The following is a 171,650-nucleotide window of genomic DNA, read 5'->3' as shown; positions in this document are numbered from 1 at the left end:
AATATTCATCCCGAAATTGTTAGTGGTTGTTGCGGAGAGCTTGTTGAACGCGGCCGGATTGAAAATAAGATCAGTCCCCGTATTGTTTGTAAACTTCGTCGTGCCGACAACTTCTAAATTATTGGCCGGGCTTGACGTCCCTACTCCCAGCTTGCCGCTTACTGTTAAGTCCCCCGCTGCATATACATTCACTCCAATTAGTAACAACCCTGCCATTAATATTAACATCGTCTTCTTCATCGTCTCCTCCTTTTTGCTTAATATATCAATTATCAGCCTATTCCTTAGCTTAAAACGATCAAATTGGTTTTTTTTGCTACTGTAATATAAGGTTCCCGATTGTTACTGTTCCGTTGCTTATAGTCATTGTTCCAATAAGTATAGTCGTACCTGTATTTGTTGTGAAATCGCAATTGTAACCACCATCCAAGACTACCGATTTGTTGAGGTTCATGTCTATAGCTTCAGTAAGAGTTGTGGTCATGATCTGTATTGTATCTCCATCTGCAGCGGCGTTATAAGCGGCCTGGAGCGTGGAGAAATAGTTCGGGATTGCGCCTGCAATTCTTACAGGAAGATTACATTCTGTAACGGTTACCTGAAATGTCCTGGTCCCTGAATAAGCGAAATTATAAAAGCCGGTTGAGTGCATATCCGCGTTCTGTCCTGCGGTGCTATCAAAGAAGGACAAAGGATAATTAGCAGGGACAGTTGAAGCATCCCAGGTAATTGTGAAATTAGTATCGGCAAGTGTTGAATTAACGACAAAAGACCATGTCTTGGAGGCTCCAGGAGTATGAGAACGTATGTCCCTTTGGAACACATCATGGATTATATTCCATTCGGGATGTGAAAAATATGCTTCCAGTCCTCCTCCTAAAAGGGCATATGTATCCCAGATACTGTCATACCCGTCTGTTGCTGTATCATCTGCCCCAAGGACAAGGCGGTTATCGGCGGCCCCGGCTTTTACCCATAATGTTACCTGCCAGTTAGCAGCAGCCTTTGTCTCTGAAGGTAAAATTAATAAAGCGCAGAATAAGACCACGGCTAAAAAGCAAACTGAAAATATTGTTTTAACGTTTCGCATTTTGTTTTGTATAACAATAGTTATCGTCATATCAATAAACCTCTTTAATTTATGGGGCCGGTGCGTATATCCTCAGTTTTGTTGAATTCGTATCATAGACGTAAATAAAGTAACCCATCCACGGCTCCAAGGTAGCCGGAGGATTGTCATTAAATGCCTTGAAGGACCATCCGGGACCGTCGCCTTCCCATTCATATATAGAGTTGGATACCCAGCCGTTTATCACCGCCTGAGTATAGGTATATTCCATCGCGCCTCTTACAACCTTTACATCCTGAAGTTTAATTATAGCATTGTAAGGATTTGTGATCGCAGTCCATCCGCCATTAGCATCAAGAGCAATGTCAATATAAGCCCTCGGATCATTAACAACTCCTGCCGGTTCGTCAACTCTTCTCAGCGTGTCGGTTGACCAGATGTAATAGCTTGCTCCGGTTTGCACCATTCCTGAGGTGTTGTTGATCCATGAGCCTTGAGTTCCGCTTACCGTATCAAGTCCGGTAGAATCCCACTTGTAACACAGCTGGTATCCTGAATCGTCTCCGAGCACGGAGGTGTATGTCCATGAGCCGCTCGCTATATTTTTCGGAACGCCTGCCAAGTTGTAACCACTCAGCAGATATACGGCCGGCCCCACATTATATGCTGAGACGCCTGACGGGAGTTGTACTGCCGTGGTATCGCCGGTTGCCGCCTGTACTTTGAAGTAAAATCTCAAATCCTGGGCGGCCCCGAGGCCGGTTGTAAATGAATAAATTTTGCCGTCGGTATAATTGGTGTCTGCCGGATTTCCCTCGATCATTGCATAGCTGAAGTATCCGTCATTGTCTCCGATATAAATCTTTGGATAACCTGCAGCAGGCGCGTCATTTTCAAGGTCCGTATAAACAATTGCAAATGTGAATGTGTTTCTCGTATTTCCTGTGTCGGGGTCTACCCCATTATCATAAGGCGCTGCCGGATAAGTCAGGGTCGGGAGGCTCATTGCAGCAGTGGAAAATGAGAATACATAATTTGCTGCCATTGAATTACCTGCGGGGTCTTTTACCGCTGTAGAAACGGTAATAGTATATGATGTCAGATTCGCTTGTCCGCTTGTCGTGAATACCGCCTGGGTGCCTGAACACGATGAAAGAGCCCAGCCTCCAGAGCTTATGGTTATGCTGGAGGCGCTGACCGTTGTACAATTAACATTTTCCGTCCAGGAGATAGTCACACTGCCGTTTAATGCCGTTCCCGATGCACCGTTTGAAGGTGAGGTTGTGCTGACAGAAGGCACTGTCCTGTCTACGGTTACCGTGACGCCTGTTCCCGGGGTCTCTGTATTATTCGCGCTGTCTTTTGCCCGGCTTTTGATGTTGTAACTTCCGTCAGCAGGAAGCGTCCAACTATACGCCCATGTCACGTTTGCTCCCGGGCATCCTGTGCATGCCGCTGCTACCCAGGTAGTTCCTCCGTTAGTTGATACTTCAATACCTGAAACAACCGCATTGTCAGATGCTGTGCCGTTTACCGTATATGGGTTAGGGGAACCTGTGTTTAGCATTGTCCCGTTTGCAGGTGTTATAACTGCCGATGACGGCAGGGTGTTGTCAATGTTAATTAAACGCGCAGCGCTCTGTACGCTGTTGCCTGCGGTATCGGGGACTTGTACCGTGAGATTATGCGCGCCGTTAATAAGGCCTGACGGATTGTTAACTGTAAGAGTGCCGGTACATTTTCCGGTTATCGGCGAATACATTACGATGCCGGAAAAACTTGCAGCAGAGCCGTCTATCGCAGCAGTGCAGTCTGTTCCGTTAAGTATGCCTGAGCCTCCAGCCTCGGTGACGGTTACATCAACGTTTATAGGGCTGCCGTTCTTGTAATATGTACCTGCTGCTGGAGTATTCCATATGTAGGTCGGGGCCACTGTATCAACTCCGAAATCCGGGTCGCTTGTCCCGAACTGTACCCAGCCGCTTGTAAGACCATAAGCATCTATCGTGCGCGCCTGCCATTTGTACTGGGCGCTGTTTAAAAGGCCGCCGCAGGTTGCTTGTGCTGTGCCGCCGCTGGCTACGGCAGGGCCGCTTGTGCAATTAGGCGTGCCGGTGAAAGCAGATGCACTGGGCTGTATTTCAACCTCAAACTGAACAGTGTCACCATTGGGATCCGAAACAGCCGCCTTCATTACTACTGTAGTTTCATTGCTCCATTTGCCCTGGCCGATAGTGGTAACTTCATCGGTTTTGTACTGCGTAAGTCCCGTGGGGTTTGAGGGAGGGTTATTGGGCATGGCCTCAGTAGTATACGAGAACAGGTAATTAGCTGTAATTGAATTTCCCGTGGTGTCCGTTACTCCCGTAGTCACTGTTACCGAATATGTTGTTGAATACGCCTGGGAGCTTGCTGTAAATATCGCCTGGTTCGCTCCGCAGGTCAACAATGCCCAACCCGAACTTGTCGATGTGATATTTATTGTGTTGACGGTCGCGCAGTTTACATTTTCGCTCCAGGTTATCGTTACGTTGCTGTTTATTATTACATCGATAGCTCCGTTAACAGGCACTGTGCTGTTGACCGAGGGGGCGGTCCTGTCGATTGTTACACTGTTGCCTGCGCCGGGTGTCTCGGTATTATTTGAAGCATCCCTTGCACGGCTCCTGATGTTGTAGCTTCCGTCAGCGGGAAGTGTCCAACTGTATGTCCATGTAACGTTTGCTCCGGGACATCCGGTGCATGTCGCCGGGTTCCAGGTTGCGCCGCCGTTTGTTGATACCTCAATGCCCTGCACTGCAACGTTGTCGCTTGCGGAGCCGCTGATTGTATAAGGATTCGGTGAGGTGCTGTTTATGATTGCGCCGTTTGCAGGTGATGTTATCGCTGATGCAGCAGGCGTAACATCAGCTGTCGTATATGAGAATGAGTAAATGGCCGACATCGGATTGCCGTTTGCATCCGTAACTCCCGTTGTTACCGTTACGGAGTAAGCAGTCATCCCGGCCTGCCCGTTTGTTGTAAATATTGCCTGGTTGTTTGAACATGTTGAAAGTATCCAGCCGCCCGCATTGATAGTGATATTTGTGGTGTTGACAGTTGAGCAGTTTACATTTTCAGACCATATGACGGTTACGTTGCTGTTTAGCGCTACGCCGGTTGCGCCGTTTGCGGGATTTGTGCTGCTGACTGAGGGAGCGGTCCTGTCGACTGTCACAGTGTTGCCCGGAGCCGGGGTCTCAGTATTGTTTGAGGCGTCTTTAGCGCGGCTCCTTATATTGTAGCTTCCGTCAGCAGGGAGCGTCCATGAATAGGTCCATGTTACGTTTGTTCCGGGACATCCGGTGCACGTTGCCGCATTCCAGGTAGTGCCTCCGTTTGTCGATACCTCGATGCCGGTTACAGAAACGTTGTCTGTTGCAGCGCCGCTGATTGCATAAGGATTCGGTGAGGCGCTGTTTATAATTGTACCGTTTGAAGGCGCGGTTATTGTTGACGACGGGGCTATCACGTCAGCCGTTGTGTATGAGAACAAGTAGTTTGCTGCCATTGCGTTGCCGTTTGCGTCTCTTATTCCTGTGTTCACTGTTACTGTGTAACTTGTGATGCTTGCCTGCCCGCTTGGCGTGAATACTGCCTGACCGCCGCTGCATGAGGTCCTTGTCCATCCTACCACTGGGCTTATCGTTACACTTGTGGTAGTGACTGTTGCGCAGTCAACTGGTTCATTCCAGTTGACGGTTACTGTGCTGTTTAATGCTACGCCTGTTGCTCCGTTTGCCGGTACCGTGCTGGTAAACGCGGTCACTGTCGGGACTGCCGCGTCAGCAGTTGTATAAGAGAATAAGTAATTGGCAGCCATAGGGTTGCCGTTTGCGTCTGCAACTCCTGTGCTTATCGTAACTGTATATGTCGTAACGCTTGCCTGACCGCTTGGCGTGAATATTGCCTGACTGCCGCTGCATGATGACCTGGTCCATCCAACTGCCGGACTGATGGTCACAGTTGTGTTCGTGACTGTCGCGCAGTCAATGGTCTCGCCCCAGTTAATCGTTACGGGGTTGTTAAGATTTATACTCGCTGCTCCGTTAACCGGTATTGTGCTGCTTACCGCTGGAGAGGTCCTGTCTATTGATACGGTATTGCCTGCGCCAGGTGTTTCAACGTTGCTTGATGAATCTGTCGCGCGGCTCCTGATCGTGTAGCTTCCATCCGCAGGAAGTGTCCATGCATAAGTCCATGTTACGTTCGCTCCGGGGCATCCTGTGCATGTTGCCGCATTCCATGTAGTGCCTCCGTTTGTTGATACCTCGATGCCGGTTACAGAAACGTTATCTGTTGCAGCGCCGCTGATTGTGTACGGGTTTGCTGATGCGCTGTTTAATGTTGATCCATTTGCCGGTGAAGTAATTGATGAAGCTGGAATACCGGCATCTGCAGTTGTATATGAGAACAAGTAGTTTGCTGTCATGGCGTTGCCGTTTGCGTCTCTTATTCCTGTGCTTACGGTTACTGTATAACTTGTGACGCTTGCCTGTCCGCTCGGGGTGAATACTGCCTGAGCGCCGCTGCATGAGGTCCTTGTCCATCCAACTGCAGGGCTGATCGTCACTGTTGCCGTAGTGACTGTTGCGCAGTCAACGGGTTCATTCCAGTTGACCGTTACAGTGTTGTTTAATGCTACCCCTGTTAATCCATTCGCAGGGACCGTGCTGATCACTGACGGGGCTGTGGTGTCAACTACAACTGTTCTCGGTGTGGCAAATACTGCGGAGACATTGCCTGCCGCGTCCTTTGCCCATGGATAAAGTGTATAAGTTCCGTCAGATCCTACTGTAAATGTCGAAGGAGCTATTGACGTCCATCCGGTGTCACCTGCCAATGGAGGCGTTGCCGATGTGGTTATCTTAAATCCTGTAACTCCAACATTGTCGGAAGCCGTAAATAATGAAACCGGGATGTTCAGGCTCGTTGAAGGCGATGTCGCTGTAAAAGCGGTCACTGTTGGGACTGCCGCGTCAGCAGTTGTATATGAAAATGAATAATTCGCGGTCATCGGGTTATTGTTCACATCCATCACGCCGGTTGTCACTGTTACGGAATAGATGGTCAGACCCGCCTGTCCGTTTGTGGTGAATACTGCCTGATTGTTTGCGCATGTTGAAAGTGTCCAGCCGCCGCCGCTTATTGTTACATTTGTGGTGTTGACTGTTGCGCAGTTCACATTCTCATTCCATGTGATCGTTACAGCGCTGTTGAGCGCTACGGAAGTCGCGCTGTTTGCCGGTATCGTTGAACTTACTGAAGGAGCGGTCCTGTCAATTGTAATTGTATTTCCTGCTCCCGGTGTCTCAACATTGCTTGATGTGTCGAGGGCGCGGCTCTTTAATGTGTAACTTCCGTCCGCAGGCAGCGTCCATGAATATGTCCATGTCACATTTGCTCCGGGACATCCGGTGCAAGTTGCCGCGTTCCATGTTGTTCCACCATTAGTCGAAACTTCGATACTGGATACCGCAATGTTATCGGTTGCCGCACCGCTTATTGTAAAAGGATTTGCCGCTGCACTGTTGATGACCGCTCCATTTGCCGGTGTGGTTATACTTGATGCAGGAATGCCGACATCACCGGTTGTATATGAAAATGAGTAATTGACTGACAGCGCATTGCCTGCCGTATCTCTTACTGCCGTGGTCACAGTCACGGAATATGCCGTTGATCCGGTTTGCCCGCTTGTTGTAAATACCGCTTGATTGTTTGAGCATGTTGAAAGGGTCCAGCCCGGACTTGTTGATGTGATGTTTATTGTGTTGACTGTTGCGCAATTTATATTTTCGCTCCACGTGATCGTCACGTTGCTGTTTACCGCTACGCCTGTTGCTCCGTTTGCAGGTACCGTGCTGGTCACTGAAGGAGCAGTTGTGTCAACTACTAAAACGCGGTCACTGTCGGGACTGCCGCGTCAGCAGTTGTATAAGAGAATAAGTAATTGGCAGCCATAGGGTTGCCGTTTGCGTCTGCAACTCCTGTGCTTATCGTAACTGTATATGTCGTAACGCTTGCCTGACCGCTTGGGCTGAACACAGCCTGGTTTGCGCTGCACGATGTCCTTGTCCAGCCGACCGCCGGGCTGATCGTTACTGTAGATGTCGATACAGTTACACAGTCAACGTTTTCGCTCCAGTTGACCGTTACATTGCTGTTTAATGTGATATTAGTTGTACCGTTTACAGGCGCTGTTGAACTTACAGTCGGGGCAGTCCTGTCTATGGTTAGCGTATTGCCTGCTGCCGGTGTTTCAACGTTGCTTGATGAGTCGGTTGCACGGCTTCTTATCGTATAACTGCCGTCCGCGGGAAGTGTCCAACTGTATGTCCATGTTACGTTAGCTCCGGGACAGCCGGTGCATGTCGCCGCATTCCATGTCGTGCCGCCGTTTGTCGAGACCTCTATGCCTGACACCGCGATGTTATCTGTCGCGCTGCCGCTTATTGTGTATGGATTTGCCGAGGCGCTGTTGATCGTCGCCCCGTTTGCAGGTGATGTAATGGTTGATGCAGGGATACCGACATCGCCTGTTGTATATGAGAATGAATAATTGACTGACATTGCATTGCCTGCCGCGTCTCTTACTCCTGTTGTCACTGTCACTGAATATGCTGTTAATCCTGCCTGTCCGCTTGGAGTGAATACTGCCTGGCTGCCGCTGCATGAGGTCCTTACCCATCCTACAGCCGGGCTGATCGTAACGTTTGCCGTAGTAACTGTCGCGCAATCAACGTTCTCATTCCAGTTGATCGTTACATTGCTGTCCAATGATATGGAAGATGCCCCGTTTGCCGGTATGGTTGAACTTACAGATGGAGCAGTTGTGTCAACTATTACCGTCCTCGGTGTCGCAAATACTGCCGACACATTGCCAGCCGCATCCTTTGCCCAGGGATATAAAGTATAAGTTCCGTCAGATGCTACGGTGAATGTTGAAGGGGCTATTGCCGTCCACCCCGCGTCACCTGCCAATGGAGGGGTTGCAGATGTGGTTATCTTGAATCCGGTTACGCTTACGTTATCTGATGCAGTAAATGCCGTGACCGGGATATTCAAACTCGTTGTTGGTGATGTGGCAGTAAAAGACGTTACCGCAGGAGAAGTCACGTCAGAAGTTGTGTATGAGAATAAATAGTTGGCAGACATTGGGTTGCCTGCTGAATCGCTTACCCCCGTTGTTGCCGTTACTGTGTAAGTTGTTGAGCTTGCCTGTGCGCTTGTGGTAAATACGGCCTGATTGCCGGAACATGTTGAAAGTGTCCAGCCTCCGCCGCTTATTGTTACGTTTGTGGTGTTGACTGTTGCGCAGTTTACATTCTCAGACCAGTTGATCGTCACGCTGCTGTTTAATGAAATATTTGTCGCCCCATTAACAGGAACTGTTGAACTTACCGTTGGGGCAGTCCTGTCTATGGTTACAGTATTGCCTGCTGCCGGTGTTTCAACGTTGCTCGATGAGTCGGTTGCGCGGCTTCTTATCGTATAACTGCCGTCTGCGGGGAGTGTCCAACTGTATGACCATGTTACGTTAGCTCCGGGACAGCCTGTGCATGTTGCCGCATTCCATGTAGCGCCTCCGTTTGTCGAAACCTCAATGCCTGATACCGCGATGTTATCTGTCGCGCTTCCGTTTATTGTGTATGGATTTGCCGAGGCGCTGTTGATCGTCGCCCCGTTTACAGGCGCTGTAATGGTTGATGCAGGTATACCGACGTCGCCTGTTGTATATGAGAAGGAATAGATGGCTGTCATCGTATTGCCGTTTGCATCCGTGACGCCTGTTGTTACGGTCACTGAATATGCTGTCAGACCGGCCTGTGTGCTTGTGGTAAATACAGCCTGGTTCCCTGCACACGTTGAAAGTGTCCAGCCCGGACTGGTAGATGTAATATTTAAGGTGTTGACTGTGGCACAGTTTACATTTTCAGACCATGTGATCGTTACATTGCTGTTTACTGCAACTCCTGTTGCTCCGTTTGCAGGAATTGTAGAGCTTACCGCTGGGGCTGTCCTGTCTATAGTCACAGTATTTCCAGCTCCCAGGGTCTCGACATTATTTGATGAATCTGTCGCGCGGCTCTTTAAGTTATAGCTGCCGTCCGCAGGAAGTGTCCATGAATAGGTCCATGTTACATTTGCCCCCGGACAGCCAGCGCACGTTGCCGCATTCCATGTGGCCCCGCCGTTTGTTGAAACCTCAATGCCCGACACCGCTGTGTTGTCAGTTGCGGAACCGCTTATCGTAAACGGATTTGCGGATGCACTATTAAGTATAGCTCCGTTTGCAGGTGAAGTAATGGTTGACGTGGGTTTGGAGGTATCAGCCGTAGTATAGGAGAAAGAATAATTCACAGGCATCGGGTTACTGTTTGCATCTGTGACCGCAGTGGTGATTGTCACCGAATATGCTGTTGAGCCGCTCTGCCCGCTCGTTGTAAACACAGCCTGATTTCCGCTGCACGTTGAAAGCGTCCATCCGGGGCTGGTTGACGTTATGTTGACTGTATTTACTGTTGAGCAACTTACATTCTCAGCCCATGTGATCGTTACATTGCTGTTTAATGCCGCTCCGGTCGCTCCGTTTACAGGCACTGTCGAACTTACTGCAGGCGCTGTCCTGTCTACCGTAACAGCATTGCCTGCTCCCGGTGTTTCGATGTTGCTTGATGAATCGGTTGCACGGCTCCTGATCGTGTAGCTTCCGTCAGCGGGAAGTGTCCAACTGTACGTCCATGTTACGTTTGCTCCCGGACAACCTGTACACGTTGCCGCATTCCATGTTGTGCCGCCGTTTGTTGATACCTCAATGCCTGTTACTGCCGCATTGTCAGTCGCTGAACCGCTTATTGTATAAGGATCTGATGATGCGCTATTTAAAATTGCACCGTTTGCAGGATTTGTAATTACTGATGAAGGCGCTCCCGCGTCCGCGGTTGTGAATGAGAAAGAATAGTTTAAAGCCATTGCATTGCCTGCTGTATCTTTTACTCCGGTTGTCGCTGTTACTGAGTATGTTGTGATGCTTGCCTGGCCGCTTGTGGTAAATACGGCCTGATTGGTTGAACACGTTGAAAGCGTCCAGCCCGGGCTGGTTGATGTGATATTAATTGTGTTCACTGTCGCGCAGTCAATGTTCTCCGACCAGGTTATTGTCACATTGCTGTTTAATGTTATGCCGGTTGCCCCGTTTGCAGGAATTGTCGAGCTCACCGCCGGAGCGGTTGTGTCGACTGCAACGGTAACAGGTGTCGCGAATACCGCGGACACGTTTCCAGAAGCATCCTTTGCCCAGGGATATAAAGTATAAGTTCCGTCAGACGCTACCGTGAATGTTGAGGGTGCCGTTCCCGTCCATCCTGCATCACCTGATAGAGGAGGGGTTGCTGATGTGGTTATCTTGTATCCTGTTACTCCGGCATTGTCATTTGCAGTAAATGATGCGACCGGGATATTAAGGCTTGTTGAAGGCGTTGTTGCTGTAAATGCCGTTACCGAGGGTGAGGTTGTGTCTGTCGTTGTATACGAGAATGAATAGTTAGCAGCCATCGGGTTGTTATTGGCATCGTTTACTCCTGTAGTCACTGTAACATTGTAAGTTGTTGCGCTGCCTTGTCCGCTCGTGGTAAATACTGCCTGATTAGCTGAGCAGGTTGAAAGTGTCCAGCCGGGACTTGTTGACGTTATGTTTAGCGTGGTCACAGTCGTGCAGTTTACATTCTCAGACCATGTGATTGTTACGCTGCTGTTTGCAGCTACGCCGGTTGCTCCGTTTGCAGGAATTGTCGAGCTTACTGTTGGGGCTGTTCTATCAATTGAAACTGTATTGCCTGCGCCGGGAGTTTCAACATTGATTGATGAATCAGTTGCGCGGCTCCTGATCGTATAGCTTCCGTCAGCGGGTAGTGTCCAACTGTACGTCCATGTCACGTTTGCCCCCGGACATCCTGTACAGGTTGCCGCATTCCATGTAGTGCCGCCGTTCGTTGATACCTCGATTCCCGATACAGCTACATTGTCAGTTGCTGAACCGCTTACGGTAAACGGATTTGCAGCCGCGCTGTTTAATGCCGCTCCGTTTGCAGGTACTGTGACTGTTGACGACGGCGCTGCCGTATCAACTGTTGTATATGAGAACGAATAATTTGATGCCATCGGGTTGCTATTGGCATCTCTTACTGCCGTTGTGACTGTAACGGAATACGCGGTCGCATTAATTTGACCGCTTGTTGTGAATACCGCCTGATTGTTTAAGCAGGTTGATAATGTCCAGCCAGGACTTGTAGATGTAATATTAATAGTGTTGACAGTCGCGCAATCTACATTCTCTGGCCATGTGATTGTCACACTGCTGTTTAATGCTACGCCTGTTGCTCCATTGGCTGGTAATGTCGAGCTTACTGCCGGAGCGGTCCTGTCAATTGAAACTGTGTTGCCTGTACCGGGTGTCTCAACATTGCTTGATGAGTCTGTTGCGCGGCTCTTGATCGTATAGCTTCCATCAGCAGGCAGAGTCCATGAATACGTCCATGTGACGTTTGCTCCCGGACAACCTGTGCAAGTTGCCGCATTCCATGTTGTGCCGCCATTTGTTGAAACCTCAATGCCTGTTACTGCCGCATTGTCAGTCGCTGAACCGCTGATTGTAAATGGATTGGATGATGCGCTGTTTAAAATTGCACCGTTTGCAGGACTTGTTATCGCTGATGAAGGGGCGCTGGCGTCCGCAGTTGTGTAAGAGAAAGAATAGTTTAAGGACATCGCGTTGCCGTTTGCATCCGTTACCCCTGTTGTTACGGTTGCTGAATATAAGGTTATATTGGCCTGTCCGCTCGTGGTAAATACCGCCTGATTTCCTGAACACGTTGAAAGTGTCCACCCAGGACTGGTAGACGTAATATTTAAGGTATTGACCGTGGCGCAGTTTACATTTTCAGACCATGTGATGGTTACGCTGCTGTTTAATGCTACGCCGGTTGCGCTGTTTGCAGGAATTGTCGAGCTTACTGCTGGGGCGGTTGTGTCTACAACAACTGTCCCTGGCGTTGCAAATACTGCCGACACATTCCCTGCCGCGTCTTTTGCCCACGGATATAAGGCGTATGTTCCGTCAGACGCTACTGTGAACGTTGATGGAGCTATTGCTGTCCATCCTGCGTCTCCTGCCAGAGGAGGAGTTGCTGATGTTGTTATCTTGTATCCTGTTACTCCAGCGTTGTCGCTTGCAGTGAATGATGTGACCGGGATGTTAAGACTTGTTGAAGGCGTTGTCGCTGTAAAAGCGGTAACCGAGGGTGATGTCACGTCAGCCGTTGTGTATGAGAAAGGGTAGGGTGCAGACATCGGGTTGCCGTTTGCGTCTGTTACAGATGATGAAGCAGTTACTGTATATGTTGTTAATCCGGCCTGTCCGCTTGTGGTAAATACTGCCTGATTAGTTGAACATGTTGAAAGCGCAAACCCGCCGCCGCTGATCGTGATATTCGTTGAATTGACAGTTGCGCAGTCTACATTCTCAGACCATGTGATTGTCACGCTGCTGTTTAATGCTACGCCGGTCGCTCCGTTGGCTGGTAATGTTGAACTTACCGACGGGGCGGTCCTGTCAATTGAAACTGTATTGCCCGTCCCCGGTGTCTCAACATTGCTTGATGAATCCGTTGCGCGGCTCCTGATCGTATAGCTTCCGTCAGCAGGCAGAGTCCATGAATATGTCCATGTGACGTTTGCGCCCGGGCAGCCTGTACACGTTGCCGCATTCCATGTTGTGCCGCCGTTTGTTGAAACCTCAATGCCTGTCACTGCCGCATTGTCAGTCGCTGAACCGCTTATTGTAACCGGAGTTGGTGAAGCGCTATTTAAGATTGCACCGTTTGCAGGACTTGTTATTGCTGATGAAGGCGCTCCTGCGTCCGCGGTTGTATATGAGAACGCATAGGGCGCTGCCATTGCGTTTCCGTTAGCGTCTGTTACTGCTATTGATACTGTTACAGAATAGGTTGTTACACTTGCCTGCCCGCTTGTGGTGAATACGGCCTGATTGCTAGCGCATGAAGAGAATGTCCATCCGGGACTGGTTGATGTAACGTTTGTTGCGTTGATCGTTGCGCAGTTTACATTCTCAGACCAGTTGATCGTTACGCTGCTGTTTGCAACTACGCCCGTTGCTCCGTTTGCAGGAATTGTCGAGCTTGCTGATGGAGCGGTTGTGTCAATTGTTACAGTGTTTCCTGCTCCCGGTGTTTCAACAATATTCAATGTATCTGTAGCACGGCTCCTGATGTTGTAGCTTCCATCCGCGGGAAGTGTCCAACTGTAGGTCCATGTAACGTTTGCACCGGGACATCCTGTACAGATTGCTGTTGCCCATGATGTCCCTCCGTTTGTTGATACCTCGATTCCTTGTACAGCAACATTGTCTGCAGCTGAACCGCTTATGGTGTATGGATTTGCCGAAGCGCTGTTTAATGTCACACCGTTTGTAGGCGAGGTTATAGTTGATGACGGCGCTGTGGTGTCAACCGTTGTGTATGAGAATGAATAGTTTGCCGCCATCGGGTTATTATTGGCATCTCTTACGCCCGTGGTAACTGTAACACTGTAAGTCGCTGCGCTGCCTTGTCCGCTTGTAGTAAATACAGCCTGATTAGCTGAACAGGTTGAAAGTGTCCAGCCAGGACTTGTTGATGTTATGTTTATCGTGGTCACCGTTGCGCAATTTACATTTTCACTCCAGGTAATAGTTACGCTGCTGTTTGCAACTACGCCGGTTGCTCCGTTTGAGGGAATCGTTGAACTTACTGAAGGCGCTGTTCTGTCAATTGTTACAGTGTTTCCCGCGCCGGGTGTTTCAACATTGATTGATGAATCAGTTGCGCGGCTCCTGATGTTGTAGCTTCCATCCGCGGGGAGTGTCCATGAATATGTCCATGTTACATTTGCTCCGGGACATCCTGTACAGGTTGCCGCCGCCCATGTTGTGCCGCCGTTTGTTGATACCTCTATGCCTGAGACAGCAACATTGTCAGTTGCTGAACCGCTGATTGTAAAAGGATTCGCTGACGCGCTGTTGATCACTTCTCCATTTGCAGGTGTTGTCACTGAAGATGAAGGGGCAGTGAGGTCAGGCGCGGAGATCGTCGTGTATGAGAAAGAATAATTTGCAGCCATAGGGTTGCCGTTTGTATCCGTAACTGCGGTTGTTACTGTCACCGAATATGTCGTTGAGTAAGCCTGTCCGCTTGTCGTAAACACCGCCTGATTAGCTGAACAGGTTGAAAGTGTCCATCCCGGACTTGTAGATGTGATATTCGTTGTGTTTACTGTCGTGCAATTCACATTCTCCGACCAGTTGATCGTTACGCCGCTGTTCAAAGCTACGCCGTTTGCGCCGTTTGTCGGGATGGTTGAGCTTACTGCCGGTGCGGTTGTGTCGACCACAACGGTTCTTGGCGTTGCAAACACTGCCGATACATTGCCTGCCGCGTCTTTTGCCCACGGATAAAGTGCGTATGTTCCATCTGAAGCGACCGTGAATGTTGAAGGCGCTGTGGCTGTCCATCCTGCGTCTCCCGCAAGAGGAGGTGTTGCTGATGCCGTTATCTTGTAACCCGTTACTGAGATGTTATCCGATGCTGTGAATGTTGCTATAGGAATATTAAGACTCGTTGAAGGCGATGTGGCTGTAAATGCCGTTATCGAAGGCGCTGTGCCGTCTGAATTCCAGGTGAAGTTTGCTGCCGTAGTTGTTATTGAGGTCCCGCAGTCAGGATCTGTTCCTCTTACATCAAGGGTGTATGAGTTGCCGTTAGTGTAATTTCCGCAGAGTGAACCTCCTGCCGTTGATGCGGGAATAAGGGAACTGGATGTCCAGTCAGTACAAGTCGTCACCGTGCTCGCTGCAGGCTGAAGGACTATAATAGATTGTGATACGCGTGCTGTTGCAGCGTAAGTTACATTAGGCTGTGTAGTGCCCGCTGAGGCAAAAGCTTTAGATGATACGCCCATCTGGAGTCCATTTAAATAATCTGAATGTTCGGTATAAGTTTCGGTATCGCTTGAATGCGTTTGATTGCTCGACCATGTGTAAATTCCATAGCCTCCGGCACTGACAGTTATTGCCGCAGGGAACTGGTAGCTGGCTGCCGAGTTGTTTCCATAAATACCGCCTGACCCTCCTATCGGGGTTGTCTGGTCAACGCCGGTATAGCTGGCGATAAAGGCAGAAACGTTAGTATGTGTCCCGGTGATTGTTACGGCAAGCGTATCGCCGGTGCGGGCAGCGATGTCCGCCTCTCTGAGATACCCGATCCAGGTCTGCCGTCTGTTACTGTTTTCAATAACCGCCTGTGTCAATGCCCTGCCGCCATAGGTAGCACTGAAAGTTTGTCCGGTTGCCCCTCCGGTGTCTTGAGAGTCAACTGCAACTACCAACAAACGGTTTGTCCCGGCAGAAATTGAAAATGTGCCGGACAAGTTCCCTGTAGTTCCTGTTAACTGCGGTGTTGCAGTCCATGCATTCAATGCAGAGACTGTTGATGGCCCCGTACCGACAGTTGTAACTTTGTATTGAAATGATCCCACATTGCCTGTTGTCGAATACATTCCGCTTACATCATAAGGATCACCGTATGCAGTTTGAGAAGCGGAGATTGTAATTGTTGAAGACGTTGGGTCGGAACAGGGTTGGATTGTCAGGAGATTAGATGTGCCGACATTTCCTGCGCCGGTATCGGGAGCGGCTACGCCTACACCTGTTACGCTCGATTGAATGGTGTTTCCTGTTTGTCCGGCTGCGAGGTCGTAAACGATGTAAATAAATTTCGGCGTCCCGGTTGATACTGTACGGTCAGCCGCTGTTCCGCCATTTAGAGTTACAACGGTAGCCGCGCCGTTCCATACGCCAGTGTTTCCGATTAATACTGCGCCAACCGGAAGGGTTGTCGAGCTTGTTGTTGAAATGTATACTTTTGCATCCTGTATGCTTGTCGCATTTCCGTTATCGGTAAGATTCAGAGATGTGAGTTCAATCTGGCCGTTCTGAGCATTATTGCTGGCGACCTGAAAACGCTGCATAAGAACTCCGGTTGTCCCGTCAGTGGGATTAACTGCGGCAATTGCTGTATTGCCGGAAGCAGTTAATGTATCGCCCGACGCTACCGGCGTTTCAGTTACGGCAACATAACTCTCAGTAGTCGCCCCTGTTGTATCGTAATAGATGCGCGGAGTATATGTAGTTCCACCGGGTCTGTACGCTATTTCAAGCAGCAGTCTATGATTCTGCTGGACCCGTCCGGTACCGTTGATCGTATAAGTAGGATTGACGGCCACAGTGCCGCCTGTTCCAGAAGTGATCGTCTGGGAGGTTGCTACCAGTGTCTTATTCCCTGCAGCTCCCGCGGGATCGTAATCATAAAGATGGAATGTCCATTGGTCTGTTGCGTTGTAACCACGTATCGAAAAGTTGGCTGCGGTCACTGCGGAAATATCAATAGCATTGCCCGAATATACCGGCCCGTATACCTTCATCATCACAGTCCATGTCCCGTTCGACATGCCGGTTGTTGGACGGTAGCTTGAGCCGGTAGCTCCATTACCAACCGCGTCAAATGTAGTCCTCACTGTAGGGGCTGTGGTAACCTGACCTGAAGCAACGTTACAGGTCCCGTCTATGCCAATATTTGTCGTATTGTCAGGCTGCACATAATAAGTGGCAGCGCTTGCGGTCACTGATGATAAAAACATTACGCATAAAAACACCAGAGAATAAATGCCGGACATCATCAGCCGGAAAGACCTGGATCTTTGTTCCTTAATTTCATGTTGAACCATGTTGAACTTTTCCTTTTTCATAAGCCTTAAAGAGACCCCTCGTAAATTGAGTCGACTGTATTTGCAAAAGTTGAATGCTTGATTGGAACAAGGTCTTGTGTCAGCAGTTGCGGATAATATGACCAATAGTAAGTGGGGGCGGCAGGGGATAGATTGGATGTTCCACGATAAATAGCGTTGGAGCTTCCGGCTGCTTGTTTTAATTTTTGAACTAAACCCGGGGTAGGGCTAGCACAAGCACGTCGGGTAACTAACACAACATATTTACCGCTGTAATTATTCTTATAAAAAGTTTCAATTACAGCGTATGCGGCGCCAATTACCCCTGCCACCAGAAAAACATAAATGGAGGATTTGACGATGATTAAGAAATTGAAATAGTGAAAATGTTGTGTGGAGCTAAAATAAATATGATCCACATCCTACCCCGGTATTAAATTTTAATCCTAAAAAAGAATTGACAATGTATCTGCAAATGGCGTGCCTATATTTGGAAAGATTGAAAAACAGGGGGTTACAAAATTATATATTATGACAAATTATGTCAGAATGGCAAAAACCTGTGACAAAAGCGCAATTTTTTTATGATTTTTACGCAGATAGTGTAAAAATCCTCAACGGAACTCTCTTTATCCCCGGGGTTTAGCGAGAATCTCAAGGATTTTTAAATTCAAAAATCTTTTCGATGTTGCTGACCTGATTACAACTACCGCGTCCGCGCCTCGGCCTGTGCCCGCTACCGCGATTGCTTCTTCACCTTCGGGAATAAGCCCGGCGTCGGCAGCCATCATGACAATTTCGCAACACACTTTTATGCCTTCTCCAAACCTCCGGAGAGTTTGCGCGACGAGGAGGGTGGGGTAGACGCCGCTGAATTGCTTGGCCAGTGCAGCCTCAAGGCTGTGGGTAATCATTGTCCCTGTGTATATCTTTGCGCCTGCCGCAATGATTCTCCCCCTCGCCTCCTGCGTGAACTCAATACTGTTTGGTTCTTTGAAGCCGTGCGAGTGGGTGACAACAACCAGATTGATATTTTTATCTTTCAAACCTTCCGCGAAAAGCTGTCCGGTATCGCCGTTGGTCGAGGCAACAACGATGTGTTTGTAATTAAATTCGGTGACAGCGCTGTTAACGATCTCAAAGCATCGCTCTGTATTTTCCGCGCCCGGTTTTTCAAAATAGGTGATCGTTTTTTGCATAATGTTTACCTCCGGAATCGAGGATGATTATACCAGATACACCCCGCAACATTCTTTATAAATCTGATATACTCTGGTGATGAATTTTGATGAATTAGTAAGTATTGCCGCAAGGCTTCGCGCCCCTGACGGCTGTCCCTGGGACAGGGAGCAGACCGTGGAAACCCTCAAGCCGTTTCTTGTTGAGGAACTTCATGAGGTCATTGACGCCTTTGACGAGAATGATCCTGAAGGGATCAAGGAAGAACTCGGCGACCTTCTGTTTCAGATAGTCCTTCAAAGCCAATTGGCAAAGGAAGAGGGGCGGTTCGATATTAATGATGTTGTCGACGGGATCGCGCAGAAGATGATCAACAGGCATCCCCATGTATTCGGGGACAAGGACCTGAAGACCTCCGGGGATGTAAGCGTCTGGTGGGAGGAGCGTAAAAAGAACGAGGGGAAGGTCCATGACTCCGCGATCGGCGGCGTGCCGAAGTCCTTATCGGCGCTGCTGAGGGCGAGCAAGATCCAGAAGAAGGCCACGAAGGTCGGCTTTGACTGGGAGAAGATCGAAGATGTTTTTGCAAAGCTCGATGAGGAAACCGGCGAATTAAAAGAGGCCATCCACAAAAAAGATCAGAATGAGATAGAAGATGAGATCGGAGACCTGTTCTTCGTGCTTGTCAGGCTCGCGAATTTCGTGAATGTAAACCCGGAAGACGCGCTAAGAAAAACGATAAATAAATTTACTTACAGGTTCCGGCATATAGAAAAAGAAGCGGCGCGGCAGGGGAAGAAATTAGAGGCAATGACCCTCCCGGAGATGGAAACCTTGTGGCAGGAAGCCAAAAATAACGAGGGGCGAAAATGATGTCCTTCTGCCGGAGTTTGTTCCTCACGCAACTTATTTCGAAACATCTTCAAATTTCTTTTTAATATCCTCTGCTGCCTTATCAATCTTTTTCCCCGCGCGCTCCGCAGTCCCTTCCTTCTTGCAGGCGTAACCTCCTGTGAGCAATGACGTCGCGATGACGATCATGAGGATTTTTTTATCATAGACATGAAAGACCTCCAGACTATCTGAATCTGAAACTAAGTTTTTAAATCTTCCGCTCTTTTGTACTTTAGCACTATTGCGCTGCTGCGCTTTTCGACAGCTACATCCCCAGTTCTTTTTCGAGGTCTTCCTGTTCTTTTTTGAACTTCTTTTTCTGGCCCTCGTCCTTGAGCATTTCTTTCTGCTGCTTCTTGCCGCGCTCTTCCAGATTTTTTTCAAGCTGCTCCGCCTTTGCGGAATTGTCTGCTATTTTGTAATAGTGAACAGCCCGTATCAGAACATTTTCCTTCTCTGCGGCAACTGCTAATTTAGCGGCCTTATCTTTTACCTTTTTGATCTTGTCCTCATCATTTATAAACTTGTAGTACCGGATCGCATCTTCAAGAGACTGGGGGTCATTGTCATCGGCATAAAGGGCGTCGCCTCTTTTTACCGCCCTTTCAACAACCTGTTTCTCTTTTGCGTCTTTAAAGAAATCAAACCACTTGCGCGCGGTTTCAAGCCGGGTGATTGAACGGTCAACAGGCGAGCCTCCTAAATCAATAACATTCTTATTAATGTCTTTATCCTCCCTCTCAAGGGTGCTTTCGCCGTTTTTCGCAGCTGCCATCGCGAACTCTTTGTAGTAGCTGTGGTCCAGGGAGTAACCGTGCTCTTTAATGAGGTCAGCGCTGTGTTCTTTGCGGTTGTTGAAATGTTCAAAGGCAATTGCGAAGGTATCAATATCTTCGGGTTTGGACCTCATCATCTTCATCATTACGCGGTCGGCTTCGGCGAAATTCTCCGAGGCCTCAAGCCACTGAAAGGCCCCGGCGGTTTTATTTTGATCGCCTCTCCTGTAAAGATTGCCTTTCTTCTCTTCTTCATCGCTCAGCTTTTTGCCGGTCCTTTTCCATCCGGCTTTTGCTTCGCCCGAAACCGGGTTCTTGCCTTCGCAGCTATAATCATAGCGCGCCTTGTTGTAATGTGAAAAAGCGTCCGTGAGCTTCCCTGTTTTTTCAGCGGCAGCGCCCTTTTCAAATGACGCCTTTAGTTCTTTAACAGGGTCGCATTCTCCATCACCATAGGCAGAGCATATCCACCCGGTAAGGGCAATGCACAAGAGTAAACAGAGTAACGATCTGGTGTATCCGATTTTCATGTTCTCTTACTCCCCGCCCTTCATCATCTCCTGCATATTAAAGCCGCCGCCCATGCCGGGCATCTTCATGTAACCTGACGGGACCTCAAAGAGTTTCGGGTCCTGCTTTTCAAGCTTGAGATTCTTGAGTTCCGTCTTCATGCGCATCTTTTTGCCTTCCGCCTTTGATACGGTGTCCATCTTTACCATTATTCCGTCTTTTGTGCTCCACATGAATCCGCCGAATTTATTGCCCTTCTTGTCAGTCATAATGACCTTGCTCTTTGTGGCATTCACACCGTTGACAACTTCTTCACCCATCACCTCCTGCTCAATTTTGTAGTCCCTGAGGTCTGTCGGGTCTTCTTTACTCTGGTTCATCTTCATTTCCATGTACATTTTTTGTTCCGGCATCAGCATCCACACGAGCTTTTTGTCCGTGCGCGTGATCATGATCTGTTTCATGCCTTCCATGTCCTGCTCTCTTCTTTCCTTGCCCTGCGCGTGAAAGATCTTTGCTTTCATGGTCACGTCTTCAGTCTCCATATACTGGTCCGCGGAATATTCCACCTTGGGCTCCTGGTAAGCCTTCTCAACGGCCCAGGCAGTCATGCCAAAAAGCATGGTGATGATCAATGTGAATAAAATTCTCTTGCAATGCTTCATGATTTGTCCTCCTTCAGGAATAATTTTCTAAGAGAATACCACCGGTGGAAATGCTTGTCAATGAGAATGCCGAATAGAAATTTCCAGAGTGAATGTGATAAATTATTGGCATTTAATAATCATGTGAAAGGACTTGGAGCGATGTTAAAGAAAAAAGATAAGTACGTGGTTGCCGTTGTCGGCGCGACAGGCGCGGTAGGACATGAAATGATCGCGGTTTTGGAGGAAAGGAATTTCCCCATTGAAAAACTTAAACTCTTTGCCTCCGAGAGATCGGAAGGCAAGGTACTGAACTTCCACAATAAAGGGATAACGGTCGAGATACTTACTGAAAGTGTTTTTGAAGGTATAGATATCGCCCTGTTCTCAGCGGGAGCGGAGAGGAGCTTACACTTCGCCCCGGTGGCCGCAAGGGCAGGGTGCATTGTTGTGGACAATTCAAGCGCGTGGAGAATGGACCCCGGTGTGCCGCTCGTTGTGCCGGAGGTAAACCCTCTTGACCTGAAATGGCATAACGGGATAATCGCAAATCCCAATTGTTCCACCATCCAGATGGTTGTCGCGCTGAAACCCATTCATGACGCGGCAAAGATCAAAAGGGTCGTGGTGACGACTTTTCAATCCGTCTCAGGCACGGGGAGAAAGGCGATGGAAGAGCTGCTTCACCAGACCGCGGACATTTTGAATTTCAAAGATGTAAAAGCAACCGTCTACCCGCACCAGATCGCCTTCAACTGTCTGCCGCACATAGACAAGTTCATGGATAACGGCTATACAAAAGAAGAGATCAAGATGGTCAATGAGACAAAAAAGATCATGGGCGACAATTCGATAAAGGTCACGGCAACGACAGTGAGGGTCCCTGTATTCAGGGGGCATTCGGAATCGATCAATATCGAGACTGCAAAGAAACTCACGGCGAATGACGTCAGGGCCATCCTTGCAAAAGCGCCCGGCGTGATCGTATATGACGCCCCTGAGAAAAATGTCTATCCCCTTCAGACTGTCTGCGCAGGGAGGGACGAGGTCTATGTTGGAAGGATCAGGGAAGACGATACCATTGAGAACGGCATAAATATCTGGATAGCTGCGGACAACCTCAGGAAAGGCGCGGCGACCAATGCCGTGCAGATCGCCGAAAAGTTGATCGAGATGGCGAAATAAGGAGAACCATGCAAAACGTTGACTGCATTATCAGGGCCGATTATCTTCTTACAATGGAGGGAGACCTCCCTGTTATTAAAGACGGAGCTGTCGCAGTTTCAGGCAGCACCATTGTTGACGCAGGGACGTTTGCGGATGTTTCCAAAAATTATTCTTCTAAAAAAATATTAGACGGGAAAGACAGGGTCGTATTACCGGGGTTGATCAATACTCACACTCATGCCGCGATGGTCTACTTCAGGGGACTCGCGGACGACCTCCCTCTGATGGAATGGCTGCAGAACCATATCTGGCCTGCGGAAGGCAAATGGATGAATGAAGAGTTCGTCAGCGATGCTGTAGAGCTTGCCTGTCTTGAGATGCTGAAGGCGGGTGTCACTACATATGCCGATATGTATTTCTTTCAGAACGCTGCCGGGAAGAAACTTGAGAAGATTGGGATGCGCGGCGTGCTGGGAGCGGGCGTAATCGATTTCCCGTTCACTGGCTATGCAAAATCCCCGGACGACTATTTCATCAACGCTGAAGATCTTATCAATAACTGGAAGAACAGCGAACTTGTTTTCCCCTGCATCGCCCCTCATGCTGTTTACACCTGCGGACCTGATAATTACAAACGTGCCAACGCACTTTCGGAAAAATACAATGTCCCGGTACACACGCACCTTGCCGAGACGCAGTTTGAAGTTGCCGAATGCCAAAACCGTTACGGAAAGACGCCGGTTGAGTACTTTGAAAGCATCGGCCTCTTGACTGAGCGTTTGTCCGCGGCACATTGCGTCTGGCTCACCGATTATGAGATTGATTTATTAGCCAGGAGAAAAGTTGGGGTCTCGCATTGTATTGAGAGCAATTTAAAACTCGCGTCCGGTTTCGCTCCTGTTGCGAAGATGCTTAAGGCAGGAGTAAAGGTTTCACTCGGAACTGACGGCGCGGCAAGCAACAATGATCTGAGCATATTAGGTGAAATGTCCACCGCCGCGAAAGTCCACAAGGCCTTTTCAGGCGACCCGACCGCCGTTGACAGCAAGACAACGTTGTTAATGGCAACAAGGAACGGGGCCGAGATCTTAGGATTAGGCGACAAAGCCGGCTCCATCAAGGCGGGGAAGAAAGCCGATATTGTTATAGCAAACCTCTCACAGCCTCATCTTACCCCGATATACGATATCTATTCCCACATGGCTTACTGCCTGCGTCCTTCCGATATTGACACCGTGATGGTCAACGGAAAGTTCGTTGTCGAAAACGGCAAGCTCACCACAATGGATGAGCAGGAGATAATGGATAAAGCAAGGGCGTGGCAGAAAAAGATTAAATAATAACCCCTCCCGGCCTCCCCTTATATAAGGGGAAGAGCAAGTAACCCCCTCAGTCCCCCTTAACCTAAGGGGGAGGTTCAAATTTCCCCTCTTATGGTAAGAGGGGATTAAGGGGAGTTATTTGAGTGGGGAGTTGAGGGGACAGCATGAAATTCATACGAAACAATCCAACGTTTAAGGAACGAAGGCAGGAGCTGAGGCGTAATCAGACGGATGCCGAGAAAATTCTCTGGTATCAATTGCGTAATAAGCGGTTCCACGGGACAAAGTTTTTTCGCCAGTACAGCGTGGGCGCGTATATTCTTGATTTCTACTCCCCTGAATTATCTCTCGCAATCGAGTTGGATGGCGGGCAGCATGCAGAAAAAGAAAAACAGGAATATGATGAAGCCCGTTCTGATTATTTGAAAGGGCATAGAATTGAAGTAATCCGGTTCTGGAATAATGAAGTGCTTCAAAATATTGAAGGCGTTTTGCATAAAATAGAAGAGAAGATAACTCCATTATGACATAACCCCTTCCGGCCTCCCCTTAAATAAGGGGAGGAGAGAATAACCCCCTCAGTCCCCCTTACCTAAGGGGGAGGTTCAAATTTCCCCTCTTATGTTAAGAGGGGATTAAGGGGAGTTATTTAAGAATGATTTAGGAAGTTCCCATTTAATGCTGCTTGACAAACAAATCAAAAGATGTTTATATGTTAATAGCGTATCACTATGAATAAGATGAGCATCTGAAATCAAAACATATTAATATGACAATGGTCAGACAAAACAAAGAGGAGAACTGAATGCAGGAACTATTGAACGTCTTCAAGGCGCTTTCTGATGAAACGAGATTGAGGATCTTGAAGATCGCGGAAAAGGGTGAGATATGCGTGTGCGACCTCGTCAGCGTTATGGACATGAGCCAGCCGAAGATCTCATTTCATCTGAATACCTTGAAAGAGGCGGGACTTTTAAAGGACAGGAAACAGGGGAAGTGGGTACACTACAGCATCAACGATTCAGATATGTTTAAGAGGTTTCTCATCCTTTCCACCATCGAAAGAATTCCTGACGAAGCAATGAAGAAGAACTTTTCAAGGCTGGTCAAATTAAGAAGCATTAAAAACAAAAACAGGTGCTGCGATAAATAATGGGGAAACAACATGACTGAACAGAGGGTAAAGAAGCTTTCTTTCATTGACAGATTTCTCACTGTCTGGATATTCGCTGCAATGGCGTTTGGAGTGGGGCTCGGTTATTTTATCCCCGGAGTAGAGGGAGTAATCAACAGCTTCCAGGCCGGAACAACAAATATTCCTATCGCGATAGGCCTTATCCTTATGATGTATCCTCCCCTTGCAAAGGTTCATTATGAAGACCTCGGACAAGTATTCAGGAACAAGAAAGTGTTGGGGCTCTCCCTTATTCAAAACTGGGTGATCGGGCCTGTGCTGATGTTTGTACTGGCAATTCTTTTTCTCCATAACTATCCCGATTACATGGTCGGACTTATCATGATCGGCCTGGCGCGCTGCATCGCAATGGTCATTGTCTGGAACGAGCTGGCATGTGGAGATACGGAATACACTGCAGGGCTTGTCGCGTTCAACTCTGTATTCCAGGTGCTGTTCTACTCTGTCTACGCGTATATTTTTATAACGGTGCTGCCGTCATGGCTCGGTTTAAAAGGGGCAGTAGTGGAAGTCACCATGGGACAGATCGCAAAGAGCGTATTTATTTATCTGGGCATCCCTTTTATTGCCGGAATAATCACACGCTTCAGCCTTATCAAATTAAAAGGCCATCAATGGTATGAGCGGGTATTCATCCCCCGGATAAGCCCGATCACGTTGATCGCCCTGCTTTTTACTATTGTCGTGATGTTCTCCCTGAAGGGCAATTATATCGTTAAGCTTCCGCTTGATGTAGTCCGTATTGCCATACCGCTGCTGATATATTTCGTGGTGATGTTCCTCGTTTCCTTCTACATGGCGAAAAAAATAGGGACGGATTATCCGAAGTCGGCTTCCCTGTCATTCACCGCGGCCAGTAATAATTTTGAGCTTGCGATTGCGGTTGCCGTAGCGGTCTTCGGGATCAATTCAGGCGCGGCCTTCACAGCCGTGATAGGGCCGCTGGTTGAAGTCCCCGTTTTGATAGGACTGGTAAACGTTGCATTGTATTTCCGGAAGAAATATTATGCGGCAGAATATTGCAGAGTCAAAAATATAGATGTGTTATGAAAGCAGTAGGGGCGAATGGCCGTTCGCCCACCATAAAGAGGAGGCGCTGAACATGAAAATAGAAATTTATGATCCCGCGATGTGCTGTTCATCCGGTCTTTGCGGGCCGAGTATTGACCCTGTTCTCCTGAAAATGAATGAAGCTGTGCTCGCATTAAAAAAGCAAGGCGTCAAAGTAGCCAGGTTCAACCTCGCCCAGCAGCCAAAGGAATTTCTTGCTAACAAAACGGTTGCGGACCTGCTTCACAAAAACGGCAAGAAGATATTGCCGATCACCATCGTAAATGGAGAGGTCTTCAGGACAGGCGAGTATCCGGCGTACGAAGATTTGTGCAAAGCATTGAACATTGAGCCTATGAAAAAAGGGAAACCAATATCAGTAACATTCAGGTAAGTTGCGCTTTGAAAGGAAGGTATTATGGACAAAGAGAAAACTATAAAAATCGTGAGAGATACCTATGGAAAGATCGCAAAGGGACAGCAGAAAGGGTGCTGCGGCGACACATGCTGCGGCCCTGACGCCAGAGAATTTGCAAAGTCCATCGGCTATTCAGAAAAGGAACTGAAAGTCATTCCGGATGATGCAAACCTTGGTTTAAGCTGCGGCAATCCGACTGCTTTGGCAAATCTGAAAAAAGGGGAGACCGTGCTGGACCTCGGCGCCGGAGCAGGTTTTGACTGTTTTCTGGCCGCATCGAAAGTCGGATCGAAAGGCAAAGTCATCGGGGTGGATATGACTCCGGAGATGATTGAGAAGGCACGGGACAATGCAAAAAAGAACGGTGTGAAAAATGTGGAATTCAGGCTTGGAGAAATTGAAAACCTGCCTTTGGCTGACAACTCGGTTGATGTTGCGATAAGCAATTGCGTGATCAATCTGTCAGCGGACAAGCAAAGGGTATTTCAGGAGATATTCAGGGTCTTAAAACCCGGCGGGAGGATTGCGGTCTCGGACATGGCGCTTCTGAAGAAATTACCGGACAAGATTGAGAAAAGCATGGAGGCGTATGCAGGGTGTATCGCAGGGGCCATCCTTGTTGATGAATATAATAAAATTGTAAAGAAAGCGGGCTTCAGGGATGTAAAGGTTGCAAAGAAAAGCTACTCATTATATCCCGCCTCATATACAGAAGATCCGGGGGAAGGGGCCATCGAGGGCAGTTTCAAAAAAGGTGAATCCATACAGGACTATGTAGTCAGTGTTTGTGTAGAGGGATATAAATGACGAAATACATTTTCTTTTCAGGCAAAGGCGGCGTAGGAAAGACAACGATGGCGTGCGCTACCGCGATTCATTATGCGTTAGAGGGCCAAAAAACATTAATAGTCACGACCGATCCGGCTTCAAATCTTGCCGATGTTTTTGAGCAGGAGATCGGGCATAAGATCACGCCGATATTCGTAGGGGCACTTCACGAATTGCCCTTACATGCGATGGAGATAGACCCAGATGAAGCGACAAGGGAATATAAAGAGCGGATCATCGGACCATTCCGCGAGATAATGCCGGAGGATGTAATCGCCTCGCTTGAAGAAAACCTGAGCGGGCCTTGCACAACGGAGATGGCGTCATTCGACAGGTTCATTGACTTCATGGAGGGTGATGAATATGAGGTGATCGTATTCGACACGGCTCCAACGGGCCATACTATAAGATTGCTTGAACTTCCCGTTGACTGGTCTAAGCATATCGAGGAATCGGCAAAGGGGAGCGGACAGACATGTCTTGGGCCGGTGCAATCCATACAGGAATCAAAAGATAAATACGACCGCGCAACTTCCCTTCTTAAAGACCCTGAGCGAACGGATTTCATATTTGTCATGCGGCCTGAGGAGCTGTCTCTCTATGAGACCCTCAGGGCCTCAAAAGAACTTGAGACTATCGGCATTAAATCAGGAGAGATCATCATCAACGGCATTCTGCCTGAAGAGGTCTGTGAGATTGAATTCTTCAGAAAGAAATATGAGGCACAGCAAAAAGTAATCTGGGATACGGAACTGGAAATAAGCAAACCGAAACGTTATATGCTGTTAAGGGACAATGAGGTAAAGGGATTAGGAGCACTGAAAGATGTGGCAGGGGAATTATTCGCCATGAAAAGAGAAGTTAAGAACTTAAGAAAATGTGAAGATAAGGAGTCTTTCACCTCTCAACATCTCAACCTCTCAGCTTCTCAACTTCACAATTCAACGTCTGCCGCTGAGCAATTATTTATTCCCGAAAACGGTTCAAAGGCTATCTTCTTTACCGGCAAAGGCGGTGTGGGCAAGACGACCATATCATGCGTTGCGGCGCTCTACGCTGCGCGAAAGGGTTTCAAAACACTACTTGTGACAACAGACCCGGCAGCTCATATCGGAGAGGTGTTTGACGTGAGTATCGGCAGCTTGCCCGAACAGATCACTGAGAACCTTTATGCAGTGATGGTTGACCAGGAAGAGGCAATTATTGAGTACAAAGAAAAAATTCTTGATGACGCAAGGGATAAATATTCCGAAGACATGATCGCGGCAATGGAAGAAGAATTGAATTCACCATGTATGGTAGAGATGGCTGCCTTTGATAAATTCATACAATTCATAGAGGGCAAAAATTATGACGTGGTCGTATTTGACACAGCGCCGACCGGCCACACTTTGAGACTGCTTGACCTGCCGTTTGATTACGCGAAACAGGTGGAGATGATGGTCTCAACGGCGGAAAGCGTGGAGGCAAAAGAGACGGCGCAGAACAGGTTTAAGGAAATCGTAAATATCCTGAGGGATAAGAACCGCACTGTTTTCAGTCTTGTCCTATACCCTGAATCAACTCCGATTATGGAATCTTATCGCGCGATGCTTGATTTAAGAAATGCAGGGATAGAGACGCAGCTTGTGGTCGCAAACATGGTCTTGTCCGAAGAAGTGTGCGTGAATGCTTTTTTCAAAAACAGACGCGGTATGCAGATGAAATATTTAAAGGAGATCATGGAGAAATTCGATCTCCCTGTCCTTCAATTCCCCCTGATGCAGGAGGAAATAAAAGGAGTTGACGCATTAAACACCGCGTCAGACATTCTTTACACAGGTTAATTCACGGTGAACTCTGTGGTAAAGCAAAGTGCATAGGGCATAGAGTTAAAGACATGAATACTAATTAGAGCGTTAATTAATGATCAAGGAAATATTACATAATGCAAGATCGGACGATGGACTTTTTAAACTGTTAAGTGTTGCCGCGGAATATGCGGAAATTTATTTACTCGCAAAAAAGAGACAGAAAGGTTGTGACGGTATGGGCGAATTGACGACCTTGAAGGAGGAATTCAGGGATGCTGTTGATAAGGTGATAAAATACTGTCAGGAGAAGAAATATATTTCTCAGGAAATAGCATACGATATTGATGAGATTGCGGATGAGATACAAAGATTATTAATCGTCTCATAATAGAATGCACGATCCAGTGTGTCATTCCCGCATGCTTTTAGCGGGAATCCAGTAGTTCTTAGTTTCTGGATGCCCGATTAAGAACTTCGGGCATGACGAATAAAGGGCGATAGAGTGTGAATACTATTTCGAGATTGTTAATATAAGGAGTTGTTCATTGCTTGAAATAAAAAACCTTACCTACATAGCCGGAGAAAAAAGGGTCCTCAATGATCTTTCCCTCTCAATAGGGGCCTCGGAAGTACACGCCCTCCTGGGCACTAACGGCACAGGCAAGAGCACGCTTGCGTATCTCGTTATGGGATGCGAAGGTTACAGACCGACGGGGGGAGATATAATCTTTAAAGACAAGGTCATCAACGACCTTAAAATCCATGAAAGGGCCGGGCTTGGCATCACAATGGCCTGGCAGGAGCCTGTGAGGTTTGAAGGGATCTCTGTAAAGGACTATCTGACATTGAAGACCAAAGATGCCGATCCTTCTCTTTACCTCGAAATGGCGGGACTCCACCCCGAGCTGTGTCTTCACAGGATGGTTGATAAGTCCCTGAGCGGCGGCGAGAGAAAGCGGATAGAGCTTGCGTCCATTCTTGCATTGGACCCGAAGCTCGCAATACTCGACGAGCCGGACTCCGGAATAGACATGCTTTCAATACAGGACATAATCAATGTTATAAATTCCTTCAAAGAGCACGGCTCGTCAGTGCTTCTCATCACCCATAGAGAAGAGATCGCCCTGGTCGCCGACAAGGCGTCACAATTATGTCAGGGGAAGATCATCTGTACAGGCGATCCAGAAAAAGTTGCCGGCAATTATAAATCAAGGTCATGTCTTGTCTGCGACGGGGAGGTGTGCGCATATGTCTGAACTTGGTGAGTTGATGAAGGCGGTTGGAGATGCCGGCGGGGACAGGGCCATCTTCGAAAATAAAGAAATCGCCCACCTCGCGGCAAGCGGCAGTAAAATCCTGAGCATGAAAAAGGTGGAAGGTCTTGAGGTAGAGGCAAAGGAGACCCTTCACGGGATTAACGCAAAGGTAGTTGTGAAAGAGGGAGTAAAGATAAAGAACCCCGTGCATCTCTGCTTCGGAATACTTCACAAAAAGGGGACCCAGAAGATCAGGATGGATGTGGAGCTTGAAAAGGATTCATCAGCGCATTTCATTGCTCACTGCATATTCCCGAAGGCCGAGAAGGTAAAACATATCATGGACGCGGTCATCGATATCGGAGAGAACGCTGAAATGAAATATGCAGAGACCCATTATCACGGCATGTACGGAGGGACCGAGGTTGTTCCGAAGTCGGTAGTGAAGGTTGGAAAGAACGGAAGATATTTCACTGACTTCAATCTTACTACCGGAAGGGTCGGAAGCCTTGAGATAGATTATTCCGTTACGGCAGGTGAAAATGCCGTGACCGAATTAACAGCGCGTGTATTCGGTCATGCTAATGACAAGATCAATATAAAGGAAAAGGTTGTGCTTGCAGGCAAAAACTCAAGGAGCATCATAAAGACCAGGGTTGCCATAGAGGATGAGGCACAGGCGGAAGTCACCGGCATTACCGAGGGATGCGCCGAAGGCGCGCGGGGCCATGTTGATTGTATGGAGATAGTGAAGGATAAAGCCGTGGCAAAAGCAATTCCCATTGTAAATGTTACAAACCCTTTGGCCAAAGTCACCCATGAGGCCGCCATTGGCAGTGTTGATAAAAAACAGATGGAGACCCTCATGGCACACGGCCTGTCTCCTGAAGAGGCGGTGGATATTATTGTGAAGGGGATACTGAAATGACAGCAATAAAGGTAAAGGACCGGGCTCACCTTTTTTGCAGAAAGGACGTTACATGCAAGCCGTTATAACATTAAATTTAAAATTGTCTTCCGCGGAAGCATCACAGCGGATACTCAATGAGGTTTGCGAAAAACTCAAGGCAGACGGAGTGATAGATAAATACAGCTTTGAGATCCACTCGGAGAATGAGATTATTACAGAGAAGTGCATGCTCTCTGAAGGTAAAGTAATTGCCTGAAAGAGATGATATTGCCCGTGAGGCAATTTGTAAAGCAAGGATAACTCCCACTTATGTTGTCACTTGAAAAGCATGACTTTTGTTGCGTATGATATTGCATTTAATAAAGTTATAAAATCATGGAGGACATCGTGCTTGAAAAAATAAACCCTGCTGAAACTTCCGCATGGAAAAAGCTTCAACAGCATTATGAGGTCATGAAGGACAGGCATATGTTTGACCTGTTTCGTGAAGACACCGGCAGGTTTCAGAAGTTTTCCCTCCGTCATGAAGATATATTTGCAGACTATTCAAAGAATATTATTACCGGAGAGACCATGGGCCTTCTTCGGCAACTTGCTCAGGAAGTCAATCTTAAGGACGCGATCGAGAAGATGTTCTCCGGCGATAAAATAAATGAGACGGAAAACCGCGCGGTGCTCCACACGGCCTTGAGAAACCGCTCACAGACCCCGGTTTATGTCGACGGAAAAAACGTGATGCCTGATATCAATTTCGTGTTAGAGCAGATCGAATACTTTTCAGACACTGTCATTTCAGGCGGGTGGAAAGGTTATACCGGAAAATCAATCACGGATATCGTAAATATCGGCATCGGCGGCTCAGACCTCGGCCCCGTGATGGTGACCGAGGCATTGAAACCGTATTGCGCTCCGCATTTAAAAACCCATTTTGTCTCCAACATAGATGGCACTCACATTGCAGAAACTTTAAAGAAGGTCTCTCCTGAAACAACGCTGTTCATGATCGCTTCAAAGACATTTACCACGCAGGAGACCATGACCAACGCGCACACGGCGAGGAAGTGGTTTCTGGATTCCGCAAAGAACGAGGCATACATCAAGCGTCACTTTGCAGCGATCTCAACCAACCATGAAGAAGTTGCAAAATTCGGCATTGACCCGGCCAATATGTTCCGCTTCTGGGACTGGGTCGGCGGCAGATATTCATTGTGGTCCGCGATCGGGCTTTCCATCGCGTGCTCCATCGGCTTTGAGAATTTTCAGCAGTTACTTGAAGGTGCGCATTCGATGGACAGGCATTTCAGAGAGACGCCATTTGAAAGGAACATCCCGGTTACTCTCGCATTGATCGGCATCTGGTACAATAATTTTTTCAAGGCAGAGACAGAGGCGATCCTGCCGTATGACCAGTATATGCACAGGTTCCCCGCGTATTTTCAGCAGGGCAATATGGAAAGCAACGGCAAATATGTCGGCAGGGACGGCAGGGAAGTAAATTATCAGACCGGGCCTGTCATCTGGGGAGAGCCGGGGACCAACGGGCAGCACGCTTTTTATCAGCTTATACATCAGGGCACGAAATTGGTCCCCTGTGATTTTATCGCTCCTGCCCAGAGCCATAATCCAACCGGTGATCATCATAATATCCTGCTTTCAAACTTCTTTGCCCAGACAGAGGCATTAATGAAGGGCAAGACAAAGGAAGAAGTAATTGAGGATCTCAGGGCATCAGGCAAGGGCGATGAAGAGATCCAGAGGCTTGCGCCTTTTAAGGTATTCAATGGCAATAAGCCGACCAATTCAATATTGATCAAAAAGCTGACTCCGCGCCTGCTCGGCAGTTTAATCGCAATGTATGAGCATAAGATCTTTACGCAAGGCGTAATCTGGAATATATTCAGCTTTGACCAGTGGGGTGTTGAACTTGGCAAACAATTGGCGAATAAAATTTTGCCAGAATTAACCGGCGACAAAAAAATCACATCACACGATTCATCCACGAATGGCTTGATTAACGCGTTTAAGGAGATGAGAATAATTTAGCTTTTAACCACCAGCACCGCGCACTCGGAGAGGCCGATGACTCGCTCTGTAACGCTGCCCATCAGGAGCCTGTCGATCCCTGTCCTGCCGTGACTTCCGACTACGATCAGGTCCGCCTTCTTTTCTTTGGCCGTATTGATGATTGCCTCATAAGGTTTGCCTGAGTAAATAAATCCGGTAACAGGGACTCCTTCTTTTTCAGAGGCAGCTTTCAAGTCTTTAATTGTGCACTCCGCCATTTTCAATTCTTTTTCGACAATTGTTTCCTTCATCATTTCCGTATGCACGATGTCGAATGGAGACGCAGTTTCGGAAGGCACAACGGAGATTGCGATGAGAGTTGAGCCGCAGCGTTTTGCTATGCCGATGGCCTCGCGCACTGCCGCTTCGCTGTATTTCGAGCCGTCTGTGGCCACAATGATCCTGTTAAATTCAATATTCGCCGCACGCGGGACCACGAGGACATTGCATGGGGCGTGGCCTATTATTTTCGCGGTCTCACTGCCCATCATCAGCCGCTTGAGTCCTTTTCTGCCGCGCCGTCCGGTTATTATCATGCTGACCTTATTCTTTGCGGCTTCTTCAACAATATATTTGAACGGGTCTTCGCCCTGGCGCGCGATGATCTCGCATTCGACCCCTTCTTTTGACGCCATGGCCTTTACTGCCTCAAGGTGCTGCCTGGCCTCTTTTTCCGCCTTTTCAACAAGCTGAGGCGCGATGGTTTCATATTCAGGGTTAGTCTCAATTACGTAGATGGCGAATAATTTACTTGAACATGTCTTTGCAAGTTTTATCGCCTCTCTTATCGCGCCTTCACCGAATTCTGAACCGTCTGTTGATAAGAGGAGTCTCTCAATTTTTACTGTCGGGCAGGATTGCGCCATTTTAGTGTCCTCCTGTTTTTAGAATTCCGCTTGCGGCGAGAGCCAATACGGCTATTTCAGCTATTGCAATGATTACATAAGGAGTATCTTTCTTTCTGATGAGTATCGGCAGTATGACGAGGTAACATAATATTGTTAAACCCGCTAACATGGCGATTCCAACAAAATTCAGATAATCGCCTTTACCTGCCAGCGCAGTCCATCCCCAGCCTGTCGGTATATTGAGGGCCTGATTGAAATCATGCGCTCTCATGCTCCAGTACGGCACCGTTGAGCCCGGCGGGGTTTTAGAAAGGTCTTCGATCGGCACGTAGCTGGGCAGCGCCCCGGATATATAGATAATGAAAGTGATTATGAGCAGGGCCAGCCCGAACCACATTCCTTTATTTAAAATATTTGCGTATACAATTTGTTCTTCAGATGCCTTTGTTCTCTCGTTCGCCATGTCTTTCTCCTTTATTAAAATTTAAAAATTCCAATTTCCTTTTTAGCTCTTGGCTATCAGCTTATAGCTGTCAGCTCTATTTCCAGATCTCAAGTCCTTTTAACAAAGCCCGTAACCCTGCAAAAAGTAAAAGCCCGATAACCATCCATTTGATAGCTTTGGGTTTTGCTTTTGCAAGTATCTTAACACCCACCATGGAACCGAGCATGATGCCTACGATTGAAGGCACCACGATCATCGGCAGCACCGCGCCCTGGTTCAGGTAGACCCAGGCCGCCGACGTGTCGGTGATAGAAAGCAGGAACTTGCTCGTGGCAACAGAAATTTTCAGAGGAGCGCCCATGAGCAGGTTTAAAACCGGGACGTTCGCCCAGCCGGCCCCGAGGCCGAACATGCCTGCCATAACGCCGATCACGACGAACAGCATCAGTCCCTGCGGCGTCTTATGAACAGTCCACTCCACGTCCTTGCCGATAGACTCTTCCCTGTAGATACCCATAATACCGAGACTCTGCGAGAGGTTGTCCGGTTTGGGCACAATGGGGAAGTCGGACTTCTTGGCCGTACCCATGATGATTACGATAAGCAGGATGGTCGCACCCAGGAGTATATTAACGACATTAGGTTTAAGCGCCAGGCCGATCATGGCGCCTACTATGGCAGCGGATGACGCAATTAACGCGACCGGCAATGACAGGCGCAGACTTGCGAGGTTTCTCTTTAGAAGTCCGGGCCCTGCGGCGAGCGCGCCTGCAAGAGCTACAAGAAGTCCCGCGCCCCTGACGAAATCGATATTGAAAGGGAAAAATCCGCCGACAATCGGTACAAATAAAACTCCGCCCCCGACTCCGCCTAATACTGCGAGGATACCGAGGACAAATGTTACTACGAATAAAACCAGCGGCCATACCCACCATGCGACATTTGAATTTGCAACTGCGGGGGCCGCTGCCGCTTCAGTTGAAGCGAAGGCAGAAACTGCTCCGACGATCAAGGCTGTAAAGATTAGCAGAGATAGAACGGCTTTTGAAATTTTTTGTGTTTTGTTAGGCATGATTCGTCCTTCCTTTTATAGAAAATATGTTAGAAATTATTGATAAGAAGATTGCTTCAATTTGAAGCACTGCTGTTTTATTTTGTAACAGGCGATTTATTTTAATGAACTCGACTCATAAAATCAATAAAAATTCAATTTATAAAATTATAAGGATGGTTGATGTGATGAAGTGTTGATCCTGACAATCTGCTTGTCCGCTAAAAACTTCGTGTTTTGTTACAATAAACCGTGCCCACAATTTTAGTGACAAACGATGACGGGATATCATCGCCCGGCATTAAGATGCTTTCAAAAACTCTCCAGTCCGCAGGCGATGTTTACGTTGTAGCGCCGGAGACTGAGCAAAGCGCGGTAGCTCACGCGCTCACGCTTCACAGGCCTTTGAAGTTTGAAAGGGCAGGGCGCAATGCATTTTTTATAAACGGCACGCCTACAGACTGCGTTATCGTTGGAGTGAATAAAATACTTCCCCGCAAACCGGATATAATAGTTTCCGGGATCAACAACGGCGGCAATGTCGGCGATGATGTAACTTATTCCGGTACGATTGCCGCTGCGATGGAGGGGACACTGCTCGGCATTCCGTCTATAGCAGTATCTCTTGTCAGGAGCAACGGCGACGGTAATTTACGTGCCCGTGCTTCGGGTTACAAGGCAGCGGCGGAATTTGCCGGAGAGATGGTCCTGAAGGTTTTCAAGAAAGGCCTGCCCGATGACACCCTGCTGAATATCAATGTGCCGGACACCGGCAGGATAAAAGGTGTTAAGTTTACAAAACAGGGGAAAAGGGTCTACGAAAATGCCGTTCAGGAATTGTCCGACCCGAGGGGAAGACAATTTTTCTGGATCGGTGGTGGCGCGCCGCAGTTGGAAGCAGGCGAAGACACGGACCTGGACGCGGTCCGTAAAGGATATATTTCCGTGACCCCGGTGCATCTCGATCTGACGAATTACAAGGCGCTGGAATTGATAAGAAAAGAATGGACAAAGGGATTCAAATGAGCAGACATTCAATTATCAGGCACAAAGGGGCAAAGGCACAAAGGCTCAAAGGGATTAAAGACTTTGCGCCTCTGTCCCTCTGCGCCTCTGCCACTTTCTTATTATGAAAAACTACGACGTGATCATAGTCGGGGCAGGGCCTGCCGGCATATTTGCCGCCCTTGAACTGGTCTCCGCAAACAAAGACATCAAAATTCTGCTTATTGAAAAAGGCAGGGACATCGAAGCGAGGATCTGCCCTTCTTCCGCTCAAGGCATCCCATGCATCACTTGTCCCGAATGCGGACTGTTATGCGGCTGGGGCGGCGCGGGGGCTTTCAGTGACGGCAAGCTCACGCTTTCAAAAGAAACGGGTGGAAACCTGTCGCGATATGTGGATGAATCCTCGCTTGAAGGGCTTATAAAATATACCGATGGAATTTATGTAAAGTACGGCGCGCCGGCTGAAGTCTTTGGCGGCGACATGGAAAAAGTTGAATCCCTCAAAAAGCTTGCTGGTGAAAACGGCATGACCCTGGTGCCTTCCAGGATAAGACACATCGGAACAGACCGCTGTCCCGCGCTCCTGAAGAGTATCAAGGCCGATCTCAATTCAAAGATCGACATCTTGTTTTCCAAAGACGTCAGGACTATTTTAACAGAGGACGGTAAGGCAGCAGGAATTGAAATGTCCGGCAAGGAAACCATCTACGGAAAGTTTGTAATTGTTGCGCCGGGCAGGGAAGGGGCGCTCTGGCTCGAAAGACAGGCAAAGACTATGGGGCTTTCACTGCTGAAGAATCCCGTGGACATCGGCGTCAGGGTCGAACTTCCTGCGTCCGTGCTTGAACCTCTGACAAAGATTACGTACGAACCGAAGCTTATTTTTTATTCAAAAAAATTTAATGACCGTGTGAGGACTTTTTGCGTAAACCCTTACGGCGAGATAGTCAAGGAATGTGTGAAAGGCGTGTGGATCGTCAACGGGCACAGTTATTCCAACAAGAAAACCGAAAACACAAATTTCGCGCTTCTCGTCAGCACACATTTTACCGAGCCTTTTGACGAGCCGCATTTATACGGGAGGTATGTTGCGAGGCTTGCCAACCTTTTGGGCAAAGGCGTAATCGTCCAAAGACTCGGCGATCTGCTTGCGGGCAGAAGATCAACTCGTACAAGGATCGCAAGGGGAAAGGTCAAACCCACGCTCCCTGACGCGGCACCCGGTGATCTGAGTTTTGTGCTCCCGCACCGCTATATTACAAACATCCTTGAGATGCTCAAGGCGATGGACAAAATCGCTCCCGGAGTTTACAGCAAACATACTCTGCTGTATGGAGTTGAGGTCAAATTCTACTCAAGGCAACTGAAGCTGAACAGCAGCCTTGAAACCGAGATTGAAAACCTGTTCGCCATCGGCGACGGCGCGGGAGTGAGCAGGGGACTGATCCAGGCCTCCGCCTCTGGTATAATTGCAGCAAGAGAGATACTGAGAAGGATATAGTAATACAGACATTGTTCAACAGTTTGTTTAACTCGATGGATTTTTATTAAATTGTGCATGCATCTTCATGTGAAAATCTACACAGGCGCTTTGATTAAAATTACGTTTCGGTATCGAAAAACAAATTGTTTCACAACATCTGTATTACTATAAATTTTTGGGTTGGACATGGCATACGAAAAAGAACGTTCTGAAATGGTGGAGTACCAGTTAAGGGACAGGGGCATCAAGGACGAAAGGGTCCTTGCCGCGATGGAAAGTGTGCCGAGACATCTGTTTGTCGATGAATACCTTGAAAGCAAAGCATACGATGACGGGGCACTGCCGATAGGCGAGGGGCAAACCATTTCACAGCCCTATATGGTAGCTGTGATGACCGAGCTGCTTGAGCTGAAGGGAGATGAAAAAATCCTTGAGATCGGCACCGGGTCTGGGTACCAGGCGGCGGTGTTATCAACGCTGGCCGCGGAGGTTTTTACAATCGAGAGGATACAGCCGCTTGCCCTGAGGGCGCGGGGTATTTTAAAACAGTTGAATTACACAAATGTTCACGTGATCGTTTCTGACGGTACCATCGGGTTACCTGAACATTCTCCGTATGACGGGATAATAGTTACTGCGGCAGCGCCTCATATTCCCCAGCAGTACATAGAGCAATTGAAAGTAAACGGAAGCCTCGTCATTCCTGTCGGCAGCAGATACTCACAGACACTCTATAAAATAAAAAAGACCGCCACAGGTATAAGTAGTTCAATCTCAACGCCCTGCGTCTTTGTTCCATTGATTGGAAAAGACGGATGGGACGAGAAGGACGTCTAAGGGGCACTGGTAAAGTTTTTAAATTAAGGAGTATAATTTGGAAGCGGCGATTATTGATTTGTCACCCTGAACTTGTTTCAGGGTCTCATATTATTAGATGCTGAAACAAGTTCAGCATGACAAGTTGAATTATTGTATTGGTTTTTGGTTCCTCTTAAATCTTAAATTGAATCATTCACTGGAGGGAAGATGCTTAACGAGTCGAAATTTATCTGGATGGATGGAAAATTTGTTAAGTGGGGTGACGCTAACGTCCACATCCTCACCCATACTTTGCACTATGGCACCGGGGCGTTTGAGGGCATCAGATGCTACAAGACCAAAAGCGGTTCCGCTGTCTTCAGATTGAAGGAGCATGTGGACAGGCTGTTTGATTCCTGTCATATATTAAAGATCGATGTCCCGTTTTCACATAAAGAAATTGAAAAAGCGATCATCGACACCGTAAAGATCAACGGGCTGAAGGAATGCTACATACGTCCTCTTGTTTATCTCGGCTACGGTGCGATGGGCCTGTATCCCAAGGAGAACCCGGCAAGGGTTGCAATAGCCGCATGGCCGTGGGGCGCATATCTTGGAGAAGACGGGATCAAGAACGGCATCAGGGTAAAAATATCTTCTTTTGCGCGGCATCACGTGAGCGCGACTTTGACGAAAAGCAAGACCTGCGGAGACTATGTAAATTCAACGCTTGCAAAACGCGAGGCGCTCGCGTGCGGCTATGAAGAAGCGCTGATGCTTGACACAAGCGGCTTTGTCTCTGAAGGCACAGGCCAGAACATATTTATCGTCAGGGACGGCGCCTTAATTACTCCGCCGCTTCCGTCAATCCTTGAGGGCATCACCAGAAAGAGCATCATGGAGATGGCGCGGAGAGAAAAGATCGAAGTCCGTGAGGCATATTTTACGCGCGATGAGATATACATAGCTGATGAGGCATTCTTCTCAGGTACGGCTGCGGAGGTGACGCCCGTGCGTGAAGTGGACGGAAGGACGATTGGAACAGGAAAGCCGGGACCCGTAACAAAGAAGCTTCAAAGTCTTTTCTTCAAGATCGTAAAGGGAGAGGTGAAGACTTACAAATCCTGGCTGGCGTATGTGAAGTAATTAATAAATTTCTCCAGAAAAGTTACCAGGTAAACTCTGCCCCGGCTTTTGCCGGGGTTTTTATTTTTTATTTTAGAGAATTTTGATTGACATTTAGAAGTTATTATGTTAAAAACTTCACAAGTTTCTTAAACTTAAAAAGGATAACCACCATGGAGAGAAGGACTGTTGAGAGGCTGCCCGCAAAACTTCCGGCGAGATTGTTCTACGGCACCATAGTTTACACTGGAACGGTTGCCAATCTTTCGGAGAATGGAATGTTCATCTGCACGAAGGTGCAGTTCCCGGTTGATTCGATGTTCATTGTGGTAGTCCTCCAGGACGGACAGACCTTTAAACTCCCCATCAGGGTCAAAAGAGTGGCAAAACCATCTGCTGATCATGCCTGCATTGAAGAGAACGGTATCGGTGTTGAGCTTGTGAATCCCCCGCAGGATTATCTGGAATTTGTTAGCAAATGTAAATCCGCCCCTGATATCAGGATGTTTCATTAAGCAGGTTTATTAAGCGCAGTAAATCCCCTTTTCTATAATTTCACCATTATGTTATAGTTTTTAATTCCTTAAAAGAAAACCACAGAGAGCACATAAGCAGATAAAGTGAATCAATCCACAGATTACTCAGATTAACACAGACTTTGAATTTATCTGTGATATCTGCGGATAAGTTTATTATTAAAACGATATGTCCGAACTTACCCCTTTAATGAAGCAGTATCATGACGTCAAGCGCAATTACCCGGACACGATCGTATTCTTCCGGCTCGGAGATTTCTACGAGATGTTCGGGCAGGACGCGGTTGTCGCCTCAAAAGTATTGCAGATAACGCTCACCTCAAGAGACAAGGCAAAAGAAGACCCTATTCCAATGTGCGGCATTCCCCATTTCACTGCCGACAACTATATCGCGAAGCTTGTGAGGGCAGGCTTCAAGGTCGCGGTCTGCGAGCAGGTCGAAGACCCCAAAGAGGCAAAGGGGATCGTAAGAAGAGAAGTCATCAAGGTGATCACGCCGGGGACATTTCTTCCCGACAATCCGAAGGAGAACAATTACATACTCGGATTTTTCCAGAAGGAAAATATTTACGGCATTGCGGTCGCGGACATCACGACAGGGGAATTTTTGATCTACGAAACACACAACTCCCTCGGCGATGAGATAAACAGGTTTCAGCCGAAGGAGATCTTATACCCGTTCAGCTTCAAAAGCAATTCATCGATAATTGACAACCTCAGCGACTACTATCTCACGACATATGACGACTGGTACTTCGATTACATAGAGGCGTACAGGAAGCTGATCAAGCATTTCAGGGTCTCATCGCTTGACGGCTACGGGTGCGAAGGCATGATAGTCGGCATCTCCGCTGCAGGCGCGCTTTTAAATTATCTTGAAGAGACGCAGAAGGACATGCTCGCGTTCAAAAAGATAAGCGTGCTCAGGCGCTCATCACATATGCTGCTTGACGCGGCAACGCTGAGGAACCTTGAGATCACTAAGAACATGCGCGGCGGCGAAACAGAAGGAAGCCTCCTGTGGGTTTTAGATGAAACGTTCACACCGATGGGCGGCAGGCTTTTGCGCGCATGGCTGCTTAATCCATTGCTTGACCCGCACGAGATATCGGGGAGACAGGACGCGGTAAGCTCCCTGATGTCTGATACGGGCAGATTTTCAAAAATACAAACGCATTTAAAAGAGATATACGATATCGAGCGGCTTGCCTCCCGTATCGGCAGCGGTACCGCCAATGCGAGGGACCTTTTATCATTGAGGAATTCCCTGACGAGATTACCTGAGCTGAAAGCCCTTCTTCAGGAATACGATAACAGGACGATCAAATCTCTTGAGAGACAGATCGACGTGCTTGAAGATGTAAAAATCCTCATTGAAAAGGCGATTTCCGATGACCCTCCATTCACCCTGAAAGACGGCGGCCTGATAAGAAAAGGTTTTAATACCGAGATAGACGAGCTGCGCGAGATAAGCAGCAGCGGAAAGGATTTCATTGCCAATCTCCAGTCAAAGGAAAGAGAGCGGACAGGTATTTCATCGCTGAAGGTCGGCTACAACAAAGTCTTCGGCTACTACATCGAGATCACAAAGGCGAATCTCACGCAGGTGCCCGCTGACTTTATCAGGAAACAGACGCTCGTTGGCGGCGAGAGATATATCACTCCTGAACTGAAGGACTACGAGGCAAAGGTACTTGGCGCGGAGGAACGGCTGAAGAACCTTGAGTACGATGTCTTCATCAAGGTAAGAGACACCATTGCCGCCGAGACGGAGAAACTTCAGAGGACATCAGCCGCGATCGCGGAGCTTGACGCCCTGCACAGCTTCGCCTATATCGCGAAAAAATATAATTACGAACGCCCGCTCGTTGATGACGGCGATGTGATCCAGATAATTGAAGGCAGGCATCCCGTGATCGAGAGATTGTCGGCAGGGGAAAAATTTATTCCGAACGATTCATTGATAGATTCTGCCGCGAACAACATATCAATAATCACAGGCCCCAACATGGCAGGCAAGTCAACGTACATGAGACAGATCTCGCTTGTCGTGCTGATGGCGCAGATAGGGAGTTTCGTCCCCGCCAGAGAGGCGAAGGTTGGGATAGTCGACAGGATATTCACAAGGATCGGCGCTTCCGACATCATAACAAAAGGGCAGAGCACGTTCATGGTGGAGATGATTGAGACCGCGAATATTTTAAACAACGCGTCAAGGAAGAGCCTCATTCTGCTGGATGAAGTGGGAAGGGGGACCAGCACCTTTGACGGCATCAGCATCGCGTGGGCGGTCGTGGAATTTATCGCAAAGGAGTTGAGGGCAAGGACGCTCTTTGCTACGCATTACCACGAACTCACTGAACTCTCGCTGATACTCGACGGGATAAAAAATCTGAACGTCGCTGTGAAAGAGTGGGGCGATGAGATAATTTTCCTCAGGAGAATTGAAGAAGGCGCCGCTGACAAAAGTTACGGCATTCAGGTCGCGCGCCTTGCCGGGCTTCCATTTTCCACAATTGAACGCGCGAAAGAGATCTTGTCCAACCTTGAAAAATCGGAGCTCAATGAACTTGGCACGCCAAAGCTCGCGTACACTTCCCATCCTCCGTCTCCTGAAGTGGCAAAGGTCAACCAGCTTGACCTCTTTACAACACAGGCTGACCCTGTGATGAAAGAACTCCTCGGGCTTGATGTAATGAGCATGACCCCGCTTGAGGCGCTGAATAAATTGTTTGAGATGAAGAAGAAGTTAGGGGATGGGAATACCAAGTAAGTCCACGCTTTCTCTGTCATCCCCCGACTTGATCGGGGGATCCAGTCTTTCCGACAGGTTCTGGATTGTCCGGTCAAGCCGGACAATGACAATCTACATGGTCAATATTGAAATAATACCAGGCACAGCGGTTTCAACTGGTAAAATTCTTTTACCAAAATTATATTCTTCAAATCCGCATTCCTTTAATTTATTTATTTCGTAAGGGATAAATCCGCCTTCAGGCCCGACTGCCAGTGTAAAGTGTTTTCCTGAAGTATCAACCAGCTTGTTAGCGGCTTTCGGATGGGCGAGCACGGGGATTGTATTTTTTATAATGTCCGGCAATTCGTCTTCGACAAAAGGTTTGAACAAAGGTTTCAGAGAAAGCTCCGGCAAGATAGTGTCACAGGACTGTTCCAGGCTGTTCAGAAAAATATCTCTTATCTTCTCCCGGCCAAGGACAGGAGTTTGCCAGTAGCTTTTATCTACCCGGAATGAATTTATCAAGAATATTTTTTTAACACCCAAAGTGGTTACGTGTCTTAAAGTCCTTTTCAATATCTTCGGCCTTGGCAGCGCTAATAATAAAGTCAGGGAGGCCGGTAAAGGAGGGTCCTTATCCAGGGTCACTGAAATATCAATAAACTGTTTTGTTATCTCTATGACCTTCCCGGTCCCCAGCTTGCCGTTTATCAGTCCTACTTGTAACAGGTCATTCTTTTTCGATCTTAAAACTTCCGAAATATGATCGAACCTGTGATCAGACAACCTGATCGCATCTCTATTCTGATAATAATCTGTTTCGTTGAAAAGGATAATGTTCATTTAGTTTTAATCAAGGGCAACCACAGGGGGTTGTCACTACGAGTATTTCGTTACCCGATGTGGAACATTTAGGGCTCTACGAACTTTCTATGAATGACCAAATATCGGAACAGAAAAAGTGGTCTATTGTTCTGATATGTTTTTTCAGGAGGTCGTCTGTCTCCATATTCGGTCTTATGTCACAGTAATAAACACCGTCAAGAGGGTTTAATTTGACTGTAAATGCCTTGAAATGTCCGGGTAGGAATGTAGCGTTTATTCCATACTCATCTTGCCGCTTACTGTTTTTTCTCTGCACATCATTAAGAAAGATAGCTATATGCGGTAGCATGGTATTTGTCAGTTTGCAGTAGAGAAATTTATCAAGAAATATTTTATCAATTCTGTCCTTGCTCGATGTCTTCACTGACCCGATGACTTTCAAATTGTCATCCTTGTATAGAAGAAGGTCATGCTGATAGCTCATGTTAAACTGGAATCCACTTACCGGAACTTGGACTGTTCCCGTTTTGCACTTGACCCCTATTTCTTTAATCAACAGTTGGATAAACCTCTCAAAGAGATCTCCGTTGACCTTTCTGGCTATGTTCGATGCTCCGGCAGGTAAAGCGTCAAGCGCTGAACCGATTGATTGTTGAACAGTGTAAATGCCCCGCTTTATCAATTCGCGGTTACGGTTGTCATCTGCTGGAATGTCTCTAACAGAGTGGAGGATTTTCAAAAACTCTTTTTCAAAATTTGAGACATCAGAAAATCCATACATTAGATTTGAATTGATTGGCCGGGTAATGTTGAAATGGCCGTCTTTCTTGTACTGGTAAAAACGATAGTGGTTTTCATTCTGAGATACAATGACAGCTTGAAGTCCGGCAGCGGCAAATTCTAAATATAGCTTGCAAAACTCGATATAATCTTTGAGAGTTAAAAACTTTTCCTTGTTTGATGCAATCTTGATTATCTTCGATAATGTCACCGGATAGACTCTCTTCTCTCTTGCACTTTCCTGTCATGCTCGATCCAGTCTTCTACCGACATACTCTTGACGTGTTCCACTCGCTCAATTGCCCATTCGTTATACGGTGCGTTTATCTCGCATCCTGACCATTTGCGGCCTAATTGCTCTGCTACGACAAGCGTTGTGCCTGAACCGGAAAAAGGATCAAGGACAACATCGCCTTTATTGGAAGAAGCCAAAACAAATTTGCGAACAAGCTCTTCCGGCTTTTGTGTGGGGTGAGGTGTTTTTTCTCCCATTCCATTGCAGGTAGTCGGGATGTCTATAACATCTTTTGGTTTTGCGCCTCTTGGGTTTGGCTTCCAATGTTCCCGGTGTTCGCCGTTGCCGTACTGACTGGTAACAGCCTGCGGGTGCAGCGGATATTTCAGTGTATGCGCTCCATATGGAATGCGAATGTCGTCAACGTTCAATTTGACTTTTGAAGACTTGCGAAAGTGAACAATGCTTTCGTGGGAGCGTCCCCAGTCGTTACCGAGATTTGCTTTGTTCTTGTAATGCCATATCAACCAGCGGCATGATTTAAAGTATTTTGAAGTTGGATGTCTGAGGTCGGCCAAGATCTCTGAAAACCCGCAGATGTATAATGAGCCGTGCGGTTTTAAAATCCTTGCTGACGGTTCAATCCATTTTAATGACCACTCTATATAATGCTCCTGACTTTCAAAGCTGTCCCAATCCGCTTTGTTGATGTTATATGGAGGGTCGGCGAATATTAAGTCTATGCTTTCATCTTTTAGTGAATTCAGCCATGCGATACTGTCCCCCTGGTAAAGTTTCCCATTAGGGTGTTCATAGTGAAGTCTGAAGCCTGAGCTTTGAGCATTGATAGGATGTGCTTTGCAAATGCTTATATCTTCTTTTTTGAAAAGAGGATTTATTGTCTCTAAAGCTTTCATGGCATTATTGTATAAAAACTCTCTCTTATAGGCAACCTGCACTTTGATAATAATCTATTTCTTCAAAAAGGATAATGTTCATTCATGCAGTCTTGTCCAATTCAGCTCTAATAATTTGCCCGAATTTCGGCTTCTACCAATTCTCTTAACTGGCTGTAACCGAAGCTTGGAAGGGGCTTGCCGTTCACAAAAAATTCAGGTGTCTGCCTGACATTGAGAGCGTTGGCGTCTGCAAGGTCCTGCGCGATATGTTTGGCAATCTCAGGATCGTTCATATCATTTTTTATTTGCTCAATATTCAGTCCCGCCTGCGGGAGGAATTGCCATATTAATTCAGGCTGGGGATTATGATGGCTTGCCCAGATATGCTGACTATTAAACATAGCCTCCAGGGTCTCCCAATACTTCCCCTGTTTCCTCGCCGCTTCCAGTATCTTTACAAAATAATCTGAGCCGGGATGAAAAGGCGCGTACCTGTGAACAAGCTTCATTTTGCCCTGGTTTTCAGCCATCAGGTTTTTAACGAAAGGATGAAAATCTCTGCAGGTTTCACACGCGGGGTCAAAAAATTCCACGATATAAACTTTCGCATCATTACTGCCGAGTGTCAGTGAATAATCCCTGACAAACGTTGAAGCGTTTTCTCTGGCCATAAAGCTCAGCTTTTCTGACTGCTGCGTCTTGTAGAAATAGCTGCCGAGCGCAAACACGATCACCAGGCAGATCGCTGAGATTAAAACTATGTTCTGCTTTTTCATTGTCTTCTGTTTTTCTATCGGTTTCTGCTTCTTAACTGCTTTTTGTTTTTTCATTTGGAAAGCCTCCTCTTTAACAAAAATAATAACGCTGCTATGGTTGAAAATGACATTAACGCCAGCATAGGAATTGTGAAAATACCGAACAATTTGATGTAGTCCTCCGTGCATGAAACGCCCTGACTGCAGGGTTGTATGCTTTCGGGAATGATCCCGGTATATAGAAGGTTATGATAGAGCGCGATGAACCATCCCGCTATCGCTAACGGAAGGGCAAATTTAACAACGCTTTTATCAAAGGGGAAGAGTCCCACTGTCAATATTAACGCTAAGGGGAACAAACAGATTCTCTGATACCAGCACAAAACACAGGGGGCGAATTTCATTATCTCGCTGAAAAACAGGCTCCCCAGCGCAGAGATGACTGCTATCAGCCAGCAGATAAAAAGAATGGTCCAGTTTGAATTGGACGTCTGGTCTGAATGAGGCATATCAATTCCTGGACTCTTTTAAAATATCCTCGGCAGTAGTAAAGGATACTTTTTTCTTCTTTTCTCTTTCCTCGTATCTCGCTATAGTATTCAAGTCTAAGACATTCTCATATAACTCTACTAATGATTTTTTTATCAAAGCAGATTTATCCTCATGAAAATGGTCAGATAATTTCTTCAATATCTTCTCCTCATCACTATTAAATCTGATAGATATTACTCCCATTGCCTGTATACCTCCTCTCTCTTTTCAATAGAGATAACATAATAATCATTATCCTCAATGTAAAATATTGCCCTGTATTTACTCTTTCGCAAACGATAGTACGTTCTCTTCTCCGATGACTTTAATTTCTTAATATCGAATAATCCTAAATCTCCGGTTGTTTCAAGTGCGATAAATGCATTATTGAATCGTGTAAATATCTCTTTAGGCAATATTCCTTTCTTTACAGCTTTTTTGACCTCACTTTCGTAATGAATCATAGTATATGTTTACATTGTATGACATGCACTGTCAAGATGGTATGGGCATACAGTTTCAGCGTGTTAACAGATATCAGTTAGGAAATTTACAACGCGCAAACTTCCGGCATTTTTCTGGCCTTGTTCCTGTAGCTGAAATTCGTGCCGATCCTGATGGGGAGGTTTCGCGGGCTTCGCAGACTTCTTTTCAGCATATTTTTCCACCTGTATGTCTCACGGAATATCCAGAAGTAGCCCTGCTGGAGTTCTTCGGCGGTCATATTTTTCGGCTTGAATATGACTTCGCCGGTGTGATATTTGGCCCAGTCCCTGTCTGTTATCCTTCCTTCTTTTTCCATTGCCGTATAAAGCTTGGTACCGGGGAAAGGGGTGAGTATGTGAAACTGCGCGGCGTCTACATTGTTCTCCATGATGAAGTTGAAGGTCCTTTCAAATACTGAAGCGTCGTCTTCATCCAGTCCGAAAATAAAACTCCCGATCACATTGATGCCTGCCCTGTGTATTTTCCTTATCGCCTCTTTGTAGCCGTCAGGCGAGTTCCATGATTTACTCATCTTCTTGAGGTTGGTTTCGGAGAGGGTCTCAAAACCGATGAACGCGTATTTGCCCCCGCTCTTTGCATAGAGTGAAAGCAGCTCATCATCTTTCGCGAAGTTGATCGTGGTCTGTCCTCCCCAGATGCGCTTCAACGGGATGAGCGCTCTGAAAAGTTCCTTTGCGAATTTCGGATGTCCGGTGATGTTGTCATCAACGAAAAAGAAGTCCCTGCCCTGAAAACTTTTTATCTCATGAATGACCTCGACAAGTGGCCGTGTCCTGAATTTATTTCCGAAGAAAGCCGTGACCGCGCAGTACTCGCAGTTAAACGGACACCCGCGTGTAGCCTGCAATGTGTTGTATGATGTATAAATATTTTTGTCGAGAAGGTCCCTGCGTGGAACGGCCATGCCTTTCATATCGATCAAAGACTCTGCGTGGTAAACGGGTTTCATCTGCCCTTTCTCAAAGTCCTGAAGCAGTTGCCCCCACACGCCCTCTGCCTCACCAACGACCACGCTGTCAGTGTGTTGAAGCGCTTCGTCGGGAAGGGCTGATACATGAATACCGCCCATGACCACTGTTACGCCTTTCTCCCTGAAACCGTCGGCGATGGCGTATGCGCTCGGTATCTCGGCGGTGAAGGCCGTGATCCCGACAAGGTCAGCCTTCCTGTCGAAATCAACAGGTGTGGTGCGGGCGTCCAGAATTTCCACATCCCAATCTGACGGAGTAAGCGCGGCAACTGCCGGCAGGCTCAGGCGCACAAATCCTGCCTTGCCCGATCTTGATACCTTTCCCCAGTAACCACGTTCACTCTTCGGTAATATTAAAAGCAGTTTTTTCAATTCAGTCTCCTTAAAAACCACAGAAAAGATTTTATCCGCAGATTTCGCAGATGACACAGATTAAAAGGAAAGACTTTGGCCATAAACTCAAACATTAAACTGTCATTCCCGTAGTCTGTTGAGCGGGAATCCAGTCTTTTCAGTAGTTCTGGATGCCCGATTACTGACTTCTGGCATGACGAAAATAAAACAGTCAGTTTATGGACAGGCACTAAATCGATCTGTGTAAATCTGTGCAATCTGTGGATTAACTCAGTTTAATTTTTCTCCGTGCCTCCGTGTCTCTGTGGTTCATTGCGTTTTATCAGCGTGCCTGTATTGTAGCATTGAAATAAGGTTTAATAAAATGTCACAATTATCGCTTGAAGTATTATTAGACTTACGTTGTTGCGTTTGAGATAATTCAATAGAGTTCACAGGAGACAGGATCAGACATGCTTGAGAAAAGATACGAGCCGAAAGACATTGAAAAGAAGTGGTATGACTTCTGGATTGAGAATGAATATTTCAGGGCAGAGGGTAAAAGCGAGAAGCCTCCTTACTGCATAGTCATCCCGCCGCCGAATGTTACCGGCTCCCTGCACATTGGACACGCGCTTGATATTACTCTTCAGGACATCATGATCAGGTGGAAGAGGATGTCAGGGTTTAATACATTATGGCTGCCGGGAACAGACCATGCCGGTATCGCGACACAGAACGTTGTCGAGAAAGACCTGCAGAAGCAGGGCACTGACAGGCACGCGCTTGGCAGGGAGAAATTTATTGAGAAGGTCTGGGAATGGAAGAAGCTCTATGGCGGCACGATAATAAATCAATTAAAAAGCATGGGCGCGTCATGCGACTGGAGCAGGGAAAGGTTCACGCTTGATGAGGGATTATCAAAGGCAGTGCGTGAGGTATTTGTCCGGCTCTATGAAGAAGGGCTGATATACAGGGGCGAATATCTCATCAACTGGTGTCCCCGGTGTCACACCGCGTTGTCCGATCTCGAAGTGGAGCACGAGGACAAGCAGGGCAAGCTTTATTACATCAAATATAATTTTGCGGACCAGGACGGGCATATTACCGTTGCAACAACAAGGCCCGAAACTTATCTCGGTGATACCGCTGTCGCAGTGAATCCCGAGGACGAGAGATACAAACACCTCATCGGCAAAATGGTGCGGCTGCCGATAATCAACAGGGACATCCCGATCATCGCGGATGAATTTGTCGACGCATCTTTCGGCACAGGAGCGGTAAAGGTGACGCCCGCGCACGACCCCAATGATTTTGAAATGGGCAAAAGGCACAACCTGCCGTTCATCAACTTATTAACAGGCGACGGCAAGATGACCGAGGAGGCAGGCCCGTACAAAGGGCAGGACCGGTTTGAGTGCAGGAAGAATGTACTGAAAGACCTCGAAGACTTGGGCCATCTTGAGAAAGTTACTGACCACGCGATGGCAATCGGCCATTGCTACAGATGTAAGACAATTGTCGAGCCGTATCTTTCAAATCAGTGGTTCGTGAAAATAAAGCCGCTTGCTGAAGAGGCGATGAAGGCGGTGAAAGAAGGACAGGTCAAGATCATTCCAACAGGCTGGGAGAACAGCTACTTCGACTGGATGGAGAATATAAAGGACTGGTGCATATCGCGGCAGATCTGGTGGGGACACCGCATCCCGGTATGGTATTGCAAGGAATGCGCGGAGGTCATTGTATCAAGGGAGACACCGTCAGCGTGCAAATGCGGAAGCAAGGAATTGGTCCAGGACGAGGACGTGCTTGATACATGGTTCTCGTCAGCGCTCTGGCCGTTTTCCACTCTGGGCTGGCCTGAGGACACTGACGATCTGAAAACGTTTTACCCGACCAGCGTTTTGATAACGGGTTTCGACATCCTCTTCTTCTGGGTTGCGCGTATGATGATGATGGGCCTTAAATTCATGAAAGAAGAACCGTTCAGGCACGTTTATATCCACGCCCTCATCAGGGACGCGGAAGGCCAGAAGATGAGCAAGTCAAAGGGCAATGTTGTGGACCCCCTCAAGATGACGGAGCTGTATGGCACGGACGCTTTCAGGTTCACGCTCGCCGCGTACGCCGCGCAGGGCAGGGACATAAAGTTTTCCGAGCAGAGGGTTGAGGGGTACAGGCATTTCCTGAACAAGATATGGAATGTGGCGAGATTCATTTCCATGAACGTAACGGAAGGAGAGGAAACATCGCTTTCAATAAAGGTCAAAAACCTCAGCCTTGCCGACAGGTGGATACTTAGCAGGCTTTCTGTTGTCTGCGCGGATGTTAATAAATCACTTGAAGAGTACAGGTTCAATGACGCGTCAAGTGCTCTGTATCAATTTATCTGGCACGAACTGTGTGACTGGTATGTTGAGTTGATCAAACCGGAGCTGTACAGCGAAAACGCGGACTCGAAAAAAGCTGCGATCAGCACTTTGGTCCACGTATATGAAGTATCACTTGCACTCCTGCATCCTTTCATGCCTTTCATCACGGAAGAGATCTGGCAGCAACTGCCGTGCAAAAGGCATGATGACAGCCTTTGCATCCGCCAATATCCATCTGCTGAAGAAGGCATTGAGGACAAGACGGCGGAGGAAAAACTCAACATTGTGATGGATGCAGTGACCGCTATCAGGAACATCAGGGGCGAACTGAATCTCTCGCCTTCGCTTGAACTTCAGGCATTGATAAGGGCATCCAATAACGCGGAGGCGACCCTGAATGAAAACATTACCTATATAGCCAAGCTTGCAAAGGCAAAGGACATAAAGATCAGTAGCGACATCCAGGCGCCTAAACACGCGGCCACCGCGATCAAGCCTGCGTTTGAGATATTTGTACCGCTTGAAGGCCTGTTCGATTTTGACGCGGAGATCAGCAGGCTGAATAAAGAGAGACGTAAGATCGAAGAGGACATCCAGTTTGTTGACAGGAAGCTCCGCAACGAGGCCTTTATCAGTAAGGCCCCGCAAGCGGTGGTTGAGGAGAACAAAAACAAGTACAATGATTATATGGAGAAGTTAAAATCAATACAGGGTAATATTGATAAACTTAATCAATGGAGGTAAATCTGATGAGCAGGGAGACAGTGGAACTTGAAAAAGGTGACGCTCAGGTCGTGGAAGGCGAGTTTATTAACATAAAGAACAGTTCAGTCAGGACGGTTGAAGGCGGGCATATTGAAATGCAGCGGGTGTGCTCTATGACAGTAGATGGAGAAAATATCGATGTCACTCAGGGCGCGGCCTGCGTTGTGAAAGCCGAGGCGTTAAATATGAAGAAAAGCATCAGCCTTGTTGCTGTTGCCGAAAATGCCTCTCTGAATTCATCCTGTTCCGTTATCACTGTTGCCGACGGGATTGACGAGGTCAGCAAGAGCAACGTCGGTGTCATGGTGGCCAACAATATAACTTCAGAAAATACTTCAGCGCTTATCGTGGTGGCCAATAACGTTGAAGGGCATGTAACAACTCTATTTGACTGGAAGTCCGCTCTTGCCTTCGGCGCCGCAATCGGCGGCGTGTTCGGGTTGGTGAAGTTATTGTCGAAGAGATGAGAGGAAACCACAGAGACACGGAGGCACTGAGAAAAAAGACTTGAAGTAATAAAAAAATTTTTCTTGTTTTCTCTGTGTCTCTGTGGTTAGTAAGAGTTAATAAAGACGTATGAAAATGAATAATTTAAATTTCACAGACAGAATTATTCTCAATTCCCTGCATGAAGACATTGGCAACGGGGATGTGACAACATCTGCGCTCATTTCTGAAAGGCGTTTTTCCAGCGCAGCGATAATTGCCAAGTCTGATCTGGTCCTTGCGGGACTTCCATTTGCGGAGAGGACTTTTCAATTAATAGACAAAAACATAAAATTTAAACCCCTCAAAAAAGACGGCAGCAGGGTAAAGGCTCAAACCGTTATTGCCAACATCAGCGGCAGCACGAGAAGTCTTTTAATGGCTGAGCGGGTCGCGCTCAATCTGCTTCAACGGATGTCAGGCATCGCCACTCTCACAGATAAATACGTCCGGCAGGTAAAGGGTTTGCAGGTAAAAATTCTCGATACGCGCAAGACCGCGCCGGGCCTCCGCTACTTTGACAAATACGCCGTGAGAATGGGCGGAGGACATAATCATCGCTACGGGCTTTTTGACGGCGTGCTTATTAAAGACAATCATATCGCTGCGGCGGGCGGGATAGGGCAAGCTGTTAAACTTGCGCGTTCAAAGTCGCATCAGCTATTAAAGATCGAAGTTGAAGTGAAAAATATCGCTGAAGTACATGAAGCGCTTTCAGTAAACGCAGATATTATAATGCTTGATAACATGAACGTCAGTCAGATGAGAGATGCCGTGAAGATAATCCGCAAAAAGAACCCGGCTGTGCTGATAGAGGCATCAGGCAATATAAGCCTGGAAAATATCCACGGCGTTGCAGAGACAGGTGTAGACCTGATCTCTGTCGGCGCGCTCACGCATTCCGCTCCTGCCGCTGACATAAGTATGAAGATCGTGTCTTCCGCATAATACAATTAACCGCCGGGTGAACTCTGTGGTTTCTTAAACGCAATTTTCAGTTATAATTAAACCATCATGGATTTTAAAATCTTCAAGAAAAAAGACGAAAACGCTTTTCCCCTGCCGGAGAGGCTTTCAAACGACAAAGAGGACCTCTTCTGCTACGGGTTCGACGCGTCCTCGATGCAGGGCGCTCCTTCCGCGATCGTAAAACCGGTGAGCACGGACGAGGTTTCAAAAGTCGTTGCGTATGCGAACAAGCAAAGGACGCCGGTTGTGCCCCGCGGCGCCGGGACCGGGATGACCGGAGGCGCTGTGCCTTTGAACGACGCGATCATCCTTTCCCTTGACGGCATGAACAGGATACTCGATATTGATGACAAAAATATGATCGCCGTTGTCGAGCCGGGTGTGATCAATGGCCACTTGCAGGAAAAGCTTGAAGGGAAGGGCCTCTTTTATCCACCTGACCCCGCAAGCATGAACTTCTGCACTTTAGGCGGGAACGTTGCTGAAAACGCAGGGGGGCCGCGGGCGGTAAAATACGGTGTTACAAGGGATTACGTGCTTGGGCTTGAAGTTGTCCTTCCCGACGGCAGGGTCATGATGACTGGCGGAAAAACTTACAAGAACGTTGTCGGATATGATCTGACGCGCCTTATCGTCGGTTCTGAAGGGACGCTGTGTGTCGTGACGAAGATATTTTTGAAGATACTGCCCATGCCCGAAGAAACAGTGACCCTTTTATGCACGTACTCACGGCTGGATGAAGCAGCGTTTGCGATAACAAAAATCACCTCTTCGGGAATAATCCCCAGGGTGCTTGAATTCATGGATGAAGAGTCTGTGCGCGCGGTTGAAAATTACAAGAATTTCGGACTGCCGATGGAAGCGGAGGCAATGTTGCTGATTGAGGTGGACGGCTCACATGCCGCTGCCATGCAGGACGCTGAAAAGATCGCGAAGATCTGCACTTCACAAAACGGTCAGGTCAGCATAGCCGAGGACATCTTTGCCCAGCAGCGCCTCTGGGAGGCGAGGAGGGCGATCTCTCCAGCGCTTTACCGCATTAAACCCACCAAGATCAACGAGGACATCGTTGTGCCCCGCGGAAGGATACCTGAGATGCTTCAGTCATTGAGGGAAATCTCTGAAAGATACAATCTGAAAATAGTAAACTTCGGCCATGCAGGCGATGGAAATATTCACGTCAATGTGATGACGGACAAGAATGACAGGGAAGAATACGAAAGGGCAGGGAAGGCGGTTGAGGATATTTTTAAAGCCACGCTCAGTCTGGAAGGGACAATATCAGGCGAGCATGGCGTTGGACTTACAAAGAAACAATTTCTTGGGATGGAGCTTTCAGAAACAAGTATTGAGATGATGAAGGCGATCAAGAAGACTTTTGACCCCTATGGTATTTTGAATCCCGGAAAGATATTCCAGGACGATTGATAAAAAAATCATTATCCACAGATTAACGCAGATTATCACAGATTTGTTAAAAAAGCCTGATTAGTTTTTTTGTCTTTAACCTGTTGAGTGAATATATAAAATTTGCCTGTCTAATTTATATCGTTGTCTTTATCTGTGAAATCTGTGGATATAACTGCCGTTTTTGGATAAAGAGTTTAATATTCCATCGGCAGCCCTACCGGCATTATCGGCTCTATCTTTGAACCTTCCATTCCTGTAGTGCTTGAAGTGCCTATGGTGCCTATTCCTTTAAACTCTATTGTAAATATTATCTGGTAATCGGTGATCCTTTTTATATAGGCAAGCGCCAGGCGCCAGCATTGATGAGAATAAACGCCCTGGATGTCATATTCCTGGGTGTTGTGCCCGTTCAGGTCATACCATATTTTCCCTCCTACATCTATTGGAAGAGATATATTGAAGAACTTTATAGGATTGCTCAGGCCTGTCTCAAAAGTAACTTGATCAAGCTGTGTGGCTTCCCGGAGATTTTCACCTACACCGACATAACCGATCGAGTTCCTCAGTATCAAAGAGGCGATATTTTCCGACATCCGTCTTTCATCGATATCATATGAAGCATTAAGCTGCAGCGTCACATGATTGCTTGACATTACCGCTTCCGCGAGCACCGGAGAGAATCTTTTGTCATCATTAAACAGGCTGAAGCTCTGCGAAAGCCTGAATCTGGCTTCCAGGTTTAAAGGGGCCAGGCCGGACACCCTGTTAGTAAGCGCGTAATTGATACCGTTTGTTTTAGCAATGGAATCTGTAGAATCGAAGAAGGAGATGTCCTCATCGAATGTTGAAGGTATGTATTCATATTCCACCGACGGCTCGATGATATGGACCAACGAAGAGTATTTTTTGTAGAACTTTGTTGTTAATGTTGTGCTGAGGTCATAGATGAATCTGTTTTCGCTTACGTCAGGATCTTCCAGGAAATATGCTGTATCGCGCAGCCCTATTTTCTGGGTGATATTTATCAGCCTGCCATAGCTGAAATAGAGGTTCGGGTTGATGTCAAACCTCTGGCCTTTCTGCCCGTCTCTCCTCCAGAAATTTACACCCTTGAGCGATGTGTTAAAAGAGAAATCTCCCATAGACTGCGTATTAAGCACGAGGCCTATTTCAGGAAGGCTCTGGGGTATTTCATTGGACCTGCCTTCGAGGCTTTGCCTGGTCTGGGCCAGCAGGTATACCCTTCCGTTATAAAAAGGCCTGGACAACTGCAGGTCCGATTCAAGATATTTTTGATACCTCTCCTCTGAGGCAAACCCGAAAGGGTTCGTTGCTCCCCATGATGACAGCCCGAACCTGTTCAAAGACGTTGAATCCATCCTCTCATAGTAATCGAAATCGCTCACTGTGTGAACTTTCAAATAGCTTGAAATATCATACGGAAGCTCCGCGTTATTATAGGACTTGAATTCCGAGAGCTCTCTGACAGGTTCATTGTCTCTCGTGCGGTAATACCATAACTCGCCGTATGTTTCAGGTGTTAATGCATAACGGTAATCAAGGCCCTCCGCGAATCCCAGCTCGGAATAATAGTCAAGATATATGGTCGCGTCCTGGTTTTCTTTTATGGCCCAGAAGAACCCCTGTCTGTAAGACTGCCCTCTTGTGCTGCTGTAACCAAAGGACGGCTGCAGAAGCCCGGTCTGGCGGTCTTGAAGAAGAGGCACCCATGTATATGGAGAATACAGGACAGGGAAGTCTTTGACATTGAAGGTGCCGTGCCACGCGCTTAAACTTTTGTTCTGAGTGATCTCGACGTCTCTCCCTGAAAAACTCCACGCAGGCACCTCCGCATCGCAAGTCGTAACCGAGGCCCTGTCAAAATAGAAAGTTTTATCACCGATCTTTTTAATGTTCCCGCTTTGAATGTGGAAATTGCGTTTCTTGTAGAAAATATTGCTGTTGTAAACCACGCCGAGTTTGGTCTTTAAATTCATTTCAATCTTATCTGCCTTTATGACAGAATCCTTGTCCTCGAGGACCACATTGCCTGAGGCAACAGCATCAGATGTATTTCCGTCAAGGAACATCTCATCAGCGGTCAGCGTGGAATCTTCAAAGACTATCTTGACTGAGCCGGTTGCAATGTAGGTATTGGTTTGAGCGAGGTGTTCCATATGGTCAGCGGTAATATCAGCCATTCCTTCGGCAGAGGCGGAGGGAGATGATAAGAGCAGAGAGCAGAGAGCAAAGAGGAAAGTTAAACCCCCTTTAGTAAAAGGGGAAGTTAGCTTCAATCTCCAAACACCGAACTCTTTCACTTTTTCACTTCCTTATTTTCCACTTGTTCTCTTAACGTTGTAAAAACTCCTGTGCTGCCTAATACCTCTTTCACTTCTCCAGTTGTATAGAACGACCCGGTTACGAGAATAATATTGTCATCACTGCACCGGTCTTTTGCAATATTCAGGGCCCCGGAGATGGTGTCGGTTTTAGTTATCGAATTGGTAATATTCATGCCTGATTTCTTTAGGCTGATTATGATGTTTTCAAGTCTCTCAGGCAAGGCCGCGCGATCATATCTGGGCCTTGTCAGTATTACTGATTCAGCGATCTGGACAAGAGGTTTCAATACCCCATCGACATCCTTGTCGTCCATGATCCCGGCTATCAGGATAATTTTCTTATCAGAAAAAAGTTCCCGGACTGATTCAGCAAGTGAAGCGGCAGCCTCAGGATTGTGAGCGCCGTCAATGAAAATGGGCGGCGACTCCAACACCTTTTCCAGCCTGCCTTCGAGTTTGATATTGAGCAGGCCCTGCCTGATCGAAGCGTCTGAAATGGTGAACCCCTTTTCTCTCAAAACTTCACACGCGCGCACCGCGGTGCAGGCATTGTAGAGCTGATATCTCCCGGACAGTGACATCAAGAGATTGCCGTAATTATTATAGCCGCTGTAATCAAAGTTAATCTGTTTGTAATCCATCCCGGTAAGCGCGCCTTTATAATCCTTGCCGTAGACATGGACCGCGGAGCCGAGGCTTCCTGCTATGTCAGACAATTGTTGAACAACCTCAGGCTCTGACGAGGATGTTATAACCGGCACCCCTGATTTAATAATGCCTGCCTTCTCAAATGTAATCTCAGAGATGCTGTCGCCGAGAAACTCGCAGTGGTCGAGGCTTATGTTGGTGATAATGCTTACCTCAGGAAGAATGACGTTCGTAGAGTCGAGCCTTCCGCCCATCCCGGTCTCAATCACAGCCCAGTCAACTTTGTTTTGCGCAAAGCAGTAAAACGCCATCGCGGTGACAAACTCAAAAAAAGTCGGGTTCAGATCAGTCCCTGTTAGCAGATCGCGAATCATCGCCGCTATATTAATGACCTCGGACTCCTCAATGCGCTGATCGTTTACCCGTATCCTTTCCGTAAAACTGACCAGATGAGGAGAGGTGAACAGGCCGACCTTAAAACCGTTCTCCCTGAGAATGGATGCAATCGCAGCGGAAGTGGAACCTTTTCCGTTGGTCCCGGCTATATGCACGGAGCGGAAAGATTTGTGTGGCCCTCCAAGAAGGCCCATCAGCCTCTTTGTATTTTCCAGCCCCAATTTTATTCCGTGTTTTTGAAGGCTGTATAAATAACTTACTGTCGAGTCGTATTTTTGAAAATCAGTGGTCATGATAATGTAGAAATAAAGTTCCTGTCCCCTTGCGGGAGAGGGTCAGGGTGTCTATTTTTCTATGTTACTGTTACCGGTGGTCAATGACAAAAGTTTAATAATGGTCTGCTTCAACTCTTTTCTGGGGACGATCATGTCGATCATCCCGTGCTGGAGCAGGAATTCCGCGGTTTGAAAGTTCTCGGGCAATTGCTGTTTTATCGTCTGCTCGATTACCCTCGGTCCAGCAAAGCCTATCAGGCTTTTGGGTTCCGCGATCATTATGTCTCCCAGCATCGCAAAACTTGCTGATACCCCTCCGAAGGTCGGATCGGCAAGGATTGATATGAAGGGCATTCGTTTTTCTTTAAACCTTGCTATTGAGGCTGAGGTTTTTGCCATCTGCATGAGAGAGATAATCCCTTCGTGCATTCTTGCGCCTCCGGATGAGGCAACGGATATTAACGGCAATTCCTCTTCGGCGGCCTTTTCAGCGGCCATAACAAACTTCTCGCCGACAACCGAACCCATGCTGCCGCCCATAAATTCAAAATCAAGGACGACGAGCATTGTCTTATGGTTGCCTATCAGGGCGCTGCCGGCCATCGCGGCGTCTTTGTTGCTCGTTTTTTTCTGATACTCGCCGAGACGGTCCCTGTATGTGACCTGGTCTTTGAAATTGAGGGGGTCTTTGGATATCAGGTTCTCCCCAATTTCGACAAAGCTGTTTTCGTCTACAAGCAGCGATATACGTTCCTTGGCGGAAATCCTGAAGTGGTAGTTGCATTTAGGGCATACCTTCAGGTTCTTCTCCACCTCTTTACGGTAGATGATCTCCTTGCAGGAATTGCACTTTACCCAGAGCCCTTCCGGGACTTTGACCTTCTTTGCAATCGCAGGTTGTTCTTTTTTCTTAAACCAGGCCATATAAAGACAGTAGTTAGGGGTTAGTAGTCAGGGGTCGGTAAAAAAACCAATCCCTAATCCCCGATCCCCTTTTTAATTCTCCTCACAAAATCTTTGATATCTTTTCCTTCGGCGATCAATCTTACTATTGCGCTGCCGATGATAACGCCTTCAGCGAGTTTTGATACTGCCGCAGCTTCCTCGGGTGTTGAAATTCCAAAACCTACGGCTACCGGTTTGCTTGTATTGCTTCTAATAATTTCAAGTGTGTCTTTCATCGGGTCCCCGATTGAAAGTTTTGCTCCGGTGATGCCCGTGATGGATACATAGTAAATAAAGCCCGTTGCGGCCTTTACGACTTTCTTGATTCTATCCAGCGTGCTTGTTGGAGCAAGCAGGAAAATGGTATCAAGTTTGAATTGACGCGCGGCCTTTATGAAATCATCCGCCTCATCAGGTATCAGGTCAGGGATTATTACACCGTCAACGCCTGCGACGGATGCTTCCCTTGCAAATGCCTCGATGCCGAATTTAAAGACCGGATTGTAGTACGTCATGAGAATCAGCGGGACCTCAGAGCTTTGTCTGATCTCCTTTACAAGCGCAAGGACCTTTCGCAAAGTTACGCCATTTTGTAATGCCCGCTCATGCGCCCTCTGTATTGTAGGGCCGTCTGCGAGAGGATCGCTGAAAGGGACCCCGAGTTCAATGATGTCCGCCCCTGCTTCCCCAATATCCGCGACAAGTTTTTTTGTGGCCTCAAGCGAAGGGTCTCCCGTCATAATGTAGGGGATAAGGGCCTTCTTGCCCGATGATCTGAGATTTATAAATGTTTTAGTTATCCTGCTCATTGCAACTCTATTCCTTTTATCTTTGCCACTTCTTGCACATCTTTATCACCCCTGCCTGAGAGGTTTACAATGATGACGGAATCTTTCGGCAGGGCCGGAGCTACCTTGGATGCTTCAGCAACCGCGTGTGCGGATTCAAGCGCCGGGATGATGCCTTCAGTTCTGCTCAACAGCTCAAAGGCCTTCAAGGCCTCTTCGTCAGTGGCATAGGTATATTCAATCCTTTTTAGGTCCCTGAGAAAAGAATGTTCAGGCCCCACTGATGCGTAATCAAGTCCCGCGGAAACCGAATGCGTGCCGAGCACATTGCCGTCATCATCCTGCAGCAGATAACTTTTACATCCCTGAAAGACGCCGAGAGAGCCTCCAGCGAAACGCGCCGCGTGCTCGCCTGATGCAATCCCATGCCCTCCGGCCTCAACGCCGATCATTCTGATGTTGTCTTTAAGGAACGCAAAAAATAATCCGATGGAGTTACTGCCACCGCCGACGCAGGCGATCAGGCGATCAGGCAGTTTTTTCTCAGCTTGTAATATTTGTTTTTTCGCCTCATTGCCTATTACCGACTGAAAATTTCTTACCATCACAGGGTAGGGATGGGGCCCAAACGCCGTCCCTAAGACATAATGAGTATGGCCGACATTGGTCGTCCAGTCTCTCAAGGCCTCATTGATCGCGTCTTTTAATGTCTTTGAACCCACGTTCACTTCCGTGACCTTTGCGCCAAGCAGTCGCATCCTGAAAACATTCAACGCCTGCCGTCTTATATCTTCGCTTCCCATGTATATTTCGCATTCAAGCCCGGCTAACGCAGCGCCTGTTGCAGTGGCAACACCGTGCTGTCCCGCGCCGGTCTCCGCGATTACCCTGCTTTTCCCCATCCTCTTTGCAAGCAGGGCCTGGGCAAGGGCGTTATTGATCTTGTGGGCGCCAGTGTGACAGAGGTCTTCTCTCTTGAGGTAGATTTTTGCCCCGCCGAGTTTTTCAGTGAGGTTCTTTGCAAAGTACAGCGGGGTCGGTCTTCCTATAAAATCTTTTTGAAGCGAGCGCAATTCTTCAAGAAAGGTCCTGTCCTTTATGTATTTCCTGTATGCGGCTTCAAGCTCAATGAGCGCGGGCATGAGGGTTTCGGGGACAAACCTACCTCCGTAAATGCCGAAATGACCTTTGTTGTCAGGAACTTTTTCATTCATAAATTCAGCAAGTCCTTAATGATTGAATTTTGCAAATCACTATTATATCACAGTAAAGGAGAATAACAATAACCGGAAAAAGTATGCGAATATTTGGTGTGATAATTATAATTTTCGTATGATCAAGTAAAAGAACTTTTCAAGAAACTTCTGATGCAAAGGACGCCTTGACCATGTCTCAGCATCTATTTTGATTGAGCTCTTAAGATCGTTCTGGAAAACCTCTGTTGTCTGCCTGCTGAATTCCATGTCGAAAATTCCAACATTGCTTTCCTCATTTCTCCGCAGAGATTGAAAGTCGAGGTTTGCGGAACCTATTACACTCCAGCAACCGTCAAATACCGAGGTCTTGGAATGAAGCACCGCTCCCTGATAATTATATATTTCAACCCCTGCCTTTAGCAGCCGGGCATAATAACTTCTGCCGGCGTAGAAGACCGAAAGGACATCTGTTTTCCCCGGAAGAAGTAGCTTGAGGTTTACGCCTCTTTGAGCCGCGCGTATCAGCGCCCTGAGTATCCTTCTGCTCGGGATGAAATAGGCGGTTGTCAGTAATATGCTCTCTTTTGAGTTTTTAATACTGTAAAGAAGCAGCCTCCTCATCTTTCTTCTTGCCCTGGCTGAACTGACAAAGATGGGGATAACTGGGACGCCGTGTGTTGGTTGCGGGTGCTCTATTGGCGATTTAATAAGCTCGCCTTTCCAGGTCTTCCAGCTTTTACTGAAAATGTCGAGCAAGGAAGAGGTGATTGGGCCTTCAAGGTAAATCCCCATATCGCGCCATATCTTTTTCTTCTTTCTAAAAAACCTGTAGTATTCGTCGGCAATATTGAATCCGCCCATAAATGCCTTTTGACCGTCGATCACCAGGAGCTTTTTATGATCACGATAAATATAACTTTTAAGCGATGACAATTTAAAAGGATGAGATACCCTGACCTTTACACCTTCTTTTTTTAAATCAGACCAAAAATTCCGGGAGGTGAGGAATGACCCGAAATGGTCATACAGCAGGTAGACACTGACGCCTTGCCGGGATTTTTCTTTAAGCAAAGATGAAAGCTTATTGCCTGTATCATCGTCCTTAAAGATATAAAATTCAATGCAGATAGTATGCAGGGCAGTTGAAACAGCATCGAGGATTGCCTGAAAGACTTCCTGTCCGCTTTGTAATAGCCTGACATTGTTATTATTGGTGAAAGGCAGGCCTAATATTTTTTCTATTTCTGTTTTGTTAAGAAGGGTCCTGTCAGGCGTTGATACATTTGCAACTGACATATCATTCATAAATAATGTTTTAAAGACGCACCCCTTGCTCTTTCAATGAACAACCGCAGTTTTTTGTGGTCCTTTCTGCCCTTAATACTGCCTTCGACACCGGAAGCTACATCAACACCATATGGCTGGACCAGCTTTACCGCTTCCTCGATATTTTCAGGAGTCAACCCGCCTGCGAGAATTATCCGTCCGAATTTTTTGGCCTCAATAGCAATCTCCCAGTTAAATATCTGTCCTGTTCCGCCAATTGTCTCGGAGGAATACGTATCAAGCAGAAATGCCGACGCAGTTTTGTAACGTTTTAAGGGCTCAAGATCGGATAGTTCTTTTACTCTGAGAGCTTTAATAACTTTCCTGCTGGTAGAACAGTACTCCGGGGGTTCAGAACCGTGAAACTGTATCAAATCTAATCCCGTATAAGCGGTGATTTTCTCAACTTCTTTTTTTTCTTTATCAACGAAGACTCCAACCGTTTTTATAAAAGGCGGCAGCGACGAGATAATAGTTTTTGCTGTTTCGGGAGTTATATAGCGAGGGCTTTTCTGATAGAAAACAAAACCTAACGCATCAGCGCCATATTCGATCGCCGCTGAGGCGTCATCGGTGTTAGTTATTCCGCAGATTTTAATTTTTAGCATTAGACATATCTTAGCACAATAATGTGATATGTCATACGGTTAAGTTGAGATATAATCGTTTTTATCATAGGTAGTAAACTTAATAAGCAAGACTTTGAGAAGATTAACTTGGACTTAGACTGGTTGATTATGAAATCATATAACAGAGATTCCAGCTATAGGAAAATTTTATGGAATTATTATATAATAAAAAATCTTTATTAATGTGAGAGTGAAAAAAAGATGTCATCTACTGATAGTTGCAAAAGGTTACTTGATAGCCTTTTTGCTTTTTTTTGTGTCTACAGGTGTCCATGCATTCCAATATAATGGATTAGACTTAAAGATTTCCAGCACTATTACCGAAACATATGATGATAACTTAACTTTTTCAGATGTAGATAAGAAGGAGGATTTTATAACAGCATTGACTCTTAGGATGGATGCATTATATGAGAGTAAAAGAAGAATGTTGAATTTAGGAGGAACTGTAAACCACCGACAACAGTCAAGGTTTAAAGATATAAAGAACTCTTCTGAAGATTTAACTTTTAGTTTTAAAAATGAGTTTTCTGAATACGATAACATTTTTTTGAGCTATAATTTTTCTCATTCTTTCTCCCCCGACTCTTTCGAGAAGGAATTTGGGATGGTCAGGCCAAGACATGAATCATTTTCTAATAATTATGGCTTTGTATATACAAAAAATTTAAGCGAGCATTTTACGGTAACTGCAAAGTACAATTATTCACAAAACAGAACTATTGAAGCAAATGAAAGTAATTGGTGGCAAAATACTTATGGTCTTGATTTAAATTACTTGTATAGTGCGTATACTGTCATTTCTTTTTCGTATGCTTATTCTAATGGCAGTGCCGGTATTATTAATAGAGCCACTATGGGTTTGAAACAAAATATAACCCCCAGGCTATATTTTGATGGAAGCGTAGGGCTTGATTCGACTTCTACCGAAAACAATAGAAGCAGTACTCAGTATATCAATGTTTCCTTGACTGATGAAATAAATGAAAACACAAACGCAACTCTTTCATTCTTAGAAAATGAGGAATCACTTCCTGACAGCAATGATATTTTCAGTAATTGGCAAACTACCGCCAGCATACAACTTTTGTTATCGGAAAAACTGAATAGTTCTTTTTCAGGTTTTTACGGCAAGGGCACACTTGTTAATTTAGATATTAATAATACACTTCTTGGAGTAAACTTTTCACTTTCCTATGAAATCCTGGAAAATTTCAATGCAACATTAGCATATAATTATTCTCATTTCACCACGACAAATAACATCGGAGGATACAACAAGAATTCTATATCCCTTGGAATGACTAAGGCATTTTAATTCCATAGAGGAATCAGTCTGTCGTTTGTTTATGCAAGGCAGTTAAAGATTTGTTAATAGGAATTTTAGAGTTTAAGAAATGTTATTACTGCAGAAGTAAAATAATAAGGGGGCAATACCTTGAAGAATATGATTCGTATATTTATTGCTATAGTGTCATTGAATATTTTTGCCGCAGCTTTTGAGACTAAAAGCTTTGCAGCCGACGATACTAAAACCTCGGCATCTGCGCAAGTTAAGGCCTCTGCAAGCGTATTATCTAAGATTAATGCACATGATGTAATAGAGATAAGAGTACTTGATCATCCGGACCTGAGGACCAGTGTAAAAGTGGCAAATGATGGCTCAATCACCTTCCCTTATATAGGATCAGTTTATGTGAAAGGGAAAAATATCGATGAAGTTGAGAAGGAAATAGCAAAACGTCTCAGCGAGGGATATTTAAAATATCCCATTGTTTCAGTGTCGCTGCTGCAATCAAATGATCAGAAAGTGTACGTTTACGGTGATACCAAAAGGATCGGAGAGATCGTTTTTGATGAAGGTCTTACGGTGGTAAAGGCAATATCAATTGCTGGAGGCACCGATGGCTTATATGGCAAGGTTAAGGTCAGGCGCGGGAAAAAAGGAGAAGCGGGATATAAAGAAGTAACGTTAGATATTAAAAGCATTATAGAGGGAGGCGCAGAAGGATATATGCCTCTGTTGCCAGATGACATAATCGTTGTCGATGAAGATAAGATATACATAGACGGCGAGGTGTTAAGAAAAGGGAAATTTATACTTAGGAAAGAGACTACGGTATTGAAAGCATTATTAGAAGCAGGTGGTGTAGCATCTGAAGGTTTATATGGAAAAATATTAGTAAGGAGGAAACAGGAAGGAACGCCCGGCGGATATAAAGATTTTGTCGAGGGAGACCTTATTAACGGAATTATAGAGAGCAAAGAAGTCGAAAATGCAATCCTTCAGCCTGATGATGTACTAGTTGTTAAGCATAATAAAACATATTTAGTTCAAGGAGAAGTTGCAAGACCCGGTCGTTTTATACTTGAGAACAATACGACGGTATTAAAGGCACTGATAGAAGCAGGCGGTGCTGGTGTTAATGGAGCGTACGGCAAGATAAAGCTGAGAAGGAAACAGGAAGGAACGCCCGGCGGATATAAAGATTTTGTCGAGGGAGACCTTAATAACGGAATTATAGAGAGCAAGGAAGTCGAAAATACAATTCTTCAGTCTGACGATGTAATGGTTGTTGAGCATAATAAAACGTACTTAGTTCAAGGTGAGGTTGCAAGACCTGCACGCTTTATACTTGAGAACAATACGACAGTGTTAAAGGCACTAATTGAAGCTGGCGGCGCGAACGTTAACGGAATATACGGAAAGATAAAATTAAGGAGAAAGCAGGAAGGAGAACCAGGTGGATTTAAAGATTTTGCGGAAGCACAGCTGAATGAAGGGCTTATTGAAAATAAAGAAGTTGAAAGCACGCTTCTCCAGCCTGATGACATTTTGATAATAGAGCACAATAAAACATTCTATATTTATGGTGAGGTTAATAATAAGGTTGGGGAGTTCGTCCTTCAAAACAATATGACAGTTTTTAAGGCCATCACGACGGCAGGCGGAGTAACTAAATGGGGTTCTGAAAGTAAGATTAAGATCTTACGGCCTGTTAATAACAGCAGTGGATTTTCCATAATCAAGGTAAACATTAAAGCCGTTATTGATGGTGACGCAAGTGCTGACATTGTGTTACAGCCTGGAGATGTCATAGTGGTTTCAGGAGGAATTTTTTGATTATAGGAGAACAATATGGCTGCTAATGTAGGAGCAGTTACTTTACGTGATTATTTAAAAGTCCTTTTCAGGCATAAGCTTATATTTGTCATCATTCCTATAGCAATAATGATTCCTGTTTATATTGGACTTCAATTTCAGACGCCAATGTATCAGGCCACGGTTAAGATGTATGTTAAAGCGCAGAAGGAAACAGAGTCACAATATTACCGATTTATCGCATCTTCACAAAAAAGCTTGACCGATGAACATTCCGAACTGGTAAAATCCCGCATCGTTTTGCTGCGCGTAGTTGAAGCGCTCAAGCTTTATGAAACGCCGCTTGATTATGAGAGATATTTTGCTTCTCCTCTTAAAGCGGCTTTTATTGATTACAGGTTTAAGAACATGAAGCAGAAATTTCAGGAACTAAAACCAGAACAACAGAAGGACATACTATTTAACGCGGCATTTGGGAGATTGCTCGGCAGTGTAAGTGTACAACCCGTCAAGGAAACAAATTTTTTCGCCGTATCTGTCAAAGATTTTACTCCTGAAAAAGCCGCATTAATTGCAAATTCCCTAAGCCGTTCGTATGTTATTTTCGATCTTGAACAACAAATTCTTGAACTTAAATTGCAATATGGAGAAAAACATACAGTAATACAACAATTAGAAACTTATATTGATGAATGGAAAAAAACCCTTAATGGTGAAAGACTACCTGAAATTGAAGCCATTGGTCCTGCCAGCGTTAAAATAATGGAGCAGGCTGACCCCGGAGAAGAGATTAGCGCGGCGCCTAAGGGGCTTATGCTTGTATTTGCTTTTTTCTCAAGTATATTTTTATCAATTATTTTTGCCTACTTGTTTGAATTTTCCGAAAGTACATTTAACTCACCGCATGATTTAGAAAAATTTCTCAATATTCCATTCTTGGGCTCTGTTCCTTCAATCCCCAAAAAGGAGCGCCAAAATGGTCTACTTATAAGTAATACAAATTCAAAGAACCCAAAATATATTCAATCCTTTCAGAATCTTTCCAGGCAGTTAGATATCGTAATGAAAGAGAAAAATCTGAAATCTCTTATACTAACCGATGCTGAAGGTTCAAAAGAAACTACAACTTTTGTTACTAATCTCGCAGCGTATTTGGCTAACATGCAGGGACGCAGGGTCCTTATTATAAAAGCGAATCTGAGGGATCATTCGATAGCGCAGGTTTCTAACATTTCTGACTCCACCGGGCTGTGTGATTTGCTTGAAGGAAGAATTTCGTTTGAAGAAGCATTACATGAATTAGTGCCAAGTCTATACATCTTGCCCTCAGGCAATACTACGTTAAATCCAATAACGCTTTTAGAATCTCCCAATATGCGGGCAGTGATCCAAAAGGCTAAAGAAACATTTGAAATAGTTTTTGTTGAATGTGCTGATTTAAAGAATTTTACCGACGCTGCAATTCTTTCCTCCTTTGTGGATGGAGTTATTATTGTTGTAAATGAGGGCAAGGTACGACGTCATGTTGTTCAAAGCGCAATCACCCCGCTGGAAGAAAAAAAATCTAACATAGTCGGTGTAATTCTGAACAATCGCAAGTTCCCGATACCGGAGATACTATACAAATGGATATAAAGGGGATTAGAAAATGAAAGTATTAGTAACAGGAGGTGCCGGCTTTATAGGCTCTCACTTAGTTGAGAGACTTATTGATAAAGGCTTTGAAGTGGTAATAGTTGACAATCTTTCTTCCGGGAGCGAGAGGAATATAAATAATAAAGCCAAATTTTATAAATTAGATATTCAGGACCCGGAACTGGAATCTGTTTTTCAAAAAGAACGCCCTGATTTTGTTGATCATCATGCTGCCCAGAAAGATGTACGCCTTTCGGTTGCTGATCCAATTTTTGACGCCAAAATTAATATACTGGGCACTATTAACATTCTTCAAAATTGTATCAAGTATAACGTGAAAAAAGTTGTCTTTGCTTCAACGGGAGGAGCTATTTACGGCGAGCAAGAAGTTTTTCCGGCTCCTGAAACTCACCCGTTAAAGCCGATAAGTCCTTACGGTATCACCAAGCTTGTTGCAGAACATTACCTTTACTATTATAAAACAGTTTATGGAATGGACTATGTTGCTTTACGTTATTCAAATGTCTTCGGCCCTCGGCAGGACCCTCACGGTGAAGCCGGGGTAGTAGCGATATTTATTAAAAAGGCACTTAATAGTGAACCGGCGATTATTAACGGCGACGGGGAACAGACAAGGGATTTTGTTTATGTCGGAGATGTTGCTCAGGCTAATATTTTAGCCATAACAAATAGCACATCAGAGAACATATTCAATATCGGTACCGGCGTAGAGACATCAGTCAAGCAGATGTTTAATTGTCTTAAAGAAATCATAAATCCCTGTATTAAAGAACAATATGGTCCTCCTAAGCCAGGGGAACAAAGAAGAAGTGTAATCGAATATGCAAGGGCAAAAAAAATTCTTCATTGGGAACCTAAGGTCTCACTTGTGGAAGGATTGAAAGAGACCTGTAAATACTTTAAGAAAATCTGAAGGTAATCATTCTGTTGCCGTCTTTATTTTAATAAATTGTAGTTAGCGAACACGCGGGGCCCGGACATATTTTCACCATCCCGTGTTTATTCCGTTTATTTGAAACTATTATCAGCTTGCATTGCTTCTTATGTAACTGAAAAGGCGGAGCAGTGCCATTTTTTTCTCATTTCCTGAAATTTAAAGAAAATGTTTGTAAAAGTTGTTTTTTTAACCATAATTATTTTAATCAGCGTTTGGGGCGTTTATTCTTTCATTTCTCCAGCAGCGTTATTAACTTTTTTCTGGTTTTTTGCCATAGCCCCGATAGTGTTTGTTATTCAGAGAAAGAATCTATTGAATTCGTTGTTATTATGGTTTGTAGCAGTGCTGTTTAGAGAAGGTGTAATACTTTCTCTGCCTGTTCTTCCGGACATTTTCCCTGAAAGGTTAATCTGGGTTTCTATAATTTTTATCATCTTGACAGAACTTGCGTTTAGACAAAGGAAACTTGTTCTTGGTAATTTAGAAATTGAAAGCTCAATGGTTATATTTAGTGTTTATGTTGTGGCGTCCATGTTCGTAGCTGGTACGCTTATCTCAGAGGGGAAGGGAGGACTAAAATTAAGCACTTTCTTGAGCGGTTATGGGATGCCTTTTAGTATTTATTTTTTTGGTAAAAACTTAATTGATGATGAACAGAAGATAAAGAAGGTTTTCATTTTTTTCACCATTGTTGGATTTTATTTGGGTCTCACAGGCATATTTGAATATTTTAAATTGACTTACTTAATCTTCCCTCGCTATATTTTGTCGGGCTGGGTCCATGCGGGAAGATCAATGGGGCCTTTCTTAAACGCTTCAGTGAATGGCACGGTAATAGGGATGATATTATTCATGACAACTTACCTTGTCCTCCATGAGCAAAAGAGATGGTTAAAGATTTTTTATGTTCTTTCCATTACAGTCATGCTGATCACGCTTGTATTCACTCTTACACGCGCTTGCTGGCTGGCTTTTTTAATTGCCCTATTTATATTCCCTGTATTTTACCCCCGTGTAAGAGTGGTATTTGTAGGATGTTTATTAGTGTTGTCGATATTATTTGCCGGTGTTTACAAACAATTAAGCTCTGATCTTGATTGGTCGGAAAGAGCAGAAAAGATGTATAACAAAGATAGCTTTAAAGACAAATTTATTGAGAGAATGACACAAGTATCACCAGTGTATGGCCGGGCCAGTTTATATGGAGTAGTCTGGAGGATTTTTCTTGATCACCCAATATTTGGAGTTGGATACGGCAAGTTTATGGAAGTAAGTCCAAAGTACCTATATAAAATGGAAAATGTCCCTAAAACTATCGGTGTTGGCAAGGGGACAAATGTCCACGATACATGGTCAGGCGTTTTAGCGGAATTGGGGATTGTCGGTCTGGGTCTTATTTTGTTCATCATGCTTAGTATGGTTAAGGTCTCTATAAAATTATACCGTCTTTTGCCTGAGAACGGATTTATGAGCGGCAAATTGATTGCGATGTTTTTGGGAATGTTTATTATTTATTTAATAAATGCTCAATTGATTGAGATGCATTTTTTCCCGTTTCCAAACTCTATGTTTTATTTATTTGGCGGGATAGCGAGCAGTTTATATCAAAAACAAAATGTGTAAGATAGTACATCGGCATAAATTGTTGCCGGAATTTAAATAGAATATGAAATTACTTGTCTTTGGCGCAGGGGGGTTTATCGGTAAAAAATTTACTGAAATGTTTTGCAATTTATATAACATTGTTCCGGTAACTGGCAAGACAGGCGATGATAATAAAGCTGATTTGACGGATTACCACGCGCTATTATCAATTCTTGATAAGCACAAACCGGACGCTGTATTAAACCTTGCGGGCAAATCTTATCACAAAACCCGGAATGATGTTGACATTTATGAAAGCAACTTGATGATCCAGTTGAACTTGAATGAAGCCGTTAAACAATTAGCTATAAACCCCAAAATTATTTTTTGCAGTACCAGCGCTGTCTATAGAAGTTCGATGGAACCTGTTAATGAAGCTTCATTCTGTTTGCCTGGTAACTCTTACGCGAAGGCAAAATACATTCAGGAAAGGATCGGGTTGAGCTATCACCCGAAGCAGCATGTTGTGGTTGCCAGATTGTTTAATGTCATAGGCCCTTTTCAGGATAAAAACTTTTTTATTCCTGCAGTCATTGACCGCATAGTGCGGTATAAAAATAATGAAATAACAACAGTCAAACTAAAGACATTGAATGCCATGCGGGATTTTATATATATTAATGACATCTGCAAAGCACTCGGTTTGCTTATTGAAAAGGGTGAGGGCGGTGAAGTTTACAACATATGCACGGGCAACGGTATTAATATTGAACAGGTTATAACAATATTAAAGGGGATATTAAATATTTCAGAGATGCCTTTGGAGGCGGAAGATAATTACGTTAAAGAGGGGATTAATTATCAGGTCGGCTCAAACGAAAAAATATGTAAGCTCGGATGGGAGCCGGAATATGACATTAATAATTCACTCAAAGAAATAGTCGAGGTGGAATATGGACGTTAATTTGTCAGGGAAAAACGTTTTAGTTACCGGAGCGGGAGGATTTATAGGAAGTCACTTGACGGAAAATTTAGTCAGAAAAGGTTGTCACGTTAAAGCGTTGGTGCATTATAATGCTACGGGTAATATCGCCAATTTAAATTATATTGATAAAAATGTCATTCCTGAAGTTGAAATTGTATTCGGAGACATTCAGGATGGGAACTTTTGCGACAAACTGACGCAAGGCATTGACATAGTATTTCATCTTGCCGCTTTAATCGGAATTCCTTATTCATATGTAGCGCCTTTAAGTTATATTCAGACCAATATAATGGGAACCGTTAATTTGCTGAATTCAGGTCTCAGGAACAATATAGAACATTTTTTGCACACTTCCACCAGTGAAGTATATGGCACAGCCATTTACAAACCGATTGACGAAAAACATCCTTTGCAAGGTCAATCTCCTTATTCTGCTACCAAGATAGGGGCTGACAAACTGGTTGAAAGCTATTGCAGGTCCTTTGATCTGAATGCCACCACTATGAGACCCTTCAACACATTCGGCCCCAGACAATCAAGGCGGGCAGTTATCCCGACGATCATCTCACAGGCGCTTCACTCAGATAAAATACATATTGGTTCTTTAGACCCCAAGCGGGACCTTACATATGTTCTGGATACTGTCAATGCCTACATAAAAGCTGCCGGCAGAAAGGACTTAAAAGGTGAAACAATTCATTTTGGGACAGGAAAGTTTTACTCGATAGGAGAGATCATAGATATAATTTCCAAAATACTCAACAGAAAATTTGAGATAGTTGAAGAAAAGCAGAGGATAAGACCTGAAAAAAGCGAGGTTGGGGAATTGCTTTGTGATAATTCTAAAGCTAAGGATATGTTAAATTGGGGACCGCAGTTCAGTCTTGAAGAAGGACTGAAAGAAGTAATAATGTTTTTTGAAAAATACCAAATAGAATATTCCAATAAATATTTTATTTAAGGGGTAAACGATGCAGGCAGTTATATTAGCCGGCGGCAAAGGCACCAGGCTCAGGCCTTATACGACAATCTTACCGAAACCTATGATGCCTATCGGCGAAAAACCGATACTCGAAATTATAATTAATAAACTGGTTGAAGGTGGCGTCAAGAAAATCATAATATCTGTTGGTTACTTGGCCGGCATTATTCAGGCTTATTTCGGAAACGGCGAGAGATTCGGAGTTGAGATCAAATACTTTATTGAAACAGAACCCCTTGGCACCGTAGGATGCCTGGCACTCATAAAGAATTTAGAAGAAGAATTTATCGTAACAAACGGTGATGTATTAACAGATTTAAGATTTACTGATTTGATAGGGAATCATAAGAAGTCGGGAAAGAGGGTCACGATATGCTCCTATAAAAAAGAAGTGCCTATCTCTTTAGGCGTGCTTGAATTGCATGGCAGTGATGTCCGGGATTATATTGAAAAGCCTACGTACAGCTTTTATGTAAGCATGGGCATTTATGTTATTAACAGGGGCATTGTTGGCAATATTCCCCAGAAGCAATATTTTGATTTTCCAACATTAATCAAGAAGCTTATTTCTTTAAAGGAACCAATCAATGTCTACAAGTTTGGGGGAGAGTGGTACGATATAGGCCGGGAAGAAGACTATAAGCAAGTGTTGGAGAAAATGGCTGGTGAGTGAGAAAATAAAAATCCTGCACATCTTTAATTCATTTTTTGTAGGGGGCATGGAGTCGAATCTTCTGAATTTTTTCAATAATGCTGATTTTAGCAGATTTGATCACTATATTTTTGTCACTCAAGATGAGGGTCCCCTCAAAGAGCTGTTCCATAAGCTGCCTATAAAGATTATCACATTAAAATGTACTCCTAAACGATATTTCTACTGCCTGCCAGTCGGCTATTATTTTTGTAAAAAAAATCGCATTAACATTATACACGGGCACAATTACTGGCTGTACCGGTATGCATACTTTCTTTCAATTCTGACTAAAATACCTCTTTTCACTTCAAACTATGGTCTTGGAAAATGGAAAAAAAAGTGGGACCTGTTTCTGGAGTCCAGAATATTCAGCCGGGCCAGAATCAATATAGCCATTTCAAATGTAGTTTTGGAGAAAGAAATTTCTCTGGTTAAGAAAATAGATAATCCCGGACGGAAATTCAAATTGGTCTACCCGATAATCAAAGACATTTCTGAAAAAAACTTATTGATGTACAATAAAGAAGTGATTAAGCAAAAACTCGGCATAACCAATGATAAACCCGTTTTAACAATTATTGGAAGGATTGATAGACTTAAAGGCCACCGTCTTGCCCTCGATGCGGTCGGTAAGATTAATCAAGATGCAATAAAAGTGAATTTGCTGATTGTCGGGCCGATGAGTGACCCCACCGTGTTTAAAGAAAATGATTTCGATAAAGAATACATTAGGTATTTGAACTATTATGAACAGTTGGAAGAAATCTGGGCTATATCAGACTTTTTTTTGATCTCGTCAATTTCAGAGGGAACGCCTCTTGTCCTGGTTGAATATTTTGCCATCGGTAAACCGGTCATTGCCAGTGATATCAGCGGGAATAAGGAATTAATAAAGGATAACTGGAACGGCTTTCTATTTAAGGCGGGCGATGTTGATTCATTAGTCGAAAGAATTAAATCAGTTATTGAAAATAAAAATATTCACGAAATTCAGAATAACGCCCGGAAATATTATTTGGACAATCTTTTACCCGAAAAGCTTGTGCAAGATATTGAGGGTTATTATTCCGATGAATACTTAGCGGCAGCGCCTTAAGGTCAGCAAGGCCATGTGCCTACATATGTGTTTCATCTGATGAAGGTGAGTGCTAAAATTGAATAATATGAAATCTCCTGCTGTCCCGGTAATTATGTATCACAATATTGGCGTTGTAACCCCCGGTTGGATATGGAATGATTTAATCTGTCCCTGGGAATTGTTTGAGCAGCAATTGCTTCAGTTGAAAAGGCACAATATGAATACTATTTCTTTGCAGCAGCTCTACGACCACAGGAAGAACAAAACGGAATTGCCTCACAGGCCTATTGTCTTGACATTCGATGATGGTTATCTGGATAACTGGGTATTTGCATACCCCTTATTAAAAAAATATGGATTTAAAGGGACTATATTTGTGAACCCTGAATTTGTTGATCCCCGTTGTATTGTGCGGACTAGCTTATTAAATGTATGGAATAACGAAGGTGATATTGAACATTTGGAATCCAAAGGATTTCTTTCATGGGAAGAACTAAAACTTATGGAAGATGAAGGGGTGATGGACATTCAGTCGCATTCCATGTCTCATACATGGTATTTTACTGATGAGACAATTATTGACTTTCATCATCCCGGCAACAATAATTACCCGTGGCTTTTCTGGAATCGTCATCCTGAAAGAAAGAGTTTTTATATGACTGAAAACCAGGAACATTTCGTGCCGTACGGCGCCCCTATTTACAAAAATGGAAGATCGCTGGGAGTAAAAAGATATTTTGAAGATGAAGAGTTCTCCAGGTTTATGGCGCATTTTGTAAGAACTCAAGGAGCAGACTTTTTTAAAGAACAAGACTGGAGAGAAAAATTATTTCGCCAGGCTGAGCATTATAAATCTCATAAAGGATTAAAAGGAAGGTTCGAAACGGACAATGAGCAGAAAGAGCGATATGAATATGAGCTCATGGAGAGCAGGAAGCTACTGGAAGATAAACTCAAAAAAAAAGTCGAATTTCTTTGCTGGCCTGGAGGGGCATTGAATGATCAGTCGTTACAAACAGCCAGGGAAGCCGGTTATGTTTCTACGACATTACTTTATGACGAGATAAAAGTGAAAAATGCTTTAGGAGAGGATGCGTCAGAAATTAACCGCACAGGTTCTTCGTATGCATTTTTCTGGCGTGATCGCTTAATTTCATATACCGAGCCAGGCTTTTTTATTGCTAATATAAAATATTTTCAGGGTCATCAAATATATCTTTGGATTAAGAGGCTGTATAAGATTAGGTACTTGATAAAATTCGCAATTAAGAAATTGCTCTATGGAGGGAAAACCTGATGCATCCATCACTGGTCAAAAATGTAATTTATCCTGCGTACAGATTTTTACGCCGCGACAACGTATTTCCCACATTGAGGGAATTTGAGAAGAATCAATGGCTGTCGAGGGATGAGTTAAAAGAGCTGCAGTGGGTGAAATTAAAACGCTTGCTGGACTATGCCTACAAAAATGTCCCATATTATACAAATGTATTTAATGAATTAGGACTAAAACCTGAAAATATTAACGACGCGGATGATTTCAATAAAATACCAATACTAACCAAGGAAGAAATTAGAAATAATAGCAATAAAATGATCACCCTGGATGAAAGCCGGAAAGGCGAGGCTGGGAACACCGGCGGTTCAACCGGGGAACCTCTCTATTTTTATAAGGATGTGAGTTCCAGCAATTATTCGAAAGCAAACATGATCCGGCTGAATAAATGGTGCGGCATAAATATAGGTGATAAGGAAGCGGCTTTCTGGGGGACCCCCTTCGATATAAGCAGGAGCAAAAAGATATCTGAAAAGATTAAAATGTCCATGCAAAATGTTATCTTCCTGTCAACGTTTGACATGTCAGAAAAATCAATGCTTCAATATGCTCAGACGCTTAGAAGATTTAAACCGAAAATTCTGCGAGGATACCCGTCGGCCCTGTTTGCTTTTGCGGATTTCCTGAAAAAAAACAATATTGCCTACGTCAAGCCGAAGATAATTATTTTGACCGGTGAAAAATCGTTCTCTTTTCAAAAGGAATTAATAGAAGAAGTATTTGGCAACATCGTTTATGACCGGTATGGGAGTAACGAATTTCCAAATATTGCGCATGAATGCGCAGATCATCATGGATTACATCTTATTAATGACATGTATTATATTGAATTTTTGAACGACAATTTACCGGCCCGGAAAGGGGAAGTAGGTGAAATAGTCATCACTGATCTGCATAACTATTACATGCCATTTATACGATATAGAGTTGGAGACTTTGGAGTTGTATCGGATGCGCAATGCAGTTGCGGCCGAGTATTTCCATTGATGGAGAAAGTCGAGGGAAGGTCTTTTGACATGATTGTGACCCCATCCGGTAAAAGCCTTGGAGGGTTTTTCTGGACATACATGTCGCGCTCTGTCCCAGGGATAAAACAATTTCAAGTTATTCAAAAAGAAAAAAACAGCGTAACAATGAAAATTGTTCCTGACAAGGATTTTAAAATGGAATCTACGAAACTCCTTGAAAAAGAAATTAAGGAGAAAGCCGGTCAAAACTTCGTGGTTAACTTTAACATTGTTGATGAAATCCCATTAACTCCTTCAGGGAAGCTCAGGTTTATTGTTTCGGACATATCGCAGGAGCGCTTGGCCATGAAATCAAAGATCCATAAAGCAACCGTTACTGAAATGAATGCGCATCCCTTTGACAGTATAACAATTGACGAAGAACTGATGGAGAAGGTCAATTTGAAGGAATATGAAAAGGTTTTGGTTGTAAATAATATAAACGGTTCGCGCTTGGAGACTTATGTCATGAAAGGGAAAAGAGGCTCCGGAATTATCTCGATGAACGGAGCAACCACTCATTTGGTTGACAAAGGACATGAGATTATCATTATATCGTTTGCCTGGACTGATGGAGACATGAAGCCTCAAGCTGTTCTTGTTGACAAGAATAATAAATTTGTTCAATACCTTGAAGGGGGTGAATTCTAATGAAATGCTTATTGCTGAAATCAGCCATAATAGAAGCCAGTGTTATAGAAGCTGATTTAAATTATATCGGGAGTATTACAATTGATGAGGACCTTGTAGAAAAAGCCAACCTGAGATCTGGAGACCATGTCTTAGTGACTGATCACACCAACGGCAACCGGTTAGAAACATACGTCATCGTAGGGAAAAGAGGTTCAGGTATTATTTGTATGAACGGGGCCGCTGCTCACCTGATCAATAAGGGTGACAAGGTGACCATCATGACATTTACCTGGGCTAATGAAAAATTGATACCTCAATTTTTACTCGTCGATGAACGCAATAAATTTGTCAAATATATGTAGGACAAAAAAATAAATCCGGAAATTGTAATAATTCTGAGTATTTTTCCACATCTGTATTCCTCGATGACTTAAAATAACTTTTTGAATATCATTGCTGTCCTGCATAGCCTTACACAATGAAGAAAACTAACATCTTGTTTTTGTTGTTGTCATTCAACTTGGGTGGAACAGAAAACCATATGTTCCAGATAATATCAAATTTAGACAGAAAAAAATTCAACCCGGTTGTCTGCTGTCTTTATGATTTCGGCTCACTGGGGATGAAGCTTGTAAACGAGAATGAAGGGATTGAAGTTTATTACAATTTAATGCAAAGCAAATGGGATGTTTCCGGGGTGTGGAAGTTATTGCGCATTATGAAAAAAAATAATACGGATATCCTTTTTATGATTAATTCCCCGCTGACAGTTGTCTGGGGTATTTTATGCGCTAAACTAACAGGAGTCGGCGCCTGCATTACGAGAATGACAATAGCAAAGCCGACTCCAATTTCACACGCTACTCGATGGAGAATTATAAATAAAACAGTTTTGGCGTCACCATTAATAGACATGATAATCGCTCAGGCAGATTCGCACAAAAAAATACTAATTGAGGATGAAGGGATTAAGCCGCAAAAAATGGAAGTAGTTTATAACGGCGTTGACATAGAGCGATTTCAGCAGCCTGTTGACAAGGCAACATTAAGAGCAAAGATCGGTCTTAACCCATATTTCTCTGTCGTTGGAATAGTTGCCAGGTTATCAATAGAAAAAGGGCATACCGTATTTTTACAAGCGGCCAGAAAAATTTTAACTGCATATCCTGATGTTTATTTTCTTATTGTCGGCGATGGGAAGCAAAGAGGTGAATTAGAAGAGATGACGAGGGACCTGGGGATCGAGTCAAACGTATTTTTTTTAGGCGCAATAATAGATATTCATCAGGTTATTTCTCTGTTTGATGTAGCTGTTATGCCTTCAGATTTTGAAGCTGTATCAAATGCAATACTGGAATACATGGCTGCTTCCAAGCCTGTAGTTGCTACCGGTGTTGGCAGCACACCCGAAATAGTTGTTGATCGTGAAACAGGATATTTAATCCCGTGCGGCGATGCTGACGCGTTGGCGGAAGCAGTGTTAAGGCTGCTGAAAGACAAGGGCCTTGCTGAAAATATGGGGAGGGCGGGAAGAAAAAAAGTGGAAGAGAAATTTACCCTCCGAAAAATGATAGAGAGATATGAATCTATTTTTACAAGTCTATCGCGATGACTCATCTTTTTAAGAGTGCAGGCAAGCCGAAAAATAGCAAGAATCATCTATGTTAGAACAATTGATCCATAGTTATGAATCTGTAAAAATGCCGGTAGAGAATCCGGATGCTGTCAATTTAATTATCCTTGCACTCCTGGTATGCATTGCTGTCTTCTCTCTCAGGAGAACTGAAAGCGCTTCATTTTTGGACAGGGACCAAACTGACCAGCTTAAGGGGATTGCTATCTTATTAATTATGTTAGGCCACCTGTGGGTGCATGTGTCTCAAAAAAAAGCCGGGTTGATAATGAGCGGGGACGGTCTTGCATTATTCCTGATGCTATCTGGTTATGGATTGACCAGGTCTATCCAGAAGAGGGTTCCGACATTCAGGGATTTCATGTCCCGCAGGGTAAACAGGGTGATGCTGCCTTATTGGATTGTGAGTTTCTTCCTTTTATTTTTGGATTATGCCCTACTTGAAAAGTCATACTCCTTGAAAGATATTGCTTTAACCCTGATTGGAATAAATGTTACCCAAACTACGCAACACATTGACTATGTAAGATGGTTTATGACTTTTCTTCTGTTTTGGTACGCTGTTTTTTATATCACGGTATCAAGAATAAGCAGCAAAAAACCCGCCATTTTCCTGATCATATGCGCTATGGTACTCTTTGTGGCTGAAAGACGTTTAGGCTGGTACCAGTTATTTGCGTTCCCGGTCGGATGCGCTATCGGACAATATCATGGAAAGATCCAGGCTCTTTTCATGAAAGAAAATAAAAAAATATTTATTTCCGCAGCAGCGGTGTTTATAGTTGTGCTCATAAGCAAGATATACGTTCTGAACTACCTCGGTAAGCATTGGCGCTATGATATTTTTAAAGCCGTGGATGAATTAGTGAGCATCTTGTTTAATAGCTCGTTAATTATAATGACAGCTTTTTATAGTTACAAAAATTATTACAGTGTTTTCTTGCGTTTTTGCGGGTCGGTATCTTATGAACTTTTTCTTTTACACGGTTACTTTATGATCAAATATAATCCTTCTTTTGGATTAATGAATGTAACTATGCTGCCGGTTACTTTTTTCATTTTTCTAAGTCTGGTTCTATCGTTATCCTATATCACTCATAAAATCACGGTCATTAAGTGTGCCTGATAATCTGCAAAAATATAGCCTCCTGATAACTTTTCTGCTTATAGGCCTTATTGGTTTTAATTTATATTACTTTTTCATTAGAAGAAATGTTGGGCCATCCCATTATATCGATAAATTTTCTCATGGCCCGGTTGATGCGATAACCGAGGACCCACTGTATCAGGATTCAGTTGAGGAGTATTCTTATTTAAACAAAAAGATGTTCGATAAAAAAGTGATAGTATTTCTCGGTGACAGCATAACAAAGCGTTTTAATTTTTCCGAGTATTTTCCCGGATGGTTTATTTTAAACAGGGGCATATTGTCTGACACAACCCAGGGCGTTATCATGCGAATTGACAAGAACGTCAATAACTTAAATATAGAGAAGCTGTTCTTGATGATTGGCTATAATGACTTGGCATATCGTACTGATGAAGAAATCCTGAACAATATTAATACCATTTTGTACAAAGTTAAGGCCCAGAAAATATATGTGCAAAGCTTGTTGCCGGTTGAAGGGCAAAGGCGGGCACTAAATAAGCGGCTAATTAACATAAACAACACCCTGCAAAAATTGTGTGATGTCAGGAACTGTACATATATTGACTTACATTCTAAATTTATTGATGTAAGCGGCGGTATGGATGCCCGATATTCTCAGGATGGAGTGCATCCAGATGCGGTTGGTTATGAATTGTGGAGCAGGCTTATCTTGCCTATACTTACAGCACGGTGAGTTAAATGCGGCTCTTTCAGGAATTATAAAATGAAGAGTTATCAGAGGTCAAAGAGCATGCACGTTAAAAAAATACTCCTTATCTCGGAAGCCTTATGTGCCCCTTTTGACGAAGGCTTTAAGAATGTTGTGTTTTCATTATGCAAGCAGCTTGAGTCAAAAGAGAATGTCATGATAGTGACCAAAGCAGAGAACAAGACAGACGATTTGAAAGTTACTAAAGTTGTTTTAAATAAGTTTTTATTAAATAAAAATTTAAAATCGATTCTGACAACTTACTCCCCAGATATTGTGCTTTATATTCCTTTCGCGTCTTATTCGCTTGGCAGTTTTTTAAGGGCGAAGATTTTGAAGTTGATGAGCAAGAACTCAAAGGTGCTGATGCTGGGAATTCAACATAGGGCGCTTTCCCCTGTAATAAGAGCGTTAATAGCAAATTTTTTAAGCCCTGATCTTTTACTTCTTTTAAAAAAAACTCCACAGGGTTTTTTTAATGAAGAGAAGTTGAAGATGAAGATATTACCGCCTGCAGTGGACAGCGATAAATTTCGCCCTGTAATAAAAAAGGAGAAGGACGCAATACGCGCGGCATATAACATTCCGGACAATAAAAAGATTGTTTTGCATGTTGGTCATATTAAGGCAAGCAGAAATATCGAATCCCTGATTGAGGTTCAGGGACTTCATAATATCCAGGTTGTTGTTGTTGGCAGTTCTTCAATGGGAGTAGATAATAATATAAAAAAGAAGCTGGAGGAAAAAGGGGTTGTCGTATTGGATGGTTATGTTAATGATGTTTCAAGACTTTACAAGATGGCAGATCTCTACGTTTTTCCTGTATTGTATGATACTGCCGCAATAGATATGCCCCTGTCGGTTCTTGAGGCAATGGCATGTAACCTTCCGGTTATCACAACGCGGTTTGGCGGGTTGGTAAATTTTTTCAAGGAAGATCCGGGGCTTATGTATTTTGAGACTACTGAAGAATTAATTGCATTAATTAAGAATCTCAACAACATGGAAGAATATAATAATAGAAGAAAAATAGAGCCATTTACATGGGGTAGATTTTCGGACGAAATCATGGCGACTTGTGAAGAAGTTGTATGAATAGAGGATATCTTATTGTATTGATCGGCATAGACGGATCGGGTAAGACAACTCAAGCCAAGCTGTTAATTGAGAATATTAGAAAAAAGGGGATAGAAGCAGATTATGTTTGGAGTCGATGGGAGCCTTCTTTGTTGAGACCATTAATTAAGAGATGGAAAAAAACGGCGGTAAAAGATGTAGTTAAATCAAATAGTGATTCAAGCGAGATGAAAAAAAAGAAACAGAAACTATTAGTTAATCCAATTTTTAGGCTTTTATGGTTGGGTTTCTTTTTTATGGATTACAGCATCCAGATATTTATGAAGGTCAGGATAAGGTTGCTCAAAAAGCGGCTGATTATAAGTGATCGAATTTTTTATGATTCCATGATTGATCAGGCAATTAATTTAACTGATAGAAATGATTGGCTGCTTAATAACTTGAATTCTTTCTGGATGAAAATATTGTTCCCTGTCCCTGATTTAGTCATATATATTGATTGTCCTGCGGATATTGCCTTTTTGCGAAAACCTGATGAAGGTGTTGATATTAATTATCTCACGGAGAGAAGAAGATTATACTTGCAACTTTCGGAACAATACGGATGGATTACGATAAACGGCGCATCTCCTGTTGATGAAATAGCTGTGGAGATTAATGATAACGTCTGTAAAAGACTTCATATCCCTTACTGATAACGGTTTCATCGGACTAAGTGGAATATTCTAAGATAAACTCAACAAAAATAGAACTAAGCAGTGTAATAATGCAGAAATTTTTAACAAAAGAAACTATTATTGAGTCTGCGCGTATTATTTTATTCTTTACAATAATTCAGTATGTAATCCAAATTGCCAGAGGTGTTATATTTGCGAGACTGCTTGGTCCCAGTGAATATGGTGTATTTACTTTGGCTTTTTTCTTTATCCCCTTTATAGTAACTTTTGCTAAACTTGGAATTCCTTCATCTTATGAAAGATATGTTCATCAATATGAGATAAAAGGCGAATTACGTGATTTTTTCAAAAAAACTTGCTTATTGACAGTATGGGTAAGTGTTTTTTTTACTTTTTGCTGCTTGTTGTTTCCTAAACAGATATCCGAAATTTTATATGCTTCAACCAACTATAAAAGCATAATTATTCTATGCGCCTTAACAGTTCCTCCATATGTGTTATATGAGAATTTTATGGGGTTCTTCAATGGATTGAGAATATTTAAGATCAGTAATTTTCTGGTATTTAGCCAGTTTTTTATCTACAGTATTTTGGGAATCGTCTTAGTATTGCTTTATCGTGATGTTAAGTCTATCGTTGTAGCTAATCTGGTCTCATTCATTATTGTATCACTTGCATTTGGATTCATTATCTGGAAATATATACTTAGTTCTAATTCTCAAAATTCGACGATTAAGGAAAATAATTTTTACAGCAAAATATTTAGATATTCAACCTGGTTTGTTGTAACTCCCGTTATGCTTGCAATGTTAAGTTATACTGACCGCTTTTTACTTAATCGTTTTACCGGCTTGCGAGAAGTTGGCGTCTATTCTGTTGCTATGAATTTCACAGGTATTCTGTTTATGTTTGGAAATATCGTAGGACGTGTGTTATTACCGAGCTTGAGCAAGATATGGGAACAGAACCAAAGAGATAGAGCAATGTTTATGCTGAATTTTACCACAAAAGTTAATACCTTAATTCTCCTGGGAGCATATATTGTTTTAGTACTACTAAGAAAGCCGGTCATGTCATTGCTTTACGGGAGTCAATATTTAGAAGGAACAAGCGTGATAGGTTTATTAGCTGTTTATTGGATATATAACAGTATATTTTGGATAATAAAGGGGTATGGAGAACTTATTGAAAAAACCTATTTCTCTTTTATTGGCTGCCTGATTGGGTTACCAGTAAGCATCCTTTTGAATTATTTATTAATCCCCCGCTATAACATGATAGGCGCTGCTATTGCTTCAACGGTTACATTTGCTATAATTCTAACAATAATATTTGCATTGAATAATAAATCTGGAATGAAAATAGATTACAGAACTGTTTTAGTTTGTCTATTGCCCGGCATATTGATTTTAGATAATATGGGATTGATTGTTTCCTCACTGATAGTGATCGTCCTGATCTTCAAATCCGAACTTATATTGGACAAGCATGAGAAAAGTCTTTTTTGCGAACAGTTGAAAAAGGCAGTTAAATTAAAGCAGGCAACCACTTAATTTATTAAAATGTCAAGAATTGTAATAATAGGCATTGATGGTTTTGATCCTTTCCTTCTGGAACAATGGAAGGGCGTACTTCCTAATCTCTCAACCATGTTTAACGATGTCTCGGAAATCATAAATGACTCAACATTCCCGCCTGATTCAATCTGCGCATGGACGAGTATTTACACTGGGGAAAACCCTGCTGAACATGGACTTATGGAAAGCATCGATTATTTATCAAGCAGGAAATCCGAAAACGGGGTCGACAGGTCAGCAAGTTTTAGAGGCAAAACTTTTTGGGACATAGCCAGCAGTAATGGTAAAAAAGTTTGTATTATAAATCCGTTTATGGCATATCCCGCCTGGAAGATTAACGGGACAATGGTTTCCGGTCCGGTATTTGAAGGAGGGGCTACGAGTACTTATCCTGACGACCTTCTTAGCAAATATGAGTTTCCGGCATTGGGAGGCATGGTTGATTATCCTGACGAGAAAGAACTTAATGAATTTATAGAGCGTACTAAAGAGGTAACGAAACAACTCGCTGATGCAGGCTTAAGGCTGTATAAAGATCAGAATCCGGACCTGTTTTTTATTACTTTTTTAACATTGGATAGAATAAAACATTTTCTTTGGAGATTTACTGACGAAGGAGACGTGTTCTACCCCGGAGAAAACCCTTTGAAAGATTCAATAAAGGAGTTTTATCTGATTTTTGACGACATAATCGGGAAATACAAAAAGTTAATGCCTGAAGATGCGGTTCTCCTGGTAATTAGCGATCACGGTCATAGAAAAAGATGTACAAAATCATTAAACCTTAACGAGATTTTAAGGGCAAATGGTCATCTCGCAGTAAGTGGAAACGGATTCAAGAAAATCATAGAGAAAACAAAGGTCCTTACATTAACAGCGTTATCTAAATACGGCCTTCAGGACTGGATATATAAGATTGCTAAATTTGTTCCTAACCGTAAGGCGCTTAAGAAATCAACTTATTTGATTGATAGAGGGGGGTCATCTGTAACTCTTTCTAATCTCTGCGGCGCTAATCCGTTTGGCGGCGTAGATATAACAGAGACAGGAGATGAGGAATATGAAAAATTGCGGGATAATATTATCAGTGAGTTGATGAGTCTGAACCAGACTTTAGGAGAAGATATTGTTAAATGGGTTAAAAGAAGAGAGCAGATATATAGAGGTACGTACGAGAAAAGGCTTCCCGATGTTTTATTTGAACTTGACGGTGAATACGGCGTAGGTATGGATCTGTTTACCCCGCCTGTAACTCCCAACTACACCCACAGGAAAATATCCGGTGGGCATAAAAAAGAAGCTGTCCTGATTGTACATTGTAATAAGAACAGCGGAATAAATATTGAACGGCCCAAGTCTGTGATACAGTTGAAAGATTATATATTAAAAGTAATGAACATCGAAAACTAACTAAGCTTTTTTCTGACGAATATTTCAGCTTTAAGCACACAGGGATTTTCTCCGGGAATCATGTCCTGCGAAATCGGAAAATAATATGAAAAATAAAGTTATGCTTAATCTTGCGTTAATATTTATTTCCCTTGTATTAGTTATTGGCGCAACGGAAATTATTCTTCGTACCACTCATTTGTTTGGAGCACGCCTTTCTTGGGCAGAACCACATCCATATATACAATGGAATCATTCGCTCGGTGCCAGTTACTGGTTTAATCAGGAAAATAATCATCCTATCACAGGTAAAATCAATAGGTTTGGATGGAGAGATAAAGAGTGGTCATTAGAAAAACCTAAGAATACTCACAGGATTGCCGTCTTAGGAGATAGCTATGTTGAGGCATTTCAGGTTGAATCTGACCGGACTTTCATTGCGTTGACCGAACGGGCATTAAATGGTGATGTAAGAGGTAAATTTGAATTAATGAATTTTGGACGCTCAGGCTTCACGCAAACTGAGGAATTATGGGTCTTGAAAAATGAGGTTATGAAATTTTCTCCTGACATGGTGATTGTATTTTTTCTGCCGGAGAATGATATTCAAGATGTAAGAAGAGAAACAGCTCCCGAGACCCGTCCCTTTTACATTTATGGAAATGACGGCCAGCTGGTGTTGGATAATAGTTTTAGTAAATCAATTGAATTCAAAATCAAATTTTTCATTAACCCTATAAAAAAACATTCTGCACTTATATCGTTTCTGACTGAAAGATATAATTTCTATAGAGTTGAACATGCGGCAGGAGCCATAAAGCCTACGGTTTCACAAGAATTACAAAATGGCTACCTCAGCTTGGCTACAGACAAACCAAATGAAAAGTACCTTGGCAGTTATGGCTTGAACAAATTGTTGCTCAAAGAGATGGTTGATTTTTGTAAAGAGAAAAAAGTTCGTTTTCTCTTGGTGACATGTGACTTAGCAAATGCTTATAAATCAGAAGACATAAAAAAATTCAAATCCAGCAATCCCTCATTCAATCCTGACTTCTATGATGAGGACATGAGGGAATATGCAAAACAGCTTGATTTAAAATATATAGGATTAGAGAGAATATTTAGGCAGTCCTATGAGAAAAACGAAATACCTCTGCACTGGGGACACTGGAACTATCAAGGTCATGAATTAGTTGCCGATGTTTTAACTGACAAGCTGAAGGAAATATTTTTTTAAAATACAATATACCTCAATATCATATGTAAGCTTATCTTTTTTGAACTGTCTTTTAATAAGTGTAACTGCCCACGCATATCGAGATAGAGCTTCATTCAGGCAATGTATTTAAATATAATAAAAGGGTGGCTGACCGGCATGCTCCTGTTTCTACCCTTTCAGCATGTAATTGTCAATATTATTAATAAATTCTGGTCTGCTGAATTATCAACTTTCTTAAACCGCCTTGATAAATTTACAATAATTATTTTTCTTCCAATGGCAATCATTGAGTTTATTAAAAGTAAAAAAAAACCCGACAGACTATATCTTATTTTAATGGCTCCAATTCTTGCCTTGAGTATTCTTGGATTCATTTCTGGCTTGATAAACGGCAATTACATGCTGGCAACCATACACGGCACCTTTGAATATATAAAATACTTTCTGGTTATTTTTATTTATGCTGCATTTTTCAGGGAATTCAGTGAATTTAAAAAAGTATTCCGCCTTGTTTTGATGACTGCTGTTTTTCTCGGCGCAATATCTTTTATTCAGGAAATATGGGCTGTTGGCAATCTTTATATTCTAAAAAAAAATGTAAAGGATATTTATTATTTTGATGTTGCTTATATTATTAATCCTCAAATTAGATCAGGTTATTTTGAAAATATGTGGAGGTTGGGCATCTTAAGAGTACCGTCTTTTATGATTAATCACAATTTTTCCGGATTATATATTCTTCTAATTCTTGTTATTTATACCCATATTATTGAAAAAGTAAATTTCGCAATATTTGTTTCTCTTTTTTCGGCGATCCTGGGCAGTGTTTCAAGAGTAGTTTATACATCGTTCATATTAACAGGAGGCTTTCAGGTTTTTAAAGGTAAAAAATGGTGGATAATTAGTTTAGTACCTATCACAATAAGTCTTTTTTATTTAAGTCCGTTATCGGAATACACTGTATTATCAAAGTCTGCAGCAAAAAGACCACCTACAATATTTTCCCTAGAGAAAAAATCCTGGGATGGCTTTCGGGATTATACCAGAGAAAAAGCAATTGAGATATGGAAAGACCATGTTTTATTTGGGGTTGGTCCGGGAATGTATGGCGGGGCGATTTCATTGAAATATAAATCACCCGTTTATGATAAATATAACTTTGACCAATTAAGAAAACAATCTTTAGAACAATGGCAGACGGCTGACCAGTTCTGGCCGCAGGTCCTGGCAGAGACCGGTATTGCCGGTATTATATGTTTTGCCGGGATTTTCATTTCACTGACTACGACATTGTTTGCTTTAAAAAATAAAGCTCCTTCTAACGAGATTAAAGGTTTATTTACGGGGCTTATAATGTATGTTGTAATATTATTAATTTACACTTTCGGATATGATTTGAATGTCCCACCTGTTATATTTACTTTCTCTGCATTTATAGGAATGGGATTGTCTTGTGAGAGAGGAACTGCACTTGAAAGCAGGTGTTAGAAATATACATATAGTAAAAGCCATAATTTTTATTTGTGTACTTTGCGTGCTCTTCATTCAAAATGTCTGGAGTGAACCAACTAAATGGATAGAAGTAGGACCTGGTGGAGGCGGTGCGGTCCAAGACTTGGCATTTGATCTGAATGATATAAACAGGGTTTATCTGACCTCTGATATGGTAGGAGTCTTTGTTAGCGATGATGCTGGCGATCACTGGAAGTGGAGCAGTTATGGCGCATCAGGGAGGAAAGGCGGGATTGCTGTAGATCCAACGAATTCGGACATACTCTATTCAGTTGGCATAGACGGCATTTATCAATCCACCGACAGGGCAAAACACTGGCAATTGGTTTATAGCAAAGGTAACGGGTTTCGAGGGGTAAATAATAGAGACTTTAAAGCGCTTGGCAATTCAATTTTTGGAGAGCCTGGCCAGCCTGCTGCTATAAGCAAAACTGGAATAATATATGTTTGTACATTGGCTGGCGATATAATAACCAGCTTTGATAAAGGAAAAACCTGGAAAGAGATTTCAGTTGACGGCAAAAACGAGGTGAAAATTGTTGTTCCGATAGATGACAAGAAAGTGATAGCGGTCTTTTATGAAGACGGTATTTATCTTAGCAATAACCGGGGATTAACCTGGCAAAAAGTGATGTCAAGTGCACAAGGAAAATTTATTGCTTCGGCCATTAATCCTGTAAGCAGAAACATCCTTTATACATTAGTTGCGGAACTATCTACTGTAGAGTATGAGCCAAGATATTCTGTTCGATCTTTTCCTGCCTATTTGTATCGCAGTGAGGATGGTGGAACAACATGGGCTCTTATACATTCATTCGAAAAGCTTGCGATTGGAAAAGGCAGGAGGTTAATGGATGTAAGTCCAGCAGGGACGCTTATTATTTTATCATTGGAAGGACCGTTAAGAAGTTCAGATGGGGGGCAAACATGGTCGATTTCAAAAATAAACAGTCAAGATGATGATGGATTTATTTACAATGCCTTGAAAGGGCATATGGATGGGACGACATCAGTTTATGCTGATTACCGCAAAACTGATAGATGGTACATGACTGATATGTTAGCCGCATTTCGCAGTGATGATGATGGCAAGAGTTGGTATTATAAAGTTAAAGGACTGCGGCAGGATGGTTATTTATTTGTCAAGGTTAATCCTGAAAATCCTGACAGAGTTCTTGCATCTGACGGCGATCATGGTCTTATTATTAGTGACGATAGCGGCAATACATGGCGAAACAATATTATAAATAATCCTTACGAAGAATGTTCTCAATTACGGTTCTCCCCAAATGATACTACTTACAGGGTCGTATATACTTATTGCGTAACCCCAACCGGTAGTTCTTTTATGGCGAAGAGTACAGATGCTGGTGAGTCATGGATGGTTTTAAAACGTTGGGGAAGTGAAAAAAGCCACTTAATTACAAAATTTTGCCTGACCAAGGGAGAGAAGTTTCCGAATATATATATAGGTGAGGAAGGAGCGGGCATCTGGAAAAGCAGTGACGATGGGAAAAGCTGGGAATTAAAAAAAATAGGGTCCTTGAGAGCTAACGATATGACTTATTTTCAGTTCTTGGAGTCAGATAGCAGCGGGTCCCTCTACGCAGGGATTGCATCAATGGCTAACGGTATGGGCGGGATCTTCAAAAGCATAGATAGTGGAGAAACATGGTTTTCTATAAATAAAGGCCTGGAAGACTTGTTTGTACGGCGCGGGAGTTTTGAGATAGACCCCAATAATCCTGATATCTTGTGGGTTGGCGCTGGGAGATCTGTGTATAGAAGCATAAGCGGAGGCAAGAATTGGGAGAAGAGAATTGAAGGAGTTTTTTCCGGTGCTATTCTTGTTGAACCGGGGAACTCGGATGTTGTATATGTATCATCATTTACAGGTGGGGGTGTTGTAGAGCAATATACGGAAGGCATATATAAATCTGTTGATGGGGGAAATTTTTTTTTCAATATATCCGGAGAACTTTTCAGAACAATCGGTTCAAGTTATCGAGTTTATGACCTGGAATACGGATGGAAGGGAACAGGCAGGATATGGGCAGCGCCATCTGCCGGGGGCTTGATTTACACAGTTCAATGAGACAGTTTATGAATTATTCGCGAACATCTTCTTCTGTTCTTCTGAAATTTTTTCCGCTACTATTGCTTTATATAGTTATTGTATTATTATGCTATTCCCGGGATTTTTGGGGCGATGAAGTTCGTTACGTAATGTTTGCGACTAATCTGTCCCACGGGCATTATTCTCCATTAAATAAAATAAATTTATGGAATGGGCCTGGATACCCAATTATTCTTCTCCCCTTTGTTCTGCTAAAACTGCCTTGGTTAACTGCAAAATTACTTAATCCACTGTTCCTGTTTCTGGCTATTCTTTATTTCTATTACACTCTTCTTATTTACATGAGGGAACGAACTGCGTTATTTTCCTCATACCTGTTAGGGTTATATCCTCCATTCTTTAGATATATCCATCAGTTACTTACGGAAACGGTCAGCATTTTTTTAGTCTGTGGTTTTTTGTTTCATTTCTGTAAGTTACATCATGATAACAAGAATTCCCGGTTCCATCTTTTGGCTGCATCGTTTTATTTAGGCTATCTGGCACTAACAAGAATATTTTTTGGCTATGTAATCTTGAGTGGATTAGTGATTTTTCTGTCGTGGTATCTTTGGAAGAAAAAAGATACGCTGAAGAAGACCGCTTTAGTTTATACGTTTGCTATGCTTCTCTGTTTGCCTTATTTGTTTTATACATATACGCTAACAGGTAAAATTTTTTATTGGGGAAATTCAGGTGGTCTTAGCCTGTATTGGATATCCACCCCTTATGAGAACGAATTAGGTGATTGGGTGGATTTTAAAGATGTTTATGAAAATCCACAATTTAAAAACCACCTGAAATTATTTCAAAAACTTGAGGCCCTGCCTCCTATTCAGATGGATGATGAGCTGAAAAAACAGGCTATTAATAATATAATTCATAATCCTTTAAAATATTTTAAAAATTGGGCTGCTAATGTTGGGCGTATGTTGTTTAATTTTCCTTATACTTATACTTATCAGAAATTAACAACTTATTTATATCTTATTCCGGACATGTTCCTGGTTGTTTTCTGTGTATTATGTCTCTATCCCAGTTTCTTTGGGAGAAGGCTGATTCCTTACGAAATTTATGCCGTGATTTTATTTGGTTTAATTTCCTTTGGAGGAAGTTCTTTGTTAAGTGCTTATAACCGGCAACTTGTATACATTACCCCGATATTCTTGTTATGGATTTTATTTTCACTAACTCACATAGTGAAAGTTGAGATAAGACATTGACAGTTACTGCCCAAATCAGGCTGTCATCAAGGCAACTAACAAACCATCATGACACCATTTTATTTTTGCAAAGTAATATATTAAAGAAATGCTGACACAGAAAAATATAACAATAAATCCTTACTCACCAGACAAAAAAAATGAATGGGACGCCTTTGTTAAAAGGGCAAAAAACCTCCATTTCATCTTCTTTAGGGATTTTATGGAATATCATTCTGACAGATTTCAGGATTTTTCTTTGATGGTCTATGAGAATAATAAATTAATAGCATTGTTGCCATCGAATTTAAAAAATGATGTGCTTTTTTCTCATGGAGGCCTGACATTTGGCGGTTTCGTTGTAAGTGATTCAATGAGAACGGAAACCATGTCCGAAATATTTAATCTCTTAAAGGATTATTTAAGAGAGAGGAAAATTGAAAAACTAATCTATAAGGCTTTACCTTGCATTTTCCATAAATATCCGGCGGAAGAAGACAGATATGCGCTTTTTGTAAATGAGGCAAAGCTATTCAGAAGAGACGTCTCGTCTGCGATAATACTGGGTGATAAGCCTAAGTACTCAAAAGGCAGAAAGTGGATCATAAATAAAGCAAAAAAAGAAAATTTAATAATTTCACAAAGCGACGATTATGATTCTTACTGGGAATTACTCACTGATGTTTTGAAAAAGAACCACGGAGTAAAGCCTGTGCATTCTCTTGAAGAGATAAAGCGGTTATCAAACTTATTCCCCGACAACATAAAGTTATTTGTTTCTAAAAAAGGGAATAATCTTTTAGCCGGGTCAGTAATTTTTGAGAACGAAACGATTGTGCATACTCAGTATCTGGCAAACAGCGATGAGGGAAGAGAAATTGGCGCATTAGATGTGGTTGTGGATTATTTAATAAATGAAACATACAGGGACAAAAAATATCTAAGTTTTGGCGCATCTACTGAACAAGAGGGAAGGTATTTAAATAAAGGCTTAATAGCGCAAAAAGAGGGTTTTGGAGCTGGAGCTGTTGTTCACGATTTTTACGAATTAGAAATTAATTGAATGTCTGGATTTCATTCGTGTTAACTATCATTAAAGAAATTGAGGTAAGCTGATGAAAGTTTCAATAGTGGTGCCATGTTTTAATGAAGTTGGGACTATCGGAACTATTATTAAAAAGATCAAGGATGTTAATTTTGATCTGGAACAAGAAGTCATAGTTGTTGATGATTTTTCAACTGATGGAACGAGAAAATATTTGAAGTCCATGTGTGAAGATGATAACTCTATCAGAATTGTATATCATTCACAGAATATGGGGAAGGGCGCCGCTTTAAGAACAGGGTTTAAAGCGGCCTCCGGAGACATAATAATTATTCAAGACGCAGACCTTGAATATGATCCTAACGATTATCAAAAGCTATTGAAACCAATCCTTGAAGGGAAAGCTGATGTAGTGTACGGCTCCCGCTTTATTGGCGGGGAATCACATAGGGTTTTGTTTTTTTGGCACTCCCTTGGGAATAAATTTTTAACATTTCTTTCCAATATGTTTACAAACCTGAACCTGACGGATATGGAAGTTTGCTATAAAGTTTTCCGTCGGGAGATATTGGACATGATAGAACTGCAAGAAAACAGGTTTGGCTTTGAACCGGAAATAACGGCAAAGATTAGCAGGTTAAAGTGCAGGATATATGAGGTGGGAATCTCCTATTCTGGTCGCACCTACTCTGAGGGTAAAAAAATTAATTGGAAAGATGGAATCAGGGCTGTTTATGTCATTCTGAAATATGGTGTATTTAAATATAAATGAATCTATCTGTTACATCCCTCAAGATTTTCTTTAATAGATAAGATAAGCAGGTTAATAATGGTTTTTTATGTTCGTCAACGTTTTTTCCCTGTGAATGGCTATATCACGAATTATAATGGTCAGGGATGTAAATAGAGAACATAAAAACTTTTTCAAGGAATATTAGCAGAGTGAAAATTTTACATATAAGCAATTTCTATTATGACCGCGGAGGCGATTGTACGCACCTTTTTTCCATGATGGATCTCCTGGGAAAGAAGGGACATAAGAATATTGCCTTCTCAATGCGTCATCCGCAGAATTTTGATTCAGAGTATTCCAAATATTTTATAAGTTATATTAACTATGTCGATGAACTTAAGAACAAGAACCTGCTGGCGGGAGCCAGGGTCTTATATAGAAGCATATATTCCTTGGAGGCAAAAAAAAACATTGAGAAACTTATTAACGAAGAAAAACCCGACATAGCGCACATACAGAGCCTTCATCATTACATAACGCATTCAATATTATATCCTCTTAAAAAGAACAATATTCCTGTAGTGTGGACGCTTCATGATTTTGCTTTTATTTGTCCCAATACTAATTTTACATGCAGTGGCAAGGTCTGTGAGAAATGTAAAATCAGCAAACTGTATTGGCCTATTATTACAAGGTGCAAGAAAAACTCTTTAGGCGCCAGCACGGTCGCAGCGCTGGAAACTCTTGTGCATAGAATTATGAAGGTTTCCGATATGGTCGATGTTTTTATCACTCCAAGCGAATTTCTAAGGAACAAACTGATAGAATATGGATTTGACCAGAACAGGATAAAATGTCTTAATAATTTTATGGATTTCAGTACAGATAGCAAGGAAGAGGGTTCTGATGATTATTATGCTTATATAGGCAGATTAGTGGAAGGAAAAGGGATAAAATTACTTATTGATGCTGCAATAAAATCCAATGCAGGTATTCTTAAAATAGTGGGCGACGGGCCGCTGAAAGGGGATTTGATGTCTTATGTTCAGCAGAGAAAAGCTGGAAGCAGGATATTGTTTTTAGGACACAAAAGTCATGATGAAGTGATGAGGTTTTTAAAACGCAGCAGGTTTATGGTACTACCTTCAGAATGGTATGAAAATTTTCCATATTCTGTAATTGAAGCATTTGCATGTGGAAAGGCTGTCATTGGAGCGAGGTTGGGAGGAATTCCTGAGCTGGTTAGAGATAATGTCACAGGGTTAACTTTTGAACCTGGGAATTCCGATGACTTAAGGGCAAAAATTGAATATTTAATAAGTAATCCTGATAAAGCAGCCCAGATGGGCGCAAACGCCAGGCAGTTTGTAGAACAGGAATTAAGTTCTGAAAAACATTATCAGAAACTGATGGAAATCTATGACTGCCTTATTAATAAGAGTATAAGTGTATAGAAAGGTTTAACCCACTATGAATCCATTAAGAATAGCGATGATCGGCCTCTATGGAATACCTGCAACATTCGGCGGAGTTGAAAGACATGTTGAGGAGATAGCCGTGCGGCTGGTCCAAAAAGGGCATGATGTGACAGTCTTTTGCCGTTCTCATTATACTCCCAAAATAAAAGAGTATAAGGGAGTGAAGATTGTCAGACTGCCTACTATCAACCAGAAGCATCTTCAGATGATAGTGCATACTTTTTTGTCGGTTATCTATTTGTTGTTCGCTCGATATGATGTCGTGCATGTTCAAAGTATTGATCCTGCTTTGTTGATCCCGTTATTGAAAATCAGGCATAAGGTCGTTGTTACTTCTCATGGTCAGGGATACAGGAGGGTTGACAAGTGGGGAAGGTTCACGAGAGCAATGTCCAAACTTGCAGAGAAGATTTTTATAAGATATTCGGATGCTGCCATATCCGTGTCGCAGACTTTGAAAGATTTTTATGCGAACAACTATGGCAAACAGGTCTCATATATCCCTAATGGCATCAATATAACCGAATGTAATGACTTGGACCTGTTGGATAAGTTCGGACTGAAAAGGAAAGAATATATTCTTTATGTGGGCAGGTTGATTCCGACAAAGGGCAGCGCAACCTTGCTGGACGCTTATAAAAGATTAAAGACCGACTTGAAACTTGTGATCGTCGGTGATTCATGTTATACAGACAGTTTTGTCATCGAATTAAAGAAGAAAGCTGAAGGCACTAATACTGTTTTCCTCGGTTACCAGTATGGGGAAGCCTTAAATCAGCTCTATGCGAACTGCAGGCTCTTTATCTTTCCGTCACAAATAGAGGGCTTGCCAATTGTATTACTGGAGGCTTTGAGTTTTGGAATACCTGTAATTTTCAGCGACATTCCCGAAGATATGGAAATTGCAAAGGAAGTTGCGATACCTTTCAAGAATGCTGACCCTGATGACCTTTATGGAAAAATGAAAGAATTTCTTGCAAACCCGGACTCCGGCGAGAGATTGGCGGAAAAGGCAAAAAGGCATATAGCTGAAAACTATAACTGGGACAAGATCACTGAACAAACCGAGGCTGTTTACTATTCAATCCTTAAATAAAAAATTTATTGAATTTTCGCATAATTTTATAAACTGTATAATTGAATTATTAAAACAATAAATTATAAGATAACTATATCTACAATTTTAAAAAAAAACGATCTCTGGAGATAATAATGGATGTATGTGTAATTCTTACTTATAGATGTAATTCGAAGTGTTCCATGTGTAATGTATGGCAAAATCCTACTGTTGAAAAAGAAGAGGTGTCCCTGCAAACCCTAAGAAAAATTCCTGCCGGGTTGGACTATTTGAATCTTACGGGCGGTGAGCCGACATTGAGACGTGATCTAATGGAAATTGCGGATTTACTTTCCCCTAAAGCCATGACTTTTGAAATCAGCAGCAATGGATTACTGCCGGAAAGAATAGAACCTGTAATTAAAAAATATCCATGTACCAAAATACGGTTCAGCATTGAGGGATGTGAAATAACAAATAACAAAATTCGGGGTGAAAGAGGCGGTTATCAAAAAAAGATAAATGGATTAAAGCGCCTAAAAGAATTGGGGGGCAAAGATATAGGCTTTGGTATGGTATTGCAGGATGATAATATTGAAGAAGCTGTCGAGCTGTTTCACTTTGCCAAGAAACATGGTTTTGAGTTCGCTACCTCGGCGCTTCATAATGGTTTTCAGTTTCATAAAAGCGATAATGTTCCATATGACCGTATTAAAATGGTAAAGAAGATGGAGGACCTGGTCACGGCATTATTGAAAGATTATAAAATCAAGCACTGGTTTCGTGCTTATTTGAACTTGGGGCTTATGGCCAAGATGTTAGGTCAGGAGCGGATGTTGAAATGTACTGCCGGCACGGATTTTGTCTTTATTGACCCATGGAGTGATGTTTATGCATGTAATGTAAGACCGGATTTAAAAATGGGGAATCTGGAACAGCAGGAATGGGACGACGTCTTGAACGGAAAAGCCGCTAAAGAGGTCCGAGAGAAAGTATCTAACTGTGCGCATAACTGTTGGATGGTCGGATCGGCCAAGACCGCAATGAGGCATCCCAGGTATGCAAAGCTTCCCAAGGCGGGTCCGTTATTGTGGGTCATGTACAATAAAATAAAACTTATGCTGGGTGGGAAGATAAATTTTCAAAGGTATCTTGATTATACAAAAGTATATATAGACGAACAGGTTGTTTATCGCAGATCATATTTAGATGATAGTGTAAAAAGGAACCTCCAACGAAAAGATGAGCCTCATTATAAAAAATTCGGGGAATTCTTTAATAAATAGAAAATTTAATTCTTCATTTGAATTCTATAACAGCATCTACTTCAAGCAGTAAAGACATGCCAAGTCATTTATAGAAAAAACTGACGATAAGGAGAAATTTAATGATAGTGCCCTTTGTTGATTTGAAGATGCAGTATCAAAATATTAAAGATGAGGTTAATGCCGAAATTCATGAAGTGCTTGAGAGTTGCGCCTATATTTTGGGTCCGAAGGTTGAAGAATTTGAACAACAATTTGCAATAATGCATCAGGCGAAATATTGCCTTGCAAACAGCACCGGAACCGATTCATTGCACCTGGCGATGATGGCATTAGAGGTAGGCCCGGGAGATGAAGTTTTAGTGCCTGTCAATACTTTTTTTGCTACCGCGGAAGCCGTGTCTTTAGCAGGCGCTAAACCTGTTTTTGTAGACTGTGAAGCCGACTATTACAATATTGATGCCGCTAAGATTGAACAAGCAATTACAAATCGTACAAAAGGTATTATCCCCGTGCACTTGTATGGGCAGTCTGCCGACATGGCAATGATATTACAAATTGCAGAAAAACATAAATTGTGGGTAGTTGAAGACGCATGCCAGGCACATTGCGCAGAATATCAAAACAGACGCGTAGGGGCGATGGGTATTATCGGCTGTTTTAGTTTTTATCCGGGCAAGAATTTAGGCGCTTACGGCGAAGGGGGAGCAGTTCTGACCAACGACGAACAATTGTATGAGAAGATGAAAAAATTAAGAGACCATGGAAGCAGCAAAAAATATAACCATGAATTAGTTGGTCACAATTACAGGATGGAAGGGATACAGGGAGCGGTCTTGTCAGTTAAGCTGCGTTATATTGAACAATGGACAGAGCAACGGCGAAAAAATGCAGCATTATATTCTAACCTCCTGTCTGACATCCCTGAAGTTGTTGTTCCAAAAGAAATGGAATCAGTGCGTCATGTTTACCATCTGTATGTTGTTCAAGTGCCTAAGCGCAACGAATTGCAAAATTTCTTAAGTCAAAATGGTATTTCAACCGGATTGCATTATCCTGTTCCTCTTCATTTACAGCAGGCGTATAAATCGTTGGGATATAAAAAGGGCGATTTTCAAATAGCGGAGACACAAATGGACAAAATACTATCTCTTCCTATGTATCCTGAGTTGACTTCGGCCCAGATTCAATATGTTGTGAGCAAAATAAAAGAATTTTATCTGACTAATCATGCGGTATAAGAAATATAAGATAATATTTTTGCTTCTGGATAGTTTTATAACCTATGCGGCATTAAAATATTCCTTCTATTTTGTTAATTATGCAAGGAATGTTGATTATACGATATCTGATACTGATTTAATGAAAATTGCATCGATAGTCATTTTTTCAGAATTAATTATTTTTAAGATTTCCGGTCTTTACCGGATGCATAAGTTGCTTAACTCATACTATCAATTTGTTGTTGTCATAAAATCCATGTTAGTAAGTTTTGGTCTCTTAATTGCAATACTTTTCATTTTTAAACATCCCATATTAATGCTGAGGCGTGAAATAGTTGCAAGTTTTTTTATTTTGTTAATATTGTTTCTTTTGTACCGTATCTTGTTTGTTAAAATTTCTTTAGGTTATGTACTTAAAAATAAGATAATTGGATCGCGAGTGATTTTGATTGGCGCAGACAACAGAGGCTGTGAAATTGCACGGGAGTTAAGAAATAATAAATATTCCTATTTTCATCCGATAGGCTTTTTAGATGATTTTAAGGAGTCTGGAGAGATACTTGAAGGCATCAAAGTCCTGGACAAGATCGAGAACGTAGGTAAATATTCAGAAAAATTTGATGAAATATTGATAGCGCTGACAAACGTTTCGTATAATAAATTGCAAAGAATTATTGATACGTGCCGCAGATTGCATAGACCAATCCATGTTATTTCAGACTTGTACCGGATTGTCCCTGAAAAGCTTGAGGTGGAAAAATTCAGTGGTTTTAGCACATTTCAAATACCACCTATAACAGGATTCAAGGAATATACATACATTATTCTAAAACGTATTATAGATTATACCGTAGCTTTGGTTTTTGTTATATTGTTACTTCCGTTGTGGTTTATAATAGCAATCTTAATAAAAATAGACTCGAAAGGGCCTGTTTTTTATAGGGCGGAGGTAGTCGGCTATAAAGAAAAAAAGTTTGTTTGGTACAAGTTCAGGAGCATGGCTATTAATAAAGATGATTCGGCCCATAGAAATTTAGTGAAAGCAGAAGCTATGGGATTAAGCAATGGCCAGAAACTTCAGAATGATCCTCGTATAACGTCAGTAGGCAAGTGGCTGAGGAAATTCAGCATCGATGAATTTCCCCAATTAATTAATGTCCTGAAAGGGCAAATGTCGCTTGTGGGACCAAGGCCTGTATTGCCTTATGAATATGAGTTGTTAGATAACTGGCAAAAGGAAAGATTTGCTGTCCTGCCAGGCTTGACAGGATTATGGCAGGTTCACGGACGTAACAGAGTAAATTTTGCGGATCAGCATGTACTGGATCTTTACTATGTCCGTAATAGATCAATTGCGTTGGATTTGGAAATTTTATTCAATACTATTTCAGTTGTAATTTCCGGGGAGACCGGAGTATAACTTAAACCCGAGGTCAAGAAATGATAAAAATCGGAATTATTGGGGCAGGATACTGGGGGCCTAATTTAATTCGTAACTTTGCACAAATTCATAATGTCAGTATTGAATATGTTGCCGACAACCAGCCCGGCAGGAGGCAGTTTGTAAAAGACAATTTTCCCAATATACAAGTAGTTGAAAATGCCGACATTATAATAAATGACAATGATATAACGCTGGTGGTAATTGTCACTCCGGTGAATACGCATTTCCATCTGGCAGAAAAAGCGCTGTCGGCGGGTAAGCATATCTTTATTGAAAAGCCTTTCACGAATTCGACTGCCGACGCTGAGAAATTAAATGCGTTGGCGGTTAAAAATTCTTTAAAAATCGGGGTAGGTCATTTATTTACATTTCATCCTGCCATTGAGCAAATTCATGAATTTATAAATACTACGGAAGAATTTAAGCCGTATTATTTTATATCAAACAGAGCCAATCTGCGCCCGCCGCTGTCGAAAGATAATGTCATATGGGACCTTGCCGTGCATGATTTCTCAATAGCCAATTATCTTTTCGGGGAGTTTCCTGTCTCGGTTTATGCAACAGCAAACGATTACAGCGGGAAAGGTTTAGATGACATGGCTGTTATTCAATTGACTTATCCGGGCAAAAAGAAAGCTGTTATACATGTCAGCTGGCATACACCGAATAAGATCAGAAAGTTTGAAATGTACGGATCCAAGTGGTCAATCTTCTTTGATGATATGGCGGAGCAGAAGGTGCGCTTTTTTGATGAAGGTATTGATACGCGAATCGGCGCGGATAAGCAGACATCAACAAAATTTGAATATAAGCCTGGAGTGATATTAACTCCTGAAATCAAAAATATTCAGCCCTTGTTCAATGAATGTCAATCTTTCCTGGATTCCGTTGTCACTGGAACTTCATTCAGAAATGACGGGCTTCAGGGACTTTGGGCTGTCAAGATGTGCGAGCTTGCAGAAGAATCCGCTAAGGAAGGGAAGGAAATAAACTTTACCTGATTTTTTCTTCGTGTCTGCCGGCGAGTTAATTCTGAAAAAGTTACTTTGCAATCGATGGGAGTTAAACATGAATGAGAGGTTTTTTTAGTGAAGGTTCTTATAACAGGCGGTGCAGGCTTCATAGGCTCGCATACAGCAGACAGGCTGATCGCGGAAGGCTGCGATGTAAGGATACTTGATAACTTGCAAAAACCGGTGCATTTGAAAGGCAAACCAGACTACATTAACCCAAAGGCGGAATTTGTAATGGGCGACGTCAGGGACAAGGAGGCTCTTGAGAAAGCAATGAGAGGAATTGACGCAATTTACCACCTTGCGGCATATCAGGATTATCTTCCCGACTTCAGCACATATTTCCACGTAAACAGTGTAAGCACGGCGCTCATTTATGAAATTATTGTCGAGAACAAACTCCCTGTCAAAAAAGTCATAGTTGCGTCTTCACAGGCGGTCCTGGGGGAAGGTTTATACCGGTGCCAGGAGCATGGAGAGTTGACCCCGGATATTCGTCTTGAAGAACAGTTATCAATGGGCGATTGGGAACATCACTGTCCACATTGTAACAAGTATATGCAGTATCTGCCAACGCCCGAGCACATGGTCAATCCTCAAAATCAGTATGCCATGTCAAAACATTCACAGGAAATAATTTCCATTAATTTAGGGAAAAGATACGGGATCCCCTCGGTAGCACTTCGTTACTCCATTGTGCAAGGCCCGAGGCAGTCTTTCTATAATGCCTATTCCGGCGCGATGAGGATTTTTGCTCTTCATCTTTATTTTGATAAACAGCCTACCATTTACGAGGATGGCAGGCAGATCAGAGACTACATAAATTATCAGGACGTTATTGATGCCAACATGCTGGTGCTAAAAGATGGCAGAGCTGACTATCAGGGATTCAATGTCGGCGGGGGAGTGCCATATACGGTTTTGGATTTCTATGAAAAGATGCAGCAGGTGACAGGAAGACAAATAGAGCCGGTCATTTTAAAACACTATCGCTACGGTGACACAAGAAATATATTTTCGGACATAACCAAGCTTAGATCCTTAGGCTGGACGCCTAAGGTTCCCATTGAACGCAGTATAGAAGAATACTGGCAATATCTCAACCGCCAGACCGATATCGAAGATATTCTGGATTACGCAGAAAAGACAATGAAGAACAAAGGTGTTGTAAGAACCATAAAGGAATGAAGGCTTTTCTACTTGCCGCCGGGAAAGGAACGCGTTTAGAACCGTTGACGCTGCAAACACCGAAATGTCTTATCCCTGTTTGTGGACGTCCGTTGATAGAGTACTGGTTTGATCTTTTTAAGATATATGGAATAAATGAGGTTCTCATTAATACCTCACACCTTGCCGGGAATGTGAGAAGTTACGTAAACAATAATTCAAGCGGGCTCAAAATAAAATTGGCGCATGAAGAAAATCTTCTTGGAAGCGGCGGGACGATAAAAAAAAACTGGGATTTTGTAAAAGAAGAAAAGGCATTCTTTATCTTTTATGCAGACAACCTTACCAATATAAATCTGGAAAGAATGCTTTTATTCCATAATAAAAACAAAAAAGATTTTACGTTAGCTGTTGTCAGGGTACCAAATCCCAGGGAGTGCGGAATAGTTGAAATGGACGAGAATTCAACTGTTATCTCGTTTACAGAAAAACCTGAAAACCCTGTTTCAGATTTGGCATTTGCAGGAATTATGCTGAGTAATCCGAGGTTGATAGATTTTTTCCCGGACAAGGATGTATTCGACCTTGGTTATGATGTGCTTCCGTGCATTGTTGGGAAATCATCTGGATATATTATGGAAGATTATCTGCTTGATATAGGGACCTTTGAAAAATTAACTCAGGCTGATAAGGATTTAAAAAATAATATATTTAAAAAACTGATTGAATAAAGAATAAAATAATAAAAATTGCTTTTGGTCAATCAGGAGGATAACAAATGATCATTTCACAAACACCGTTGAGAATTTCTTTTGTTGGAGGCGGAACGGATTTAAGATCATTTTATCAGGCGGAAGACGGCATGGTTCTCAGTACAGCTATTGACAAATACGTTTACATAATAGTTACTGAAAGATTTGATGAAAAAATATACGTTAATTATAGGCTGAGTGAAAGGGTTGATGAAGTATCGGAAATAAAACATGACTTGGTCAGAGAAGCAATGAAAAAAGCCGGGGTTGTAAACGGGGTTGAGATAACTACTCTTGCTGATATACCTTCAGAAGGTTCCGGACTTGGGTCTTCAAGCAGTGTCACGGTGGGGTTATTAAATGCTTTATATCATTTCAACGGGGTACAGGTGACGGCGGAACAACTTGCCAGAGAGGCCTGCGAGATTGAAATTGATATCTGCAAAAAACCGATTGGCAAACAGGACCAATATATTGCAGCATATGGAGGGCTTAACGCGATAACGTTCCATCCCGATGAACGGGTGTCAGTTACTAAGCTTGCTGTATTTAATAATAATTTTTTGAGATTCGGATCAAATTTGCTGCTTTTTTTCACAAATAAAACAAGAGATGCCAATGTTATTCTTGAGAAACAGAATAAGGACACGGAAAATAAAAGAGAAGTTTTGAGGAAAATGAGAAATTATGTCGGCGAAGCGACCAATTGTATTCTTGAGGGGGAATTTGATGAAGTTGGAAGAATCCTCCATGAGAACTGGCTTATGAAGAAATCATTGGTTGACTCTATTTCAAATCCGGAAATAGATAAGATGTATGAAAAAGCCTTGATGGCCGGCGCTTTTGGCGGTAAGATATGCGGAGCTGGAGGAGGCGGTTTTCTTTTGCTTTATGTCCCAAAAAATAAACAGGATAAGGTCAGGCACGCTTTAAGAGAATACAGGGAACTGCCTTTTATACTCGATCATTTCGGAAGCAGGATAATATTCAATTATCGAAGATATCCTTTAAAATAAATTTAAGCCGGAGAGGAAATGCAAAATAAATTAAGTCTTGATTACCTGGGCCAATTAAAAGAGTTATTAGATACTTTCCCGCATGAACAATTTTTAGAAATTGCTCAGACACTGTTACAAGCATACGATAACGGGAAGCAGGTGTTTATAATGGGAAATGGCGGCAGCGGAGCTACTGCATCCCATTTTGTTTGCGACATAAATAAAGGGACCTGCCTTGAACTGCAGAAGAAATTTAAGGTCATTTGTTTGAATGATAATCTGCCCAGCATTCTGGCTTATGCCAATGACCTTTCCTATGACCAAATTTTTATTGAGCAGCTCAAAAACTTTTTGCAGCCGGGGGATATTGTCATTGGCATTTCTGGCAGCGGCAATTCAAAGAATGTGCTCCTTGCGATCTCATACGCAAAGGAACAAGGGGCAAAGGCCATCGGAATAACCGGTTTTGAAGGCGGGAAACTGGCTGCACTTGCAGACATCTCTTTTGTTGTTTCAATTAATGATATGCAAAAAGTCGAGGATGTGCACCTGATCGTGGTCCACATGTTAATGCAATATCTGTGCAGGGAATTGCAGTTGCGCAACGCCGCCCCGGAATAGTTATTTAGAATGTCGGGTATTTCAAGCCCCTTGTTAGAGATATGAAATTATTAATGGTCAGGCACGGGGAAATCCAGTCAAATATTGATAAAGTGTATGCGGGCAAAAGCTCCGAGCATCTGATCGAAAGAGGTCTTCGGCAGGCGCGAGAGGTTGCCGGGCTGCTGCGATCTTACAGAGTTCGGGCATTGTATTCAAGCCCGATTCAGAGGGCGGTGCAGACGGCGAAGATTATTTCCGATACTATTAAAATAAATGTTCAACTTGAAGATTCTTTCCGGGAGATGGAATTAGGGCCATGGGAGGGGTTATCCGAAGATGAAGTTGCCGCATCATACTTAACAGAATGGCAAGTATGGCAAAGTAAGCCGGCGGAATTGACATTGCCGGGAAGGGAGACACTAAAAGAGCTTCTTGACCGTGCCATTAAGGGTGCCGAAATAATTCACCGGAATGAAGGCACCGGGAACGTTGTAATAGTCACACATGTCGCGATAATCAGAGTGTTGCTTCTTTGGCATGCAAAAAAGAGTTTGAATCTTTATAAAACTGTCAACGTTCCAAACGCGGCGGTATTTGAGATAACATTGGATACACTATCAGGGGCAAAGAATATTTGATTAATTCCTCGCATGGCAGGAATTAAATTATTATATCAAATAGTCAGTATGACGTTTTCCGTTATCATACCCACTAAAGACAGACCGATAGACTTACAAAACAGTGTGAGTTCGATTGCAAGCCAGACTGTTCTGGCTGATGAACTTATTATTGTTGACGCAAGCTCCGACAGCTTAAGCGAGGAAAATCAAATAAATTGCAAGAGGATTGTTGATGACAGGATCAAGCTCGTTTATTTACGCAGCAAGCCCGGGGTTAACATTCAACGGAATTTTGGGGCTGATAATGCAAACTGCGAAATAGTTTTTTTTCAGGATGATGATGTAATCCTGCATGAAACCTGCCACGAGAAGATGCTGGAAGTCTATGAACTTGAAAAAAACCGGCATGTAGGCGGTGTTCAGGGTTCCGTTCATAATTATTACGGCATGTCGAAGTCACATAATCTGTACAGAAAATTGTTCTTAATGACAAGAATATCGGAAGAAGGCCGGAGCAGGTTTTTGCCTTCGATGGGGTATGTTTTTGTTCCATTCCCAAAGGAGATTGTGGAGGTTGAGGGAATGACGACATTGTTATGCAGCTATTACAGGAAAGTTTTTCAAGAGTTCCGGTTTGACGAGACGTTCAGCAGATGTACAGATATTGAGATTTCATACAGGGTGTCAAGGGAATATAAGCTCTATCAAACACCGTATGCATTGGCAACTCACAGGCACTCGCAGGAGACGCATTTGAATATAAGAGAGCTGAACAAATTGTATCTTATCCATATGCATAAGCTGGTAAAAAAGAGTATGCCCAGAAAGATTACAAACTGGCTTGCCTATTACTGGAGCATTGTCGGACAGATAATGCTGGATACCGGAAAAAGCGTTGCAAGCCTGAACCCGGATTCTTTCATCGGGTCCTTTGAAGGCTTGAAATACATATTATTAAAAAATGAATAAAGAAACCGCATCAGCGTATCACTCAGACCTTTCAAAAATCGCCAAGAATGCCGGTATCAGCGGGATAGGGGAGATCGTTTTTAATATACTTGGATATGTCACAAGCATAGCTATGACAAGGACTGTCGGCCCTTCAATATTTGGAGTTTTCAATCTTGCCAATATCATTACATGGATTGCTCAGATATTTTCGAGTGCCGGGCTTAATGAAGGCTTGTTGAGGTTCGTAGCCTTTTATAAAGGAAAAGACGATAATCAGAGACTGAAAGGCGCTATAGTATTCGGCACGAAGATAACATTTTCCCTCAGCCTCGCGCTCACGCTGATAATTTTTTTCTGCGCCGACTACATGGCTGAACAGTTCTTCCATGACAAAAGCCTGGGGTTGGCAATTAAAATCTTGATTATATCGCTTCCTTTTCTTACCCTTGGCGAGCTTTGGCTGAAGGTCATACAGTCCTTCCAGGTCATAAAATATCAGGTATATATACAAAAGTTTTATCAACCGATGATCAAACTGACAGCAATGGTGGTCCTTTTTCTGATAGGATTGAAACTGGGCGGGATATTGGCAGCCAGCGTAATTTCCATTCTGGCGGGTTTTATATTCTCATTTTATTATTTGATTAAGATATTCCCTGTGTATAAAAGATTACCGGTACCCATTTATGAGAAAAAAGAGCTAATGGCTTTCTCGCTGCCTATGTCTTTGACACAGCTTATGGGGGTCGTGACCTTTTACATTGATTCCTTGATGCTGGGATACTTCAAGACACCGGTTGAGGTCGGAGTATATTCGGCTGTCGTCAGGGTTGCAATACTGGTTTTGCTGCCGATGACTTCATTTAACTCCATTTTCGCACCCATGATATCCGAGTCGTACAGTAAGGGTGAGACAACGAAGCTTGAAAATCTGTTCAAGACTACGACCAAGTGGACTTTTATTCTAAGTTTTCCGCTTTTTCTTTTGTTTGTCCTGTTTGCAGAATCGATTATGAAAATATTCGGAGAGGGCTTTGCCGTTGGCGCTGCTGCATTAATAATTCTGGGAACCGGCGAGCTTATAAATTCAGGAGTGGGATCGGTAGGCTATATGCTGATGATGACAGGGAAGGCGAAGATTGTCCTTTTTAACTCCCTGGTTTTTTTATCGATGAATGTTATTCTCAACTATCTATTGATTCCACGATATGGTGTTGTCGGAGCCGCTGCCGCCACGGGGTCGTCAATCGCCTTTGTGAATATATTGAGATTGATCGAAGTATATTTTGTTCTGAAGATGCATCCTTTCAAGCTAAACTTCTTGAAGCCGTGCGCTGCCGGGCTCTTGTCTTTTTTGCTGGTTTTCTTTGTGTCGAAAAATATACAGGAGATTTCCCTTCTTGTGATGATGGTCCTTTCATTGCTTTTTGCAGGTTCATATTCTCTTTTTATATATGTATTGAAATTGGAAGAAGACGACGAGTATATTCTGAAGTTGTTCTACCAAAAGATGGTGCATTTCAAAGAAGGTCTATTACATGCAAGGTAATAATAGAAAGGTCATGGTCGTAGGCTTAGACGGAGCTACTTTCACATTGTTTCAACCACTGATGGAAAAGGGCATGATGCCAAATTTAAAAAGCATAATCGACAATGGGGCATCAGGCATTCAAAAATCCACATATCCTCCTCTTACTGCCCCTGCGTGGAGTTCTTTTGCTACAGGCAAAAATCCGGGCAAACATGGAGCTTATGACTTTGTTGTGAGGGGGGCGGATAAAAAAATGACAATAGTCAACAGTAAAATGATAAGAGGAAAGAAGATATGGAATATAATCGGGGAACACGATAAAAAGGTCGGCATAATCCATTTTCCCCTTAGTTATCCCACCGAGAAGGTTAACGGTTTCATGATTTCCGGTTTTATCTCTCCGGCGAATGCAAAAAGCTATACCTATCCTCACGAGTTGTATGCCGAGATTTTGAGAGAGACGGGGGAATATATCTTTAACGTTAAGGTCCCTGAAGCAAAGAAATGGCGTAATTATACTAAAGAAGAGATAAAAACATTTATTGATAAAGTGCTGAAAGCCACTGAGTTGAGATACAAAGCATTCAAGTATTTAAGCAGGGAGAAAGAGTGGGACTTCTTGTATGTTTTATTCATGTGTTTTGATAAAGTTCAGCATGTGTTGTGGAAATATCTGGATAGTGAAGAGACCGATTTCATCTCAGAAGAAATTTATGAATATGTCTTGAGATGTTATAGCCAGATTGATGATATCTTAGGCGACATATTAAACAATATGAATGATGACACGTCACTTATTATACTTTCCGACCATGGTTTTTGCTCTAAAAAGAAATATTTTTATATTAATGTTTGGCTTGGGAAGAACGGGTTTCTTGTAAAAAATATGAAAAGGCTTGTTACTGCCAAAATCAGGGAGAAAATGGGAGTTGAGAATAATAAGTATTTTGAGGGACTGCCTACTGAAGTGGTTCAAGTGGCAAATTTTCTTAATTTGCAAAAGACTCAGGCATACACGCCTAATTCCTCCTCTTATGGAATACATATAAATCTGAAAGGGAGGGATGTGGGAGGCATTGTTGAAAAAGGCGAGGCATATAACCGGTTGAGAATTGAATTGAGGAGTAAGCTATTATCCTTGAGAGATGAAGAAAGCGGGAAGCAGATTGTGGATGATGTATTCTTTTCGGAACAAATCTATAGCGGCCCGTTTCTTAAAGATGCGCCTGACTTGGTTCTTTCTCCTGCAGAGGGCTACGTGCTTTATCAATCATTAATATCATTGCCAGCGTCTCTCAGCAAAGAGTGTTTAGTCAAGGTCAATACATCAGACGGATACCACCATCAAGACGGCATTTTTATTGCTTATGATAAAGAGACTATCAAAAAGGGATTAAGAATTGGTAATATAAACATAACCGATGTGGCGCCGACTATTTTGTATCTAATGGGATTACCTGTTCCATCAAATATGGATGGTAAGGTAATCCAATCCATATTTGAAGATAGATTTTTTGAATCTAATCCACTTGTATTTTCAGATTCAACATCCGATGAAACCGAGGAAAAAGAAGAGAAGATTTATACTGCTGAAGATGAGAGACAAATAATGGATGAATTAAAAGGCTTGGGGTATATAGATTGAACATGGCAAGTAAAGTAATTGTTTTTAAAGAATTGTATGTATCTAAGGAAGAGTTATGGAGGAATAATTAGCATGAATATCCTTGGCATATCAGCTTTTTATCATGACAGCGCTGCTTGTTTGATTCAAGACGGAAAGATTGTTTCAGCAGCACAGGAGGAAAGATTTACCCGGAAAAAACATGACTTTTCCTTTCCTGTAAACGCTATTCGGTTCTGCCTTCAAAACAGCAAATTGTCGGCTCGTGATATTGACTATGTCGCTTTTTACGATAAACCGTTTCTGAAATTTGAGCGTATATTGGAAACGTATCTTTCATATGCGCCGACTGGTTTCAAGTCATTTATTAAGGCGGTACCGCTCTGGATTAAACAAAAACTCTGGATGAAAGAGCTGATAAAGAACGAACTCGGATATGAAGGGGAAGTTATCTTTACCGAACATCATGAATCCCATGCAGCGGCGGCGTTTTTCCCTTCCCCGTATCAGGAAGCTGCCTTTCTTACGATGGACGGGGTCGGGGAATGGGCAACAACCAGTTACGGTGTCGGCAAGGGCAATAATATAGAAATAAAAGCAGAGATAAGTTTCCCGCATTCTTTAGGTCTTCTTTATTCAGCGTTTACTTATTATACCGGGTTTAAAGTCAATTCCGGGGAATACAAAGTAATGGGCTTAGCGCCGTATGGTGAACCGAAATATAAAGATGTCATCCTTTCCGAGCTTATAGATTTAAAAGAAGACGGTTCCTTCAAAATGAATATGAAATATTTCAACTACTGTGTGGGACTAACAATGACAAATGGCAGGTTCGACAAGCTGTTTGGTGGACCTCCCCGAAAACCGGAATCTCCGCTGACTCAAAGAGAAATGGATTTGGCCCGCTCTGTTCAGGACGTCACTGAAGAAGTAATGCTTCGGATGTCCTGCCATGTTAGAAAAGAGACCGGGCAGAGAAATCTTTGTTTAGCAGGAGGTGTGGCTCTTAATTGTGTCGGCAACGGGAAGATACTGAGAGAAGGCATTTTTGACAATATATGGATACAGCCTTCCGCAGGCGATGCAGGAAGCGCTATGGGGGCCGCAATATTTGTTTGGTATCAATACTTGGAGAACAATAGGGCCGCCGATAACAAGAAAGACTTCCAGCAAGGCTCATATCTTGGTCCGGAATTTGGAAGTGATTATCTTTCTGATTATCTGAATAAAAATAGAATTCCCTTTATTAAGTTGACCGACGATGTGATACCCGAAAAGATTGCTGATCTGATTGCTCAGGAAAATGTTGTCGGATGGTTCCAGGGCAGAATGGAATTTGGACCACGAGCCCTTGGCGGCCGCTCAATAATTGGAGACGCACGTTCTACCAAGATGCAGGAAGTAATGAATTTGAAGATTAAGTTCCGTGAGAGCTTCCGCCCATTTGCCCCCTCTGTTATTAGAGAAAAAGTTTCCGATTACTTTGAGTTGGATAGAGAAAGCCCGTATATGCTTTTGGTAGCACCTGTTAAAAAAGAACTTCGAAGGGAAATGACAGAAGAAGAACAAAAACTCTTTGGACTCGATAAGCTGCATGTCAGCCGTTCTAACATCCCCGCAATTACTCATGTAGATTATTCTGCAAGGATCCAGACCGTTGACAAAGAAACGAACCCGTTATATCACAAAATGATATCCAGATTTTACGATAAATACGGCTGTGCTGTAATTATCAACACGTCTTTCAATGTAAGAGGTGAACCCATCGTCTGCACCCCTGAAGATGCTTACCGCTGTTTCATGAGGACTAATATGGATTATTTAATTATGGGCAACTATTTGTTGGATAAGAAAGATCAGAAACCTCTTGAAAAGGATACTGACTGGCAAAAAGAATTTGAATTGGATTAGGAGAAAATATGCTGATTGATGATATTAAGAAAATTAAAAGTGAGAAAAAAGACCTCCGTAATTTTGGTCTTACTGTAGGGACAGTTTTGTTGCTGCTGGGGGGGGTATTATGGTGGCGGGGTAGAACTTTTTACCCTTATTTTATCGGCATAGGTGCGGCGCTCGTTTTTACCGGACTGATGGTTCCCTCTGTGCTCAGGCCTTTCCAGAAAGCCTGGATGACAATAGCCGTCGTTATAGGTTGGTTTATGACAAGGGCGATATTATGTTTTTTATTTTTTTTAGTGGTTACTCCTCTGGGAATTATATCAAGATTATTTGGCAAGGACTTTTTAAATAAGAAATTCAGTCCGAACAGTAATAAAAAGTCTCATAGCTATTGGGTGCCTAAGGATAACACTGCAATAGATAAGAGCCGTTATATGAATCAGTTTTAATAAGGGGTTTTTGAAGTAATATAATACCTGCTTCATCTCCTTGAAGCAAATGTGCCATTCCTTTTTATTTTATGAATCTTCCCGCTAATAAATTACAAGAGAATAAAAAATCAGAGAAAAGCATACTGAGTACAATAAAGAATACAGCGCAAAATATTTTACTGTTATTCTTGGCATGCATAATCGCCTTTATTATAAGTGAGATCTTCTTGCGGATTCATAATCCTTTTGCTTTTAGCGTCAAAGGAGACAAAATAGTCTTATCAGCCAATGAAGAATATATTATTAAGAACGACAAAATAAAGAAATTGGATAGCACTATAATCTTCAAGACAAACTCTTTGGGCTTTAGGGGAGAAGAGCCACCCAAGGATTTCAAGACGTACCTCACTACTATAACCGTTGGAGGCAGCACCACAAAGTGCGCGTACCTGTCTGAGGGAAAAACCTGGCCCGATGTTTTAGGGAGAAATTTAGCAAACGCTTTCAAGAGGTCATGGATAAATAACGCCGGACTTGACGGACATTCAACATATGGACACATCATATTGATGGAAGATTATTTAAAAAAACTTGCGCCCAGGAACGTTTTGTTTTTAGTAGGGATAAATGACGAGGGTAACAATGAATATCAAAAAGATTTCGAGGATGACAAGACAATTATAAGGGATGAATTTTATGTCAAATCTTTAAAGGGCATTGGAAGGGCGTTATCAAATCACAGTGAGGTTTTTGCAGTTGGGTTAAATATCTTTAGATATATAAAAGCAACAAAAGTTGGTGTTGACCATGATGAAGAGGTTGATTTAAACAGAAGCCTGGTATTAGACCTGCCTGAAGAAGCCATTAGCGCTGCACTTGAAAAACATAAAAAGTTTTTAAAAAGTTACGAAATGAGACTGAACAAACTTATTCAAATATCACGGGAAAACGGAATTGAACCTGTCTTTATTACGCAGCCAGCGTTGTATGGATTTGGAACAGATGATATTACTAAAAGAGATTTAGATCGTGTATACAAGCGTGGGACCGAAAATGGGAAGCTCGCCTGGAAAAGGTTGGAGCTTTATAACGATGTCGTAAGGCAGGTTGGGAAAAGAGAAAGTGTTCTGGTTATTGATTTAGCTGAAGAAATGCCAAAAAGTTCAAAATATTATTATGACTTTTCTCATTATACAAATGATGGGGCAATAAAAGTTGCTGAAATTATATTCAAGCATCTGTGTCCTTTTTATGAACAAAAATACAAAGGATTTGCTGTCGCAGATTGCAGTGTATCGAAAACTGATAACTAAGCAGGGATTTCCCCTGAATACTTCAGATCTTTTTTTAAAGATATGAAGAACACAAGTTGAAAGGAGATCGAGATGAGTAAATTATCAATATTATCTGAGTTCTGGTCTTTCCTGAAGATTCGTAAAAAATGGTGGCTGGCGCCGATAGTCATATTCCTTGTATTGCTTGGTGCTTTGATCATCTTTACAGAAACCTCTGCACTGGCGCCTTTTATTTATACATTGTTTTAAAAATACCAGGCATATTGAAAAATAAATCGACCTTGACACTCTACAGCAGCCCGCAAAAAGCATGGTGAAGAAAACCTTACTAAATCTTTTAATCTCAATGCTCCTGGTTTCTTTATTTATAGGAATGCTGGAAATTGTACTACGCTCTACACATTTGTTCGGGGCGGCTGTCTCCTGGATTGCGCCCGACTCGTTTGTGGGTTATCGTTCTGTTGCCGGTGCTGAATATTGGTATAACAAAGAGAATAATCACCCTATTACAGGGAAAATAAATAGTTATGGTTGGAGGGACAAAGAGTGGTCATTGAAAAAACCACAAAATACTTTTCGGATTGCTGTTTTGGGGGATAGCATGGTTGAGGCATATCAGGTAGAGTCTGACAAGACCTTTTTATCATTAGCAGAGAATCAATTGAATAACACTCCGAATCAGGATATCAAGGTTGAATTAATGAATTTCGGGCGCTCCGGTTTTACTCAATCGGAAGAATTTCTGGTTTTACAAAAGGAAGTTGATAGGTTTTCACCAGACATGGTGGTGCTGTTCTTTCTTCCCTCAAATGATATTGAAGACGTCAGTCAAGAAACTTCTACGGAACTGCGACGTCCTTTTTATCATATTTCCGAAAACGGTCAATTAGTCCTTGACACAAACTTTGTCAACTTGCGGCAATACAAAATCTTTTCCTTTCTCAGTCCGTTTAAACAGCATTCAGCTTTATTGTCCCTTGTTAAAGAGAGGTATGATTTTCTTGAAGGAAGAATTACGGGATACAGATTCAGAATGAATAAAAAAGAAGGAATATCGAAAAGGGAGGAAAGAATTCCTCCTTTTTTGAGCCTGTGCACCGCAAATGCGCGCCCGTTATATGTAGAAAATTATCAATTAAATAAAATGTTAATCAAAGCAATGTCTGCATTTAGCAAAGAAAAAGGAATTAGATTTATGCTGGTTACTTTGGATATCCCATCATACATCCCTGAGGTCGAAAAAAGATTTGTTGCGCTTGATTCAACTTTTAATACAAATTATTTTGAAGACGATTTAAGAGAGTATGCAAAAATGATTGACATCGAGTATCTCGGCCTGCAGAGACTATTCAGAACATACTATGTCAATACAAGAATCCCGTTGCATTGGGCAACTCCCGGTTGGGCTGTCACGTCCATACTTGGTGTATTCTCCCCGCATTTGAATTATGAAGGCCATAAGGTAGTTGCTGATGCCCTTGGCAATAAATTGAAGCCAATTATATTTTCAAAATAAGAAAGGAGTGGTTAGATGAGCAAGTTATCAATATTATCTGAGTTCTGGTCCTTCCTGAAAATCCGCAAAAAATGGTGGTTGGCGCCGATAGTCATATTTCTTGTATTATTAGGCGCGTTGATTATCTTTACTGAGACCTCAGCCCTTGCGCCTTTTATTTATACGTTGTTTTAAAGAGAGATCAAATCTGCTTGATAAGCTGAGCTGTCTGGTCCGTTAGACCCGATGTCATTTTTGCGCTTGACTATTGGCGGATACCTGAAGAGGATGGTAAGCAATGAAAAGAAGGAAAGAAAAACGTGAGAATCCTTCTGGTCAATAAATATCATTATTACAGGGCGGGCCCGGAAGCAGTGTATCTTAAGACGGCTGAACTCCTAAAGAGTCACGGGCACAGGGTTGTCTTTTTTTCAATGCATCATCCTGAAAATTTGCCGTCTGAAACGGATGAGTTTTTTGTGCCCTATCTGGAATTGACAGCTCAGCATAGTATTTTAAATCAGGTTAAAATTGCAGGGAGAATCCTGTACTCTTTTAATGCGAGAAGGAATTTATCAAATCTGCTGGATAAATATCCGATAGACATCGCCCATCTCCATGATATCTGTTATCATATTTCACCTTCAATCATTTATGAGTTTAAGAAAAGAAATATTCCTGTAGTAATGACTCTTCATGACTTGAAAATGATATGCGCTGCTTATTATATGTTTGCTGACGGAAAGATTTGTGAGGCCTGTCAAGGCGGCAAGTATTATATGGCGATTAGAAACAGATGCGTTAAGGAGTCGCTTGCCAAAAGTATTTTGGCAGCATCGGAAATGTTTCTTCATCATAAGATTCTTGATGTCTATAATAATGTTGATATCTTTATTGCTCCAAGTATTTTTCTTAAAAAAGAACTGGGAAAAATGGGATTTAAGAAAAAGGTAATACATCTTTCTAACTTTATTGACCTTAATGAAGATGAAGAACTTAATCAAGAGGAAGATATACACGGCGTGCCAGCAAAATCCGTTGTCTATATCGGCAGGCTGTCATATGAAAAAGGACTGATCACTTTACTGGAAGCGGCGAAACTTCTTTTGGACAGGGGAGAGCAAGTGCAAATTAACATCATAGGTGATGGGCCATTGAAGGATGAGCTTCAAGAAAAAGTCAGGCTGGAAAGAATAAGCAATGTCAGATTTTTTGGACATATGAAACATGAAGACTTGTATAACGAGATAAGGAAAAGTCTTGCCGTTGTTCTTCCCTCAGAATGCTATGAGAACAATCCTATGTCTGTCATGGAGGCATTTGCATTGAGAAAACCCGTTATAGGCTCAAGACGTGGCGGTATTCCTGAGCTTGTGAAGGATTTTGAAAGAGGAATGACTTTTGAACCCGGAGATCCTGAAGACCTGGTCTCCAAGATTGAATATATTTTAAATAATCGTGATAAATTAAAAATGATGGGTGAAAAAGCGAGGATGTTTGCAGAATATGAATTGAGTCCCGGGAAACATTATCAGAGTTTAATGGAAATATATAAACAAGCATCTGAAAACTTACAAATTGGAGGAAAATATCAATGAAAGTACTTATAACAGGTGGAGCTGGTTTTATTGGTTCTCATCTATCGGAAATACTTCTTGAAGGGGGCCATCAAGTGTATATCATAGATGACCTTTCAACCGGCGCCATCGATAACATCGAACATTTAAAAGAACGGAAAGGTTTTAATTATGTAATAGATACCATAATGAATCCTCCGGTGCTGGCTGAACTTATTGATAAGTGCGATATCATTTACCATCTTGCCGCCGCTGTCGGCGTTATGCTCATTGTTGAAAGTCCTGTGCGAACAATAGAGACCAATGTAAAAGGAACTGAAGAAGTCCTCAAGCTTGCAAATAAAAAGAAGAAGAAGGTCATAATCGCTTCTACGTCTGAGGTTTATGGTAAAAGCACTCAAAAAAAGTTTCGGGAAGATGGAGATCTTGTCCTGGGCTCGACAACAAAAGGCAGATGGAGCTACGCCTGTTCAAAGGCCTTAGATGAATTTTTGGGGTTAGCTTATTGGAAAGAGAAGAAGCTCCCTACAGTGGTCGTAAGGTTTTTTAATATCGTCGGTCCGCGACAAACAGGCAGATATGGGATGGTTATACCCAGGTTTGTTAAGCAGGCATTGAACAATAAACCGATAACAATCTTTGGTGATGGGAAGCAATCAAGATGTTTTGCGCATGTTAAAGACGCGGTCTATGCACTTGAAAAGCTTGGCCAGATAGATGAAGCTGTCGGAGAGGTTGTTAATCTCGGTAACGATGAGGAGATAACAATCGAAGCCCTTGCTGTAAAAATAAAGAAATTGGCTCAAAGTGAATCAGATATTCAATATATATCATATGACGATGCCTACGAAGAAGGATTTGAGGATATGCAGAGAAGAGTCCCTGACCTTACGAAAATAACAAAACTTATGGGGTATAAACCTAAATATGCCCTCGATGACATAATTAAAGACGTTATAGACTATTACAGGGAACATTAGCCGGTATCCAATGAATGTCATAAGGCCTGAAGAAGTCAATAATAAGATATATTATCTTACGGGGCTTATTATCGTTTTATTAAATTACATAAAGCAGGGTATAATCGGCTACAGGAAACCAAGAAGTTTTTCCATAAATGAGGTAGAACGGGCCATTGAATATGACATCAATGTCGTTGATGGATGGCTGAAGTATCTTGGCAGGTATTCGGACGAAGAAATAAATCCATTGGAAAACAAAACTATTTTGGAGCTTGGCCCCGGAGCAGACCTTGGGATTGGGTTGATATTACTAATGATGGGGGCAAAGAAGTATATTGCGTTAGATGTCTATCCCCTTGCCCGGTCAACGCCTGTAAAATTCTACGAAGAGCTTTCCAGAAAACTGGCGAATATAAGACCTGAGACCGATACAGTTTTTTTTAATGAAGAGCTGGATAAATTTTACAAGAAGAAGAGTGAAAGGGTTATTTATATTGTTGATGATAAATTTCAAATATCAAAAATTAAAGATGGGATCGATATTGTTTTCAGTCAGGCTGCTTTTGAATACTTTCCAGACATGGAGAAGACAGTAAAAGAACTTAGCAGCGTTGTTAATAGCGGCGGGGTTTTGATTTCCGAGATAGATTTAAGAACACATACCTCTGCAATAAGGGATAAAGATCCTTTGAATATTTACAGATATGATGATTTCTTGTGGAACCTGTTCAAACCCAAATCACCTTTAAATAGAGTTAGGGCCTTCGAATACAAACTGCTATTGGAGAAGTATGGATGGACAAAGGTGGAAACATTACCACTGGACGTGTTGGAAGAAAAATATGTGGAAAAGATTAAGCCTCACCTCAGTAAAAGATTCCGTATGATGGATTCATCCGAGATGAAGATGCTCAGTGTAATGTTAACTGCTCAAAAAAAATGAAAAACAGGAAATACACTGAAATAAAATATAAGATTGCATGGAATATCGGGGCCATGTTCTCATTTTTTTTATATTTCTCAGGGATCGCGCATTGTTATATTTTATTAAGGAAAAAACTTCTTAAAAATTATATCATGTTCGTTCTGACATACCATCGCATTCATGACGGCAGGGAAGATGCGCATATATCTGTTCGGGTAGAAACATTCAAGCGTCAAATGGCTTATTTGCAAAGAAGTTTTAACGTTATATCGCTGGATGCTCTCATCAATAGTTTAGGGAACAGCGGCTGCTTAACTAATGATGTTGTTGCGATCACTTTCGACGACGGCTGGAAGGACAACTATAATAATGCGTTTCAGGTTTTGAAGGTAACGGGTTTCCCCGCAACAATATTCGTTGCAACAGACCGTATAGGAAAAGATCATGGGTTGACTGATGAAGAAATTAACGAGATGTTTAGGAATAACGTTACCATCGGAGCTCATACCATGTCTCATAAGGCATTGTCAGATGTTGATTATGAAACCGCGGTTTCCGAAGTTAGGGGTTCAAAACTTAAACTGGAAAAGATTCTTCAGCAGGAAGTTAAGTATTTTGCGTATCCTTTCGGAAAAAAAGGACAGGATTTTAGCGAGCAAGCAATGGATATAGTCAAAGAGTCGAGGTTCACTGCTGCTTTCTCGACCGACAACGGCTGCGTAAGTGGACAAAGTCATTTGTTTGCTTTGGAAAGAATTGGTATCAGAGATTTTCCAATGTTTGTGTTTAAGGTGCGTGTTTCAGGTATATTTGAAAATAAGTGGGTTCATAGTTTAAGACAATACTTAAGAGTTTGACATTAGTATAAGCGTTAATGGGAAGAAGGGTATTGAGATGAAGGTCTTTGTGATTGGCGCGCGTGGTTTCCCAAAAGTTCAGGGCGGAATCGAGAAATATTGCGAAGAATTGTACCGCAGATTAGCTAAACACGATGACTTGGAAATTACCGGTTTGGTAATTCCCAAGTATTACAAAAATAAGATAGATGAGTGGCAAGGCGTTAGATTTATCTACGTCAAGTCGGTAAAATCAAAAAATTTTGAAAAGATCCTGTACGGCTTTATAGCGTCTTTAATTGCCGTCATAAAAAGGCCAGACATCGCGCACTTTCACGGATTGAGCTGCGCTCTTTTTATCCCATTATTGAAGCTGGTTGGCGTGAAAATCGTATTAACATTTCAGTCGAGGGATTACTTGTATCCTAAATGGGGTAAAGTCGCAAAAATAGTTTGGAGGCTTTCGGAAAAGGCCGCTCTCAAATCTGATTTGATAATAGCGGTATCGGATGCGCATACTGAATATATCAAACAATATACTGACAGGGTTGTTCGCATACCCAATGGAGTCGAAATTAATCATATGGAAGTTTCCAGGGATGAAGAGGAGCGCTATCTGAATAAATATGGGTTGAGCAGAAAAAGTTACATTTTTTTTGCTGGACGATTTACACCTGAAAAAGCAATTGAAGATCTTATCAGCGCATACGAACAAATGAACAATAACAAATGGAAGCTTGTTTTGGCTGGCGATGCTGATCATGAGGATAGTTACAGCATAATGATTAAAGATCGTGCTGAAAAAGTAAAGAACATCATTTTGACCGGTTTTATAACAGGCAAAGAATTGCAAACGCTATTTGCAAATGCAAAACTTTTTGTGCTGCCGTCAAAGTTTGAAGGTTTACCGCATGTATTGCTTGAGGCTGTTAGCTTCAAAAATGAAGTTCTTGCCAGTAATATTGAGGCAAATTTACAAGTAGATTTAGACAGAAACAGCTATTATAAGCAGGGGAATCTTGAAGATCTCAGGCAAATGATGCTTTTTCATTTGGAAAATGAAACTCCTGATGAAGAAAAAACAACGAGGTTGGATATGTTGAAGAAAGAATATGACTGGGACATTATTGCAAATAAAATATATCAGGCATATAAATGTCTATATAATTCTTAACAAACCATGATAAAAGAGCAAAGCAGAGCACTTAAAAAGTTTTTATTAATCGCTGACCTTTTTGTGGTAGCGGTATCATTTTTTATAGGATATTTCATAAGGACAAGATTTGAAGGGGTTTTACCGCTTAATGTTTATATCGGGTTTTTACCGGCTCTACTGTTCATATGGGGAACTCTTCTTTATTATTTTGGAATGTACAGGACTACAGGTGTCCGGCAGATATCCGAGATAATAATCGTAATATTTAAAACAGCTGTTTTAGGCTTCATTATTTTCGGCAGCTACGTATTTGTCCTTCATTTGCAGGAGCAGGTCACAAGGTTGATGATGGGCATTATATTTATTATTGCGGCTGTTTTAATAATCATAGAAAAAATTGCAATTATATATATGGTTAAATACGTATGGGGCTTAGGGACCAATTTCAAAAGTGCTCTGTACGCTTTTAGAAGTATTTTAGTGGTAGGCACAGGCAAACGGACAGGAAAATTCGTTAGTTTAATAAGCAATAATCCTCAATGGGCGATTAAAATCATAGGTCTTGTGGACATGGACAAGACTAAAACAGGAAATATAATATACGGTTACAAAGTGTTAGGAAGTTTCGATGATATACCAAATATAATCCATAATAATGTTGTAGATGAAGTTGTATTTATTGTCCCGCGTTCATGGCTTAATAAGATTGAGGGAATAATACGTTTTTGCGAGAGTGAGGGATTAGCTATTCATCTTGCCGTTGACATCTTTGAACTTGAAATCTTGAAGGCAAAACAAACTGACTTGCACGGCTTCCCTTTACTAACTTTTGAGGGAGTGTCGCAAAAATTAGAGTACCTGTTTATAAAAAGAATCATTGATTTTTTTATTTCTGCAGTTGCGCTAATAGCCTTTTCGCCTTTTTTCCTGATCTCGGCAATCCTGATCAAAATTACGTCAGAAGGCACTATTTTATTTAAGCAGGAAAGATGCAGCTTATACGGCAGGAAATTTGTTTTTTATAAGTTCAGGACCATGGTTACTGACGCCGAATCCAAACTTGAAGAAGTTCTCAAATATAATGAAATGTGCGGGCCTGTTTTTAAGATGACAAATGACCCCAGAGTGACAAAAATAGGAAAGTTCTTGAGGAAGTATAGTTTGGATGAACTGCCGCAATTATGGAACGTGTTTAAAGGGGACATGAGTTTGGTGGGGCCAAGGCCTCCATTGCCGGCAGAAGTTGAAAAATATGATAACTGGCAGAGAAGAAAATTGAGTATGAGACCTGGTATAACATGCTTATGGCAAGTTAGCGGGCGGAGTGAGATTGCTGATTTTAATGAATGGATGAAACTTGATTTGGAATATATTGATAATTGGTCTCTTTGGCTTGACTGTAAAATCCTGCTAAAGACTATTCCTGTTGTACTTCTGGGAAAAGGGGCAAAGTAGGACCGACTATGAAGACAGTCATGTGTAAAAAAGGAGTATCTCTTCGCAGCAAGATAGAGTCTGCTTTATTTCTTTATCGAGCTTACAAAAATAAGTCTTTTGCTGATGCCAAACGAACTATATGGCACCATCAGCGGCTTCTCGGATATTTATATAAATATGTAGGCATTCCTGTCGAAAAAGCAAGAATCCTTGAAATAGGTTGCGGACAAACTGCCAGACAAGTGGCGCTTTTTCATGCAGATGGCGCATCGGTTGTAGGGATTGATATAGATGCCCCGACGTATAAAATGAATTTCTCCGTATTCTTGAAAGTTGCGCGGTTGAATGGTATGGAACGGGCATTAAAGTCTTTAACAAGACATATTCTCTTTGATAAAAAATTCTTCACCGAATTGTCCAGAGAATATGGGAAACCCGTTACATTCAACAATCTTGATGTCCGTATAATGGATGCCACAAATACGTCTTTTGAGACTGACAGCTTCGACTTTATATTTTCAAACATGGTCTTTCAGCATATTGACAATTTGGAAGGTGCGGTTAGGGAGGTCAATCGGATGCTTAAACCATCGGGGATTGCGGCCATTTCAATACATCTTTTCCCAAGCATATCGGGAGGGATCTGTCATGAATGGTTGAACCCTGACCAATTGCCATCTATGAGAGTTCCGCCATGGGACCATCTCCGGGACAATAAGTTTCCCGTAAATATTTATTTAAATAAATTCACAATAAAACAGTATAGAAACATTTTCAGAGCTTATACCCGCACAGTTGAGGAACAAACCACAACAGAAGGCGAAAAAATATTGACTCCGGAAATTGAACGGGATTTAAAAAATAAGGGATACACAAGAGAAGATTTATTGACCAGAACCATAATTTTTATTTTCGGAAAGAGGGAATCCTTAAATGGTTAATTATGTAGTTTGGTCCTTAGTAATAATTATGTACGCACCTCTTTTCTATCAACTCTATCTTTTTCAATGGGATAAGATAGATTATACTCACGCCTATTTCATTCTTCCTCTATCCTTATGGCTGGTGTGGCGCAAAAGAAAAGATATAAAAGAGCTTGCACAGCAAACTCATCCAGGCAGACATATTGGCAGTCTTATAATTCTTTTCACTGGATTAATTATGTTTGTTTTTGGATGGAAACAAGAATACATGTTTATATCAACACTTTCGCTCGTTCCTCTTTTATTCGGTCTTGTGACTTATCTATACGGAAGAAACATGCTGAAACCATTATTCTTCCCGATTCTTTATCTTTTACTTTTAGTTCCTGTGCCGTTAGGAGTTTTGGACAGCATTACATTACCGATGCGTCACGGTACCTCTGTAGTAGCCGAAAAAATATTAGTTTTATTAAATTATCCTATTAAAAGAGAAGGACTGCTTTTAACTATAGGTTACAGTGAAATCTTTATGGGTCCGCCATGCAGCGGATTTCGCTCTTTAATTACCATGTTTTCTTTAATGTTGACTTATGTTTATATTGGCAGTGGAGGTTTCTCGAAAAAAATTATCCTAACATCTTGTATAGCCCCTTTTGCTTTATTCGGCAATCTAATACGTGTAGTATCTCTATGTCTTATTACCTTTTACTTCGGAGAGAAAGTCGGTCAGGGATTTTTTCATAACTTCAGCGGCATAGTAATATTTGTTATTACTATATCGGGCTTGATAGGTGTTGATTCGTTTTTAGATAGAAAATTACAATAAAGGGCAAGCGATGGAGAAATACAAATACTGGGTAGTAATTATCCTTCTTCTATCAGGTGCGGTCTTAAGCTTTGCTTTTACTAAAGAAAAATATGTAGGCACGGGCTTCATTGCTAAACTTGATTTACCTGTTGTTGTAGCAAAATGGCGAGGGGAAAATATAACTGAGGAGGTAAACGGAAGCATTCAGAGAAGTACGGCCAACTTTATAAGCGATATGCTTTCTTATCAATACACAAATAATGAAGGCAAGAAACTTCTTTTTATAATTTTGGATGCTGGGAATTTTCACCACCCAAAAGGGTGTTTTACCAGTGCAGGCTTCAACATCAGGGAACTTGACGATACGGAGTTTAATGTTATGGGACGCAGACTTCAAACACATACCCTTTTTACTGAGAAAGGGGAAGAGAAATTTCTAAGTTTTTACTGGATAATTATTGACAAAAATATTGTGCATGAATGGATAGACCAAAAAATAAAGCAATTATATTTTTCATTATTCAATAAAAAACGAGTTGGGCTTATGGTGCGAATCGATGTACTTACTGATAAAGACAAAATGAAAGACTCCATGATTATCGCAAAAGATTTTATAAACGATATGAGTAAAACACTTCATCAAGAAGAATTAGATTACATTTTTGGACAACGATGATCTTCATATTTATTTTGTGATCCTGCATGAAAAATGCTGTAACCTCACAATTTAATCATCGTGCTTTATTTGTTTTGTATCCTTGCTCTAACTTGACTTTCATAAGTTTAAATATAGATAAGCTGGAAGTAAAATATGGATAATTTAATCTCTATTTACCCTCACAATGAAATACCTTTTTCCTATGGCAATTTCTCACTCCTAATTATCTGCAGTATTACATTATTACTGATAATCCTATCTTTAGAGAAGAAACAGCAAGTAGCAGCTAACGATTTGTTTGACGTTGATACAACTAATTCGTTAAGAGGCCTTGGAATAATTCTTTTACTTTTAGGACATTTTTCCGTAATGCGTATTGAGGGAATACAGTTTTTCGAATTCGCAGGGCCGTGGGCCGTAATAATATTCCTTTTAATATCCGGGGTGGGCTTGACTAAAACCTATCACTTGAACAATTGCGGAAGCTCTTTTATTAAAAAAAGGATAAAAAGAATATTATTGCCCACCTGGTTTGCCTTGCTATTGTTTTATTTATTAGATTTTCTGCTTTTGAAAAAGACATATCCTCTAAAGCAATTTGCACTAAGCTTCTCTGGTATACTGTGTAATGATTATCCGAATGGCGCCCTATGGTTTATTTCCTATACCATTTATAATTACATAATTTATTTTTGTGTTTCACTATTGAAAATCGGATCGTTAAGCAAGCTGCTAATATTATTTTCAATTTCATGTTTTTCAATATATTGGATTATGCGCGTTCCTTTTTTAGCTGATTGTTTTGATATGTGGAAGCACTATTATATTGTGTTCCCGGTCGGGGTACTATTGGGATTGTACAGTAACAGGTTATTTAAGTTTTTATCTGTGTTCAATACCTTTCTGTTGACTGTTTGCATGGCAGCGGCTTTTTTCGTATATGTTGCTATTTATTACAGTGGCAAAGACGTTGCATGGTTACCAAAGTCAGGATTGGTAAATATGGACAGCGTTATTTTTTTAAAAAAAATTTCACCGGTTTTTTTAATACTGGCGATCAGTGTGTTTGGTAGCATTTTAGATAAAGTTAAATTAAAATCAAAAGCGTTGATTTATCTTGGCAGAAATTCATTTGAAATCTATTTGCTGCACATGCCTTTTATAGGATCTTATGATTTTTTCTTGTTTCGAAAACCACTGGCGGTCTATTTCTTTGTTTATATTTCTTTCGTCTTATTGTTAAGCTTCTTATTGAAAAGAGCAGTAAGTTTTTTTGACGGCTTATTTTTTGTATCTACAAAAAATAAACTTACCCCGAATTGATGAATGCCATGTTCTCAGGGGACGCCTTTTATTCATAAGGATATAACTGTAGTTAGTTGTTGATTGAATTCCAAATTGAAAGAGCATAAAAGTATGGTAAACAAAATCGATATTATTATGGTCGCCTTTAATGAAGCTGACAGTATTGAAGAAGTGCTGCGGTCTTTTTATGCAATGGTCTCTAAATATGCCGAGACGCAGATCATTGTTGCAGAAGACGGGAGTATAGACGGTACGCGAGAGATTCTTAAAGGGCTTACTAATGAATTACCGTTAAAACTCGAATTGGCCGATAACCGTAGAGGATATGCCGGAGCAGTCAAAGATGCTTTGATTGCAGCGACAAATGATACCATTATATTTGTGGATTCTGACGGTCAATATTTAACTGATGATTTCCCTAATCTTTTTGCCGCATGGAACAGCCAAGATAAAGATATGGTGATAGGTGAGAAAGTAGATAGACAAGACCCGCCGCACAGGATATTGATTTCATGGATATATCACTCACTCGTAAGGCTATCGTTCAAAGTGCCTTTTAAAGACATGGATTGCGGATATCGTTTCATAAGAAGGGAGCTCGCATTAAACATTGCACCTGAATGCCACCTTCTGCCATACAGTTATTGGTCAGAGTTTACCGTCCGCGCTTACAGGAAAGGTTTCAAAATAGCTACTGTCCCTATAGGTCACAGGGACAGATTAGCCGGGGCATCAAGGATGTATCCTTTTAGAAAACTTCCATCTATGACAATAAAACAGCTCAGGGGGCTTTGGACTTTATATGGGGAACTTCGTTCCAGCCGTTGAGGTTTTTTTTGGTAGCGACCGTAAATTTCCATATAAGAAAATGTAACTGGTGGGCGCATGATTATAATTCATTAAGCAGATTGTGAAAAATTAATGGTTATCGACTCTAATCCTAAAAGACGGTTTTTATACTTCTTGTCTTTATCAATTATCGGCGTATATATTTATTTGCAGGTATCTCATTTTTTAAAAGTCCCTGAACCACAGCAATATCCGGATTCACTTGAATACATGGAGGCTGCGTCTTCATCGATTTTCAGCGTGCAGTTTTGGGGCGGGCTAAAACCTCCGCTTGTACCACTAGTCTATAAAATCTTTCATAGTAATGTTGAAGCAATAACATTTATTCAACTGATCTTTTCAATTTTTTCATGGATATTCCTGGCATATGTTGTTGCTAAAACATTAAATAACACTCTTTTGCTGCCTTTAGCTTACATCCTTATTTTAGGGTTCAGCGTGTCCAGCGGTATCTCAATGTGGAATAGAGCAATTTTGAGCGAATCTTTTTCCCTGTCCATTCTCGCTTGTTTTATTGGGATATGGATTTTATTTATCCAAAAAATTACGCTAACAAGGGTTATAATGCTCATGGCCATCTCAACGATGTTCGCTTTTGTAAGAAGCGCCAATGGTTTTATGCTGCTTATGATCTGCGGGATCCTTGCGCTGGTCATTTTTCTTAACAGAAGATTGAATCAGCGTCATTACTTTATAATCATCTCTATCACCTTCTTTATTTTATTTTTGGCTTCGAATGCTATTTCAAATACTAACAACAGGTGGACGATTTATTTCTTAAATGTTGTTTCAAAGAGAATATTGCCTGACCAAGAATTAAGAACATATTTTGAAAACCACGGAATGCCTGTCAATGAAAGTCTCATGGCACGTGCCGGCAGGTGGTCTCATGAAGATGATTTTGCATACTATAAGGACCCAAAACTTGAGCAATTCAGAAACTGGCTCTATTCTCACGGCAAGTCCACATATTCCCTTTATCTCCTTACGCACCCAGCATATCTAATATTTGAGCCCCTTAAGGATTTTCAGTCTATGATGTACGGCAGCCGCATTATTTATTATGCCCCGAAAGGGGCTCCCGTCAGCGAGTCATTATTTGGTTATCTATCTTCATGGAAATTGTTTCCTGTCTATATTTTCCTTCTCGGCATCTTTTTTGGCTTAAATTTATTTTTTGTATTTTCAAGAAAATTAACAATACCGTGGGTTCCTATAATTTTGATCCTACTAGTTTATCCTCTTGCGGTTATAGTCTGGCACGCAGATGCAATGGAAATAGATCGGCACGTACTACCGGCTGCTGTACAAGCACGTGTAGGTTTTATACTCTTGATACTGTTCGCTTTTGATGCTACTCTCCTTGAATGTTGTTCAATGTGTGAAATTCGCCACGAAAAGAAATGACCCGAGTCAACAGGACATAGATGCATACATCAGACTGGAACAGCACCGGCACAGAAAACATATGAAAGCTGATAAACCGATAAATCCTGAATCTAACGTATTTGCAAAAAAATATTCTGTACTTTTTCTTCTTCTTTTCTTTTTTGCTGTAGCATGTATTTTTCTGCTTCAAAATCATACTAATGGCTTTAACACAGAACATCATGGTTTTACGTCTTCACGGGGTGCAGTCTTGTCAAAAAGCCTGATGGTTGATAATAAGCATTTAGTCATGTTATTAGCAAAACAGATGCTGGATAATGGAGAAATTTATTATCACCCGTATAATAGATTTCCGGTTTTTCCATTTCTCGTCACGGGCGTAGCAATGCAGGCATTTGAGCCGAATTTGGCGATGCAGATTTACGTTGCCAGGCAGGTAATGAATTTATTTATTATCGGGGCATTAATTTTATGTTTTTTGCTTACCGATGCAATATTAAAAGACAAATACTTATCTTTGACCACGACTTTCTTTATTTTTTCATCCTATTATATTCTTTATTACAACGATATGATTTTCAATGATACGCCGTCCATATTCGGTTTTGTTTTGGCATTGTTTTTAGTAGTCAAGGAATACACGGGCAATCTCAGAAGATCACGGATTATATTACTTTCACTGATTTCAATATCGGTGGGGTGGCAACCTTATGCCGTTTTTATAGCATGGTTGTTGGTAGATGTATTTAATCAGATTCGCAGCAGAAAAGTTAAAGACATCGTAAGAACGATTATCAACAGACCGTCCTTTATAGCTTTTGCCTCATCAGTTGCCGTTGGTGTTCTAATCCTTGGGGCACAATTTATTAATGAATGGAGTGTACGGGGAGGCAGCATGCAGGAAGTTCCATCTATGTTAAGTATGCGCGGAAGGCTAGGTCTTCGTACTGATGGCGTAAAATTTGAATGGGGTATTTTCTGGTTGAAACAAGCATATCATATTTTTAATATGATTGTGCCTTTTTCGGGAATTCTGACAGGCATTGTAACACTTAAGCAATCAATTTTCGGCTGGATTTCCGGAGTATCGTTTGTCATTGTGAGCGGAGTATTGTGCATTTATGGCTTAGTAAAATTTAGACAAAAGATCAATCTTACGATTTTATACATTTTCGTTTTATCAGGGTTCTGCTGGGCAGTCCCTATGAGACATTTCACTGCATATCATGATTATCAATCGCCTTTTTATATCGGGCTGTCTATCATGTTTTATATAGTATTGAGTCATTATATAAAACCTGCTTTTTCGAAAGCGATTGCTATCGGCGCGTGTCTATTATTTATTCTTAGCGTATTCCAGATGAATGCAATAAAATCTGTTGATGCACAAAGGTTCAATGCTATAACTGAAGATTTTCAAAATATTTATGCAAAGCTACCAAAGAATAGCAAAGTGTTTGTTGACTGTGCGGGCAAATTCGGTAAAGACAAATTCGGCATGGACTATTGCCGCAACGAGTTGAGTGCGGATCTGGGCTTGGGAGGGCAGTCATTGGATTTCTATCTTGTAGGGCATTACAGGGCATCTGTAAATAATGCTGATTTTGTAATATCAATGAATCCTCACTACAACCAGAACAGACTCACGAATAACCCCAAGATTAACTTGTTTAATAAATCTGTAATTAATAAACAATAAAAATTTTGACAGAGTCTTGATATTGATGATATCTTAAAAGAATTAGTTAACAATTATTTCATCAACAACAATATATGAAAAATAAGCAGTTAATATCATTTATCCTTCCTGCATATCATGCCCAATCATTTATTTACAATAACTTGAATCTATTTTCAAAATATTGCACTGAAGCCGATTTTAAAAGTGAAATAATAGTTGTAAATGATGGAAGCACTGACAAGACAAATGAAGCAATCCAGTCTTTTTTAAAAGATAAAAAAAACGGGACGTTAATTAAATATATAAATCTTCCAGAAAATAGAGGCAAGGGCTTTGCAATTAAAAAAGGTTTTGAATTATCAGAAGGGCAGTATATTGTTTTTACAGATTGCGATTTGCCTTATTCATTTAAAAATATAGATGATGTGGTTAAAAAACTCGTGAATAAAGAGGCAAATGTCGTGATAGCATGCCGGATGCACAGGAATAGTGTTTATAAAATAAGATCAGAAAATCTTTCTTATATTTACATCAGGCATACATCAGGGAGAATTTATAACTGGTTAATTAATTTTTTTACCCGTGTTAATATCGAAGATACACAGGCTGGGTTGAAAGGCTTTGACCGTGAAACTGCTGAACTCGTTTTCAGTAAGTTGAGTATTGATGGGTTTAGTTTTGATATCGAGCTCTTGGTGTGCTCCAAGGAAAACGAGAAAAAAATATCTTCAGTGCCAATAGAGTTTAATTATGAATCAGAAATGAGCACAATAAGTTTTGTAAAACAAACTTTCTTTATGACTTCAGGGTTGATGAAAGTTTTTTTTAAACGTATGTCAGGATATTACAAAAAATAAGCACTATGGGATTTAAAATTACTGCAGATGATTATGGCATGGCAAAAGACATTAACAGTGCAATTTCAGAGCTTACCAAAAAGAAAATTGTTTCAAAGGTGAGTGTAATGGCTTATGAAACAACTGAAATTATCAGTAATGATTTTGACAAGAATGTTGAAATTGGTTTGCATATTAATCTTACTGCAAATACAACACTTATTGGAATGGATCAGAGTAATAATTTAACTCTTCCTAAATTGCTTTATTTAATTTATACCAGGCAATTAACTAAAAATAAAATCATTGATAATATTAAACATCAGCATAATGTTATTAAAAGCAAAGGCTTTCAAATCACATATATGGATACTCATCAGCACATTCATATTATTCCGAAGGTGATGAATTCATTAATCCATTACGCACAAACGGCGGGAATATTTTCCATACGGTGTATTACACTCGAAAAAAAAAATATGTTTTTTTATATTTTCTCCCTGATACGATATGGATTTCTTTTGCAAGTACCCAAGATGATGATTTTGTATTTTATGGGCTATTTTATGAAGAGGAAGCTGGATAATGCCAAGATTCGTTATTCAAAAAATCTTGTTCTCATGCCGTTAGCTACAGGCGGAAATTATGAGGATTTGCTGAAAGAATTTATTAATAGATTCAGAGATAAAGATTTTGACACCGAAATTGTATCACATCCCGGTCTGGGAACTGAAAATCGAATTGACAGTTATATCGCAGGGAGACTTGATGAATACAGATCATTACTTAATACGCATATTCGTGATTAATCCCCAAAGTTTTAAAACTACTAAAACCGCAACAACTAAACCGTTAATGAAGAATAAAAACCTGTATCGTAAAAAAAGCGGGCTACTGAATTCACATTAACGTGTCAAGGCTAAATCTTTGGAGAGCTTTGGATAGATGAAAAATAAATCTGTACTGCTTAACAAAACTTTTTTATTATCATTGGGTGTATTTGCAAGTTTAGATATATTGTTTGTGATTTATCAAAAGTATTACCAATACGGATTAACTACCAACACTATTGCATTGATCAGTATTGCGCAAAAATATATTAGGGGTGAATTTGTAGATGCTGTGAATGGAGCTTACGCGCCGCTCTCATCATGGCTTCTAATTCCATTTTTAAAGTTGGGAGTTGCTCCCATCGTGTCGGTTTATGTACTAAATTTGATCATCGGATTATTTTTTTTAGTAGGTATACGAAAATTTTCTTGCAGGTTTGAGATGGACGAAAGCTTGAGAAATATAACATCTTTTATAGCAGTGCCAATTGCTCTTAGTTACGCTTTAAGAGATCACACTCCTGATTTGTTGGTTGTATGCACGCTTGTATATTATCTTTATCTTATTTTCGCTGATGAATATCCAGACAGTTTATATAAAGGCATACTGTGCGGTTTAATAGGGGGGATTGGATATTTAAGCAAGGCCTTTATTTTTCCTTTTTTTATTTCACACTTCATGCTTTTTAATGTTTTTCAATACCTGAGAACGAAAGAGTCAAGAAGGAACGTCTTATTAAATGCAATTCTTGGCATAGTGTTTTTTTCTTTTATCAGTGTTCCTTGGATTTTTGCAATAAGCAACAAGTACCATACACTAAGCATTGGAACTTCAGGAGAATATAATCGCAGGGTTATTGGTCCGGGTGTGCCTGATCCACCTGGGGCATCATGGTATGGGTTTGAAGGATGGCGAAGTTATATAAGGATGGCTCATCCAGTGTATGACCAGGGTTTCTTTCAACCACCGAACAAAACTGCACTCAGCGTTTGGGAAGATTTTACATATCTTACGTCATATCTTAAACCGTGGAGTCCTTTTGACTCATGGGTATCTCTTAAACATCAAATAAAGCTGATTGTGAGAAATATCTATTACACGGTTGGTATTTTTGAAGGTTCTTATTCTGTATTTTCAAGTGCAATAATTATTGGATATGTTTTACTTTGTATTCAAAGAAATAACGCAAAAATAGTCGCGGATGATAAATTATATTCTCTAATGACTATTCTGTTATATTCTGCAGGGTATATTCTCGTTCATCCCGATGCAAGATACTCATGGATTATAAATGTCTTAATCCTTTTGATGGGAGTGCACCTGCTGTATTTATTTTTTAATAGTGCTTTTTCTAATAATGCGAGAAAAATTGTATTAATAGCATTTTTCATTATATCATTCGTTGTGGTCCCCATTAATAGTATAAGAGATCCCAATGCTGATACGGAATATGATGTAGTAGTAAAAAAATTGGCTAAGTTTAGTAGTCTGACCGGTAACATTGCTTCTAATGAGAAATTTTCTGAAACCCTAAAGCTATTATTCTATTCGAATATGAAAATGAGTTATTTCGGGCAAGCAAGAAAAAATATTAGTGATGCTGAATTAGAGCATGAATTGCGTACATATAATATTAACTTTTATTTGGTCTGGCTTAACGCCGATATGAAAAATATCCCCGCTTTCTTATCGAAATATAAAGAAATAACAAACAATGAATTATTAGGCAGGAACGGCTCGATGCCAAGTTTTAAAATTTATTCTTTAAAAGAGGGTATATGAATTTCATTATATTATTAAGAGATTAGCATAATATCATTCTTATTTGCTATAATTAAATAAAAGTTCGTTATAAATCAAATTAAATCACAGGGGTCTTCTGATGAAAGAAAAAATAATGAAAATAGGTTTGATAACTTTTGTTCTGTGTTTGACGTTGTTGAATTTCCCATATAAGACTTTTGCTTATGTTGATCCTAATACCGGAGGTTTCTTTTTTACTTCTGTGCTCCCATTTGTTTACGGAATTTTGGCCACCATTGTGGTATTCTGGAAAAGAATAGCTAATGCTGTAAGAAACTATTTCTCCAGGAAAAAAAGATAAGAAGTGACAGCTAAAAAATCTCTCCTTTTAATACTCCGCTTTTTCTTCGTTTTATTTTCTCTCCATTTTATAAAGGTTGCATTTTACAGGTTCGATGGATTTTCCTATTATATGCGCATTATTGATTTTTTGCCGGACGCTTCACTTGCCTTCATCGTATGGACAATATCATCTTTGATTTTCGGTATTATTTTTTGGCTTATCGCATATTGGATTCCTAAAAAAACTTGGTTGTCAGGAATATATCGATTTGAATATGCGTTTATTTTTACCCTCCTTTATGTGGTATTAATTTTTATACTGGGAACACTTTCTTCGAGATTTTCTTTTATAAAGAACGCTACTCTCAATCAAGCGTTTATGTTTTTTATAGCTTTTATTGTTTCTCTGGTTACTGTTTTATTTTCTCGTAAGCGTTGGGATGTCATAAATATCCTGCTTGATGCTGATGAGCGCATCACCCCGGTAGTTTGGTTTTTCCTTCTAATGTTATTAATTGCATTTTCAGTTTCAATATTGAGAATTGATTCCTCAACGAATCAAAATAATAAGCTTGTCAATTCTATTCAAACCGGTTTTCAGAATGAGAAACGCCCGAATATCATCTTGGTAACTATGGATGCATTAACTGCAAATGACATGCAGTTATATGGATATGAGCGTATTACAACCCCTTTCATATCAGAATGGGCAAAAGGTGCATTTATTTTTAAGAGTACTTACGCTGAATCTAATTGGACCACCCCGACTTCAATGAGTCTTATGACAGGACAGCGCCCTTGGACTCATAAATTATGGTATGAGCCGCAGTATCAAACAGTTGATAATTATGTAAATAATTTACCAAGGGTCATGGGTGATAATGGTTATCGGGTCTACGGGTTTGTGCAAAATAATCTTGCTCATCCCAAGACTCTCGGTATTAACGATGCTTTTTTGAAGGATGATGATGCCTATACATTTTTAACAGCCGGGAAATGGTGGATTACCATGCTTACCAATTTTTTTGTGAAAAGACGTATTGCTGCAGAGTTAATAATTGAAAACAATCCGCTTTTAAAACCTATAAACTTAAAGCATTCCCGCCACCCGGCATACATGCGGTTTGTAATTTATTCGAGCCCGATTAAATCTGAAACGGTATATAATCGATATTTAGATTTTATACATGATAATCCTAAAGAACCGTTTTTTACATGGATTCATCTTTTCCCGCCGCATGACCTTTATTTGCCCCCAAGTCCTTTTATGGGAGTGTTTGGTGAATCAGAAAAATTTAGTACAGGAGATAAACAATTAGACAGCAATCTGCTTTATGCAGAGTACAGTCAGCAGAGACAAGATGAAGTTAACGCCCTCAGGCAGCGTTATGACGAATATGTCTTGTATTCTGATCAGCAATTCAAATCATTTGTGTCTCGTCTTGCCAAAACTATTGATATGTCAAATACGATCATAATCGTATCTGCCGATCACGGCGAGAGTTTTTCACATGGGTATGTAGGACATAATGGGTCATTACTATATGAATCTCTTATTCATATCCCTTTGATAATCAAACTGCCAGGTCACGAAGAAAGCAGGATGGTAGACATGCCCGTTGAACAGATAGATATTGCGCCAACGATCCTTGACCTGGCTAAAATTCCTTTACCTGACTGGATGGAAGGAAGATCGTTATTACCGCTTATTCAAGGCAAATCTGTAGAACCACGTCCCGTATTTTCGATGCAGCTGATCAGAAATCGTGCAATCGGGAATTTTCCTATTACCAGAGGAACCATATCAGTGAGGGATGGAGACTATAAACTTATTTATAATTTAGATGACAAAAAATCCCTGCTCTTTAATATAAGTGCCGACCCTGAAGAGAAGCATGACTCTTCTGATGTGACACCTGAGATAGCAAAGCGCCTCAAAGGGTTAATTGATGAAAATCTCTATATTGCAAACAGAAAGATCATGCAATATAAGAAAAATTAAAATTTATTTCAGGTGAAGATGGACAATAATAAGGGAGGAAAGTGTAAAAATGAGCAAATAGTCGCCGGTTTAATGATTCTTTCAATAGTCTTAATTACCTTTCTTTCTTATAGAGAAATACTTGACTATTTTTTCACGGCTGGGGATACCCTAAGTTTAATCGATACAAGCCGAATTCAATCATATAGGGATATAAGTAGAATATTTACCGAGCCAATGATGAATGGCACTCAGTTTACAGAAATAGCTAAATATTATCGTCCTATATCAACATTATCTTTCAGCTTAGACTACTCCATTTGGGGGTTAAATGCCTTCGGTTATCATTTGACTGATTTAATATTACATATTTCAGTTTCTGTTATGGTGTTCTTTCTCATGAGATTTCTGACAAAGGATAGATTAGTCATAGCTTGGCTGGCTGCTATTATATTTACTGCTCATCCTGTTCTCGTGGAAGTTGTTCCAGGTGTTGCCAGAAGACAAGAGGTTATTGTATCACTATTTCTACTTCTGTCTTTATTGTTTTTCTTGAAGTATTTCACCAACGGGATGAAAAAAAACGGCTATCTGGTATTTTCTGTGTTTTTTTATGCCCTTGCACTTGGAGCTAAAGAGATTGCAATTATATTGCCGCTGCTTGTTTTTGCATATCAAGTAATTTCTTGCCTGTTGGATAAGAAACCTCTAAAAAATACAATAATTAATGCCCTAAAAGGGACTCTTGTCTACTTTGTTATTACCTTTCTGTTTTTCACTTGGCGCGCATACATTTTGCAAGGAATAAACTTACCCCAGAGACAATCCGGGACCGGGTTACGAATGATTATTGAGAGTTATGTTGGGAGCTTGCTTTATCCTGTTGATTTTTTAGGATCGCTGTTTGGCTATTTACCATATAGAACTTTATTGTTTGTGTCTATTATTATAATTATTGGAATTTATCAGTATGAAAAGATAAAAAAGTCCATGAATTTGTCTTACAGGAAATCGGTATTTTTTTTTCTGGCCTGGCTGTTGATACCTCTTGGTGTTTACTTAATGACGTCAAAATTTGACTATCGGTATATGTATATTCCAATTATCCCTTTCAGCGGGATTCTCTCCATCATGATCACTGAAGGAATAACATTAACCATCCAAAAAATTAAGGAAAGGAAATATCAACCTGCGGGTTTTTGCTTATCATGGATTAACACTACGATCTCCAGTTTCATAATTGCTGGGTTATCATTTTCTTTAATTGCATATTCACCTCTTTTTAGAACCTATAGAGAGTGGGAAGACACCGGGAGAATGTCGTCTATCTTCTTACATAAGGTCTCAGAGATTGCTTCCCAATTGCCGGATGATGGAGTTATCCGTATTTTCAATCTCCCAGACTATGTTTCCCCGCCTGATGCTGTTAATACTCATGTTAAGACAGCCGCTTATCTAGCTGGATACAGCGTCAAGTCGTGGCTGGATTTAAACTTTCCGTCGAATCATAAAAAAGTTATTGTAAATAACCAGGTTAATACCTATTTGAATAATTTAACTTTAGAAACGAGAATCGTGGGGGACAGTAGTGCGAATATTACTTTTATTCCACGCTTGGCCAGATAGATCGAGGTTTAAACTTGTATGTCATCGAGTTCTTATCCAGGTGCCTGATAATTTCAACTTTAAATCATGTGTTAGGTTTAATAAGGTATCCCATAGGGAAGGTTTTTCCCATATATCTATCAAATAAAATCAAATAATCAGAAGGACTGTTAATCATATGGAAAACATAAAAGAGAAGATGTTAGTGAAAAAATCATTCACTATACTTTTACAAACAATTTTTATTTTGTTCTCACTTTATTTGATAAGTGAAGCTTTTTATATGTGGGATGGGTATTCCTTATACGTTCCATTCATAGAATTCTTATCTGACATATCCCTTGTGTATATTATTTGGTCTGTCATAGGGTTAATAGTAAGCACGATCCTATGGATAGTCGCATATGGAGTTTTTAGAATGAAGTCGATCTCTATTCGCCTTGAATACTCTGTAACATGGATTATCTTGATAGTACTCTCAATGATTATTGGACTTATTGCTGATAAGTATATGCGTCTGGGTGGTTTTACAGGCATAAATAGCTTTACAGTGTTATTAATTAGCTGTGTAATAGCTACATTTTTTGTTTGGTTTTTTCATTCATACGCTGGGAGAATATTAGATGAAATAACTTTTCGAATCAAACCGCTTACTTTTGTCTGCCTTGCCTTATTCTTAATAGCTGCGCCTCTTTCTGTTCACAGTGTTTTTAAGCAGGATATTTTTACCTCACGATATGTTTCGAACTTCCATGAATATTCAGTTGATAAACGGCCTAATGTTATTCTGGTGACATGGGATGCGTTAACCTCGAAAGATATGGAGTTGTATGGCTACAACCGCACGACAACACCTTATATAACTCAATGGGCAAAAGACAGTATTGTGTTTCAAAAAGCTTACAGCGGGTCAAATTGGACAACTCCCAGTGTAATGAGTTTAATGACAGGCCAGAGATCATGGACGCATAGAGTATGGTATACCGCTTCAAATTTCCCATCAAGAACTTATTTGGACAGTTTGCCAAGAATTTTAAGAGATTACGGGTACAGCAATTATGCTTTTGTTCAGAATAAACATGCTCATCCTGATTTTATAGGAATTGGGGCCAATTTCAAAATGGATGACCATTACTATACATTTAAAACAGGATATAGATCCAACAGCTTGTTGCACAAGGTCAGTTTATTTTTTCTAAATAGACCCATAGTCAGGGAGTTCATGCAGAAATATCCTTTACTCAGTTTTGAGAATATTGTGAAAATGATTATACATCCGAGAATGCCACATAATTCGGACGGCTTGCCAGACACTATAACTCCTCCCGATCTCATATATAACAGATTTTTAAAATCAATCACGGAGCGCACGATAAAACAGCCATTTTTTGCATGGCTTCATACTAACCCGCCGCATGACCCATATCTGCCGCCGAAACCTTATGCCGGTATGTACGGCGATATCGAAAAAACTGCTGATATAATGAAGCGCTGGGGGGATCTCCATAGACCTTATAACCCTGAACAGCAAAAAGAAGTCGATATATTCAGGAAAAGATATGATGAATTTCTTTTATATTCAGACGAACAATTCAGGTTATTCATGGATAACCTTGCAAAAAGCGTAGATTTGTCAAATACAATTATAATTTTTTCTGCAGACCATGGAGAGAGTTTCTCCAATAATGTAATCGGGCATGGTTTTAATAAAATCATAAATGAACCAACTATCCGCATCCCGTTAATAATTAAGATACCTGAAAATAAAACTGGCAGATTTGTTGATATGCCTGTCTCACAAATAGACATTGCTCCTACAATACTTGAGCTGACAGGCTTGCCTATTCCGGTCTGGATGGAGGGACGGAGTTTGGTGCCATTTATTAATGGTAATCAGATGGAACGCCGCCCGGTTTTGATTTCGAACTTTATAAAAAACCACGCTCGTGGAAAAATAATTACCAATGGCGCTATTGCAATAATAGATGGAGATTACAAGCTTGTGTGTGTCCTGGAAGAAAAGAAGGTAACCCTTTATAACCTGAAATTTGATCCTGATGAGTCAAATAATATAATTGAAAAAGAGCCTGAAATAGCTCAGCGGCTTTTGAGAATTATTAATGAAGAACTTGCTAAAGCAAATATGAAAATTACACTGTCACATAGGGAGTAATTAAAACATATTTTAGGTCAATCTTATGTCGAATAATTATTATTTTGAATCCTGGGGCAGGTTTCCCCGGAGAATCCATTTGGGGGAGATAGTCCCTCAGTCAATTAACACAGTTGCGGACTCTATTAATTCAGTGAATGCGCTGGTTTTACCGCGCGGAATGGGTCGCAGCTACGGCGATTCCTGTCTAAATGACGGCGGCTATCTTCTGTTTACCAGACTTTTAAACAAGTTTGTAAATTTTAATCCAGATATGGGCATTTTGAGATGCGAGTCAGGTGTTACACTTGATGAAATCCTGAAGGTCTTTGTTCCGCAAGGTTGGTTTTTACCTGTTACCCCGGGTACCAAATTTGTAACAATCGGCGGGGCAATTGCCAATGATGTCCATGGAAAGAACCATCACAAAGCAGGCACCTTCGGAAGCCATGTTATCTGTTTTGAACTTGAAAGGTCTGATGGCACAAGGATGATCTGCAGTAAAGATAGAAATGCGGACTGGTATGAGGCTACTATCGGGGGGCTCGGTTTAACAGGCGTTATTCTCTGGGCCGATATCAGGCTGAAACCGATCAATGGCCCGTATATTGAAATGGAGTCTATTAAGTTTGAAAATCTGGATGAATTTTTTCAAATCTCTCAGGAATCTGAAGCGCATTGTGAATATACGGTCTCATGGTTGGATTGTCTTCATAATGATGGAGTTCGCGGGATCTTTATGAGGGGCAATCATATTAATAAATTGGAAAAGGAAGAAATGAAGGCTGTTCACAAGAACCCGACATGGAAGGCATTTCCGTTTGATGCCCCGTCGTTTTTGCTGTCTACGGTTACTATCAAGTTGTTCAATATTCTTTTCTACAATAAACAGATTATCAGAAAACAGAGACGCATTGTTCATTATGATCCGTTTTTTTATCCACTGGACAATGTAAATAATTGGAACCGGATGTACGGTAAGCGGGGATTTCTGCAATGGCAGTGTGTGGTGCCTGTCAAAAATAATAAAGATGCTATCAGAACAATACTGAAGGAAATTTCAAAAAGTAAGCTTGGATCATTTCTTGTGGTACTAAAAGAATTTGGGAGCATTCCGGCCCATGGGATGCTTTCATTTCCCATGCCCGGGATCACCCTGGCCCTGGATTTTCCAAATGTAGGCGAAAAACTTTTTTCACTTTTGAATAAATTGGATGATATTGTTTGCAGCGCCGGGGGCAGAATTTACCCTGCAAAAGACGCCAGGATGTCCGGCAAAACCTTCAGGTCTTCATTTCCTAAGTTTGAGGAATTTATTAAATATGTCGATCCTAAATTATCATCGAGTTTTTACAGAAGGGTAGGGGGTAGAAATGACATTGCCAACTAGGATTGCGGTCTTTGGTGCAACATCCGCAATCGCTTTTGAAGCTGTCAAGCTTTTTGCAAAGAAAGGCGCATCACTTTATTTATGTGCAAGGGATGAAGGAGAGTTAAAGCGTCTTTCGGATGATTTAGTTGTCAGAGGGGCAAAAAAAGTTGAATATTCAGCCTTTGACGCGTTAGATGAAAACTCAATTCTTAATGCAATTGAGAGCTGTCTGTCAAAGTTGCCGGACCTTGACGGGCTTCTTATAGCACATGGTACATTACCTGCTCAGAAATTATGTGAGACAAATATTGAGGAGATGAAAAAAACAATAGATATAAATTTTACAAGTGCCGCAATCATTTTGACCCATATTTCATCACATTTTGAAAAACAAGGTCACGGAGTTATTGCGGTTATCTCCTCTCCTGCGGGCGATCGAGGAAGACAGAGTAATTATGTTTATGGTTCGGCAAAAGGGGCATTGACTGTTTTTCTTTCGGGGCTAAGACAACGTATGCAAAAATCCGGGGTCAGGGTACTTACGATTAAGCCGGGTTTTGTAGACACTCCTATGACGGCCGATTTCAAGAAGGGGATTTTGTTTGTTGGTCCAGAGGTAATCGCCAGAGGCATTTACAAAGCAATGGAAAAAGAAAATGACGAGGTGTTCTTACCATGGTTTTGGCGGTGGATCATGCTCGTGATACGGATGATACCTCAAAGTGTATATAAAAAATTAACTCTATAATTTTACTTATGGATTTTAAAAGTAATGAATAATGTTCTGGCGTTTTTTGATTTTGACGGAACCATGATAAAAGTTGATTCCTTCCCGAGGTTTTTATGGTTTTGCACCTCACCTTCGATATTTACTCAAAAGCTGCTCCGCTCAATTCCTGTTTTGCTGAAATATTCATCCGGAGCAATCGATAATCATACTGCAAAAGAGAAAATATTTGCGATATTTTTTGCGAAGGCAAAGATGGACGTTTTCAGTAATAATGCAAGATCTTTCAGCAATGCTGTAATACCCCGTCTTGTAAGACATGAGGCTATTGAGCGGCTCAGGTGGCACCAGAAGCAAAACCATCAGTGTATTCTTGTAAGCGCCTCGATTGAAGAATATTTAGTTCCGTGGGCGCAAGCGGTTGGGTTTTCTAAGGTCCTGGCAACAAAGGTGGAAGTTGACAGTAGTTGTAATCTTACCGGGAAATTTTTAGGGAAAAACTGTAATGGCATTGAAAAGATAAAACGTATACAGGGATATATTGGTCATCCCGGAAAATATGAAATCTATGCGTATGGCGACAGCAAAGGTGACGTGGAATTATTAAGAATCGCTGATCATCCTTTTTATAAATCATTTAGAGAAGAGAGTTTATGCCATGGATAGAGCTATTCAGTATCTAACTTTATTAAGGATACATCAATGGCATAAAAATTTATTTGTATTCTTGGGCTTTTTTGTTTTAGGCAATTATGGCAACTATGACTTGCTGGCTAAAGCAATAATAATGACTGCCGTGTTTTGTCTAGCTTCTTCATCCGTATATATTTTCAATGATTATCACGACAGAGAATCAGATAGAAAGCATCCGACAAAGAAAAACAGGCCCCTGGCAAACGGGGCCATTAGTATTAGCGCGGCGCTTTTTTTAGCCTTGTCTTTTTGTTTCGCAAGTTTGATTATTTCTTTTTACGTCAATATTGCGGCGTTAATTGTCATTTCCATTTATCTTGTTAATAATCTTACGTACTCTCTGTTTCTTAAGAAATATCCGATTATTGATGTATTCCAGATAGGCCTTGGATTTATGCTAAGGATTTTTGCGGGGACGGAAGGGATAGGTATATATATTTCTGAATGGATGCTGCTTACCGGATTCATGATTAGTATCTTAATAGGGTTTTCTAAAAGGTACGCTGAATTATCTAATAATGCAGCGCCTCAAAATCACAGAGAAGTTTTACGGGAATATTCACTTGAGACCTTGAACTCTTTTATGATAATCATGGCGGCTGCAACAATAATCACTTATTCTCTTTATACATTAAGCCCAAGGTCGATCGAACTGCACGGAACAACAAATCTTATCTATACAACCCCATTTGTAATGTTTGGAATTTTCCGCTTTCTCTATTTAGTTCAGTTTCAGCAGTCAGGGGACGACCCTTCATCTCAGATTTTTAAAGATAAACAATTAGTGATCACGGTTATTCTATGGGCTTTAACTTATGGTATATTAATAAGGTGAACTAAAAAGCGATGACTGCAAAAAAATTATTATTTATATCACTAAGTTTTTTTTTCGTTTTATTCTCCCTGCAATATCTTAAAGACGTTTTTTACAAATGGGATGGGTATTCCTATTACATCAGGTTTCCGGAGATCTTGCCGGATTTCTCATTAGCCTTCATCTTGTGGACAATTCCCGGGATAGTGGTTGCCTTTATATTATGGGTAATGTTATATGTGCTTTTTAAGGCACTCTCAAATCTTAATAAGGCTATCTGTTATGAGCATATCATAGCGTGGTTCATAATCGCTGCCTTAATAATCATTGTAAAAAAAGAATCTGATTTTTCTTTGAAGGATCTCGGGAATATATACAGGTTAATAATTTTGACGTTGGTTCCTGTTATTGTGACTGCTGTTGTCTGGATTGGGCATAAGCCCATTGAAAGACATGCCGGGAAAATACTTTATAAAATATATGACCTTATTACCCCTCTTGTCTGGATTTTTGCGTTCTTATTCATCTTTGCTGTTCCCTTTTCCTTTTTTACATTTGCGAGAGCGGTTACAAAGGCTGATTATGTTTCCAACGGAGCACAGGTTTTTTCAACTGATAAGAACAGGCCTAATATCATTTTCGTATCGATGGACGCATTAGGCGCCAGAGATATGCAGTTGTATGGTTACAACCGTCCCACGACACCATTTATTACTGAATGGGCCAGGAATGCTGTAGTTTTTAAGAGGGCATATGCATCCTCAAACTGGACGCCTCCAGCTACTATGTCTATGATGACGGGACAAAGACCGTGGATACACAAGAACTGGCATCTAATGTATTTATATCCATTCAGACACTATGAACAGAATTTACCAAAGTTGCTAAAAGACGACGGTTACGCTACGTACGCCTTTGTTCAAAATTTCAATGCTACAGCCGATTCACACGGAATAGGATATGCTTTTTTATCTAACGAGCAATATTTCACATTTCTGTATAGGCCCCCCGGAATTGAAGGCAATATTTACAGGAAAATAGATTTCTTGTTAGATAAAACAAACAGCCCTATTGCGGTAGAATGGGTACTGAAACATCCCTTGCTGCCCATTTGGCTTGTCCAGTCTGATACAGATAAAACTACAACGCCCCCTGAAATGGTGTATGACAGTTTTTTAAAGCATATTTCAATACATCCCCGGCAACCATTTTTTGCATGGCTGCATCTTGAAATGCCTCATTTCCCTTTCTTGCCCCAGAAGCCTTATATGGGAATGTTCGGGGATGGGGATAAGTTCAATACTGAGCAGAAACAAGTTGATACCGGATTGTTAGGAAAATGTTGCTTTGGACCTGAGAGACAAAAGGAAGTTGATATTTTAAAGAAACGCCAGGACGAATTTATCTTATACGGCGATCAACAATTTAAGTTGTTCCTGTCACGTCTTGCAGAAACGGTTGATATGTCCAATACGATAATATTTTTTTCCTCAGACCATGGCACAAGCATGTCACGCGGCTATATAGGCCATGGCAACTATAGGCTTTATGAAAATGTCACTAATATACCTTTGATAATAAAAATGCCTGATACAAACAACCGGTATAAAGGGATAAACGGGACGGTAATAGACGTTCCTGTCGAACAGATTGATATTGCACCGACCATTCTTGAACTTGCCGGGATCCCGGCGCCAAAATGGATGGAAGGACGCTCTTTGCTCTCCCGTATGGAAGGTAAATTCGTTGAACCGCGCCCGGTCTTCTCAATGGAGCTTGGGCGTAATAGTGCAATAATAAGCGACCCTCTTCTTACCAAATACAGCATAGCCATATGGGATGGTGACTACAAGCTCATTTATTATTCGGGCTGGGAAGGTAAAAAAACAGAGCTTTTTAATCTGAGCACTGACCCTGGCGAAACCAAAAATATCTTTCATGAAAAACCTGAGATGGCAAAAAGATTTTTGAAACAAATCGAGAGCGGCCTTTCCCAAGCCACTAAAAGACAATATACTCTATCGGAGTGAGTAAATATTTTTTTCCTTTCAATTTACGTAAGTCACGGTTTTCGCCCTGAGTTTCACAGCCGTAATGGATATATTAGAATGAAAATAAGCGATCAAAAACAGAAAGAATAGAACGGAGTTTATATGGGAAAAAGGAGATTCAGTTTTGATGTGCTGCGTGGCATATCAGAGCAAGCGATTGACGGTCTTAAGGCGGATATGGCCTTCTGTCACCCTGCAATTACCGGGGTTTCAAAAATAGACCCCATGGAAGGGGCAATAGAGGTTGAAGTCCACGATGACTTGCCTGATAATGTTGGCGAGGACATAGAGAGACAGGTTGCAAATGTTGTCACGATGTCTGTTAATTCCTACAGGTTTGTGGAAGCTATGCCGCCTTTTTGGTCTCATGAAGCAACCAGGCCGTATTATGGAATAGATTCGGTTAAGAGTTTTACAGAAAAGCATACGATTGAACTGGGCCCCGGTCAATATGCGTTTCAGGGTCCCGCAACAAAACTGTATATGTATTTTTGCCAGCGTATAGAAAAACTGGCTAAAGACATGAATGCGGAATTTTGGCATCTGCCGAGCATTGAGATGTCACAAGACCTGATTCCCAAAACAGGGTATTTCGCACTTCATCCACACTTAGTGACTTTTGGATACAGGCTGCCGCCTCATTACGAACGGATTAGGAACTTTGCAAATGAAGCAAAAAAGAAAATGTTCTCTACCGCCGAAGACAGCCATGTTTTAGAAGCAACAGGCTTTATACTCGAGCCGGTGGTCTGTCATAATATATACCGCAGCTTAAAGAACCAGCGTCTTAGTGAGGGAAGGATAATAACCGCCCAAGGGAAATGCTACCGTTTTGAAGGATACAGGTTTTCACCCTTGCTGCGTCAATGGGAGTATTCAATGCGGGAAGTCGTTTTTATAGGAGAGCGTGACTTTATCGCAGAGGCGCGAAAGAGTTGCATTGAGTTGACGCAGGCAATGGTTGATGAACTGGATATGACAGCCAGTTTAGAAATTGCCACAGACCCGTTTTTTACAAGCGCGGCGGCGTCTGCAAGGACATTTCAGGTAATGCAGACTGCCAAGTTGGAATTGCGCCTGCGGATCGATGAAGGCAATACTACTGCGGCGGCATCATTTAATCTCCATGATAAGCACTTTACGCAGCCAATGGAAATATACGATACAAATGAAAGAGTTTTGGAGACTGCGTGTGTGGGCTGGGGCATAGAGCGGTGGATGGCTGCATTCGTAGCCCGGTGGTCAGATGACCCGGCAAAATGGCCCGATTTTGTGAAGTACGCATCTTGAATTTGTTACTGTAAGAAACAAGAAGGAGTGAGTCAAGCATAAGATGTCGAATAAAAAATTAAAAATAACTTTGTCGAAAATATTACAAATAGATGAAGACAAGATTAATGACGAAACTTCTCCGAATAATGTTGAGACCTGGGACTCTTTTAACGCTATGATGATAGTTACCGCTTTAGAGAGTGAATTTAATGTGAGGTTTACTACAGGAGATATTGTCGGTGTAAGAAATGTCGGAGATATGAAAAAGAGCTTAATGCGGCATGGGGTGGTGTTTAATGATGATTAATAATATGCCCTGTTGCCGCTCCGGCACTTTTCTTTTATCAAGAAACGAGAAAGGAATCTGAGTTTATGCGCCTGAGCCATGTTGCGATAACTGTAAAGGATATGAATAGATCTTTAGCCTTCTATAAAGACGCGCTTGGATTACGCCTGTTTCAGGATGAAATAATCTCAGGACCTGATCTGGACCTGGCTTTCATGGAAAAAGACGTCAGGGTAAGAATGGTATTGCTTGCGGATGAAGTGGGAAATATGATTGAGCTTCTTGAATGGAAAAATCCAAAAGTTAAGGAAAGGCCTGCCGAGCATATGAATTTCATATCAACCGGTCTCGTTGAGGTCTGCCTCGCGGTGTCTGATCTTGAAAAATTGAAGGATGCACTGGAAAGGGAAGGGGTCAGCTTCAGGACACCGGTTTGGAAATTCAGCAACGTAGTGAATAGACATATAGGCCCGGAATTACAAATAACCCACGTGGTGGATCCTGACGGGGTTCAGGTAGAGCTCATTCAAGTGCTGCGAAGGGAACCCATGCGTCAGCAGGCATAATTAGTACTGAATCCTCTTTCCGAATCTTACAAAAAACACGTTTAGAGTTTAAGAATTTACAGCGTTTAATTATATGATATTTAATTCCATACAGTTTGCCGGATTTTTTCTGGCAGTTTACGTTTTATATCTTTTGCTTAACCATAGGTGGCAAAACAGAATGCTGCTATTGGCAAGCTACTTATTTTATGCAACATGGGACTGGAGATTTTTGTCATTAGTTTTAACATCGACGATTCTTGACTATTTTTGCGGAATTAAGATAGACGAAGCGCATGACAATAAGAAGAAAAAACTATTTTTAATTTTCAGCGTAGCAAGCAATCTGTCTATTTTAGGGATATTTAAATATTTTAATTTCTTTACTTATAATCTTCAGGTCCTGTTCAATCTTTTAGGTTTTTCTTTCGAGCCCTATATCTTCAATATAGTTCTTCCTATGGGGATATCGTATTACACGTTCAAGACAATGAGTTACACAATAGACATCTATTGGGGACGGATGAGACCCGTTAGGAATTTTCTGGATTATGCCCTTTTTGTGTCATTTTTCCCCGCCCTGTTATCCGGGCCTATTGACACGGCAAATAAATTTCTCCCCCAGATACTTATTCCAAGAAAATTGACCTTGGATAAATTCTATGAAGGCTGCTATCTTATATTCTGGGGATTATTTCAAAAACTTTTTATTGCTGATAATCTGGCTAAGTTCGTTGATCCTGTTTTTGCTGCAGATCCACCATATCATGGCGCTGCAGTTTTACTGGCTGTGTATGCATATCTATTTCAACTTTATTGTGATTTCGGAGGCTATTCCAGCATAGCAATCGGGCTTGGAAAAGTCATGGGGTTTGATATGATGATCAATTTTAACCTGCCTTATTTTGCTGAAAATATCGCAGACTTCTGGCAGCGTTGGCATATAAGTTTAAGTAAATGGGTAAGGGATTATCTTTATACTCCGTTGTTTGCCGGTTTGGGAAAACTGAAAGGAAAAACGAGGTTATCTATGACCATGGTGACCACAATGACTTTGCTGGGGCTATGGCATGCGGCTGCCTGGAACTTCATATTTTACGGAGTGTACCACGGAATTTTGCTGGTAATTTATTATCTGTTAGTTCAGCCAAAACTCAGGACCCTTATAAATCCTAAAAATAAATTTTCTCAAAGCGTCTGGAAGGTCGTGAGAATAATATTTATGTTCCATATAACAGTAATCGGGTTTTTGATCTTCAGGTCTCAATCGGCATCTCAGATATACAATATGTTTCACAGCCTGATCTTTAATTTTAAAATAGCGGATATTGCATTAGATAAGGTATTAGTAATCATGTCTTTCGCATCTATTTTAATTGTCGTTGAAATTGTGCAATATGTTAAGAACAATTCCCTGATCATATTTAAATGGAACCCGGTAGTGAGGGCGGTATTCTATATCGTGTGTGTCTATTTGATATTGTTTTTTGGTGTTGAAGGCGGTAAGGAGTTTATTTATGCCCAATTCTAAAAAATACCCAACTGCTTTTGTGATCGCCATTTTGTTTATATTCATTTTCGAATGCGCCAATGCTTACTTTGATAACTACTTTTACTCTCCCCAGTATGAAGGTGGAATTGGAACGCCATTTGAGGGCTTAAGGCTTAAACTAAAGAATGAAATATCGCAATCAAAGGAATTCAATTTTGATGTTCTCATTATTGGAGATTCTCACAGTCATGTCTGTTTTAAGCCCACAATAATAGAGAGTAAGACCGGGCTTTCCTGCTTTAATTTTGCAACATTCGGGGCACAGTCCGTCATGGCCTCTTTCTGGATCCTCGATAATTATCTTAAGACACATACGAAAAAACCGAAATACCTGATTATCGGGTTTGACCCGTTTTATATTTTCTCACTGAAAAAGCATTATATGGAGATAACATCCCTCACAGCTTTGGCTGACTTCAAAACAGGTAATGTAGGGAAGTTTATTGACGAATTCGGCATCTCTAAAGGAATAAAATTTATATTGCCGTCATTGAAACATCAGGGCCGTTTCAGGAAATTTATAAAAAATCCCTTAGCCTTCGAAATACCAAGCAAGACACAGCTTCAAGACTTCATTGCTCAGGTTTACAGGGATAAAGGATATTATCCGGAAAGAGCTGATGAATCTTTCCCCCCAGACGCTGAATTGAACGGCTTCAGACATCTCTTAACATACACTGACCTTAATAAATTTTCTGTGTCTCCTTTCTCTGAGAAATATTTCAGAAAGATATTAGAACTTGCTGCAGGTAATAAGATAAAAATCATATATCATATGCAGCCTATGCCGCCATATCTTTCCGAAGTTGTAAATAAATATCCTTATTACGGTCAATATATTAATTTTGTAGATTCATTGAAGAAAGAGTATCCCGATTTCTATGTTGTAAATACTCAGGATATCCTCAATGAAAGTGCGATGTACTTAGACGCGTACCATTTAAATGGAAAAGGCACTTTTATTCAAAGTGAATTCTTGGCCCAGAAGATAAATGAATTGGAATTAAAAAAGGATTAGTATTGAAGCGGAATGAAAAAAACGTATTCAGAATGGATAAGTAATTTTTTACGCTACGTCCTGCTGGCGGGCGCACTTCTCTATGTTGTTATCTATTTTTTTTTAGTTTTTTCCCGAATTCAATATCCATTTGAATTAATGTGGCAGGAAGGGGCTTCTGTCGATCATGTTAAAAGGATCGTTGATGGATATAAATACTATGTAAGCCCTTCATTGGAGTTTGTTCCTTCTATCTATACCCCTCTTTATTTTTATATATCAGCGTTTGTGTCCAAACTGACCGGGATCGGCTTCATGCCGCTTCGTCTGGTCTCCTTCCTTTCCTCAATCGGATCATTCGTCATTATTTATTTGATCGTGAAAAGTGAGACAGGGAGAACTTTTCCCGCTTTGCTGGCATTATGCCTGTTTGCCGCCTCATATAAATTGAGCGGCGCATGGTTAGACATTGGCCGCCCGGATTCACTTTTCCTGTTTTTTTGTTTATCGTCTCTGTATATTCTCAAGTTCGGTAAATCGGCAAGCGCGTATATTTTATCCGGCGTGCTGATGGCGCTTTCTTTTTATACAAAGCAAACAGCGCTTGCCATTTCTTTACCCGTTACACTATGTGTCCTTCTCACAAATAGACGCTGTGCAGTTTATTTTATAACTACCCTGGCTGTTTTCATCGGGTTAGGCAGCATATTCTTAAATTACAAGTATGATGGCTGGTTTAATTTCTATGTCTTTGAACTGCCGAGAACGACCCCGATATTCACGAGATATCTCGCAAGCTTTTGGACAAAGGACATTATATCGCCGTTTTTTGCGGCATTAGCTGTAGCGAGTGTTTACCTTTTGACCGAGAGCAGAAAAACAGATAGAAAGACTTTTATCTTTTACTGCCTGGTTGCGACAGGAATGCTTTTGGCATCATGGTATTCCCGTTTACGCGGAGGCGGTTATTTTAATGTAATGTTTCCCGCCTATGCGACCGTCTCTGTTTTGTTTGGTCTTGGAGTGAATCAATTATTTGAAACCAGCAAGGCCTTATCTTCAGTTAAGCTAAATATAGCTCATTCCGTAATCTACTTGATTTGCATATTTCAATTCGGTTCCCTTATCTATAATCCCTTTAGTCAGATCCCCACAGAAATGGATTTGGAGGCAGGGAAGTTGTTTATAGAAAAAATGGCGCAAATAGACGGTGAGGTCTACAGCCCGTTTCATGGTTATCTTCCTATCTTGGCAGGCAAGAAAAGCTATGCAAATCAGATGGGAATGAGAGACGTTCTAACTACATGGAGTAAGAAACACTCCCAAATAAAAGCAAGACTTATTGATGAAATAAAAGAGGCCGTGAGAGAAAAAAAATTTTCAGCTATTATTATTGATTCATTTGAGCCATGGTACCCATATGATATGGACAAGTATTATGTTAAGAGAGAACGTATTTTTGATGACGAAAAGGTTTTTATTCCTGTAACTGGCACTGAAACGAGGCCCGAATATATTTATGTGCCACTGGACAATGCTTCAATAAATTAACAGTCGAACTTTGTTTGAGAAACTAAAGATATCGAGCAAGATCAATATGAAAAAACATTTTTTGCCGCTTCTATAAGATTCTATAAAGAAACGGAGTTAATAAAGGAAATTATTGATAATGTATGGAAGTAAATCAAAAAATATAAATTCTTTTTGGTATGCAATTCCTTCGGTAGCTTTTTTTATTTTTATCTACTTATTCATATATAGCGTACAGGGAATAATTAACCTGGACGACTCTTATATTTTTTACAGATATGCCGAGAACTGGGCAAATGGTTATGGGCCTGTATTTAACATCGGTGAATATGTTGAGGGATATTCAAGCCTTCTATGGACGGTAATCTTGGCTCTTGGCAGTTTCTTTTCCTTCAACCTTATCAGCTTGGCTCCCATTCTGAATTTATTCATAGGTATTGCATGTCTTTTCATGATGAATTATATTTGTGGATTAGTTTCGTTCTCCAAACCCCTCATAACAAGAACTGTGCTTTTATTAGCGTATATTCTGTCTTATGGAGTTTATTTGTATGGTGTTTCGGGGATGGATACTTTACTGTTTTCATTAGTATTATTGTTTTCGGTAATCTCTTTTTATAAGAGCAAGAGTACGAATAATTATTTTATAATCATCCCGTCTTTGTTCCTTCTGAATGTTACAAGAGCTGAGGGGCCGCTTTATGCAATCATACTGCTTGGCATTTTCATTTATTTTGTTTTTTTGGAAGAGAAAAAAATTCCTAAACAATTGTTTGCGGTCACGCTCATATTTATCGGCCTGACGGTCCTTGTTTTTTCTGCCAGGTATATTGTTTATAAGGAAATTCTACCGGCAACAGTTCAAGCCAAGGGATTTGCGACATATTCTATAAAGAAATTTCTTTTTACCGGAGACGCTAAGGCGTTGAAGGATTTTATCTGGGTAATAAGCAGCGGGTTTAAATATGAAGCTCCTCTCCTTTATTTAGGAGCATGGATTCCATATATTCTGCTTTTTATAAATAAAGACAAAAAAGACTCTCTTCTCTGGCTAATTGCCTTTCTCATAGCCGCAGATGCTTTTGTTTCGATCTGGGCAGGCGGTGATATTTTTTTATTTCATCGTCACTTGATACCCATATTACCTTTATTGCTCATTTTTGTAGGATGGTCTGTGGATTTATTAATGTGCAGGTATTGGAAGGATTCAATACGGAAGAAAGTTGCTTTGACATTTACCTTATCTGTAATGATATTCTTGTGGATAGGTTTCTTTCTCAAACCAATAGAGCTTATAAAGAAACACGGCTTCAAACAAGACTTATATCTTCAACAATTCGGCATCCTATTGCGAAATATGCCTGTGCAAACCACATTGCTTACCGACCGGGCCGGTATAATGCCTTATTATGCCGGTGTTCATGTTTATGTAAGAGATTTGTTTGGGCTCATGGACATTCATAATGCGAAATATGGAGATACTTTCTGCACACCGGAAGCTGGCGGAGTATGCGGAAGAACAGATTATAATTATTCTTTCTCCGCCCCCTTTGATGTTTTTATCTTCAATGCGATAAATATCAACAAGAGGTTCGTTGCCTTTTGCAAAGATCATCCAACAATTTGTCGAAAATATAGATACTTCAAAAATGATGATTGGAGAAGCAACAGATTATATGTCATCGCAGATATTAACCATCCTGTCTCAAAGGCGCTTCAAGAAAACTTTAATGCTGTTCCAATACCTATTGATGAACACTTTAACGAGTAGAATACCTTGTGATTAGAGAGTTTTTGTAAGTTTATTGCATATGCGATCTTTTTTGCTTATAAGACAAAAAGCTGTATTTGTGGTTACTAAAAGATTTTAGAACGGCCTGACGTTTATGGAATTCCCTCCTGAATTACCCCAAGAGCAATAATATGTTACGAATGAAACGTATATACTTAGTTCTTCTAATAATCGGGATGACCGGGATAGCGGGTGCTGTCATAATCACTCCCGAATTTCTCGTTCATTATTTAACGCATCATCCGCTTTCAGATGAAAGAAGTGCGACTCTTCACAACTTAAGGTGGTTTTCTTTTCTCATCGGATGTCTTTTGATGTTAATCGGCATTGTAATCTCCAAATTTCCAGAATATACAAAGGACCTTATAAGTCGTCCTGCCGGTACAATGCTTGTATTAATTGCAGGCTGGATAATGGCGGCTTTTATTAATTTTATGATGAAAACAGCAGGGCTGAACACCGGAACTCCGGATATTTTCCCTTTTTCTGAATTTTATGGTCCAAGGGTTCATTTCTTCGGCCTGCCATACACTATATTATTTTTAGCTGTTTTTTTGATATCGTTAAAATATAGCGAGCGATTCAATGTGCTGGAAGTGTGGATAACCGGCCTGATGCTGGTTGTGTTGGGGAATCTTGCACAAGGTGGTGTAGAAGAAGCTTTTTACAGCCCCTTTGATGCACCTTTCTACTATCAGGGGATCCCGTATTACCAGCAATATTTCCACGAGGCAATTAAAATTACTGATTGGAAGGAATGGCTTAGCAGTTTTAATATACAGCAGCCCCACTTGCTGCATCATACAAGGACACACCCGCCCTTCGCGATATTGCTCCATTATTTCATTCTTAAAATCTCAAATAACAGCCTTCCGGTTTTAGCATGTTCTTTTGTTTTCTTGTCAAGTCTGTCGGTAATATTAATTTTTCAAATTATGAGAGAGCTTGGTCTATCAAGACGGAATGCTGTTCAATTCGCTTTTCTGTTCTCTGTTATTCCAGCATATAATATTTACAGTGCGGTAAGTTTAGACGGGGTTATTGCCACCATGGGCGCGATGTTCCTTTTAGGGTTAATTATGATTATGAAGCGCGGGTTTTCCATAACAGGGTTAACGCTGTTTGCATCTGGCATAGTGTTTGCCAATTTATTAACTTTTCTCGCGTTATTTTTGGTGGCAGCGGCTGGTTTGGTTGCATTAAGAGAAGTCTTAATAAATAAAAATTGTAGAGTTTTCTTGGTCTTATTTATAAGTTTGATAATAATGTTATGCATTCAGTTCTTATTGAAACATTTTTGTGAATACAGCCATGTACAGGCTTTTATGACAGCTGCAAGCCTTGAGCCCAAAAGCATATTCAACTATCCTCTAAAGTATTTTATGACACGGTTAGAGAATATAACTATGCTTGCTGTATTTTTATCATTTGGCATTGCCGCAGTATTGTTTCGTCCGTCATTCTTGAATTTGCGGGTATTTGATCTGCGTAATGATGTCATTTCAATGTTTTTTGCTGGCATTATTCCGATACTTCTTTTCTTCCTGATCGGAGGTTTATATACAGGGGAAGGAGCAAGAATATTATTATTTATGTATCCTTTCTTTCTGCTGCCGTTAAGCAATATTGAGGAGCCTTTGCTCATCTTTCTTATTAAAGCAGCCGGCACGCAAACCATTATTATGCAAACATTCGGAGGATACTTCTGGTGATAATTTTTAAACTGGTTGTTTTATAATAAACTTTAGGCATGAGGAAGTTAATCAATGACAAATAGCAAAAATATATTTTTCTCTGTTGTTAGTTTTATAGTGCTTTTTAGCATATTATTTATGTTTGGAGAAATTGCCGTGCGGGTAACAAGACCGCAAAAAACGTATTCGGAGTTTCTGGAACTCGTCAGTGATATGTGGGCACCTTCGGACTTTAATAAGGTTGAATTAAAAAAAAATTACACAGGAAAGTATCCGTCGAACGAATTTCCAGGTAAATATGTAACGGTTAAAACTAATAATCTTGGATTAAGGGATGATCAAGAAGTCACTTATGATAAGCCGAAAGACAAGAAAAGAATTTTAATAATAGGTGATTCTTATACATTTGGTTTATTTGTGGAAAGTGGGGATGCATATCCCTCCATATTAAAGCAATTATTAAAGGAAGATGGATCAAAATATGAAGTAATTAACGCAGGATTTCCAGGATATAATGCTGATGAAGAATATGTATGGTTAAGAAATGAAGGAATAAAGTTCAAGCCTGATATTATAATTTTAGGTTTTTATATCGGAAATGATCTGAATATAAACAGGAATAACTGGATACTTGATAGCAGCGGATTGCCACTGAAGTTAGATACGGGTAAAAAACTCGGAACATACGTGGACCAATATGGCAGAAGGAGGGAAAATGATGATTTTGTAATGGCTACAGAAACAGTCGGTTACGAATATGTTTATAAAATACCTGTGCTGAGGGAAAGTCAATTTTTCATCGCATTAGGAAAGTTAACTGAAAAAGTTTATAAATATTTTTACGGTAAGATAAACCCATCCAAGACTTATAAAATCCCGCCTGGATATTCAGTCGCGATGTTTCCTCAAATCTTTGGCGATGATGTATATCGTTTTAGGCAGAAGTATAATGCATATTATGAAATTATGGATCAACATGTTCCGCCCCTTGGCGAGCGGGAAAAGTATTTCAGAGATCTTGTTTTGGGAATGAATAAAATAGCTAAGGACATCAATAGTGAGTTCATCGTCTTAATGATACCGACTAATTTCCAAGTTGACCCGGATTATTTTCTGCCCTTTTATTTTAAAGAACTGGATGAAAACAAAGAAATCCTGAATGGTACTTTTGGCATAAGGCGAGATTTCTTCAGAGAATTATCTGAGTATTTGGAGAGTAATAACATCAGATATATTAATTTATTGAATGAGATGAAGAAACATCCTGAAGACAGATATTTCCCCAAAAATGGTGAAATGCATTTTAATATAAAGGGCCATGAATTTACCGCAAATATTATTTATAACTATTTGCACGACAATAATAATCTATAACTATGAAAAATTATTTTCTTGATCAGATACCCAAGTTCCTTAAATGGGTTTTGCTGGCAGGCGCAGTGTCATATGCCGCACTCTACCTGATTGTAGTTTTTTTCCGCATAAGGTATCCTTTTGAATTAATATGGCTGGAAGGAGCTTATGTAGATCATGTAAACAGGATACTCTCTGGTTATAAATATTATGTTAAGCCGTCCATCGAATTTGTTCCATCTATATATACCCCGTTATTTTTCTACTTGTCAGCTTTATTATCCAGGATTATTGGCATTGGTTTCTTGCCTCTTAGATTGATATCCTTCACTTCATCTTTGGGGTCTTTTTTGATTATTTATCTAATGGTTAAACGGGAGTCCGGCGACAAATATTCCGGCCTTATTGCTTCCTGTCTGTTTTACGCAACATTTTATCTGACAGGGTCGCACTTCGACATCGGCAGGGTAGACTCGCTATTTCTGTTCCTCTTATTAACATCATTATATATAGTTAGATTTAATGAATCGGAAAAATACTACTTTATTGCTGGGGCAGTAATTTCTCTTGCGTTTCTGACTAAACAAACAGCCTTGGTCATTTCGTTACCAATTATGGTCTATTGTATTTTTTTTAATAAACGCTTAGCGCTGTCTTTCATAGCTCCCATTGTTCTGATAGTTGGATTTGGGAGTTTTTTCCTGAATTATTATTATGACGGGTGGTTTAATTTTTATGTTTTTGAACTCCCAAGGACAACGCCCGTCGATAATAAAGTTCTGCTTTCTTTTTGGCCAAAAGATATTATTATGCCTGTGGGCATAGCATTTTCTATAGGTATATTTTACTTGTTTTCTTTGTTAACTGAATCAAAGAGAAAGATTTTCTTCTTTTATTTTTTAGCGTTATTGGGAACTGTTACAGCATCATGGTATTCACGTTATCGGATAGGGTTTACCAATGTATTGTTTCCGACTTATGCTTTTATATCTATTCTATTTGGATTAGGACTAAATAAGTTGTTGGAAATAAGTCAGACGATATCTTTTGATAAAAGAAGTTTAATGAAAACCCTAATATATCTTGTTTGTATAGTACAGTTTTGTTCAGCCAGTCTTGTTTATAATCCCTTAACTCAAATCCCCACAAGCAGAGATTTAGAAGCAGGAAAAGAGCTTATAAAACAACTATCACAGATAAAAGGAGAAATCTTTGTCTTTAATCATGGATATATTTCAGTGCTTGCAGGCAAGAAAAGTTATGCAAATATAATGGGAGCTAGAGATGTATACTTTACAACGAATGAAAAGCATGCAGATATTAAAGCACAGATGCTTGATGACATTGAGAAAACAATGAGAGAAAGAAAGTTCGGAGCGGTTATTCTTGATTCCGTTGAAACTTGTGGCTTACCCGGTTTTAGAAAATATTATACTTTGAGTGAGAAGATATTTAAGGATGAAGAGGTTTTTTTCCCTGTGACAGGGACCAGGACGAGACCGGACCTTATTTATACTCCAAACAATTATAATTCTTCAAAGATCAATCATTGAATACACCAGTTCTTAGTGAATATTAATAATTTCTTAATATTGACGGTCAGTTGTGCCTATAAGAAAATATAGCACTGTTTTTTAAGTTGAAATCTATGATCTTGAATTTGCAGTACTTTAACTTCCGGGTTTTTTTATTAAATTCAGAACGATACCTTTGTTTTTCAATAATTCCTTGCTTGAAGTAAGAGACGAAGATGAATATAAGAAACGAAAATTTCTTTGAAAAAAATCCTAAGGCAACAATTATTGTTGCAATAATTTTAGTTATTATGTCTCTTGACGTTACATCTGCGAATGTATACAAGGTTATTTTCGGGTATCCTTTTTATCAACGAGCAGAGAAAGAGGCGGAACGTATTGAGAAAACTTGCAGGACTAAATCGGGCATTTATCACCATGATCTCAAGAAAAAAATTTCGGTAAAGAACGCGATTTGGGGAAACAGAAGATATTCAATTTTAACTGATTCGTTAGGCTTTAGAAATAAAGATGCAATTGATACGCCCTTGAAATCTAATAATCACAGAATCGTTTTTATTGGAGATTCGTTTACTGAAGGACTCGGGGTAGAGTATCAAAATACATTTGCAGGAGTAATTTCAAATGATTTATCACATCAAGGTATTGAAGTTCTAAATGCTGGCGTATGTTCATACTGTCCCAGTCTCTATTGGAAAAAGATAAAATATCTTATTGAGGATGTCGGCTTGAAATTTGATGAATTGATTGTGTTCATTGATATCTCAGATATCGGAGACGAAATTTCCTACTCCAAATCATCCGAACAAAATACCGCAATAGATAAAGAACATAAAAGAACTGATGAGGATAAAAATGGTGAAAAGCAATTAGTTAAAAATATTATAAGGAATAATTCTTTGATAGTATATTTTATTTTAAGTGAAATATATGATTTTATTTTGCCTTCTCTTGATACTACACAAAAACAGCAACATTATGAAAACAAATATGGCCTCCATAAGCAGAGAAGCCTGTGGACGGTAGACGCTGACACGTTCAGGGAATATGGAAAAGGCGGATTAGACATTGCTGCTTTTTATATGGATTCGTTAGATAACTTGTTAAGGCAGCATAAAATTAAATTGACTATTGCCATTTATCCATGGCCGGATCAAATAGTAAATAATGATTTGGACTCAATTCAAGTGATTTTCTGGAAAGATTGGGCAAAAAAAAGAAGCGTTGGTTTTCTGAATTATTTTCCTTGTTTTATAAAGTTGGATAATAGAGAAAGCGATAATATTTTACTTTTAGAAAAAATGTTTATTCAGGGAGATGTGCACTGGAATGAGGCAGGGCATAAATTAATCGCCGAAAACTTTTTGTCATACTATCGGAATAATTCAAAAGAAAGCATTGAGATTTGCACTAAAGTAAAATAAAATATCTAACTTGAATAAATTGAATTTATAAAATATCTTGTTGTGTTATCTTACGTTCAATTTGATGTACTTTCTGAATAAAATATCGTTTGATAATCAGATGGTATGTATAATAGTCTATTAGGGTGGTACTTTATTAATAATGAACGGTAAAGCAGAAAGCAATTTCTTTTTGAGACATCCTAAAAAAACCGTTTTATTTTTTGTCGTAATTAGTTGTTTTGTTTTAGATGTTACAATCGCAAAAACATATAAGATAATCTTTGGATATCCGTGGTACGAAAGAAACATTCAGAATAAAATAGCTGCGGAGAAATCTTTCAGAATTTACTCGGAAATATATCATCATGACCTGGCAAAGAATAAGTCGGTTGATAATGCTAGTTGGGGCAACATAACTTACCGCGTTTTTACGGATTCACTTGGCTTCAAGAATGGATCTGCCAAGAAAATATCTATTAATTCTGAAAGCAAACGGATATTATTTATTGGTGATTCGTTTACAGAAGGTAATGGAATAGAATATCCAAACACATTCGTTGGGTTGATCTCTACCGAACTATCAAAAAAAGGAATTGAGGTTCTTAACGCAGGAGTTGCTTCATACAGCCCTATTATTTATTGGAGAAAAACCAAATATTTACTTGAAGAAGTCGGATTAAAGTTTGATGAGTTAGTTGTTTTTATTGACTTTGGTGATGCAGGCAATGAACTATCATATAAATTAGGGAATGATGGTAATATCAAAGGGGAACCCGATAATAGAATCGATTCAATGCCCAAAGAAGCAAATATGACATTAGGTAGTTTAATTAAAAATAATAGTATTTTCCTGTTTTATATGAAAAATAAAGTCAAAAGCTTATTATCCTCCGCCACGGATGAAGAAAAAAGATTATCTCCCCCGAAGCCGGCATTTCTATTAGAAAACAGCGTAAATGGGGAGAGCGGTTTAAGCATGTATTATCGCCATGGATATGCTAATGGCCTGAGAAGTATGGAAAAATATATGAATATGCTGTATGACTTGTTGGAGAAGCGTAATATAAAAATGACCATTGCAATTTATCCATGGCCTGACCAAGTATTAAGTAATGATTTAAATAATATCCATGTCTCTTTCTGGAAAGATTGGTCTTTAAAGCATAATGTAAAATTTCTTAATTATTTCCCTTACTTTATAAGATCAAATAACAGTGAGAAAGAGAATCAGCTTACTGTAGCAAAATATTTTATCCCTGGCGATATACACTGGAATGAGGAAGGGCATAGATTATTGTCAAGCATCTTCTTATCGTCTTATGTTACAAACGATGCGGCTCATCATATTAATTTAATTCATCAGAAACCATGAGAACATAGAAAGTGTTTTTTTTCAGCGTTTTTTTCAGCTTATTCTCATTCGTTATGCAGCGTTCCTTGCTTACGAAAGTTTTCAGAAACATTCTATTTTCTTTTATCCATTAATCATCAACTTTTTGTCTGACAGTTGATAGCGTACAATTATTAAAATTAAATTAGGAAATTTTTCTGATGACAGAAGATAGGGATATCAAAAAAGAAATTTATTCTTCCTTGGCGATCTTCATCATGTCGCTTTTCTATTATCTTGGCTATGCCCAATATGGTGTTATAGAAGGTGATTGGGGGATGATAGCGGTAGGTGCTGAAAAGTTTTTAAAGGGAGAAGTTTTCTACAGGGATTTCAGCATACTCTATACGCCTGGGATATACATTTATACTGCTATGTTCTTCAAACTGTTCGGGGTGTCACTTTCATCTGCCATGGTTGGATGGAGTATTCTGCGTGCATTAAACTGTCTTATTATTTATTTGATTGGTACCGAATTTGTTTCACGCAGGATAGCTTGTATTTTGCCATTACTGCTTTGGTTTGTTCCAGGGGTCTTACACAAAAGCTTTTTTGTTTTTTTTCTGCTTCTGGACATTTTTATTCTTATAAAAATGGTTTCATCAAAAAGCAGGATATTTTATTTTATTTGTGGAATAGCGTCAATTGTCACATTGGTATTTAGAGTTGATTTGTTCGGTTTTTTTCTTATAGCGGCTGTCATTGTGGAATTTTTGAAATCTATATCACTGGAAGGCAAGATAATTGATTCATCCAAGATAATGATGAGTCCAACAAATTTCTTTTACCTTAGCTATGGTGTCATAGCTGGATTTATTCCATTGATGTTATATCTCTTTTCAAACTCTGCTCTAAATGAAGCATATCGACAAACTTTTGGGTATTCTGCTGCCATGAAAAGCTTATACTTTGATCTTCCCCCTGTAAGTCAAATATTTTCATTGAATTTGATAGCGATTCAAAAATATATCGGAGCATTTTTACCGTTCGTCCTGTATTTATTTGTTTTCATAAGTATAGTTCTCATTATAATAAAAAGGGAGGGCTGGCATTTTAATGCAAAAGATAAAAAGCTTTTAATTGTCCTTTTATTTGGGTGCATGAGTTTAAATCAGGTTGTTATGTATCCCGGGGTTGGCCGCATAGGCATGATTTTGTCTCCTGTATTAATCATTGACGTATACCTCATTGCAAGGTATTTCAACAATAAAAGTAGCTATCTTAAAAAACTTCGAATGATGCACTTAGCATCACTCGGTGGATTAAATTTCATACTTGTACCTTTTATTCTTTTTAGCTGTATTATCCCTGATGTATTTATAAATGGTTCTTTTTTCATAAGATTTACAAACCCTGTTTATATGTCTGATTCCAGATTGCATGTTTATACTACAAATAAGTATGCTGATAACTTTCATAAGATAACGGATGTTATAAAAGATTTGACAAAGGAAAATGAATATATATTTACTTTTCCGGGCTCTTACCAGCTTTACCTTTTTGTAACAGGTCGTCAGCCTCTTGAAAAGTTCGCCTTTATCGGGGAGTACCTGAAATCGGAAGAAAGACAGAGAGAGGTAATAAGACTGATAGAAGAAAAAAACGTAAGAGTTATAATTGCGGAGTTAACGTTAGAAATGCAAAAACGTAAAACATGGGCGCCTGTATTAAATGAGTATATAATGGAACACTACGAAATCAGGCAAACAATCGGCTCTTTTTCACTTCTTGTAAGAAACGAGTAAGATTTTAGATTACCTCATAATAATCTATATCCAGCACTCTTTAATTATTTTGGCTCATAGGACTTAATGCTAATTAACCAGCAAGCTTATTTTATGAGCGCATTCTTTTTCAGGTAATCGTCCTTAGATTTTATTTTGCTGGCATTATCAGTTATTGATAATTATAATTTGCTTGCCTATAATTAATAGGTCATTTCCAAAAATATTATTGCAATAACGATACCTTTTTATGCATCCTTTCTCTAATGTATTAATATCTTTTTCTTCTTTCAAAGATGAAATGATCCAGAATTTCAAGGATGAAATGAAAGAAGGAGATAGAGTACATATATACAGTCTCCTTGCTATCATTCTTATAGCGGCTGCTATCAGGATATATCTCGTCTTTTTTAAAATTATGGAATACGATGAGGGTGTAAGCACTTCCATGTTTATCTTGAATCCGTTAAGTTATGGGCTTACAAATTATCCTATTGCAAACAATCACATTTTTCATACACTCTTAGCCCATATATCGTATAGGATATTTGGCATACAGCCTTGGGCGATTCGTCTGCCTGCGCTTATAGCGGGAATACTTTTAGTTCCGGCTTCTTATTTATTCGTCCGCAGTTTTTACAACAAGTATGCCGCTCTTTTAACAGCAGCATTTGTTGCAACTTCCGACCCTCTTATCTATTTTTCCATTGCTGCACGAGGATACAGTTTGCTGGTTCTTTTTTTCCTGCTTATTATTGTAATTGCAGCATACTTAAAGCAAAATGATAATTTGTTTTTATGGCTGTTATTTGCGATTATTTCTGCCCTTGGTTTTTATACGATCCCGATCATGCTGTATCCATATGGAATAGTAATAATTTGGTTGTTACTGTCAGGTATATTGAAAGATACAAAGTTAAATCAGAGGACATTATTAATAAATTTATTTATTTCTGTAATTATTACTTTTGTTCTAACTTCTATTTTATATTCTCCTGTAATTATTGTCTCTGGATTAAAGTCACTGATATTCACTTATAATGCTGTTCCAAAAGATTGGTCAATTTTTATATCAAAACTTCCACCGATTATTGTTTCTACCTGGAAAGAGTGGAACGAAGGGATACCTTTTCTTATAAGCTTCCTTTTGGTAAGTGGGTTCTTTATTTCATTGTTTTTCCACAGCCGACTGAGCGTACATCGTATACCGATAATAGCATCAGTTCTCTGGCTCATTCCTGTGTTATTAATTCAACGTGTAATTCCTTTTACAAGAGTCTGGCTGTTTTTGCTGCCGCTATATTTAGGATTAGCTTCTTCCGGTATATACTATTTTCTGGCAAGATTTATAGAGCCGAAATACAGGAATATCAGGTCGGTAGTGCTTAGTATATTGTCTATTATTCTTGTATTGTCACTGGGATTGAGTGAAGTTCAGGCAAGAAAAGAAGCGTATTATGAAAGAAAAGGGACACTAAAGGACCCTGATTATACGGCTATTTTTCTAAAGAACAATATCGTACCAGGGGACAGGGTTTTGTTTATTGGTGATTGGCTGGATTTTAATTTTGATTATTACTTTGCGCTACATAAGCTGCCTGCGATGCCAGATCCAAAGTCAGCCAGGCGCTTATTTGTATATGTAAATCACAAGGCAAAAGACACGGTGGAGGTAGTTTTGAATTCTGAAGGATTATCGGTGGTAAATTACAGCACCCCAAAGATACTTCTACATGACAAATATGCAACTATTTATGAATTAATAAAGCTGACCTCTAACGCCCTCGGTCAATGAATCCCTTACTTTTTTCATATAGTCTCTTTCTAAAGGAGACAACGTTAAGTTTTGTAATTCATTGAATTCGTCCTTTACAATAAAAAAGAAACCTTCTAAATCATTATCAAGCACTTGCAAGATTATAATATCCGGTTCCATATACTTTGCTTTTTCCAATAATAATGAGGCCTCGCCTGTAATTGAAAATCCGCCAACTCCGGCATTTATAATTTCCTTATCCTTATATCTTCTGTCTAACAGGTTCGGATATGCATCGCGGCTTGCTAAATGAGGACCATAGGTATAAGAATCTCCCAGGATTAATATCCTTTGCTGTTTTTTGGGAGAGGTGAGATCGTAATCAATTCTAAGACCTTGTTTATTTGTTCTAAAATGAAATGGCATATCCGGTATGATTTCATAAGTTTCATTCAGATTGGGTCTATAATACCCGAGTATCTCGGGCCGGTTCTGAAAAGTTACATCGCTTCGATAAGTGTCGTAAAATTTATCAATATACGCAGCGATTTCTTTTTCAACAACCTGATTTCCAAACCTTGACAAATGAATATCTTCCGGCAGCAGGGTCACCCAGTTATCTGGATATTTCGTAATTTCTTCGGTTAAGTCTAAGTAATCAACATTATATTTCCGGGTTAATTCATTATAAAATTTACGGTTAACTTCTCTGCGATTCTTGCTGAACTTTTCAAAATCTTTAATATTTAAGTCATCAGTGTATTTACTATACATAGGGGGATAGAGCACTATCAGCTTAGAATGTATTTTATGCGCTTCATTAACTAAGGCTTTAAAACTGTCTTCGTATTGCTTTTCATATTCTTTTAATAAATCTGTTCCTTCTTCTGAATATAACCTGAGCACCAAATTGTATTTTACGTATTTAAATCCTCTTTTCTTAATAATGTCTGTAAAACCCATATCTTCAACTACTTTTTTCATTTTAATATCTTCTTTGGACTTTATATCATTGACTTTTGATATTGAAAGATCGGTTATCTTATTCCTGATTTTCTCAATACCGTAGAATACTCCCAGCTTATATTCACTTTTCTGCTGGAAGTAGACAATGCGTGCAGACAGCTCCAATACAAGGAGTAGTAAAATAAGCGGTACGAAAAAGTTGATTGCACTGTATAACAAATATTTCGATTTCGATTTTTTTTCACTCATTCCATTATCTCCTTTTTGACTGTGTGTTGAGATATTTGGCTAAATCTTAATAAAAATTCTTTTGCGGTACAAAATTGCCGCGAATCCCATCCAGAGTAAAACATAAGATATTGAATAAACGAGCGATGCGTTGACAGGGCTGGCCCAGGAAGAAAAGAGTTTCTCGAAAATATAATCCTTCAATTTTATCGCGGAACCATCAGATTGGGTTAGTGTCCACACATGTGTAAGCTGCTCAAAGATACTGGAAAGTACATACACTACAATAGCATTTTTACCGTAAACTATAAAAGGCAGCCCCCATCTTAGGGAACCTTTCACCTCAATAAGCCAGTAGCATGCACAAAGGGAAATTGAGGCAAAACCTGCTGTAAAGATAACAAACGAAGGACTCCAAAGGTTTTTATTAATTGGGAACCATGCATCCATAACCAATCCTGCCAGCAATCCAGCAATGCCGGAACTCAAAAGTAAAGTTATTTTTTTCATATGGCCCCATGATGAGCATAACAAGTGACCCGCCAGGACGCCGGCTATTGTCGTAGCGATAGCTGGGACAGTACTAAGTAATCCTTCAGGGTCCCATGTAGGTTCTAACATATGACCGCGCATAAGGAGGTTATCGATATAAGCAGCTAAATTCCCCGCAGAAGTGAGGACACCGGCTCCATAACCGGGAACTGGAACAAATTTCATAAGCACCCAGTAAAAAGTTAATAGAAAAACCGCAGTAATTGCCTGTCCTTTTATTTTTAAATTTAGAACTATGAGCGATGAAAAGAAATAACACAAAGCAATACGCTGGAGAACACCCGGAATACGAATATCTGAAATAGAAAAAAAAGGGAAACTGTTGATGAAGAGTCCGAGTCCGAAGAGAATTATAGTACGTCTTATTATATTGAGCAGGGGTTTTCTATTGTTTTCTTCCCCCCCTGAACGCTTGGACAGGGATAATGGTATGGCCACTCCGACAATAAACAAAAAGAAGGGGAAAACAAGGTCAGCAAGCGACCACTTATCCCACTTTGCATGTCTCAGATGATAATAAATATTGTGGGGGCTGCCCTGGTTATTTACAAGAATCATTCCGGCAATAGTGATGCCCCGAAAAACGTCCACAGAAGATAAACGCTTAGGGACTGACGGTTCTTCACTTGTGCGATGCAATAATAAGACCCCGTTTTGATAATATTTTAAGCGTGTGATAAAATTCTGCTGCTATTAATGGAAATATACAAAATTCTTCATCATCGACTTGTCACTGCCATAATAATAATCTCAATTGTCTTGATTACCCTTCTAACTTATAGTTACATACTTGATTATTTTTTTACAACTACTGATTCCTTGACGTTAATTGAGACAAGCCGGATTCAATCAGCTCATGATTTTATCAAGGTCCTTACCGAACCGCTAATGAGCAACACTAAATTTGTGGAATTAGCAAAATATTATCGACCTGTGGCAACATTATCTTATAGCCTGGATTATTTTATATGGGGACTAAATCCCTTCGGTTATCACTTGACCGATCTGATCACACACATATTAGTCTCTATTCTTGTTTTTTTCCTGATACGGTTTTTGACAAAGGGTGAACAATTTAAGGCGTGGCTGGCTGCTGTTATTTTCACTACCCATCCTATTCTTGTTGAAGTCGTTCCGGGAATCGCCAGAAGGCAAGACACTATAGCAACGTTATTTATCATTCTTTCCTTCTTTTTATTTTTAAAATATCTTCACTCTATATCAGACAGGAAGATGTTCTTGTTTGCCTCTATGCTTTCCTATACAATAGCGCTTGGAAGCAAGGAGATAGCAATTATATTTTTACCTTTGGTTTTTGCCTATTTGATGATTTTTTCTTTAAATAAATCATTGCAGAGCAGGTTAGTTCATACAATAAAAAAATGCGTACCTTTTTTTCTTCTGACTTTTATATACCTTCTCTGGCGGACTTATGTCTTGCATGGTTTAGGAGGACACCATACATTATTTAATCAATCAGCTGGAATGTCTAAGACAATCCTGACAATCTTCAAGATAATTGCAACTTATGTCTCGGATTTACTGTATCCCTTGGATTTCCTGATCTTCAACTCGTTATTCAATATACTCAGATATAGAGTTTCTTCTCTAATCGCCCTGTTATTTCTATTTTGTTTTCTGTTGTCCTATAAAAAGAGAATATTCGGGACAGAGAATCATAACTGTAAGGGAGTAATCAAGGCCGTTAAAATATCGTTTGCGATACTGGCAATATTATCATTAACCATAATATCAGCTTCCCCCGTCATTGCCCCCTACACTAAGCACCTCATGAACGAAGATTATCTTCTTGGAAAACTAAATCTACTCACCGGTGCCATTGAAGGCAGCTATATTTTACCTTTCGAGAATAATGGGGAGTTTATTTTAAGGCTTTTGTTTTCCACTTTGTTTATTCTTTCCTTAATTTGTTTAATGATAGCCCATCAGCGTAATAATCTGAGCAGCTTCCTTATTAACTCAGCACATGGCAGGCTCACAGGGTTTTGCTTAATCTGGTTATTGCTTACTCTTGGTATTTATTCATCAACTCTGACATTTACCCATCCTAATATTTATAGTTCTGTGATTCCTTTCAGCGCTATCCTGTCTGTTGTTTTTGTCGGGAACCTTCAATCGATGATTCAAAAGGCCGGAAAGAAAGAACTGAACAGTCTCTCTAAGGCGGTAAGTTCTGTGATAATAGCAAGCATGTTAATTTCTTTTTTTATATATTCTCCCCTTGTGAAGAAATATAGAGAGTGGGAAATTGCATCTAATTTATATGTAATGTTTTTTGATAAGCTTTCCAGCATAGTAGAGAAGCTGCCTGATAATGCTACCATATATGTATATAATCTCCCACAGGCTATTTCTTCTCCAAAGGACAAAATTCCAAGGGTACATACTGTTTCTTATTTAAATGATTATCCTATTAAGTCATGGTTAAACTTAAAATATCCCAATAATAATATAGAGATCGTTGCTATCAATCGGGGCGGGGCTTATACAAATATATCGGAATTAAAAGTCGAAACGGAAGCGGATAAAAGTGTTGTGAAGATTACCGTGCTTGGTGAAAGAATCAATTAATGGCGACGTTTAAAACAATCATGAAGCAATTGTTTACTGTGATTAAAGGGTCAGGGTTATTACTCTTATGAATGGAGCAGGAAAGGGAACGCAACGATCGATACGTTTTGGAATTATGTGTAACGGGACTAAGCTCTCGGCATGGGAAGCACAGTGTTTGGAAAAATTGATGAAGATGGAGAATGTTGAACTGGGACTGCTGATAATAGATGATGATCACGGGGCCAGTTTAATAAAATGGAGCAAATTGAAAAAATTGACAAAAATCTGGAGCCTATACAGTTTCTTTTTTGTTAACAGGCGATCAAATGCTTTAAAATCTGTTGATCTTTCCGCTGCCCTGTCGCATGTGCCTGCCATACATTGCAGGGTAATAAGAAAGGGCAAATTTTCTCAATATTTCAACGAATCTGATATTTCTCAGGTAAAGAGGCATGACCTGGATTTTATTCTGAGGTTTGGTTTCAATATTATCCGCGGCGGAATTTTGCATGCTGCCCGTTATGGTGTCTGGTCGTTTCATCATGATGACGAAGCAAACTACCGTGGCGCCCCTCCATGTTTCTGGGAAATTTACAAAGACGATAATGTAACCGGGGCAATGTTACAGAGACTTACTGACAGATTAGACGGAGGCATTGTGCTCAAAAAAGGTTTTTTCAAAACGATTAAGACTTCGTATGTCGATAACCTTGATGAAGCGCTGTTCAGGAGTACGGGATGGCCTGCCCAAATATGTATAGATATATATAACGGCAAGGCTGACTATCTTGAAGCCGAACCCTCCAAGACGTCGGCCCAAATATATTATGCCCCCAGTAATATACAGATGGTTTTGTTTTTCCTGAAGACCATAAAATATTTTTTTCGCAGGTTTTATAACTTCATTTGCTATTACGAACAATGGAACATCGGAATTGCAGATAATTCAATAAGCGATTTTATCCGGCAGGAATCAGGACTTCACGTCCGCTGGCTGCCGGCTCCCTCCAAAAATTTATTTTTTGCAGACCCCTTTGCTGTATGCCGCGGCAACGTGATGACTATTCTTTTTGAAGAATACAACTATAGATATTCCAAGGGTTGCATTTCCATGATAAATATAAACGGAGATTCTGATTCTCATCCTCAGATAGTAATCGATGCTCCTTTTCATATGTCGTATCCGTATTTACTGGAATATAAAAATGAGGTCTACTGTATCCCGGAGATAGCGCAAAGCGGTGAGGTTGCCCTATATAAAGCTCTGCAGTTTCCTGAAAGATGGATAAAGGCTGTTACTCTTATTCCGAATTTTGCTGCAATCGACAGCACTGTATTTTATCATGAAAATTTCTGGTGGCTTATGGCTTCGGATAAAGAAATAAATGAATATGATAATCTTTGCATATGGTATGCTGAAGCCCTCACGGGGCCATGGAGGCCGCATGCGGCTAATCCGGTAAAAGTTGATATTAGGTCAGCCCGTCCGGCAGGTACCCCTTTTGTTATTGAAGGTAACTTATACCGTCCATCTCAGGATAATTCCGAGTACTATGGCAAACGCATTATAATTAACAGGGTCCTTGAACTCACTCCCTATGAATATAAAGAGGAACAGATAAAAGTTCTTGAACCCTTCAGAAGCGGTCCATATCCGGATGGCTTACATACAATCTCCTCTGTTGGCAACAAAACCGTGATCGACGGCAAAAAGCACGCATTCGTCGGCACAAATTTCACAATTTTAAAATACAAAATTAAAGAAATGCTATTATAAAAATGCAGAAAATAGAAAAGATCAGTTTTTTAAAAAAATACTATAATTAAAAATAATCGTGCTCGATATACAGAATGTACGAATCATTTTCTTCTTTAACAGCCCTCCAACAAATATCTTTTAATTCTTACGGGTTCATTTTTTTATTCCTTCCTGTTACTCTGACGCTTTATTTTTATCTGAATTATAAGAGATTATTGCTTGCAGGGAAGGTGTGGATTCTGTTAGCTAATTTATTATTTTATTCCCTGTGGAATATTTACTATGTGCCGCTGATTCTCTTCTCAGTATTTCTTAACTATCGGGTCGGGATTGCTCTGTCAAATGAAGGCAATAATAGAAAAAATAGAAAATTATTGTTGTTGTTTGGTATCGTTACGAATATCGCCCTGCTCGGTTATTTTAAATATGCCGACTTTATAATTTCAAATATTAACGTTTTTTTCGGTGCACGTCTTGACTTGCTGCAGATAGCATTGCCGATGGGAATCAGTTTTTTTACTTTTACTCAAATTGCTTATTTAGTTGACGCTTACAGAGGAGAAGTAACCGAAAGAAGCTTTCTTGATTTTACTGTTTTTATAACTTTTTTTCCTCGTCTTCTGGCCGGACCTATCATACATCATAGAGAAATGCTGCCGCAATTTAATAACTTGAGGGCAAAGCTTTTAGATTATAAGCATATTTCATCAGGGATTTTTTTGTTCTCAATAGGGTTGGTTAAAAAAGTTATATTAGCTGATACATTTGCCACATATGCGAATCCAGGTTTTGATAGTTCGGTGCAGTTGCCTTTTTTCTATGCCTGGATTACCAGCTTAAGCTATACACTGCAAATTTATTTTGATTTCTCCGGGTATACTGATATGGCTTTGGGAATTGCAATGATGTTTAATATTCGATTGCCTTTTAATTTTAATTCTCCCTACCAGGCCATCAACATTCAGGATTTTTGGAGAAGGTGGCATATCACGTTAACAAGTTTCTTGAGGGACCAAATATATATCCCTTTAGGGGGTAACAGGACCAGTAATTTTAGGACTTATATTAACTTCATCACGGTTTTTCTGATTGGTGGTCTCTGGCATGGAGCAAGCTGGATGTTTGTAATATGGGGAGCTATGCATGGGATTGCAATGACCGTACATAGAATCTGGCAGAAAGCAGGCTTTGAGATTAATAGGGTATTGGCCTGGTTAATTACTTTTATCTTCATTAACTATACATGGGTTTTTTTCAGAGCAAACAAGTGGGAAGATGCCGTGAGGGTCTTAAAGGGAATGACCGGAATGAGCGGATTTGAAAAAGTAAGCATGGACAATAAATTTTTTTTCCTGGTGGTTGTCTCAATAATAGTTTTATGTTCTTCAAAAAATTCTAATGAATTGGTGATAAGTTACAAACCTAATTTTCGTACTCAAATTATTGTGTCTTTTCTGCTGATACTCGGGATAATTCATTTATCTAAATCATCTACATTTGTTTACGTCAATTTTTAGGATGAAATATGGGGCCTTATAAAAAGAACCTGCTAAATATATTTCTAATAACCTGCTTAATGTTTATTGCCATAAATCTAATAAATTTTATTGTTGATCCTTTTCAACATTTTCGCAAGGCGGGTTTTTACAGGGTTTCTTATGATAATGATAAAGCAAGATATATAATCGGCGGACTTATTAAAAACTATGAATACGACTGTATCGTGACCGGGACCTCGATGGTTCAGAATATTGTAAAAAATGAAGTCGATTCAATTTTAAAGACGGATTCTCTGAAAGTACCTTTGGCCGGCGGAACTGCTCATGAGTTTAACCTGTTAATGAGTTATGCAATCAAGCAAAAAAAGGCAAAGACTATTATTTATGGATTAGACATATTTTCATTTTCCGGCACACCATCGAAATTTCACAGAGTTTCAAATTTTCCGGTTTACTTGTATGAGGACGGATTGATTGATGATTTCAAGTATTTATCGGATATCAGAAATCTATTGTATCAAAGTGCAAGAATACTGTACGCAAACAGTACCGGGAGTCGCAGTACGGATTTAAACGAAGCGTTTTCCTGGCATGCAAACCTTGAGTTTTCAAAAAAACAAGTACTTAAAGAGTGGGAATCAAGAAAAGAAAACTTCAATACGGATTATAAATCTGAAAATTATAAATTTGATACTTTAAAGAAAAGCTTTGACTTTAATCTTCTATCTCTTGTTCAGAACAATCCGAAAATGCACTTCATTGTTTTTTTCCCCCCTTATTCAATCTTAGCCTGGAAAGACATTGAAGAAAAAGGGTGGCTTGAAGATGCGTTCATGTTTAAGAAGTACATTTTTGAATCAACTAAGGAACTTAAGAATATTAAAATATACGACTTTCAATCTGAAAAAGATATCACTCATAGTTTGGATAGTTATACGGATCTTACTCACTATTCTCATTCTATTAATAGTTTTATTATTCAATCTCTTACAAATGATAAGTATTTACTTACTGATTCTAATATTGACTTTTATTTAAACAATCTCCGCAATCAGGTAAATAAATATAAAGTAGAATAATTATAGATTTTGATTGGTGTCAAGGATTTTTCGGATAGTGTCAAGAATTATTCGCACTTTCTCTGATGACCTGAATCTGATTTCATGTCGCCTTCAGTATGGTCTATTTACAAATTACAAGATAGTGTCAAGAATCTTTCGCACTTTCTCTGATGACCTGAATCTGATTTCATGTTTTCAAGCTGCTTCTGATTCCCTTACCAATTCCTCAATACGGTCCATTTTCAAATATTGCTGTATTCCCCATTTTGTTCCAGCGAT

The 171,650-nt window shown here is 41.0% G+C and carries 139 protein-coding genes; 111 read left to right on the top strand and 28 right to left on the bottom strand.

Annotated elements, in window-relative coordinates:
• The 6 genes from HZB61_07230 to HZB61_07205 form a co-directional block, all read right to left on the bottom strand.
• Positions 1-240 (bottom strand): hypothetical protein (locus HZB61_07230; protein MBI5056389.1); only part of this gene is annotated, 240 nt, incomplete at its 3' end.
• A gap of 76 nt (positions 241-316) precedes the next feature.
• The gene (locus HZB61_07225; GenBank protein ID MBI5056388.1) at positions 317-1,090 is read right to left on the bottom strand and encodes a hypothetical protein; all 774 of its coding nucleotides are present in this window, start codon (positions 1,088-1,090) and stop codon (positions 317-319) included.
• A 49-nt stretch (positions 1,091-1,139) separates the two neighbouring features.
• Positions 1,140-6,977: an Ig-like domain-containing protein gene (locus HZB61_07220; protein ID MBI5056387.1), complete on the bottom strand. Its 5,838-nt coding sequence runs from the start codon at positions 6,975-6,977 to the stop codon at positions 1,140-1,142.
• 23 nt (positions 6,978-7,000) lie between these two features.
• The gene (locus tag HZB61_07215) at positions 7,001-16,966 is read right to left on the bottom strand and encodes an Ig-like domain-containing protein (GenBank protein ID MBI5056386.1); all 9,966 of its coding nucleotides are present in this window, start codon (positions 16,964-16,966) and stop codon (positions 7,001-7,003) included.
• 5 nt (positions 16,967-16,971) lie between these two features.
• The gene (locus HZB61_07210; protein ID MBI5056385.1) at positions 16,972-17,364 is read right to left on the bottom strand and encodes a hypothetical protein; all 393 of its coding nucleotides are present in this window, start codon (positions 17,362-17,364) and stop codon (positions 16,972-16,974) included.
• Between the two features lie 210 nt (positions 17,365-17,574).
• Complete coding sequence (locus HZB61_07205; protein MBI5056384.1) at positions 17,575-18,144, bottom strand: hypothetical protein; 570 nt, start codon at positions 18,142-18,144, stop codon at positions 17,575-17,577.
• 79 nt (positions 18,145-18,223) lie between these two features.
• Between HZB61_07205 and mazG the strand changes: the two genes are divergently transcribed.
• Entirely contained in the window at positions 18,224-18,997 is a 774-nt protein-coding gene (gene mazG / locus HZB61_07200; protein ID MBI5056383.1) for a nucleoside triphosphate pyrophosphohydrolase, read from the top strand.
• A gap of 286 nt (positions 18,998-19,283) precedes the next feature.
• Here mazG and HZB61_07195 read toward each other — a convergent pair whose 3' ends face one another.
• Positions 19,284-20,324, bottom strand: a complete 1,041-nt coding sequence (locus tag HZB61_07195) for a hypothetical protein (GenBank protein ID MBI5056382.1) — start codon at positions 20,322-20,324, stop codon at positions 19,284-19,286.
• A 6-nt stretch (positions 20,325-20,330) separates the two neighbouring features.
• On the bottom strand, positions 20,331-20,969 hold the full coding sequence (locus HZB61_07190; GenBank protein MBI5056381.1) for a DUF4412 domain-containing protein: 639 nt from the start codon (positions 20,967-20,969) through the stop codon (positions 20,331-20,333).
• Between the two features lie 141 nt (positions 20,970-21,110).
• Here HZB61_07190 and HZB61_07185 point away from each other — a divergent pair, with 141 nt between their 5' ends.
• The 13 genes from HZB61_07185 (at position 21,111) to pgi (ending at position 32,930) form a co-directional block, all read left to right on the top strand.
• A complete protein-coding gene (locus HZB61_07185; GenBank protein ID MBI5056380.1) occupies positions 21,111-22,133 on the top strand; it encodes an aspartate-semialdehyde dehydrogenase in 1,023 nt (340 codons plus the stop codon).
• An 8-nt stretch (positions 22,134-22,141) separates the two neighbouring features.
• Positions 22,142-23,455 carry an amidohydrolase family protein gene (locus HZB61_07180; GenBank protein MBI5056379.1) on the top strand — a complete coding sequence of 438 codons (1,314 nt, stop codon included), beginning with the start codon at positions 22,142-22,144 and terminating at the stop codon, positions 23,453-23,455.
• A gap of 146 nt (positions 23,456-23,601) precedes the next feature.
• Positions 23,602-23,964, top strand: coding sequence for an endonuclease domain-containing protein (locus tag HZB61_07175; GenBank protein MBI5056378.1), 363 nt, complete (start codon positions 23,602-23,604; stop codon positions 23,962-23,964).
• Between the two features lie 278 nt (positions 23,965-24,242).
• Entirely contained in the window at positions 24,243-24,590 is a 348-nt protein-coding gene (locus HZB61_07170; GenBank protein ID MBI5056377.1) for a metalloregulator ArsR/SmtB family transcription factor, read from the top strand.
• 12 nt (positions 24,591-24,602) lie between these two features.
• Positions 24,603-25,682, top strand: coding sequence for an ACR3 family arsenite efflux transporter (gene arsB / locus HZB61_07165; GenBank protein ID MBI5056376.1), 1,080 nt, complete (start codon positions 24,603-24,605; stop codon positions 25,680-25,682).
• 52 nt (positions 25,683-25,734) lie between these two features.
• On the top strand, positions 25,735-26,076 hold the full coding sequence (arsD, locus tag HZB61_07160) for an arsenite efflux transporter metallochaperone ArsD (protein ID MBI5056375.1): 342 nt from the start codon (positions 25,735-25,737) through the stop codon (positions 26,074-26,076).
• A gap of 24 nt (positions 26,077-26,100) precedes the next feature.
• Positions 26,101-26,907 carry an arsenite methyltransferase gene (locus HZB61_07155; GenBank protein MBI5056374.1) on the top strand — a complete coding sequence of 269 codons (807 nt, stop codon included), beginning with the start codon at positions 26,101-26,103 and terminating at the stop codon, positions 26,905-26,907.
• Complete coding sequence (locus HZB61_07150; protein ID MBI5056373.1) at positions 26,904-28,754, top strand: TRC40/GET3/ArsA family transport-energizing ATPase; 1,851 nt, start codon at positions 26,904-26,906, stop codon at positions 28,752-28,754. The genes HZB61_07155 and HZB61_07150 overlap by 4 nt, the downstream gene beginning before the upstream one ends.
• A gap of 79 nt (positions 28,755-28,833) precedes the next feature.
• Positions 28,834-29,109 (top strand): hypothetical protein, encoded by a 276-nt coding sequence (locus tag HZB61_07145; GenBank protein ID MBI5056372.1) that lies wholly within the window; start codon positions 28,834-28,836, stop codon positions 29,107-29,109.
• A gap of 157 nt (positions 29,110-29,266) precedes the next feature.
• The gene (locus HZB61_07140) at positions 29,267-29,977 is read left to right on the top strand and encodes an ABC transporter ATP-binding protein (GenBank protein ID MBI5056371.1); all 711 of its coding nucleotides are present in this window, start codon (positions 29,267-29,269) and stop codon (positions 29,975-29,977) included.
• Positions 29,970-30,905 carry a SufD family Fe-S cluster assembly protein gene (locus HZB61_07135; GenBank protein ID MBI5056370.1) on the top strand — a complete coding sequence of 312 codons (936 nt, stop codon included), beginning with the start codon at positions 29,970-29,972 and terminating at the stop codon, positions 30,903-30,905. The genes HZB61_07140 and HZB61_07135 overlap by 8 nt, the downstream gene beginning before the upstream one ends.
• A gap of 52 nt (positions 30,906-30,957) precedes the next feature.
• The gene (locus tag HZB61_07130) at positions 30,958-31,143 is read left to right on the top strand and encodes a hypothetical protein (GenBank protein MBI5056369.1); all 186 of its coding nucleotides are present in this window, start codon (positions 30,958-30,960) and stop codon (positions 31,141-31,143) included.
• A gap of 131 nt (positions 31,144-31,274) precedes the next feature.
• On the top strand, positions 31,275-32,930 hold the full coding sequence (pgi, locus tag HZB61_07125) for a glucose-6-phosphate isomerase (GenBank protein MBI5056368.1): 1,656 nt from the start codon (positions 31,275-31,277) through the stop codon (positions 32,928-32,930).
• Here the strand turns inward: pgi and HZB61_07120 are convergent.
• From HZB61_07120 to HZB61_07110, 3 genes are all read right to left on the bottom strand, one after another.
• Positions 32,927-33,817, bottom strand: coding sequence for a universal stress protein (locus tag HZB61_07120; GenBank protein MBI5056367.1), 891 nt, complete (start codon positions 33,815-33,817; stop codon positions 32,927-32,929). The two genes, pgi and HZB61_07120, sit on opposite strands and share 4 nt — an antisense overlap.
• A 1-nt stretch (position 33,818) precedes the next feature.
• Positions 33,819-34,262 (bottom strand): hypothetical protein, encoded by a 444-nt coding sequence (locus HZB61_07115; GenBank protein MBI5056366.1) that lies wholly within the window; start codon positions 34,260-34,262, stop codon positions 33,819-33,821.
• A gap of 76 nt (positions 34,263-34,338) precedes the next feature.
• On the bottom strand, positions 34,339-35,316 hold the full coding sequence (locus HZB61_07110) for a sulfite exporter TauE/SafE family protein (protein ID MBI5056365.1): 978 nt from the start codon (positions 35,314-35,316) through the stop codon (positions 34,339-34,341).
• A gap of 231 nt (positions 35,317-35,547) precedes the next feature.
• Here HZB61_07110 and surE point away from each other — a divergent pair, with 231 nt between their 5' ends.
• From surE to mutS, 6 genes are all read left to right on the top strand, one after another.
• A complete protein-coding gene (surE, locus tag HZB61_07105) occupies positions 35,548-36,321 on the top strand; it encodes a 5'/3'-nucleotidase SurE (protein ID MBI5056364.1) in 774 nt (257 codons plus the stop codon).
• A gap of 103 nt (positions 36,322-36,424) precedes the next feature.
• The gene (locus HZB61_07100) at positions 36,425-37,804 is read left to right on the top strand and encodes an NAD(P)/FAD-dependent oxidoreductase (protein ID MBI5056363.1); all 1,380 of its coding nucleotides are present in this window, start codon (positions 36,425-36,427) and stop codon (positions 37,802-37,804) included.
• A gap of 168 nt (positions 37,805-37,972) precedes the next feature.
• A complete protein-coding gene (locus tag HZB61_07095) occupies positions 37,973-38,623 on the top strand; it encodes a protein-L-isoaspartate(D-aspartate) O-methyltransferase (GenBank protein ID MBI5056362.1) in 651 nt (216 codons plus the stop codon).
• Positions 38,624-38,812: 189 nt separating this feature from the next.
• Positions 38,813-39,730, top strand: a complete 918-nt coding sequence (locus HZB61_07090) for a branched-chain amino acid transaminase (GenBank protein ID MBI5056361.1) — start codon at positions 38,813-38,815, stop codon at positions 39,728-39,730.
• A gap of 152 nt (positions 39,731-39,882) precedes the next feature.
• A complete protein-coding gene (locus HZB61_07085; protein MBI5056360.1) occupies positions 39,883-40,224 on the top strand; it encodes a PilZ domain-containing protein in 342 nt (113 codons plus the stop codon).
• 190 nt (positions 40,225-40,414) lie between these two features.
• A complete protein-coding gene (gene mutS, locus HZB61_07080) occupies positions 40,415-43,018 on the top strand; it encodes a DNA mismatch repair protein MutS (GenBank protein MBI5056359.1) in 2,604 nt (867 codons plus the stop codon).
• Between the two features lie 93 nt (positions 43,019-43,111).
• On the opposite strand, the gene HZB61_07075 is transcribed toward mutS, so the two are convergent.
• The 8 genes from HZB61_07075 to HZB61_07040 form a co-directional block, all read right to left on the bottom strand.
• Complete coding sequence (locus HZB61_07075; GenBank protein MBI5056358.1) at positions 43,112-43,825, bottom strand: 16S rRNA (uracil(1498)-N(3))-methyltransferase; 714 nt, start codon at positions 43,823-43,825, stop codon at positions 43,112-43,114.
• A gap of 76 nt (positions 43,826-43,901) precedes the next feature.
• The gene (locus tag HZB61_07070; protein ID MBI5056357.1) at positions 43,902-44,798 is read right to left on the bottom strand and encodes a hypothetical protein; all 897 of its coding nucleotides are present in this window, start codon (positions 44,796-44,798) and stop codon (positions 43,902-43,904) included.
• Positions 44,795-45,739: a site-specific DNA-methyltransferase gene (locus HZB61_07065; GenBank protein ID MBI5056356.1), complete on the bottom strand. Its 945-nt coding sequence runs from the start codon at positions 45,737-45,739 to the stop codon at positions 44,795-44,797. Before HZB61_07065 ends, HZB61_07070 begins: the two co-directional genes overlap by 4 nt.
• Before the next feature lie 107 nt (positions 45,740-45,846).
• Positions 45,847-46,497: a thioredoxin domain-containing protein gene (locus HZB61_07060; GenBank protein ID MBI5056355.1), complete on the bottom strand. Its 651-nt coding sequence runs from the start codon at positions 46,495-46,497 to the stop codon at positions 45,847-45,849.
• A gap of 50 nt (positions 46,498-46,547) precedes the next feature.
• On the bottom strand, positions 46,548-46,985 hold the full coding sequence (locus HZB61_07055) for a disulfide bond formation protein B (GenBank protein MBI5056354.1): 438 nt from the start codon (positions 46,983-46,985) through the stop codon (positions 46,548-46,550).
• A 1-nt stretch (position 46,986) separates the two neighbouring features.
• Positions 46,987-47,211 carry a hypothetical protein gene (locus HZB61_07050; protein ID MBI5056353.1) on the bottom strand — a complete coding sequence of 75 codons (225 nt, stop codon included), beginning with the start codon at positions 47,209-47,211 and terminating at the stop codon, positions 46,987-46,989.
• Positions 47,202-47,471 (bottom strand): hypothetical protein, encoded by a 270-nt coding sequence (locus HZB61_07045; protein ID MBI5056352.1) that lies wholly within the window; start codon positions 47,469-47,471, stop codon positions 47,202-47,204. Before HZB61_07045 ends, HZB61_07050 begins: the two co-directional genes overlap by 10 nt.
• An 86-nt stretch (positions 47,472-47,557) precedes the next feature.
• Entirely contained in the window at positions 47,558-48,856 is a 1,299-nt protein-coding gene (locus HZB61_07040; protein MBI5056351.1) for a B12-binding domain-containing radical SAM protein, read from the bottom strand.
• A gap of 434 nt (positions 48,857-49,290) precedes the next feature.
• Between HZB61_07040 and HZB61_07035 the strand changes: the two genes are divergently transcribed.
• The 4 genes from HZB61_07035 to HZB61_07020 all read left to right on the top strand — a co-directional run bounded on the left by HZB61_07035 (position 49,291) and on the right by HZB61_07020 (position 54,837).
• A complete protein-coding gene (locus HZB61_07035; GenBank protein MBI5056350.1) occupies positions 49,291-51,933 on the top strand; it encodes a valine--tRNA ligase in 2,643 nt (880 codons plus the stop codon).
• Between the two features lie 5 nt (positions 51,934-51,938).
• Complete coding sequence (locus HZB61_07030; GenBank protein MBI5056349.1) at positions 51,939-52,421, top strand: hypothetical protein; 483 nt, start codon at positions 51,939-51,941, stop codon at positions 52,419-52,421.
• A gap of 115 nt (positions 52,422-52,536) precedes the next feature.
• On the top strand, positions 52,537-53,388 hold the full coding sequence (nadC, locus tag HZB61_07025; protein MBI5056348.1) for a carboxylating nicotinate-nucleotide diphosphorylase: 852 nt from the start codon (positions 52,537-52,539) through the stop codon (positions 53,386-53,388).
• Positions 53,389-53,454: 66 nt separating this feature from the next.
• A complete protein-coding gene (locus HZB61_07020; GenBank protein ID MBI5056347.1) occupies positions 53,455-54,837 on the top strand; it encodes an FAD-binding protein in 1,383 nt (460 codons plus the stop codon).
• 176 nt (positions 54,838-55,013) lie between these two features.
• Here HZB61_07020 and HZB61_07015 read toward each other — a convergent pair whose 3' ends face one another.
• The 7 genes from HZB61_07015 to HZB61_06985 form a co-directional block, all read right to left on the bottom strand.
• Positions 55,014-57,020 (bottom strand): LPS-assembly protein LptD, encoded by a 2,007-nt coding sequence (locus HZB61_07015; protein ID MBI5056346.1) that lies wholly within the window; start codon positions 57,018-57,020, stop codon positions 55,014-55,016.
• A gap of 116 nt (positions 57,021-57,136) precedes the next feature.
• Complete coding sequence (locus HZB61_07010; protein MBI5056345.1) at positions 57,137-58,501, bottom strand: bifunctional folylpolyglutamate synthase/dihydrofolate synthase; 1,365 nt, start codon at positions 58,499-58,501, stop codon at positions 57,137-57,139.
• Between the two features lie 51 nt (positions 58,502-58,552).
• Positions 58,553-59,407, bottom strand: coding sequence for an acetyl-CoA carboxylase carboxyltransferase subunit beta (locus tag HZB61_07005; GenBank protein ID MBI5056344.1), 855 nt, complete (start codon positions 59,405-59,407; stop codon positions 58,553-58,555).
• A gap of 53 nt (positions 59,408-59,460) precedes the next feature.
• Positions 59,461-60,237, bottom strand: coding sequence for a tryptophan synthase subunit alpha (locus HZB61_07000; GenBank protein ID MBI5056343.1), 777 nt, complete (start codon positions 60,235-60,237; stop codon positions 59,461-59,463).
• A complete protein-coding gene (gene trpB, locus HZB61_06995) occupies positions 60,234-61,430 on the bottom strand; it encodes a tryptophan synthase subunit beta (GenBank protein ID MBI5056342.1) in 1,197 nt (398 codons plus the stop codon). Before trpB ends, HZB61_07000 begins: the two co-directional genes overlap by 4 nt.
• 105 nt (positions 61,431-61,535) lie before the next feature.
• Complete coding sequence (locus tag HZB61_06990) at positions 61,536-62,708, bottom strand: hypothetical protein (protein MBI5056341.1); 1,173 nt, start codon at positions 62,706-62,708, stop codon at positions 61,536-61,538.
• A gap of 5 nt (positions 62,709-62,713) precedes the next feature.
• Positions 62,714-63,346, bottom strand: coding sequence for a phosphoribosylanthranilate isomerase (locus HZB61_06985; GenBank protein ID MBI5056340.1), 633 nt, complete (start codon positions 63,344-63,346; stop codon positions 62,714-62,716).
• A 211-nt stretch (positions 63,347-63,557) separates the two neighbouring features.
• Between HZB61_06985 and HZB61_06980 the strand changes: the two genes are divergently transcribed.
• The 83 genes from HZB61_06980 to HZB61_06570 all read left to right on the top strand — a co-directional run bounded on the left by HZB61_06980 (position 63,558) and on the right by HZB61_06570 (position 162,771).
• A complete protein-coding gene (locus tag HZB61_06980) occupies positions 63,558-64,685 on the top strand; it encodes a hypothetical protein (protein ID MBI5056339.1) in 1,128 nt (375 codons plus the stop codon).
• 120 nt (positions 64,686-64,805) lie between these two features.
• Positions 64,806-66,491, top strand: a complete 1,686-nt coding sequence (locus HZB61_06975) for an SLBB domain-containing protein (protein ID MBI5056338.1) — start codon at positions 64,806-64,808, stop codon at positions 66,489-66,491.
• Positions 66,492-66,506: 15 nt separating this feature from the next.
• Positions 66,507-68,105: a polysaccharide biosynthesis tyrosine autokinase gene (locus tag HZB61_06970; GenBank protein ID MBI5056337.1), complete on the top strand. Its 1,599-nt coding sequence runs from the start codon at positions 66,507-66,509 to the stop codon at positions 68,103-68,105.
• A 13-nt stretch (positions 68,106-68,118) separates the two neighbouring features.
• Entirely contained in the window at positions 68,119-69,039 is a 921-nt protein-coding gene (locus HZB61_06965) for an SDR family oxidoreductase (protein ID MBI5056336.1), read from the top strand.
• A gap of 189 nt (positions 69,040-69,228) precedes the next feature.
• Positions 69,229-70,686, top strand: a complete 1,458-nt coding sequence (locus HZB61_06960) for an O-antigen ligase family protein (protein MBI5056335.1) — start codon at positions 69,229-69,231, stop codon at positions 70,684-70,686.
• A gap of 43 nt (positions 70,687-70,729) precedes the next feature.
• Positions 70,730-71,611 carry an NAD-dependent epimerase/dehydratase family protein gene (locus HZB61_06955; GenBank protein MBI5056334.1) on the top strand — a complete coding sequence of 294 codons (882 nt, stop codon included), beginning with the start codon at positions 70,730-70,732 and terminating at the stop codon, positions 71,609-71,611.
• A complete protein-coding gene (locus HZB61_06950) occupies positions 71,601-72,593 on the top strand; it encodes an SDR family NAD(P)-dependent oxidoreductase (GenBank protein MBI5056333.1) in 993 nt (330 codons plus the stop codon). The genes HZB61_06955 and HZB61_06950 overlap by 11 nt, the downstream gene beginning before the upstream one ends.
• Before the next feature lie 10 nt (positions 72,594-72,603).
• On the top strand, positions 72,604-73,287 hold the full coding sequence (locus HZB61_06945) for an NTP transferase domain-containing protein (GenBank protein ID MBI5056332.1): 684 nt from the start codon (positions 72,604-72,606) through the stop codon (positions 73,285-73,287).
• Complete coding sequence (locus HZB61_06940) at positions 73,280-74,404, top strand: glycosyltransferase family 4 protein (GenBank protein ID MBI5056331.1); 1,125 nt, start codon at positions 73,280-73,282, stop codon at positions 74,402-74,404. Before HZB61_06945 ends, HZB61_06940 begins: the two co-directional genes overlap by 8 nt.
• A 49-nt stretch (positions 74,405-74,453) precedes the next feature.
• The gene (locus HZB61_06935; protein MBI5056330.1) at positions 74,454-75,683 is read left to right on the top strand and encodes a polysaccharide deacetylase family protein; all 1,230 of its coding nucleotides are present in this window, start codon (positions 74,454-74,456) and stop codon (positions 75,681-75,683) included.
• The gene (locus HZB61_06930; GenBank protein MBI5056329.1) at positions 75,683-77,380 is read left to right on the top strand and encodes an aspartate 1-decarboxylase; all 1,698 of its coding nucleotides are present in this window, start codon (positions 75,683-75,685) and stop codon (positions 77,378-77,380) included. The genes HZB61_06935 and HZB61_06930 overlap by 1 nt, the downstream gene beginning before the upstream one ends.
• Positions 77,380-77,724, top strand: coding sequence for an aspartate 1-decarboxylase (locus HZB61_06925; protein ID MBI5056328.1), 345 nt, complete (start codon positions 77,380-77,382; stop codon positions 77,722-77,724). The genes HZB61_06930 and HZB61_06925 overlap by 1 nt, the downstream gene beginning before the upstream one ends.
• Positions 77,725-77,840: 116 nt before the next feature.
• On the top strand, positions 77,841-78,974 hold the full coding sequence (locus tag HZB61_06920; GenBank protein MBI5056327.1) for a glycosyltransferase: 1,134 nt from the start codon (positions 77,841-77,843) through the stop codon (positions 78,972-78,974).
• A gap of 49 nt (positions 78,975-79,023) precedes the next feature.
• On the top strand, positions 79,024-80,121 hold the full coding sequence (locus HZB61_06915) for an acyltransferase (protein ID MBI5056326.1): 1,098 nt from the start codon (positions 79,024-79,026) through the stop codon (positions 80,119-80,121).
• A complete protein-coding gene (locus tag HZB61_06910; protein MBI5056325.1) occupies positions 80,114-80,839 on the top strand; it encodes a hypothetical protein in 726 nt (241 codons plus the stop codon). The genes HZB61_06915 and HZB61_06910 overlap by 8 nt, the downstream gene beginning before the upstream one ends.
• A 57-nt stretch (positions 80,840-80,896) precedes the next feature.
• On the top strand, positions 80,897-81,949 hold the full coding sequence (locus HZB61_06905; protein MBI5056324.1) for a glycosyltransferase family 4 protein: 1,053 nt from the start codon (positions 80,897-80,899) through the stop codon (positions 81,947-81,949).
• Complete coding sequence (locus HZB61_06900; protein MBI5056323.1) at positions 81,946-82,626, top strand: hypothetical protein; 681 nt, start codon at positions 81,946-81,948, stop codon at positions 82,624-82,626. The genes HZB61_06905 and HZB61_06900 overlap by 4 nt, the downstream gene beginning before the upstream one ends.
• Positions 82,627-82,697: 71 nt before the next feature.
• Positions 82,698-84,161, top strand: coding sequence for an oligosaccharide flippase family protein (locus HZB61_06895; GenBank protein ID MBI5056322.1), 1,464 nt, complete (start codon positions 82,698-82,700; stop codon positions 84,159-84,161).
• 9 nt (positions 84,162-84,170) lie between these two features.
• Positions 84,171-85,595 (top strand): alkaline phosphatase family protein, encoded by a 1,425-nt coding sequence (locus HZB61_06890; GenBank protein MBI5056321.1) that lies wholly within the window; start codon positions 84,171-84,173, stop codon positions 85,593-85,595.
• A gap of 85 nt (positions 85,596-85,680) precedes the next feature.
• Complete coding sequence (locus tag HZB61_06885; protein ID MBI5056320.1) at positions 85,681-86,811, top strand: SGNH/GDSL hydrolase family protein; 1,131 nt, start codon at positions 85,681-85,683, stop codon at positions 86,809-86,811.
• A gap of 258 nt (positions 86,812-87,069) precedes the next feature.
• Positions 87,070-88,281: an O-antigen ligase family protein gene (locus HZB61_06880; GenBank protein ID MBI5056319.1), complete on the top strand. Its 1,212-nt coding sequence runs from the start codon at positions 87,070-87,072 to the stop codon at positions 88,279-88,281.
• Entirely contained in the window at positions 88,247-90,400 is a 2,154-nt protein-coding gene (locus HZB61_06875) for a hypothetical protein (GenBank protein MBI5056318.1), read from the top strand. The genes HZB61_06880 and HZB61_06875 overlap by 35 nt, the downstream gene beginning before the upstream one ends.
• On the top strand, positions 90,355-91,644 hold the full coding sequence (locus tag HZB61_06870; GenBank protein ID MBI5056317.1) for a glycosyltransferase family 39 protein: 1,290 nt from the start codon (positions 90,355-90,357) through the stop codon (positions 91,642-91,644). The genes HZB61_06875 and HZB61_06870 overlap by 46 nt, the downstream gene beginning before the upstream one ends.
• Positions 91,645-91,750: 106 nt before the next feature.
• The gene (locus HZB61_06865) at positions 91,751-92,686 is read left to right on the top strand and encodes a GNAT family N-acetyltransferase (protein ID MBI5056316.1); all 936 of its coding nucleotides are present in this window, start codon (positions 91,751-91,753) and stop codon (positions 92,684-92,686) included.
• 52 nt (positions 92,687-92,738) lie between these two features.
• On the top strand, positions 92,739-93,440 hold the full coding sequence (locus tag HZB61_06860) for a glycosyltransferase family 2 protein (GenBank protein ID MBI5056315.1): 702 nt from the start codon (positions 92,739-92,741) through the stop codon (positions 93,438-93,440).
• A gap of 170 nt (positions 93,441-93,610) precedes the next feature.
• Positions 93,611-94,855: a glycosyltransferase family 4 protein gene (locus tag HZB61_06855; GenBank protein ID MBI5056314.1), complete on the top strand. Its 1,245-nt coding sequence runs from the start codon at positions 93,611-93,613 to the stop codon at positions 94,853-94,855.
• 433 nt (positions 94,856-95,288) lie between these two features.
• Positions 95,289-95,975, top strand: a complete 687-nt coding sequence (locus HZB61_06850; protein MBI5056313.1) for a glycosyltransferase family 4 protein — start codon at positions 95,289-95,291, stop codon at positions 95,973-95,975.
• A 164-nt stretch (positions 95,976-96,139) separates the two neighbouring features.
• Positions 96,140-97,222 (top strand): radical SAM protein, encoded by a 1,083-nt coding sequence (locus HZB61_06845; protein MBI5056312.1) that lies wholly within the window; start codon positions 96,140-96,142, stop codon positions 97,220-97,222.
• 101 nt (positions 97,223-97,323) lie between these two features.
• Entirely contained in the window at positions 97,324-98,442 is a 1,119-nt protein-coding gene (locus HZB61_06840; protein ID MBI5056311.1) for a DegT/DnrJ/EryC1/StrS family aminotransferase, read from the top strand.
• Positions 98,432-99,844 carry a sugar transferase gene (locus HZB61_06835; protein MBI5056310.1) on the top strand — a complete coding sequence of 471 codons (1,413 nt, stop codon included), beginning with the start codon at positions 98,432-98,434 and terminating at the stop codon, positions 99,842-99,844. Before HZB61_06840 ends, HZB61_06835 begins: the two co-directional genes overlap by 11 nt.
• Before the next feature lie 20 nt (positions 99,845-99,864).
• The gene (locus HZB61_06830; protein MBI5056309.1) at positions 99,865-100,869 is read left to right on the top strand and encodes a Gfo/Idh/MocA family oxidoreductase; all 1,005 of its coding nucleotides are present in this window, start codon (positions 99,865-99,867) and stop codon (positions 100,867-100,869) included.
• An 87-nt stretch (positions 100,870-100,956) separates the two neighbouring features.
• A complete protein-coding gene (locus HZB61_06825) occupies positions 100,957-102,069 on the top strand; it encodes an SDR family NAD(P)-dependent oxidoreductase (protein MBI5056308.1) in 1,113 nt (370 codons plus the stop codon).
• On the top strand, positions 102,066-102,779 hold the full coding sequence (locus HZB61_06820) for a nucleotidyltransferase family protein (GenBank protein ID MBI5056307.1): 714 nt from the start codon (positions 102,066-102,068) through the stop codon (positions 102,777-102,779). The genes HZB61_06825 and HZB61_06820 overlap by 4 nt, the downstream gene beginning before the upstream one ends.
• A 47-nt stretch (positions 102,780-102,826) precedes the next feature.
• Positions 102,827-103,816, top strand: a complete 990-nt coding sequence (locus HZB61_06815) for a GHMP kinase (protein ID MBI5056306.1) — start codon at positions 102,827-102,829, stop codon at positions 103,814-103,816.
• Positions 103,817-103,834: 18 nt separating this feature from the next.
• Positions 103,835-104,419: an SIS domain-containing protein gene (locus HZB61_06810; GenBank protein MBI5056305.1), complete on the top strand. Its 585-nt coding sequence runs from the start codon at positions 103,835-103,837 to the stop codon at positions 104,417-104,419.
• 41 nt (positions 104,420-104,460) lie between these two features.
• A complete protein-coding gene (locus HZB61_06805; GenBank protein MBI5056304.1) occupies positions 104,461-105,039 on the top strand; it encodes a histidine phosphatase family protein in 579 nt (192 codons plus the stop codon).
• 12 nt (positions 105,040-105,051) lie between these two features.
• Complete coding sequence (locus tag HZB61_06800; protein ID MBI5056303.1) at positions 105,052-105,990, top strand: glycosyltransferase family 2 protein; 939 nt, start codon at positions 105,052-105,054, stop codon at positions 105,988-105,990.
• Positions 105,983-107,521 carry a flippase gene (locus HZB61_06795; GenBank protein MBI5056302.1) on the top strand — a complete coding sequence of 513 codons (1,539 nt, stop codon included), beginning with the start codon at positions 105,983-105,985 and terminating at the stop codon, positions 107,519-107,521. Before HZB61_06800 ends, HZB61_06795 begins: the two co-directional genes overlap by 8 nt.
• Positions 107,511-109,148 carry an alkaline phosphatase family protein gene (locus HZB61_06790; protein MBI5056301.1) on the top strand — a complete coding sequence of 546 codons (1,638 nt, stop codon included), beginning with the start codon at positions 107,511-107,513 and terminating at the stop codon, positions 109,146-109,148. The genes HZB61_06795 and HZB61_06790 overlap by 11 nt, the downstream gene beginning before the upstream one ends.
• A 72-nt stretch (positions 109,149-109,220) precedes the next feature.
• Positions 109,221-111,038 (top strand): carbamoyltransferase, encoded by a 1,818-nt coding sequence (locus HZB61_06785; GenBank protein ID MBI5056300.1) that lies wholly within the window; start codon positions 109,221-109,223, stop codon positions 111,036-111,038.
• An 8-nt stretch (positions 111,039-111,046) separates the two neighbouring features.
• Positions 111,047-111,475, top strand: a complete 429-nt coding sequence (locus HZB61_06780; protein MBI5056299.1) for a hypothetical protein — start codon at positions 111,047-111,049, stop codon at positions 111,473-111,475.
• A gap of 209 nt (positions 111,476-111,684) precedes the next feature.
• Positions 111,685-112,770, top strand: coding sequence for an SGNH/GDSL hydrolase family protein (locus HZB61_06775; protein MBI5056298.1), 1,086 nt, complete (start codon positions 111,685-111,687; stop codon positions 112,768-112,770).
• Positions 112,771-112,842: 72 nt separating this feature from the next.
• Positions 112,843-113,001 (top strand): hypothetical protein, encoded by a 159-nt coding sequence (locus tag HZB61_06770; GenBank protein ID MBI5056297.1) that lies wholly within the window; start codon positions 112,843-112,845, stop codon positions 112,999-113,001.
• Positions 113,002-113,062: 61 nt separating this feature from the next.
• Positions 113,063-114,268: an SGNH/GDSL hydrolase family protein gene (locus tag HZB61_06765; protein ID MBI5056296.1), complete on the top strand. Its 1,206-nt coding sequence runs from the start codon at positions 113,063-113,065 to the stop codon at positions 114,266-114,268.
• Between the two features lie 15 nt (positions 114,269-114,283).
• Complete coding sequence (locus HZB61_06760) at positions 114,284-114,442, top strand: hypothetical protein (GenBank protein ID MBI5056295.1); 159 nt, start codon at positions 114,284-114,286, stop codon at positions 114,440-114,442.
• A gap of 125 nt (positions 114,443-114,567) precedes the next feature.
• Positions 114,568-115,845 carry a glycosyltransferase family 4 protein gene (locus tag HZB61_06755; protein ID MBI5056294.1) on the top strand — a complete coding sequence of 426 codons (1,278 nt, stop codon included), beginning with the start codon at positions 114,568-114,570 and terminating at the stop codon, positions 115,843-115,845.
• Entirely contained in the window at positions 115,842-116,804 is a 963-nt protein-coding gene (locus HZB61_06750; protein ID MBI5056293.1) for a GDP-mannose 4,6-dehydratase, read from the top strand. The genes HZB61_06755 and HZB61_06750 overlap by 4 nt, the downstream gene beginning before the upstream one ends.
• Positions 116,805-116,814: 10 nt before the next feature.
• Positions 116,815-117,729, top strand: a complete 915-nt coding sequence (locus HZB61_06745; GenBank protein MBI5056292.1) for a methyltransferase domain-containing protein — start codon at positions 116,815-116,817, stop codon at positions 117,727-117,729.
• On the top strand, positions 117,726-118,568 hold the full coding sequence (locus HZB61_06740; protein ID MBI5056291.1) for a polysaccharide deacetylase family protein: 843 nt from the start codon (positions 117,726-117,728) through the stop codon (positions 118,566-118,568). Before HZB61_06745 ends, HZB61_06740 begins: the two co-directional genes overlap by 4 nt.
• Positions 118,569-118,605: 37 nt before the next feature.
• Positions 118,606-119,721 (top strand): glycosyltransferase family 4 protein, encoded by a 1,116-nt coding sequence (locus HZB61_06735; protein MBI5056290.1) that lies wholly within the window; start codon positions 118,606-118,608, stop codon positions 119,719-119,721.
• A 6-nt stretch (positions 119,722-119,727) separates the two neighbouring features.
• Entirely contained in the window at positions 119,728-121,158 is a 1,431-nt protein-coding gene (locus HZB61_06730; GenBank protein ID MBI5056289.1) for a sugar transferase, read from the top strand.
• An 8-nt stretch (positions 121,159-121,166) separates the two neighbouring features.
• Entirely contained in the window at positions 121,167-122,081 is a 915-nt protein-coding gene (locus HZB61_06725; protein MBI5056288.1) for a class I SAM-dependent methyltransferase, read from the top strand.
• Positions 122,074-122,889, top strand: coding sequence for an exosortase (gene xrt / locus HZB61_06720; protein ID MBI5056287.1), 816 nt, complete (start codon positions 122,074-122,076; stop codon positions 122,887-122,889). The genes HZB61_06725 and xrt overlap by 8 nt, the downstream gene beginning before the upstream one ends.
• 10 nt (positions 122,890-122,899) lie before the next feature.
• Positions 122,900-123,547 carry an EpsI family protein gene (gene epsI, locus HZB61_06715; protein ID MBI5056286.1) on the top strand — a complete coding sequence of 216 codons (648 nt, stop codon included), beginning with the start codon at positions 122,900-122,902 and terminating at the stop codon, positions 123,545-123,547.
• A gap of 135 nt (positions 123,548-123,682) precedes the next feature.
• Positions 123,683-124,852: an acyltransferase gene (locus HZB61_06710; protein ID MBI5056285.1), complete on the top strand. Its 1,170-nt coding sequence runs from the start codon at positions 123,683-123,685 to the stop codon at positions 124,850-124,852.
• Between the two features lie 93 nt (positions 124,853-124,945).
• Complete coding sequence (locus HZB61_06705) at positions 124,946-125,662, top strand: glycosyltransferase family 2 protein (protein MBI5056284.1); 717 nt, start codon at positions 124,946-124,948, stop codon at positions 125,660-125,662.
• A 93-nt stretch (positions 125,663-125,755) separates the two neighbouring features.
• Complete coding sequence (locus HZB61_06700) at positions 125,756-127,090, top strand: hypothetical protein (protein ID MBI5056283.1); 1,335 nt, start codon at positions 125,756-125,758, stop codon at positions 127,088-127,090.
• Between the two features lie 61 nt (positions 127,091-127,151).
• Complete coding sequence (locus HZB61_06695) at positions 127,152-128,771, top strand: hypothetical protein (protein MBI5056282.1); 1,620 nt, start codon at positions 127,152-127,154, stop codon at positions 128,769-128,771.
• A gap of 74 nt (positions 128,772-128,845) precedes the next feature.
• Positions 128,846-129,610, top strand: a complete 765-nt coding sequence (locus HZB61_06690; protein ID MBI5056281.1) for a glycosyltransferase — start codon at positions 128,846-128,848, stop codon at positions 129,608-129,610.
• Between the two features lie 38 nt (positions 129,611-129,648).
• Positions 129,649-130,398, top strand: coding sequence for a ChbG/HpnK family deacetylase (locus HZB61_06685; protein MBI5056280.1), 750 nt, complete (start codon positions 129,649-129,651; stop codon positions 130,396-130,398).
• Positions 130,399-130,534: 136 nt separating this feature from the next.
• Complete coding sequence (locus tag HZB61_06680; protein ID MBI5056279.1) at positions 130,535-132,202, top strand: hypothetical protein; 1,668 nt, start codon at positions 130,535-130,537, stop codon at positions 132,200-132,202.
• A 325-nt stretch (positions 132,203-132,527) separates the two neighbouring features.
• The gene (locus HZB61_06675; GenBank protein MBI5056278.1) at positions 132,528-134,507 is read left to right on the top strand and encodes a sulfatase-like hydrolase/transferase; all 1,980 of its coding nucleotides are present in this window, start codon (positions 132,528-132,530) and stop codon (positions 134,505-134,507) included.
• 18 nt (positions 134,508-134,525) lie between these two features.
• Entirely contained in the window at positions 134,526-136,112 is a 1,587-nt protein-coding gene (locus HZB61_06670; GenBank protein MBI5056277.1) for a hypothetical protein, read from the top strand.
• A 157-nt stretch (positions 136,113-136,269) separates the two neighbouring features.
• Positions 136,270-138,264 carry a sulfatase-like hydrolase/transferase gene (locus HZB61_06665; GenBank protein MBI5056276.1) on the top strand — a complete coding sequence of 665 codons (1,995 nt, stop codon included), beginning with the start codon at positions 136,270-136,272 and terminating at the stop codon, positions 138,262-138,264.
• Positions 138,265-138,289: 25 nt separating this feature from the next.
• Positions 138,290-139,633, top strand: coding sequence for an FAD-binding oxidoreductase (locus HZB61_06660; protein MBI5056275.1), 1,344 nt, complete (start codon positions 138,290-138,292; stop codon positions 139,631-139,633).
• Positions 139,617-140,363 carry an SDR family oxidoreductase gene (locus HZB61_06655; GenBank protein MBI5056274.1) on the top strand — a complete coding sequence of 249 codons (747 nt, stop codon included), beginning with the start codon at positions 139,617-139,619 and terminating at the stop codon, positions 140,361-140,363. Before HZB61_06660 ends, HZB61_06655 begins: the two co-directional genes overlap by 17 nt.
• Positions 140,364-140,387: 24 nt before the next feature.
• Positions 140,388-141,008 (top strand): HAD family hydrolase, encoded by a 621-nt coding sequence (locus HZB61_06650; GenBank protein MBI5056273.1) that lies wholly within the window; start codon positions 140,388-140,390, stop codon positions 141,006-141,008.
• Positions 141,001-141,870 (top strand): decaprenyl-phosphate phosphoribosyltransferase, encoded by an 870-nt coding sequence (locus tag HZB61_06645; protein MBI5056272.1) that lies wholly within the window; start codon positions 141,001-141,003, stop codon positions 141,868-141,870. The genes HZB61_06650 and HZB61_06645 overlap by 8 nt, the downstream gene beginning before the upstream one ends.
• A gap of 185 nt (positions 141,871-142,055) precedes the next feature.
• The gene (locus HZB61_06640) at positions 142,056-143,879 is read left to right on the top strand and encodes a sulfatase (protein MBI5056271.1); all 1,824 of its coding nucleotides are present in this window, start codon (positions 142,056-142,058) and stop codon (positions 143,877-143,879) included.
• 123 nt (positions 143,880-144,002) lie between these two features.
• Positions 144,003-145,190: a hypothetical protein gene (locus HZB61_06635; GenBank protein MBI5056270.1), complete on the top strand. Its 1,188-nt coding sequence runs from the start codon at positions 144,003-144,005 to the stop codon at positions 145,188-145,190.
• Positions 145,191-145,233: 43 nt separating this feature from the next.
• Complete coding sequence (locus HZB61_06630; protein MBI5056269.1) at positions 145,234-145,479, top strand: acyl carrier protein; 246 nt, start codon at positions 145,234-145,236, stop codon at positions 145,477-145,479.
• Between the two features lie 101 nt (positions 145,480-145,580).
• Entirely contained in the window at positions 145,581-146,024 is a 444-nt protein-coding gene (locus HZB61_06625) for a VOC family protein (protein ID MBI5056268.1), read from the top strand.
• Positions 146,025-146,184: 160 nt separating this feature from the next.
• Entirely contained in the window at positions 146,185-147,534 is a 1,350-nt protein-coding gene (locus HZB61_06620; GenBank protein ID MBI5056267.1) for an MBOAT family protein, read from the top strand.
• On the top strand, positions 147,521-148,573 hold the full coding sequence (locus tag HZB61_06615; protein MBI5056266.1) for a DUF1574 family protein: 1,053 nt from the start codon (positions 147,521-147,523) through the stop codon (positions 148,571-148,573). Before HZB61_06620 ends, HZB61_06615 begins: the two co-directional genes overlap by 14 nt.
• A 12-nt stretch (positions 148,574-148,585) precedes the next feature.
• Positions 148,586-150,103, top strand: a complete 1,518-nt coding sequence (locus HZB61_06610) for a glycosyltransferase family 39 protein (GenBank protein ID MBI5056265.1) — start codon at positions 148,586-148,588, stop codon at positions 150,101-150,103.
• 118 nt (positions 150,104-150,221) lie between these two features.
• On the top strand, positions 150,222-151,853 hold the full coding sequence (locus tag HZB61_06605; GenBank protein MBI5056264.1) for a hypothetical protein: 1,632 nt from the start codon (positions 150,222-150,224) through the stop codon (positions 151,851-151,853).
• Between the two features lie 335 nt (positions 151,854-152,188).
• Positions 152,189-153,586, top strand: coding sequence for a hypothetical protein (locus tag HZB61_06600; protein MBI5056263.1), 1,398 nt, complete (start codon positions 152,189-152,191; stop codon positions 153,584-153,586).
• Between the two features lie 120 nt (positions 153,587-153,706).
• Positions 153,707-154,942, top strand: a complete 1,236-nt coding sequence (locus tag HZB61_06595; protein MBI5056262.1) for an SGNH/GDSL hydrolase family protein — start codon at positions 153,707-153,709, stop codon at positions 154,940-154,942.
• 2 nt (positions 154,943-154,944) lie between these two features.
• Positions 154,945-156,474, top strand: a complete 1,530-nt coding sequence (locus HZB61_06590; protein ID MBI5056261.1) for a glycosyltransferase family 39 protein — start codon at positions 154,945-154,947, stop codon at positions 156,472-156,474.
• Positions 156,475-156,671: 197 nt separating this feature from the next.
• Entirely contained in the window at positions 156,672-157,880 is a 1,209-nt protein-coding gene (locus HZB61_06585) for a hypothetical protein (GenBank protein ID MBI5056260.1), read from the top strand.
• Between the two features lie 142 nt (positions 157,881-158,022).
• Entirely contained in the window at positions 158,023-159,234 is a 1,212-nt protein-coding gene (locus HZB61_06580) for an SGNH/GDSL hydrolase family protein (GenBank protein ID MBI5056259.1), read from the top strand.
• A 179-nt stretch (positions 159,235-159,413) separates the two neighbouring features.
• A complete protein-coding gene (locus HZB61_06575) occupies positions 159,414-160,997 on the top strand; it encodes a hypothetical protein (protein ID MBI5056258.1) in 1,584 nt (527 codons plus the stop codon).
• A gap of 304 nt (positions 160,998-161,301) precedes the next feature.
• The gene (locus HZB61_06570) at positions 161,302-162,771 is read left to right on the top strand and encodes a glycosyltransferase family 39 protein (protein MBI5056257.1); all 1,470 of its coding nucleotides are present in this window, start codon (positions 161,302-161,304) and stop codon (positions 162,769-162,771) included.
• Here HZB61_06570 and HZB61_06565 read toward each other — a convergent pair.
• Together HZB61_06565 and HZB61_06560 are read right to left on the bottom strand one after the other, a co-directional pair.
• Positions 162,736-163,947, bottom strand: a complete 1,212-nt coding sequence (locus HZB61_06565) for an SGNH/GDSL hydrolase family protein (GenBank protein MBI5056256.1) — start codon at positions 163,945-163,947, stop codon at positions 162,736-162,738. The genes HZB61_06570 and HZB61_06565 overlap by 36 nt on opposite strands.
• 39 nt (positions 163,948-163,986) lie before the next feature.
• Positions 163,987-165,036, bottom strand: a complete 1,050-nt coding sequence (locus tag HZB61_06560; protein ID MBI5056255.1) for a DUF5009 domain-containing protein — start codon at positions 165,034-165,036, stop codon at positions 163,987-163,989.
• 348 nt (positions 165,037-165,384) lie between these two features.
• Here HZB61_06560 and HZB61_06555 point away from each other — a divergent pair, with 348 nt between their 5' ends.
• From HZB61_06555 to HZB61_06540, 4 genes are all read left to right on the top strand, one after another.
• A complete protein-coding gene (locus HZB61_06555) occupies positions 165,385-167,070 on the top strand; it encodes a hypothetical protein (protein MBI5056254.1) in 1,686 nt (561 codons plus the stop codon).
• 169 nt (positions 167,071-167,239) lie between these two features.
• Positions 167,240-168,829, top strand: a complete 1,590-nt coding sequence (locus tag HZB61_06550; protein ID MBI5056253.1) for a hypothetical protein — start codon at positions 167,240-167,242, stop codon at positions 168,827-168,829.
• A gap of 74 nt (positions 168,830-168,903) precedes the next feature.
• The gene (locus HZB61_06545) at positions 168,904-170,328 is read left to right on the top strand and encodes an MBOAT family protein (GenBank protein ID MBI5056252.1); all 1,425 of its coding nucleotides are present in this window, start codon (positions 168,904-168,906) and stop codon (positions 170,326-170,328) included.
• Positions 170,329-170,336: 8 nt separating this feature from the next.
• Positions 170,337-171,389, top strand: coding sequence for a hypothetical protein (locus HZB61_06540; protein MBI5056251.1), 1,053 nt, complete (start codon positions 170,337-170,339; stop codon positions 171,387-171,389).
• The last annotated feature ends 261 nt before the right edge of the window (positions 171,390-171,650 follow it).

This window comes from Nitrospirota bacterium, from assembly GCA_016214845.1.
In the GTDB taxonomy this organism is placed as follows: domain Bacteria; phylum Nitrospirota; class Thermodesulfovibrionia; order UBA6902; family UBA6902; genus SURF-23.
The sequence above is the reverse complement of the archived record's forward strand: the minus strand, read 5'-3'. Positions and strand labels throughout refer to the sequence as shown.

What these genes read in the sequence shown, in the direction of transcription:
- HZB61_06860 (MBI5056315.1), top strand. Translation starts at nt 92,739, where the DNA reads ATGAAAGTTTCAATAGTGGTGCCATGTTTTAATGAAGTTGGGACTATC.
- HZB61_06545 (MBI5056252.1), top strand. Translation starts at nt 168,904, where the DNA reads ATGTACGAATCATTTTCTTCTTTAACAGCCCTCCAACAAATATCTTTT.
- HZB61_07145 (MBI5056372.1), top strand. Translation starts at nt 28,834, where the DNA reads ATGATCAAGGAAATATTACATAATGCAAGATCGGACGATGGACTTTTT.
- HZB61_06945 (MBI5056332.1), top strand. Translation starts at nt 72,604, where the DNA reads ATGCAGGCAGTTATATTAGCCGGCGGCAAAGGCACCAGGCTCAGGCCT.
- HZB61_07000 (MBI5056343.1), bottom strand. Translation starts at nt 60,237, where the DNA reads ATGAGCAGGATAACTAAAACATTTATAAATCTCAGATCATCGGGCAAG.
- HZB61_06600 (MBI5056263.1), top strand. Translation starts at nt 152,189, where the DNA reads ATGTTAATCGGCATTGTAATCTCCAAATTTCCAGAATATACAAAGGAC.
- HZB61_07195 (MBI5056382.1), bottom strand. Translation starts at nt 20,324, where the DNA reads ATGAAAATCGGATACACCAGATCGTTACTCTGTTTACTCTTGTGCATT.
- HZB61_06790 (MBI5056301.1), top strand. Translation starts at nt 107,511, where the DNA reads ATGCAAGGTAATAATAGAAAGGTCATGGTCGTAGGCTTAGACGGAGCT.
- HZB61_06645 (MBI5056272.1), top strand. Translation starts at nt 141,001, where the DNA reads ATGGATAGAGCTATTCAGTATCTAACTTTATTAAGGATACATCAATGG.
- HZB61_06665 (MBI5056276.1), top strand. Translation starts at nt 136,270, where the DNA reads ATGGAAAACATAAAAGAGAAGATGTTAGTGAAAAAATCATTCACTATA.
- HZB61_06705 (MBI5056284.1), top strand. Translation starts at nt 124,946, where the DNA reads ATGGTAAACAAAATCGATATTATTATGGTCGCCTTTAATGAAGCTGAC.
- HZB61_06660 (MBI5056275.1), top strand. Translation starts at nt 138,290, where the DNA reads ATGTCGAATAATTATTATTTTGAATCCTGGGGCAGGTTTCCCCGGAGA.
- HZB61_06845 (MBI5056312.1), top strand. Translation starts at nt 96,140, where the DNA reads ATGTGTAATGTATGGCAAAATCCTACTGTTGAAAAAGAAGAGGTGTCC.
- HZB61_07115 (MBI5056366.1), bottom strand. Translation starts at nt 34,262, where the DNA reads ATGGCGAACGAGAGAACAAAGGCATCTGAAGAACAAATTGTATACGCA.
- HZB61_06895 (MBI5056322.1), top strand. Translation starts at nt 82,698, where the DNA reads ATGCAGAAATTTTTAACAAAAGAAACTATTATTGAGTCTGCGCGTATT.
- HZB61_07055 (MBI5056354.1), bottom strand. Translation starts at nt 46,985, where the DNA reads ATGCCTCATTCAGACCAGACGTCCAATTCAAACTGGACCATTCTTTTT.
- HZB61_06950 (MBI5056333.1), top strand. Translation starts at nt 71,601, where the DNA reads ATGGACGTTAATTTGTCAGGGAAAAACGTTTTAGTTACCGGAGCGGGA.
- HZB61_06810 (MBI5056305.1), top strand. Translation starts at nt 103,835, where the DNA reads ATGCAAAATAAATTAAGTCTTGATTACCTGGGCCAATTAAAAGAGTTA.
- HZB61_06655 (MBI5056274.1), top strand. Translation starts at nt 139,617, where the DNA reads ATGACATTGCCAACTAGGATTGCGGTCTTTGGTGCAACATCCGCAATC.
- HZB61_07190 (MBI5056381.1), bottom strand. Translation starts at nt 20,969, where the DNA reads ATGAAGCATTGCAAGAGAATTTTATTCACATTGATCATCACCATGCTT.
- HZB61_06595 (MBI5056262.1), top strand. Translation starts at nt 153,707, where the DNA reads ATGTTTGGAGAAATTGCCGTGCGGGTAACAAGACCGCAAAAAACGTAT.
- HZB61_06960 (MBI5056335.1), top strand. Translation starts at nt 69,229, where the DNA reads ATGTTTGTAAAAGTTGTTTTTTTAACCATAATTATTTTAATCAGCGTT.
- HZB61_06575 (MBI5056258.1), top strand. Translation starts at nt 159,414, where the DNA reads ATGACAGAAGATAGGGATATCAAAAAAGAAATTTATTCTTCCTTGGCG.
- HZB61_07035 (MBI5056350.1), top strand. Translation starts at nt 49,291, where the DNA reads ATGCTTGAGAAAAGATACGAGCCGAAAGACATTGAAAAGAAGTGGTAT.
- HZB61_07110 (MBI5056365.1), bottom strand. Translation starts at nt 35,316, where the DNA reads ATGCCTAACAAAACACAAAAAATTTCAAAAGCCGTTCTATCTCTGCTA.
- HZB61_06930 (MBI5056329.1), top strand. Translation starts at nt 75,683, where the DNA reads ATGCATCCATCACTGGTCAAAAATGTAATTTATCCTGCGTACAGATTT.
- HZB61_06885 (MBI5056320.1), top strand. Translation starts at nt 85,681, where the DNA reads ATGAAAAATAAAGTTATGCTTAATCTTGCGTTAATATTTATTTCCCTT.
- HZB61_07010 (MBI5056345.1), bottom strand. Translation starts at nt 58,501, where the DNA reads ATGACCACTGATTTTCAAAAATACGACTCGACAGTAAGTTATTTATAC.
- HZB61_06580 (MBI5056259.1), top strand. Translation starts at nt 158,023, where the DNA reads ATGAACGGTAAAGCAGAAAGCAATTTCTTTTTGAGACATCCTAAAAAA.
- HZB61_06700 (MBI5056283.1), top strand. Translation starts at nt 125,756, where the DNA reads ATGGTTATCGACTCTAATCCTAAAAGACGGTTTTTATACTTCTTGTCT.
- HZB61_06550 (MBI5056253.1), top strand. Translation starts at nt 167,240, where the DNA reads ATGAAGATGGAGAATGTTGAACTGGGACTGCTGATAATAGATGATGAT.
- HZB61_06590 (MBI5056261.1), top strand. Translation starts at nt 154,945, where the DNA reads ATGAAAAATTATTTTCTTGATCAGATACCCAAGTTCCTTAAATGGGTT.
- HZB61_06780 (MBI5056299.1), top strand. Translation starts at nt 111,047, where the DNA reads ATGCTGATTGATGATATTAAGAAAATTAAAAGTGAGAAAAAAGACCTC.
- HZB61_06770 (MBI5056297.1), top strand. Translation starts at nt 112,843, where the DNA reads ATGAGTAAATTATCAATATTATCTGAGTTCTGGTCTTTCCTGAAGATT.
- HZB61_06765 (MBI5056296.1), top strand. Translation starts at nt 113,063, where the DNA reads ATGGTGAAGAAAACCTTACTAAATCTTTTAATCTCAATGCTCCTGGTT.
- HZB61_06815 (MBI5056306.1), top strand. Translation starts at nt 102,827, where the DNA reads ATGATCATTTCACAAACACCGTTGAGAATTTCTTTTGTTGGAGGCGGA.
- HZB61_06840 (MBI5056311.1), top strand. Translation starts at nt 97,324, where the DNA reads ATGATAGTGCCCTTTGTTGATTTGAAGATGCAGTATCAAAATATTAAA.
- HZB61_06625 (MBI5056268.1), top strand. Translation starts at nt 145,581, where the DNA reads ATGAATAGATCTTTAGCCTTCTATAAAGACGCGCTTGGATTACGCCTG.
- HZB61_06685 (MBI5056280.1), top strand. Translation starts at nt 129,649, where the DNA reads ATGGCAAAAGACATTAACAGTGCAATTTCAGAGCTTACCAAAAAGAAA.
- HZB61_07205 (MBI5056384.1), bottom strand. Translation starts at nt 18,144, where the DNA reads ATGCAAAAAACGATCACCTATTTTGAAAAACCGGGCGCGGAAAATACA.
- HZB61_06740 (MBI5056291.1), top strand. Translation starts at nt 117,726, where the DNA reads ATGAAAAACAGGAAATACACTGAAATAAAATATAAGATTGCATGGAAT.
- HZB61_06830 (MBI5056309.1), top strand. Translation starts at nt 99,865, where the DNA reads ATGATAAAAATCGGAATTATTGGGGCAGGATACTGGGGGCCTAATTTA.
- HZB61_06605 (MBI5056264.1), top strand. Translation starts at nt 150,222, where the DNA reads ATGTATGGAAGTAAATCAAAAAATATAAATTCTTTTTGGTATGCAATT.
- HZB61_07020 (MBI5056347.1), top strand. Translation starts at nt 53,455, where the DNA reads ATGGATTTTAAAATCTTCAAGAAAAAAGACGAAAACGCTTTTCCCCTG.
- HZB61_06730 (MBI5056289.1), top strand. Translation starts at nt 119,728, where the DNA reads ATGATAAAAGAGCAAAGCAGAGCACTTAAAAAGTTTTTATTAATCGCT.
- HZB61_06985 (MBI5056340.1), bottom strand. Translation starts at nt 63,346, where the DNA reads ATGCTAAAAATTAAAATCTGCGGAATAACTAACACCGATGACGCCTCA.
- HZB61_06635 (MBI5056270.1), top strand. Translation starts at nt 144,003, where the DNA reads ATGGGAAAAAGGAGATTCAGTTTTGATGTGCTGCGTGGCATATCAGAG.
- HZB61_06965 (MBI5056336.1), top strand. Translation starts at nt 68,119, where the DNA reads ATGAAAGTATTAGTAACAGGAGGTGCCGGCTTTATAGGCTCTCACTTA.
- HZB61_06630 (MBI5056269.1), top strand. Translation starts at nt 145,234, where the DNA reads ATGTCGAATAAAAAATTAAAAATAACTTTGTCGAAAATATTACAAATA.
- HZB61_06785 (MBI5056300.1), top strand. Translation starts at nt 109,221, where the DNA reads ATGAATATCCTTGGCATATCAGCTTTTTATCATGACAGCGCTGCTTGT.
- HZB61_07085 (MBI5056360.1), top strand. Translation starts at nt 39,883, where the DNA reads ATGGAGAGAAGGACTGTTGAGAGGCTGCCCGCAAAACTTCCGGCGAGA.
- HZB61_06585 (MBI5056260.1), top strand. Translation starts at nt 156,672, where the DNA reads ATGAATATAAGAAACGAAAATTTCTTTGAAAAAAATCCTAAGGCAACA.
- HZB61_06710 (MBI5056285.1), top strand. Translation starts at nt 123,683, where the DNA reads ATGGATAATTTAATCTCTATTTACCCTCACAATGAAATACCTTTTTCC.
- HZB61_06820 (MBI5056307.1), top strand. Translation starts at nt 102,066, where the DNA reads ATGAAGGCTTTTCTACTTGCCGCCGGGAAAGGAACGCGTTTAGAACCG.
- mazG (MBI5056383.1), top strand. Translation starts at nt 18,224, where the DNA reads ATGAATTTTGATGAATTAGTAAGTATTGCCGCAAGGCTTCGCGCCCCT.
- HZB61_06540 (MBI5056251.1), top strand. Translation starts at nt 170,337, where the DNA reads ATGGGGCCTTATAAAAAGAACCTGCTAAATATATTTCTAATAACCTGC.
- HZB61_07225 (MBI5056388.1), bottom strand. Translation starts at nt 1,090, where the DNA reads ATGCGAAACGTTAAAACAATATTTTCAGTTTGCTTTTTAGCCGTGGTC.
- HZB61_06835 (MBI5056310.1), top strand. Translation starts at nt 98,432, where the DNA reads ATGCGGTATAAGAAATATAAGATAATATTTTTGCTTCTGGATAGTTTT.
- HZB61_07150 (MBI5056373.1), top strand. Translation starts at nt 26,904, where the DNA reads ATGACGAAATACATTTTCTTTTCAGGCAAAGGCGGCGTAGGAAAGACA.
- HZB61_06560 (MBI5056255.1), bottom strand. Translation starts at nt 165,036, where the DNA reads ATGATTCTTGTAAATAACCAGGGCAGCCCCCACAATATTTATTATCAT.
- arsD (MBI5056375.1), top strand. Translation starts at nt 25,735, where the DNA reads ATGAAAATAGAAATTTATGATCCCGCGATGTGCTGTTCATCCGGTCTT.
- HZB61_07155 (MBI5056374.1), top strand. Translation starts at nt 26,101, where the DNA reads ATGGACAAAGAGAAAACTATAAAAATCGTGAGAGATACCTATGGAAAG.
- HZB61_06680 (MBI5056279.1), top strand. Translation starts at nt 130,535, where the DNA reads ATGAAAAATAAATCTGTACTGCTTAACAAAACTTTTTTATTATCATTG.
- HZB61_06695 (MBI5056282.1), top strand. Translation starts at nt 127,152, where the DNA reads ATGAAAGCTGATAAACCGATAAATCCTGAATCTAACGTATTTGCAAAA.
- HZB61_06745 (MBI5056292.1), top strand. Translation starts at nt 116,815, where the DNA reads ATGAATGTCATAAGGCCTGAAGAAGTCAATAATAAGATATATTATCTT.
- nadC (MBI5056348.1), top strand. Translation starts at nt 52,537, where the DNA reads ATGAATAATTTAAATTTCACAGACAGAATTATTCTCAATTCCCTGCAT.
- HZB61_06805 (MBI5056304.1), top strand. Translation starts at nt 104,461, where the DNA reads ATGAAATTATTAATGGTCAGGCACGGGGAAATCCAGTCAAATATTGAT.
- HZB61_07090 (MBI5056361.1), top strand. Translation starts at nt 38,813, where the DNA reads ATGCTTAACGAGTCGAAATTTATCTGGATGGATGGAAAATTTGTTAAG.
- HZB61_06650 (MBI5056273.1), top strand. Translation starts at nt 140,388, where the DNA reads ATGAATAATGTTCTGGCGTTTTTTGATTTTGACGGAACCATGATAAAA.
- HZB61_06795 (MBI5056302.1), top strand. Translation starts at nt 105,983, where the DNA reads ATGAATAAAGAAACCGCATCAGCGTATCACTCAGACCTTTCAAAAATC.
- HZB61_07095 (MBI5056362.1), top strand. Translation starts at nt 37,973, where the DNA reads ATGGCATACGAAAAAGAACGTTCTGAAATGGTGGAGTACCAGTTAAGG.
- HZB61_06920 (MBI5056327.1), top strand. Translation starts at nt 77,841, where the DNA reads ATGAAGAAAACTAACATCTTGTTTTTGTTGTTGTCATTCAACTTGGGT.
- HZB61_07135 (MBI5056370.1), top strand. Translation starts at nt 29,970, where the DNA reads ATGTCTGAACTTGGTGAGTTGATGAAGGCGGTTGGAGATGCCGGCGGG.
- HZB61_06670 (MBI5056277.1), top strand. Translation starts at nt 134,526, where the DNA reads ATGGACAATAATAAGGGAGGAAAGTGTAAAAATGAGCAAATAGTCGCC.
- HZB61_07030 (MBI5056349.1), top strand. Translation starts at nt 51,939, where the DNA reads ATGAGCAGGGAGACAGTGGAACTTGAAAAAGGTGACGCTCAGGTCGTG.
- HZB61_06610 (MBI5056265.1), top strand. Translation starts at nt 148,586, where the DNA reads ATGAAAAAAACGTATTCAGAATGGATAAGTAATTTTTTACGCTACGTC.
- HZB61_07075 (MBI5056358.1), bottom strand. Translation starts at nt 43,825, where the DNA reads ATGAACATTATCCTTTTCAACGAAACAGATTATTATCAGAATAGAGAT.
- HZB61_06905 (MBI5056324.1), top strand. Translation starts at nt 80,897, where the DNA reads ATGCACGTTAAAAAAATACTCCTTATCTCGGAAGCCTTATGTGCCCCT.
- HZB61_06870 (MBI5056317.1), top strand. Translation starts at nt 90,355, where the DNA reads ATGGGCAGCGCCATCTGCCGGGGGCTTGATTTACACAGTTCAATGAGA.
- HZB61_06620 (MBI5056267.1), top strand. Translation starts at nt 146,185, where the DNA reads ATGCTGCTATTGGCAAGCTACTTATTTTATGCAACATGGGACTGGAGA.
- HZB61_07050 (MBI5056353.1), bottom strand. Translation starts at nt 47,211, where the DNA reads ATGGGAGTAATATCTATCAGATTTAATAGTGATGAGGAGAAGATATTG.
- HZB61_06690 (MBI5056281.1), top strand. Translation starts at nt 128,846, where the DNA reads ATGAAAAATAAGCAGTTAATATCATTTATCCTTCCTGCATATCATGCC.
- HZB61_07175 (MBI5056378.1), top strand. Translation starts at nt 23,602, where the DNA reads ATGAAATTCATACGAAACAATCCAACGTTTAAGGAACGAAGGCAGGAG.
- HZB61_07170 (MBI5056377.1), top strand. Translation starts at nt 24,243, where the DNA reads ATGCAGGAACTATTGAACGTCTTCAAGGCGCTTTCTGATGAAACGAGA.
- HZB61_06615 (MBI5056266.1), top strand. Translation starts at nt 147,521, where the DNA reads ATGCCCAATTCTAAAAAATACCCAACTGCTTTTGTGATCGCCATTTTG.
- HZB61_06900 (MBI5056323.1), top strand. Translation starts at nt 81,946, where the DNA reads ATGAATAGAGGATATCTTATTGTATTGATCGGCATAGACGGATCGGGT.
- xrt (MBI5056287.1), top strand. Translation starts at nt 122,074, where the DNA reads ATGGTTAATTATGTAGTTTGGTCCTTAGTAATAATTATGTACGCACCT.
- HZB61_06735 (MBI5056290.1), top strand. Translation starts at nt 118,606, where the DNA reads ATGAAGGTCTTTGTGATTGGCGCGCGTGGTTTCCCAAAAGTTCAGGGC.
- arsB (MBI5056376.1), top strand. Translation starts at nt 24,603, where the DNA reads ATGACTGAACAGAGGGTAAAGAAGCTTTCTTTCATTGACAGATTTCTC.
- HZB61_06760 (MBI5056295.1), top strand. Translation starts at nt 114,284, where the DNA reads ATGAGCAAGTTATCAATATTATCTGAGTTCTGGTCCTTCCTGAAAATC.
- HZB61_07130 (MBI5056369.1), top strand. Translation starts at nt 30,958, where the DNA reads ATGCAAGCCGTTATAACATTAAATTTAAAATTGTCTTCCGCGGAAGCA.
- HZB61_06925 (MBI5056328.1), top strand. Translation starts at nt 77,380, where the DNA reads ATGAAATGCTTATTGCTGAAATCAGCCATAATAGAAGCCAGTGTTATA.
- HZB61_07100 (MBI5056363.1), top strand. Translation starts at nt 36,425, where the DNA reads ATGAAAAACTACGACGTGATCATAGTCGGGGCAGGGCCTGCCGGCATA.
- HZB61_06970 (MBI5056337.1), top strand. Translation starts at nt 66,507, where the DNA reads ATGGCTGCTAATGTAGGAGCAGTTACTTTACGTGATTATTTAAAAGTC.
- HZB61_07215 (MBI5056386.1), bottom strand. Translation starts at nt 16,966, where the DNA reads ATGAAAAAGGAAAAGTTCAACATGGTTCAACATGAAATTAAGGAACAA.
- HZB61_06565 (MBI5056256.1), bottom strand. Translation starts at nt 163,947, where the DNA reads ATGAGTGAAAAAAAATCGAAATCGAAATATTTGTTATACAGTGCAATC.
- HZB61_06955 (MBI5056334.1), top strand. Translation starts at nt 70,730, where the DNA reads ATGAAATTACTTGTCTTTGGCGCAGGGGGGTTTATCGGTAAAAAATTT.
- HZB61_06890 (MBI5056321.1), top strand. Translation starts at nt 84,171, where the DNA reads ATGTCAAGAATTGTAATAATAGGCATTGATGGTTTTGATCCTTTCCTT.
- HZB61_06725 (MBI5056288.1), top strand. Translation starts at nt 121,167, where the DNA reads ATGAAGACAGTCATGTGTAAAAAAGGAGTATCTCTTCGCAGCAAGATA.
- HZB61_07180 (MBI5056379.1), top strand. Translation starts at nt 22,142, where the DNA reads ATGCAAAACGTTGACTGCATTATCAGGGCCGATTATCTTCTTACAATG.
- trpB (MBI5056342.1), bottom strand. Translation starts at nt 61,430, where the DNA reads ATGAATGAAAAAGTTCCTGACAACAAAGGTCATTTCGGCATTTACGGA.
- HZB61_07065 (MBI5056356.1), bottom strand. Translation starts at nt 45,739, where the DNA reads ATGAAAGCTTTAGAGACAATAAATCCTCTTTTCAAAAAAGAAGATATA.
- HZB61_07005 (MBI5056344.1), bottom strand. Translation starts at nt 59,407, where the DNA reads ATGGCCTGGTTTAAGAAAAAAGAACAACCTGCGATTGCAAAGAAGGTC.
- epsI (MBI5056286.1), top strand. Translation starts at nt 122,900, where the DNA reads ATGGAGAAATACAAATACTGGGTAGTAATTATCCTTCTTCTATCAGGT.
- HZB61_06915 (MBI5056326.1), top strand. Translation starts at nt 79,024, where the DNA reads ATGTTAGAACAATTGATCCATAGTTATGAATCTGTAAAAATGCCGGTA.
- HZB61_07015 (MBI5056346.1), bottom strand. Translation starts at nt 57,020, where the DNA reads ATGGCTGATATTACCGCTGACCATATGGAACACCTCGCTCAAACCAAT.
- HZB61_07060 (MBI5056355.1), bottom strand. Translation starts at nt 46,497, where the DNA reads ATGAAAAAGCAGAACATAGTTTTAATCTCAGCGATCTGCCTGGTGATC.
- mutS (MBI5056359.1), top strand. Translation starts at nt 40,415, where the DNA reads ATGTCCGAACTTACCCCTTTAATGAAGCAGTATCATGACGTCAAGCGC.
- HZB61_07185 (MBI5056380.1), top strand. Translation starts at nt 21,111, where the DNA reads ATGTTAAAGAAAAAAGATAAGTACGTGGTTGCCGTTGTCGGCGCGACA.
- HZB61_06880 (MBI5056319.1), top strand. Translation starts at nt 87,070, where the DNA reads ATGGCAATCATTGAGTTTATTAAAAGTAAAAAAAAACCCGACAGACTA.
- HZB61_06800 (MBI5056303.1), top strand. Translation starts at nt 105,052, where the DNA reads ATGGCAGGAATTAAATTATTATATCAAATAGTCAGTATGACGTTTTCC.
- HZB61_06990 (MBI5056341.1), bottom strand. Translation starts at nt 62,708, where the DNA reads ATGTCAGTTGCAAATGTATCAACGCCTGACAGGACCCTTCTTAACAAA.
- HZB61_07120 (MBI5056367.1), bottom strand. Translation starts at nt 33,817, where the DNA reads ATGGCGCAATCCTGCCCGACAGTAAAAATTGAGAGACTCCTCTTATCA.
- HZB61_06750 (MBI5056293.1), top strand. Translation starts at nt 115,842, where the DNA reads ATGAAAGTACTTATAACAGGTGGAGCTGGTTTTATTGGTTCTCATCTA.
- HZB61_07045 (MBI5056352.1), bottom strand. Translation starts at nt 47,471, where the DNA reads ATGATTCATTACGAAAGTGAGGTCAAAAAAGCTGTAAAGAAAGGAATA.
- HZB61_06570 (MBI5056257.1), top strand. Translation starts at nt 161,302, where the DNA reads ATGAAAGAAGGAGATAGAGTACATATATACAGTCTCCTTGCTATCATT.